Genomic DNA, 224,902 nt, shown 5'->3' with positions numbered 1-224,902 from the left:
GCTGCCGCGTCCGCCCGGAGATCTTCATGAGCGCCGCCAGGTTCATGGGGGAGTCCGGCCCGGCGCCGCGTTCGAGCGTGCCGAGTACCGCCGAGACCAGGCGGGTGCACCGCTCCTCGTTCGCGAACGTACTCGTGACGAAGCTCTTGGGGGTGAAGAGGGCGTCGACCATGCTGATGAGACAGGCCAGTACGGCGCCGATCTCCTTCGGGACTTCCGCGAGTACGCCCTCCCAGTCGCCGTCGGACTCGTCGAACCGTTCCCGCCCGATGCGCTGGAAGACCAGGTGGGCGACGAGGAGGGCTCCGCTGTCCGCGACCGCGGCGGGGCGGCCGGTGAGCTTCGCCCGGGTCTTCGTCAGTTCGTCACGTACCAGCCGCAGCACCTGGACCGCGCGCCAGATCTGCTGAGCACTCGGCTGCTGCCCGAAGAGTCGGGTGTAGGCACCGCTCGGCCCTTCGCTCCACAGCGCGTTGGTCGAGCCCTTGACCCGGACGGCGAGCGAGGAGTCCCGGTGCATGCAGGCCAGAGCGGTGGCCGCCTCCGTGACCGAGCAGCCCGACTCGGGCGCGGGATCCAGCTCGCCCCGGCGGAAGACGTACTCCTTGTCGAGGGAGATGCGGAAGTCCTTCTGGATCTCGCTCTGAACGGGATCGATGGCGATGAAGTCGCGGCGCTCCATGTGGTTCTGGGTGTTGGTCGCCTTGGTGATGGAACGGCCGAAGCCCTCCGGCGTCCCCTCCAAGGAGATGACGCGCACCATCACGTAGGCGTCCCCGGTGGCGTCCGGGTCCTTCTCGTACGCCCGGAACGCGGAAGTCACCGTCTGCGCACCGTTGACGACGCTCGCATTGGTCAGCGTGAGGATGGTCGGCTGTCCCACCGCCCGTTTGAAGGGGTACTCCTGGATGATCTCGTCGCACTGCACCGTGATGCCGTTGTGGCGGTACAGGAAGCCCTCGGGGTCCTCCAGTATCGAGTCGACCATGGTCTGGTTGACTCCGGTCAGTCCGAGCGAGCGGCGGACGTTCCGGTCGTAGAGGCGCTCGCCGTGCCCCTCGCTTTCATCATCGCCCCCGTACCAGCGCGCCAGTTGATCCGCACTGACCTCGCCGATCACTGCCTTGAACGGGGTCTCGCGTGCGTACCACTCCCGGTTCATGGTCGCCTTGAGGTTGATCGGCTGCGGTTCCAGATCCTCCCGGACGGCCCGGTGGAAGTCGGACTGGTTCACCACCCGGTAGGCGACGGTCCGTCCGTGTCCGCCGAACTCGCGGGCTGCCTCGTCCAGGATGCCGCGGGTCTCGGGGGAGAGGCGGCCGTCGCCCATGAGGGCGATCACCAGACTGACCTTGCAGGTGGGAAGCTGAAGGACACCGTGGATGCGGTCGGAGAGGAGTTGCAGGCGCTCGTTGAAATGGTCGAGGTCACGGTTGTCGAGCTTCTTCAATCCGTGTACCAGCTTGAGCGCGGCCTCCGTGTCGAAGCCGGCCGTTCCCTTGTCCTTCCACTTCGCCTGGATCAGGTAGATCTCGGATCCCGACGCGGAGAACGCCACACAGTCGATGCCGAAGTCGTCACGTCCGTCGATGACCCCGGCCGCCGCCTCGTCCGAGGTGCAGTCCGTGAGGATGCGGGCCGCCTTCGCCGAGATCGCCCTCGACAGCAGAGCCGTCTCACGCTCCTTGGGGTCCTTCTTCACGAAGTCGTCCATGGAGATGAGCTCCCCGAACTCCTTCAGCAGCGCCTTCCGGATGTGCTGAACCTCCAGCGGCATGTTCTGCCCGCTCTGCGCCATACGCCCTCCACCATCCGGTCTCGACCAACCTTTTACTCTAACCACGCCAAACGAGCTAGTTCAGGCCAATTGGCTGGTTCTCTATCCGTGTTGGTGTCGATCTGACGTCGGTTTCCGAGCGTCGACCAGTACGGTTTTCACTCATGGCGGCCCACTTCGGTAACTCCACGCTTATGGACGGGGTCGGTCTGTCACTCTGTCGGCATCGACTGCGAAGTATTCGCACGAACTGCCCGGGGAGCCGTCCATGGGGGCCATTCCTACGCAACGGGAGACCGTCTCCCGCGCCAGCGGGGTGCTCGCGCACGCTGCTGACGCATCCGCCCAGGAGTGCGCGCGGGCGCACGTGACCCTGCTCGGGAGCTCCCTGGCGCCGGGCGCGGCCCGCGAGATGGTGCGGGCCGCGCTCGCCGACTGGTCCGCGCTCGGTCTGCCCGGCACGGAACAGCTGACCGAGCATCTCGCCGCCGACGTCCTGGTGGTCGTCAGTGAGCTGGTCACCAACGCCGTGGTGCACGCCGGCACCGACGTCGAGGTGGTCTGCCGCCTCGAGGAGACGGGCACCCTCGTCGTCGAGGCCACGGACCACCATCCCGCCCGCGCGCCGAGGGGCGGCGACGACGAGACGCCGCACGAGCTCCCGGAGTACGGACGCGGTCTGCGGCTCGTCGCCGCGCTCTCGGAGGCCTGGGGGATCACGTACCGTCCGGGCATCAAGACGGTGTGGGCGCGGCTGCCGGCCGCGGGCGCCGAGGCCGCCGAGGCGTACGCCGGGGGCCGCGGCCCGCTGCGCACCGAGCGCCCGGCCGCGGACCCGCCGGCGGAGGCCCCCGGCGGCCGGACGCCGCCCGTGCCCCACGGCGGCTCGGCAGACCACGGCGGCTTCGGAGACCACCGAGGCTCGGGCGGCTCGGACGGCTCGGGAACCCCGGAGGATGACCGCCCGGGAGACCAGGAAGCCCCGGAAGCCGGTGGTTCGGCAGACCCCGAGCGCGGGGGAGGCGGCCCGGAGCACGGGGAAGACCCCGGCCGTGCGGAAGGCCCCCGCGGTGGAGAAGCCTCCCGCGGTGGAGAAACCTTCCGAGAGGCCCTGCAGCGTCCCCGGCGAGGGAAACGTCCCCAGCCCGGGCACAGCCCCGGCCTCACGGAGGGCCCCGACCGGTGGGGCTCCACGCGGTGGCCGGACTGGCACGACGGTGCGGCCCTCGCCGGCCGGCGGCGCGGTGTCCGGGACCGGGAGTGGCTGGGCCGCGGTGCCCTCTCCTTCCTGGCCGAGGCCTCCGACCTCCTCGCCGGGCAGCTCGACGAGGACCTGGTCGCCTCCCTCACCGGACAGCTGATCGTGCCGCGGCTCGCCGACTGGTGCGGCGTGTGGCTGGAGGACGAGTCCCTGGGCCGGGGAGCCTGGAGCGACGAGCCGGGGGCGGCCGTGGGGGCGCGGCTGGCCCGCGTCTGGCATGCCGGCGAGAGCCGCATCGAGGAACTGCGCCTGGCCCTGGAGAAGGACCCGCCCCGCTCCCGCGACCCATGGCGCTCCGGCCCCGTCGCCCACCCCTGGCCCGGTGAGGCGCTCGGCCCGGACGGCAGGCACGGCGCCGCGCTCGCCTACCGCCTGGTCGCCGGCGGCCGGCCGCTGGGCACCCTGGTCATCGGGCGGGCGGGCACCGCCGGCTTCCCCGACGAGATCACCGGCCTCGTCGAGGACCTCAGCCGCCGGGTGGCGCTCGCCATCGGCGCCGCCCGCCAGTACGCCCGGCAGGCCACGATCAGCGCCGTCCTCCAGCGCGGCCTGCTGCCCGGCGCCGTCGCGGAGATCCCCGGCGTGCGCAGCGCCCTCGTCTACGAACCGTGCGACAAGGGCGGACCCAGCGGCGACTTCTACGACCTCTTCCCGGCCGGCGAGGGCCGCTGGTGCTTCGCCGTCGGCGACGTCCAGGGCAAGGGGCCGGAGGCCGCCGTGGTCATCGGCCTCGCCCGGCCCTGGCTGCGCCTGCTGGCCCGCGAGGAGTACGACGTCCCGGACGTCCTCGACCGCCTCAACCAGCTCCTCCTCGACGACGCCACGGAGGCCGCGGACGCCGCCGCCCGCGCCCTGGTCGCCACCGGCCCTCCGGTTGCCCCGGGCGACGGACCGCAGACCCGCTTCCTGTCCCTGCTCTACGGCGAACTGGTCCCGTTCGACGGCGGCGTCCGCTGCACCCTCGCCTCCGCCGGGCACCCGCTCCCGCTGCTCCTCGGCCCCGACGGCACGGTGCGCACGGTCGCCCAGCCCCAGACCCTGCTCGGGGTCGTCGAGGACGCGACGTACACCAGCGAGACCTTCGAGCTGCGGTCCGGCGACACCCTGCTCTGCGTCACGGACGGGGTGACCGAGCGGCGCAGCGGGTCCCGACAGTTCGACGACGGGGACGGGCTCGCCACCGCGCTCGCCGGATGCGCGGGGCTGGACGCCGGGCTGGTCGCCGAGCGCATCAGGCGGCTGGTGCACGAGTTCGGGCCCCGCCCCCCGGAGGACGACCTCGCCCTGCTGGTGCTGCAGGCCGACTAGTCGCGTCGGGCCGAGCAGCCGCGTCGGTACGGGACAATGGAACGCATGCCCTCCGCACTCCCCGACGGCGAACCCGTCCCCGCCGACGGCGCCCTGCCGGCGTCCGCGCTCGCCGGCGCCGCCGACCGCCCCCTCGGCTTCTACCTGCACGTGCCGTACTGCGCGACCCGCTGCGGATACTGCGACTTCAACACCTACACCGCGACCGAGCTGCGCGGCACCGGCGGCGTCCTCGCCTCCCGCGACAACTACGCCGAGACGCTCACCGACGAGGTCCGCCTGGCCCGCAAGGTCCTCGGCGACGACCCCCGCGAGGTCCGCACGGTCTTCGTCGGCGGCGGTACGCCCACCCTGCTGGCCGCCGGCGACCTGGTACGGATGCTGCACGCGATCCGTGACGAGTTCGGTCTCGCGCCGGACGCGGAGATCACGACGGAGGCCAACCCGGAGTCGGTCGACCCGGCGTACCTGGCCACCCTCCGCGAGGGCGGCTTCAACCGGATCTCCTTCGGCATGCAGAGCGCGAGGCAGCACGTCCTGAAGGTGCTGGACCGCACCCACACCCCGGGCCGCCCGGAGGCCTGCGTCGCCGAGGCCCGCGCGGCCGGCTTCGACCACGTCAACCTCGACCTGATCTACGGCACCCCCGGCGAGACCGACGACGACTGGCGCGCCTCGCTCGACGCGGCGCTCGGGGCCGGACCGGACCACGTCTCGGCGTACGCCCTGATCGTCGAGGAGGGCACCCAGCTGGCCCGCCGCATCCGGCGCGGCGAGGTCCCCATGACCGACGACGACGTCCACGCCGACCGGTACCTGATCGCCGAGGAGACGCTGTCGGCGGCGGGCTTCGACTGGTACGAGGTCTCCAACTGGGCCACCTCCGACGCGGGGCGCTGCCTGCACAACGAGCTGTACTGGCGGGGCGCCGACTGGTGGGGCGCGGGGCCGGGGGCGCACTCGCACGTGGGCGGGGTGCGCTGGTGGAACGTGAAGCACCCGGGGGCGTACGCGGGCGCGCTCGCGGCCGGGACGTCCCCGGGCGCCGGACGCGAGATCCTCACCGACGAGGACCGGCGGGTGGAGCGCATCCTGCTGGAGCTGCGCCTGAGGGAAGGCGCCCCGCTGTCCCTGCTGCGGGAGGCGGGGCTCGCGGCGTCGCGCCGGGCGCTGGGCGAGGGGCTGCTGCAGGAAGGGCCCTACGCAGACGGGCGCGCGGTACTGACGCTGCGCGGGCGGTTGCTGGCCGATGCGGTGGTGCGGGACTTGGTGGACTGATCACTCGGGCGAGTGGATCGGTGCGGATCGAGAGTTCGGCCCCTGACCTGATGCGAACTGGACACCACCACGTTCGGCACCTACAAGGGCGTCAAGCCCCATCACCGCCCGTGACGAAGTCGATCAGCTCCTCCACCCGCCCCAGCAGCTGCGGCTCCAGGTCCTTGTAAGACCCCACTCGCGCCAGGATCGCCTGCCACACCGCGCCCGTGTTCTCCGACGGCCACCCCAGCGCCCGGCACACCCCGGTCTTCCAGTCCTGCCCGCGCGGCACCCGGGGCCAGCCGGGAATCCCCAGGGACGACGGCTTCACCGCCTCCCAGATGTCGATGTACGGGTGCCCCACGACCAGCGCGTGCTCGCTCGTCACCGCCTCCGCGATCCGCCACTCCTTCGAACCCGGCACCAGGTGGTCCACCAGGACCCCGAGCCGCGCGTCCGGACCGGGGGCGAACTCGGCGACGACCGACGGGAGATCGTCCACGCCGCCCAGGTACTCCACGACGACACCCTCGATGCGCAGGTCGTCGCCCCACACCTTCTCGACCAGCTCGGCGTCGTGTCGCCCCTCGACGTAGATGCGCCCGGCGCGCGCGACCCGCGCACGTGCGCCGGGGAGGGCGACCGACCCGGACGCTGTACGGGAGGGCCGCGCCGGACCGGAGGAGGGGCGGACCAGCGTCACCACCCGCCCCTCGAGGAGGAAACCGCGCGGCTCCATCGGGAACACCCGGTGCTTGCCGAAGCGGTCCTCCAGGGTCACCGTGCCCGCCTCGCAGCCGATCACCGCGCCGCAGAAACCGGTGCCGGGCTCCTCGACCACCAGACCGGGATCGGCCGGGACCTCCGGAACCGGCTGCGGTTTCTTCCACGGAGGGGTCAGGTCGGCGGAGTACTGGCGCATTCTGATGACGATACGAGGAGCGGGGGCGCCGGTGTCGGCGCGACACGCTGAACCGGGTCCGCCGTGATCAGCGCGACACGCCGAACCGGGCGGCCAGCGCGTCCCGTTGGGCCCGCACGAAGGCCGCGCCCACCACCGCTCCGTGACCGGGGACGTACCGAGCGTCCTCACCGCCCAGGTCCAGCAGCCGGTCCAGCGCGGCCGGCCAGCGCGCCGGCACGGCGTCCGGGCCCGCCTGCGGCTCTCCCGACTCCTCGACCAGGTCACCGCAGAAGACGACCGCCGGGTCGCCCGGCACCACGACCGCGAGATCGTGCCCGGTGTGCCCCGGGCCCACGTCGGCGAGCAGGACCCGCCGGCCGCCGCCCAGGTCGAGCGCCCACTCGCCGCGGACCTCGTGGCCGACGCGGACGAGCGCGTCGGCCGCCTCCCGCGCCGCTCGCGCGTCCAGCCCCTCGGCCACCGCGTCCGACCGCAGCGCCTCCCGCCCCTGTCCGCCCGGCGCGAACACGGCGTCCGTCCCCACCGCGCCGTAGACCTCCACGCCCCCTGCGCCCGCGAACGCCGCGGCGCCGAAGACGTGGTCGAAGTGCGGGTGGGTCAGCGCGAGATGCGTCACACCGTGCCCGGTGAGCTCCCGCGCCTGGGCGCGCAGCCGGGCGCCCTCGCCGAGGCTCGACCCCGCGTCCACCATCAGCGCCGCGCCCGCGCCGACGACCAGCCCCGCCGTGCAGTCCCACACCGGCAGCCGGCGCCGTCCCACCCCGGCCGCCACCCGCTCCCACCCCAGGTCTTCCCAAGTCACCGTCACGACGACGACGCTAGCGGTACGGCACCCGCCCGCACGGCGGCGTGCCCCCGGCCTTGCCGGGTGCGTACCCCACGGCCGTACACTGGGCCGGGGAAGTCTGGCACTCGCGCACCGTGAGTGCCAGGGACAGACAGTGAGACAGGCACGACGCCGGGTGGGCGACGACATTCAGGAGGTGTGCGCGAGTGCTCAGCGAACGCAGGCTCCAGGTGCTGCGCGCCATCGTCCAGGACTACGTCGGCACCGAGGAGCCGGTCGGCTCCAAGGCCCTCACCGAGCGGCACAACCTCGGCGTCTCCCCGGCCACCGTGCGCAACGACATGGCGGCCCTGGAGGACGAGGGGTTCATCGCCCAGCCGCACACCAGCGCGGGACGCATCCCGACCGACAAGGGCTACCGGCTCTTCGTCGACAAGCTGGCCGGCGTCAAGCCGATGACCGCGCCCGAGCGGCGGGCCATCCAGAACTTCCTGGAGGGCGCCGTCGACCTCGACGACGTGGTGGCCCGCACGGTGCGGCTGCTCGCGCAGCTGACCCGGCAGGTCGCCGTCGTGCAGTACCCGTCGCTGACCCGCTCGACCGTGCGGCACGTGGAGTTGCTCTCCCTGGCGCCCGCGCGGCTGATGCTGGTGCTGATCACGGACACCGGCCGGGTCGAGCAGCGGATGGTCGACTGCCCGGCGCCGTTCGGCGAGGCGTCCCTGGCGGACCTGCGCGCGCGGCTCAACAGCCGGGTCGCCGGGCGCCGCTTCTCGGACGTGCCGAGCCTGGTGGAGGACCTGGCGGAGGCCTTCGAGGCCGAGGACCGGGGTACGGTCTCCACCGTGCTCTCCACTCTCCTGGAGACGCTGGTCGAGGAGAACGAGGAGCGGCTGATGATCGGCGGCACCGCCAATCTGACCCGCTTCGGGCACGACTTCCCCTTGGTGATCCGACCCGTTCTCGAGGCGCTGGAGGAGCAGGTCGTGCTCCTCAAGCTGCTCGGCGAGGCGAAGGATCCGGGCGTGACCGTACGGATCGGTCATGAGAACGCCCACGAAGGACTCAACTCCACGTCCGTCGTGTCGGTGGGCTACGGTTCGGGCGGCGAGGCGGTTGCCAAGCTCGGCGTGGTCGGACCGACCCGCATGGACTACCCGGGAACGATGGGAGCGGTACGCGCAGTGGCACGGTACGTCGGACAGATCCTGGCGGAGTCGTAGGTGGCCACGGACTACTACGCCGTACTCGGCGTACGCCGCGACGCGTCCCAGGACGAGATCAAGAAGGCGTTCCGGAGGCTCGCCCGCGAGCTGCACCCGGACGTCAACCCCGATCCGAAGACCCAGGAGCGGTTCAAGGAGATCAACGCCGCCTACGAGGTGCTGTCGGACCCGCAGAAGAAGCAGGTCTACGACCTCGGCGGCGACCCCCTCTCGCAGGCCGGCGGCGGTGGCGCGGGCGGCTTCGGCGCGGGCGGCTTCGGGAACTTCTCGGACATCATGGACGCGTTCTTCGGTACGGCGTCGCAGCGCGGGCCGCGCTCGCGCACGCGCCGCGGCCAGGACGCGATGATCCGCATCGAGGTCGAGCTGGACGAGGCCGCGTTCGGTACGACCAAGGACATCCAGGTCGACACCGCGGTCGTCTGCAACACCTGCAACGGCGAGGGCGCGGCGCCCGGCACGTCCGCCCAGACGTGTGACATGTGCCGCGGCCGCGGCGAGGTGTCGCAGGTCACCCGGTCCTTCCTGGGCCAGGTCATGACCTCCCGCCCCTGCCCGCAGTGCCAGGGCTTCGGCACCGTGGTCCCGACCCCGTGCCCCGAGTGCGCGGGCGACGGCCGTGTCCGCTCCCGGCGCACCCTGACCGTGAAGATCCCGGCCGGCGTCGACAACGGCACCCGGATCCAGCTCGCGGGCGAGGGCGAGGTCGGCCCCGGCGGCGGCCCCGCCGGCGACCTGTACGTCGAGATCCACGAGCTGCCGCACTCGACCTTCCAGCGGCGCGGTGACGACCTGCACTGCACGGTCACCATCCCGATGACGGCGGCGGCCCTCGGCACGAAGGTGCCGCTGGAGACCCTCGACGGCATGGAGGAGGTCGACATCCGCCCGGGCACCCAGTCCGGCCAGTCGATCCCGCTGCACGGCCGCGGCGTCACCCACCTGCGCGGCGGCGGCCGGGGCGACCTCATCGTCCACGTCGAGGTCCTGACCCCGAGCAAGCTCGACGCCGAGCAGGAACGCGTCCTGCGCGAGCTGGCCAAGCTGCGCGGCGAGGAGCGCCCGCAGGGGCAGTTCCAGCCCGGGCAGCAAGGGCTGTTCTCGCGGCTGAAGGACGCCTTCAACGGGCGCTGACACGGGCCACCGCCAGGAGCGTCCCGATGGGGATGCTCCTGGCGTATGCCGACGGAAGCCCGGATTCGGACCTGCTCGCCGGACGTGAAAACATGCGGTCATGTCCTCCGCACTGACCGATCTCTTCCCCTACCCGATCGTGCAGGCGCCCATGGCGGGCGGCGTCTCCGTGCCGCAGCTGGCCGCCGCGGTCTGCGAGGCGGGCGGGCTGGGATTCCTCGCCGCCGGGTACAAGACCGCGGACGGGATGTACCAGGAGATCAAGCAGCTGCGGGGACTGACGAACCGTCCCTTCGGCGTCAACCTCTTCGTGCCGCAGCCGGAGACGCCCGGTGCGGGCCCCGGCTCCACCGGAGCGGCCGGCGCCGCGCCCTTCAACGCCTCCGCCGTCGGCGTCTACGCCCACCAGCTGGCCGGTGAGGCCGCCTGGTACGAGACGGAGCTCGGCGATCCCGAGTGCGGCCGGGACGACGGCTACGACGCCAAGCTCGCCGTGCTGCTGGACGACCCGGTGCCGGTGGTGTCGTTCCACTTCGGCGTCCCGAGCCGCGAGGTCGTCGACTCGCTGCACCGCGTCGGCACCTTCGCCCTGGCCGCCGCGACCACCGCGGAGGAGGCCCGGGCCGTCGAGCGGTCCGGCGCGGACGCGGTGATCGCACAGGGCGTCGAGGCAGGCGGCCACCAGGGCACCCACCGGGACCACCCGGAGACGGGCGGCACCGCCGGCACCGGGCTGCTGTCGCTGGTCGCCCAGGTCCGGGAGGCGGTGAGCCTGCCGATCGTCGCGGCCGGCGGCATCATGCGCGGCGGCCAGATCGCCGCCGTCCTCACGGCCGGCGCGAGCGCCGCCCAGCTCGGCACCGCCTTCCTCGCCACCCCCGAGTCCGGGGCGCACGCCCTGCACAAGCAGGCGCTGACCAACCCGCTGTTCGTCCGCACCGAACTGACCCGGGCCTTCTCCGGCCGCCCCGCCCGCGGTCTGGTCAACCGCTTCCTGCGCGAGCACGGCCCCTACGCGCCCGCCGCCTACCCGGAGGTGCACCACCTCACCGCGCCGCTGCGCAAGGCCGCGGCGAAGGCGGGCGACGCGCAGGGCATGGCGCTCTGGGCGGGACAGGGCCACCGGATGGCCCGGGAACTGCCCGCCGGGCAGCTGGTGGAGGTGCTGGCCGCCGAACTCGCCGCCGCGGGGACGGCGTTGTCGGCGTTCGCGACGGGAGGTACGGGCCGATGACGGCGCCGGTGTTCGTGGTCGACTCGCTCCAGCCGGGGGACCTGCCCGGAGGAGAGTACGTCGTGGCCGGTCCCGAGGGGCGGCACGCCGTCTCCGTGAAGCGGCTGCGGCCCGGCGAGGACGTCGTCCTCACCGACGGACGCGGACGCTGGGCCGAGGGCGTGGTGAAGGCCGCCGAGGGCAAGGACCGCCTGGTCGTCACCGGCCTGGAAAGCGTTCACGAGGAGCCCGGGGAGCAGCCCCGTGTCACCGTCGTCCAGGCCCTGCCCAAGGGCGACCGCGGAGAGCTGGCCGTCGAGACGATGACCGAGGTCGGCGTCGACGCGATCGTGCCCTGGGCGGCGTCGCGCTGCATCACGCAGTGGAAGGGCGACCGCGGCCTGAAGGCGCTCGGCAAGTGGCGGGCGACGGCCCGGGAGGCCGGCAAGCAGTCCCGCCGGGTCCGCTTCCCCGACGTCGCGGACGCGGCGACGAGCAAGCAGGTTGCCTCACTTCTGGCCGACGCCGACTTCGCCGCCGTACTCCACGAGAGCGGCGACGAGCCCCTGGCCGCCGCCGAACTCCCCACCACCGGCGACATCGTGCTCGTCGTCGGCCCCGAAGGCGGGGTCTCACCGGAGGAGTTGGCGCTCTTCGCCCAGGCCGGCGCCAAGCCCTACCGCCTGGGCCGCAGCGTCCTGCGCACCTCCACCGCGGGTACCGCCGCGACCGCCGTCCTGCTGGCCCGCACCGGCCGCTGGTCCTGAACCACCGGCCGCCGGCCCGAGCGGCGGCTGCTGGTCCTGGCGGTGCCGGCCGCCGCGGTGCCGGTCAGGGGTCCGCTGTGCGGGTGTCGGCCTGGAGGGCGGAGCCGTCGTCCGCGTTGCGGGCCGTCAGCCGTCAGCCGCCGGCCGTCAGCGGTCGCCGGTGCGGGCCGCGGCGACCGCCGGGAACAGTTCCCAGCCGTCCAGGTCCGCGGACCGGCCGAGCAGTCCGCGCCGGGCCGCCTCGTCGACGAAACCCCGTACGACACCGGGTTCGTGCAGGTTGAGCGACGCGTCCCCCATGGCCACGCAGCCCGAGGGCAGGAAACCGTCGGGGACGAACCGCCCCTCGCCGCCCCGGAACAGCAGGCGGGTCCTCGTCCCGTCCCGGGAGAGGCTGAGCACCTCCTGGCAGGGCTCCGTGCGGCGGTGACGGTGACGCACCGACCACACGTAGGCCGCCTCCTCGTCCACGACGAGCCTTCTGCGCCGACGTCCGCTGTGCATGCGCCCACGGTAGTGAGGAGTGGCCGTATGCGCCCTACCGCCCGCCCCGCACCAGTGGCAGGCTGCCCTGCATGGGGGCATCGAGGCGGATTTGGCGGGTGGCTCCGGTCGTCGTCGGCGTGGTCGTCGCCGTCGGCGGTGCCACCGCGTGCGAACCGGGCGGACTCAGCTCCGCGTCGGTGGCGTACACGACCGACCAGACGGCGACACGCGAACTGGAGCGGCGGAAGGCGGACGTGCGGTGGCTCACCTGCACCGCGTCCTCGGGGGACGACGGCGCCACCGCCTCGGCGGGCGAGTACACCGTCGCCTCCGTCGACTGCGAGGGGGAGACCGGCGACGGGAAGGACATCGCCGTCGACGGCGAGGTGACCCGGGTCGTCAACGGCGCCTGTGTGCGCGGCGTGCTGACCGGCGAGGTGGACGGCAAGGAGTTGTTCCGCGTCGAGGGGCTGGGCAACTGCGACGCCACGAGCGCCCCGCCCGCGAACCGGCCCTCCCCGCGGCAGCCCGGCCCCACGGTGACCGTCACCCGGACCATCTGGTGTCCGGACGACCCGCACTGCCGGCCGGTGCAGGGCAAGTAGCGGCCACGGCGCGTGCCGTGGCCGGTAAGTGATCCGAACCTCTGTCGGCGGGCCCCGCCCCTGCATAGGGTGAAGGGGTGACACAGCCCGCAGCGACTGCCTACCTCCGTTTTCCGCACCCGCACGGCGAGTTGGTCGCCTTCACCGCCGAGGACGACGTGTGGCTCGCCCCGCTCGACGGCGGCCGGGCCTGGCGGGTCAGCGCCGACAACGTGCCGGTGAACCACCCGCGCGTCTCGCCCGACGGCAGCACGGTCGCCTGGACGTCCACCCGTGACGGCGCCCCCGAGGTGCACGTCGCCCCCGTCGACGGCGGCCCCGCCGAGCGCCTCACCCACTGGGGCAGCCCGAAGACCCAGGTGCGCGGCTGGACCCCGCAGGGTCAGGTCCTCGCCCTCAGCGCCTACGGGCAGGCCAGCCTGCGCCGCAGCTGGGCCCGCGCCGTCCCGCTCGACGGCGGGCCCGCCGCCACCCTGCCGTACGGGCCCGTCGGCGGCGTCGCGTACGGGCCGCGCACCGTGCTGCAGTCCGTGTCGATGGGCCGCGAGGCCGCCTGGTGGAAGCGCTACCGGGGCGGCACGGCGGGCAAGCTGTGGATCGACGGGGACGGCGACGGGGAGGCCGGCGAGTTCGTACGGCTGCACAGCGACCTCGACGGCAACATCGAGTACCCCCTCTGGGTCGGCGACCGGATCGCGTTCCTCTGTGACCACGAGGGCACCGGCGCCCTCTACTCCTCCCTCGCCGACGGCTCCGACCTGCGCCGGCACACCCCTCTCGACGGTTTCTACGCCCGGCACGCCGCGACCGACGGCACCCGCGTCGTCTACTCCAGCGCCGGTGAACTGTGGACGCTGGACGACCTGGACGGCGCCGAGCCGCGCCGGCTCGACATCCGGCTCGGCGGCGCCCGCGTCGACCTCCAGGCGTACCCGGTGAACGCCGCCCGCTGGTTCGGCTCCGCGTCACCCGACCACACGGCGCGCGGCAGCGCCGTCGCCGTACGCGGCGGCGTGCACTGGGTCACCCACCGCGCCGGGCCGGCCCGCGCGCTGGCCGCGCGGCCCGGCGTACGCACCCGGCTGCCGCGCACCTTCCGCGCCGACGGCGAGGAATGGGTGGTGTGGGTGACGGACGCGGAGGGCGACGACGCCCTGGAGTTCGCGCCCGCCACCGGGCTGGCGCCCGGCACCACCGCGCGGCGCCTCGCCGCCGGACAGCTCGGCCGCGTCCTGGGCCTCGCCATGGCACCGGACGGCAGCCGCGCCGCCGTCGCCTCGCACGACGGACGCGTCCTGCTCGTCGAACGCGAGACCGGCGAGGTCCGCGAGGTCGACCGCAGCGAGGACGGCGACGCCTCCGGACTGGCCTTCTCGCCCGACTCCGCCTGGCTCGCCTGGTCCCACCCCGGCCCGAGCCCGCTGCGCCAGCTCAAACTCGCGGGCACCACCGACCTGTCGGTGAGCGAGGCGACCCCGCTGCGCTTCAAGGACTACTCGCCGGCCTTCACCCTGGACGGCAAGCACCTCGCCTTCCTCTCCACCCGCTCCTTCGACCCGGTCTACGACGAGCACGTCTTCGACCTGGCCTTCGTCGAGGGCGCCCGCCCGTACCTGATCACGCTGGCCGCGACCACCCCGTCGCCCTTCGGCCCGCAGCGCCACGGACGCCCCTTCGAGACCCCGGACCGGGACGAGACCCCCGACAGCGAGGGCACCCCGGCCACCCGGATCGACATCGAGGGCCTCGCGGACCGCATCGTGCCGTTCCCGGTGGAGGCCGCCCGCTACTCCCGGCTGCGCGCCGCCAAGGACGGCGTCCTGTGGCTGCGCCACCCGGTCACCGGCGTCCTCGGCGCCTCCCGCGCCACCCCGGAGGACGCCGACCCGCACACCGAGCTGGAGCGCTACGACCTCGCCCAGCAGCGTGTCGAGCACCTCGCCGCCGACGCCGACCACTTCGAGGTCAGCGGCGACGGCAAGCGGGTGCTGCTGTGGGCCGACGGACGCCTCAAGGTCGTCCCCAGCGACCGGCGGGCCTCCGCCGACGAGGACAGCGACACCAACATCACCGTCGACCTGAGCCGCGTACGGCAGACCGTCGACCCGGCCGCCGAGTGGCGCCAGATGTTCGACGAGACGGGCCGCGTCATGCGGGACCACTTCTGGCGGCCCGACATGAACGGCGTCGACTGGGGCGCCGTCCTCGACCGCTACCGCCCCGTCCTCGACCGCCTCGCCACCCACGACGACCTGGTCGACCTCCTCTGGGAGGTGCACGGCGAACTCGGCACCTCGCACGCCTACGTCGTCCCGCGCGGCGGCCACGGTGGCGGCGCCCGGCAGGGCCTGCTCGGCGCCGACCTCTCCCGCCACGAGGACGGCACCTGGCGCATCGACCGCGTCCTGCCCTCGGAGACCTCCGACCCCGACGCCCGCTCCCCGCTCGCCGCGCCCGGCGTCGCCGTGCGCGCCGGGGACGCGATCGTCGCGGTCGCCGGGCAGGGCGTCGATCCCGTCACCGGCCCCGGCCCGCTGCTGGTCGGCACCGCCGGCAAGCCGGTCGAGCTGACCATCGCCCCGTCCGGCGGCGGCGAACTGCGGCACGCCGTCGTCGTCCCCCTCGCCGACGAGGAGCCCCTGCGCTACCACGCCTGGGTCGCCGACCGCCGCGCCTACGTCCACGAGAAGTCCGGCGGCCGGCTCGGCTACCTCCACGTCCCCGACATGCAGGCCCCCGGCTGGGCCCAGATCCACCGCGACCTGCGGATCGAGGTGGCCCGCGAGGGGCTGGTCGTCGACGTCCGGGAGAACCGCGGCGGGCACACCTCCCAGCTGGTCGTCGAGAAACTCGCCCGGCGCATCGTCGGCTGGGACCTGCCGCGCGGCATGCGGCCCGCCAGCTACCCGCTGGACGCGCCCCGCGGCCCGGTCGTCGCCGTCGCCAACGAGTTCTCCGGCTCCGACGGCGACATCGTGAACGCCGCGATCAAGGCGCTCGGCATCGGCCCGGTCGTCGGCACCCGCACCTGGGGCGGCGTCATCGGCATCGACAGCCGTTACCGCCTGGTCGACGGCACGCTGATCACCCAGCCCAAGTACGCCTTCTGGATGGAGGGTTACGGCTGGAGCGTGGAGAACCACGGCGTCGAGCCGGACGTGGAGGTCCCGCAGCGCCCCCAGGACCACGCGGCGGGCCGCGACCCGCAACTGGACGAGGCGGTCCGGCTCGCGCTGGCGGCACTGGAGGAAGCCCCCGCCAAGACGCCACCGGGCCTGCCCTAGCCGTGCGGCCGCGGGCACCCGTGCCGCGGGGCGACACGGGTGGCGCGGCGGCACCCCGCCGACGCGGGCCGGCTGCTCCCGGGCGCCCGGGAGCGGGCGCGCGCAAGCACGCCCACCCGGCGCCCGCCCCGCCGGCGCGGGCGAGCACCCACCCGGCGTCCGCCCCGGCGCGTGGCGCCCCGCGCACCGGCGCTCGCTACGATGCCCCCAGAAGATCACCACCGTAAGGAGCGGACCATGTCCGGCGAGCCACAGGACGACTGCCTGTTCTGCAAGATCGTCGCGGGCCACATCCCCGCGACGATCGTCCGCGAGACCGAGACGACCGTCGCGTTCCGGGACATAAACCCCCAGGCCCCCACCCACGTCCTGGTGATCCCGAAGGCCCACTACCGGGACGCCGCCGCCCTCGCCGCCGGCGCCCCGGAGGTCGCCGCGGACGTCCTGCGCGAGACCCGGGCGGTCGCGGACCAGGAGAAGCTCGACAGCTACCGCACCATCTTCAACACCGGCAGCGGCGCCGGCCAGACCGTCTGGCACACCCACGCCCACGTCCTCGGCGGTCGCGGCCTCGAGTGGCCCCCCGGATAACGGGACGAGCCACGATGTCCGTACGTGAACTCGTCGTCCTCGGCACCGCCAGCCAGGTCCCGACCCGGCACCGCAACCACAACGGCTACCTGCTGCGCTGGGACGGCGAGGGCATCCTGTTCGACCCCGGCGAGGGCACCCAGCGCCAGATGCTGCGCGCCGGGGTCGCCGCCCACGACCTGAACCGGATCTGCGTCACGCACTTCCACGGCGACCACAGCCTCGGGCTCGCCGGCGTCATCCAGCGCATCAACCTCGACCAGGTGCCGCACGAGGTCACCGCCCACTACCCGCGCTCCGGGCAGCGCTTCTTCGACCGCCTGCGGTACGCCACCGCCTACCGCGAGACGGTCGCCCTCACCGAGGCGCCGGCCGACACCGACGGCGTCCTGGCCGTCACCCCCGCCTACACGCTCGACGCCCGCAGGCTCTCCCACCCCGTCGAGTCGTACGGCTACCGCCTCACCGAGCCCGACGGCCGCCGCATGCTGCCCGAACGCCTGGCCGCGCACGGCATCGAGGGCCCCGACGTGGGCCGCATCCAGCGCGACGGCTCGCTGCACGGGGTCCCGCTCGACGACGTCAGCGAGATCCGCCGCGGCCAGCGGTTCGCGTTCGTCATGGACACCCGGCTGTGCGAGGGCGTGCACGCGCTCGCCGAGGGCTGCGACCTGCTGGTCATCGAGTCCACCTTCCTCGACGAGGACGAGACCCTCGCCACCGACCACGGCCACCTCACCGCGGGCCAGGCCGCGCGGGTCGCCCGGGACGCGGGCGTACGGCACCTGGTCCTCACCCACTTCAGCCAGCGCTACTCGGACCCGGAGGAGTTCGAGCGGCAGGTACGGGCGGCCGGCTACGAGGGTGAGCTGACCGTGGCGCACGACCTACTGAGAGTCCCGGTTCCGAAACGGCGGTAAAACGGTCGTACGATTCTCTGATGTCTTTGCCCAAAGCTGAACTGCACCTCCACATCGAAGGCACCCTGGAGCCCGAGCTGGCCTTCCAGCTGGCCGCCCGCAACGGTGTGCCCCTGCCTTACGCGGACACGGACGCGCTGCGCGAGGCGTACCGGTTCGAGGACCTCCAGTCCTTCCTGAACCTGTACTACGAGCTCATGGCCGTCCTGCGCACCGAGCGGGACTTCGAGGACCTCGCGAACGCCTACCTCGCCCGTGCCGCCGCGCAGGGCGTGCGGCACGCGGAGATCTTCTTCGACCCGCAGGCGCACCTCGCCCGGGGCGTGGAGATGGGCACGGTGGTGGAGGGCCTGTGGCGGGCGCTCGGCGGCAGCCGGGAGAACCACGGCGTCTCCACCCGGCTGATCATGTGCTTCCTGCGCGACGAGTCCGCCGAATCGGCGCTGGAGACCCTCGACGCGGCCAAGCCGTACCTCGACCGGATCACCGGTGTGGGCCTGGACTCGGCCGAGGTGGGCCATCCGCCGGTCAAGTTCCGCGAGGTGTACGAGGCCGCCGCCGCCCTCGGCCTGCGCAGGGTCGCGCACGCGGGCGAGGAGGGGCCGCCGGAGTACGTCGTCGAGGCCCTGGACGTCCTCGGCGTCGAGCGGATCGACCACGGCCTGCGCTCGGTGGAGGACCCGGCACTGGTCGAGCGGCTGGTGCGCGATCGCGTCCCGCTGACCCTCTGCCCGCTGTCCAACGTCCGGCTGCGCACGGTCGACACCCTCGCCGGCCACCCGCTGCCCGCGATGCTCGACGCGGGCCTCATGTGCACGGTCAACTCCGACGACCCGGCCTACTTCGGCGGCTACGCGGGCGACAACTTCGACGCCGTGCGCGAGGCCCTCGGCCTCACCGAGGAGCGGCTGCGGGAGCTGGCCCGCAACTCGTTCCTCGCCTCCTTCCTGGAGGACGACGAGGAACTGCGGGCGCGGTACATCGCCGAGGTGGAGGCGTACGAGTTCCCCTCCGCGTGACGCGGCCCTTCCCCGCGTGACTCACCCCGTCCCGGACCCCGGCGTGGCCGCCGACTGCCGGGGTCCCGCCGTGTCGTAGGCACGACGGAGGGGGACGGCCGGCGCGTCCACGGGGATCTCCACGACCGGCTGCTCCGCGGCACCGACCTCGGGTACGGCACCGCTGGGCGTGCCGGTGGCGGCGGCGACCAGGGCGGCCGGGGCGCCACCGCGGCGGCGGATCGCGCCGGGCAGCAGCGGACGCCCGCCGGTGTGCAGGGCGACGGCGGTCATCGGCGCGGCGACCAGCAGCAGACCGGCGCCGAGGACCAGGCCCATGACCGGATATCCGGCCTGCGCCGACAGCGCGGTGCCGGTCAGCGGCCCGGCCGCCGTGCCCAGCGAGGACGCCGACCCGACGAGCACCGCCCAGCGCCCGCGCGGGTCGAGCGAGGCGGCGAGGCCGATCAGGTACGACAGGACCACCGGGTACAGCGTGTTCCACGCGATCTCCCCGGCCGCGAAGGCCGTGGGGGTGGTCGCGGACGCGGTCAGGACGATGCAGCCGGCGATGACCACGGTCCCGGCCCCGATGGGCATCGCACGCCCCAGCCGCGGCCCGAGCGCACCCGCCACCAGCACGCCCACGAGTCCGGCGCCCAGCGCGGCGGCGAGGACGGCCCCGAGGGCGGCGTCGCCCAGACCCGCCTGCGTCAGCCCGATCCGGCCGCTGACGCCCCACAGGGAGTTCTGCGCGAGGGACCAGCACAGCACGGTGGCGGCGAGGACCAGCCCGGAGCGGCGGCGGGGGAGCGGGGCGGTGGTGCCGGTGCCGGGCGCGGCCGGTGACGTGGCCGTCCCGCCCGGCAGCCGGCCGGTCAGCGGCCACACCGCGAGAGCGGTCAGGGCGATCGCGGCCAGCGGCAGTCCGTGCGCCCGGCCGAGCTGCGGCACCGTCAGGTACACCGCGCCGGCCAGCGCGGACACGCTCAGCAGCCCCAGCGTGGAGGCGCGGTGCGGATCGTGCTCGGCGGCGATCCGGGTGGCGGCGACCGTGGTGGCCGTACCGGAGCCGAAGCCGCCCAGGACCACGCCGGCGACGACGGCGGGCACGGCGGTGGTCAGCGAGGCGGCGCCGTAGCCGAGCGCGGCCAGGACGAGGCCGAACCGGGCCAGCGTGCGGGCGCCGGTCCGCTGCACCCGGGAGGCGAGCAGCAGGCCCGCGGTCGCCGAACTCAGCAGCAGCGCACTGCCGACGGCACCCGCCTGTGTGGTGGTCAGCGCGAGGCCGGTGTCGAGTCTGCCGACGGTGGTGGGCAGCAGATACGGAGGAAGGTACCCGGCCGTGAAAAGGGCGACGAGGGGCCAGGGTGCGGTGCGGGGGGCGAACACGGGCGTTCCCAGGGCATGCGGAAGGAGGGTGGGGAGGGGAGGGGGCGACGACCGTCGACGAACGGAACGCGCGGGCAATTTGTATCAAGCGCGGGGAGCCGTGAAACAGATGAGACGATGTGATCTACATCACATATATGTTTGTCGGTTTCGGTCCTGGGTAGCCGAGAACGCCACCTCCGGTGAGCCGACCCGCCCCCGGCCGGAATCGCGGCCTCCGTCCCGGCCCCGGCCTCCCCCGTCCCCGCGACGATCCGCCGCCTGACACCCCCGGCGCGAACGCCGCCGCACGGTCGGCGGCGTGGTGCACACTGGCGGGGTCCGCACCATGCCAGGGAGCGCACCGTGCCAGCCTCCACCGCGTCCACCGCATCCGACGTGCCGGCGTCCACCGCCTCCGCCGCGTCCGCCGCGTCCACCGCCTCCGGCGTCCCGGCCATGCCCGTCGTGCCGGCCGACGAGAGAACACACCGCCACGTCCCGGACGAGGCGTCGCACCACCAGCCGCACATCGATCCCCTCGCCGCCCTGCGCACCCCGCAGGACCCGCCCTGGGACGTGTACCTGACCGGCACCGTCTTCCTCGACGTCGTCTTCACCGGGCTCGACTCCGCCCCGGTGCGCGGGACCGAGTCGTGGGCGCGCGGGATGGGGTCGAGCCCGGGCGGCGTGGCGAACATGGCGACCGCGCTGGCCCGCCTGGGCCTGCGCACCTCGCTGGCGGCAGCCTTCGGCGACGACCACTACGGCGACTACTGCTGGGATGCCCTCGCCCAGGGCGAGGGCATCGACCTGACCCCTTCGCGCACCGTGCCCGGCTGGCACTCGCCGGTGACCGTCTCGATGGCGTACGAGGGGGAGCGCACGATGGTCTCCCACGGCCACGAGCCGCCGCCGGAGGAACCGTCCCCCGCCTGCCCGCCCCGCGCCCGCGCCGCCGTCGCCTCCCTCACGCCCGGCGTCCGCGCCCCCTGGATCGCGCAGGCCGCCGCGCGGGGCACCCGTGTCTTCGCCGACGTCGGCTGGGACGACACCGGCGCCTGGGACCTGGCGGGACTGCCCGACCTCGCGCACTGCGAGGCCTTCCTGCCGAACGCGGCCGAGGCGATGCGCTACACGGGCGCCGGCTGTCCCCGCGCCGCCGCGCACGCCCTGACCGAGCACGTGCCGCTCGCCGTGGTCACCCTCGGCGCGGACGGCGCCTACGCGGTGGACCGGCGTACGGGGGAGAGCGCCGAGGTCCCGGCCATCGAGGTGGAGGCCCTGGACCCGACCGGCGCCGGGGACGTCTTCGTCGCCGGTTTCGTCACCGGCACCCTGGCCGGCTGGCCGCTGGCCGACCGCCTCGCCTTCGCGGGCCTGACCGCGGCCCTCTCCGTCCAGGAGTTCGGCGGCTCCCTGTCCGCGCCCGGCTGGTGCGAGATCGCGACCTGGTGGCGCAAGGTCCAGTCGGTCGAGAGCCAGGACCCGACGGCCCTCAGCCGCTACGCCTTCCTGGCCGGCCTGGTCCCCGACGACCTGCCCGGCTCGTGGCCCCTGCGCCGCGCGGTCCCGACCATCGGCTTCCGCCCCCCGGCCTGACCGGCCACGCCGCCGGAACGGCTGCCGGCGGCCCCCGGAACCCGAGCCGCCGCAGCCGCTCCGGGTCGCGCCGCCGGTCCTCGGCGACCTTCACGCGCAGGTCCGGGCTGTGGGCCGGTGTGCGGCTGCCGCCGTGTGGCAGGCCTGTCGGGCGGGGCCCCGGGTGTCCCGGCCGGCCGGGCTCCGGGGGCGGGTCAGAACCCGAGCCGCCGCAGCTGCTTCGGGTCGCGCTGCCAGTCCTTGGCGACCTTCACGTGCAGGTCCAGGAAGACCGGTGTACCGAGCAGCGCCTCGATCTGCTTGCGGGACTTGATGCCGACGTCCTTCAGGCGCTTGCCCTTGGGGCCGATGATGATGCCCTTCTGGCTGGGACGCTCGATGAAGACGTTGGCGTGGATGTCCAGGAGCGGCTTGTCGGCGGGGCGGTCCTCGCGCGGGAGCATCTCCTCCACGACCACCGCGATGGAGTGCGGCAGCTCGTCCCGTACGCCCTCCAGCGCGGCCTCCCGGATCAGCTCGGCGACCATGACCTGCTCGGGCTCGTCGGTCAGGTCGCCCTCGGGGTAGAGCGCGGGGCCCTCGGGCAGCAGCGGGGTCAGCAGGTCCGCGAGCAGGTCCACCTGCTGGTTGCCGGTGGCCGAGACGGGGACGATCTCCGCCCAGGTGATCCCCAGCTCCTGGCCGAGCTGGTCGATCGCGATCAGCTGCTCCGCCAGGGTCTTGGAGTCCACCAGGTCGGTCTTGGTGACGATCGCGACCTTCGGCGTCTTCTTGATCCCGGCCAGTTCCTTGGCGATGAAGCGGTCACCGGGGCCCAGCTTCTCGTTCGCCGGCAGGCAGAACCCGATGACGTCCACCTCGGCCCACGTCGTCCGCACGACGTCGTTGAGCCGCTCGCCGAGCAGCGTGCGCGGCTTGTGCAGCCCCGGGGTGTCCACCAGGATCAGCTGCGCCTCCGGGCGGTGCACGATGCCCCGCACGGTGTGCCGGGTGGTCTGCGGACGGTTCGAGGTGATCGCCACCTTCTGCCCGACCAGAGCGTTCGTGAGGGTGGACTTGCCCGCGTTGGGGCGGCCCACGAAGCAGGCGAAACCGGCCCTGTGGACAGCTTCGGCCGACTCTTCGGATGACTGGGTACGAACGCTCATGGCGCCCATTGTCCCTGATCCCCGGAGCGTCGCCGTACCACCCGCCCTGCTGCCGGCGGAACGGCCGGGCCCCGGCCGCCCCCGGGTGAGGGGCCCCGGGTGAGGGGGTGGCCGGGGCCGGGGTGTCAGCCGAGGGCCTTCACCTTGCTCAGTCTGCGACGCCACCAGGACACCGGCTGGCACCTCCACCCCGAGCAGACCGGCGGCATCCCCGACCTTGGAACGCATGCTCCAGTTCCTGGAGCAGCGGCGTTCCCAGTCGTCCTAGCCCGGCCCCGGCCCCGGGGGCGGCGAGCGTCAGCCCGCGCTCGTCGTCCCCCGTACCGTCCCGTCCGGCGCGGCCACCAGTACCGGCGTCTCAGGGCCACCCAGGTCCCGAACCGCCGCCCGGTCCTCCTCCGCCGCCGAGTCGGATTCGGTCACCACCGCCGCCGCCTCCAGCGACTTCGCGCCGGACGCCACCGCCATCGCCACCGCCGTGCGCAGGGCGCTGAGCTTCAGGGAGTCCAGGGCGACCGTGCCGGCCACGTACGTGCGGCCGGTCTCGTCGCGTACGGCGGCGCCCTCGGGGACGCCGTTGCGGGCCCGGGCCGAGCGGGCCAGGGTGACGATCTTGCGGTCCTCGGGAGCGAGGTCGGGAGTCTCGGTCATGGGGCGAGCATACGTAGCGCCGCCACCCGCCCGGCCGTCAGGGACGGTCGAGGCGGAGACGCTCCGCGCGCGGCAGGCCGGCGACGACCAGGTCGTACGAGTCCTCGACCAGCTCCCGGACGAAACGGTCCGGGAGCGCGCCGGACCGTCCGCCATCGGGCCCGCTGCCCACGGTCACCGTGTTCCAGTGCCGCTTGTTCATGTGCCAGCCGGGGACGATCAGCCCCGGGTGGTCACCGCGCAGCCGGATCGCGTCGTCCGGGTCGCACTTCAGGTTGACCGTGAGCGGGCGTCCGTCCAGGAAGGACAGCGCGAACATCTTGCCCAGCACCTTGAAGACCGAGATCTCCGGGCCGAAGGGGAAGTCCTCCACCGCGGCGTTGAAGGACAGGCAGAAGTCGCGCAGCTCCCCGGGGGTCATTCCGGCACGGCCTCCTCGGCCGGTTTCACCGCGCCCACCGGCTCCACCAGCACCGTCACGATCTTGTTCCGGCGGCCCGCCGCGGCCTCCGCCGTCAGCCGCAGTTCGCGGCCGTCGGGCAGTTCCACGATCGACGAGGCACCGGCGATCGGTACCCGGCCCAGGGCCTTCGCCAGCAGGCCGCCCACCGTCTCGACGTCCTCGTCGTCGAACTCCTCCAGGCCGTACAGCTCGCCCAGGTCGCCGATGTCGAGGCGGGCGGTGACCCGGAAGCGGTCCTCGCCCAGCTCCTCGACGGGCGGGAGCTCCCGGTCGTACTCGTCGGTGATCTCGCCGACGATCTCCTCCAGGATGTCCTCGATGGTGACGATGCCCGCGGTGCCGCCGTACTCGTCGATGACGACGGCGACGTGGTTGCGTTCCTTCTGCATCTCGCGCAGCAGGTCGCCGGCGTTCTTGGTGTCGGGCACGAAGAACGCCGGCCGCATGGCCGTGGAGAGGAGGTCGCTCTCCGCCTCCCGGCTGATGTGCGTCCGGCGGACCAGGTCCTTCAGGTACACGATGCCCACGATGTCGTCCTCGCTGTCACCGGTGACCGGTATCCGCGAGAAACCGGAGCGCAGGGCGAGGGTGAGCGCCTGCCGGATGGTCTTGTAGCGCTCGATGACGACGAGGTCGGTCCGCGGGACCATGACCTCCCTCACGAGCGTGTCGCCCAGTTCGAACACCGAGTGCACCATGCGGCGCTCCTCGGCCTCGATCAGGGACTCCTTCTCGGCGTAGTCGACCAGCGCGCGCAGCTCCGCCTCGGAGGCGAAGGGGCCGCGGCGGAAGCCCTTGCCGGGGGTGAGGGCGTTGCCGATGAGGATGAGCAGCGACGGGATCGGGCCCATGATCCGGTCCAGCGGCACCAGGACGTACGCCGCCGCGGTCGCGGTGTTCAGCGGGTGCTGGCGTCCGATGGTGCGCGGGGAGACCCCGACGGCCACGTACGACAGGAGCACCATCACCGCGATGGCGATCACCAGTGCCTCGCCGGTGCCGTCGAACTGCTTCAGGCAGGCGTACGTGACCAGCGCGGCGGCCGCCATCTCGCAGGCGACGCGGACCAGCAGCGCCACGTTGAGGTAGCGCGTCGGGTCGGCGGCGACCTTGGCGAGCTTCTCGGCGCCGCGCCGCCCGGACCGTACGGCCTCCTCGGCGCGGAAGCTGGAGACCCTCGCGAGCCCCGCCTCCGCGCACGCGGCGAGCCAGGCGACCACCACCAGGGCGACCGCGCCGGCGATGAGCGGGAGGCTCATGAGACGGTCGGGGCCGGGGACGGGCCGGTCAGGCCCTTCTCCGCACGCCAGCCGTCCACGATGGCGGCCTGCAGGCCGAACATCTCGGCCTTCTCGTCCGGCTCCTCGTGGTCGTAGCCGAGCAGGTGCAGCACCCCGTGGACGGTGAGCAGCTGGAGCTCCTCGTCCATGGAGTGCCGCGTCGGTGCCTCGGTGCCCTGCCTGGCGGCGACCTCCGGGCAGAGGACGATGTCGCCGAGCAGCCCCTGCGGCGGCTCGTCCTCGTCCTTCGCCGGCGGACGCAGCTCGTCCATCGGGAAGGACATGACGTCCGTGGGACCCGGCAGGTCCATCCACTGGACGTGGAGCTGCTCCATGGCGTCGGCGTCCACGACGATCACCGAGAGCTCGGAGAGCGGGTGGATGCGCATCCGCGCGAGCGCGTAGCGGGCGATGTCGAGGATCGCCTGCTCGTCGACCTCGGTTCCGGACTCGTTGTTGACGTCGATCGACATGGTCGTGCTGGTCTACTTCCCCTTGGCCTTGGCACCGTGTTTCCCGTGGCCCTTGTGACCGCCGTTCTCGGTGCCGTTCCTGCTGTCGTACTGCTCGTACGCGTCGACGATACGGCCCACCAGCTTGTGCCGGACGACGTCCTGCGACGACAGCCGGGAGAAGTGGACGTCGTCGACGCCCTCCAGGATGTCCTGCACCTGCCGCAGACCGGACTTCGTGCCGCCGGGCAGGTCGACCTGCGTCACGTCACCCGTGATCACGATCTTCGAGTCGAAGCCGAGGCGGGTGAGGAACATCTTCATCTGCTCGGGGCTGGTGTTCTGGGCCTCGTCCAGGATGATGAAGGCGTCGTTGAGGGTGCGGCCCCGCATGTAGGCCAGCGGCGCGACCTCGATCGTCCCCGCCGCCATCAGCCGCGGGATCGAGTCCGGGTCGAGCATGTCGTGCAGCGCGTCGTACAGCGGGCGCAGGTACGGGTCGATCTTCTCGTAGAGCGTGCCCGGCAGGAAGCCGAGCCGCTCGCCGGCCTCGACCGCCGGGCGGGTCAGGATGATGCGGTTGACCTGCTTGGACTGCAGGGCCTGCACCGCCTTGGCCATCGCCAGGTAGGTCTTGCCGGTGCCCGCGGGGCCGATGCCGAAGACGATGGTGTGCTTGTCGATCGCGTCGACGTACCGCTTCTGGTTCAGCGTCTTGGGGCGGATCGTGCGGCCGCGCGAGGACAGGATGTTCTGCGTGAGCACCTCGGCCGGGGTCTCCTGGCCGTCGCTCTCCCCGTTCTCGCTCGCCTTGAGCATGGCGATCGAGCGTTCCACTGCGTCCTCCGTCATCGGCTGCCCGGTGCGGAGCACCAGCATCATCTCGTCGAACACGCGCTGTATGAGGGCGACGTCATGGGTGTCGCCGACCGCGCTGATCTCGTTTCCCCGGACGTGGATGTCGGCCGCCGGGAAGGCCTTCTCGATCACGCGCAACAGGGAGTCGCCTGATCCCAGCACGGTCACCATGGGGTGCTGGGCGGGGACGGTGAACTGTGCTCTCGCCTGTCCCTGCGCGAGGGTGTGAGCTGAGGGTGTCTGAGTCATGGGCCGGCGCTCGAGGCCTGCACATCCTCCTCTGCGGCGTGCGCCGCGTGACGGGTGTGGTCTGCTCCCTCCAGCGTACGACTCCCCGCCGACAGCGCCGAGGCCTTTTATCCGACCGGTACTGCCGTGCTTGCCCGGCCGCTGCCCACGCGCCCGCCCCGCCGGTGCTCCCCGCCCGTCCGGCCGGTCCTCCCCGCCCGCCCCGCCGGTGCCCTGCGCCCGCCCGGCCGGCACTCACCGTTGCGCGCGGATCACGTCCCGGAACCAGCCGTACGGTGCCTTGGGCGTGCGCCTGCCCGCCCCGAAGCCGACGTGCACCGGCCCGGACCGGCGCGCCTACCGTCCGTGATCCGTGATCCGTCCCGGTTCGGACGCGAAGACGTCCCCCACGCACGGTCCCCGCGTCTCCACCGCGCCCTCGGTCCGGCGCGCCCCGCAGGCAGCCGTCCGGGGGCCGGGGACCGGGGTACGGGGACCGTCACCGTGCTCGGACCGGTCGCCGCGCGCGGATCGCCCGTACCGCCGGTGAGGGACGTCAACACCCCTCGTGCGCGGGCGGTGTCACGCCCCCTCCTTCAGTACCCGCGAGATCAGCCTCCGCTGTTCCTCCGTCAGCCGGGGATCGGCGGCGTACACCGTCCTCCCGTCCACGGTGATCTGGTAGCTGAACCCGTCCGGCACCCCGACGGGGGGCGTGCCCCGTCCGTCGGCGACCGCCCGTTCCGCCAGGGCGTGCCACTCGGCCGCGTCGGGGCGGCCCGTGGTGTCGACCTCCGCGTGGCGTTCGATGCCCGCGAAGCCTCCTGTGCGCCTCACCTGAATCCGCATGGGTCCGTGTCTAGTACGGAACTACAGCGTGCGCACCCCGACCTGCTCCCAGGCCTTGCGCACCGCCTCCAGTTCGTCGGCGTCGCCGTAGCGCTCCCGGGCGGCCTTCACGGTCAGTGTCGCGAAGTCCGTGAACGACGCGTCCTGCGCCACCTCGCCGCCGGTCAGCACGTCGTACCAGACCTGTCCGGCCCGCTCCCAGGCGTTGCCGCCGAGCTCGGTGGCGACGAGGTAGAACGCGTGGTTGGGGATGCCGGAGTTGATGTGGACGCCGCCGTTGTCGCGGCCGGTGCGCACGTAGTCGTCCATCGTCGCGGGCTGCGGGTCCTTGCCGAGGACGTCGTCGTCGTACGCCGTGCCCGGCGCCTTCATGGAGCGCAGCGCCACCCCGGTCACGCGCGGGGCGAGCAGCCCGGCGCCGATCAGCCAGTCGGCCTCGGCGGCGGTCTGGCCGAGCGAGTACTGCTTGATGAGGGCGCCGAAGACGTCGGACACCGACTCGTTGAGGGCGCCGGGCTGGCCGTAGTAGGTCAGGTTGGCGGTGTGCTGGGTGACGCCGTGGGTCAGCTCGTGGCCGATCACGTCGAGGGGGATGGTGAAGTCGAGGAAGATCTCCCCGTCCCCGTCGCCGAAGACCATCTGCTCGCCGTTCCAGAAGGCGTTGTTGTACTCGCGGTCGAAGTGCACGGTCGCGTCCAGCGGCAGCCCGCCGCCGTCGATGGAGTTGCGTCCGTAGACCTTGAGGAAGTGCTCGAAGGTGGCGCCGAGTCCCGCGTAGGCGCGGTTCACGGTGGCGTCCTGGCCGGGCTCCTCGCCCTCGCCGCGCACCTTGCTGCCGGGCAGGTCGGTGCCGTGCCGGGCGTCGTAGATCGTGCGGTGCGGCTTGTCGGGCTCGGCGTCGGCGCGCGGGGCGACGGTGGGGGCGCCGATGACGGTGGTCAGCGAGCGGTGGGTGCGCTCGAAGGCGTCGCGCTGGAGGGTCCGGCGGGCGGGTCCGGCGAGCACGGGGTCGTCGTGCTGGGCGAGCTTGTCGAGGACGTGGGGCGGCACGATGGTGCAGAAGACGGGCTCGAAGCCCCCGGATGTCGTCATGTCCGAAACCCTCGCACTGTGTGACGTCACTGTCACTACCCGCAACCACGATTGGTGAAAAGCGGCACCAAGGAGGCCTCCCGGCCACCGGTGAGTGGTATACGGCACTTTTTGTCCCGGTTCCCGCCGTGGTCCCGCATACTGATACGGACCCACGCGGGCGGTGTGGCTCGGCTAGGCTGCCGGGCATCATGCGTTTCGGGCTGCTTCTCCTTAGCTGCCGCGGCGAGGGCCTGTAAGAGGCCGACTCCCTCCCCGCGGAGCTTGGTGGTGCCGTCGGCCGTCCTTCCGGAACACGCGGACGTCGCGGACGTCCCGCACACCGCGGACATCACGAGGAGCCCACGCCATCATGGCCAACCGTCAGCAGCCCAGTTCCATGCCGACCGCCAAGTACCGCGGGTACGAGCAGGTCGGCATCGCCGACCGCACCTGGCCCGACCGGCGCGTCACCACCGCCCCCCGCTGGCTCTCCACCGACCTGCGCGACGGCAACCAGGCGCTGATCGACCCCATGTCGCCCGCCCGCAAGCGCGCGATGTTCGACCTGCTGGTCAAGATGGGCTACAAGGAGATCGAGGTCGGCTTCCCCGCCTCCGGCCAGACCGACTACGACTTCGTACGCTCCATCATCGAAGAGCCCGGCGCCATCCCGGACGACGTGACGATCTCCGTACTGACCCAGGCCCGCGAGGACCTGATCGAGCGCACGGTGGAGTCCCTGAAGGGTGCCAGGCGGGCCACCGTCCACCTGTACAACGCCACCGCCCCCGTCTTCCGCCGCGTCGTCTTCCGCGGCTCGCGCGACGACATCAAGCAGATCGCGGTCGACGGCACCCGTCTGGTCATGGAGTACGCGGAGAAACTGCTGGGCCCCGAGACGGAGTTCGGCTACCAGTACAGCCCCGAGATCTTCACCGACACCGAGCTGGACTTCGCCCTGGAGGTCTGCGAGGCGGTGATGGACACCTACCAGCCCGGCCCGGGCCGCGAGATCATCCTCAACCTGCCCGCCACGGTGGAGCGTTCGACGCCGTCCACGCACGCGGACCGCTTCGAGTGGATGGGCCGCAACCTCTCCCGCCGCGAGTACGTCTGCCTGTCCGTCCACCCGCACAACGACCGCGGTACGGCGGTGGCGGCGGCCGAACTGGCGCTGATGGCCGGCGCCGACCGCGTCGAGGGCTGCCTGTTCGGGCAGGGCGAGCGCACCGGCAACGTCGACCTGGTCACCCTGGGCATGAACCTGTTCTCGCAGGGCGTCGACCCGCAGATCGACTTCTCCGACATCGACGAGATCCGCCGCACGTGGGAGTACTGCAACCAGATGGAGGTCCACCCGCGCCACCCCTACGTGGGCGACCTGGTCTACACGTCCTTCTCCGGCTCCCACCAGGACGCCATCAAGAAGGGCTTCGACGCCATGGAGGCCGACGCGAAGGCCAAGGGCGTCACCGTCGACGACATCGAGTGGGCGGTCCCGTACCTGCCGATCGACCCGAAGGACGTCGGCCGCTCCTACGAGGCGGTCATCCGCGTCAACTCGCAGTCCGGCAAGGGCGGCATCGCCTACGTCCTGAAGAACGACCACAAGCTGGACCTGCCCCGCCGGATGCAGATCGAGTTCTCGAAGATCATCCAGGCCAAGACGGACGCCGAGGGCGGCGAGATCACGCCCACCGCCATCTGGGACGTCTTCCAGGACGAGTACCTGCCCAACCCGGACAACCCCTGGGGCCGCATCCAGGTGGCCAACGGCCAGACCACGACCGACCGCGACGGCGTCGACACCCTCACCGTCGACGCCACCGTCGACGGCGAGGAGACCACCCTGGTCGGTACCGGCAACGGCCCGATCTCGGCGTTCTTCCACGCACTGCAGGGCGTCGGCATCGACGTACGCCTGCTGGACTACCAGGAGCACACGATGAGCGAGGGCGCCTCCGCGCAGGCCGCGTCCTACATCGAGTGCGCCATCGGCGACAAGGTCCTGTGGGGCATCGGAATCGACGCGAACACCACGCGTGCCTCGCTGAAGGCGGTCGTCTCCGCCGTCAACCGCGCTACTCGCTGACCAGCCGAATCGGCGGTCCGGGGCTCCGTTCGCCGGAAAGCGGCGGGCGGAGCCCCCGTCGTATACCGGCCATCTCCACGGGCAGGTCACGGAAAGGTCTCGTCCCGGGTACTGACTCCACGTCGGTGATGTGGCTAACATCACGCCAGGGCGACGATGCTGTCGCGCGGTTACGGAGGTGCGACGTGCTGCCTGGACAGGGACGGAACGGCCGAGCTGCCCGGCTGTCACGCATGCTGGGCACGCGCACCGCGTGGACACCCGTCGGGGACGGCGAGTTCTTCTGCCCCGGCTGCGGGGGCGACCGCAACTACCAGCGGCTCACCGGCCGCCGCCGCTTCACCCTGCTCGGCGTGCCCGTGCTGCCGCGCGGCGAGTCCGAGCCCACCGTCGAGTGCGCGTCCTGCCGCCGCCACTACGGCACCGACGTCCTCGACCACCCGACCACCACCCGCTTCTCCGCGATGCTCCGCGACGCCGTCCACACCGTCGCCCTCGCGGTCCTGACCGCGGGCGGCACCTGCTCCCGTACGTCACTGGAGACGGCGGCCGTCGCGGTCCGCGCCGCCGGCTTCGAGGACTGCACCGAGGACCAGCTGAACGCGCTGGTCGAAGCGCTGGAGGCGGACACCGGCCGGGTCCGCGGGGAGCCCTGCGTGCCCGGCCTGGCCATAGAACTGCACGAGGCCCTGGACCCGCTGGCCCCGCACCTCGCCACCGTCGGCCGCGAGTCGATCCTGCTCCAGGGCGCCCGCATCGCCCTGGCCGACGGCCCCTACACCCCCGCCGAACGCGACACCCTCGCGACGGTCGGCGCGGCCCTCACCCTCTGCTCCGACGACGTGGCCCACCTCCTGGAGTCGGCGAGCATGCCCTCGTAGCCCCCGCCCTGCTACCCGGGAATGTCCAGGCGCATGATCTGGCGGTGCATGCCCGGGCCGAAATAGTCGGGGCGAAGGCCGCCGTCGGGTTCCTCGGGGCGAAAGCCCAGGGAGCGGTAGAGCAGGATGGCGGCGAGGTTGGCGGGTTCCACCGTGAGCCGGACCACCCCTATGCCGTCCCGGCGCAGCCGGCTCAGGACCTCCGTCATCAGCTCCCGGCCCAGCCCGTGCCGGCGCCGGTCCTGGGTGACGCACAGGCCGAGGATCCAGCTGTCCCCGCCGAGCGCCCGGGTGGCGGCGAGCACGTAGCCGCGCAGCCGGCCCGTTCCGTCGTCGAGCACCAGGAAGTGCTCCTCGTACATGTCGAAGAGCTGGCGCAGGAGGAAACCGGGATAGGCGACCTCCTGGAAGACCTCCTCGTCGAGCCGCCGCAGTTCGGGCAGGTCGGACTCCCGGGCCGTCCGCAGGACCAGTGGCAGGGTGTCCGGGTACGGCTCCCCGGGGAACTGGTCGTGGCGGTCCAAGGAGCGTTCCAGCGGTTCGGCGGTCATGCAACCCCCAGTCAGGACGTGCGGACGTCAACTCGACGACACCGGCGGCGCGCCCGAAGGAATGAGACCTCGTGTGGCGGCCGGTGGCTCCTTCTGGCTAGAGTGAGCTTCCAACTTCCCCTGTGCAAGGGCGAGTTCGGGTGTGCGACGGTGCGCCGGACGTGCACCCGACGGAAGAGGACTGGCGTGTTCCCGGCTGTCTCGACGTTTCCTGGTGGCTTACCGTGCACGACACTGGGGCTTGTCCGGAATCGAATGGAACGCGGCAGGGTGACTATGGATCGCAACGCCGACGCACCTTGGTCGCAATTCGATCCAGAGGTGTATGTCGACAACAACTACCGGACGCCGCTCGAAGTCGATCTGCTGATCGTCCGGTTGATGCGCGACTACTTCGGCCGCTGCTTCGCCGGGGGCGCTCCGGAATCGGTGCGGGGCGTCGACGTCGGCGCCGGCGCGAATCTCTACCCCGCGCTCTCCATGCTGCCCTGGTGCGAGAAAGTGCTGCTGCTCGAATACGCGCACCCGAACGTCGAATACCTGGAGAAGCAGGTCTCCCCGGGCGGGTACGACACCGCCTGGGACGCGTTCTGGGAGGTGCTGAGCGAGTCGCCCGCCTACCGTGCCGTCGAACCGAAGAACCTGGTCAGCGAGATCATCCGGGTGGAGCGCGGCAACCTCTTCGACCTGGAGGAAGGGAACCGGCGCTGGGACCTCGGGACGATGTTCTTCGTCGCCGACTCGATGTCCGAGTGCCCCGACGAGTTCCACCGGGGCGTGCGGTGCTTCATGAACGCGCTCAGCGGAGGCGCGCCGTTCGCCGCCGCGTTCATGAAGGAGTCGCTCGGCTACCGCGTCGGTGAACACGACTACCCGGCCTACCGGGTGAACGAGGACCGGGTCAGGGAGAGCCTGGAACCGTACACCGGAGAGCTGGAGATCCACGATCTGCACCACGTGGTGCGGCCGGGACACGAGGGAATGCTTCTCGCCCTGGGACGGCGCAATCCGGAGATTGCCACCCCGTAGGAACGGGGACCATGCTGAACACAGGGCAACGAGATCTGTACGAGGGGTGCGGGGATGCAGATCAAGCCACGCCAGCATCTGCTGGACATCTGGCAGGCCATGGCCCGTCATTCGTTCGACGACGGGAAACTCCTGTGGGGGGGCGGCGACGGGCTGAGCAGCGTCGCGGACGCCGAACGCCTGCTCTGCCTCCTGTATCCGGCCACCGAGGTCCCCGCCTTCCGGCTGGACCAGCCGGACACCACCGAACGGGACGTCCTGCGCGCCCTCGACCGGGTCGGCAGCCGGCTGGAGATCCCGCCCAACCTGATCACCGCGCTGACCCAGTTCATGCGCACCCACACCGGGACGGACGACAGCCCCACCTTCGCCGGCGGACACTACTTCCGGCCCGCCGAGCCCGGCGGTGAGATCACCCACGAACAGAGCCAGCTGGGCGTGGTCGACTCCTACTCCATGTCCGTCACGCTCTGCCTCGCCACCCTCGGTTTCCTCAAGGTCTACGAGGGCACCACGACCCGCCCCGAGGTGCGCAGGGCGATCAGCGAGCTGAGAGAGGCCACGAACGCCCGGCTGACCGCGGCCATGGTCAGTCTGCTGCGCTCCTTCACCGTCAACGTCTTCGACGCCGAGTCCGAACAGGGCAAGCGGCTGATCGAGGTCGTCGGACAGGGCAGACAGTCCGACCGGGCCGTCCTCAGGCAGTTCTCGCGCAGGTTACGCCCCCTGCGCGCCACCATCATCGAGAGCCTCAGCCGCGGCATCGAGGTCGACGAGGGCATCCGCGACGAGAGCCAGCTCTTCGAGTGCGGCTGGGCCTGGGGCGTCGTGCAGGACGCCCCGGAGATCACCGACCTGAGCACCCCGGTCCCCGGCCAGCCCGCCGGCATCGCCGACCGGCTGCCCTACGTGTACTTCACCGTCGTCGCCCTCGACGGCATCCAGGACCTGTTCTCCGACCGCACCCTCACCCTCGGCCTGCTCGACGCCGACCAGCAGGTACTCGCCGAGGCACTGCGCCTGCGCTGGGAGCTCAGCCAGCAGTACTGGTCCGCGATCGCCCGCTTCGGCACCGAGCGCTGGCCCCTGGAGGACCTGCCCTGGCAGACCACCGGTCTGCGCCTGGAGTCCGAGTACTTCTCCCTGACCGTCGCGGCCATCCTCGTCCACGACCTGGTGCGCCGGAAGGCGACCGACGACGACCTCACCCGCACCGTCGCCATCATGGAGCGCCTCGCCGACCGAGGCCGGGTCACCAGCCGGATGACCAGGGAGGACCCCGTCATCCGGCTGCACAACCCCGGCGTCACCATGCCGCTCGCCGGGTCCGAGCGCTCCGGCGGGCTCCTCATGTGGCGGATGACCGACTTCTCCGCCCAACTCCTCAAGCGGACCATCCAGCTCGCCGAACTCTCCCGGAACATCGGCGCCCAGGACCGGCTGCTGCGCCTCGCCGAGCAGGCCTTCGAGCACCTGTGGAAGCGGCGGATCGACGAGGAGGACGGCGCCGGCCTGTGGGACAACGTCCGGGCCGTCTACCCGGACGCGCGCAACGTCGGCCTGCGCATGTCCTGGAGCATCACCGAGCGCGTCACCGAATGCCTCGTCGCCGCCCGCAACCTGTACGAGCAGCAGCCCATCCGCAGCCCCGAACTCGCCGAGCTGGCCCGCGAACTGCTCAGCGAGGCCACCCACCTGTTCGGCAAGGAGCAGCTGGAGGCCTCCGCCGCCGCCGACGGGAGCAGAGCCCGGGCCATGCGGAGCATCGAGAGCCGCCTCGACCACGCCCGCAGCCTGGTCGACGACCGGCCCGCCACCGCCTTCGCCCTGGCCCTGCCCGTGCTCCAGGAACTCGACACCCTGGCCCAGGCCAGGGGTGCCGCCGCGCAGGAGGTGTGAGTGTGCTCGTCTTCGCCGCCTCCGACAAAGGAGGCACGGGGCGCTCGGTGACCAGCGCCAACCTGGCGTACCAGCGTGCCCTCACCGGCGACCACGTGGCCTACGTGGACTTCGACTTCGGCTCGCCCACCGCCGCCGCCGTCTTCGACGTGCCCGGCGCGATGCGCGGCACCGAGGAACGCGGCCTCCACTCCTACCTGGAGGGCGAGGTCGCCGAGCCGGTCAGGATCGACGTGTGGCGGCAGACCGAGCACCCCCTGCTGCGCGCCCGCCCGAACCAGTCCGGCCGCCTGGTCCTGTTCCCCGGCGACGCCGGCGGCGGCGAGTTCGCCATCGGCGAGGAGGCCCTGGAGCGGTGCATCGACCTGCTGCTGCGGATCAACGGCGAGTTCGACGTCACCGTCGTCGACCTCAGCGCCGGCCGCAGCTACGCCGTCGACATGGTCCTCGCGGCCACCGCCCACCCCCGGATGCGCAACGTCCCCTTCCGCTGGCTGGTCTTCCACCGCTGGACCCGGCAGCACGTCATCGCCGCCTCGGGTCTCGTCCACGCGGACCACGGCATCGTCGGCGGAGGCGTCGAACGCGGGCACGACGAGGAGAACCTGCTGGCCGCGATCCGCTTCGTGCGGGCCGCCGTGCCCGACCCCGAGTCGCCGCTGTGGTCCCAGGGCTCGCCCGCCCAGGCCGCCTGGATGCAGGCCTGCGACGAGGCGCTGCGCCGGCTCGCCGCCGAGCACCGCATCGGCGACAGCGTCGTCCTCGGCGTCGTACCGCTGGAGCCCATTCTCCAGTGGCGGGAGCAGCTCATCACCGAGGAGGACGTGCTCTCCACCCAGATCGCCAACAAGGAGACCCTGGAGGCGCTGGAGGAGATCGCGCGGCGCCTGACGGACGACTCGCACTGGGGGCGGCCATGACGGACGCGGTGTTCCGGGAGACCGCCGCCGAGCCGCGCACCCAGTCGGTGCCGCTGGCCCACCTCTCCCTGGAACTGGGCCACCTCTACATGGAGGACTTCGAGGCCGGGCCCGAACGCCTGCGCCGGCACTTCACCGAAGTACGCCCCTGGGTGGAGGCGGCCCGCGCCGCCGCCACCGCCCGGGCCGGCGGCAAACGCGCCCGGATCAGCACCTGCTTCCTCATCGACGACTACTTCACCCGCTTCTCCACGCCCGCCGCGGTCGTCCCCATGCTGCTCGCGGAGGCCGAGCGGGCCGGGCTGACCATCGACTACCTGGCCCGCGAGTCCGGCTGCGCCACCGCCGGCAAGGTGCCCGTCGCCGAGGCGGTGGCCGGCCGTATCGTGGAGTCCCCGCCGCCCGGCAGCTACGGCCTTCGGCCGCCCGCCGCGCAGACCGGCTGGCTCGCCAACGGCGAACGCAGCCCCGTCGCCCGCGCCCCGCAGGCCATGAAGCGGGCCGTCGAGTGGCAGCCGCCCAAGGAGACCGCCGCCCGTCGCCACTCCGTCTTCCTCGACGTCGAACTGTGGAGCGACGACGCCGACGGGCACCGCACCTGGTCCTGCCCCTTCCTCGCCGCCGTGTGGCAGCTCGCCCGCCTGGGACTGCTGCGCCACGAGGGGGAGGCGGTCCTCGTCCCCCAGCCGCACACCGTCGCCGGCTTCCCCGACGACTGGGACGAACTGCCCTGCCTGCTCCGGCTCAACGACCGCGCCGACCCCTTCTCCGCCTACCGCACCTGCTCGGTCCTGCCCACCCGCTTCCTGCCCGTCGAGCACGCCGTCCGCGTGATCCTGGACCAGACCGAGGTCGACCCGGGAGCGCTGGCACAGGTCGCCGACCGCTCCGGACGGGAGCGCACGGCCGTCCCCGACTCGGTCGCCGACCGCATCTCCTACGTGTACTACTCGGGGCTGTGACATGGCGCCGGGAGAGATCTCACCGCGCGCCGTGCTCGCCTGCGGCGAGGTCCGCACCTGCCTGCTGCCCGCCCGGCAGGCCCTCGACATCCGGGCCGCCGCCCAGCTCCTGGCCCTGCGCGCCGACGAACGGGTGCTGACCTCCGAGCGCCCGAGCCTCTACGCGCGTTCCCCCGACACCCTCACCGGCGTCGACTGCCCGCTGCCCAGCGCCAACGGCGCCCGGATCCGCGCGGTCGGCACCGTCGCCGCACGGGCCGCGCTCACCGAGGGCCGCGTCCTGCAGACCTCCGCCCGCTTCCGCGTCCCCGCCACCGGCCCCGACCAGCGACGACCGTGGGGCGAGTACCTGGTACGCCCCGGCATGGTCGAGCCGCTCGGGAAGCTGCCCCACGAGGCGGTCGCGCGGGGCGTGCTCGACGGCGGACGCCACGGCGACCTCGACGCCGGACTGATCGCCGACGGGCTGCTGACCCGGCTGCTGCGCCACCCCCTGCTCGACCAGCGCCCGCCCTTCCGGTCCCGACCCACCCGGCTGCGCTGGGCCGCGCTGCCCGCGCATCCGGGAGACGGCCCGTCCATCGAACGGTTCACCCTCGCCGAGGACGAGCTGCGCACCGTCCGCCTCCGGGTGCCCGAGGGCACCCCCGCCGACGGCCTCGCCGCACTCTGCGAGGACCTCGCCCTGCACGACTGGCTGCTCACCACCGTGGTCCGCATGCTCGACGGCGTCCGCCTGGGCACCACGGCCGCCCGGGACGCCGGCGCCGTCGTCCGCACCCTGCGCCCGGCCGTCGACCACCTGCTGCACCTGTGGATGCCACGGGCCCGGGTGGGTCCGGAACTGGCCCCGCTGTGGGACCCGCTGGAGGAGCGGCCCGGCTTCACCCGGCAGTGGCGGACGCTGGTGCAGCGCATCCGGGACCAGCTCACCCTGCACGCCATTCCCGCACCCCACCAGGAGGTGGAACCGGTCCCCTGACCGGGGCGCCGACGCCTCCGACGCACATCCCCGCACCCCGATCGACCCCGATCCGACGCGTATCCCAACGGGGGGAGAAGCGAGATGAGCACGGCACAGTCATCCCGACCCGACGACACGAACCGCTCGCCCGGCCCGGCAGCCCTGAGGGGGGAGTCCCCCTGGGCGCGCATGCTGCTGATCTCCCTGGTCGTCGGCGCCCTCTTCTGGGGCGTCACGGCACTGCTGGGCCCCGACGACGGAACACCACAGCAGTTCGCGGCCGCCGTGCTCTGCGCGGGCGCGGCGATGCTCGTCCAGTACGTCATCGGCCTGGCCCCGCGTCCGGGGCACGCCCGGCTGGAGGAGCACACCCGCCGGGTGGAGAGCGCCCTGGCCGAGAACACCGCCGCCGTACGGGAGGGCCTGAACCGCTACGACGACGAGCTGAAGTCCGGGCTGACCCGGCACACCCAGGACGTGAAAGAGCTGGTCGAGACCCACGTCGCGCAGGCCGACCACGGGGGCGCCGAGGCCCGCCCGCTGGTCCCGGTCCGCATCGACAGCGTGCCCGACCTGGCCAAGGGCTTCGCCGACGTCCTGCTGCCGGAACCCTCGATCATGCACACCTTCGTCCACCTGGAGATGGCGCGGGTCGTCGGCCACATGGCGGACCTCACCAACCTGACCACCGAGTGCCCGGGCGAGAACCACGACTGGATGCTCACCCTCACCCGCGCCGCCGAGCAGTCCATCTGCGCCACCAGCACCTCCGTCGACCGGGAGTTCTGGAACAGCGAACCCGCGGGCCGCTACCTCGACGCCCAGCAGACGGCGATCGACGAGCAGGGCGTGTCGGTGCGCCGGCTGTTCCTGCTGGAGAGCGCGCGCGAGCTCGACGACCGGCTGCTGCGGCTGTGCGAGGAGCAGGAACTGCGGCGCATCGACGTACGCGTGGCCGTCCTGCCCGAGCTGCCCCCGCACCTCCAGCGCGGCACCACGAACGACTTCATCCTCTACGACGAGGAGGTGTCGTTCGAGATCGAGCAGGACCTGCGCGACGTCAACGTCCGCACCCGGCTCACCGCGCGCCAGGATTACGTACGGGACCGGCTGAAGCGCTTCAGGGAACTCTGGGACGCGGGCATGGGCCTGCGTGAGCTGGAGGTGCGGGTCGACGCCGAGCAGGACGGCAACTGGATGGTCGACCGGGCCTGACCGCCCCCTTCGGGTACTCCCCGGGGAGTAACGAGGGTTCCGCGTCACCCCGGGAGGTAGCCGCCGACTCGCTCTCGCGCCCGACGTATCGGCGTCCCGCCGGCGGAAGTCTGGAGACCGACCCAGACATCCGACCGGAGGGGAGCCCGTCACATGGGGGCAGCAAGGACAGGCGCGGGGACGAGCGGGGGGCGACGCCGGGCCGTGCCCTGGCTGGTGCTCGGACTGTGGATCGCCGTACTGGCGATCGCCTCGCCGTTCGCGTCGAAACTCTCGGACGTGCAGCGCGACCGCGCCGTCGACTACCTGCCGGCGAGCGCCGACTCGACCCAGGTCGCGAAGATCCAGGACCGGCTGCCGGGCGGCGAGGCCACCGAGATGGTCGTCGTCTACCACCGCGACGCCGGACTGACCGCCGCCGACAAGGCCACCGCCGCCGACCAGATCGCCGAGATCGCGGGCGCGCACCGGCTGACCGGCCGCCCGGCCGGCATCCCGTCCGAGGACGGCACCACACTCATGTACCCGGTCGCCTCCACCGAGCCCGGCCAGGACGAGGAGGCCCGCGACGCCCTGGTCAACGCCGTACGGGACGTCGCCGAGGGCGGCGACGGGCTGAGCGTCGAGGTCGGCGGCGCGGGCGCCCTCACCACCGACGCCGCCGAGGTCTACAACTCCCTCGACGGCCCGCTGCTCTACACCACGGCCGCCGTCGTCGCCCTCCTGCTGATCCTCATCTACCGCAGCCCGTTCCTGTGGCTGGTCCCGCTCGCCGTCGCCGGGATCGCCGACTACCTCTCCATGGGAGTCGCCTACGGCCTCAACCAGGGGTTCGGCACCTCGGTCTCCGGCCAGAGCACCGGCATCATGACCATCCTCGTCTTCGGCGTCGGCACCGACTACGCGCTGCTGCTCGTCTCCCGCTACCGGGAGGAACTGCGCCGCATCGAACGCCCCTACGACGCCATGACCGCCGCCCTGCGCGGCTGCGGCCCCGCCGTGCTCGCCTCCTCCGGGACCGTCGCCGCCGGACTGCTGTGCCTGCTCGCGGCCGACCTCAACTCCAGCCGGGGCATGGGCCCGCTCGGCACCGTCGGCGTGCTGTGCGCGCTGGCCGCCATGCTGACCCTGCTCCCCGCGGTCCTGGTCCTGCTCGGCCGCCGCGTCTTCTGGCCGCTCGTACCCCGCTACGGCAGCACGCCCAAGGCCCGCAGGTCGCTGTTCACCGCGATGGGCAGCTCCGCGGAACGCCGGCCCCGCGCCGTCCTCGTCGGCGGCGCCCTCCTGCTCGGCGCGCTGGCCCTCGGCTCGCTCAACCTGCCCGGCGACCTCAAGCAGGAGGACACCTTCACCACCAGGCCCGAGGCCATCGCCGCCATGGAGACCCTCGCCGCCGCCTACCCGGAGCGCGGCACCCAGCCCATCACCGTCATCGCCCCCACCGACCGCGCCGACGCCGCCCTCGCCGAGGCCCGCGACACCCGCGGTGTCGAGAGCGCGGAGACCGGCCGCAGCGGCGGCGGTTGGACCGAGCTGACGGTACTGGCCTCCGCACCGCCCCAGTCGGCGGCCGAGACCGCCACCATCGAGGAGCTGCGCGACCGGCTCGACGGCTCCTACGTCGGCGGCCCCAGCGCCCAGCAGGTCGACCTGGAGGAGACCAGCGCCCGGGACACCGTCATCGTCGTCCCGATCGTGCTGCTGTCGGTCCTGCTGATCCTGGTGGTGCTGCTGCGCTCGCTGGTCGCGCCGCTGATCCTGGTCGCCGCCGTCGTCGCCGTGTGGGGCGCGGCCCTCGGCATCGGCGGGCTCGTCTTCGGCCCCGTCTTCGGTTTCGAGGGCACCGACCCGGGCCTGGGCCTGCTGTCCTTCGTGTTCCTGGTCGCCCTCGGCGTCGACTACGGCATCTTCCTGATGCACCGCATGCGCGAGGAGTCCCTGCACGGCGCCGAACCGACGCGGGCGGCGCTCACCGCGCTGCGCACCACGGGCGGTGTCATCGCCTCCGCCGGGCTCGTCCTCGCGGCCACCTTCGCGGTGCTCACCAACATGCCGATGGTGCAACTCGTCGAGCTGGGCTTCGTCATCGCGGTCGGTGTCCTCCTCGACACCTTCCTCGTCCGCACCTACCTGGTGACCAGCGCGAGCGTCGTCCTGCGGCGCCGGGTGTGGTGGCCGGGCCGGCTGTCCCGGGCGCCCGAGGAGGAGCCCGTGCCGACGGGGGACCGGGAGCCCGCCGGTGTCTGAGGTGCCCGACGACCGGAGTGCGCCCCTCCTCTCCCGGAGGGGCGCGTCCGTCGCGGAGGATGGGCGCGTGCAGGCAACCACTCCGGCAGCGTCCCGGCCGTCCCGCCCCGGTGAGCGGATCATGGCCGCCATCAACCGCGACCCGCGCACCGCCCCGCACCGGGACCGCAACGACGCCGTGCTCGCCGTGTTCCTCGCCGCGGCGGCGGCCTGCATCGCGCTGCTCACCGACGAGGGCCGTCGCCCGGACGCGGTGGGCTGGACACTGCTGCTCGTCGCCCACGTGCCGCTCGTGCGGCGCAGGCACCGTCCCCTGCTGGTGCTCTGCCTGGTGGCCGCTCCGGTCGCCGGCTTCCACGCCCTCGACCACAACCACTCCGCGCCCGGCCCCGCGACCGTGACGGCCCTCTACACACTCGCGGCGACCGGCACGGTGCGCCGCACCCTGGTCGTCGGCTCCGCCGTCATCGGCGTGGGGCTGAGCATGAACGCCGTCACCAACCCCGACGGCATGGTCGAGCTGCTCCGGATCACCGGCTGGGTCGTCGCCGTCCTGTTCTGCGGCATCGACGTCCGCTTCTACCGGCACTACGTCGCCTCCATCGTCGAACGCGCCGAGCGCGCCGAACGCACCCGCGAGGAGGAGGCCCGGCGCCGTGTCGCCGAGGAGCGCCTGCGTGTCGCGCGGGACCTGCACGACCTGCTCGCGCACAGCATCACCCTCATCGGCGTGCAGACCTCCGTCGCCGCCCACGTCCTGACCGCCGACCCCGAGCGCCTGGACCGGGCCGCCGTCGCCAAGGCCCTCGACGACATCGCCGAGACCTGCCGGAGTGCGCGCGGCGAACTGCGGACCACGCTGGAGGTCCTCCGGGAGAAGGACGCCCCCGACGCCCGCGGCCCGCTGCCCGGACTGCACGGCCTGCCCGACCTGGCCCGGGCCGCCCGGCTCGCCGGAGCGCGGGTGGACCTGTCGGTGCGCGCCGACGACGTCCCGCCCGCGGTCGGCGCCGCCGCCTACCGCATCGTGCAGGAGGCGCTGACCAACGCCGTACGCCACGCGGGGCCGGAACCGTCCGTCCGCGTCGAGGTGCACGCCGGGCGGGGCGCCCTGCGCCTGTCCGTGACCGACGACGGGACCGGCCCCGACCCCGACGGCACCCCCGGCTTCGGCCTCGTCGGCATGCGCGAACGCGCCCGCAGCGTGGGTGGCACACTCGACGCCGGGCCGCGGGGCGGGGGTGCCGGCGGCTTCGGGGTGAGGGCCGTGCTGCCGGTCCCCACGGCATCCCCAGCACCTTCGGCGCCCGCCGCCGCACCCCTGACGACCGCGACCCCGCAGAGAGACGGCTGACGCATGACCATACGAGTGCTGCTCGCGGACGACCAGAACCTCGTCCGTGCCGCGTTCGCCCTGCTCGTCGCGTCGGCCCCCGACATGGAGGTCGTCGGCGAGGCGGGCACCGGCCGCCAGGCCGTCGACCTGGCCCGCACGGAACGCGCCGACCTGGTCGTGATGGACATCCGCATGCCCGACCTGGACGGCATCGAGGCGACCCGGCTCATCGCCGCCGACGAGGACCTGGCCGGTGTGAAGGTGCTGGTCCTCACCACCTACGACACCGACGACAACATCGTGGAGGCACTGCGGGCGGGCGCCTCGGGCTTCCTGGTGAAGGACACCAGACCCGCCGACCTCCTCGACGCCATCCGTACCGTGACGGCGGGCGACGCCCTCCTGTCGCCCGGCCCCACGGCACGGCTGATCGAGCGCTTCCTGCGCAGCCCTTCGGCACCGGTGACGGGCGGCGGCGGCCCCGACCGCCTGTCGGACCGGGAGCGCCAGGTACTCACCCTGGTCGCACGCGGCTTCAACAACACCGAGATCGCCGACTGCCTGGGGCTGAGCCCGCTGACCGCCAAGACCCATGTCAGCCGCATCATGGGCAAGCTGGGGGCGCGGGACCGGGCGCAACTGGTCATCGTGGGCTACGAGTCGGGGCTGGTGACGCCGGGCGCCGGCTACTCGCAGTAGGTGTCCGCGCCCGGCCGCTCTCCCGTCGCCAGGAAACGGGAGACCGTACGGTCGCCGCAGGCGTTGCCCTCGGCGAGGTAGGCGTCGTGGCCGGTGGAGTCCACGGTGACCATGACCGCGCGCCGGCCGAGTGCCTCCCGCATCTCCAGGGCGCCGCTGAGCGGGGTGTTGACGTCCCGTTCGTTCTGGACGAGCAGGATGTTGGACGGCCCCCGGTCGGTGATCCGCACGGGCGCCTCGCGCGGCGGGTACGGCCAGGCGGCGCACAGCATCGCGTTGCGGGGCATGCCGGCGGTGAGCGGGTACGCGGCGCGGCTGTCGGTGACGTCCTTCTGGTACACGGCGGCCGACGTCGGCCAGGCGACGTCGTTGCACAGGACGCCGGCGCCGACCGCGGTGACGTTCTGCAGCACGGCCTCGGGCGGCCCGGCGGGCGCGGGCGGCACGGTGCCCTGCCGCGCGGCCCGCATCAGCTTCGCGAGCGTGGGATAGCGGCTGGGAGACGCGAAGCTGTCCAGCATGGTCTGGCGCAGCACGTTGCCGTTCAGCTCCTCCGGGTTGGCGCCGGGCCACGGAATCGGCTCCCGGTCGAGCCGGGCGGCGAGCCGCAGGAACATCGGCCGCACGTCGGCGGCCCTGCGCGCCACCCGGTCGGGGTTTCCGGGCCGCGAGGCCCAGGCGGCGAAGTGCGGGAAGACGTCCTCCACCCCCTGCTCGTGCCCGGCGAGCCAGGCGCGGTTGACGCGGGTGGGGTCCGGGTTGTCGAGGCTGTCCAGCACGACGCGGTCGGTGCGGTGCGGGAAGAGCTGCGCGTACACCGCGCCGACGTACGTCCCGTACGAGACGCCCCACGCGGAGATCTGCCGCTCGCCGAGCGCGGCCCGGATGCGGTCGATGTCGCGGGCCTCGTTGGCGGTGCTGAGGTGCTTGATCAGTTCCCCGCCGTTGCGTGCGCAGGCGTCGGCCATGCGGCGGGCGGTGGCCATGTTGCCGTCCACGGAGCCGTCGGGGGCGGGCCAGGGGCGGATCCTGGAGGTGGCGAGGTCGCCGTGCTCCAGTCCGCAGGTGACGGGGATGGAGGGGGCGAGGCCGCGCGGGGCGAACCCGATCAGGTCGTGGGTGTCCCGTACCTCCTGCGGCAGCTTCTGTCCCTTTCTCGAGGGGTCGCCCAGACTCGAGCCGCCCGGCCCGCCGGCGATGAGCAGCAGGGCCCCGCGCCGGGCGTCCGGATTCTCGGCGGGGATGCGGGAGACGGCGACGTCGATGAGAGGGCTGTCGGGATCGGCGTAGTCCATGGGGACCTGGAGGGTGGCGCACTGCTGACGGGGATCGACGGTGCCGCCGCCCTCGCAGTCCGTCCAGGTGAGGGACGTGGCCGGGCTCGCGGTCGCGGAGGCCGTCGCGGTCACGGGCGCGGTGATGCCGAGGAGGGCGGTGGAGACGCCGACGATGGCGGCGTTGCGGATGGTTCGGGTGCGCTGCGTCATACGACGACCCTCGCGGATGCCCGGGGCCCTCCCCATCCGGGCAACAACCTGATACGCAGGGGGGATTACCCCAATGCCCCCACTCGGGGTCGACCCTGACTCCTGTCAGTCCGTCGCCGCACGCCGCGCGAGCCCGGCGACGAACTCCGCCCAGGCGGCCGGCCCGACGAGGACCACCGGGCTCCACCACATGGGCGAAGTAATCCGCATACCGAGGATCGTCAATCAGCTTCCGGCACAGCCGCTCGAAAATACCGTCGGTTTGCAGTACTCCGTCAATCCGCTGCGCCCCATGCGGCTGGGGTTTGCGAATTGCATGTTCGAACTGGCCGATGTATCCACCGGAGACGAATACCCGAGCGCCCAGCTCGACTTGGGTGTTTCCGGCGTCCTCTCGACGGCGTTTTAGTTCAATACCGAAGAACTCCCGCGCCGCGTGCCGTGAACCGTTGGCCATAACCAACCCCCCTGCACTGACCAGCACTTGTAGTGCGAGAACTCCTCCCGAGTGTAGTCACGGAGAGGCATTCTTGGGATACGAAGAGTGAAACCGTAAAGGGAAGGGGAACAGGGTGGAGGCACGACACTCGGCGCTCTGCGCCGAAGAAGCGGAGGTAGCGGTGAAAGAATTGCGCGCAGCGCTCACTGAGGCAGGAATTACTCTGCCGTCACTCGGGCTCGACCCGGTGAGTCTTGCGCGGGAGGCCCCCTGTCCGCTCATCGAATTGGGCAGGTGTTCCGTCGAGACCGCGCTGCGACTCGCGGCGGTGCTGCGATGATGATGCCGCCGATCGGGTCCTATGCCGTCGACACCCGGAGCGGTCGGGTCGGCGTCGTCATGGGGCATGAGGGGCCGTACGTGCAGATGCGGCCGTACGGCGGGGGGCGGGAGTGGGACGCCGTGCCGGGTGACGTGCGCCACGCCACCCCGTCCGAGCGGCTCAGCGCGGCGACGGCGTACACCAACGCCCGGAGCCGTGGCGAGGTGCCTTGAGGCATGCGGGACAATGGGCGCCATGAGTCTGTTCCGCGACGACGGCATCGTGCTGCGCACCCAGAAGCTGGGCGAGGCGGACCGGATCATCACACTGCTCACGCGCGGTCACGGACGCGTACGCGCCGTGGCCCGCGGGGTGCGGCGGACGAAGTCGAAGTTCGGGGCACGGCTGGAGCCGTTCTCGCACGTGGACGTGCAGTTCTTCTCCAAGGGGAGCGAGCTGGTCGGGCGCGGACTGCCGCTGTGCACGCAGAGCGAGACCATCGCGCCGTACGGCGGCGGGATCGTCGCCGACTACGCGCGGTACACCGCCGGGACGGCCATGCTGGAGACGGCCGAGCGGTTCACCGACCACGAGGGCGAGCCGGCGGTGCAGCAGTACCTGCTCCTGGTCGGCGCGCTGCGGACCCTCGCCCGGGGCGAGCACGCGCCGAACCTCGTGCTGGACGCGTTCCTGCTGCGCTCCCTCGCCGTGAACGGTTACGCCCCCACCTTCGGGGACTGCGCGAAGTGTGGTATGCCCGGTCCGAACCGGTTCTTCTCGGTCGGCTCGGGCGGATCCGTCTGCGCCGACTGCCGGGTGCCCGGCAGCGTCGTACCCTCACCGCAGGCCCTGGAACTGCTCGGAGCGCTGCTCACGGGAGACTGGGGGACCGCGGACACGTGTGAGCCGCGGTATGTGCGGGAGGGGAGCGGGCTGGTCTCCGCCTACCTGCACTGGCACCTGGAGCGCGGCCTGCGCTCCCTGCGATACGTCGAAAAATCCTGAAGGAGACGAGAGACACATGGCCGTACGCGGGTTCCTGGGGCGTCAGCGCCGGGAGTACAGGACGCCGGAGCAGCACCCGTCCGGCGCGCGGCCCCCGAACCTCGGTGAGCTGGTGCCCGAGCATGTGGCGATCGTCATGGACGGCAACGGGCGCTGGGCCAAGGAGCGCGGGCTGCCGCGCACCGAGGGGCACAAGGTCGGGGCCGAGCGGGTGCTGGACGTGCTCCAGGGCGCGATCGAGATCGGCGTGGAGAACATCTCCCTGTACGCCTTCTCCACGGAGAACTGGAAGCGGTCGCCGGACGAGGTGCGCTTCCTGATGAACTTCAACCGGGACTTCATCCGCAAGTCCCGCGACCAGCTCGACGAGCTGGGGGTCCGCGTGCGCTGGGTGGGGCGGATGCCCAAGCTGTGGAAGTCGGTCGCCAAGGAGCTCCAGGTCGCCCAGGAGCAGACCAAGGACAACGACAGGCTCACCCTGTACTTCTGCATGAACTACGGCGGGCGCGCCGAGATCGCCGACGCCGCGCAGGCCCTCGCCGAGGACGTGCGGGCCGGGCGGCTCGACCCGTCGAAGGTGAACGAGAAGACGCTCGCCAAGTACCTGTACTACCCGGACATGCCGGACGTGGACCTGTTCCTGCGGCCGAGCGGGGAGCAGCGGACGTCCAACTACCTGCTCTGGCAGAGCGCGTACGCCGAGATGGTGTTCCAGGACGTGCTGTGGCCCGACTTCGACCGGCGCGACCTGTGGCGCGCGTGCCTGGAGTTCGCCTCCCGGGACCGGCGCTTCGGCGGGGCGATCCCGAACGAGGAGCTGCTCGCCATGGAGGGGCGGCCGGAGACCTCCAGCCCGTCCGGGGTCTGAGGACGGGGCCGTTCGGGCCGACGAGGGGGCCCGGGGCGCTGCCCCGGGCCCGGGCGGCTCAGTCGCCGGAGGCGTTCGCGCAGTCCGCGCAGGTGCCGAAGACCTCCACGGTGTGCGCGACGTTGACGTAGCCGTGCTCGGCGGCGATGGCCTCCGCCCACTTCTCGACCGCGGGGCCCTCGACCTCGACCGCCTTGCCGCAGGTGCGGCAGACCAGGTGGTGGTGGTGGTCGTCGCTGGAGCAGCGGCGGTAGACGGACTCGCCGTCGGCGGTGCGCAGGACGTCGACCTCGCCGGCGTCGGCGAGGGACTGCAGGGTGCGGTAGACGGTGGTGAGCCCGACCGAGTCGCCCTTGTGCTTGAGCATGTCGTGGAGCTCCTGCGCGCTGCGGAACTCCTCGACCTCCTGGAGGGCCGCCGACACGGCGGCCCGCTGCCGGGTGGCACGGCCCTTCACGGGCGGTCCAGCGGTCGTCACCGGATTCCTCCTCACGTCTGCGGTCTGCGGCTTGCCGGGCCATTGTGCCAGCCCGGCAGGCCGGCGGTCAGACGCCGACCTCGTCCGCGGCCCCCCGGGTGGCCGGAATCGTGCACTCCGTCGGATCCGCGGCGTCCCGCGCCGCGCCGGCCGCCCGCGCGCGTCGCCGGGCCAGCGGCGTCGCCAGCGCGGTGAGCAGCACGAACGCGCCGATGGTGAGCAGCACGATGGTCGCGCCGGGCGGCACGTCCTGGTAGTACGAGGTGACCGTGCCGCCGATCGTCACGCTGACGCCGATGGCGACGGCGATCGCGAAGGTGGCGGCGAAGCTGCGGGTGAGCTGCTGCGCGGCGGCCACCGGGACCACCATCAGCGCCGACACCAGCAGCAGCCCGACGACGCGCATCGCGACCGTCACCGTCACCGCCGCCGTGACGGCCGTCAGCAGGTTCAGCGCGCGCACCGGCAGGCCGGTGACCCGGGCGAACTCCTCGTCCTGGCTGACCGCGAACAGCTGGCGGCGCAGGCCGAGGGTGACCAGGACCACGAAGGCGGCCAGCACGCAGATCGCCGTGACGTCGGACTCGCTCACCGTCGACAGCGAGCCGAAGAGGTACGAGTTCAGGTTGGCGTTGGAACCCGTCGGCGCCAGGTTGATGAACATCACGCCGCCGGCCATGCCGCCGTAGAAGAGCATGGCGAGGGCGATGTCGCCGCGGGTCCTGCCGTACCAGCGGATCAGCTCCATGAGGACCGCGCCGAGCACGGCGACCAGGGTGGCCATCCACACCGGGGACCAGGTGAGCAGGAAGCCGAGGCCGACGCCGGTCATCGCCACGTGGCCGATGCCGTCGCCCATGAGGGCCTGGCGGCGCTGGACCAGGTAGATGCCGACGGCGGGGGCGGTGATGCCGACCAGGACGGCGGCCAGCAGCGCCCGCTGCATGAAGGCGTAGTTCAGTATTTCCATGGGGGCCTTCTCAGCTCAGCAGACCGGTGCGGATCGGTTCGGCGCCGGCCGCCGCGTGCGGGTGTACGTGGTCGTGGCCGGGCAGCGCGTGCTGGCCGACCGCCTCGGGGGGCGGGCCGTCGTGCAGGACGCAGCCGTCGCGGAGCACCACGGCCCGGTCGATCAGGGGCTCCAGGGGGCCCAGCTCGTGCAAGACGAGCAGGACGGTGGAGCCGGCCGCGACCTGCTCGCGCAGGGTGGCGGCGAGCACCTCCTGGCTGGCCAGGTCGACGCCCGCCATCGGCTCGTCCATGATCAGCAGCTCGGGTTCGGCGGCGAGCGCGCGGGCGATCAGCACGCGCTGGTGCTGGCCGCCGGAGAGGGCGTCCACGGAGTCCTTGGCCCGGTCCGCCATGCCGACCAGGTCGAGGGCCCGGCGGACGGCCTCGTGGTCGGCCTTGCGCAGGATGCCGAAGCGGGCCCGGGAGAGGCGGCCGGAGGAGACGACCTCGGTCACCGTCGCGGGGACGCCGCCCGCGGCCGTGGTGCGCTGCGGGACGTAGCCCACGCGCGCCCAGTCGCGGAAGCGGCGGCGCGGGGTGCCGAACAGTTCGATCTCCCCGGCGGTGACCGGTACCTGGCCGATGACGGTGCGCACGGCGGTGGACTTGCCCGAGCCGTTGGCGCCGAGCAGGGCCACGACCTCGCCGCGGCCCACGGTGAGGTCGATGCCGCGCAGGACGGGGCGTGAGCCGAGTTCGGCGCGGACGCCGCGCAGGGATATGACGGGCTCGCTCATGCCGCCCTCCAATGGGTCGATCATGTGGCTCCCAGGGCCGTCCGCAGGGCCTTGAGATTGGCTTCCATGACCTGGAAGTAGTCGTCGCCGCGGGACGTGTCGGTGATGCCCTCGAGCGGGTCGAGGACGTCCGTCTTGAGGTTCGCGTCCTTGGCGACCGTCTTCGCGGTCTTGTCGCTGACGAGCGTCTCGTAGAAGATCGTGGAGACGCCGTCGGCCTTGGCCATCTTCTCAAGCTCCTTGACCCGGGCGGCGCTGGGCTCGGACTCGGGGCTGAGGCCGCTGATGGACTCCTCGGTCAGGCCGTAGCGCTCGGCGAGGTAGCCGAAGGCGGAGTGCGTGGTGATGAAGACCTTGGTCTTCGTGTCCTTCAGGCCGGTCTCGAACTTCGTGTTCAGCTCGCCGAGCTTCCCGACCAGGGCCTCGGTGTTCTTCCTGTAGTCGGCGGCGTGGTCGGGGTCGGCCTTCTCGAAGGCCTTGCCGACGCCCTCGGCGACCTCGGCGTACTTGACCGGGTCGAGCCAGATGTGGGGGTCCTTGCCGCCGGCCTCGTGGCTGTGGTCGTGGCCGTGCTCGTCCTCGGTGTGGCCTTCGCCGGCGTGCTCGTCCTCGGTGTGGCCTTCGCCGGCGTGCTCGTCCTCGGTGTGGCCTTCGCCGGCGTGCTCTTCCCCGGCGTGCTCCTCCCCGGTGTGGCCTTCCTCGGCCGCGTGGCCGTCGGCCTCGGTGCCGTGCTCCTCCAGGGAGGTCAGCGTGGCCGCGTCGATCTTCGTCTTGACGCCGGACTGGCCGATGGCCTCGTCGACGGCGGGCTGGAGGCCCTTGAGGAAGAGCGCGGCGTCGGTCTCCTCCAGCTGCGCGCGCTGCTTGGTGCTGAGCTCCAGGTCGTGCGGCTCCTGGCCGGGCTGGGTCAGACTGCTGACGTTGACGTGCTCGCCGCCTATCTGCTCGGCGAGGAAGGCCATGGGGTAGAACGACGCGACGACGTCGAACTTGTCCGTGTTGCCCGCCGCCGCGCTGTCGCTGGAGCAGGCGGAGAGGGTTCCGAGGCCGAGCGCGGCGGCCGCGGTGACTGCTATGCCGGATATGTGTCGTCGTCGTACGTTCATGGCATTCATTTTCAACAAATATGGAAACGGTTGTCAACAAACGGTCCGGTACGCCGGGCGGAGGCCAGGTGGGCCCCCGATTTGGCCGGGGGGCCGTCCGCGCCGGTAACCTGAGGCATTCTCTGGAAGCATCTCGCTTCGTCGCCCGTCGTCGTAATGAAGAGAGCACCGTGGCCGCCGACAAGATCGACACCATCGTCAGCCTGAGCAAGCGCCGTGGCTTCGTATTCCCGTGCAGTGAGATCTACGGCGGTCAGAAGGCCGCCTGGGACTACGGACCGCTGGGTGTCGAGCTCAAGGAGAACCTGAAGCGCCAGTGGTGGCGGTACATGGTCACCTCGCGCGAGGACGTCGTCGGTCTCGACTCGTCCGTGATCCTGGCCCCCGACGTCTGGGTCGCCTCCGGCCACGTCGCCACCTTCACGGACCCGCTGACCGAGTGCACCTCCTGCCACAAGCGGTTCCGCGCGGACCACCTGGAAGAGGCCTACGAGGAGAAGAAGGGCCGCGCCCCGGAGAACGGCCTCGCGGACCTCAACTGCCCCAACTGCGGCAACAAGGGCACCTTCACCGAGCCCAAGCAGTTCTCCGGTCTGCTCTCCACCCACCTCGGCCCGACCCAGGACAGCGGCTCCGTCGCCTACCTGCGGCCCGAGACCGCGCAGGGCATCTTCACCAACTTCGCCCAGGTGCAGACCACTTCCCGCCGCAAGCCGCCGTTCGGTATCGCCCAGATGGGCAAGTCCTTCCGCAACGAGATCACGCCCGGCAACTTCATCTTCCGCACCCGCGAGTTCGAGCAGATGGAGATGGAGTTCTTCGTCAAGCCGGGCGAGGACGAGAAGTGGCAGGAATACTGGATGGAGCAGCGCTGGAACTGGTACACCGGCCTCGGCCTGCGTGAGGAGAACATGCGCTGGTTCGAGCACCCGGCCGAGAAGCTCTCCCACTACTCCAAGCGCACCGCCGACATCGAGTACCGCTTCCAGTTCGGCGGCAGCGAGTGGGGCGAGCTGGAGGGTGTCGCCAACCGGACGGACTACGACCTCTCCTCGCACGCCAAGGCCTCCGGCCAGGACCTCGCCTACTACGACCAGGAGGCCGGCGAGCGCTGGACGCCGTACGTCATCGAGCCGGCGGCCGGTGTCGGTCGGGCGATGCTCGCCTTCCTGCTCGACGCCTACGTCGAGGACGAGGCGCCGAACGCCAAGGGCAAGATGGAGAAGCGCACGGTGCTGCGCCTCGACCCGCGCCTGGCGCCGGTGAAGGTCGCGGTGCTGCCGCTGTCCCGCAACCCGGAGCTGTCGCCCAAGGCCAAGGGCCTCGCCCAGGCGCTGCGGCAGAACTGGAACATCGACTTCGACGACGCCGGCGCGATCGGCCGCCGTTACCGGCGCCAGGACGAGATCGGTACGCCGTTCTGCGTGACGGTCGACTTCGACACGCTCGAGGACAACGCCGTGACGGTGCGCGAGCGGGACACGATGAAGCAGGAGCGCGTGTCGCTGGACCAGATCGAGGGGTACCTGGCCTCCCGGCTGGCCGGCTGCTGACCTTCCCTGACGTCGGCGTACCAGGGGGCTCCGCCCCCTGGCCCCCCGGCCTTCGCCCGCCCTCCACCCGACTCGGTCGGGTGGAGGGCGGGCGTTTTCGGCAGTGGTCCCCCGCGGCGGTGACTCATCGGCCCTGCGGGGCGGGCCGTCCGCCTGTGCCCACCCGACTCCCGTATCCGGGCCCCGGCTTCGTCCAGCCCCCTCCGACCTGGAAGCACACGTGCGGCTGCCGGGGAACGACCTGGCCGGGCCGGCTCGGAGCGCGCCCGTCGCCGACGCGCCGGAAACCGAGGAGGAGTCCGTGTTCGCCGTTGAGGCCCGCGGTGCCGGCGTTCGGGCCCGGGTGCCGTTGCAGGCCGGTGGCCTGCCGCCAGAACGGGTCCCGTCCATGAACCGTATGCCGCGGACGTGGCTGCCGGGCCGCCTTCGAGCGACGGGACCCCTTCACCGGGATGAGTGCCCGAAGTGCGGGAACCCGGATATGTGCGGAAGGTGATGTTCCCAGGGTTTCCACAGCTTGCACGAGCTTGCACAGGGCGAGGACGAACAGTCATGGCTGAGCAGAAATCGGCGCAGACGCTCCCGAGGCCGTTGCACGCGGCCGCGTCGGCGCTGCGGAAGGTGCCGGGCGCCGGGACGGTCGGCAGGGTCGCCGAGGGCGCGCTGGACAGGATCGGGGCCGTGTCGCCGCGCGGGCGGCGCGTGGTCGTGTACACGGGGGCCGGGGTGCTGGGCATCGCCGGGCTGGTCGAGTGGCCGGTGGCGGCCACCGGGGCGGCGGTGGCGTGGCTGACGCGGCCGCGGCCGCAGAAGTCGCCGGAGGCGGAGGCCGCGCGGGTCCTGCAGAACGGGGCGGAGACCTCCGGCGGGAGCGGGGCCGGCGGCGCGGGGAAGTCCGGTACGGCGGCTTCCCGTACGGCGGACAAGAGTTCCGCGCGGCGGAGCACCGCCAGGAGGACCGCGGGCACGCAGACCGCCGCCAGGAAGAGCCCGGCGGCCAGGACGACCACCAGCACGGGCGCCGCGAGGAAGGCGGGCAGCGCCGGGGCGGTCGCCGCGAAGAAGACGGGCACCGCCGGAACGGTCGCCGCGAAGAAGACGAGCAGCGCGGTGAAGAAGAGCACCGCCGCCACGCGGCCCGCCAAGAAGAGCACCGCCGCGACAAGCCCCGTGAAGAAGAGCACCGCCGCGACGACCCCCGTGAAGAAGAGCACCGCCGCGACGACTCCCGCGAAGAAGAGCACCGCCGCGACGACCCCCGCGAAGAAGAGCACGGCCAAGAAGACGACGGCCGGTGCTTCCCGCAGCACGTCCTCGTCGCGTGGCACTTCCAAGGCCAAGGCATCCGCCGGCCGGCCCACCGTGGCCTCCGGGGCCTCGGGCGGCCGGAGCCGGAAGGCCACCACGTCCACGCGGAAGGCGGGCTGAGAGACAACGATGGTCGGTGGACTTCTGACGCGTTCCCAGGGTGCCGTCACCGGATTCGTCCTGGCCGGGCCCCGGCTGCTCGCCCGGGGCACCGCACCCGCGGTGGGCGCCGCGGCCGGCGCCGTGGCGGGCACCGCACGGGCCGGTGTGCGCGGCGCCGACTTCGCGGCGCGCGCGGCACGGGTCTGCCGCGCGGCGCTGCCGGGCGGCACCCCGGACTGGCGGGCCGGACACCGGACGCACCTCGCGCTCCGGCCGGCCGCGACCGACGAGGTGCGCCGGGCGGGCGGCACCGAACGCGTCGCGCGGCGGGTGGCGGCGGCCCTGGCCGAGCACCCGGACGTGGTGCTCGCCTACTGGGACACCGGCCTCGCCCGGCTCGTCGTGACCGCCACCGAGGAGGCCCTGACCGACCGGGTCGTGGACCGGGCCACCGAACTCGCCGAGGAGCACGGACTGACCCGGGCGGAGCAACGGGGCCCGGGAGATCCGGTGGAGGAGCTCGCCCACCCCGGCGACCCGGCCTCGGTGCGCGTCGCGGCCACCGCCCTCGGAGCCGACGTCCTCGGCATCGCCGCCGCCGTGACCGGCGCGCGCCTGCGGCTGCCGCCCTCGCCCCGCCTGGTGACGGCCGTCGCGACGCTGCTGCGCGAGAACCCGACCTTCCGCGCCTGGCTGCGCGAACGGCTCGGCGACCACCGCATGGACGTGGCGCTGGCCGCCGCCAACGCGGCCGTCCACGGCGCCGGGCAGAGCTACACCTCGCTGGTGCTCGACGGCGCGCTGCGCGCCTGCCAGCTGACGGAGGCGGTGACCCGGACGGCGGCCTTCGAGGTCGTGCACGACCGGCTGTGCCTGCCGGGCCGGGGCAGTCTGCCCGCCGCCCCCGCCCTGCGACCGCCGCTGCGGTCCTCCCCGGCGCAGAACTACGCCGCCCACGCCTCCACCGGCAGCGTGGCGGGCGCGGTGGCGACCCTGCTGGTCAAGCACGACGTCGCCGAGGCCGCCGAGGCGGTGCTGGCCGGCTCGCCCAAGGCCGCGCGCTACGGGCCCGCCGCCTTCCACGCCGTACTGAGCGCCGCGCTGTCGCGTACCGGAGTCCTCGTGCGCGACCCCGAACGGCTGCGGCAGCTGGAGATGGCCGCCACGGTCGTCCTGCACCCGAGCGCGCTGCGGGCGCCGGACGCGGGCGCGGACCCGTGGACCGAGGACGTCCTGGACGCCGCGCGGCGCGCCGGACTGCGCGTCGTGATGGTGGAGGACCCGGCGCTGGCCGACTTCACCGGCCTCGCGGACCAGGTGGTCAGCGGAGGACGGCCGCTGCGGCAGGTCGTGGACGAACTGCGCGCCGAGGGCGGTGTCATCACCGTCGTACGGCCCCGGCCCGGCGACGACGATGCGCTGCTGGCCGGGCTGCTCGGCGGGGACGTGGCCGTCGCGCTGGCCGACGCGGACGCCCCGGTGGCGTGGGGCGCGGACGTGATCGCCCCGCACGGGCTCGCCGACGTGTGGCGGCTGCTGCGGGCGGTGCCCGCGGCCCGCGCGATCGGGCGCCGGTCGCAGACGCTGGCCCGGTCCGGGGCCGCGCTGTCCGGGCTGCTGGTGGCGGTCGGCGAGGCGCGCACCAAGGGCAAGAAGGGGAGCGGGGGCGGCGCTTCGGCGCTGCCCGGGCTGCGGCACGCGCCCGTCGACGTGAGCGCGGCGGCGGCCCTGCTGTCCGGGACGCGCGCCGCGCTCACCGTGGCGATGGCCCGCGCCCCGCACCCCCGGGCACGGGTGGCCTGGCACACGCTGGACCCCACGGGCGTACGGGAACGCCTGGCGCGCGAGAAGGAACCCGAGCCGTCCCTCGCCGAACAGCTGACGGCGCGGATGAGGGCAGCGGCCGACCGGGCGGGCCGCGTCCCCGCCCTGGCGCCGGTGAAGTGGACGTGGCAGCTGGGGCAGGCCGTGCGGGGCGAGCTGGACGATCCGCTCACCCCGGTGCTGGCGGTCGGCTCGGCGGCCGAGGCGATCCTCGGCTCCGTCATGGACGCGCTGCTCGTCGTCGGCGCGCTCGACCTGAACGCGCTGGTCGGCGGGTTCCAGCGGCTGCGGGCCGAGCGGGCGCTGTCCGGGCTGCTCGCGCAGCAGAAGCAGAAGGCGCGGGTCTCCGAGGAGGAGACGCACGACCCGTCGGCCGAGCCCCGGGTCGTGGACGCGACCAAGCTCCACCCGGGCCACATCGTCGACCTCAAGGCCGACGACGTCGTGCCCGCCGACGCCCGGCTGCTGTGGGAGGACGGCCTGGAGGTCGACGAGTCCGCGCTGACCGGTGAGTCGCTGCCGGTGGACAAGTGCGTGGACCCGGTGACGAACGCCCCCGTCGCCGAGCGGCACTGCATGGTCTTCGAGGGCACGACCGTGGTCGCCGGACGCGCCCAGGCCGTCGTCGTGGACACCGGCGAGCACACCGAGGCCGCCCGGGCGGTCTCGCTGGCCGCCCGTACGCCGTCGGCGGCCGGAGTGCAGGCCAGGCTCCAGGAACTCACCCGCAAGGCGCTCCCCCTCACCCTCGCCGGCGGGGCCGCGGTGACCGGGCTCTCGCTGCTGCGGGGGACGCCGATCCGGCAGGCCGTCGCCGGTGGCGTCTCGGTGGCGGTGGCCGCCGTGCCCGAGGGGCTGCCGCTGGTCGCGACGGTGGCGCAGCTGGCGGCGGCCCGCCGGCTCAGCCGCCGCGGCGTCCTCGTGCGCACCCCGCGCACGCTGGAGGCGCTGGGCCGCATGGACACCATCTGCTTCGACAAGACCGGCACGCTCACCGAGAACAAGCTGCGGCTGACCCGGGTCGCGGGCGCCGACGGCACGGTCCGCAAGGCCGGCGACCCGGACGCCGCCGACGCCGTACGGATCGCCGCGCGCGCCTGCCCCCGCCTCAACGGCGACGGCGCCCGCCCCACCCACGCCACCGACGAGGCCGTACTCGACGCCGCCGGTCCGGACCCGCAGTGGACGCAGGAGGAGGGCCTGCCCTTCGAGACCTCGCGCGGCTATGCCGCCGCCGTCGGACGGGACGGCGACGGCGCGCCGGTGCTGGTGGTCAAGGGCGCCCCGGAGACCGTGCTGCCCGCCTGCGCCGACCTGCCCTCGCACGCCACCGAGGTGGCGCACGGCCTGGCCCGTGACGGACTGCGCATCATCGCCGTGGCCAGCCGGCCCCTGCGCAAGGGGGAGAAGGCCGCCGACGTCCTCGAACAGGAGCCGGAGAAGCTGGAGTTCACGGGGATGCTCGGGCTGGCCGACGTGGCCCGCGAGACGTCCCCGGCGCTGGTGCGCGGGCTGCGCGAGGCGGGCGTACGGCCCGTGGTGCTGACCGGCGACCATCCGCAGACCGCCCACGCCATCGCCGTCGACCTGGGCTGGCCCGAGGACGCGGTCGTGGTCACCGGCGACGAACTCGCCGCCGCCGACCGCACGGCACGCTCCCGGATGCTGCGCGACGCGGACGTCGTCGCCCGGGTGGCGCCCGAGCAGAAACTCCAGGTCGTCGAGTCGCTGCGGGACGCCGGGCGGGTCGTCGGCATGGTCGGCGACGGCGCCAACGACGCCGCCGCCATCCGCGCCGCCGACATCGGCGTCGGCATCAGCGCCCGCGGCTCGGCCGCCGCCCGCAACGCCGCCGACCTCGTCGTCACCGGCGACGACCTGCTGGTCCTGGTGGAGGCGGTGCGGGAGGGCCGGGCGCTGTGGCACAGCGTCGCCGACGCCATCGCCATCCTGATCGGCGGCAACGCGGGCGAGGTCGGCTTCGGCATCCTCGGCACCGTCCTCGGCGGCGCCGCCCCGCTGTCCACCCGTCAGATGCTGCTGGTCAACCTGTTCACGGACCTGTTCCCCGCGATGGCGGTGGCGGTCACGGAGACCGGCGACCCCGAGCAGGAGGAGGACGACGCGGGCACGCCGCTCGGCACGGCGGTGCTGGGCCGGCCCCTGATCCGCCAGATCCGGCACCGGGCGATGACCACGGCACTCGGCGCGACCGCGGCCTGGCTCTTCGGCCGCTTCACGCCGGGCACGCGGCGCCGCTCCACGACGATGGCCCTGTGCGCCGTGGTCGGCACCCAGCTCGCCCAGACCCTCGCCGACCGCCGCGGCAGCCGCCTGGTCCAGGTCACCTCCCTGGGCTCCGCCGCCGCCCTGGTCGCCCTGGTGCAGACGCCGGGCGCCAGCCAGCTCTTCGGCTGCACGCCGCTGGGCCCCCTGGCCTGGGCGGGCGTGGCGGCGGCGATCGTCCTGGCGCTGGCGGGGCAGCGGGCGCTGCCGGCGGTGGAGGAGGCGGTCGTGACGTACTGGCCGAAGGTGTCGGAGCGGCTGCCGGCGGTGGTGCGGTGACGAGGCCGGCGGGCACGCGGCACGTGCCGCACGGGACAGAACCAGGTGCGGCGCCACCGGACGGGGGCGCACGATGGGCGGGTTCGTCGTAGGCCACGGAAGGGCGTGCCCGTGCACAACCTGGTTCGACTCCGGTCACTCCTGAGCGAGCACGACGATCCGCGTCGACTGGAGCGCCCGAAGGACTTCGACCTCCAGTGGATCCAGGAGGCGCCCGGGCCCCACCCGCAGCGCGCCGGCCACCCTCACGCCCAGCGCGAGCACTGCCCCGCGTGCGTGACAATGGAGGAATGTCCACGCCCACCACGCCCGCCCCCAGCACCACCTCCCGGCCGTTGCAGGTCGGCCCGCACACCGTCGCGCCGCCCGTCGTGCTGGCGCCGATGGCCGGGATCACCAACGCGCCGTTCCGCACGTTGTGCAGGGAGTTCAGTGGCGGCAAGGGCCTGTTCGTGAGCGAGATGATCACGACCCGGGCGCTGGTCGAGCGCAACGAGAAGACCATGCAGCTGATCCACTTCGACGCGACCGAGACGCCGCGCTCGATCCAGCTGTACGGCGTCGACCCGGTGACCGTCGGCAAGGCCGTCCGCATGATCGCGGAGGAGGACCTCGCCGACCACATCGACCTGAACTTCGGCTGCCCCGTGCCCAAGGTGACCCGCAAGGGCGGCGGCTCCGCCCTCCCGTACAAGCGGAACCTGCTGCGGGCCATCGTCCGCGAGGCCGTCACCGGCGCCGGTGACCTGCCCGTCACCATGAAGATGCGCAAGGGCATCGACGACGACCACCTCACCTACCTCGACGCCGGCCGGATCGCCGTGGAGGAAGGCGTCACCGCCATCGCCCTGCACGGCCGCACCACCGCCCAGCACTACGGCGGCACCGCCGACTGGGACGCCATCGCCCGCCTCAAGGAGCACGTCCCGGAGATCCCCGTGCTGGGCAACGGCGACATCTGGTCCGCCGAGGACGCGCTGCGCATGGTGCGGGAGACCGGCTGCGACGGTGTCGTGGTCGGGCGCGGGTGCCTGGGGCGGCCGTGGCTCTTCGCCGACCTGGTGGCCGCCTTCGAGGGGCGCGCCGAGGACTTCGTACGGCCCACCCTGCGCGAGGTCGCCGACGTGATGGTGCGGCACGCCACGCTGCTCGGGGAGTGGATCGGCGACGAGTCGCGCGGCGTCATCGACTTCCGCAAGCACGTCGCCTGGTACCTCAAGGGCTTCGCCGTGGGCTCCGAGATGCGCAAGCGGCTCGCGATCACCTCCTCCCTGGAGGCACTGCGTGCCGGGCTGGACGAGCTGGACCTCGACCAGCCCTGGCCCACCGGCGCCGACGGCCCCCGCGGCCGCACGTCCGGCAACAACCGGGTGGTCCTGCCGGACGGCTGGCTGAAGGACCCGTACGACTGCGCGGGCGTCGGCGAGGACGCGGAGCTGGACACCTCCGGCGGCTGATCAGCCGCGGGTGGGATGCGGGACGGAGCCGTACGCCGTCAGGAACCGGTCGCGGAAGGAGTCCATCCGCCACACCGGGGCGTCCCGGGCGGGCTCGAGGCCCTCCGTCCAGTTCCAGCCGTCGATCGCGTCGAGCACCTCCGGGTCCCTGGCGACGACCGAGACGGGCACGTCCCGGCCCGCCCCGCTGCCGCTGACCCGGGCGGGCGGCTGGTGGTCGCCGAGGAGGACGAGGACCGTGTCGTCGGTGCCGTAGCGCTCCAGCCACTGGACGAGGCTGGTGAGCGAGTACGCGACCGACCTGCCGTACTCCTCCTTCGACCGGGCGGGGTCGGCGATGACGTCGGACGGCCGCACCCCCCGCGCCTCGATGCCGTCGAACACCGAGCCGTCGCCGAGCTCCTCCCAGCCGACCAGCTCCGGGACCGGCGCCCAGGGCTGGTGGCTGGAGGTCAGGATGATCTCCGCCATCAGCGGACGGTCGCGCTCCCTGCCGTGCTCCAGGCGCTGGAAGGCCTCCAGCGCGTACTGGTCCGGCATGGTCGACCAGCTGAACCTCGGGCCCTCGTAGCCGACGTCGAACGCGTCGTAGACCGTGTCGAGCCCGTACCACTCCGCCTCCGGCCAGGCCTTCCGCACACCCGGCATGACGCCGACCGTGTCCCAGGCGCCGGTCCTCCGGAACGCCTCGGTGAGGGTGAGGCGGTCGCCGGCGGTGACGGTGCGGTAGCGCTGCTGGTTGTCGACCCACAGGCCCGACATGAACGTGGAGTGGCCGAGCCAGCTGCCGCCCCCGTACGTCGCCGACGTCAGCCAGCCGCTCCGCGCCCGGTAGCCCGCCTCGGCCAGAGCCTTCGTACCCGTGTCGAGCGTCCGGCCGACACCCGGTGCCACGACGGGGTCGTCGAGGGCGGTCCGGCCGTAGCTCTCGACGAACGTGAAGATCACGTCCTTGCCGCGCAGGTCCGGCACGAGCTGTGCGCCGGGCGTGGCGCCGAAGCGGTCGGTCTTCGCCTCCTTCGCGAACGCCGCCTCGTCCCGCAGCGTGTCCGCCGCCCGGCGCGCCTGCGCCTGAACGGCCGCGGAGGCGTTCCGGGCGGCGACCGGCACGCCGAAGGTCTGCACGCCCAGCGCCGCGCAGGTCATCCACACGGTGGCCGCCGTCAGCGCGCCCCGGGCCGCCCGTTCCCGGTGCGCGGCGAGCAGCTCGCCGAGCCGGACCGCCGCCAGCGTCATGAGCACCAGCAGGAGCAGGACGCCCACGACCGCGCCCACCGCCGCCCAGGCCGCCGCCGCCGCGCCCATCGAGTCCGCCACGTACGAGTGGGCGTCGTCGAGCAGGCCCCAGTCCAGGACGACGTTGAAGCCCCGCCCCAGGTACTCGGTGAAACCCATGTCGAGCAGGTTCAGCACGGTCAGCGCGCCCAGACCCGCCCCGAACAGCGCCGCCAGCACCAGGCGGGGCACGCGCGGCACACGGAGCAGCAGCACCGCCGCGACGACCGCCTCCACCGGGATCCGCGCGAACCGGTTCGGCTCCAGGGCGGCGAGGCTGCCGGGCAGCAGCAGCGCACCGAGGACGAGAACGGCGGCGAGGGCGGTCGTGGTCCCGCGCACCGCGGCGGCGGTGCGCGGGTGGCGGCTGCGCCAGGCGCGCCAGTGGCGCAGGCGGGCCCCGAGGGTCGGGGGCGCGGCGGGTCCGGGTGTGCTGCCGGGGTCCTCGGCGGTCCCGGCGGCCCCCGGTGGCCGGTGGAAAGGCGTGATGACAGGCACCCGGAGGTCCTTCCGTACGAAACCCGGTGGGCGGCGGACCCGGCGAGGGGGCGGGGTCCGCCGCACTGTCGTACGTCCGCCGCAAGCGGTCCGTTCACGCGTCCGCATGGTGACATCCGGCGGCCTGTGGCAGCGTGATTCTCGCCACCTTTGATAGGTGAGCCGCTCAGATGAGCGGATCTTGGTCGGTTCCACTTCTCCAAGGGGTGGCACTGAGTGCCATACCTTGATCGTTCACCGACCGAACCCAAACGAGGAGATCGATGCTCGAATGAGCGTCAGGCGATGCATCTGAGAGATCATTCGTTCAAGAAGTGAAAACACAGGCTGTCGGTCGCTTGCCACACCGTGACTTTCGATCCGCTGGCGGACGAGTGGTTACGGGCGCATGACGCGCAAGTGGACGTACCCATGAGCCTTTGATCTGGGTACATTCCTCGCCGTCAGGGCAGCCACCGCGTCCTCGAGGAGTCGAGACCCGTGTCGGAAAACAAAGATCCCCACGTAGCGAACGCAGCGAACGCGGCGAAGTTCGTTTACGACTTCACCGAGGGCAACAAGGACCTCAAGGACCTCCTCGGCGGCAAGGGCGCCAACCTCGCCGAGATGACCAACCTGGGTCTTCCGGTCCCTCCCGGCTTCACCATCACCACCGAGGCCTGCAAGACCTACCTCGACAGCGGCGAGGAGCCGGCGGCACTGCGTGACGAGGTGAGTGCGCACCTCGACGCCCTCGAAGCAACGATGGGCAAGAAGCTCGGCCAGGCCGACGACCCCCTCCTCGTGTCGGTCCGCTCCGGAGCCAAGTTCTCCATGCCCGGCATGATGGACACGGTGCTCAACATCGGCCTCTCCGACACGTCGGTGCAGGGCCTCGCCCAGCAGGCCGGCGACGACCGGTTCGCCTGGGACTCCTACCGCCGCCTGATCCAGATGTTCGGCAAGACCGTCCTCGGCGTCGACGGCGACCTCTTCGAGGAGGCGCTGGAGGCGGCGAAGGCGGCCAAGAAGGTCAGCGTCGACACCGAGCTGGAGGCCGCCGACCTCAAGAAGCTCGTCACCACGTTCAAGAAGATCGTCAAGACCGAGGCCGGCCGGGACTTCCCGCAGGACCCGCGCGAGCAGATGGACCTCGCCATCAAGGCCGTCTTCGACTCCTGGAACGGCGAGCGCGCCAAGCTCTACCGCCGCCAGGAGCGCATCCCGCACGACCTCGGCACCGCCGTCAACGTCTGCTCCATGGTCTTCGGCAACCTGGGCCCCGACTCCGGCACCGGCGTCGCCTTCACCCGCGACCCCGCCTCCGGACACCAGGGTGTCTACGGCGACTACCTCCAGAACGCCCAGGGCGAGGACGTCGTCGCGGGCATCCGCAACACCGTCGCCCTCGCGGAGCTGGAGTCGATCGACAAGAAGTCGTACGACCAGCTGATGCAGATCATGGAGACGCTGGAGAACCACTACCTGGACCTCTGCGACATCGAGTTCACCATCGAGCGCGGCCAGCTGTGGATGCTTCAGACCCGCGTCGGCAAGCGCACGGCGGGCGCGGCCTTCCGCATCGCCACCCAGCTCGTCGACCAGGGCCTCATCGACGAGGCCGAGGCCCTCCAGCGCGTCAACGGCGCCCAGCTCGCGCAGCTGATGTTCCCCCGCTTCGACGACGACGCCAAGGTCGAGCAGGTCGGCCGGGGCATCGCCGCCTCGCCGGGCGCGGCGGTCGGCAAGGCCGTCTTCGACTCGTACACCGCCGTGAAGTGGTCGCGTTCGGGCGAGAAGGTCATCCTGATCCGCCGCGAGACCAACCCCGACGACCTGGACGGCATGATCGCCGCCGAGGGCATCCTGACCTCGCGCGGTGGCAAGACCTCCCACGCGGCCGTCGTCGCGCGCGGCATGGGCAAGACCTGTGTCTGCGGCGCGGAGGAGCTGGAGGTCGACACCAAGCGCCGCCGGATGACCGTGCCCGGCGGGCACGTCGTCGAGGAGGGCGACGTCGTCTCCATCGACGGCTCCTCCGGCAAGGTCTACCTGGGCGAGGTGCCGGTCGTGCCGTCGCCGGTCGTCGAGTACTTCGAGGGCCGCATGCACGCGGGCGCCGAGGACGCCGACGAACTGGTCGAGGCCGTCCACCGCATCATGGCCTTCGCCGACCGCAAGCGCCGGCTGCGGGTGCGCGCCAACGCCGACAACGCCGAGGACGCGCTGCGCGCCCGCCGCTTCGGCGCCCAGGGCATCGGCCTGTGCCGCACCGAGCACATGTTCCTCGGGGACCGGCGCGAGCTGGTGGAGCGGCTGATCCTGGCCGACACCGAGGCGGAGCGCGAGGAGTCCCTGAAGGCGCTGCTCCCGCTCCAGAAGCGGGACTTCGTCGAGCTGTTCGAGGCGATGGACGGCCTCCCCGTCACCGTCCGCCTCCTCGACCCGCCGCTGCACGAGTTCCTGCCGGACATCACCGAGCTGTCGGTACGCGTCGCGCTCGCCGAGTCCCGCCAGGAGCCGCACGAGAACGAGCTGCGCCTGCTCCAGGCCGTGCACCGGCTGCACGAGCAGAACCCGATGCTGGGCCTGCGCGGCGTCCGTCTCGGCCTGGTCATCCCCGGCCTGTTCACCATGCAGGTGCGGGCGATCGCCGAGGCCGCGGCCGAGCGCCGGGCGGCCAAGGCCGACCCGCGCGCCGAGATCATGATCCCGCTGGTCGGCACCGTCCAGGAGCTGGAGATCGTCCGCGACGAGGCCGACCAGGTCATCGCCGAGGTCGAGGCCGCCACCGGCGCCAAGCTGAAACTGTCCATCGGCACGATGATCGAACTGCCGCGCGCCGCGCTGACCGCCGGGCAGATCGCGGAGGCCGCGGAGTTCTTCTCCTTCGGCACCAACGACCTGACCCAGACGGTGTGGGGCTTCAGCCGGGACGACGTCGAGGCCAGCTTCTTCACGGCCTACCTGGAGAAGGGCATCTTCGGCGTCTCCCCGTTCGAGACCATCGACAAGGACGGCGTCGGCTCCCTGGTCGCCGCCGCCGCGCAGGCCGGCCGCGCCACCCGCCCCGACCTGAAGCTCGGCGTCTGCGGCGAGCACGGCGGCGACCCGGAGTCCGTCCACTTCTTCCACGAGGCCGGCCTGGACTACGTCTCCTGCTCCCCGTTCCGCATCCCGGTGGCCCGCCTGGAGGCCGGCCGCGCGGCGTCCCAGTCGAAGGGCAGCGACCACCGCTGAGCGCTCCGCCGGGAGACCGGCACGCCACCCTGCGGGCCCGTCGTGGCCGGTCGCGCGGTTCCCCGCGTCCCGAAGGGGCACGGGGAGTACCGCCCGACCCGCGGGGCGAAGACCCCGGAGCCGCCGTCTGTCACCCGACCACCCTCACCGATCGGCGGCGGCTCCGGACCACGGAAAGAGGGCGGCACCCCGTGCGGGGGGTGCCGCCCTTCGTCTCACCGCCGCGCCCGCACGGGGGTGCCTCTTCGTCCGCTGCCGCGAGTCGCTCGCCCCTCAGCTCGGCGACGTTCAGCGCGTCCGCGAGACATTCGGCCGTCCGGCGGGGCATGAACCATGACTCGTCCGCTGTGAGTTGCGGTCCGCTCAGCACCGCCTTCACAAGCCCGAGCACGACGGTCGCCGACTCGATCAGGTCGTTCTCCCATGCGTCGCTCATGGCAGCGACGAGTCCGCCCGGCTGACAGAAACCGGTGCGCTCGTCCGCCGTTCCCGGCATGCGCCGAAGGCCGCTCATGCCGACGCCCCCAGGAACTCGACGCACATCGTTGGGTGTGCTGCCGTCGTCCGCCGGTCGCGCTCTCGCTCGCATGCCACGAGATACGGCCGGACAAGCGGAAAGGCGTCTGCGTTGATCACATCAGTGGGGCGCGGAGCCCTGGGCATCGACAGCGGACGCGTGGCGCGCTGGACCGGTTGTGCCGGCACGGCTTTCTTCAGGTGCGCTCCACGGGACGGCAGGAACCGCCTGAGAAGCGCGGCGATAAGGTTGCGCATGGCCGAAGCTGCGTTCTTCGGTCGGCCCCAGGGGGGAACGGCCCTTGCCCGGCCGCCCTGGGGGCGCTTTTCGTGTCCGCACACCCAGTAGCGTGGATAGGACGCCGTGTGCCGGGCCGCTACGCCCGGAACGGCCCCGTCACCTCGTACGTGATCCCGCCCGACGAGCTCCCGCGCGTCCCCCGCTGGCTGGAGAAGTACAGCCGCTTGCCGTCGGGGGAGAACGCCGGGCCCGTGATCTCCGAGCCGGACTGGCCGTCGATGCGCAGGAACGGGGCGATCACGTCGTCCGGGGTGATGACGCAGATCTCCATGTTGCCGCCGTCCTCCGCTACGAACAGGTCGCCGGAGGCGGAGCCGGTGACGTTGTCCACGCCCGTCAGCGGGGCCGTGCCGGACGTCACCAAGGAGTCGTCGTAGGCCAGTTCCAGGGTCTGGGAGGCCGCGTTGTACTGCCAGACGCGGTTGTCGCCCTTCGTGGTGAACCAGCAGGTGCCGTCGGCGTAGTGGCATCCCTCGCCGCCGTTGAAGCGCTTGGCGCCGGAGACCTGATTGCGGGTGGCCGTGGCGCCGGAAGGGTCGGGGACCCTCGCCCAGGTCACGGGGCCGCTGGTGGCCGTGCCCGCGACCAGCACCTCCAGGGTGCCGGAGGACAGGTCGCCCCAGGTCGTCGGGCGGAAGCGGTAGAAGCAGCCGTCGGACACGTCCTCCGTCAGGTACACGACCTCGCGGACCGGGTCGGCTGCCGCGGCCTCGTGCTTGAAGCGGCCCATGGCATCGCGGCGGACGGCGGCCTTCACGCCCCAGGGGTCGGTCTCGTAGACGTAGCCGCGGTCGACCTCCTCGCAGGACAGCCAGGTGTTCCACGGGGTCTTGCCGCCCGCGCAGTTCTGACGGGTGTTCGACAGCACGCGGTATGCCGCCGTGATCGTCCCGGTGGCCGAGAACTTCACCGCGCTCGCGCCCCCGGACGGGTTGATCTCCGAGTTGGACACGTAGATCCAGCCTGTGCCGTCGGCGTAGCACGCGCCGCCGTCGGGGGCGTTGTGCCAGGTGTACGACGTGCCCGGGACCTTCTGGCCGGAACGGGCGACGACCCGGCTGGTGAAGCCGCTGGGGAGTCTGATGCCGTTGGCGTCGGGCGAGCCCAGCGGGCCGTAAGGGCCCGTGCCGGGCTGGGCGGGGGCCGCGTGGGCGGCGCCGCGCCAGAGGGTGCCGCCCAGGGCGGCGGAGGAGCCGCCGAGGGCGACCGCACGCAGGAGGGTACGACGTTCCACTCTCACTCCAGGAGTGCCGTGACCGCCCCGCCGCCGGGTGACGGCGGGGTCGCGCGGTCACGGACTTTAGGGGGGTGGGGTTGACGGGTCATGGACAATCCGTGACGCCCCGCGGTACATGCCGGCCCTCGCCCGGTGCCGGGGCTGAGGGGCCGCTGGACCCGCGGGGCGTGCCGCGTCAGCGGGCGCCGTTGCTCCGGCGCCGGTTCACCGCCAGCAGCAGTCCGCCGCCGGCGAGGACGACGGCCGCGCCGCCCGCCGCGAGGTACGGCGTGCTGTCGTCGCCGCCGGTCTCGGCCAGGTCGGCGCCCTGCCGCCCGGCGGCCTCCTCGGCGCCCGCCTCGCCGCTCCCGGAGTTCTCCGCGCTCCCGGAGCCCGCACCGTCGTCGGTCTCCTTGTCGCCCGCGGGCACGAAGTCCGCGGGCGGCTTGTCGCAGCCGACGCCGTCCTTGTCGCGGTCCAGGTCCTCGGCGTAGTGCTCGTCGCCCTTCTTGATGTTGGAGTATCCGGCGTCGTACGCCTCGGTGCAGTTCTCGAACGGGTGGGTGCCTTCGTGCGCCTGGGCGGCGGTCGGCAGGGCGGCCAGGGCCAGCGCGGCGAGGGCCACGGCGGCGGGCTTGCGGAGCAGGTTCATCGAGAGTCCCGGGATGGTGTGGATGAGCGGATATGAGGTGACGAACGTAGTGAGGTGCAGATGATGTGGTGGGCATATGGAGGACTCGTGACGCGAACGTGACGTGACCGGACGGTAGCTCTCCGCTCCGAAGCGCCGGCGCGTACGGTGAGAGAGGTCCGGACCAGGGAAGGAGCCGCGGATGACCGGCTGGAACGTGGGCGACATGCCCGGCCTGGACGGACGTGTCGCCGTCGTCACCGGTGCCAACGGCGGCCTCGGCTACGTGGTGGCCCGGGAACTGGCGCGCAAGGGGGCGTGCGTGGTGCTCGCCTGCCGCAGCCGGGCGCGGGGGAGCGACGCCGTGGAGCGCCTCCTCGGCGAGGTGCCGGACGCCGCCGTGGAACTGGCGCGGCTGGACCTCGGCGACCTGGCCTCCGTCCGCGAGTTCGCGTACGCACTGCCCTACGAGCGGATCGACCTCCTCGTCAACAACGCCGGCGTGATGGCGCTGCCCTACGCGACGACGGCGGACGGCTTCGAGACGCAGTTCGGCGTCAACCACCTGGGGCACTTCGCCCTCACCGGGCTGCTGCTGCCCACCCTGCTCGCCACGCCCGGCGCCCGGGTCGTGACCGTGTCCAGCCTCATGCACACGCTGGCCAACGTCGATCCGCGCGACCTCAACAACGTACGGCGCTACGGGCGCTGGACCGCCTACGCCCGCTCGAAGTCGGCCAACCTGCTCTTCACCCACGAGCTGGCCCGCCGGCTCGCGGCACGGGACGGCGCGGCGGACGTGTGCGCGGTCGCCGCCCATCCGGGGTACGCGGAGACCGGCCTGCTGACCGCCGGACCCCGTGCCGAGGGGCGCCGGGTCGCCGAGCGGCTGATGTCGCTCGCGGGCCGGGTCGTCGCCCAGCCCGCGGAGACGGGCGCGCTGCCCGTCCTGTACGCGGCGACCGCGCCCGGCGTGCCCGCCGACTCCTTCACCGGTCCGTCCTTCGCGATGTGGCGCGGGGCGCCCGCACCCTCCTGGCGGGCGCCCTGGACCACCGACGACGCGATGGGGGAGCTGCTGTGGGCCGCCTCCGAGCGGCTGACGGGTGTCACGTACGAGGCCCTGAAGGGCTGAGGCCGGAGCCCGGTCGGCCGGGTCGGCCCGGGCGGCCCGGGTGGCTCAGCGGTCCACCGCCACCGCCGTGAACGTCGTCTCGGGGGTCTGCGGACTGGTGAAGCGCGCGTTGACGAGGTAGAGGCGGTCGCCGAAGCGGGCGGCGGTCGCGGGGACGTCGAAGCGGGGGTCGGTGATCGTGCGGCGGAGGGTCGCCGTGCCGGCCCTGGCGTCCAGGTCCCACACGCTGACCAGGTTGAGCCGGTTCTGGACGACGTACAGGGTGCGGCCGACCCGGACCAGGCCGTCGCCGTGGACCACGTCGTCCGCGCCGACCAGCCTGACGCGGGTGGCGCGGCCGGTCCTGAGGCTGACGCGGTACAGCTCGCCGGCCGTCATCCTGACGACGATCAGGCCCCGCCCGTCGGGGGTGGAGACGATGCCGTTGGCGTTGATGACGTCCGGCGTGTGCTCCCAGTCGCCGGTCAGCGGCAGGGCGCGCACGCCGCCGCGCCGGCCGCGCGGGACGCCGTACAGGACGGGCCCGTACGAGTCGGTGAACCAGGCGCGGTCGCCGACCAGGGCCACGTCGTTGACGAAGTGGCCGGTGGTGTCCGTGAGCTGGTGGGTGCGGAGCAGTCCGCCGGTGCGGGAGTCGATGATCCGCGCGGTTCCGCCGCCGCCCCCGGCGACGTACAGCAGGCCGTCGTGGTCCAGTTTCAGACCGATGGCGGCGAGGCCCGCGGCGCCCTCGTGGACGACGCGGCCCTCGCCGGTGCGCAGGTCGGTGCGGTAGACGGCGCCGTCGGCGCGCGATCCCATGTAGGCGTACGGTCTCCGCCCGATGGTGATGCCCTCGGGCAGCCAGCCGTCGGGCAGCGGGAACCGGGACGGCCACGTCGCCCCGGGGGCGGTGGCCTCGGCCGGGCCGGTTCCGGCGGCCACCGTCAGCGCGGCGAGGGCGGCACCGCCGAGCACCGTGCGCCGGGACGGCCGGGAGGGGTGGTTCCGAGTCATGGTGCGGGCCTCCGTCGAAGAGGGGCATGGGGACTCGATGAAACCCGACGGCCGGGGCGAATTCGAGGCGCCGGCCGGGTTTGGCAGGAAACCGACAGTCGCCCCGGGGGTCAGGCCGCCTTCACCTCGTACGTCTCCACCCGCACCGCCTCGTCGTCCAGGCACTGCCCGGTCGCCAGGTCGAAACGCTGCTTGAGCAGCGGGGAGGCGACGAACGGGCGGCCCCGGTGGGTGCCGGTCAGGCCGCGGGAGAGGACCGCCGCGCCGGTGAACGGGTCCCGGTTGCCGATGGCGTACAGCTCGCCGTTCCGGTCCCGGAACAGGGCCACCTGGCCGCCGTCCGGCAGCAGGGCCGCCACTCCGCGGCCCGGGAGCAGGGTGCCGAGGTCGCAGGCCGTGAACCAGTCGTCCGTCAGACGCAGTCGTACCTTCAGGTCGGTCGTCTCGGGTGCCAGGGACTCGGGTGCCAGGGTCATCGCCGGGTGCTTCCTTCCAGGAGGTCGTCTTCCGAGGGGCGCCGCAGGCCGATGTCCAGCAGCGGCAGGTCGGGCTTCATCTGGTCGCGCTCGGGCACGAAGCCCACGACCGGGTCGGGGGTGTCGGGCGCGTTCACGAAGGACACGAACCGGGCCAGTTTCTCCGGGTCGTTGATGGTCTCGGCCCACTCGTCGCGGTAGTGCGAGACGTGGGCCCGCATCAGGGACTCCAGCTCGTCGCAGATGCCGAGCGAGTCGTGCACGACGACGTCCCGTACGTGGTCCAGGCCGCCCGGGATCCGCTCCAGCCAGGTGGAGGTGCGCTCCAGCTTGTCGGCGGTGCGGATGTAGAACATCAGGAACCGGTCGATCAGGCGGACCAGTTCGGCGTCGGAGAGGTCCTGCGCGAGGAGGTCCGCGTGGCGCGGGGTGGCGCCGCCGTTGCCGCCGACGTAGAGGTTCCAGCCGTGGGACGTGGCGATCACACCGAAGTCCTTCGACCGGGCCTCGGCGCACTCGCGGGCGCACCCGGAGACCGCCGACTTCAGCTTGTGCGGGGAGCGCAGGCCCCGGTAGCGCAGCTCCAGGTCGATCGCCATGCGCACGGAGTCCTGGACGCCGTAGCGGCACCAGGTCTGCCCCACGCAGGACTTCACCGTGCGCAGCGACTTCCCGTACGCGTGCCCGGACTCGAAGCCGGCGTCCACCAGCCGCGCCCAGATCACCGGCAGCTGCTCGACGCGGGCGCCGAACATGTCGATGCGCTGACCGCCGGTGATCTTCGTGTAGAGCCCGAAGTCCCGGGCGATCTCGCCGATGACGATCAGCTTTTCCGGGGCGATCTCGCCGCCGGGGATGCGCGGGACGACCGAGTACGAGCCGTTCTTCTGGAGGTTGGCCAGGAAGTGGTCGTTGGTGTCCTGGAGGGCGGCCTGCTCGCCGTCCAGGACGTAGCCGCTCGCGCCGATCACCGGGGCGAGGGAGGCGATGACCGAGCCGACCGCCGGCTTGCAGACCTCGCAGCCGTCACCGCCCCGGGCGCCCTCGCGGCCGTGCCGGTCCAGCAGCTCCCGGTAGGAGGTGATCCGCAGGGTGCGGACGATCTCGTACAGCTCCTCGCGGGTCCGGTCGAAGCAGCCGCACAGGCCCTTGTCGACCTCGACGCCGTTCGCCTCCAGCTCGGCGGTGACCAGCTGGCCGAGCACCTTGACGCAGGAACCGCAGCCGGTGCCGGCCCTGGTGCACTTCTTCACCTCGGGCACGGTCGTGCAGGAGTGCTCGGTCACCGCGCCGCGGATCGTGCCCTTGGTGACGTTGTGGCAGGAGCAGATCACCGCGTCGTCGGGGAGGGCGGACGGGCCGAGCTGGGTGGGCGCCCCGGCGCCGGCGGGCAGCACCAGGGACTCGGGGGAGACCGGCGGGACGGAGCCGGTGAAGGCGCGCAGTGTGCCGTACGCCTCCGCGTCGCCGACCAGGATGCCGCCGAGCAGCGTGCCGTCGCGGCCGACGACCAGCTTCTTGTACAGGCCGGCGCGGGAGTCGGAGTAGACGACGTCCAGGCAGTCCTCGGCGGTGCCGTGCGCGTCGCCGAAGGAGGCCACGTCCACGCCGAGCAGCTTCAGCTTGGTGGACAGGTCGGCGCCCGTGAACGACGCCTCGTCCCGGGCGATGGTCGCGGCGGCCGTCTCGGCCTGCTCGTACCCGGGCGCCACCAGCCCGTACACGCGCCCGTCGGCCGCCAGCGCGCACTCGCCGATCGCGAAGACGCGCTCGTCGGTGACCGTGCGGCACCGCTCGTCGACGCTGATGCCGCCGCGCTCACCGACCGCCAGACCGCAGTCGCGGGCCAGCTGGTCGCGAGGGCGGACACCGGCGCTGAACACCACCAGGTCGGTGGCGAGTTCGGAGCCGTCGGACAGCTTCATGCCGGTGACGGCGCCCGACGCCTCGTCGACCACGATCTCCTGCGTGCCGACGCCCGTGTGGACGGACAGGCCCATTCCCTCGATGGTCCGCAGCAGCGCCGCGCCGCCGCCCTCGTCGACCTGGACCGGCATCAGGCGCGGCGCGAACTCCACGATGTGCGAGGTGAGTCCGAGGCCCTGGAGCGCGCCGGCCGCCTCCAGGCCGAGGAGCCCGCCGCCGACCACCGCGCCGGTCGTCGCGTTCCTCGCGTACTCCTCGATGGCGAGGAGGTCCTCGATCGTCCGGTAGACGAAGCAGCCCTCGGCGTCCTTGCCGGGGACCGGCGGCACGAACGGGTAGGAGCCGGTGGCCAGCACCAGCACGTCGTACTCGACGACGAGCCCGGAGCGGGCGGTCACCGTGCGCGCGTCCCGGTCGACGCTCTCCGCCGGGTCGCCGACGCGCAGCTCGATGCCGTGCTCCGCGATGAAGGCCATGTCGGTCAGCGACAGGTCCTCGGGGGTCTTCCCCGAGAAGTACGAGGTGAGCTGGACGCGGTCGTAGGCGGGGCGCGGCTCCTCGCACAGCACGACCACGCGGTGCGTGCCGGTCAGGCCGCGCTCGGCGAGCGCTTCCAGGAAGCGCTGGCCGACCATGCCGTGGCCGACGAGCACGAGGGTGGGGGCGGGCCCCGGGGTGGCGGTCATCAGGAGCCTCCGTCATGGGTGAGCAGGTGGAGCAGGGGGCCGCCGTCGGACGGGAGCGGCTCTGCTCCCTCCCAGGCGCGCGCGAGCGCGCCGACGGTGCCGAGTTCGCCGACCAGGACCCCGCCGACCAGCCGGTCGCCGCGGACGACGACCTTGCGGTAGGTGCCCCGGGTGGCGTCGGCGAGCTGCACGACGTCGTCGCCGGGGCGGGGGTCGGTCTCGCCGAACGCGGCGAGGTCGAAAGGGCTGTCGGCCCCGGAGGGGCTGCCGGACCCGGTGAGGGTGAGCCGGGTCAGCGACCGGGTGCCGGTGTAGCGGGCGGCGGTGCCGTCCCCGGCGAGCAGTCCGGCCAGCGCGCCGGCCTGCTCGAGGGCGGGCGCGGCCAGCCCGTAGACCCGGCCGGCGTGCTGGGCGCAGTCGCCGACGGCGCGGATGTGCGGGTCGCCGGTGCGCAGCTCGTCGTCGACGACCACACCCTTGCCGACCTCCAGCCCCGCCGCCCGCGCGAGCCCGACGCGGGGCCGGACGCCGCAGGCGAGGACGACGAGGTCGGTGCCGAGGGCGTACCCGTCGGCCAACTCCACCGACCGCACCGCCCCGCCGACGCTCCGCACGTCCCGCACCCGGCACTCGGTGTGCACCTCGACGCCGAGGTCCTCCAGGTGCCGCCGGACGAGTGCGGAGGCGGCCGGGTCGAGCCGGTTCTCCATGAGCCGCTCGGACTGCTGGGCGAGGACGACCTGCGCGCCGCGCACGGCCAGCGCGCGGGCGGCGGACACCCCGAGCAGCCCGCCCCCGACGACGACCGCCCGCACCCCCGGCCGCACCGCCTTGGACAGCCCCAGGCAGTCGTCCATCGTCCGGAACGCGTGCACGCCCTCGGGCAGCTCCCGGTCCGGCGTGAACAGGCCGCGCAGCGGCGGGAGCACGGCGTTGGAGCCGGTGGCCAGGACCAGCGTGCCGTAGGCGATCTCGGTGCCGTCGGCGCACCGGACGGTCCGCGCGGCCCGGTCGATGCCGGTGACCCGGCCGCGGAGCAGGCCGGCGGGCGCGGGCAGGGCGGTCACCTCGGGGCCGTACCGGCCGGCCAGCACCTCGGCGAGCAGCACCCGGTTGTACGGGCGGTGCTCCTCGTCGCCGACGACCAGCGCGGGCGTGCCGAGCTCACCGAGCCGCCGGGCGAGCGTGACACCCGCGAGTCCGGCGCCGATCACCACCACACGCGTTTTCGAGGTCATGGCACCGAGCGTGCGGTGCGGGTGTTACCCGGTGGCATCGCGTCTGTTTCCCGCGGGGAACGCTGCCCTCAGCGGCGGCGGGGGGCGGGTGTGAGGGAGCCCGGAGCCCGGCGGGGCACCTGGGGAACCTCAGAAGTCGCTCATCTCGATGGACGGGACATCCATGGCGTCCATAGGGTCGCGATCATGCCCGACATATCGCTGACCACGGTCGTCCTGCTCTGCCTCGCCGCCCTCGCGGCCGGCTGGATCGACGCCGTGGTCGGCGGTGGCGGGCTCCTGCTGCTGCCGGCGCTGCTGCTCGGGCTGCCCGCCGGGACGCCGGCCGCGCACGCGCTGGGCACCAACAAGGCGGTCGCCATCGTCGGCACCACGGGCGCGGCGGTGACATACGTCCGCAAGGCCCCGGTGGACGTCCGCACCGCCGTACGCATCGGCCTCGCGGCGCTGGCCGGGTCGTCGGGCGGGGCCTTCTTCGCGGCAGGGATGAGCACCGAGGTGCTCAAGCCGGTGATCATGGTGGTGCTGCTGGCGGTCGCGGCCTTCGTGATCCTGCGCCCCGCCTTCGGCACCGCCCCCGCCACCGGCCCGGCCGGCCGCCGCCGGATCCTCGCCGCGATCGGCCTCGCGGGCCTCGGCATCGGCTTCTACGACGGTCTCGTCGGCCCCGGCACCGGCACGTTCCTCGTCCTGGCCCTCACCGCCGTCCTCCACCTGGACCTGGTGGCCGCCTCCGCCACCGCGAAGATCGTCAACTGCTGCACCAACGCGGGCGCCCTCGCCACCTTCGCCTGGCAGGGCGCCGTCCTGTGGCAGCTGGCCGCCCTGATGGCCGTGTTCAACCTCGCCGGCGGCATGTTCGGCGCGCACACGGCCCTCAAGAAGGGCAGCGGCTTCGTCCGCGTCGTCCTGCTGACGGTCGTCTTCGCCCTGGTGGCGAACCTGGCGTGGGAGCAGTGGGTGGCCTAGCTGTACCGCCCCGTGCGGCCGGGAACGCGGCCGACACGGTCGCGGCACCGGGTGTGCCTTCCGGGCAGGCGCCGGACCGGCCTGTCCTGGCCGGGCGGCCTGCTTACGCGGCCTCGGCCGCGGACGAGGCGGACGGAGAGGTGGGGCCGGGCGTGGTCGCCCAGATGATGTCGCCGGCAACCGCGGTCCCGGCCGCCCAGATGATGTCATTCGTGGTCGTGGTCGTGGTCCCGGCCGTCTTGCCGGTGAGGTCCCGCAGGGCGCCGTCCGATGCGGTGGCGGCGGTCGAAAGCAGGGCGCCGGAGAGGGCGACGGCCGCGGTGGCACGGAGCAGACGGTGGCGCAGCATGTGGGGTTCCTTCCAGGAGTGACGCCCTCTTCGGAGCGGCCGGCGTCCCGCGGTGACGCAGTGGCCGCTCCGAGCCGGCGGGCGGTTCGGATCGTGGGACTACTCTGTTGCTCCGCCGGAAGGGCCGGAAGAGGTTCGCGGCGGCCCCAAAGGGTCCTGGCCGTTTTCGGCCACGGCAGTCGGGGGGACGGGCGGGGCGTCGAACAGAGCCTCGTAGAACGGGGTGATCAGAGGCGCCGCGGCGGAGCGTACCGACCAGGCGTCGAGCTCCGGTGTTCCGAGCAGGGCGCGGTTGCACAGGGCTACCGCCTTGGTCTCGGCCGTGTCGAGGGTGTCGGCGATGAGGTAGAGACCGAGGACCGGGTCGGGTCTCGCGTGCGGGTGCAGGCACACGTGTTCCAGGCCGTCGTCATCCTGGGCGTGCGAGAGGACCAGTGTGTGTGCGTCGGGGGGGAGAGGACGGCCCGGTGGACCACACAGCCGGACGTGAACGAGGTACATGGCCCCGACTGTTCCAAGTTCGTTGCCTTGAGGGGTAGTTGGTCCCTTTGGCCGGTCTCGCCCTTGGCCGCTTCCGTCCAAGCATCATCACTGCCCGCTCTCTACCGAACACGCTTGTGAAGTTCGATGGCATGATCAAGGAGACTTTGTGGAGGCCACTGATCGGCACAAGGGGGGCCATTGCTGACGTCACTGGGGCTCGGGGCGGTCGAGGAGGCTGTCTACCGGGCGATGTTGTCGAAGCCGCGCAGCGGGGTGGCCGACCTGGCCACCGGTCTGGGCCGGCCCGAGGAGGAGGTCCGCCAGGCGCTCGACGTGCTCAGCGAGCTTGCGTTGGTCAGGCCGTCGGCGGAGCGGCAGGGGGACCTTCGGGCGACCGCGCCGGAGATCGCCATGGAGATCCTGATGGCCCGGCAGCAGGCCGAGCTCGCGGCCCAGCAGGAGCGGGTGGAGTCGGCGCGCGCCAAAGCCGCCCAGCTGATAGCCGAGTACGCGGACCTGCGGCCCAGCGCCAGCAGTCCTGGAGTGGAACACCTCATAGGGCTGGACGCGATCCGTGACCGGCTGGCCGTGCTGACCCGGGACCTTCGCCAGGAGGCCATGACCTTCGCTCCGGGGGGCGCTCAGCCGGAACAGGCCATGGACGCCGCCCGGCCGCTCAACCGTGACCTGCTGTCACGAGGGGTGCGGATGCGCACTGTCTACCTCGACAGTGTCCGCAACGACCGGGCGACCGTGGCCTATGTCAACTGGCTCGCGTCGCTCGGCGGGCAGGTGCGTACCGCTCCCTCGCTGCCCACCCGGATGATCATCTTCGATCGCGGCGTCGCCGTGATCCCGGTGTCCAGCAGCGACACCGCCGCCGGTGCCGTGGTGCTCACCGGGCAAGGCACGCTGACCGCACTGTGCGCGCTCTTCGAGACGGTGTGGACCACCGCCCAGCCGCTCGGCAAAGGACCGGTGCGGGACGAGCGGGGCCTGAGTCCGCAGGAGTCGACAGCCATTCAGCTGCTGGCCCGGGGGCACACGGACGAGGCGATCGCCAAGCGGCTGGGGGTGTCGCACCGCACCGCGCGGCGGGTCGCGAACGAACTCATGGAACGCCTGGAGGCGCGCAGCCGCTTCGAGGCCGGCGTCCGGGCGGTGCAGCGGGGCTGGTTGCCGTCGGAGCCCTGACGTCGTGTCCTGACGTCGTGTCCTGACGGCGTGTCCTGACGGCATGTCCTGCACGTCGTCGTTGCCGAGGCCCTGCCCCCTTCCTCCCGGGCAGGGCCTTTCGCCGTTGCGGCCCGCAGACCTGAAACGGACAGGGCCGTTTCGGTCCAGCGCCGAGCCCTTTCCGGGCGCCCGCCGCGTGGCGAGAGTTGTGTCCGCCGGAAGGGGACGCGCCCCGGACGGCCACTCGACACCATGCGTTCCGGGAGCCCGGATCCGTTGGGTCATGTCATGCCCATGCCATTACTGCTCGGAGAGAGTGACACGCCTTGAAGAACGTCAGAAGCCCTCGTCACGCCGCCGCGGTCGCCGCCCTCGTCGCCGGTCTGACGCTCGCCACCGCGCTCCCCGCCGTCGCCGCGGACCCGGCGACCGTCAGCGCCGCTTCCGACCACGGAAGCCCGGGGCAGGGCCCGGTCACGTCGGCGAAGAACTCGCCGTCCGCCTTCGCCGCGGCGAGCAGCGCGGCGCCGGCCATCAAACGTTCGACGGTCATAGCCCGGGCGGACAGCTGGGTGGGGAAGGGGCTGGACTACAGCTGGACCGGCTCCCACGAGGGATACCGCACCGACTGCTCCGGGTACGTGTCGATGGCCTGGAACCTGGACAGCTCACTGACCACGCCCACCTTCGCGAGCGCCGGCGTCACCGAGACCATCAGCAAGGGCGAACTCAAGGCCGGCGACGCCCTGCTGGACGACGACGCAGGCGCCTCCGGCCACATCGTCCTCTTCCACAAGTGGGCCAACGACGCGAAGACGGAGTACTGGGGCTACGAGTTCTCCGGGTCCGGCGTCCACCACCGCGTGATCCCCTACCCGTACTTCACGGGCTCCGGCCCCTACGTGCCGGTGCGCAACAAGTCGATCGTCGACGACGCCCCGGCGGTGGAGGCCGGTTCGGTGTGGAACAGGGAGCGGTCGGCGTCGGGGGTGTGGCAGGCGGCTGCCTCGCACATCGATGTGAACACGTCGATCAACGGGTTCGCGGCGGCGGGTCTGGCGGACGGGTCGCTGCATGTGCAGACGTTGGTGAACGGTGATCTGTGGGACCGGGCGAGGTCGGCGGGCGGGACCTGGCAGAAGGCGGCGACGAAGATCGATGACAACGGTTCGCTGAAGGGTGTGGCGTCGGCGGCGTTGCCGGACGGGTCGCTGCATGTGCAGACGTTGGTGAACGGTGACGTGTGGGACCGGGTGCGGTCGGCGGACGGGACCTGGAGCAACGCGACGAAGATCGATGACAACGGCAGCATCACGAAGATCTCCTCGGCGGCGTTGCCGGACGGGACGCTGCATGTGCAGGCGCTGGTCAACGGTGACGTGTGGGACCGCACCCGCCGCGCCGACGGTACGTGGACCAGTGCGACGAAGATCGACGACAACGGGTCGATCCAGGACGTGGCGGCGACGGCGCTGCCCAACGGGACGCTGCACGTGCAGGCGCTGGTGAACGGTGACGTCTGGAACCGGTCGCGCAGTGCCGCGGGTGTCTGGGACGCCGGGGCGACGAAGATCGACGACAACGGCAGCATCACCGACGTCTCCTCGGCGGGTCTGGCCGACGGCACGCTGCACGTCCAGGCCGTGGTCCACGGCAACGTCTGGGACCGTACCCGCCGTGCCGACGGCAGCTGGACGAGTGCCACGAAGACCGACGAGAACGGCAGCATCTTCGACACCTACGCCGCCGCCCTGCCCAACGGCAGCATGCACGTCGGAACCCTCGTCTGACCTGGCGCAGCGCCTCCTTCCCCGTACTCCGCGGTGCCTCGTGACGCCCTGTCGCGCCACGAGGCACCGCCCCGTGCCGATCCACCCCGGAGATCCTTTTGCGTACCTTCCAGCGGGTCATGGGCCTCGCGGTCATCGCCGGCGTCGCCCTCCCCCTCACCGTCACCACCACCGCGGCGCAGGCCGCCTCCGTCACCACCTGGGACAAGGTCGCCGCCTGCGAGAGCGGTGGAAACTGGAGCATCAACACGGGCAACGGCTACTACGGTGGCCTGCAGTTCTCCCTCAGCACCTGGACCGGGTTCGGAGGCCGGCAGTACGCCGACTACCCGCACCAGGCCACGAAGAAGGAACAGATCCTCACCGCCGAGAAGGTGCTCGCCGTTCAGGGCGAAGGCGCCTGGCCGACCTGCGGTCCCCGGGCCGGGCTCGGTGACGACACCGCGGAGCCCTATCCCGACCTCCCGGCCCCGCCGGTCGTGGAGGCCGGTTCGGTGTGGAACAGGGAGCGGTCGGCGTCGGGGGTGTGGCAGGCGGCTGCCTCGCACATCGATGTGAACACGTCGATCAACGGGTTCGCGGCGGCGGGTCTGGCGGACGGGTCGCTGCATGTGCAGACGTTGGTGAACGGTGATCTGTGGGACCGGGCGAGGTCGGCGGGCGGGACCTGGCAGAAGGCGGCGACGAAGATCGATGACAACGGTTCGCTGAAGGGTGTGGCGTCGGCGGCGTTGCCGGACGGGTCGCTGCATGTGCAGACGTTGGTGAACGGTGACGTGTGGGACCGGGTGCGGTCGGCGGACGGGACCTGGAGCAACGCGACGAAGATCGATGACAACGGCAGCATCACGAAGATCTCCTCGGCGGCGTTGCCGGACGGGACGCTGCATGTGCAGGCGCTGGTCAACGGTGACGTGTGGGACCGCACCCGCCGCGCCGACGGTACGTGGACCAGTGCGACGAAGATCGACGACAACGGGTCGATCCAGGACGTGGCGGCGACGGCGCTGCCCAACGGGACGCTGCACGTGCAGGCGCTGGTGAACGGTGACGTCTGGAACCGGTCGCGCAGTGCCGCGGGTGTCTGGGACGCCGGGGCGACGAAGATCGACGACAACGGCAGCATCACCGACGTCTCCTCGGCGGGTCTGGCCGACGGCACGCTGCACGTCCAGGCCGTGGTCCACGGCAACGTCTGGGACCGTACCCGCCGTGCCGACGGCAGCTGGACGAGTGCCACGAAGACCGACGAGAACGGCAGCATCTTCGACACCTACGCCGCCGCCCTGCCCAACGGCAGCATGCACGTCGGAACCCTCGTCTGATGGGCGCCCGCACCACATGGACCCGCCGTGGCCTGCTGCTCGGAGCCCTCGGCGTCGGAGCGACCGCCACCCTGCAGCTCGCCGGCTCCGGCAGGGCGACCGCGGCCGCGCTGCCGCCCCTGCTCGTGGGTGACCAGAAGTCCCGCCGGGTGTTTCTGCTCGACTCCGCGACGGCGACGTGGGACCCGTCCGCCGATCCCGCCCCGGTGCGCTGGGAGTTCACTCCGGAAGGGGACAGCCGCTACTCGGACCTGGACCCGGGCCGCAGCTGGACCTACGTCAGCGAGGTCAAGTGCCGCACGTGGCAGGGGAAGACCTACCTGCTCACCACCGCGTCCTACGGCTTCGCCGCCGTCGTCGAGTATCCCGGCAAGAACCGGTACTGGGCGGCCCGGGTGACGGACGCCGCCGGCACCGAACTCGCCAACCCGCACAGCATCGAGCTGCTTCCGGGCGGCAACGTCGCGGTGGCCCTCAGCGGGAGCAACGAAGTCCGCCTGTACGCGGCCTCACGGTCCCCGTACGCCACCGAGTTCACCAGTGTCCCGCTCACTTCCGCCCACGGAGTGCACTGGGACCCCGCCACCGAGATGCTCTGGGCCGTCGGTCACGGGCAGCTGGCCGCCTACACCCTGAGCGGGCCGGCCTCCGAGCAGACGCTCGTACGGTCCTACGTGATCGATCTGCCCGAACTGCGGCCGGGCCGGGCGCCGGGAGGCCACGACCTCAACGCCGTCGCGGGTGAGCCGGACCTCTTCTGGGTGTCGACCACGGACGGACTGCTCCAGTACTCCAAGTCCCGCCGGCAGTTCGCCCCCTACACAGCCTCCTCGTGCGCGGGAACGCTCGCGAACGTGAAGGCCGTGAGCAACGTCGGCCGCACCGTCGCCCTCACAGCCCCGGACGGCGGACTCGACAGGGAATGGTGGACCCGCTCCGTGCGCGTCGACAACGGTTCCGTGCCCGCCCACACCCTCGGCGGCGCCGCCTATGGCGGCATCTACAAGGCCCGATGGTGGCAGCCGTGACCACCGGCCGGAACCCCGTCGAGGGCCTCGCCGACCGAGGCGTCGTCGAGCAGGCAGGCGGTCACGAGGCGGCTCGCGGCCACCGACCATGGCGCCGGCGCCGAGGACGGTGAGCGGGACGGCGGGGATACGGGAAGCGGATGGTGTGTCAGCCTTGGGGTCGGTCATGGTGATCAGGCTCCGCCGGGGGGAACCGCTCAAGTGCCCACTTCCGAGTGGGCGGTCACCTCGCGGAAAGCATCCAGGCAGCGGACAGGGACGGGGAGACGGTCATGGGGACGGCACGGTGGCCGGGGGCGTACATCCGCGGGATCGACGCGGCGATGGACGTGGTCGGCGGCACATGGAACGGGCTCATCCTGTGGGCGCTGCACGAGCGGCCGTACGCTTCGGGGCGCTGCGCAGGGAACTGCCCGGGGTGACGGAGAATGTGCTCACCGCGCAGCTGCGGGAGTTGGAGGCCGACGGCATCGTGCACCGCGAGGTGTACGCCGAGGTGCCACCGCGCGTCGAGTACTCGCTGACCGCACGGGGCGTCGCCCTCAACGAGGCGCTCGCGCCGCTCGCCGCCCGGGGGAGGACGAACGTGCTGAACGCCTCACCGGCTGCCGGTGAGGTGCGCGAAGACGACCACGTTCCCCTGGTAACCGGTGGCGCGTGAGTAGTCGCCGCCGCAGGTGATGACGCGCAGTTCGGGCCGGTCGGCCGCGCCGTACACCTTCGCGTCGGGGAAGTCCCGCGCGGTGTACACCTCCACCGCGTCCACGGTGAACACCGCGACGCCGCCGTCGCGCCGGTCGACCTCGATGGTGCCGCCCTTCTCCAGGGCGCCGAGGCGGTAGAAGACCGCGGGGCCCTCGGCGTTGTCGACGTGCCCGGCGACGATCGCGGTGCCCGTCTCGCCGGGGGTGGTGCCGGCCTCGTACCAGCCGGCGAGGTTCTCCTTCTCGGCGGGCGGCACGTCGAGGCTGCCGGACGGTGTCAGGCCGAGGCCCGTCATCGGGGCGTCCACGCCGATCGCCGGGATGCGGACGCGGTCGGGCGGGGAGGGCGGCAGCGCGGGCGCGGCCGCCTCGCCGGCCTGCCCGGTGCGGGCCTGTGCGGTGGTGGGCTGCGGCGGGGCCCCCGCGCGGGCGTCGAGCAGCAGCCAGGTCCCGGAGCAGAGGGCGACCGCGGTGACGGCCGCTATCGCGGTGTTGCCGACCCTGCGCACGGCGCCCCCTCTCCCTCGGGCCCGTGAAGGCCCCCTGCCGAAAGCCCCGGCCCCCTCCGGGCCGCGAGGGGCGGTCGGACCCGGAGGGGGTGGGGAAGTGCGGTACCTGCGGACGGGCAGCGGAGGGTGCCCGTCAGATCCCGTCGCCTCTCGCCCGGCGATGCAGGAGCCAGGTACCGCCCGCGGCGGCGACGGCCAGAGCCGCCACACCGGCCGCGGTCTGCACGGGGTCGGGGCCGAGAGCACCGCCGACCCCCGTCTTCACGCTTCCCTTGGGATACACCTGCTCACGGGCCGAGGTCAGGGTGACCACCAGGTCGCCCGTCACCCGCAGGCCGCTCCCACCGCAGGTCGCGACGATCTCGTACGTCCCCGGCTGCGCGCTCGGCGGCACCTCGAAGCGGCCCACCGCCTCGCCCGCGCCGGTGCCCGGCGCCAGCGGGAACCTGCCGGCGCCCACCGCGGTCGCGTCACCGGCCGCAGGTCCGCCCCCGCCGCACGCCGCCGTGCTCGCCGTCGCCGGCTCGCCCGGCACCACCGAGGACGGGTACACCTCCAGCCCACCGGTCGCCGCGGTCTCCCCGGCGTACACGGAGGCCGGGCAGGTGAGGCCGACGGCCGCGACGGCGAGCGCGGTACCGGTCAGCAGGCGGGCGGTACGTCGCATCGGTGCTCCTTGAGCTCTTCGGTGGCCCCTGCCCCACCGAGGAAAGCCGCATCGGAGGCGACCCGCTCCCCGAGAACGCGCCGGGAATGGGATGAACGGGTGTCGGCCGCGCGTCCGGCCCGCCCACGCCGGACGCCGTTCCGGCAGGTCACCGGCGTGTGGCGGGGATACGCCGGAAAAGATCCGAAGGGCGCGGGACGCGGGTGTGAACGGGTGACCGGTGCCTCCGAACGGGCCCGCCGGCGCCCGGCTTGACCTCGACCAAGGTCGAGGTAACAGGCTGTCCCGCATGACCACAACGACCGCTCCGCTCCGTGTGACCCTGCTCGTCGGCAGCAACCGCCACGGCCGCTTCGGCCCCGTCGTCGCCGACTGGCTCCTCGACCACCTCCGGGCCCACGACGACCTGGTCCCCGAGGTCCTGGACGTGGCCGCGACCGACCTGCCCACGACCTTGGCCCCGACCCCGCGGGCGACCGCCGCGCTGGCGGAGATCACCCCGAAACTCGCGGACGCCGACGCGTTCGTCGTACTCACGCCCGAGTACAACCACTCGTTCCCGGCAGGCCTGAAGAACGTCATCGACTGGCACTTCACCGAGTGGCGGGCCAAGCCCGTCGGCCTCGTCTCCTACGGCGGTCTGGCGGGCGGCCTGCGTGCCGCGGAGCACCTGCGCCAGGTCTTCGCCGAGCTGCACGCCGTCACCGTCCGCGACACCGTCTCCTTCCACAACGCGGGCGCCTCGTTCGACGACGAGGGCAGGCTCAGGGACCCGTCGGGTCCGGACGCGGCGGCGAAGACGATGCTCGACCAACTGGTGTGGTGGGGGCGGGCCCTGCGGGAGGCGAAGGAGAAGCGGCCCTACGACGACGTGTAGGGCGCTGTAGGGCCGGGGTGCCGTGGGAACGGGGCGCCGTGGGGACGGGGCGACACAGGAACCACCGGTGGCACCTGCCGATACGTCGTCCTTTCCCGAGCGGCGCCGAGAGACCGCCCGGGCGGCCGTGTTCCTCGCCTTCGGCGCCCCTCACACCACCGGCGCCGAGCCCGCCGTGGACGGAGGTGTCACCCAGCCGGGAGCGGACCTGTGCCAGGTCTCCTGACGCAGGAACTCGAGCAGGGCCGTCTCCGCGGGACCCGCGCCGGGCCGGACCGCCGCGACGACGGGCTGGGACACGACCGGGGTCACCGGACGCGCGACGTGCTCGTGACCGGGGGGTACCGCCGAGGCCGGGACGAACGTGACCCCCAGCCCGTGGGCGGCCCAGCGCACGGCCGTCGCCGTCTGGGAGACGCGGGCGACCGTGGTCGGGGCGAGCCCGTTGTCCCGCAGCACGTCCACCAGGACGCCGTCGAGCGCGCTGTTGTGGTCGAACCGCACCCACGGCTCCCGCCCCAGTTCCTGCAGTTCGACGCGGTCCGCGGCGAGCAGCGGGTGCCCGGCGGCCAGCACCACGACGAACTCCTCGTCGCCGAGGTGGTGGCCGTCGTAGAGGCCGCCCTCGCACGGTCCGGCCATCAGGCCGAGGTCTATCACGCCCCCGCGCGCCAGCCGCTCCAGTTCGGTGGGGTTCGGCTCCTCGAAGACGGTGACCTCCAGGCGCGGGAAGCGGCGGCGCAGCGCGCCCAGCGCGCCCGGCAACTGCCGCGTGCCCAGGCCCATCTGCACCGCGACCACCAGTTCGCCCACCAGTTCGTCGGCACCGGCCCGCGCCGTCGCCCTCGCCCGCCGCGCCGCGCTCACCGCGATCTGCGCCTCCCGCAGGAAGGCGCGCCCGGCCACGGTGGGCACCAGCCCGGTCGGCGTGCGGGAGAACAGCTCCACGCCCAGGTCCCGCTCCAGTCCGCGGATCTGCTGGGACACCGAGGGCTGAGCGACCCGCAGCACCTCCGCCGCCGCGGTCACCGAGCCCTGCTCGGCAATGGCCAGGGCGTACTCGAACTGACGAAGGCTCATCGGCTCCCGTCCTCTCGCTGCGGCGGACCGCGGCCCGCACCGCGGTCTCGCCGCAAGCGTAGGGGAGCACGTCCGTTCCCGTTCGGGGCCGGCCGTCGGCCCGCGCTCGCCCGTGCTGGAGTTCCAGCAGGGTGCCGAGGACGGCGGAGGCCGCCTCGCCCAGGACCGACGGACTCGCCATGGGCTACGCAGTCGCAGTCGCAGTCGCAGCCGAAGCCGAAGCCGAAGCCGAAGCCGAAGCCGAAGCCGAAGCCGAAGCCGCAGCCGCAGCCGCAGTCGACGTCACATGCGCAGGCGCAGCCGATGGCGCCGCCTCCACCCGCACCGCGCACACCTTGAACTCCGGCATCCGCGAGGTCGGGTCGAGGGCCGGGTTGGTCAGGGTGTTGGCGCGGCCCTCGCCCGGCCAGTGGAAGGGCATGAACACGGTGTCGGGCCGGATACCGGTGGTGATGCGCGCCGGAGCGACCGCCCGGCCGCGTCGTGAGACGACGGCCACCGGATCGCCCTCGGCCGCCCCCAGCCGCGCCGCCAGCCGGGGATGCAGCTCCACGAAGGGGCCGGGTGCGGCGGCGTTCAGCTCGTCCACGCGCCGGGTCTGCGCGCCGGACTGGTACTGGGCCAGGACCCGCCCGGTGGTCAGCAGCACCGGGTACTCGTCGTCCGGCTCCTCGGCGCTCGGACGGTGCGAGACGGGCGCGAACCGGGCCCGGCCGTCGTCGGTGGCGAAGCGGTCGAGGAAGAGGCGTGGGGTGCCCGGATGCGGTCCGGTGGCCCCGGCGGTCTCCTCCGGCGCCGGACACGGCCAGAACACCCCGCCCTCCCGCGCCAGCCGCCGGTAGTCGATCCCCGAGTAGTCCGCCGGGCCGCCCGCGCTCGCCCGGCGCAGTTCCTCGAAGACCTCCTCGGGCTCGGTCGGGAAGCCCTTCTCCACACCGAGCCGGCCCGCCAGTCCGTGCAGCACCTCCAGGTCGCTGCGGACGCCGTCCGGCGGGGCGACCGCCCGCCGCCGCAGCAGCACCCGCCCCTCCAGGCTGGTCATGGTCCCCGTCTCCTCCGCCCACTGCGTCACCGGCAGCACCACGTCCGCCAGCGCCGCCGTCTCCGACAGCACCACGTCGCACACGGCCAGGAAGTCCAGGGAGCGCAGCCGCTCCTCGACGTGCGCCGCGCGGGGCGCCGACACCACCGGATTGGAGCCCATCACCAGCAGCGACCTGATGTCCGTGCCCAGCGCGTCCAGCAGCTCGTACGCGCTGCGCCCGGGCCCCGGCAGCGAGTCCGGGTCCACCCCCCACACCCCGGCGACGTGCCGCCGCGCCGCCGGGTCCGTCAGCTTGCGGTAGCCGGGCAACTGGTCGGCCTTCTGGCCGTGTTCGCGCCCGCCCTGCCCGTTGCCCTGCCCGGTCAGGCAGCCGTACCCCGACCGGGGGCGCCCGGCCCGCCCGGTCGCCAGGCACAGGTTGATCCACGCGCCCACCGTGTCCGTGCCCTTGGCCTGCTGCTCGGGCCCGCGCGCGGTCAGCACCATTGCGGCGTCCGGCGCGCAGAACAGCCGTACCGCCTCCCGCAGTTCGGGAACGGACACCCCCGTGATCCGCTCCACGTACTCCGGCCAGTGCGCCATCGCCGCCGCCCGCGCCTCCTCCCAGCCCGCCGTGCGCTCCTCGACGTACCCCTCGTCGACCCGCCCCTCCGCGACGACCAGGTGCAGCATGCCCAGCGCGAGCGCGAGGTCGGTGCCCGGCCGGGGCGCCAGGTGCAGGTCGGCGTGGCCGGCGGTCTTCGTGCGGCGCGGGTCGACGACGATCAGCGTGCCGCCGTTCTCGCGCAGCTCGGTGAAGTACCGCAGGGCCGGCGGCATCGTCTCCGCCGGGTTCGAGCCGACGAGGATCACGCACCCGGTCCTCGGGATGTCCTCCAGCGGGAACGGCAGCCCCCGGTCCAGCCCGAACGCCTTCGTGCCGGCCGCCGCGGCCGACGACATGCAGAACCGCCCGTTGTAGTCGATCTGCGAGGTGCCGAGCACCACCCGGGCGAACTTGCCCAGCGTGTACGCCTTCTCGTTGGTCAGCCCGCCCCCGCCGAACACCCCGAGCGCGTCCGCGCCGTGCTCCTCCCGGGTGCGCGCCAGGTTCCCGGCGATCCGCCCCAGCGCCTCGTCCCACGTGGCCGGCACCAGCGCCCCGTCCCGGCCGCGCACCAACGGCGAAGTCAGCCGGGCACTCGACGCCAGCACCGCCGGCGCCGTACGCCCCTTGCCGCACAGCGCGCCCCGGTTCACCGGGAAGTCCGCGCGCTCGGACACCTCGACGGTCCCGCCGGCGGCGGGCGTCAGGTTCATCCCGCACTGCAGCGCGCAGTACGGGCAGTGCGTGGGCGTGGGCGCGGGCGCGGCGGTGTTCTGCATGCCGCCAGGGTGCGCCGCCCGTGTTACGCGCCCGGGCGGCCGTCTGTTACGCCGCCGGGACGGTGACCTCCCCGCCGCCCCCGGCCCACGGTGAGGGGCGGCTCATCCGGCGTCGGCCAGGGCCCGCGCCACCCCCGGCTCCTGAGGCCCGAGGAAGTGCGGGTCCGGTTCGAGGACCGCGTCCAGCGCGGCCTTCCCCGCCGCGAGGATCTCGCGGGCGCCCCCGTAGTACCAGGTCGCGTCGTGGACGTCGTCGACCCCGACGCCGTACGACGCCACCCCCGCCTCCTGGCACAGCGCGACCGCCCGCCGTATGTGGAAGCCCTGGCTGATCAGCACGGCCCGGTCGACCCCGAAGACCTTCTTCGCGCGCACGCAGGAGTCCCAGGTGTCGAAACCCGCGTAGTCGCTGACGATCCGCCCGTCGGGCACCCCGTGCCGGACCAGGTAGCCCCGCATGGCGTCCGGCTCGTCGTACTCCTCACGGCTGTTGTCCCCGGTCACGAGCACCACTTCGATCCGGCCCGCCCGGTACAGCTCCGCCGCCGCGTCCAGCCGGTGCGCCAGGTACGGCGACGGCTCCCCGTCCCACAGCCCGGCGCCGAAGACGACCGCGACGTCGGTGCGGGGCACGTCGGCCGTGGTGCGCAGCCGGTCGTCGGTGACCAGATGCAGCCACGTCGAGGGCAGCAGGGCCAGCACGCACCCGGCCGTCACCGCCCGGATCAGCCGCCGCTGCCCCCGGCGGGTGCGCGGCAGGCGCGGTCTGCGAAGTCTCGGGGTGCGCATCGGACGGTCCTCTCCCCGGTCGGTTCCTGCCACCAGGGACGTCCGGGCGCGCCGTCCGGTTCACCGGCCGCTCACACGCGGTGGGCGGTGCCGTGCGGACCGACGGAAAGTCCCTGTGACACCCGCGCAACGGAAAGGCAACGTGCCGCCGCCACCCTCGGTGCATGACGGTGACGACAGTGACAGGCAGCCCGAGCACAGCGGCCACCGGCGGCGCCCCCGCCCTGGTCGTCGTCGCCCACGGCAGCCGCGACCCCCGCGCGCTGAGCACCGTACGCGCCCTCCTGGACCGGGTCCGCGCCCTGCGCCCCGGCCTCCCGGTGCACCTGGGGCACATCGAGCTGAACGCGCCGCTCCTCCCCGACACCCTCACCGGGCTCGGCGACGGGGAGGCGGTCCTCGTCCCCCTCCTCCTCAGCCGCGGCCACCACGTCAAACGGGACGTCCCGGAGATGGCCGCGGCCTCACCGGCCCGCACCCGCGTGGCCGCCCCGCTCGGCCCGCACCCCCTCCTCGTGGACGCCCTGCACGACAACCTCCTGGAGGCCGGCTGGCCCCTCCACGCCCCGCGGGACGCCGCCGTCGTCCTCGCCGCCGCGGGCTCCCGCGACCCGGAGTCCGGGAACGACACCGACCGCACGGCGGCACTCCTGTCCGCCCGCCTCGACGTCCCGGTGGTCCCTGCGTACGCCTCGGCGACCTCCCCGACGGTCCCGGAGGCCGTACGCGCGCTGACCGCCCGTGGCCACCGCAGGGTCGCCGTCGCCTCGTACTTCACGGCCCCGGGCCGCTTCGCGACGGAGTGCGCGGCGGCCGCCCCGTGGATCGCGTCGGCTCCCCTGGGCACCCACCCGGCGATGGCCCGCCTGCTCCTGCACCGCTACGACGAGGAACTGAGGACGGGCCGCGCCCCGGAACGCCGGGCAGTGGCGCTTCCCTAGGGGCGCCACGACTGCCGCGCCTTCCGCCCCGCCGCGCCCGCCGCTCGCTCGCATACTGTTCCTGGCATGGACGGCACCGCACCCCAGCCCCCGCCCCCGTACGACCCGGCGTCAGCCGCCCGCTACGCCCCCGAGCCGGACAAACGCCCCGGCCGCACCGCCTTCCAACGCGACCGCGCCCGCATCCTGCACTCCTCGGCCCTGCGCCGCCTCGCCGGCAAGACGCAGGTCGTCGCGCCGGGGGAGGGCAGCCCCGTCTGGGACGCCAGCCCCCGCACCCGCCTCACGCACTCCCTGGAATGCGCCCAGGTGGGCCGTGAGCTCGGTGCCGCCCTCGGCTGCGACCCGGACCTCGTCGAGGCCGCCTGTCTCGCCCACGACCTGGGGCATCCGCCCTTCGGCCACAACGGCGAACAGGCACTGAACGACTTCGCCGAGGACTGCGGCGGCTTCGAGGGCAACGCCCAGTCGCTGCGGCTCCTCAGCCGCATCGAACCCAAGCGGTTCACCGAGGAGGGTTCGGTCGGCCTCAACCTCACCCGTGCCACCCTCGACGCCGCCACCAAGTACCCGTGGCCCCGCGGCGGCCACCCCACCGACCCGGCCTCGCCCAAGTTCGGGGTCTACGACGACGACCGGCCCGTCTTCGCATGGCTGCGCGAGGACGCCCCCGGCGCCCGCACCTGCTTCGAGGCCCAGGTCATGGACTGGGCCGACGACGTGGCGTACTCCGTGCACGACGTCGAGGACGGCCTGCACGCCGGCCACATCGACCCGAACTGCCTGCTCGCCGACCCCGAGCGCGAGGCCGTCTTCGAAGCCGCCGTCGGCCGCTACGTCCCCGCCGGCACCGACCACGCCGAACTCGCCGCCGCCCTCGACCGCCTCCTCGCCCAGGACTGGTGGCCGCACGGCTACGACGGCTCGGCGGTCGCCCAGGCCCGCCTCAAGGACGCCACCAGCCAGCTCATCGGCCGCTTCTGCCTCGCCGCGGAGAGCGCCACCCGGGCCGCGTACGGCGGCGGCCGGCTCACCCGGTACACGGCGGAACTGGTCGTCCCCCGCCCGATCCGCATGGAGTGCGCCGTCCTCAAGGCGGTCGCCGTCCGCTACGTCATGCAGCGCACCGAGCAGGAACGGCTCCGCGCCGACCAGCGCGTCGTCGTCGCCGAGCTGGCCGAGGCGCTCACCGCCCGCGCCCCGGACGGCCTCGACCCCCAGTTCCGCACCCTGTTCGACCAGGCGGCCGACGACCGCGCCCGCAAACGGGTGATCGTCGACCAGATCGCCTCCCTCACCGACGCCTCGGCCCGCTCGCTTCACGCCCGGCTGACGGGGCATCCATGAGACTGACGGGACGGGCGTGACCCGGCAGGCACGGCGGCCCCCGAAACACGGCCCTCCGTGGCCTGATCGGGTCACTCCCTCTTCCCGCACCACGCCGTGTGCGGGACGCTCGCATGTGGCGGCACCCTGACGAGGAGGCAACAAGTGGTCGACGCGGATCAGACATTCGTCATCGTCGGAGGCGGCCTGGCCGGCGCGAAGGCGGCCGAGACACTCCGCGCGGAGGGCTTCACCGGCCGGGTGATCCTCATCTGCGACGAGCGCGACCACCCCTACGAGCGCCCGCCGCTGTCCAAGGGCTACCTCCTCGGCAAGGAGGAACGCGACAGCGTCTTCGTGCACGAACCCGCCTGGTACGCCCAGCACGACATCGAGCTGCACCTCGGCCAGACCGTCGTCGCGATCGACCGCGCCGCCAGGACCGTCCACTACGGCGACGACGGCACCCGCGCCCGGTACGACAAGCTGCTCATCGCGACCGGCGCCGAGCCCCGCCGCCTCGACGTCCCCGGCACCGGCCTCGCGGGCGTCCACCACCTGCGCCGCCTCGCCCACGCCGAGCGCCTCAAGAACGTCCTCGCCTCCCTCGGCCGGGACAACGGCCACCTCGTGATCGCCGGCGCCGGCTGGATCGGCCTGGAGGTCGCGGCCGCGGCCCGCGAGTACGGGGCGGAGGTCACCGTCGTCGAGCCCGGACCGACCCCGCTGCACGGCGTCCTCGGCCCCGAGCTGGGCGCCGTCTTCGCCGAGCTGCACGAGGCGCACGGCGTCCGCTTCCGTTTCGGCGTGAAGCTGACCGAGATCATCGGCCAGGACGGCATGGTGCTGGCCGCCCGCACCGACGACGGCGAGGAACACCCCGCCCACGACGTGCTCGCCGCGATCGGCGCCGCCCCGCGCACGTCGCTGGCCCAGGCCGCGGGTCTGGAGATCGCCGACCGCGCGCACGGCGGCGGCATCGTCGTCGACGCGAACCTGCGCACCTCCGACCCCGACATCCACGCCGCCGGCGACGTGGCCTCCTTCCACCACGCCCTCTTCGACACCCGGCTGCGCGTGGAGCACTGGGCCAACGCCCTGAACGGCGGTCCCGCCGCGGCCCGCGCGATGCTCGGCGAGGACCTCGCCCACGACCGCGTGCCCTACTTCTTCACCGACCAGTACGACCTGGGCATGGAGTACTCCGGCTGGGCGCCCGCGGGGTCGTACGACCAGGTGGTGATCCGCGGCGACGCGGCGAAGCGCGAGTTCATCGCCTTCTGGGTGAAGGACGGCCGGGTGCTGGCCGGGATGAACGTGAACGTGTGGGACGTCACGGAGCCGATCCAGCAGCTGATCCGCGCCAGGACGCGGGTGGACACGGAGGCGCTGGCCAACCCGCACGTATCCCTCGAAAGCCTCGTCGCATAGCTTCCGGCCGACCGCCGTAGACTTCACACGTGGCTGGACGGATCAACGACGAGGACGTGAAGGCGGTACGGGACGCGGTCCCGATCGACGCCGTGGTGTCCGAGTACCTCCAGCTGAGGAACGCGGGCGGCGGCAACCTGAAGGGACTCTGCCCCTTCCACGACGAGAAGTCCCCGTCCTTCCAGGTCAGCCCGAGCAAGGGGTTCTTCCACTGCTTCGGCTGCCAGGAGGGCGGCGACACCATCACGTTCGTGATGAAGATCGACCACCTCACCTTCTCGGAGGCGGTCGAGCGCCTGGCCGCCCAGGCCGGCATCACCCTGCGCTACGAGGAGGGCGGCTACAACCCCGCCCACCAGCGCGGCGAACGCATCCGCCTGGTCGAGGCCCACAAGATCGCCGCCCAGTGGTACGCGGAGCAGCTGGCGACCAGCCCCGAGGCCGACACCGGCCGCGCCTTCCTCGCCGACCGCGGCTTCGACCAGGCCGCCGCCCAGCACTTCTCCGTCGGCTACAGCCCCCAGGGCTGGGACCACCTCACCCGCTTCCTGCGCGGCAAGGGCTTCAGCGACAAGGAGCTGCTCCTGTCCGGGCTCGCCCAGGAGGGCCGCCGCGGCCCCATCGACCGCTTCCGCGGCCGGCTGATGTGGCCCATCCGCGACATCGGCGGCGACGTCGTCGGCTTCGGCGCCCGCAAGCTCTACGAGGCGGACAACGGCCCGAAGTACCTGAACACCCCCGACACGGCGATCTACAAGAAGTCACAGGTCCTGTACGGCATCGACCTCGCCAAGAAGGACATCGCGAAGGCCTCCCGGGCCGTGGTCGTCGAGGGCTACACGGACGTCATGGCCTGCCACCTCGCCGGCGTCACCACCGCCATCGCGACCTGCGGCACCGCCTTCGGCGGCGACCACATCAAGATCCTGCGCCGGCTGCTGATGGACAACGGCTCGGCCCGCGTCATCTTCACCTTCGACGGCGACGCGGCCGGCCAGAAGGCGGCCCTGCGCGCCTTCGAGGACGACCAGAAGTTCGCCGCCGAGACCTACATCGCCATCGCCCCCGACGGCATGGACCCCTGCGACCTGCGCCTGGCCAAGGGCGACGACGCGGTCGCCGACCTGGTCGAGCCGCGCACCCCGCTCTTCGAGTTCGCGCTCCGCCAGATCGTCGGCCGCTACGACCTGGACACCCCGGCCGGCCGCGCCGCCGCCCTGGACGAGGCCGCCCCGGTCGTCGCCCGCATCAAGAACAGCGGCGCCCAGCACGAGGTCGCCGTGCAGCTCGCCGGCATGCTCGGCATCCTCGACACGCAGTTCGTGGTCAAGCGCATCGCCCAGCTGGCCCGCTGGGCCCGCGACCGCGGCGGCAAGGGCCCCGCCCCGGACCGGCAGCAGCGCGGCGCCGGCGCCCCGCAGCCGTACGCCACCCCCGGACGGCCGGGCCCCCGCGGCCCGGCGCTGAACCTGCGCAACCCCGTCTTCGCCACCGAACGCGAACTGCTCAAGCTCGCCCTCCAGCGCCCCGAGCTGGTCTCCCCGGCCTTCGACGCGTACGGCGTCGACGAGTTCACCGCCCCGCCCTACGCCGCCGTACGCGAGGCCATCATGGAGGCGGGCGGCGCCGAGTCCGGCGTGGAGGACCCGCAGGGCTATCTGGTCCGCGTCCGCGAGGCCGCCCCGGACGACGCCGTCCGCGCCATGGTCACCGAGCTGGCGGTCGAGGCGATCCTGCTGCACCGGGGCGTGAAGGGCGTCGACGAGGTCTACGCGGGAGCCCAGCTGGTCACCGTCCGGCGCCGCGCCGTCGAGCGCCGCATCCGCGACATCACGGGCCGCCTCACCCGCCTGGCCGGCCACGGCGACCCCGCCGAGCTGGCCGCCGTCCAGAACGAGCTGTGGGTCCTCCAGCAGTACGACCGGACCCTGGGCGCACAGGGCGCCGCCGCGCTCTAGCGGTCCGTGGCGCGGTGGGGCGCCGGCCGTCGTCCAGCTCGGTCACGCCTGGCGGCCTCCCGCGGGATCCAGCTCCCGGGCACACCTCGACGACGCACTCCTGCCGGATGACGGGCACGACGGCGCCGCGCCTGGAGGCCGTGAATCGAGAACAGGGCATCGAAAGTAGAACATGTGTTCTCTTCGCGCATGTGTGGCACTCCTGTTCGGATCATGGCCCCAGCCTGCGTACGGGCACACGGCGCCCGGGCGGATGTGCGGGACGCAGATGCGTTTCCCATATCCGTCGCCTGTCTCCCGTCATGACATCCGCGACTATCGGCCCCTTCGGCACCGTGGCACTTTTCTCCCTGCCGACGAAAACGTGCGAGCAGAGGAGCGAGGGTGAACCCGGAGTACGCGTCGTACTGCACGACGGACAGACACTTCTACGACGCTCCCCACCGTTCCTCCGACGCCGCCGAGGAGACCGGTGCGCTGTACGGTCCGGCGTGCGGTCCCGTGCCCGAGGGCTGGGAGCGCTCGCGGCGAGGGGACTGGATGTCGTTCAGCCCGCGGAGCGCCCGGGTGCCCTCCCAGGGCTGGAAGATCCACGTCTCGGCCGGGCTCGACAACGCGCCGGCGGTGCTCGGCAAGGTGGCCGACTACTGCCTCGGCCGGGGACTGCCGTTCAAGTTCATACCCGGGCCGCGCCTGCTGCACCTGCGGAACGCCAAGTACGCGGACCGTGCGGGCAGCGGCAAGTTCATCACCGTCTACCCGCTCGCGGACGACGACTTCCCCGAGGTCTGCACCGGCCTGATGCGGCTGCTGGAGGGCGAGCACGGCCCCGGCATCCTCAGCGACCTGCGCTGCGGCACCGGACCGGTGCACGTGCGGTACGGGGCGTTCGCGCCGCGCTTCTGTGCCATGCCGGACGGACGGCTGGTACCCGCGATAGCCGATCCGGAGGGCAGGCTCGTCCCGGATCCGCGCGGACCGTCGCTGGTCGTCCCGGAGTGGGTGAGCACACCGTCCTTCCTGCTGCCCCACCTGGAGGCCCGGGCCGCGGTGAGCCTGGACGGCGTGCCGTACAGCGTGGAACGCGCGCTGCACTTCTCCAACGGCGGGGGCGTCTATCTCGGGCGGGACGACCGCAGCGGGGAGCCCGTCGTGCTCAAGGAAGCGCGCCCGCACGCGGGACTCGCCGCCGACGGAGCCGACGCGACCGTCCGGCTGGAACGAGAGCGCACCGCCCTCGAACGGCTGGCCGGGCTCGACTGCGTGCCGGCCGTCCGCGACGTGCTCGACATCGGCGGGCACCGCTTCCTCGTGCTCGAACACATCACGGGTGACACGCTCAACACCGTCTTCGCCCGGCGCTTCCCCCTGGTCGGCACCGACCCGGCACCGGGGGCGCTCGCGGAGCACGCGGCGTGGGCCACCCGGATGTACACGATGGTCGAGCGGGCGGTACGGGACGTCCACGGGCGCGGGCTGGTCGTCAGCGACCTGCACATGAGCAACATCATGGTCGCCGACGACGGGACGCGGGTCGTCCTGCTCGACTTCGAGGCTGCTGCCCCGGCCCGTGAGCGCGGCCGGCAGATCGTGGCCAACCCGGCCTTCGTGGCGCCTTCCGACCGGCGCGGCACGGACATCGACGACTACGCGCTGGCGTGCCTGCGCATCGCGCTCCTCCTCCCGCTCACCACGCTCTTCTTCATCGACCGGCGCAAGGCGGCCCCGCTGGCCGCGCACGCGGAGCGGGTCTTCGGCCTCGCACCGGGCACGCTGGACGGGGCGGTGGGGGAGATACTCCGGGGCCTGCCCGAGGCGCTCCCCGAACGCACCGCCCCCGTCGGCCGTACGAATGCCGTGACCCGCGTGCCAGGCACTCCGGACCGCGGCCCGGACCCCGTACCGCCGGCCGCCGCCGACTGGCCGCTCAGCCGGGACGCCATGGCCCGCGCGATTTTCGCCTCCCGTACCCCGGAGCGCGACGACCGCTGCTTCCCCGGTGACATCGCCCAGTTCGCGACACCGGCCGGCGGCCAGTCCCTCGGGAACGGCGCGGCGGGTGTGCTGTACGCACTGCACGAGACGGGCGCCGCCTCCTGTCCGGACGCTCTGGACTGGTTGGAGGAACGGTCCTGCGACCCGGCCCCCGGCACTCCGCCAGGCTTGTACGACGGGCTCACGGGCATCGCCTGGACGCTCGCCCGGCTCGGCCGCGCCGAGCCGGCCACGCGACTGGCCCTGCTCGCCGCCCGGCAGCCCTTCGGCGGGCTCTCCGCGGGCCTGCACAGCGGCCTCGCGGGCATCGCACTGGCCCTGGCGGACCTCGCCCGCACCGCGTCCGCCGCCGACGCCGCCGTACTGTCCCGGGCCGCCGACCACTGCACCGCCCTGGCCGTCCGTACGCTCACCGAGAACCGCCCGCTGCCGGGCACCGGGCTGCTGCACGGGGCGACCGGGATCGCCCTGCTGCTGATCCGCCGGTACGAGGCCACCGGGGACGCCGCTCTGCTGGACCTCGCCGCGGTCGCCCTCCACCGCGACCTCGCCCGCTGCCGGCCCGGCGCCGACGACGCCCTGCTGGTGGTCGAGGGCAGGCGCACCATGCCGTACCTGGGGGCGGGCAGTGCCGGGATCGCCCTGGTCATCGACGACTACCTGGCGCACCGGCCGGACGAGGCGCTGGACACCGCCCGGCACGCCCTGCTGCGGGCCTGCCGGTCGACCTTCTACATCCAGCCGGGTCTGTTCCGGGGCACTGCCGGACTGATCCTGCACCTGGCACGCACGGGTGCGGGCGACCCCGCGGAACTGCACGGGGTGATACGCCGCCACACCGGGCTGCTCGATCTGCACGCCCTGCCGTACGGGGGAGGGCTCGCCTTCGCCGGGGAGCAGCTCATGCGCCTGTCGATGGACCTGTCGACCGGGACGGCCGGCTGCCTCCTCGCGCTGGGCAGCGCCTTCGCCGGGCATCCGGTGGCCCTGCCCTTCCTGCCGCTCCGGCGGCCCACACCGCCGCACCGCGCGGCCCACGGACCGGTCTCCTCGGGGACCGTGCACAAATAACGATCCATCAGTCACGAGAGAGGAACAGCATCATGGCACTTCTCGACCTCCAGGCTCTGGACACCCCGGCGGAGGAGTCCTTCGGCGAGGTGGCGACCGGCAGCCAGGTCAGCCTGCTCGTCTGCGAGTACAGCTCGCTCAGCGTGGTGCTCTGCACCCCGTGACGCGAGGCAGGCGTGCCAGACGGTGATCCACCGTACGGCCCGCCGGCGGCCGGCCGGTCCCGGGAGCGTTCCCGGGTCCGGCCGTCGCCCCTGCCCGCGCGCAGACGTATCCGCACCCGGCGGAGGGACCTTCGCTTGATTCCGCGCATGCCGACCCGTCGGAGCGCCGTCGCCGTACTGGCGGTAGGGGCCTGTTCGACGGGCGCCGCCGTGGCCGCGGTCCTGCTGCCCGCCGCGCTGGGCAGCGCCGTGAACGGCGTGGTGGCCGGGGACACCGTCCCCTGGGCCGCGCTGTGGCTGTGCGCCGCCCTGACCGCCGCCGAGGTCCTCCTCGACGCCACCGCCGCGGTCGTCGGCGGCACCACGACGGCGGGGCTCGCCGCACGGATGCGGACGCGGGCGCTGGACCGGGTGCTGCGCGCCGAACCCCGGCACGCACAGGCCGTCCCCGCCGGAGACCTGACCACCCGTCTGACGGCCAACGCCCCGGACGCGGCCGCGGCCCCCGTCACGGCCGCGGGTGCGGTCGCCGGGGTCCTGCTGCCGCTGGGCGGCCTGACCGGGCTGGTCCTGGTGGACGTCTGGACGGCGCTCGCCCTGCTCGCCGGCTTCCCCGCCGTGCTCCTCCTCCTCAGCACGTTCACCCGCCGTACGGCGGACGCGTCGGCCGACTACCAGGCCGAGCAGGCCGTGCTGGCCGCACGGCTCACCGAGGCCCTGGACGGCGCGGCGACCATCCGCGCGGCCGGTACCGGGGCCCGCGAGTACGCCAGGATCCTCGAACCGCTGGCCGCGCTCGGCACCCACGGACGGCGCACCTGGGCGGTCTACGGCAGCGCGTCGGCGCGCAGTGCCGTCCTGCTGCCCCTGCTGACCGTGCTGGTCGTCGGGGTGGCCGGGCTGCGCCTGTCGGCCGGGGCGATCGACATCGGCGGGCTGGTGGCGGCCTCGCGGTACGCCATGCTCGCCGTCGGCATCGGCTCGCTGACGGGTGCGCTGGGTTCGCTCCAGCGAAGCCGTACGGCGGCGCGCCGGCTGGCACCCCTGCTCGCTCTGCCCGCCGTACCGCACCGCTCGCTGGACCTTCCCCCGGACGGCCGGGGCACGCTGGAGCTGCGGGGCGTGGACGTCGTACGCGACGGAGCGTACGTCCTGCGCGACGTGGGGTTCACGGTGCCCGGGGGTACGTCGGTGGCCGTGGTCGGGCGGTCCGGATCGGGCAAGTCGGTGCTGGCAGCGGTCGCGGGGCGCCTCACCGACCCGGACGCAGGGACGGTCGTCCTGGACGGGGTGCCGCTGGACGGCGTCGAGCCGGTGCGGCTGCGCCACGAGGTGTCGTACGCGTTCGCCCGGCCGGTGCTGGCCGGGGCGACGGTGGAGGAGGCGATCGCGTTCGGGGTGCCCCGTCCGTCGCCCGGGGCGGTCCGCGCGGCGGCCCGCGCGGCGGCGGCCGACTTCGTCGAACTGCTGCCGCACGGCTTTCACACCCCGACCGCCGGCGCACCGCTCTCCGGGGGCGAGTACCAGCGGCTCGGACTGGCCCGCGCGTTCGCGCACCGGGGCCGCCTGATGATCCTGGACGACGCCACGTCGGGGCTCGACACGGTGACCGAACGGCGGGTGCGCCGGGAACTCGACGGCCTGGCCGGCACGACGACCCGTCTGATCGTCGCCCACAAGCTGTCCGCCGCCGCCGGTGCGGACCAGGTCGTCTGGCTGGAGGGCGGCACGGTGCGCGGGGTGGGCCGGCACGACGAGCTGTGGGCGGATCCGGCCTATCGGTCGGTCTTCCACGCCCCGGCACACCAGGACGCGGCGAGGACAGGCGCCGAGGAGGCGCCCCGGCCGCCTGGCGGGAAGGAACGCGTATGACGGCGCCCGCCGCCCGCGAGGACACATCCGACCGGGGGCTGCGGCGGGTGGCCCGGGAGGGCGTGGTCTTCCTGCGCGCCCGCACCGGCGTCCTGGGGCGCCTGGCGGCCTGGTCGACCCTGGAGTTCGTACAGACCTTCGCCGGGGGGTACGGGGTCGCCCGCGCGCTGGACGACGGGTTCCTCGCGGGCCGTCCGGCGGCCGGCCTGCTCTGGCTGCTGCTCGCCGCCCTCGTCACGCTCCCGGCGGGACTCGCGACCCACGGGGTCTTCGGGCGGCTCGCGGACCTGGTGGAACCGTTCCGGGACGGTCTGGTGCGGCGGGCCGTGGCCCGTGCGCTCGTCGGCGCGCTCGACCGCCCCGGGGAGACGTCCACCGGCGCGGTGTCCCAGGTGACGCATCAGAGCGAGATCGCCCGGGACGGCTGGGCCGGCCTGGTTCTGGCCCTGCGGTCGTTCGTCTTCACCACGGCGGGCGCCCTGGCCGGGATGGCGGCCCTGGCACCACGGCTGCTGCTGGTCGTCCTGCCCCCGATCGCCCTGGGGCTGGCGCTGTTCCTGCTCACCCTGGCACCGATGGCGGCCCGGCAGCGCGCGTATCTGGCCGCCGACGAGGCGTACGCCGCCCATGCGGGGCAGACCGCGTCCGCCCTGCGCGACATCGCGGCGGCCGGAGCGCGGGCGGCGGTGTCCGGCACCGGCCGGGACCTCGCCCGCGCACAGGCCCGGGCCGCGCGGCGGCTGGCCCGCTGGAACGCCGTGCGCGTCGTGGCGACGGCCCTGTGCGGCCGGGTGCCACCGGTGGTCCTGCTGTTCGCCGCGCCCTGGCTGCTGCGGCAGGGGCTGTCGGGCGGCGCGCTGACGGGCGCGCTGACGTACCTGACGCAGGCTCTGGCACCGGCCGTGAACGCCCTGATGAGCATGCTGGGGACGGCGGGCGGGCGCCTGGTGGTGGTCCTGGACCGCTTCACCGACCCGGTGCCTCCCCCGGCCGGACCGGATCGCCGCGTCCCGGTCCAGGAGGTGTCCCGGGCCCCCCGGCACGAGGCGGAGCTGCGGGGAGTGACCTTCGCGTACGGCGTCGGCGCCCGCCCGGTGGTGGACCGGCTGGACCTGCGCGTCCGGACGGGCGAGCGCCTCGCGGTGATGGGCCCCAGCGGCACCGGCAAGTCCACTCTGGCGGGTCTGCTGGCGGGCGTGGTCGCACCGTCCACCGGCGAGGTGCGCTGGTGGGACAGGGCGAGTACGTCGTGGGAGCCGACCTCCGTACGCACGCTCCTGCCGCAGAACGCGTTCGTGTTCACCGCCTCGCTGCGGGACAACCTGCGCTATCTGCGCCCCGGCGCGTCGGACCGGGAGATCGCCGCGACCGTGCAGGCGCTCGGGCTGGACTCACTGCTGGAACGGCTGGGCGGGTTGGACAGGACGGTCGTACCGGACAGCCTGTCCCAGGGGGAGCGGCAGCTCGTCGCTCTGGGACGGGCGCATCTGGCGACGGCCCCGCTGCTCATCCTGGACGAGGCGTGCAGCGGGCTCGATCCGGTGGCCGAGGCACGCGCGGAGAACGCCCTCGCGGAGCGGGCCCGCACTCTGGTGGTCATCGCCCACCGTCCGGCCTCCGCATTGCGCGCCGATCGCGTACTGGTGATGGACGGCACCCGGGTCGAGTGCGGGACACCGGACGAACTGCGGGAGTGCTCGGCGCTCTATGGCGAACTGACCGGTGTCCACGGCCATTAGGACGGGTCGCACTCCGGGAGTACGCACACCGGTCACAGCCAGCCGAATTGCTTGGACAGCCGTATGGCGTCCAGCCGGTTGCGCGCTCCGGTCTTCCGTATGGCGGCGGCCAGGTAGTTCCGTACGGTTCCGTTCGTCAGGTGCAGCGCACCGGCGATCGCCGACACGGACTCCCCTTCCGCGGCGAGCGCGAGTACCCCCAGTTCCCTTCGGGACAACGGGACATCCGCGGCCTGAAGCAGACCGAAAGCGAGCGACTCGTCGATGTGCCGTCCGCCGCAGGCGATCTTGTGCATGATCTCCGGCAGGCCGCTCACCGTGCCGAACTTGTCGATGTATCCGCGCGCTCCGGCGTCGAAGGCCCTGCGCAGCGCGCCGGGCCGGTCCCCGCGGGCCAGGACGACGAGGGCTCCCCCTGTGCCGTCGGGACACCGGAGCGACTCCACTTCGGCGAGCACTTCAACGGAGTCCGGACAGTCCAGATCGGTGAGGAACACATCGGGCAGGGTCTCCTTGGCCGCGTTTCTGACCTCGCCCTTGGTCGTAACTCTGACCTGAATTTCACCGTCCGTACTCAGAAGGCAGGCAAGTGAAGCCCTCCACAGTGCGATCTCGTGCACCAGCAGCACCGTCGTCATGAACCGGCCCTCATTCGCGAGCGGGGATGGGAGTTGTCGTTACCGGTCAACGAATAGCCAGTGCAGCACAACAGGACACCGGTTCTACGGTGAAATGGCTGATTTGGATATCGTCTTTACGTAACAGCGGGAAATGAGCCCCCGCACAAGCCGTGAACGCGCCCCTCACGCCCCGGCGTGAGCCCGTCACCGGCCTGCCCGATCGCCGAGGCGGGTCGTGCTTCCGGGCCCGCTCGGGTTACTCCGATTCCGGCCGGTCACCGTCGGGCCCGGCCGCAAAAAGTCGCCGCACGCCCCTCGTGGCGGTGATGTGTCGTACCCCACACTGGGGTGCGGTGCCTGAGTCCTCGGAGCGCGGCCGATCCGTCGTGACGGGTCCCTGGAACCCGCGGCTCCGTTCAACGCGTGCGGGACGGACAGCGGCGAGTGAGCCGGCTCCGCTCCCGAAGTACCGCTGCCGTCCCCCTCGGCCGCGTCCATCCTGGAGGTCGCCCCCGTGCAGACCCAGACCCTCGCCCAGACCGACACCAGTACCGACGGCACGGAGCCGGACGCGGTGAGCGGCGTCCTCGTCGCGATGCCCGCGCAGCACCGTGCCGTGCACCACCCCGAGAACCGGCCGGACGAGCCGCCCACTGCGGACGCCCCCGAAGCGGCCGGCCACCCCGGTGACCCGGCCGACGCCCCCGAGGCCGAGGCGTCCGGCCCCGACCTCGAGGCCGACGCCCCCGAACCGCCGCCGCCCACCCGCACGGAGAGCGGTGGGCCCTCCTCCGACCTGTTCCGCCAGTACCTGCGGGAGATCGGCCGGATCCCGCTGCTCACCGCGGCCGAGGAGGTCGACCTCGCCCGGCGCGTGGAGGCCGGGCTGTTCGCCGAGGAGAAGCTGCGGCTCGCCGCCGACCTGGACAGCCGGCTCGCCCACGACCTCGACCGGCTCGTCGTCATGGGCCGCCTGGCCAAGCGGCGCCTGATCGAGGCGAACCTGCGGCTCGTCGTGTCGGTGGCCAAGCGGTACGTCGGGCGGGGACTGACCATGCTCGACCTGGTCCAGGAGGGGAACCTGGGCCTGATCCGGGCCGTGGAGAAGTTCGACTACGCCCGCGGCTACAAGTTCTCCACGTACGCCACCTGGTGGATCCGCCAGGCCATGTCCCGCGCCCTCGCCGACCAGGCACGCACCATCCGCGTCCCCGTCCACGTCGTCGAGCTGATCAACCGGGTGATCCGGGTCCAGCGCCGCATGCTCCAGGAACGCGGCTACGAGCCGACCCCGCAGGAGGTCGCCGCCCACCTGGAGCTGGCCCCCGAGCGGGTCGGCGAGGTGCTGCGCCTCGCCCAGGAGCCGGTCTCCCTGCACGCCCCGGTCGGCGAGGAGGACGACGTCGCCCTCGGCGACCTGATCGAGGACGGCGACGCCGCCAGCCCCGTCGAGTCGGCCGCGTTCCTGCTGCTGCGCCAGCACCTGGAGGCGGTGCTCTCCACCCTCGGCGAACGCGAGCGCAAGGTCGTCCAGCTCCGCTACGGCCTGGCCGACGGCCGCCCCCGCACGCTGGAGGAGATAGGCCGCATCTTCGGCGTCACCCGCGAGCGGATCCGCCAGATCGAGTCCAAGACGCTCAACAAGCTCCGGGACCACGCCTACGCGGACCAGCTGCGCGGGTACCTCGACTGAGGCGGGACGGTCAGGCGCCCGGGCCCGCCTCCCGCCGCTTCTTGGCGTCGATGCCGGCGCCGATCGCCACGCCGCACCCGATCCCGAGTGCGACGCCCGCGCCCAGGTTGCCGCTGAGCTGCCCGAGGCTGACGCCCAGGGCGACCCCGATCGGCAGCCACAGTCCCAGCGCCGTGTCCGACCGGCGTCCGGTACCGGCCCCGGCCTCGGCCGGTGCCGCGTTCGCCTCCGGCTGCCCGGGGCCCCGTCCCTGGTTCCCGTCCTCGTGCGCCGTCATGTCCCGTTCCCCCTCGTGTCCGTGGCCGCGCGGTCAGTCGACCTCGGCGACCGCCTGCGCGAACTGCGCCGCGTACAGGCGGGCGTACCCGCCCCCGGCCGCCAGCAGCTCGCCGTGCGTGCCCTGCTCGATGATGGACCCATTCTCCATCACCAAGATCACGTCGGCGTCGCGGATCGTCGACAGCCGGTGCGCGATGACGAAGGACGTCCTCCCGTGCGCCAGCTTGGCCATCGCCTTCTGGATCAGCACCTCGGTACGGGTGTCCACGGAACTCGTCGCCTCGTCGAGGACCAGGATCACCGGGTCGGACAGGAACGCCCGCGCGATCGTGATCAGCTGCTTCTCGCCCGCGCTCACCCCCGTGCCCTCGTCGTCGATCACCGTGTCGTAGCCGTCGGGCAGCGTCCGCACGAACCGGTCGGCGTGCGCGGCCCGCGCCGCCTCCTCGATCTCCCCGCGGGTGACCTCCCGCGACGCCCCGTACGCGATGTTCTCCGCGATGGTGCCGCCGAACAGCCAGGTGTCCTGGAGCACCATGCCGATGCCGGAGCGCAGCTCGTCCCGGGACATGGTGGCGATGTCCACGCCGTCCAGGGTGATCCGGCCGCCGGAGACCTCGTAGAACCGCATCAGCAGGTTGACCAGGGTGGTCTTGCCGGCGCCCGTCGGGCCGACGATGGCGACGGTGTGCCCCGGCTCCACCTTCAGCGACAGGTCCTCGATCAGCGGCTTCTCCGGGTCGTACCGGAACGACACGCGCTCCAGCTCCACCCGCCCGCGCAGGTCCTCCGGCCGGACACCCGGGATCGGGTCCGCCGACTGCTCCTCGGCGTCCAGCAGCTCGAAGACCCGCTCCGCCGACGCCACGCCGGACTGCACCAGGTTCGCCATCGACGCGACCTGCGTCAGCGGCATCGAGAACTGCCGGGAGTACTGGATGAAGGCCTGCACGTCACCGATGGACAGGGAACCGGAGGCCACCCGCAGACCGCCGACCACCGCGACGAGCACGTAGTTCAGGTTGGACACGAACATCATCAGCGGCTGCATGATCCCGCTGTTGAACTGCGCCTTGAACCCGGCCTCGTACAGCGCGTCGTTCTGCTCGGCGAACTGCTTCGCCGACTCCTCCTGCCGCCCGAACACCTTCACCAGCGTGTGCCCGGTGTACATCTCCTCGATGTGCGCGTTGAGCGCGCCCGTCGAGCGCCACTGCTGCACGAACTGCGGCTGCGACCGCTTGCCCACCCGCGTGGCCACCACGAACGACAGCGGCACGGTCACCAGCGCCACCAGCGCCAGGATCCAGGAGACGTAGAACATCATCGCCAGCACGCCGATGATGGTCAGCAGCGAGTTGATCAGCTGGCCCATCGACTGCTGGAGCGTCTGCCCGATGTTGTCGATGTCGTTCGTCGCCCGGCTCAGCACCTCGCCGCGCTGCCGTTTGTCGAAGTACGACAGCGGCAGCCGGGACAGCTTCGTCTGCACGTCCTCCCGCATCCGGAACATGGTCCGGTTGACCGCGCGGTTCACCAGCCGGGTGGCCACCGCCATCAGCAGCCCGGCGGCGCCGAACACCGCCAGCGCCAGCAGCAGCACCTCGCCCACCGCGCCGAAGTCGATGCCCTGCCCCGGCGTGAAGTCCGTACTGCGGAGCATGTCGGCGACGTTGCCGTCACCGCGCTCCCGCATGGACTCCAGCACCTGCTCCTTCGTGGCCCCGGACGGCATGTCCCGCCCGACGATCCCCGAGAAGACCAGGTCGGTGGCCTCGCCGAGGATCTTCGGCCCGACCACACTGAGGCCGACGCTGACGACCACACACGCCAGCAGCGTGTACAGGGTCACCCGCTCCGGCCGGAACTGGGCGAGGAGCCGCTTGCCCGACCCCTTGAAGTCCATCGAACGCTGGTCGGGGCCGCCCCCGGCCATCATGCGACCCGCAGGCCCGGCCATCAGGCAGCCTCCGCTTCCGTCAGCTGGGAGAGCACGATCTCCCGGTAGGTCTCGTTGTCCGCCATCAGCTCGTGGTGCCGGCCCACGCCGACCACCCGCCCCTCGTCCAGGACGATGATCCGGTCCGCGTCCCGGATGGTCGCCACGCGCTGCGCCACGATCACCACGGTCGCCTCGGCCGTCTCCCGGCCCAGCTCGGCGCGGAGCGCGGCGTCGGTGGCGTAGTCGAGGGCGGAGAACGAGTCGTCGAAGAGGTAGATCTCCGGGCGCTGGACGAGGGTGCGGGCGATGGCGAGCCGCTGCCGCTGGCCCCCCGACACGTTGGTGCCGCCCTGCGAGATCGGCGCGTCCAGACCGGCCTCCAGCGCGGAGACGAACTCCCTGGCCTGCGCCACCTCCAGCGCGTGCCACAGTTCCTCGTCCGTGGCGTCCGGATTGCCGTAGCGCAGGTTGGTCGCGACCGTGCCCGCGAAGAGATACGGCTTCTGCGGCACCAGCCCCACGGTCCGGGCCAGCACCTTCGGGTCGAGGGCCCGTACGTCCACCCCGTCGACCAGTACCTCGCCCTCCGTGGCGTCGAACAGCCGGGGGACCAGCCCGAGCAGGGTGGACTTGCCGCTGCCGGTCGAGCCGATGACGGCGGTCGTCTCACCCGGCCGGGCCGTCAGGCCGATGTCCCGGAGCACCGGCTCCTCGGCACCGGGGTAGCGGAAACCGGCCCCCCGCACCTCCAGATGCCCGTGCCGGCGCAGCTCGGTGACCGGCGCCACCGGCGGCACCACACTGCTCTCGGTCTCCAGGACCTCCTGGATGCGCTCGGCGCACACCTCCGCGCGCGGCACCATCATGAACATGAAGGTGGCCATCATCACGGCCATGACGATCTGCATCAGGTAGGCGAGGAACGCGGTCAGGTCACCGATCTGCATCCCGCCGCTCTCGATCCGGTGGGCCCCGAACCACACCACCGCGACCGACGACACGTTCACCACCGTCATGACCACGGGGAACATCAGCGCGAGCAGGTTGCCGGTGCCCAGCGCCACGTCGGTGAGGTCGGCGTTGGCCTTCCGGAAGCGCCGCTGCTCGTACTCGTCCCGCACGAAGGCCCGGATGACGCGGTTGCCGGTGATCTGCTCGCGCAGCACCCGGTTCACCGCGTCCAGCCGCTCCTGCATGGCCCGGAACAGCGGCCGCAGCCGCCGCACGATCAGCGTCACGCAGATCGCCAGCACCGGCACGACCGCGACCAGCACCCCGGACAGCGGCACGTCCAGGCCGAGCGCCATCACGACACCGCCGACGCACATGATGGGCGCCGACACCATCAGCGTGAACGTCATCAGGGCCAGCATCTGGACCTGCTGCACGTCGTTGGTCGTCCGGGTGATCAGCGAGGGCGCGCCGAAGCTGCCGACCTCGCGGGCAGAGAAGGACTGCACCCGGTCGAAGACGGCGCCGCGCACGTCCCGGCCGAGCGCCGCCGCGGTCCGCGCACCGTAGTGGACGGCGCCGATGTTGCACACCACCTGGGCCAGCGAGATGCCGATCATCACGGCGCCGAAGCTCAGGATGTAACCGGAGTCGCCCCGCACGACACCGTTGTCGATGATGTCCGCGTTCAGGGTCGGCAGGTAGAGGGAGGCGCAGGTCTGCAGGAACTGCAGCGCCACCAGCAGGGCGATGGGTTTTCTGTAGGGCTTGAGATAGGTCCGCAGGAGTCGTATGAGCACGCTGGATCTCTCGGAGTCGACGACAGGGGCAGTTGGTTGCCCGTGGCCCCCATCGTCGGACACTCCACCCGCGTTACCTCAACCGATTAACCCAACAGCGCGCTACTTCCGGCCTTATGGGCGTCCTCACGCGTGCAGCGCGCCCGGATGGGTCTGCTCCCGCACCGACACGAACTGCTGGCGCACGGCCTGCCCCACGGCCAGTTCCTCGCCCGGCTCCAGCACCTGTGCGACCGCGCCCTGCCAGACGGGGGGAGTGCGCGGGTCCAGCGTGCCCTGGGACACGCCCAGCGCCCAGGCCGCCTGCCGGGCCGCGCCGATCGCCGCGTAGTCCGCCGGCTGCGGCACGACGACCTGCGTCCCGAACAGCGCGGGCGCCGCAGCCTGCACGGCCGGCAGCTCGGCCGCCGCGCCCAGCAGGAACACCCGCCGTACGTCGACACCCCGGGAGCGCAGCACGTCGAGGGCGTCGGCGAGACCGCACAGCATCCCCTCGAACGCGGCCCGCGCCAGATGCTCCGGCCGCATCGACTCGCGCCGCAGCCCGGCCAGCGTCCCGGCGGTGTGCGGCAGGTTCGGTGTGCGCTCGCCCTCCAGGTAGGGGAGCAGCACCAGCCCGTGCGCGCCCGGCGTCGACTTCATCGCCAGCTCGGACAGGCTCTCCAGGTCCGGCACGCCGAGCAGCTCGGCGGCGCCGCGCAGGGTCCGTACGGCGTTCAGCGTGGTGACGACCGGCAGGTGCATGCCGGTGGCGTCCGCCAGCGAGGTGATCATGCCGGACTGGTCGACGAGCGCCTCGTGGTGCACGGCCATCACCGACCCGGACGCGCCCAGGGACACCACCGCGTCACCCAGTCCGATCCCCAGCCCGAAGGCGGCGGCCATCGTCTCGCCGGTCCCGGCGGAGATCAGCAGTCCCTCCGGCGTCGTACCGGCCGCCTCGGCGGGACCGATCACCTCCGGCAGCATCACCTGGTGCCCGAGCGCCAGCTCGACCAGATCGGGCCGGTAACCTCCGCTCGCCGCCGACCAGTAGCCGGTCCCGGACGCCCCGCCCCGGTCGGTGGTCCGCCGGACCGGCCGCCCGAGCAGCTGCCACACCAGCCAGTCGTGGGCCTGGAGCAGTACCGCGGTCCGCGCGGCGGCCTCGGGCTCGGTCCTGGCCAGCCAGCGGAGCTTGGTCACCGGCTGCGCGGCCTGCGGCACCGAGCCCACGGCCTGCGCCCACGCCTCGCGCCCGCCGAGCGCGTCGATCAGATCGGCCGCCGCCACCTGGGAGCGCTTGTCGCCGCCCACCATGGCCGGGCGCACGGCGGTGCCCTGCGCGTCCAGCGGCACGACGGAGTTCGCCTGCGCCGACACGCCGATGGCCTGCACGCCCTCCAGCAGCCCGCCGCCGGCGGCCTCCCCGAGGGACAGCAGCCAGGCCTGCGGATCGACGTCTGCGGGCCGGCCCCCGCCCTCGGGGCTCTCCAGCGGATGCGGCGCGTAACCCTGGCGCAACACGGCACCGGTGTCCGAGTCGCAGACGACGATACGAGTGAAATCGGGCGAACTGTCCAGCCCGGCGACTATCCCCATGCCCGAAATTCTGCCGCACCGCGAGAGGTGTCCTTACCCGGCGGGAGCCACGAGCCCCGGCCGCCGCCGGATGTCGTCAGGTGTTGCTGGTGCCCCAGTCGTCCGCACCACTGCCGTTCGTGCCGCGTTCACGCAGGGAACGCACCCGCTGGGCCACCGAGTCGGGCATCCGGTCCCCGACCTTGTCGCTCACCGCGGTGTACGCCCTGTCGGCGAAGTGCCTGCCCTGCTGGGCCGCCGACTCGGCGGTGTTGCGCACCGCGGGGTTCTGCGCGACCTGACGGGCGGACTTCCGCAACTGCTCGTAACGCTCCCGTCCGGCCCTCGTGCCCAGCACGTATCCCACCGCGAGTCCGACGACGAACGTGAGCCGGTAACGCATGGCGGCCACCCTTCCCTAGCTCTGGCTCTGTGGTGCCGGGGAGTACCGATTGGCGGAGCACCCCCCTGCTTGCGCTAATGTATGTGTCGCAGCGAGCGCGCGCCCCCTGGCGGATACCCGGGTGGATGCGTTCGATGCAACGAGACATTCCTCGGTAGCTCAATTGGCAGAGCAGCCGGCTGTTAACCGGCAGGTTACTGGTTCGAGTCCAGTCCGAGGAGCTCGGTCCCCTGTAGCTCAATTGGCAGAGCAGCCGGCTGTTAACCGGCAGGTTACTGGTTCGAGTCCAGTCGGGGGAGCATCGTGAACGAGGACCCCGCGGGGTCCTTTTTCATGTCCGGATTCATGCCCCACGGGTACTCCCGGCAGGCTCCCGGCACCTCACGGGAACCACACGGCACGCTGCGGAGTCCTCAAGGTCATGAAGGCATCGCGGTAGCCGACCATCCGAGGCAGGAGATCGTATGAGCGGCTATGCTGCGGCAGACGGCGCGCACACGTGTACGCGACACGCCGCTATGGGGCGGTAGCTCAGCCGGTTAGAGCAGCGGACTCATAATCCGTCGGCCGTGGGTTCGAGTCCCACCCGCCCCACTCTGCCCTTCACGGGCAAAATCGTTCTGACCTGCGTCGGAGCGTTCGGCGTCGGACTCGGGTCCCGCGTCCGGGGCCGATTCTGCCCGCGGGGTGGTCACAGAGTGGTCACGCTCGCCGGAAGATCGCTCAGACGGAGTCTTCCGTGCCCGGGGGATGAGCGCCGCGGCCCGCTCCGCGCCCTTGCGCGCCTCACCGGGCAGAAGGTGTGCGTACACCTTCGACGTGATCTGAATCCCAGAGTGCCCGAGCATCTTCGACACGGTCTCAAGCTGCACGCCACCGGCGAGCAGAAGCGATGCGTACCCGTGTCGAAGGTCGTGCAGCCGAACCCGGCGCAGGCCGGCCTCGTCGACGAGGGCCGCGAACGCGCGCGTTGCCTCGTCGGGCCGCGCCGGGTCGCCGTCCTCCTTGGCGAACACGAGGCCGTGATCCTTGTACGCGTCGCCCCACTCCTCACGCTCCGCCTGCTGCCGGAGCTGATGCGCGAGCAGCGCGCCGACCACGTCGTCTCCCAACTCGATCACGCGGCCCTTGCTGGTCTTCGTCTTCGGGTCCCCGAAGCTCACGCCCAGGTGCCCGGCCTCGCAGTACGGGCACGGCGCCGCCGCCTGCTTCCGCTTCTTCCGCCCGGACTCCTGCACCACCTGCCGACGCACCGTCAGCGTGCGCCCGACGAGGTCGATGTCGTCCCAGCGCAGGCCCAGCGCCTCACCGCGCCGCAGACCCGTGTACGCGATCACCTCGAACAGGCCGCCGAGCCGGTTGCTGCCGATCGCGTCGAGGAAGGCGCCCAGCTCCTCACCGGTCCACGGCTCAACCTCGGTTTCCGTGGCCTGCGGGAGCGTCGCCTTCCTGGCGACGTTGAACGCGATCAAATCCTTCTTGGCCGCCGTCTGCAACGCGCTCGACAGCGTCGCGTGAACCCGACGAACGGTCGTCTTCGACAGCTTCCCGTCGTTGATCGCGGTCACCATGCGGTCGACGTGCGAGGCCCGGAGGTCCCGCAGGCGTATGTGCCCCATGTGCGGCTTGATGTAGTCCCGGATGTGGTGCCGGTAGGACCGCAGCGTCGTGACGCGCCGGCCCTCGCGCTCCTTGAGTTCGATCCACTGGTCAAGCCACACGGACAGCTTCATGCCCTCGTCGTACGAGTAGGTGCCCTCGCCGACCTTGGCCAGCAGCTTGTTCAGCGCTTCTTCCGCGTCGTCTGACGTGCGGAACCCGCCCTTACGGACCTGCTTCCGCTTCCCGTCCGCACCGCGGCCCACGTCGGCGACGTAGTACCACGTGCCGTGATCCTTGCGGCAGTTCTTGCGATTGCCCTTGGCGTCGTACTGCGCCGGGCACTTGCACCGCTTGTACGTCGATCCCTTCACGCTTCGTTGGTCTCCTCGTCCATGCTGTCCACTCGGGCCGCGATCTCGTCCCAGTTCTGCTTCAGAGCTTCGGCGTCGTCTGCCAAGACTTCTTTGCCTTCCGTGGTTGCCTCCCACAGTGCGTGTGCGGCCGCCTCCGCTTCGGCGTATGCCGCTTCGAGCCTGTCGGCCTCGTGCCTGAGCGCGGTTTGGTGCAGGGTGGCTTGCTCAAGTCGCGCCTGCACCTCGCCCAGTTCTCTGCCCAGTTCTGCGCGGCGCTTCTGCGCCTCTTCGTACTGCCGATCGGCGTCCGTGATCTCCACGATGCGACTGGTCATCTGTGCGAGGTCCGAGCCAAGGGCGCGGGCGATCGCTTGTGCTTCGTCGAGGCGCAGAGATCTCTTGCCCGTCTCAATCCGGGCGATCGTCTGCTGTGGCAGGGCAAGCCCCTCTCGCGCAAGGCGAGCTGCTACTTCGGCCTGAGATAGCCCACGGGCTTCCCGTAGCACCCTCATCCGGAGGACGAAGTTCTCTTCCGCGGAGGGGCTCGTGAGCCCTGATTCCCGTGCGCTCATAAACCACAAGCTACAACAGGGCAGCGTAGTTGCGCTACAACATCAGTACGCCTACGCTCTCAGCGGTAATCACTCGACAAGAGGAGGTTGTCGCCGTGGGTGGTCTCCTGACGCTCCCCGAGGCCGCAGCTCAGCTTCGGCGCCCGATCAACACGTTGCGCCACTGGCGTTACGTCGGCACCGGGCCAGCATCGTTCCGCGTTGGCCGACGCGTCATGTACCGCGAGGAAGACCTCACTGCATGGGTTGAGGTCCAGCGCCGGGCCGAGCAGGTGCCGGCATGATTCGCGCCCTGACCGCGGCCGAGGTTCTTGCCCTGCCCGCCGCCGTCGGCCTCGCCACGGCCGGCCGCGCGCTCGGCATAGGTCGAACCCTCGCCTACGACCTGGCTCGGCGCGGTGAGTTCCCCGTCCCGCTCTTGCGGCTCGGAAACGCCTACCGCGTCCGTCGGGCCGACTTGCTCGCCGTTCTCGGCATCGAGCCCCCAACGACCGCCGCTCCCACAGCGGCTTGAAAGCGGCCCCCACCTGGGACGCCACATCCCCGGTGAGGGCCTAGCGCCACCCCTTCCCCTGCAACAGCACGGGCCCCGGATCGCGACCAAACGAAGCCCGGGGCCCTGCCGAAAGAAAGAGAACGACGCATGCCCATGATGGCAGAAACCGCCGCCATCCCGTCGACGCTGCTCGACGCCGACCGCGCCGCCACCGACCCGGCCGCGGCCGAACAGCGGTCCCGCACCCTTGTCGGTTCCGTCGAGACGAACGCGGTCGCCACCGCCGAGGCCGCCATCGGCGCCGCCCTGTACGCCGCCCACTCCGGTCCCGACCGCAACCCCGCGCCCGGTGTCCGCATCGGACGCGCCACCAACGCCGTGCAGGACGTCACCGCCCGCACCCGCGCGGCGTACACCGGCCTGCCCCTGTCGGACGCCTACCTGCACCAGTTCCACCACGCCGCCGAGCAGTGGCGCCAGCACGCCCGCGCCGAGGCCCTCGCGGCCGGTGGCGACGAGGACCAGGCCGACCGCTTCGCCCTGGCCACCATGCGCGCCCTCGTCCGCGCGATGGAGGCCGGCCAGTGACCAGCACCCCGCGCGAACTGCGCCGCCGCCACCTGGCAGCCCTCCGCACGCCGCCGTTGGCTTGCGGCCACCGAGACCCCATCCGGTGTGCCGTCGCCCCGCACGGCCGTTCCTCGTACGGCTTGAGCGTGCGCGAGCTGCTCGCCGAGCGATCCCGCCTGCTCACCGCCGGATGGACTCCCGGCGAGGTCGACACTCGTTTGAACGCGCGAGAGGTGACCGCAGCGTGACCGCGCCCCACCTGAACCCCGCCGCAACGGACGCCGTCGCCCTGTGGGCATCCGCCCAGGTGACCGCGCTCGGAGTCGACACGTGGCCGCCCTACGGCTCGCCCGCCTGGCGTGCCCTCGTCACCGACGACCCACGCAAGGCCGCCGCGATCTTCGAGGCCGCCGAGCAGTGGCGCCAGCACCGCGCCGAGGCCGACGAACTCGACCGCCTACTCGTCGACGACCCCGAAGCGTGGTTCCGCCGGGTCACCGCCGACGCGGACGCCGAGGCACGCCGCATCGCGCCCGCCCTGGCGAAACGGCCCACGATCGCTGAGACGAGGGCCCGCGCCGGCCACCGCCCGCCGCGACCCGTCACCGCCACGCCCGGATGGCCGCCCGTCGCCGTCCCTGGCCGCCCCGGCTACCGCCGCCACTTTGTCGAGGGGCGCCAAATCGACCTCCCCGCCAGCCACCGCCAGGAGCACGCCGCCTGATGACCCCCGCCGCCTACGGCGACGCCGTGCCACCCGCCGGGCCCGTGCCCGAGCGGGTGGTACCGCTGTTCCGCCACCTGTCGCCCGACTACGAACCGCCGCCCGCCGAGACGCAGGCCGAGGCGCCGCACCTTCCGGCGCCCACCCACCCGATGGCCGTTGCCCGCGCGCTGCTGCCCGCATGGCAGGCCCACGGCATGCCATCGCTCCGCTACTGGCGCGGTCAGTGGATGCGGTGGCGCGGACCGCACTGGGACGAGGAAGATGCAGCAGCGATGCGCGCCGACCTCTACCCGCGCCTCGAATACGCCACCTACACCACGACCGATCGCAACGGCCAGGAGAAGACCGCGGAATGGGCGCCCACGTCCGCCAAGGTCGCGAACCTCATGGAGGCCCTGGCCGCTATCGTGCACCTGCCCGGTGACGTCGAGCCGCCGATGTGGCTCGCCGCCCCCGACCGCGAGGGCGAACGCCGAACGATCGTCGCGTGCCGGAATGGCCTGCTCGACGTCACCACACGTGCCCTGCACCCGCTCACCCCTGCCTACTTCAACCGCGTCTCCGTCCCCTTCGACTACGACCCGGACACCCCGACCCCGGCGCGGTGGCTCGGCTTCCTGCGCTCCGTGTGGCCCGACGATCCGGAGGCCATCGACGCCCTACAGGAGTGGTTCGGGTACGTCCTGTCCGGACGGACCGACCTGCACAAGATGCTGTTGATCGTCGGCCCGATGCGCTCCGGAAAAGGCACCATCGCCCGCACCCTCACCGCCCTCGTCGGGAAACGCAACATGTCGGGCCCGACCATGTCGAGCCTCGCCACGAACTTCGGTCTGGCCGACCTCGTCGGCAAGTCCCTGGCCGTCGTCGCCGATGCTCGCCTACCTCGCCAGGGCACCGAGACGATCGTCGAGCGGCTGCTCACCATCACCGGTGAGGACGCCGTCACCGTCGACCGCAAGCACAAGGAACCGTGGTCTGGCCGTCTCCCGGCGCGGTTCATGCTGCTGTCCAACGAACTGCCGGCGTTCCGCGACTCATCAGGCGCGATCGCATCCCGGTTGCTCATCCTCACCATGACGATCAGCAACCTCGGCCGCGAGGACACGACCCTTGACCGCGACCTCTCGCGCGAACTGCCCGGCATTTTTAACTGGGCACTCGACGGACTCGACCGGCTCACCCGCCGCGGGCGCCTCGTCGAGCCCGCCTCGTCGGCCGAAGCCGTAGCCCTGCTCAACGCCAGCACCAGCCCGATCCGCGCCTTCCTCGCCGACTGGTGCCATCTCGACCCCGAAGCCAGCACCCCGAAGGACGAGCTGTACGAGGCGTGGCGCGATTGGTGCCGTACGGAGGGGCGTGACCACCCGGGCACCAAGCCCACATTCAGCCGTGACCTGTTCGCCGCAGGTCTCGGCATCAAGGAATCCAAGATCCGCATCGGTGGCGTCCGGACACCGTCGTACGTAGGCGTCCGACTCGACCGCCCAACACCGCGCCCCGGGTGGTCCGGGTAGCGGTCCGGGATCGGTCCGGGCGTTCTGACCAGTAAACCCGCAGGTCAGCGACCCCGGTCCGGGTGGTCCGGGTGAACTCAGAAAGCTATCCCGCGCGCACAGACGCACGTACGCGCATCACCCCGAAGGAAGTTCCGTCACTCCACCCGGACCACCCGGACCACCCGCCCGCCACCACGGCAAACACAGTCCGACACCACCCGGACCACCCCCAGACCAACACCCGGACCATCCGCGACCGCACCGCAGATCAGTCGCCACCCCCACACCACAGACCTTGTCGCCGCGCGGCACGCCGTGTCTCGCGCGCGCACGTGAGAGGAGAACCCACCCCGTGAAAGGCCGCCCCGCCGCAGTCGCCGCCCTGGCCGCCGGTGAACCGCTCGCCGTCGTCGCCCAGCGCGCCGGCGTCTCCCGCCGCACCATTCAGCGGTGGCAGACCGACCCCGCGTTCGCCGCCGAGGTACGCGAGGTCCGCGCCCGCATCCTCGACGACACCGCCGGACGCCTCGCCGCCGCCGCGTCCGACGCGGTCGCCACCCTCGCAACCCTCGTCGCCGACCCCGAGCAGCCCGGCCACGTCCGCGTGAAAGCCGGTGACGTCCTGCTGCGTGCCCTGCTCCCCGTCCGCGAGCACGTCGACATCGAGCAGCGCCTCGCCGCCATCGAGGCCGACGAGGAAGGACAGCGCCGATGAACCGCGCCGCCAACCTGGCCCGCCGCCTGGCCACCGTCGAGCAGCAGCGCGACCGGCGCCGCCTCGCCCACACCTACCGCCTCACCGACGGCCGCACCGTCCGCCTGTCCACGCTCGCCATGCTGCGCACGTTCACGGCCGGCCTCGCCCTGAACGGCAAGGAACCGCCCGAACCGCCGCCCGCGGCCCGTGACATGGCCCTACTCGCGCCAGACGCCGACACGTCGATGATCGGCCGCAGCATGCGCGCCGTCGCCGCCGAGTGGTGCCAGGCATACGACGAGGGCCGCCTCGTCGCCCTGTACGAGCGCGAGGGAGGTACGGCCCAGTGACCCGCTCCGCCCCGCTCACCGCCCGCGCATGGGCGTTGCTCGCCCTCGCCGCGGAACACCGCACCGCCGACGTCGAGCCCCTGCTCGCTGACCTGTCCCGCGAGGATCTCGGCACCCTCGCCTACGGCGTCGCGCACCTGGCCGCACACGGCCCCGCCGGCGCCCCGATGAACCCCGACGGCATCCGCCGCCTACTGCTCACCCTCGCCGCCGAGCAGCAGCAAGAAGGAGGCGCCGCCGATGCCTAGCCACGTCGAGCAGCAGATAGTGGCCCGTATCGCCGCCGTACGCGCCCGCCGCGAGCGGCAGGCCGCCGACCGCGCCGCACGGTCCGCCCAGCGCGCCCACGGCGTCGCCGCCCGCCACGCGGCCAACTGCGCCGCCTCGTCCAGCAGGGCCGCACCGCATTCGAACAGCGCGGTGACCAAATCGAACGGTCGTCCCGAGGGGGTGCCGCATGACCAGCCGACCCCGTGACACTGCTGTGAGCACCCCCACCGTGACCAGCGACGACACCCCCGCCGTCGGATACCGAATCCGTAGGTTCCTCGCGCCACTGGTCCGCGCCGACGGGTCCGTGATCGTGCCGCCTGCCCTGGTTCCCGCCGTCCGCCGCGCCGTCGTCGCCGACCTGGCCGCACGCCAGCGGGCCGACGGAGGCGCGCTCACTGCCGAGGCTCACGCGTTCCTGTACGCCCTGCGCACGGCTGCACAGGCCCGGAACACCCCGCCCCTGGCCGGTAGTTCCGCCGACGCAACCGCGCAGCCCGAACCGGGCACTGTGGACCTCGACGCGCATGGGCGTCTTGGGTTGGTCACGGCAGGCGAGGCCGCCGACCTGCTCGGTTCATCCGCCGAGTGGATACGGCGCCTCGCCCGCCGCGGCACCCTCCCCGCCCGTCGCGTCGGCCCGCAATGGCTCATCGACCGCGCCGCACTCGACGACTACCGGCACGGCCGCACCGACGGAAGGAGCGCCGCGGCATGACCGCCGCCACCATCACCACGCCGGCCGACGAGGCCGCCCAGACCGAGGCCGACTACCTCGCCGCCGAGGCCGAGGCCGTCGCCGCCGACGAGGCCGCCGAGCACCTGGCCGAACGCGTCCGCGAGGGCGACGACAGCGTGACGCCCGAGCAGCTCGACACCGCACAGAAGGCCGGTAAGTTCGCGCGCCTCCGCGCCGAAGCCGCCCAGCGCAAGGCCCGCAAGGCCGCCGAGCGCGCCGAGCAGGCCCGCCGCCAGGCCCTCACCGAGCAGGCCGTGACCCTGCTCGACAAGCAGGCCGACCCGGCCACCGTCGCCGCCGCGTACGGGACCGCGCGCCAGGCCCTCGCCGCCCTCGTCGCCGCCGTCGACCGGCACGACGACACGGTGACCGAGGCCGCCCGCCTGCTTGGCCAGGCCGACGCCCCGCCGTCCATCCGGTACGAGCGGGTCGAGCACGGCGGCGGGTACGCCACGCAGGAGCCGCGCCCGGCGACCGCGTCCCGGACCGCGCCGACCGTGAGCTACAACGCGCACGGCCACCCGCTCGCCCTGTCGGTGGACACCGGCAAGTCCCGCTCCCCGCTCCACAGCGGCAGTGTGCTGGGGACCCTGCTCGCCGACGTCACCGCCGCCTCCCAGCCGCGGACCCCGATGGGCGAGACCGAGTTCATGCGCCGCCCGATCACAGAGCAGGCACACCAGCACGGCGACCGCGTGCGCGCCTTCCTCACCGACGCCACCAAGGGAGCCGCCGCATGAACGCTCTTGACGACGCGATCCGCCGACGCATCCAGCGCCAGGCCGTCAAGGCCAAGGCCAAGCCGCCGAACCCCCTCGCGTCCGCGATCGCCCGCAACCTCGCCGGGCCGAACCCGACACGCCCCACCACCCAGCCCCCGAAGGAGACCCACCGTGGCTAAGACCCTCACCCCCGCCGAGATCACCGCCGCCGCCGAGGCCGAAGCCGAGGCCGCCGAGCAGCGCGCCGCCGAACTGCGCGCCGCCGTCGAGAACGGCGACACCACCGTCACCCCGGCCGCCCTGGCGGAAGCCGAGCAGGCCGGCGTGTTCGCCCGCCTCCGCATCAAGGCCGCCGAGGAGAAGGCCGCGGCCCAGGCCGAAGCCGACCGGCACAAGCGCGCCGAGGCCGTCGCCGCCGAGGCCGCCGCCCTGGCCGAGCAGGACGACGCCGAGGGCCTGGCCGTGAAGATGCGCACCGCCGTCGACGCCCTCGCCGCCCTGTACGCCACGGCCGCCGACCGCCACGGCCGTATCAAGGAGATGACCGAACGCGTCGACGTCATCCGCCGCGAGGCCGAACAGGCCGGCATCCCCGACACCCGCGCCCGCTACGGCATCGGCCGCGGCGGGTACGCCGGCGAACTCGCCCTCGCCGTCGGCAAGACCACCCCGACCCACGTGCGAGCCATCAGCCCGGCCGACGCCGTCGCAACCGCGGTCGCCCTCGCCCTCCCGGCCGACGACCCTTACGCGGCCGGACCCGTGAGCGAGGCGTGCACCCACGCGCCCGCACGAGCGAAGAAGGTGTGCGAACGGGTACCCGCCATCGGCGCCCAGTTCACCGCACCGTGAGCAGCGAGCAGCATGAGGACCAGGCCGACGGGCAGCCCGCAGGGTTGCGGGTGTTCCGCCCGCCGGCCACCCTCGCCGACGCTCGCCACCTCACCACCTGGCAGTGGTACCGACTCGCCACCGAATGGCCCGACGACTACGAACGCCTCGTCGGCCGCCCCCGCACCCGAGCATGACAGGCCCCGGCGCCCTCACCGCCGGGGCCTCGTCGCGTCCCCGATTGCGCGCAACCCAGCAGCCCGCCCACCTGTCCGCAATTTCCAGCAATCACCGGGCAGTCGGCAGCCATTCGGCGCATCCTGGTCGTCCGACCACAGGCGACCGGAGGGCGACATGACGCTACGGTTTATCGGCACCACCAGCGACGATGGAGACTGCCCCACCCTGTACGAGATCCCGGAGACCGAGGAAATCCTCGTCCAGGGCGACCGCGAGACCGACCCCGAGCACCTCGCCCAGCTCCGCGACGTCAAGCCGTCCGAGACGTTCGTACGCGTCCCCCGAGCACTCCTCACCCGCTACGCCCCCAGAACCGACACGCCCCCGCTACAGCCGTTCTCCGCGATCTCCCACCTGTTCCGCGACTTCCGGCACACCGCGTTCCGACTGGAGACCCGCCGCGGCTACGCCTCCGACCGCAACAGTCCCAAATGGCAACGCTGGCTCAACGGCGAGGACATCGCCGCCGAGCCGCCCAACCCGTGGCGCGAGAACGTCGCCGCCCAGACCGCCCAGGGCAAGAGGTTCGAACGCGTCCGCCTCGTCGACACCCCGCCCACGGAGGGGCAACGCTTCCTGCTCGCCAGCGCACCCGGCAACCTCGCCGCAGGCGAGGACATCCGTAACCTGACCCGCGCCGACGCTGAACGGCTGCGCCTGCCCGAATACGACTTCTGGCTGTTCGACTCCAAGATCCTCGCCCGGTTCGCGTTCGACGAGGACGACACCACCCTCGGCGTCCACGTCACTGAGGACCCCGCCGAAGTGCTCGCCGCCTGCCAGGCCCGCGACGCCGCATGGCACCACGCCACGCCTACCAGCGACTACGCCGAGCAGGTACGTTCCAGCGCGTGACCAGCGACTTTCAGACGGCCCGGGAAGCCCTCGGCGCGCGGCTGCGTGAGCTGCGCACCGAGGCCGGCCTCGACGGCAAAGACCTCGCCGCCAAACTCGGCTGGCAGACGTCGAAGGTCTCCCGGTTGCAGAACGGCAAGCAGACACCGACCCGCGCCGATCTCACGGCGTGGGCGCAGGCGTGCGAGCAGGCCGCCGCGGAAGGCGAGTTGCAGGGGCTGCGCGCTGGCCTGGAGATGAAGCAGCGCCACCGGTCATGGCGCCGCCAACTGGCCGGAGGCCACCGCGGCCGACAGGAGGTCGCGGTACGCCAGACCGAACACACCGCGATGATCCGGGGCCTGGAAGTCTCCCGCGTACCCGGCCTGTTCCAGACCCCGGAGTACGCCCGCGTCATCTTCGACGCCAACGCGGAGTTCCGCGGTATCGCGCCGACCACCGAGGCCGCCGTCGCCGCCCGCATGCGCCGCCAAGAGGCCCTGTACGACCCGGAGAAGAGTTTCCGTTTTCTGCTGTGCGAGGCAATTCTGTACCACCGCTCATGCCCGGCCGACGTCATGGCCGAGCAGCTCGATCGCCTGTATAACCTCGTCGGGCAACGCCGCGTAGAGATCGGCATTCTTCCGTTCGGCACTCAACTACGCCGCACCGCGCCGCACGGCTTCTGGATCTACGACCGCCGGTTGGTCATCGTCGAGACGATCAGCGAGGAACTGTGGCTGACCGGTGATGACGACCTGGCCCTGTACGAACGGGCGTGGGAGTGGCTCGCCGAGGCCGCCGAGTACGGACCACCGGCACGCCGCCTGATCGGCCGCGCTCGCGCCTCTCTTGACCCTCTGTAACGACCTTGAGAGCGGTTGTCACAACTCGCCCAACCAGTGCGGTCCGTCTTCTATCACGGGCCGATCGCCGCTCCCGAGGTCGTTAGCGGAAGTCGTAGTCCTCGTCCATGCCGCTGGAGAGGTAGATTTCCTCGGCTCCAGCGAACGAGTAGCCCTCTGGTTCTTCTTCCTCGCAGTCAACCGAGGTGGGACCCTCGATGTGATCATCGCCCTCCATGCACCGGCAGGGGAAGATCTCCTGGGTGATCTCACCGTTGACGATGCTGTTGACGGCGCGGTCGTGCAAAGGTCCCGTTGGCATACCCCGATGCTACAGAGCATTCCGCAGCAACCGGCGCCCCTGCATGCTCAATCACGCGCAATCCCCATACGGGTGCGCAATCGCAGTCCCTACCGTCCCCGCATGACCACACGGACACCTGCCCTGACCATTCAGCACATCCCCTGGTCACCCGCCGAAGAGGCCGCATACCGCGTTCTCGTCGACCACACGGGCGGCACCGAGGCCGCGCCCCCCTGCCCCGGCTGCAACAGCCCCGAACATGAGTGCGAGACTGGCGCCCAGCTTCGCCGTGCGCTCCGAGACGCAACCACTGCCAGGCGCGCAGGATGATCGCGCCCGCACTGCCCGTGCCGTACATCGCCGCATGGTCCGGCGAAAAGGCCGCGGAACGGCGTCTCGTGTGCCGTGCCGATGGCATCGCCTACGCCGACGAGCAGCCCGACGACCGCGACCAATACGGCGTCCTGTGGAACGGCCGCGCCCGCGCCCGCGGAGTCGGCCGCCCACGGTTCGGGGAGGTTCACCCGGTCAGGCAACGCGAGGCGATGGCGTACCTACTGTGTCAGGTGTGCGGGGCGCCGGCCGACCGCGACGGACGCGGAACCCTGTGGCTGTTGGAGGACAACCGGGCCGACTGGACCGGATGGCCCGATGGACTGATGACCGCGCACCCTCCTGTGTGCCTGCCGTGCGCGCGGCAGGCCGCCGATCTGTGCCCGCACCTCCGCGGCCGGTACGTCGCCGTACGCGTCCGCGAAAGTGACCCATGCGCTGTACTCGGCCGCCGGTGGGCCCCGACCGCACTGGGGGCGCCACAACGGCTCGATCAGCGAGTGGTCCCCTACGGGAACTCGGCTGCTCGGTGGGTGACCGCCGGGCAGCTTATCCGGTCACTGCACGGCTGCACGTTCGTCGATCTGGACAGGCAGATCGCTTCGTCAGGTGCCCGGACCAGTGGGAACCAACCGTGAGGGAGGCCTGCCCTATGAGTATCGACATCCGTACTCGTGTCGCTTCAACCCCTGCTCAATCGCCTTCTGCTCCGTCACCGAGAGGTATCTGTCGTTGACGTAGCCGCAGGGTGACTCACTGGAGTGGTAGCAGTCGGGGTCTGGCCCTGGAGGGATCAGCACGACACGACGTCGAGCTTTGATCGCCAACTCCGCCGCTTGACTCCGGCTGTTCAACTCGCTCTTGAATCTGTTCTCAGCGAGCTGGACCTCACGGCGAAGTTTCGCAAGCTGTTCCTCTCGGTCTCGGCTTAGCTCCTCGTACAGGCGTGCTCGCTCTGCATTCAGCTCCATCGCTTCCTGCGGCGTCAGATCCATGAAGACTCCGTCTGGTCCAGCTACGGCATTGGCAGTTGGCGCAAGCCTGACACCCTCGTGGTCCGTAACGGGTGGCGTTTTCCGAAGATGGCTCCCGGGGGCGTTGTACGGCGAGGGCGCCGAGCGGTTCATTGGCTCACTCCTCTCCGGCGAGGGCGAGATCCTTGTGCGTTGTAGCGGGGTCGCAGCTCTCGTTGAGACGGGCGAACACCTTCTTCACGTATGAGGTGCTGCGGGTAGCGAGGCGTGCCGCTTCGGTAACTGGGGTGCCCGTTGCCCAGCACGATTCCAGGACGACGCGCGCGGCGCCGGTGGACAGCCGCTCGGACTCCCAAACGGTCACCCCACCGTCGGTGTCGTTGGAAGGCCCCTCCAGCGGGAATTTGTGGTGGGCACCACAGATGACCAGCGGCGATGCCTGCGGCACGGTATCAGCGCAGTCGTTGTCAGGCGACTGCTCGGAAGCCACCTCTATGGGCGGCGTGCCAGTCAGCGCGGCGGGGTGCCCCGCCGATCCCGATGCGGACCGCACGGTGACCGGTGCGACCTCGACGCGAGGTTGCTTGATGGGCGTCTCGATTGCGGCCTCGACGTGGTCGGCGAGCCGGTGCACCCGCCACAGAACGAGGGGAGCGATCGCGGACACGGCGACGACGAGGGGCCAGTCGACGGGCAGCAGGCCGGCGGCGGCGAGGTGCGCGGCGGCGTTCGTGGCGATCATCGCGGCGACGGCTGGGGCGACGTCCCGGCGGGCCCGTAGGGCACGCACGGCGTAGATGTCGAGGGCGGCGGGTAGGGCCGCGGCCGTCCACTCGCCGAACCCCGCGGCGCGGGCGAGGGCGTACTCGGCCGACGCGGTCACGGCCAGGGCTGCGGCGAGCGCCGCCCATGCGAGGGGGTCACGCTTCACCGGGGCTCACCGCCGGGCAGGGCGACGGCCTCGGACCACGTCTTACCCGCGGCGAGCGCGGTGTGCGCCTGGGCGGCGGTGACGTAGCCGGTGGGCGGGGACTCGGCGAGGCGTTCGCGGAGGTACCGCGTGGTCCACTCGACGCCGAGCTGAGGGCCGTCGAGGGCGTCGCGGAGTGCGATCCTCGCGTGCATGGCGCGGTCGTTCAGCACGCGGTCGTGCGCCTCGGCGCCGTCGGCCGTGGCAGGCGCGGGAATGTCGAGGGCGTCGAGGACGGCCGTGAGCAGCTCGCGCACGGGGCCGTCTGGGATACGGTCCTGCATTGGGTTCGGGCTCCCTGATCTGGAGGGGTTCGGATCAAGGCCCGGCCGGTGTTCGCTGCACCGGGCGGGGCCGCCTCGTACCTGGGGCGTTCGGGTGGTCACGTGGTCACGGCGGTGGTCACGGACGCACCGGAACGGGCCGGTACGGCCCGAACGGGAGCGGGGGCGGACGTGCCCTCTCAGCAGGCAAAACGGGGTGCGCCGACATCAGCCGTCAGCCTCCGGCACGTCCGTTTCAGGACTCATAATCCGTCGGCCGTGGGTTCGAGTCCCACCCGCCCCACCACAGCCTCCGGCGCAGGAACGTTTTCACCTGGAGGGCCGGGGAGGCCCGGGCAGTCCGGCCAGACCCCGCCGGGACCCCGCCTCGCGGAGTCCCTCCGCGAGGTCTGCGGGGGCGCCGGGCTAGCGGCCGTCCGTGCCGTCGGTGGTGTCCGTGGTGGCCGTGGTGGTGTCGTCGTCGTCCCGCTCGCCCTCCGCCTGGGAGGGAGTGGTGTGCGGCGGGCTCTGGCGGTCCGGGACGTCCCGCTCGTCGCGTTCGCCCTCCGCCTGGGACGGGGTCTGCTCGCTCATCGTGGTGCCTCCTCCGGTCGGACGGGTCGTGGCCCGGGTACCCCGGCCCGGGCCGGTGGCACCACACTGCCGGGGCCGGTGGGGCACCGCGGACCCCGCTCTCCCGGCTCTCCCGCTCTCAGTGGCCGAGCCGGCCCAGGGCCGTCCGCAGGGCCGTGCGCACCTCGGCCGGCGGGGGCGGGCCGTTGCTCTCGGCGCCGGCGGTGACCGCCGCGGCGACCGTGCGCAGCTTGGTGTTGGACAGCTGGGAGGCCTCCCGCAGGATGTGCCACGCCTCTTCCGACGTGCACGCGTGCAGCGCCATGAGCACGCCCCGCGCCTGGTCGATGACCGGGCGGGAGGCGATGGCCTGGCGCAACTGGTCCACCTCCTCCTGCAGGACGTGCAGACGCTCGGCGGGAGCGGCGGGAGCGGCGGGAGCGGCGGGAGCGGCGGGAGCGGCGGGAGCGGCGGGGGCCGCAGGGGGCGCGGGCCGCGGCTCCGGCCGGTGGGCCGTGGCGTGCAGCGGATCGGTGGTGTCCAGGCCGGCCAGCTCCAGGATCCGCAGCGGCTGGCCGTGCCAGTTCGTCGCCGTCGCGGGCACCGACTGCCGGTGGCTGTAGCCGCCCAGCAGGTCCAGGAACTGGAGCCCTGCCGTGTCCATGAACACCACGTCGCCCATGTCCATGTCGACCCGCTCCACATCGGCGGGCAGCCCGGCCAGGGTCTCGGCCAGTACGACCGTGCAGCCGTGGACGAGCTCGCCCCGCGGGACGAGCAGCGCCCGGCCCGCGTCGACACGCCCGTCGATGACCAGGGTGGCCGGCCTCCCCGCCAGAGGTGGTGGTGCCGCTGGGGTCATGTCACCGCCTTGTCCGTCCTCGTCGGTCCTGACAGACGTCGCAACGTCACACGGCCCCCGTCGGCCGCCGGGCCGAACGGGGACCGGGCCCCGGTCTCCGGTGGCCCTGCGACGCTGTCGGTGCACCTGCCCGCCGGACGGCGGACTACACCCGGTACGGGGGAATGACCGGCCCCGGGGGTGGGTAAAGGCGCTGCCCGCCGTCTCCGGCGGGCCTCCCTCCCTCCCTGCCTGCCTACCGGCCGTCCGGCGAGGCGGCGGCCGTGTCCCGGTACGCCGTCCCGGTCGGGCGAGGACGGCGGTGATGCCGTTCCGGCCGGGGGCGGCGGCGGTCGGGACCGCCGGGGCGGCGGCGGTCAGCTCGGTGGCGCCTTCCGCGAGGCCCCGGCCGGCTTCCTCGGCCGCCCCGGTCTGCCCGGTCGTCCCGGGTGCTCCGGTTGTTACGGCTGCTCCGGCTGTGCCGTCTGTGCCGGTTTCCCTCGGGGGATCAGTCGGACGACGTCGTGTGCAGGGCCAGCGGCTCGACCCGGCCCTCCAGCATGGTGCCGAGGCCCTGGACCGCGCACACGTCGGGCCGCTCCGCGATGTGCACCGGCATGCCCGTGGCCTTGCGCAGCATCTGGTCGAAACCGGGCAGCAGCGCGCTCCCGCCGACCATCATGATCCCGCGGTCGGCGAGGTCCGCCACCAGATCCGGCGGGCAGTCCCGCAGCACCTTGCCGATCCCGTCGAACACGGCCGTCAGCGGCGTCTGGATGGCGTTGCGCACGGCGGCGGTGTCGACCCGCACGCTGCGGGCCAGGCCGGTCGCCACGTCCCGGCCGTGGATCTCCGTGGAGGACGGTCCCTGCGGGGTGAGCCCGTTGTCGGACAGCGTGAGCTGCAGCGGGCGCACGGACTGGCTGGGCAGCATCAGTTCGTGCTGGAGGCGCAGGTGCTGCACGATCGCGTTGTCGACGGCCTCACCGCCGACCGGGATGCGCTCGGCCGCCACGATCGAGCCGAGGGAGAGCACCGCGACCTGCGTGGCGTGCGCCCCGCACACCATGACCATCGTCGCCTCGGGCTGTTCGACGGGCAGTCCGCAGCCGACCGCCGCGGCGATCAGCGTGTCGACGAGTTCCACGCGGCGCGCACCGAGCCCGACCAGCGTCTCGACCGACGCCCGCTGGGCCAGCGGATCGGCGCCGTGCGGGGTGCAGACGGCGGCGCGCAGCCGGGGTTTGCGGCGCAGGGCGCGGCGGATCTTGTCGCCCAGCAGGTGCCGCAGCATGCGCTGGGCCATCTCGATGTCGACGACCGTGCCGCCCGAGATGGGCCGGACGACGCGGATGTAGCCGGGGGTGCGGCCGGTCATCCGCTCGGCGAACTCACCGACCGCGATGAGCGCGCCGGTCCGGGTGTTGACCGCGGCGGCGGACGGCTGGTCGACGACGAGCCCGACGCCCTTGACGTACACGCGGGTCCGCGCCGCGCCCAGGTCGACGGCGAAGTGGCAGCGGCGCAGCTGCTCCAGACTGGCGGTACTGGCGGTCATGGCGGAGCCTCCCGAGAGCGCGGACCGTGCGCGGCCGCCCGGCGGCCGGCCTCTCAGGCATCGTGCGCGGGGGCCGGGCCGGGCGCCTTTCGGAGAGGGCCGGGCGGGGGGCCGCTGAATGGGGGGCGGTCAGCGGTTCTCGGCCGCCGTGAGCAGCGGACGGAGGTCCGGGACGAGGAGCACGTCGCCGTCCGCCGCACGTAGGTCCCGCCGCACCCGTTCGGCGCTCCAGCAGCCGATGAACGGCAGACCGGCCGCGCGGGCGGCGGACTGCTCGGCGACGGAGGAACCGATCAGCACGCAGTCGCCGGGGGCGGCGTCGAGCCGCTCCAGGGCCCGGTGCAGGACGTCCGGGTCGGGCATGAGGCGGGTGAGGTCGGCGTCCCGGCCGTGGACGCCGCCCGGCAGGGCGTCCAGCAGGCCCCGCCGCCCCAGATACGCGGTCACCGGTGCGGGAGCCCGGTCGGTCACCACGGCGAGGGGCACCCCGCGGGTGTGCAGGGCCAGGATCAGCCGGTCGGCGAGGGGGACCGGCCGCGCGCCGAACACCGCCCGCGCCTCGTGCCGGTCGAGCCGCAGGCGAACGTCGTGGGCGAGTCGGTGCCCGGCGAGCGACCGGAGGAAGCCGAGCGTGCCGGCTTCCCCGTCCGCCGCCGGCCGGGGCCGCTCCGCCCCCGCCGGCGCCTCCTCGGGAGGTCGCTCCTCGGCGAGGAGAGCCACGAGGTCCAGGAGCACCTCCCGCTCCGCGGCGGGCCGGTACAGCCGGGCGACCACGTCGTCGAGACCGAGCAGGACGCAGCGGGCGCGGGCGATCAGGTCCTCGGGTGAGTCCGCCGCGCCGCGGGACCGGGCGACGGTGCCGGTGACGTCCGGTCGTGAGGTCGCCCACCGGGTGCGGTAACCGGGTACGTCGATCCTCCGAAGACCGGACGTGCGACGGTCCCGGACCGCCGCGAGGGGGTCTCCGGCCAGCCCGGCGACCACCTCCCGCAGGTCGATGAGCCGGCTGGTCACGGCCGCGACCGGATCGTCCACCCGCCAGGCCGCCTCGACCCCCGGGATCGACGTGGCGGTCCGGTGCTCGGTCAGGTCGACCTCGAAGTACTGCCAGGCCGCACGGAGAGGGGCGGGCGCCGACCGGACCCGGTCGGAGTCCGGCAGGGCGAGAGTGCCGTCGGGCAGGCGCAGGACCACGGCCCGGGACGCGTCGCGCGGGAGGGGGATCCACCCGCCGGAGGGCAGGGGGAAGGGCCCGCGCACCGCTGATCCCCCCGGTGCCGGGGCGGGTGCCGGGGATCCGGCGCCGGCCCGTTCGACCAGGTGGTACCAGCCCTTGCCGTCGCCCAGCGGCCGGAACCCGTCCGGGGTGAAGGCGGGGCCGTCCTGTTCCTCCGCGAACGGCACGTCGTGGTACAGGGAGTCCGAGAGGGCGACGATCGCCTGTGCGCCGGAGGTGTCCAGTGCCGCGCCGACCCACTCGGCATCCGGGCGGTAGGCCTGCTCCTCGGTGCCGTCCGGCCGGAACTCCACCTGCCCGAACTCCGCCCGCAGCCGCAGGCCGCCCACGTGCGCCAGCAGCCCGGGCAGGCCCTCCACGGTCGCCCGGAGGAGACGGGAGGCCTCCACCCGTGGCGCCAGCAGTACGAGGAGGCCCTCCCGGTCGTCCAGGAGCTCGTAGGAGCCGCCGACGAGCCCGCTGTCCGTCAGCAGGTCCGTGACCACCCGGTGGAGTGCCGTGCGGGCCTCGGCGCCCCGGGGGGCGTCGGCGAACGAGTAGCGGGCGCAGTCGCGGAAGTCGGTGTCGAAGTCCGTGTCGAAGTCGTCGTCGTCCCCCTCGGACGCCGCCTCCGCCTCCGCCTCCGCCGCGACCTCCGCCAGGATCTCGGCCTGCTCCCGGGCCGTTTCGGGCTCGAGGTCCGGGTCGTAGAAGGGACCGTCCCCCCACGCGGCGCTCCCGGCGATCACTTCGGCCGTCTCCCACTCCTCCTCGGCCGGGCCCTCCTCCGTGCCCAGGAGCGGCGTCCAGAGACCGTCCTCCGTGGGGAAGGGGCCCTCCGCGAGCTCGTCCGGCGCGGACACGGCGCCGTCCGCTCCGCCCGTGTGCGGTGGCGGTTCTTCGTACGCCTGCCACGGAGCGTCGTCCGCCGGCTCGTCGTGCTCCTCGCGCAGTTCCCGGCCCAGGGCCAGCAGCGCCGGGCTCCGCCCCCCGGACAGCTCGTACTCCTCGTACACCGCCAGGGCCTCCTCGCCCCGGCCCTGGCGGCGCAGCGCGATCAGGTACAGGCGGCGGAAGTCCTCCCGGTGCGGGTGGGCGTGCAGCAGGCCGGCCAGGTCGGCGGAGGCCCGGTCGTACTCGCCGAGGGACAGGTCGAGTTCGGCGCGCTTGGTGTGCAGGGCGAGGCGGAGCCGCGTGAGGCGGGTGCGGGCGGTGCGGGCGGCGGGACCGGGCACGTCCGCGAGCGGCTCGGCACCGCGCCAGAGCGCCAGCGCCTCGCTGACGTGGGCGCGGGCATCGGTGGGCGCGCCCTCCAGTCCCGCCGCGTCGGCGCGTCGCACCAGCTCGTCACAGCGCACCACGTCCACCTGGTCGGCGCTGGTGTGCAGCGCGTAGCCGTGGGCGGGCCTCGCCAGTACGCCGGGGCCCAGGACGTCCGCCAGACGTGTGGCCAGCCGGGTCAGCTCGGCCCGCGGGTCGCGCGGCTCGTCGCCCGGGTCCCACAGCCCCCACCGCAGCTCCTCGTGGGTCACCGTGCGGCCGTGCTTGAGCAGCAGCATGGCGAGCAGCGCGCGGACGTCCGGCGGCAGGTCGGGGGAGCCGTCCGGGAGCTCGACCCGCAGGGGTCCCAGGACGCGGTACCGGCGCTGCTCGTACTCCTCGCCGGCCCGGGCCGCCGGCTGCGGGTCGGCGAGCAGGGCCAGGCCCTGGGCCTGAGCCGCCGACGAGGTGGACATCAGCTGGTCGAAGGCGTGCGCGTAGTGCATGCGCAGGGTGCCGGGCAGCCGGTCGAGGCGGTGGGAGTCGATCGGGACGGTCAGGCGCGAGGTCCCCGACGTCAGCAGCAGCAGGATGTCGCACAGGGCTCGCAGGTCCTCGGAGCGGCCGGCCGGGCCCGAGGTCCGTCCCGGTTCGAAGCGGCTGAGCCGGACCGTGCCGTCCGGAAGGAGGACCACCCGGGAGGTTTCCAGGCCGCCGTGCGTGACGCCCGCCTCGTGCACGGCGGTGAGCGCCCGCGCCAGCTGCGCCCCCACCGACACCGTGAGCGGCGTCGGCAGCCGCCGGCCGCCCGAGCGCACGAGGGTGTTCAGGGCGATGCCGTCGAGGTGTTCCATGACGGTGTACGGGATGTCGTCCTCGATGCCGCGGTCGAGGAAGGTGACCACGTTCGGGTGGGCGATCTGCGTCAGGCGGTGCGCGTCCCGCAGGAACGCCTCGCGTGACGCGGGGTCGGTGTCCGCGGCGTGCAGCCGGACCGTCACCGTCCGGTTCGTCTCGGTGTCCTCGGCCAGCCACATCCTCCCGGTCGGCGTGAGCCGACGCACCGGCCGGTAGCGCGCGCCCAGCGCGGGCGGGAAGGGCGACGCGGCCGGTGTCCGTTCCCGCGCGGCCAGCTGCCGCGCGCTGTCCCGCCTGATCGACGCGAACGGTTCGCTCCCGTCGGCCCGCTCGGTGCCCGTCCGGGAGGGGATCAGCGCGCGGAACTCGCCGGGCGACCGCCCCGCCCGCTCGTCGATCAGGCCGCCGGTGCGCAGCAGCAGCTCGTGGGTGCGGTTGCGGGCGGTGCGGGGCAGCCCGCGCAGCAGGAGGTCGCGTACGCCGGGGCGGAACGCGTACGAGCCGGGCGGCCCGGGCACCGTGGTGAGCAGGCCGCTGAGGATGACCTCGGCCAGGTGCCGGGGGAGCGGGTGCGGTTCGACCGCGGCCTGCACCAGCCGCATCACCGGCAGGTCCGGGCGCCCCAGCGCGAGGTGGCCGGCCAGCCGGAAGGCCTGCGGCGACGCGCTCGCGCGAAAGCGCAGGACCAGCTCCTCGGCGGACAGCCGCGTCACGTCGGTGCGGTCGTCGGCGTCGGCCGGCAGCGGGCGGTGCAGCGCCGCGGCCGCGCCCGGGTGCTCGGTGCCGCCCGGACTCGCGACCAGCGCGGCCCAGTTCGCCAGCCATTCGGGTCCCGGTTCCAGTACGGGCAGGTGCACGGCTTCCGCGGGTGCGCGGGGCGCGGTGCTGTCGTACGGCGTGAAGGCGAGCGACGCGCTGGGCGCGGCCCGGTGCGGGGCCGACAGCCGGCCCGGGACCGGCGGCAGGGCGGTGTCCCGCCACAGATGCTCGGGCAGCGGCTGGAGGACGGCCAGGGGCGTCCGGTGCGCCCAGCGCCGCAGCGTGCCGAACCACGCGGTGCCGGCCGGGCCCGCACGCCACTGCGGCCCCATGCAGTCGCTGATCAGCAGGGTGACCGTACGGCCGTCGGCGGGGGCGTGGGTGCCGTCGCCGCGGACGGTGCCGTCGGGTTCCGCGCGGTGCAGGGTGACGGTGCGGAAGACGCCGGACTGGGCGAGGGCGGTGTGCAGTTCGCGCACCAGAGGGTCCCAGACGGGCATCGTGGGGCCCGCGTCGTGGACCAGGTTCAGCCGCAGCCAGCGCTCCCGCACGGGCCGCAGCACCGGCAGCCACGACTCGGGTCCGCCGCCCAGCCGGGCGATCCGGTCGGCGGTCGCGTACTCGTCCACCTCGCGCCCCACCGGGGCGTCGGTACGGAGCTTCAGCGGGCGCAGGGAACGTTGCAGTGCCAGGGGGTGGCGCAGCATCGGCGGGGCGGGCGCGAGTAGGGCGCGGTGCGGTTCGGCCGCCGACGTTCCCGGGGCGGGGGCCGGGGACGGCAGGCGCAGGGGGGTGCGGGGGGTGTCCGGCGCGGGAGGCGGTGCCGCCGGCCGGCCGGGCCGGGGGCGGTGCCCCGGGGACGTCGGCGGCCGGTCACGCTCCGGTGCCGGGCCGGGCGCGGGCGGTGCCGGCTCCGGAGGCTCCGGGGATGCCGGGGGTTCCGTCTCGGCCGCCGGGCCCGTCGGGTCCGGGGCCGCGGGTGCCATCTGCCCGGCCAGCCACAGGAGTTCGGCCAGCTCCAGCGGGGTCGGGCGGACGCCGGAGGCCGCCCGGCCGAGGACGTCGGCCAGGCGGGGCAGGGGTTCCGGCGGGCCGGATCGGTCGGACGGCATCAGAAGGCGTCGGGTTGCGGGGACCGGCCCAGGTAGGGCATCAGCTGCTCCGCCAGCTCGTCGAGCGAGTCCGCGCCGAGGCCGGAGGAACGGGCCAGGTAGATCGCGTTGAGCAACTGGTCCGTGGCCAGTTCCCCGGTGCTCACCCGGGACAGGAACCGGTCGATCAGCCGCTGCGCATACCCGTCGGGCTCGCCCAGGTGGGCGCGGACGATCTCGGAGAGGTGGTCGTCGTCCGGCTGCCGCAGGCGGAGCGAGACGCAGCGGCGCAGGAAGGCGGGCGGGAACTCGCGTTCGCCGTTGCTGGTGAGGACGATGAAGGGGAAGGACCTGCAGCGGACCCGGCCGCGCTCCACCGGCACCCGCTGGTCGGTGCCGTCGACGAGCACCTCGGCACGCCCGCCGGGGGTGTCCCGGGAGGCCCGCACGAGTTCGGGGATCTCGTACTGCCCCTCCTCCAGGACGTGCAGCAGGTCGTTCGGCAGGTCGAGGTCGCTCTTGTCGATCTCGTCGATGAGCAGGGCGCGCGGGCGGGCGTAGGGGAGGAGGGCGGTGCCGAGCGGGCCGAGGCGCAGATGGTTCTCGATGCCCGTACCGGCCGCCGGGCCGCCGGGCCGTTCCGTGGTGTGGCGCGCCGCGTACAGGCGGGAGAGCGGGTCGTACGTGTAGAGGCCGTCGTGGAGGGTGCTGCGGCTGGTGATGTTCCACCTGAGGACCGGGCCGAGCCGCAGTTCGCGGGCGACCGCGTAGGCGAGGGACGACTTGCCGGTGCCCGGCGGGCCGGTGACCAGCAGCGGGCGCCGCAGGTAGAGGGCCGCGTTGACCAGCTGCACCGTGTGCTCGGTGGCCTGGTAGGTCACGGCACGGTGGGCGCGATCGGGTGAGGCGGTGGCGGCGTCGTCGTCCTCGCCGGGCGGGTCGAGCACGGGACGGCCGTCGAAGGCACGCCAGGGCGGGGGAGGGGGCAGCCGGGTGATGCCGTCGTGAGGGGCCGGCGCGCCGGTGTAGACGGGCCACAGGGGCATGGTTCTTCTCTCCGAGCGATCTGGTCGGCGGCGGGTGGAGCATCGGGTGGCACGGCGGGCGGTGCCTCGGGTGGTGCGGCGGGTGGTCCGACGGCGGTTCGACGGCGGGTGGTCGGGTGCGGCGGGTGGTTCCGCGGTGTGCGGTTCGGCGTGGCGGGCGGTTCGGCGTGGCGGGCGGTCCGGGTGGTGCGGGCGGTCCGGTGGGCGGTTCGGCCGGTGTGCGGTTCGGCGGGGGGCGTTCGGCGGGGGTCGTTCGGCGGGCGGTCCGGTGCGGCGGGTGGTTCAGCCGACGGGCGAGTGCAGCAGGGCGGTGGGCTCGGCGAAGCAACGGGGGTCGTCCCACAGCAGCTGGACGTCCCGCGCCCAGTGCCCGTCCGGGTCGTCGGCCGCGTCCGCCGTCTCGCGCAGCTCCATGACCAGGCGCGGGAGGTCGGAGGGCGGCACACCGGCCACGGACACGGCGAGTTCGTCGAGGAAGGCCGTGCCGGAGCAGGGGCCGTCGTGTCCGTCGCCTGGGCAGCCCGCGCGCGGCCACAGCAGCACGGGGACGGGCACGTTGACGCAGACCTCGAAGTACTCCCGTGCCGCCGCGGGCGCGGCGGCGAAACCGGCCAGCTCCGCGTCGTCCCGCAGCCGCTTGCGCAGGCCGGCCGGCCGCTCCCGGGTGCCGCAGTCGACGCGGTGCAGTGTGCCGCCCGTGCTGACCGCGAGCTTGCGCCACTTCTTGCGCAGCTGGTGGCGGAGCCGTCCGCTGCGGTGGCGGTGACGGTCGGTCACCACCAGCGGGTACGCACAGCCGAGCGGTGTGGGGTCGTCCTCGCTGCAGGCCCAGTGCGCCACCGGCGCGTTCAGCCACTCGCGCGGCAGGACGAACGTGAGCAGTTCCTCGGCGCCGGGATCGAGCTGGGTGAACGCCTCGTCGATGTGCTCCTGCACGAACGACCGCACCGCGCTCCGGGCCAGCCGGCGGGTGCCCACCGGGCGGCGCTGCCCGTCCCGGTACGCGGACACCTCGACGGTGACCTGGTCGGCGCCGGCTCCGCTGTGGTCGATCTCCACGACGATGGGCGACCACGTCGCCGGGCGCGGCGGCGGGGTGTGCGCCCGGTGGGCCAGCCGTTCCTCCAGCCGGTCGGCGAAGCGGGCCACGGCACCCGGTTCCGGCACCTCCCACTGCACGTAGGCGGCGGCTTCCCCCAGGGAGGCGAAACCCCCGTCCGGGGGCGGCGGGTCGAAGGCGTCCGCCGCGGAGACGTACAGCCGGTTGGGATCGCAGTCGAGGCCGGTGGCCTCGGCCCGGCGCACCAGCGCGTACAGCCGCCTGCGCGCGTCCGCCCGGTGGCCGGGCGTGGGCACGAGTTCGCCGAGCTCCGGCCAGTAGCGCGCCATGACCTCGACCGGCAGCATCCGGCCGACGCGCACGTCCTTGGCGCCCGCGACCGCGGAGACCATACCGACGACCGTGCCGTCGGCGAGTGTCGCCGCCGCCCCGCTGAATCCGCCCGCCAGTGGCTGCCCGTGCCCGGTGAGGGCCTCCAGCTGGACCCATTCGTCCGAGATGAGGGGGCCGGGCAGGGCGCGGTAGGAGGCGAGCATGCCCTCGTCGTACCCCTTGGGGAAGCCGTAGGCGACCAGCTCGGGGGCGGGCCCGGTCCGTTCCGCGCCGGGCCGGGCGAACGCGGCCGGGGTGAGCGGGACTTCGCGGTCCAGTTCCAGTACGGCGAGGTCGCCGGGGTCGGCGGCGCCGCCCCGCCAGCCGCCGTGCACGGCGACGGTGGCGGACAGCGCGCCCAGTTCCCGGCGGCCGGGGAAGGTCACGGTGACCGGCGCGCTCTCGCTCCACCGCACCACATGGGCGCAGGTGAGCAGCCGGCGGGCGGTGACGAGGAATCCGGCGCCGACCTCCTTGCCGCACTCGACGCGGGCGTGCCACACGGCGCCGCTCATGACCGGCCGGTGGCTTCCGGGTCCAGGGGGGTCGCGGGGCCTTCGGGCCCCGGCTCCGGGGACCAGTTCAGTCTCACGACCAGATGGCCTTCCGCCGACCCCTTCGCGATGACCGCGCCGGCCTCCGCGCTCAGCTTGACCCCGAACTCCAGTTCCACCGAGTCGGGTCGGAGCGAGCCGTCCCGGAAGACCCGCAGCGCGGACTCGGCCGCCGCCCGCACGCCCTCCAGCGAGCCCTCGAAGGTGCGGGCCGCCTGGGCCGGTCCGTCGCCGCGCGAGACCAGCCGCGCCCCGTCCTCGTCCTCGACGCCCTCGACGACCACGCGCACGCCGTCCTCGGTCTTGAACTCGACCAACCCGTCCATGCCGTCGCTCACTCCCCGTGCGCCGTACGTGCCTGTGCGAAACACCATTGTGACGGACGGTACTTGGCCGTGTCCCGTGTTGCACCGCCGGTCCCTGGCGCCTCTGGCGGAAACCCGCCAGGGCGTCAATCCGCCACCTCTCGTCAACTCCCGTGTCCCTCAAGCCCCCTGAGACTGCTCGCAGCACTCGTCGCGGAACTGTACGACGATACGAAGGAAGGCGTGGATGAACAGAGGACCAGTCAGACGCGGAGCGACCCTCCTGTCGGCGGGGCTCGTGATCGCTCTGCTGCCGGCCGGGACGGCGGCGGCGCAGGATCCGCCCCCGGACACGGCGCGCACCCCGGCCACCACGGCCCGGACGGCCGCGTCCGCCGCCCGCACCGTCACCCTCGTCACCGGCGACCGGGTGACCGTCGCCGACCTCGGCGGCGGTCGGCAGACCGTGACGGTCGAGCGGCCCGAGGGCGCCACCGGCGCCGTGCACACCCGCCGGTCCGGCGGCCGGACCACCGTCGTACCGGACGAGGCGCTTCCGTACCTGCGGGACGGCAGCCTCGACGAACGGCTCTTCGACGTCGGAGAGTTGCTGGACCAGGGACTCGCCGACTCCGAGACCGGCGAACTTCCGCTGATCGTGACCTACGGCAAGGGCGCACGGGCCGCCACCCCGAGGGGCACCGAGCGGACCCGCGCGCTGCCCAGCGTGCGCGGCGCCGCCGTCGAGGCCGACAAGGGGCGTGGTTTCTGGCGGGAATTCACCCGTCGCGGCGCCGGCATCGACGGCGTGTGGCTCGACGGACGGGTCACCGCGGCGATGGCCGAGTCCAACGCGCAGATCGGCACGCCCGAGGCCTGGCAGGCCGGGCTGACCGGCAAGGGCGTCACCGTGGCCGTGCTGGACAGCGGCGTCGACGCCGGCCACCCCGACCTCGCCGGACGGGTCGCCGAGAGCCGCAGCTTCATCGCGGGGGAGGAGGTCGCCGACCGGCACGGCCACGGCACGCACGTCGCCTCCACCGTCGGCGGCAGCGGCGCGGCCTCCGACGGCAAGGAGAAGGGCGTCGCGCCCGGCGCCACCCTGGCCGTCGGCAAGGTCCTCTCCGACGAGGGCTTCGGCAGCGAGTCCGAGATCATCGCCGGCATGGAGTGGGCCGCCCGGGACGTGGACGCCGACATCGTCTCCATGAGCCTCGGCTCCACCGAGCCCAGCGACGGCACCGACCCCATGGCGCAGGCCGTGAACACCCTGTCCGCCGAGACCGGGGCCCTGTTCGTCATCGCGGCGGGCAACACCGGCGCCCCGTCCTCCATCGGCTCGCCCGCCGCCGCCGACGCCGCCCTGACCGTGGGCGCCGTCGACTCCGCCGACCAGGCGGCCTGGTTCACCAGTGCCGGGCCCCGGTACGGGGACAACGCCCTCAAGCCCGACCTGTCCGCCCCGGGCGTCGGCATCCTCGCCGCCCGCTCCCGGCTCGCCGAGGGCAGCGGCGACTACACGTCCATGGACGGTACGTCGATGGCGACGCCGCACGTCTCCGGCGTGGCCGCCCTGCTCGCCGAGGAGCACCCCGACTGGACCGGCGCGCAGCTCAAGGACGCGCTGATGTCCACCTCGAAGGACCTCGACGCCTCCGCCTACCGGCTGGGCGCGGGCCGGGTCAGCGTGCCGGACGCGATCGGCGCCGAGGTCACCGCCACCGGCAGCGCCGACCTCGGCTTCCACTCGTGGCCCTACGAGGCCAACGAGCCGGTCACCCGTACCGTGACCTACACCAACACCTCCGACGCCCCGGTCGAGTTGGAGCTGACCGTGCAGGGAGCGCCCGAGGGCGTCGCCACCCTCGCGGACACGGCCCTCACCGTGCCCGCGCACGGCACCGCCTCCACCACGGTCACCGGGGACGGCGCCAAGGCCCCGGTCGGGGCGACGAGCGGCCGGATCGTGGCGAGCGGCGCGGACGGCACACCCGTCGCGCACACCGCCATCGGGCTGGTCAAGGAGGAGGAGCGGTACACGCTCACCGTCCACGTCAAGGACCGGGCGGGCGCCGCCACCCCGGCCGACCTGACCGTCCAGCGCCTCGCCGAGGGCGTCGACCCCGTCCCCGCGCACGTCGGTGACTCCGGCACCCTGAAGCTGCGCCTCGTGCCCGGGACGTACAGCCTGACCTCCTTCCTCGACGTGCGCGGCAGCCACGGCGCCGACTCGCTCGGGCTGGGCTTCCTCGCGGCGCCCGAGGTCGTCGTCGACCGGGACCGCGAGATCACCCTCGACGGACGCGAGCTGCGCGAGGTCAGCGCCGACGTCGACCAGCGCACCGAGACCCGGCAACTGCTCATGGAGTACGACCGCGGCGCGCACGGCTCCGACGTGTTCGGCGCGGTCCAGGTGCCCCTGACGTACGACAGCGTCTTCGCCGCGCCCACCGGGAAGAAGGTCACCGAGGGCGACTTCGAGTACCGGACGGTGTGGCGGCTGGGCAAGCCGCTGCTGGAGGTCCGGGGGATCGGCGAGGCCGCCGTCCAGTCGGGCGGCACCCTGATCGAGGGCCGCACCCGGCTGCCGCTGACCGACGTCGGGGACGGGCCCTTCCCCGAGGGCGTGCGGGGCGAGGCGGTCCTCGCCGAGCTGACCGGGGACACCGAACCGACGGCCCTGGCGCGGGCCGCGCAGGACGCGGGCGTGAAGGCGCTGTTCGTCACCGACGACGCGCCCGGGCGGCTGATGTCCTGGTGGGGCACGGACGACAACGCCGACCGGCCGCTGCAGATCGCCACGGTGAGCGCGGCCGACGCGAAGCGGCTGCGGGACGCCGGGCGCGTCGACATGACCGGGACGCGCAACACGCCGTACACCTATGACCTGTCCGAGGGCCATCGCGGCGCCGTGCCCGACCGGGACCTCACCTACGAGCCGGGCCGCCGCGAGCTGGCCACGCTGCGGGCCGGGTACCACGCGGCCGAGCCGGCGGGCGGCGGCGAGTTCCGCTACTCCCTCACCGACACCTTCCCGGTCGGTCTCGGCTTCAAGGAGCGGATCGACTTCCCGGCCGAGCGCACCGAGTACGTGTCGACCGGGCCCGGCCAGCTGTGGCACGAGTCCGTGACGACCGCCGACGGCGCGCTGGAGCAGCGGTCGGGGACGGTCCGGTACGAGGGGGGCTCGCGCACCGACCTGAACTGGTTCAAGCCGGTGTGGCACCCCTACCTCGGCACCGGGCTGGGCTGGGGCCAGCAGCGGATCGGCGACCGGCTCCAGTTCAACGCGCCCGGCTGGGGCGACTCCGGCCCCGACCACACCGGCTTCGGCGACGTGTGGAGCGAGGGCAGCGGGATGACGCAGACGACCTCCGTGTACCTGGACGGGGAGCTGGTGGACCAGGGGCCGAGTTCCGCCGCGTACGTGTCGGACGCGCCGGCCGACGAGCGCACGTACACGCTCGTCACCGAGACGGCGCTCGACGCCGGGCGCTGGTCGCCGGCGACCGAGGGCCGCGCGGAGTGGACCTTCCGCTCGGCCGCCACGCCGGAGGACCGCTGGACCCACCTGCCGCTGATCAACCTCTCCTTCGACGTGGACACCGACCTCGCGGGGAAGGTGCGCGGCGGGAAGAAGCTGCGGGTCGGGATCGGCGCCGAGTACGTGGCCGGTGCCGCGGGCACCGGGGCGATCGGCGGCGGGAAGCTGGAGGTGTCGTACGACGACGGGAAGACCTGGCAGCAGGTCCGGCTGCGCGGCGGTGACGGGGAGGCGTCCTGGCACGGGACGCTGAGCGTGCCCCGCGACGCCGGGCACGTCTCGCTGCGGGCCTTCGCACGCGACGACCGGGGCGGCTCGGTCACGCAGGAGATCGTGCGGGCCGTGACCGTGCGCTGACACGCGGACGGCGCCGCCTCCCTGGGACGGGGAGGCGGCGCCGCCTGGTTTCCCGGACCGTCAGACCAGCCAGCCGATGAGGTGGACGAGGCCGGCGAGGACGTCGGTGAGAAGGTTCATGATCGTGCAGCTCCTTGCGCTGTGCTGTGTGGGACCTACTCCTGCTTGGGACAAGTGCGTCAACCACGGTCTGCAGCCCGTTGCCTGCGCACCGTAAGTATCGTTGGTCCGGGCAGTCACATACGCTCGTCAGAGCGACGATCACCTGTTCCAGGGAACACCTGATCGCCTGTTCGGATCACGCCGAGCTCCGCCAAGTCCTGGGGGCGCAGCCGCAGTTGACCGGCCGTCGCCTCCACCTCCTCCGGCGGACGCTTCAGGATCGCCGCCGCGTGCTCCGGCGCGATGACCGAGAAGTAGCTGTCCGGGGTGGCCCAGGTGCTGCCCGGCGCGGCCAGCGCCAGCGCCCCGCCCGAACCGCCCTCGCCGATCACCAGCGTGGTGACCGGCGTGCGCGCCGACGCCACCGCCGCGAACAGGCCGGCGATCGCAGCCCCCGCGCCCTGCCGCTCCGCCTCCGCGTCGTTCGCCGCACCCGGCGTGTCCACCAGGGTCAGCACCGGAACGCCGAGCCGGTCCGCGAGGCGGATCAGCCGGGCGGCGGTGCGGTACCCGGCCGGCCTGGTCGCCGTCCCCGTCTGGGCGGCGTACGCCACCGTCCGCCCCGCGTGCTCGCCGAAGCCGCAGAGCATGCCGTCCGGGTCGGTGCCGCCGCAGCGGTCGCCGGACAGGGCGACGCGGTGGGTGAAGTAGGCGTCCAGGTACGCCCGGGCGCGCGGCCGTTCGGGAGAGCGGGCCCGCCGGACCGCGTCCCACCCGCTGACCGGCAGCTCCCGCGAGCCCAGCGGCTCGGGCACCGGCGCCGGTTCGCCGGACGGCGCCGTCAGCAGCCGCAGCCACCGCCCCAGCGTCGCGCGCAGCTCACCGGCGGGCACCACGGCGTCCGCGCTGCCCGCCGCCACCTGCGCCTCGGCCGTGTACGCCGACGGGTCGGCGTCCGGCGGCCGGACCCGGGACCCGGCGAAGCCGACCTGGGCGCCGGGCAGCGCGAGGACCACGTCGGCGCCCGCGCCCAGGGTCGCCCAGCCGCCACCGGTGGCCGGGTCGCGCAGGACGGCGATCTGCGGCAGCCCGGCCTCCCGGGTGAGCGCCGACTGCCGCGCCACCCGCTGGAGCTGGGTCAGCGCGAGCATCCCCTCCTGCATCCGGCTGCCGCCGGTGGCGACCAGCGGTACCACCGGCAGCCGGTGTTCACGGGCGTACGTGTACGCCGCCTCCAGCCGGTCACCGGTACCCCGGCCCAGCGAGCCGCCGAGGAAACCGAACTCGAAGGCGAGGAGCACGGCCCGCACGCCCTGGACGTGCCCGGTCCCGCAGACGACGGACTCCTCCTCGCCGGTGCGCTCGGCGGCACGGGCGCGGGCGGCGTCGTAGCCGTGCCAGCCGAGGGGGCCGTCGGGCCGCGGCGGTCCCCCTGCCGGGCGGGGGAGCCCGGCGAAGTCGTCGGTGAGGAGGCCGAGGAACTCCCGCGCGGACAGCCGTTCAGTCATGAGCCAGCGCCCGCTTCATGATCTTCCCCATGTCGTTGCGGGGGAGCGAGTCGAGGTGCCGCACGACACGGGGCCGCTTGTGCGGGGCCAGCCGGCCCGCGACATGGCCGGCCAGTTCGTCGAGGGCCGGCGGCGCCTGGGGGTCGGCCGGCACGATCCACGCCACGATCCGCTCGCCCAGGTCCGGGTCGGGCTCCCCGGTGACGGCCGCCTCGCGCACCCCCGGGTGTTCGAGGAGCGCGTTCTCGATCTCACCGGCCCCGATCTTGTACCCGCCGCTCTTGATCAGGTCGGTGGCCTTGCGGCCGACGATGCGGACGTAGCCGTCGGGGTCGCGCACCGCCATGTCGCCGGTGCGGAAGAAACCGTCCTCGGTGAAGGCGGCGGCGGTGGCGTCCGGGCGGTTGAGGTACTCGGTGAACAGGTTCGCGCCGCGCACCTGGATCTCGCCGACGCTCTCCCCGTCCCACGCCGTGATCGGTGTGCCGTCGTCCTCCACGAGCCGCAGCTCCACCCCGGGCAGCGGCACCCCCACGGTCCCGGCGCGCGGCTCGCCGTCCGCCCGCACGCTGGTGTTCATGAGGGTCTCCGTCATGCCGTACCGCTCGATCACCCGCCGGCCGGTCGCGGCGGCGATCCGCTCGTGGTCGTGCACCGGCAGCGCGGCCGACCCGGACACCAGCAGCCGGGCTCCGGCCAGCGCCTTCACCAGCTCCGGGTCGCCGGGGAGGGCCTCGGCGATCCGGTGGTACATCGTCGGCACCCCGAACAGCATCGTCGCGCCGTCGTTCAGCTCCCGCGCCGCGCCCTCGGTGGAGAACCTGCCCAGGTGCCGCACGGACCCGCCGCGCCGCAGCGGTCCCAGGACACCGAGCACGAGGCCGTGCACGTGGAACAGCGGCAGCCCCTGCACCAGCACGTCGTCGGCGGTCCACTGCCACGCGTCGGCGAGCGCGTCCAGAGTCGTCGCCAGCGCGCGCCGGGGGATGACGGCGCCCTTGGGCGGGCCGGTGGTGCCGGACGTGTAGACGACGAGGGCGGGGGCGCCGTCGTCGGCGTGGTCGTCCTCGGGGACGGGTCCGGTGGCGTGCACGTCGACGTCGACGCGCTCCAGGGCGCCCAGGGCGGGCGGGAGTTCGCACCCCGGGGGTGCCAGGACGAGCGACGGCTCGCTGTCGGAGAGGATGTGCGCGAGCTCCTTGTCGCCGGACTTCGGGTTGAGCGGCACGGCGGGCACCCCCGCCAGCAGCGCCGCCACCACGGCGACGGCCGTCTCCATCGCCGGGGTCGCCCAGACGGCGACGCGTCCGGCCCCCCGGATCCGGCCGGCCGTGCCGCCCGCCGCGGCGGCCAGTCGGGCGTACGTCAGGGAGCGCTCGCCGAACCGCAGGGCGGGCCGGTCGGCCGCAGCGGCGGGTACGCCGGTCGCGGCCGGGAGGAGGGCCGGGAAGAGAGAGGACACGCTTCGTACTCCTTGGTCGTTGCTCGCGAACACCGGTCGTCCGATCTCCGGGAATTCTGACGTGGGCCTACCCGAGGCCGGGTACGACCAGCACCAGCCAGGCCAGCGCGGGCACGGCCGCCACCACGATCCCTCCGTACACCATCAGCTGCCTGAAGAACCGTTCGCGGTCGACGTCCGGTGCCGCGGCCAGCACCAGCGCGCCGTTCGTCGAGAACGGGCTGACGTCCACGACCGTCGCCGAGACCGCGAGCGCCGCCACCATGCCGACCGCCCCGATCTCGCCCTGCGCGAGGAACGGCACCGCCAGCGGGATCAGCGCCCCCATGATCCCGACGGAGGAGGCGAAGGCCGACACGATCGCGCCGATGTAGCAGAGCAGCACCGCGGCCAGCAGCGGGACGCCGATGCCGCCGACGCCCTCGCCGGCCCAGGTGATGGTGCCGATCTCCTCCAGTACGCCGACGTACGTGAGGACACCGCAGATCAGCAGGACCGTGGACCAGGCGATCTCACCGACCGCGCGGCGGCTGTCGTCCGGCCAGGCGGTGCTCAGCACGACGGCCAGGCTGACCGCGGTCAGACCCGCGTCCAGGTCGAAGCCGAGGACGGCCACGACGAGGGCGACCAGAGCGGTGAGGGTGGCGATCCGGGCGGGGGTGAGGCGCGGGCCGCCGCCGGTGCCGTCCGTGTCCTGGCCGGGGCGGACGGCCACGGCGGTGGGGGCGGCCACGGCGGTGGGGGCGGCGCCTCCGGCCCCGGTGCCGGCCGCAGTGCCTCCGGTCCGGGCCGCAGTGTCCCCGGCCCCGGCCCCGGTCCCGGTGCCGGTGCCGGTGGGCTCCGCACCCTTGCCCACCGCGCCGCCGTCCTCCGGCGCCACCGACCCCCGCGCCCACAGCTTCCGCCCGCCGAACAGCACGAACAGCACGCCCGCGATGAGGAGGTTGGCGATCAGCGAGGCGAGGAAGAGGGTCACCTCGCTGCCCGGCAGCCCCTCGCGCTCGACGATGCCGTTGACGATCGAGCCGTAGATGCTGATCGGCGAGAACCCGCCGGCCTGCGCGCCGTGCACCACCATCGTGCCCATCAGCAGCGGGCTGATCGCGTACCGGGTGGCGAAGCTCAGCGCGATCGGCGCGACGATCGCGACGGCGGCCGGGCTGACCGCGCCGATCGCCGTGAGCGCGCCGGTGAGCGCGAACATCACCCACGGGATCAGCGCCACCCGCCCCCGCACCAGCCGGACCGCCGCGTGCACCAGCCAGTCGGTGGTGCCGTTGGCCCGGGCGATCGCGAACAGATAGGTGACGCCGACGAGGACGACGAACAGGTCCCCGGGGAAGCCGGCGAAGATGCCGTCCGCGTCGAGGTCCGCGACGAGCGTGCCCACGCCGAAGGCGGCGGCGAAGGCGAGCGCGCCCATGTTGACGGAACGGGTGGTCGCGATGACGAACACCACGACGAGGACGAGGATCGAGATGAGTTCGGGGGACATGCGGGGGCTCCCGACGGGTGACCTGACTGGCTGAGTGGCTGAGCCACTTGGACGGTGCGGTTGGTCGGTCAGCGTGGGCCCGGCCCGGTCCGGCGTCAAGGGGTCGCGCAGGAATTGGCTCAGCCACTCGGCCACGCGCCGCCCGGTGCTACGCTCCGGGCGAGAGGGGGATCTCTTGAGCGACGCCCTGCGCCCCATGACCAGGCAGCGCCTGTACGAACAGGTGCTGGAGCGGCTGCGCCAGTACGTCACCGACGGCGGCCTGCGGGCCGGCGACCGGCTTCCGCCCGAACGGGACCTCGCCCAGCGCCTCGGCGTCAGCCGGGCCTCGGTGAAGCAGGCGATCGTGGTCCTGGAGGTCCAGGGCCTGGTGGAGGCGCGGCACGGCGGCGGGACGTACCTGGTGCGGGACAGCCTCGACGTCGAGCCCGTCGAGGAGATGGTCGAACGCCGGCGGCGGCTCCCGGACGTCCTGGAGGCCCGCGAGGCGCTGGAGACCAAGCTCGCCGAACTGGCCGCCGAGCGCCGCACGGAGGACGACCTGGCCGCGATGCGGTCCGCGCTGGCCGTCATGGCCGAGGAGGTCGAACGGGGCGGACACGGCGTCGAGGGCGACCGCCTGTTCCACGCGGCGGTGACGGCGGCGGCGCACAGCAGCCTGCTCGCGGAGTTCATGCGCTCCATCGCCCACCAGATCGCCGAGAGCCGCACCGAGTCCCTGCGCCAGCCCGGCCGGCCCGGCCGGTCCCTGGCCCAGCACCGGGCCATCCTGGACGCGGTCGCCGACCGCCGGCCCCGGCAGGCCGCCGCCGCGATGCGCCGCCACGTCCGCACCGTCGCCGAGGTCCGCCTGCTGGACTGGGACCCGGGAGAGGAGCGATAGAGCCGTGCCCCGCATAGCACTCGTCACCTGCCGGCCCGGCCCGCAGGTCAGCGTCGACCGCGATCTGCCGGTGCTCGTGCGGGCGCTGGAGGAGGCGGGGGCGCGGGCGTCCGCCGAGGTGTGGGACGACGACGGCGTCGACTGGGCGTCCTTCGACCTCGCCGTGCTCCGTTCCACCTGGGACTACAGCTGGCGGGCGGGGGAGTTCACGGCGTGGGCCGAGAAGTGCGGGGCGGCCACGCGGCTGGCGAACCCGGCCGGTGTCGTGCGCTGGAACACCGACAAGCGCTACCTCGGCGACCTCGCGGCGGCCGGCGTGCCCACCGTCCCCACCCGCTACACGGCTCCCGGTGAGCGACCCGAGCTCCCCCGCGACCACGAGTACGTCGTCAAGCCCACCTCCGGCGCGGGGGCCCGCTTCGCCGCCCGCTACACGCCCGACGAGCACGCCACCGCCCTACGGCAGGTGGAGCGGATGCACGCCGAGGGGCTCACGGCGATGGTGCAGCCGTACGTGCGGGGTATCGACACCGCCGGTGAACGCGCGCTGCAGTTCTTCGGCGGGCGCCCGCTGCACGCCAGCCGCAAGGGCGCCGTCCTCACTCCCGGGACGCCGTACGACGAGCGCAAGGTCGCGCACCCCGGCCTGGAGCCCTGGACCCCGACGCCGGCCGAACTCGCCGTCGCCGAGCGCGCGCTGGCCGCCGTACCGGACGGCCCCGAGTTGCTGTACGCCCGCGTCGACCTGGTGGACGGGGAGGACGGGCGGCCCCGGGTGATGGAGCTGGAACTGGTCGAGCCGAACCTGTTCCTGTGGCTGCACGAGCGGTCGCTGCCCCGGGTGGTGGAGGCGGTGCTCGAAGCGGCCCGCTGACGGCTGCCGACCGCCGTCCGCCGACCGCCGGAGCAGCCGCCCGGTCGAATCCTCTCCTCCCGGAAGGGGGAGGGGGATTCCCGGAAGGGGAGAGGCGGATTCCCGGCTCAGGCCGCCTCCCGGAGCAGCGCTCCAGGAGGTCGTGCGCCGTCGGCTCCGGCCGGGTCGAGACCGGCCCGGGCGAGCATGACGCGTGCGGAGTCCTCGTCCCCGGGGGACGCGGCTGTGCGGGCGGTGCAGGCGCAGGTGCCGGCGCGCGGCGGGCCGCTCCCCGGTGGGCGTGGGGACCATCGCCCCAAGTGGACCATGGACGAGGTGTACGCCCATTGCCCCGGGAAACGCGATGTGAGTAGCCTGTGTTCGCGATTCCGATCGCCTGTTGAAATCTCGAACATCGAGGTTGTCGCCGCAGGCGCCTGAGACACCTAGGGAGGGGGCCGGACATGGGACGTCTCGTACCAGCCGTGACCCGGGCTCTCGACATACTGGAGCTCTTCCTCGAGGGGGACGGCACGCTCTCCGCCCCCGACATCGTGCGCCGGCTCCAGTTGCCGCGCACCACCGTGCACGAGCTGGTCACCACGCTCGCCGCCCGGAAGTACATCGTGCCCGTGGCCGGGCAGCCAGGACGGTACCGGCTCGGTGTGCGCCCGTACCAGCTCGGCGCCCGTTACGCCGAGCACCTGGACCTCGCCGCCGAGGGGCAGCAGGTCGCCCGGACCGTCGCGGAGACCTGCGACGAGACCGTGCACGTGGCGATCCTGGAGGACACCGACGTCATCTACATCGCCAAGGTCGACTCCACGCACGCGGTGCGCATGGTGTCGGCGGCCGGGCGCAGGCTGCCCGCCCACTGCACGTCCGTCGGCAAGATGCTGCTGGCCTCCCTCCCCGAACCGGAGGTCGCCGCCCGCTTCCCCGACGGCGCCGAACTGACCGCGATGACCCCGAACAGCATCACCGACCCGGCCGCCCTGCGCGAGGCCCTGGCGAAGATCCGCGAGCGGGGCGTCGCGGTGGAGAACCGCGAGTCCAACCCGGACGTCTCCTGCGTGGCCACCCCGGTCCGCGACCGCACCGGCCGGGTGGTCGCCGCGCTGTCGATCTCCGTGCCCATGATCCGCTGGAGCGAGGAGCGCCTCGCCGAGCTGGAGCAGCTCGCCGTCAAGGGCGCCGCCGACCTCTCCGAGCGGCTCGGCCACCGGAGCGCGGCATGACGGGGCGCGGCACCGCCACGCCCGGCACGGCGTACGACGTGGCCGTCCGGGCGGAGGCGTCCCTCGGCGAGGGGCCCACCTGGGACCCCGCGACGGGCCGCCTCCTGTGGATCGACATCCTGAACTCCCGCGTCCACACCTACGACCCGGCGACCGGCCGGCGCACGGTCCGCCGCACCGACCAGCACGTGGGCGCCGTCAAGCCCCGCGCGGGCGGCGGCCTCGTCCTCAACCTGCGGGACGGGATCGGTCTCCTCGACCCCGACGACACCTTCCGCTGGCTGCACCGGGAGGCCGTCCCCGGCCGCCGCGGCAACGACGCCGCCGTCGCCCCCGACGGCACGCTGTGGGCCGGCACCATGCGCTACGACGAGGCCACCGGCGGCGGCACGCTGTCCCGGGTCGCCGGGGACGGCACGGTGACACCGGTGCTGGACGACGTGACGGTGAGCAACGGCACCGGCTGGAGCCCCGACGGCCGGCTGATGTACTACGTCGACACGCCGACCCGCCGCATCGACGTCTTCGACGTCCCCGCCGACGGCCTCGCGGACGGCCGGATCACGGGCCGCCGCACCCTGGCCGTCATCGAGGACGGCGCCGGTTTCCCCGACGGCCTGTGTGTCGACGCCGAGGGCTGCGTGTGGGTCGCCCTCTGGGACGGCGGGGCGGTCCGCCGCTACACCCCCTCCGGTGACCTGGACCGGGTGATCCCGCTCCCGGCCCCCCGGGTCACGGCGTGCGCGTTCGGCGGCCCCGGCCTGACCGACCTGTACATCACCACGGCCCGGGTGGGGCTGACGGCCCCGCACCCGCTGGCCGGCTCGGTCCTGGTGGTGCCGGGCGCGGGCCAGGGGGTGGCCCCGCCGGCGTTCGCGGGCTGAGGACGGCGCCGGGCCCGGCCCGGCGGGAGGGCCCGGCCGGTCGCCCGGCCGGTCGCCCCGAGGCCGGCCGGCCGTTCAGAGCCCCGTGCGGTCCAGCCCTCGGAGCACCGCCCGCTCACTCGGCGTCAGCGGTGGCTCCGTCAGCGGGGGGAGCGGGGATCCCGCGAGGGCGGCCAGAACCGCGTCGGGGTGGAACATGCGGGTCGGGGGTGTGCGCATGCTGGTGACGTCCCAGATGGCCGAGGCCGCCGCGTACGAGCCCGTGGCCGCCTTCGTCATGCGCCGCGTGTACGCGGTGACGACACGGTCGGCGACGTTCGGCCGCCCGCCGCGCACCCCCGGGTAGAGGACGTCCTGGCCGACGGCCATGGACCACGCCGCGTCCACCGAGCGCGCCGCCCCCCGCAGCACCCGCCGGGCCGTCCCGGGCGCGTCGATACCGCCGGCCCGGGCCAGTTCCCGGCCGAGGACCTGCGCGCCGAACGCGGCCACCGACATGCCCTGCCCGTACGCCGGGTTGAACGTGCCCAACGCGTCCCCCAGGACGACGAAACCGTCGGGCCACCGGGCGGACTTCTCCAGGTACCGGCGCACATTGCTGGTGGACCGGCTCAGATGCACGTCGGTGAGCGGTTCGGCACCGGAGATCAGCCGCCCCACGACGGGGTCCGGCAGTTCGAGCGTGTACCGCAGGAAACCCTCCGGATCCGCGGGCGGTTCACCGCCCCGCGTGCCGCCGCAGCTCACCATCCACCGGTCGTCCTCGATCGGCAGGACCATCGCGCTCCGCCCCGGCCGGGACACGTAGGGGTCGGCCTGCACGATCGTCAGCGGGAACCGCTCCGCGCCCTGAGGAACCCGGTAGATACGCGTCGCGTTGACCAGACCGGAGTCCACGGTGTGCTCCCGGACACCGGCGAGACCGAGCCCGTCGAGCCAGGTGACGACCCGGGTGCCGCGACCGCTCGCGTCGACGACGAAGTCCGCGTCGAGGTCCGTGACCCCGTCGGCGGCCGAGACCCGTACCCCTCGCACCCGGCCGGCGCAGCCCGTCAGCCCCACCACCGCCGCCCTGCGCACCTCGACCGGGCGCTGCTCCAGCACCGCGGCCCGTACCGTCCAGTCCAGCAGCGCCCGGCTGCACGTGAGCATGACGGGCCCCTCGCGCCGCCACCGCCGCAGCCAGCCCTCGGGTGTGCGGGCCAGCATGCCGGAGCTGAGGGATATCTCGTGGGCTCCGGCGGCGAGCAGCCGCTTGCGCAGGCTCACGCCCGGCACCAGTTCCTCCATGGCGGCCAGCCCGCCGGCCATGAGCAGATGCGCGTGCCGCCCCTGCGGCAGCCCCCGGCGGTGCTCCGGTCCCTCGGGCAGTTCGTCGCGGTCCAGCACGATCACCTCGTCCACGCCCGCGGTGGACAGTACGGCGGCGGCCAGCGTCCCGGCCAGGCCGGCACCTATGACGACAGCTCTACGCGACATGGGGCTCCTCGGGTTCAGCCATGGGTCCGGTCGTGGAAGGCGTCACCGCGCCGTCCGGCGCGGCGGTTCTGGTAGGCGGGCGGACCAGCGCCTGCGCCAGTTCCACCAGCCCGCTGGGACCGGATACCTCGGTGGCGTGCAGACGGTACGTACCGCCCGTATCGGGTGGTTCCTCGCGGGCGGCGGCCCGGCGCGCGGCGTCGGCGAGCATGGCCGCCTCCGCCGCCAGCCGGGCCTCGTGGGCGGAGCGGCCCGCGTGCAGGGCGGTGTCCCGCACCCGCTCACGGACCCGGTGGTCGAAGTACGGCGCCAGCGCGAGCAGGGCGTCGTGGATGGACACCTCACGCCACTGGAGCCGGGCCTGGGGGAGCTGCCACCGGACGGTGGGAGGCTCGGGAGCGGTGGACACCGACTTCACCAGGTCCCACAGCGGTTCCAGCCGCCGGTAGTCGCCCAGCCCCCGCCAGTGGGCGAGCACGGGCGGCAGCAGCCTCGGCAGCACGAACCCGGCCGAACACAGCAGCGCGGCCAGCGAGGCCATCGGCGGAGCCACCGTCGTGGACAGGAAGTCGAGGTCGTTGCCCGACCAACGGGCCACGATCGCCAGGTACTTGGCCAGCTGGAAGCCCACCACGTCCAGCAGCGCCCCCAGCAGGATCAGCCGCAGCCCGGTCCGGAGCGGCCCACCCACCTCGCGGGCCCACTTGACGCACACGGCGCACATCACCACCATCGCCGCGGTGTGCCCGAGCAGGTACAGCAGGATCATCTCCCGCATGAACGGGGTGCCGGCGTAGTACGTGTCGAGGTCGGTCAGCCGCTCGGTGTCCGCGTCGGCGAGTGCGAACAGCACGACGATGGCGACCACCAGCAGGCCGTAGGCGGCCATGCTGCGCAGCACCATGCGCCGCACCCGCTCGCGGGATCCTCCCCGCCAGTTGATCAGCAGCACGAGCACGGCGCAGCTGTACGCGGAGAGCATGCCGTAGGTCAGCGGGGCCCCGAAGTTGGGTACGCCGGTGAGCTCGTTGACGGTGGCGAGGGTGGCCGGGGCGGCACAGACGAAGACCAGGGCGCCGAGGACGATCGCCGCGCAGGTGGACAGGGTGAGCGGGTTCCGCATGGCCGTGCGCGGGCGGCGGAACAGCAGGACGGAGGTCACCCCGAACACGAGGGCCGCGAGATACACGACGAGACTCATACCGGCAGACTCCTCCCGCCGGGGACCCGGCTCATACGGCCCCCGCCGTGGTCCTGCCGCTCGGCACGGCGAGGACCGACGGCACCGGTGCGGTGCCGGCCAGCACGTCGGCGATCCGGTCGAGGGCGGCCGGGTCCGGCACCCGGCCGGGGAACCGGCCGGTGCCGCCCCGCGGCGGGAACCCGCCCGCCCGGTCCGCCTCGCACCGTACCGCGGCGGTGATCACCGCCGCCCAGGCGGCGGCCTCGGCCCGTTCCGGGTCGCCCGTCGCCCCCAGCGCACCGGCGCGGGTCCGGTCGTACAGGTCCGGGTCGAAGTACGCGTCGAGGTGGCTCAGCGCGTTGTGGATGCTGGTCCGGCGCCACACCAGCCGGGTGGTGGGGGACGCGAACCGGGGCCGGCGCAGCCGCAGCGACCGGCGGGTGAGCAGATCGTCGAGTGCCCGCTCCAGGGGCCCGAGCCGGACGTACGTCCGCCGGGCCCGCCGCCACTCGGTCACCCGGGGCGCCGCCAGCGGGACCAGCACCCCGACGACCGTCAGCAGGGCACCCAGACCGGCGGCCGCCGGGGAGACGGTGGTGCCGAGCGCCGACCAGTCGCGCCCGGACCAGCGCGCGCCCACCGCGACGAGCTTGGCCAGGCTGTAACCGGCGCCGCACAGCGAACCGGCGCCGAGCAGCGCCAGTCCCGCCCGCAGCCCGCCCCGTACGTGGCGCGCCCAGCGCAGCGCCGACACCGTGGTGACGGTCACCGCGGTGAGGTGCGCGACCAGGTACAGCACGATCATCTGGGCGATGAACGGAGTCGTCGCGTAGTAGGTGTCCAGGTCGGTGCGGCGCTCCACCGGCGCGTCACCGAGGGCGAACGTCAGCGCGACGCCGAGGAGCACGACGGTGTAGGCGAGCGTCCACCGGCGGGCGGTGCGCCGCACCCGGGGGCCGCCGCGCCAGTGGACGACGAGGACCTGGGAGGCGGCGCAGTACCCGGTGATCGCCGCGTAGGTGAGCGGAGCCGCGAGGTTGGGCACCCCGCTCAGCCGGTTGACGGCGCCGACCGTCGGCGGTGCCCCGAGCAGGAAGCAGAGCCCGGCCAGGCCCAGCACCGCACAGATGGCGCGCAGATACGGATCGCGGCGGTGGCGCAGCAGGTCGGGGGCCTTCACCACCAGGCCGAGCCACAGCACGCCGCAGCTGACGTAGTTGATCACGCCGTTCATCTCGTCGTCCCGCGGTGGTTGAGGGCGGCCCCGATGCGTCCGGCGAGGTCCTGCGGGTCGTTCGGATCGCCGCCCTCCGCGGCGTACACCGAGTCGGTGGAGGCCTCCAGCCAGGTGCGCAGCCGACGGCCCATCAGCATGCCGAAGCGGTCCGCCTCCTGCTCCTCGGCCAGGGAGAAGTCGGTGCGCGCGGCGACCGGCGCGGGCCGCGCGCCGGCGGCGGCCGGGTCGGTGTCCGCCTGCCGGCGGCTCATGTGCCAGACCTCGTGGCAGAGGATCACGATCTGGTGCCACACGGCGGCACGCTCGTCCACCACCACGTCGTCGTGGCTCTCGCGCTCCAGCCACAGTCCGCTCGCGGTGTGCGGCGGGAACGCCGCACGGTGGACGACCACGTCACGTCCCCGCCACGCGCTGACGGAGGCGACGAGCGCGTCGAACAGGACCTCGGGGTCCGCCGGGACCGGCACCCGGATGGGGTCGATGAGGGCGTCAGCGAGGCGACGCATCTCCTTCCTGGTACGCACCGCGGTCTCCCTGTTCCCCTCGGTGTTGCTCGGTCATGTGTGCAATATGCCAAGACGGGTGCTGTCCGGGCCAGTTCCGCGTGCGGCACGGTCACTCGGTGACCGTCACGGTGCCCTCCGGTGCCGCGGCGCGGACGCGGACCTCCCGGACCACGTCGGGGTGGCGCAGGGCGCGCGAGACGGCCCCGATCTCGCGGAGCAGCTCCGTGGTGTCGGGGTCGTGGGTACCGTCGCCGTCGTCCGCGCGGGGGCCGGCGTCGACCGCGTCGAGGATGACCACCGCCGCGGCGAGCGCCCTCGCCCGCTCCGGGGGGAACCCCAGGCCGAGGGCGGCGGCGTACGACCGCTCGCGCTGCCGCTCGTCGGTGCGCCGGGCCAGCGGCAGCAGGACGTCGCGGATGAAGGTCTCGCGGCGGGTCAGGCGCAGCTCGGGGCTGGCGCGCAGGACGAACGGCACTCCGGATCCGTGCACGGTCCGCATCAGCCGGTACAGCGGCCGCAGTTGGCGGTGGGCCAGGCGGATCCGCCAGCGCTCGTGCAGGTACTGGCCGGCGTGCGGCAGGATGAAACCGACCGCGATCGACACCGCGGACAGACAGGCCAGGGCCGGGGCCACGTCCAGGCTGAGCCAGTCCAGGTCGTTGCCGGTCCAGCGGGCCGTGACGGCGGTGAGCTTGGCGGCGTCGAAGGCCAGGTTCAGCGCGTAGCCGACGCCGAGGAACTTCAGCCCCCAGCGCAGCCAGGCGTCGAATCCGCCGGTGCGGATCCAGTTCCAGATCAGCTTCGAGGTGATGAGCACGGCGGTGGTGTGCGCGACGAGGTACAGCAGGATCTCCTCGCGCATGAACGGCGTGTTGGCGTAGTACGTGTCCAGGTCCCGGGTGCGCTCCACGGGCACGTCCGCGAGGACGAACAGCACCCAGAGCGCGACGATCACGCTTCCGTAGGCGGTGACGACCCAGCGGGTGGCCCGGCGCGTCGAGGCGGTGCGCTCGGACAGACCGTCGCGCCAGGCGATGATCAGCACCAGGCAGGAGCCGCAGAACGCGGTGAGCAGCGAGTACACCCAGGGCGCGGAGATGTTGGGCACGCCGGTGACGCGGTTGACCCAGACGATGGTCGAGGGCGCGACGAACACGAACACCGCGCAGGCGAGCAGCAGCAGACCGCCGACCGCGCGCAGCAGCGGGTCCTTCCAGAGCCGGATGATCGTCGGCAGTTTGATCGCCAGGGCGGCGGCCAGGACGCAGGCCGGGACCCACCAGAAGGACGTGTAGAACTCGCTGAGGAACGAGGCCGGGCCCGTGGCCGCGTCCGCCGACTCCACCGCGTCCCCCCGCTCTCACTCACCGCCGTGAATCCGGCCGTCCTCAAGTCCCGTGTCCGAGGCCCGTGTCCGAGGCCCGGGTGCAAGGCCGTACGAGCCTACGCGGAGGGAAGTGTCCGCGTCATGCGATGGAGCCGCGCGGAAAGTCCTGGCCCGAGTTCTTGTCCGAACCATTGACGCGAAAGCGCCGCACACCTACGGTCCCGTTCGAAGTTACGAGCGCTATTCGATATCTCGAACATGCTGGACGTACACCTTTCGTTCATGACAGATGGGGCAGGGCATGGGACGACCTGGCCTGGATCGCAGGCACTTTCTGGCCGCGGCGGGCGGCCTGACGGTCGCGGGCAGCTTCGGCTTCGCGGCCCTGGGTACGGGCGCCGACGCGCTCGCCTCCGGAGCGGACACCCGCGTCAGCTACTGGAACCTCTTCAGCGGCGGCGACGGCTACAACATGATCGCGATGCTGGACTCCTTCCGTAAGGACAACCCGGGCATCGACGTGAAGGACTCCACCCTCCAGTGGGGCAGCCCCTTCTACACCAAGCTCGCCATGGCGGCCGCCGGCAACCGCGCACCCGACCTCGGCGTCATGCACCTGGGCCGCGTCACCGGCTTCTCGCCGGGCCGCCTCCTGGACCCCTGGGACGTCGGCCTGCTCGCCAAGTACGGCGTGAAGGAGGCGGACTTCAACCCCGAGCTGTGGAAGCGCGCCGTCATCGACGGCAAGCTCTACGCCCTCCCGCTCGACATCCACGTCCAGCTCTGCTTCTACCGCAAGGACGTGCTGAAGAAGGCGGGCCTGCTCGGCGCCGACGGGCGGATGGTGCCCGTGACGTCGACCGAGGAGTGGTTCGACATGCTCAAGGAGGTCAAGAAGGCCACCAAGAAGGGCCTCCAGACCATCGGCTTCTGGCACAACGACCAGAACTTCCAGTGGTGGGACTTCGTCACCTTCTACACCCAGCTCGGCGGCACCTGGTTCAACGACGACAAGACCGAGGTCACCTTCGACACCGACAAGGCCACCCAGGTCCTGGAGTTCCTGCACCGGCACATCGCCGACGGCTACGCCGACCCGGGCTACGGAGGCGCGGCGGGCGCCGAACAGTTCGTCAACGGCTCCCCCTTCGCCTGGGAGGGCAACTGGTCGGTGCCCGTGTTCTCCGGCGCGAAGCTCGACTACGGCGCCGCCCCGCTGCCGCCCGTCTTCGGCAAGCAGGCCACCCACGCCGAGTCGCACTCCTTCGTCCTCCCGCACCAGGCCGGCCGCGGCGGCGCCACCAACGAGGCCGCGCACCGACTCGCCGCCTACGTCGTCAAGCACGCCCAGCAGTGGGCGGCCGGCGGACACATCCCCGCCTACACGCCGACCCTCTCCACGGCCGCCTACAAGGAGCTGAACCCGCAGAGCGAGTACGCCGGCGCGATGGACCACCAGGCCACCGAGCCCAAGGTGTGGTTCGCCGGGTCCACCGGCATCCTCGCGCAGCGCGTCGGCCCGATCGTCGTCTCCTCGACGATGGGCTCGGCGAAGCCCGAGGCCGCCGCCCGCCGCATGAAGGGCGCGCTCACCGACCTGCTCGGCACGAAGAACCCCATGGACGGCAGGACGGCCGCGCAGGGAGGTGCGACCGCATGACGACCACCAGCGCTGAAACGATCATCCGCCCGGCGCGCGCGAAGACCGCCGCCGACAGCGCCACCGTCCGCCGTCGGCAGGGCTTCCAGCACGGCGGCTGGTTCGTCGCCCCGTTCCTCGCCCTGTTCGCGCTCTTCGTCGTCTGGCCCCTGCTGCGCGGCCTCTACCTCAGCTTCACGGACGCCAACATCTCCGGCGACAGCGCGAGCTTCGTCGGCCTGGACAACTACCGCGAGGCCCTCCAGGACCCGCTGATGTGGGACGCGCTCGGCCACAGCGCCTACTTCACGCTGCTCGTCGTGCCCTGCATCACGGTCCTCGCCTTCCTCCTCGCGATGCTCGCCCACCACATCGAGCGCGGCAAGTGGCTGTGGCGGCTGTGCTTCTTCATGCCGTTCCTGCTGCCGTCCACCGTCGCCGCCAACCTGTGGCAGTGGCTGTTCAACCCCGGCACCGGCATGATCAACCACGTCTTCGGCCTCGAGACGCCGTGGCTGACCGACAAGTCGTACGCGCTGCTCGCGGTCGTCATCACCACCCTGTGGTGGACGGTCGGCTTCAGCTTCCTGCTCTACCTCGCCGCGCTCCAGGGCATCCCCCTGCACCTCTACGAGGCCGCCAAACTGGACGGTGCGAACGCCTGGCACCGCACGGTCCACATCACGCTGCCGATGCTGCGCAACATCACCGGCCTTGTCGTCGCCCTGCAGATCCTCGCCTCGCTCCAGGTCTTCGACCAGGCCGTCGTGATGCAGGACTTCGGGCCGGGACCGGAGGAATCGACCCGCACCTTCGTGCAGTACACCCTCGAACAGGGCTTCACCAGCTACCGCGTGGGCTACGCCTCCGCGATCTCCATCATCTTCTTCGTGCTCATCGCGGCCGTCGCCCTCGCGCGGATGTGGCTGCTGCGCAACCGTGAGGAGGGCGGCCGATGACCACCGCCGCAGCGCCGACGCCCGCCAAGCCCCGCAGGCCCTGGTCGACCGGCCAGATCGTGCTCACCCTCCTCGGCGCGGCCGTCTCCGCGCTGTTCCTGGCGCCCCTGGCCTGGGCGCTGTTCACCTCGCTCAAGTCGGAGACCGAGGCCGTCGAGGTGCCCACGCACTGGCTGCCCGAGGAGTGGACGGGCCAGGCGTGGACGGCCCTCTTCGAGACCGGCAACATCACCAACTGGTTCGTCAACTCCCTGGTCGTGTCGGTCTGCGTGACGACGATCGTGCTGCTGGTGAGCGCGCTCGCCGGGTACGGCTTCGCCCGCACCGAGTTCCGCGGCAAGGGTCTCCTGATGGGCGTGGTCATGGCGGGCCTCATGGTCTCCCCGGCCGTGCTCGGCGTCCCCCTGTTCACCACCGTCCAGCAGATGGGGATGGTCGACACCTACTGGGGCATGATCCTGCCGCAGTGCGCGCCCGCCGCGATGGTCTACATCCTCTACAAGTTCTTCCAGGGCATCCCGCGCGAACTGGAGGAGGCCGCCTTCATCGACGGCGCCGGCCGCTGGCGGGTCTTCTTCACCATCATCGTGCCGCTCTCCCGCCCCTCGCTCGCGGCGGTCGGCATCTTCACCTTCATCAGCTCGTGGAACAACTTCCTGTGGCCCTACATGGTGACCAACAACCCCGACCTGATGACCATGCCGAACGGCATCGCGACCGTCATGAACTCCTACGGCATCCAGTGGGCCCAGCTCATGGCCGGCGGCCTCATGGCCGGCCTGCCCCTGATCATCGTCTTCGTCTTCTTCCAGCGGCAGATCGTGGCGGGCGTCGCCCACACGGGATTGGCGGGGCAGTGACCGTGCGCAGAACACTCACCGCCGTGGCGACGGCGGCCCTCATGGCCCTGCTGCCCACCACGGCCCAGGCGGCGGAGAGTTACCCCGGCCCGCGCCCCGTCACCGGCCAGCAGATCATCCACGACCCCACCGTCCTGCGCCTGAAGGGCGGCGGCTACGTCGCCTACTCCACCGGCGGCGTCATCGGCGCCCGCCTCTCCGAGGACGGCCGGCACTGGGACGACGCGGGCAACGCCTTCGCCGAGCCCCCGGCCTGGTGGTACGACTACAACGACACCGGCGACCCGTGGGCCCCCGACCTCTCCTACCGCGACGGCCGCTACTGGCTCTACTACGCGGTCTCCTCCTGGGGCACCAACCACTCCGCGATCGGCGTGGCCACCTCCCGCACCGGCCTGCCCGGCACCTGGACCGACCACGGCAAGGTCTTCTCCTCCGAGACGACGGACACCTGGAACGCCATCGACCCGGCGGTCGTCCGGGCCGACGGCCGCCTGTGGATGTCCTTCGGCTCGTACTGGAGCGGCATCCGCATGGTCGAGCTGGACCCGCGCACCGGCAAGGCCGTCGAGGACGCGGAGGTCCACCACCTCGCCACCCGTCCCGACGAGCCGTACGCCGTCGAGGGCCCGGAGATCGTCAAGCACGGCCGCTACTACTACCTGTTCGCGTCGTACGACGCGTGCTGCTCGGGTGTGAACAGCACGTACAAGATCAAGGTCGGCAGGGCCACGGACGTCACGGGGCCCTACGTCGACAGCGACGGCACCCCGATGCTGGAAGGCGGCGGCGACCTCCTCCTGGAGGGCCACGGCCGCTACATCGGCACGGGCGGCCAGTCCGTCTTCCGCGACCGGGGCCGGGACTGGCTGGCGTACCACTACTACGACGCGCAGGACGAGGGCACGCCCAAGCTCGGCCTGAACCCCCTGGACTGGACGAGGGACGGATGGCCGGCCGTCCGTCCCGGGCGCGGGTGACCGCGCCGCCCCCCCCACCGACCACCCGCAGCCGAAACCACCCTCCGGAAGGACTCCATTGCGTACCGCCCGCTTCACCCTCGACCCCGCCTTCACCGTCGGTGAGGTCAACCCCCGCCTCTTCGGCTCCTTCGTAGAACACCTCGGCCGCTGCGTGTACACCGGCATCTTCGAGCCCGGCCATCCCACCGCCGACGACGCCGGCCTGCGCCAGGACGTGCTGGACCTGGTCCGGGAGCTCGGCGTCACCGCCATCCGCTACCCCGGCGGCAACTTCGTCTCCGGCTACAAGTGGGAGGACTCGGTCGGCCCGGTGGAGGACCGCCCCCGCCGCCTCGACCTGGCCTGGCGCTCCACGGAGACCAACCGCTTCGGCCTCTCCGAGTACATCGCCTTCCTCAAGAAGATCGGCCCCCAGGCCGAGCCGATGATGGCGGTCAACCTCGGCACCCGCGGCGTCGCCGAGGCCCTCGAACTCCAGGAGTACGCCAACCACCCCTCCGGCACCGCCCTGTCCGACCTGCGGGCCGAGCACGGCGACAAGGACCCCTTCGGCATCAAACTCTGGTGCCTCGGCAACGAGATGGACGGCCCCTGGCAGACCGGCCACAAGACCGCCGAGGAGTACGGCCGCCTCGCCGCCGAGACCGCCCGCGCCATGCGCCAGATCGAGCCGGACCTCGAACTCGTCGCCTGCGGCTCCTCCGGCCAGTCCATGGAGACCTTCGCCGAATGGGAGGCGACGGTCCTCAAGGAGACGTACGACCTGGTCGACCACATCTCCCTGCACGCCTACTACGAGCCGCACGACGGCGACGTCGACTCCTTCCTCGCCTCGGCCGTGGACATGGAGTCGTTCATCGAGAACGTCGTCGCCACCTGCGACCACATCGGCGCCCGCCTCAAGTCGAAGAAGAGGATCAACCTCTCCTTCGACGAGTGGAACGTCTGGTACATGGCCAAGACCCAGGCCGAGGTCAGCGCCCTCGACTGGCCCGAGGCGCCCCGCCTGCTGGAGGACAACTACAGCGTCACCGACGCGGTCGTCTTCGGCTCGCTCCTCATCGCCCTGCTGCGGCACGCCGACCGCGTCACCGTCGCCTGCCTCGCCCAGCTCGTCAACGTCATCGCCCCGATCATGACCGAGCCCGGCGGCCCGGCCTGGCGCCAGACGACCTTCTTCCCGTTCGCGCAGGCCTCGAAGCACGGCCGGGGCGAGGTCCTCGACGTCCGGGTGGACTCACCGACGTACGAGACGAAGAAGTACGGCGAGGCCGACCTGCTGCACGCCACCGCCGTGCGCGCCGAGGACGGCTCGGTCACCGTCTTCGCCGTCAACCGGTCCCGCACCGAGTCGCTGCCGCTCGACGTCGCCCTGAGCGGCCTGGACCTGACCGAGGTCGTCGAGCACAGCGCCCTCGCGGACGCCGACCCCGACGCCCGCAACACGCTCGCCGAGCCCGAGCGGGTCGTCCCGCACCGGGTCGACGGCACCCGGCTGCGGGACGGCGGGCTGGCCGCCGTGCTGGAGCCGCTGTCCTGGAACGTGATCCGGCTGCGCTGAGGCGGGCCCGCCGGGGTCAGCGGCGCGGACCGGGGGAGGCGACCGGTGTCACCGGCACCCCTCCGGCCGCGCCGCCCAGCAGCTTCAGCCGTACCGTCCCCGGCCCCGAGGCGGTGTCGCCGCCGGCCAGGACCGCGAGGGCCAGGGTGTTGGCGGCGGCGCGGGTGCGCAGGATGCCGTTCGGCAGGACGAAGGTCTGCGGCGCGCCCGTCGGGTCGACCGCGTACTCGCCCATGTTCCAGCCGTTGAGGAAGACCTGGGCGCGGTAGTCGCGGTCCCGGTCGTCGCCGAGGACGAGCCCGACCGAGGCGTCGACGTCCGGCGGGACGTCCAGCCGGAAGGCGGTCCGGTACCAGGTCACGCCCTGGCGCCGGTCCGCCCGGGGCAGGGACACGGACTCCCAGCGGCCGTCATCGTAGCCGGGCAGGTGCCAGCCGTGCCGCTCCCCGAACAGCCCGCCGTGGTTGAGCGGCCCGCGTACCGGGTCGGGCGCGGCGGCGCCCTGGATCCGCCACCTCACCTTCGGTGACGCCCCCTCGAACGCGACCGACGTCAGACCGCGCGCCGCCTTGTACGCGTCCTGGTCGTGCTGCGTGCGCCGGACGAGGACGGACAGGACGGGGGAGCCGCCGGTGCCGGGCCGCTCCCGCGGTTCCCTCCGCAGCGCCCGCCGCAGTCCCTCGGGCAGCCGGAAGCGGGCCGTGGCGGTCCAGGTGCCCGTCCCGTCCGCCTCCCGGTCCATGCGGTGCGTGCCCAGCGGCTCCCCGTCCAGCCAGGCCATCAGCATCCCCCGCGCGCCCGTGCTGTAGGCGAGGGACACCGCCTCCAGGCCCGAGGCGCCGCTGAGCCGGCCCCGGTACCAGACGTCGCCGTAGTGGAAGCCGTAGTCGTCGGCGAAGAGCACGGGCTGCCCGTCGGGCACGGGGGTCGTGCTGTACGACGTCCGCCGGTCGGCGACCGTCCATCCCGAGTCGTCGTAGCCGGGGCGGGACTCGGGGTTCTCGGTGCGGCGCCGCCAGCCGTCCAGCGCGGGCAGCACCAGTTCGGGGACGCCGGGCAGCAGCCAGGTGGCCAGCAGGCTGTGGGCGCGGCTCGCCGTCGTACTGACCGCGCTGCCGTTCCAGGACACGTCCGTGATGCCGCGCGGCGCCCACACCTCGAGACCGCACTCCTCGACGGTGTCGCCGGTCAGCCGGATCGTGGCACCGTCCAGGGCGACGTCGCGCAGCAGTGCCGGGCCGTGCACGAGGACCCGGCCCGACGGTGTCTCGTACGGCCACAGCCGCAGTGAGGCGGTGTCGTCGGCGAAGAGGAGGAGCAGGGTGCGGTCGGACTTGCCGCTGCGCACCCGCACCCGGGTCAGCCGGTTCTCCTCGAGAGGTACCGTGACGTGCAGTTTCCCGTGGTCGTACGCCCAGGCGGCCTCCTCGTCCAGCCGGGTCGGCCACGGCTCGTGCGGGCAGTCCAGCACCAGGTGCGCCATCTCGCCGGCCCGGCCGACGAAGGCGGCGATGTCCAGCCGCCCGACGCTGAAGGACAGCATGGGCTGCACGGTGGCGTACGCCAGTTTCCGTCCCGCGCCCACGTGGAGTCCGGTGGCGAGCAGCTTGGCGTCGTGGGCGGGGACGGTGACCTCCACGTCGGTCCCGCCCATCGGCACCTTCGAGGTGACGCCGGTGGCGGAGTCGTTGCGCAGGACGTACGCGTGGGTGCCCGTGTCCGGGTTGGCCAGGTGCCGCACCCGGATCCGGGGGTCCCCGGCCCTGACGTCGGACGCCTCCTCCAGCCGGGTGAAGTCGGGGATGTGGCGCAGCAGCTGGCCCAGCTGGTGGAGCGGGGCGAGCTTGTCCGTCGGCCGGCGCCCCTCGTCGATCGCCGCGGTGGGGTCGTACGTGGGCGTGGGCGCGGACGGCGCGGGCAGCCAGCCCCACGAGGTGCCGCCGAACGCCGTGTGGACGTTGTGCAGCGTGATCCCCCGCGCGAGGTGGTCGAGATGGACGCGCCGCGCCTCGGCGGCGTCCCGGGTCCGTTCCACCTCGCCCCAGGGGGCCGGCGTGTCGGTGTGCAGCACGGGTACGTCGATGCCGTCGGCGCGGAGCCTGTCGTGCAGGCGGGTCAGGCGGGCGCGCCGCGGGGCGTCGACCCGGTAGAGCAGGACGGTGCCCTCGCCCCGGGTGTACTGGTGCCGGGCGGCGACGGCGTTGACGCGGCTCAGCCACTCGTCGGCGTGGCGCAGATAGGCGGCGTCGAGGGTCCGGGCCCGGCCCTCGGCGGCCGTCAGCCAGCCGGGCAGGCCGCCCGCGTCCACGTCGGCGCCGATGTACGGGCCGGGCCGGAGGACGACGTACATCCGGGTCTCGGCGGCCGTGCGCAGGAACAGGTCCAGGTCGCGGACACCGGTGAAGTCGTACGCGCCGGGGGCGGGGGAGTGCTGGTTCCAGGCGAGGCGGACGCTGACCGCGTTGTAGCCGTACGCCCGCATCTTCTGGAGGACGTCCCGCCACAGGGACGGGCTCGGCAGCCGGAAGGGGTGCATCTCGCCGGACCACAGCGCGAGGCGTCTGCCGTCGACCAGCAGCGAGTACCGGTCCAGGGCGACCCGGTGGCGCACGCCGTCGGCGCCGGGCGGCCCGGGCGGCGGCCCGGTGGGCACGGGGCCGCGAGCGCCGGAGCCGGGCAGCGCCTGGCTGCTCACGCTGCCGCCGAGCGCGAGACCGAGGACGGTGGTGCCCGCGAGGGCGCTGAACGCTCGTCTGCTGAGCCTGCTGAGCTCCAAGGGAGCCTCTCCTGTTGCCGTGCTTCTGGTGCTGCGCTGCCGGGCCATTCTCCACAAGGAGCCGGTGATGCGTTAAATGGCCGGAGTGCCATCTGTCCGTGTCCCGCCGGGGGTGCATACGATGCGACCGCACTGCGAATGACATGAGCACTACAGAAATGCATGTCAGACGCATTCAACGAATCCACCCCCCACTGACCGGGATGGGAGACCCATGGCCACCGGCCTGCTCCTGAGCGGCACGATCGCCGCGCTCCTCACCTCCGCGCTGCCCGCGCAGCACCAGCCCTCCGACGGGTTCGACGACCCGCCGCCGGACAAGATCGTCATCAAGGTCGCCACGGTGAACGGCTCCGGCTGCCCGCAGGGCACGACCGCGGTCGCCGTCTCGGAGGACAACACCGCCTTCACCGTCACCTACAGCGACTACCTCGCCCAGGCCGGCGGCGACTCCGCGCCCACCGACTTCCGCAAGAACTGCCAGCTCAACCTGCTCGTCCACGTCCCGCAGGGCTTCACCTACGCCGTGGCCGGCGCGGACTACCGCGGCTTCGCCGCCCTCCAGCCCGGCGCCACGGCCACCCAGCGGGCCTCCTACTACTTCCAGGGCTCCCCGGACACCCAGTACCGCACCCACCCCTTCAGCGGCCCGCTCAACGACAACTGGCAGGCCACCGACACCACCGACTGGGCCCAGCTGGTCTGGGCGCCCTGCGGGGTCCAGCGCAACTTCAACATCAACACGGAGCTGCGGGTGAGCGCGGGGACGTCCCACCCCGACGAGGTGAGCTTCATGACGATGGACTCGACGGACGGGGACATCAGCACGGTGTACCACCTGGCGTGGAAGGAGTGCCCCGAGTCCTGACCGGTGGCCGGGGGCGGGCGGGCCCGTGATCGCCGCGTGCCGGGCGGCCACGGCCACGCCCGTGCCGTGCGCGACGTCAGCGCACGGTCAGCCCGCGCTCCTCGAGCTCGGCCGCACACGCCTCGGGCACCCGGACCGACGTGGCGGTCCGGGTGCCCCGGGCGGGCGCCTCCAGCCGCTCCCGTTCGGCCTCGGCCCGCGCCTGCTCGACCTCGTCGGCGATCTCCCGGCAGTCCACGCCGTAGGTCCGCGTCGGTGCCGGCTCCCCGGCGGGGAACCACCCCGGCTCCTGGGCCGGCCCGGTGTCAAGCGCGGCGGTGGCCGCGGCACCGGCCAGACACAGCCCCGCCCACACGACGACGATCCACCGTCGGGCCTTCACGTGACTCTCCTCCCTCAAGGGCCGGTTCGGCCGCCGACGTTGGGACCGGCCAATCGTAAAGGCGTGACGGCAGCGGCACGGCGGGTCGTAGAGTCCGCGTGTGCGTTGAACTCCCGGGCGGTGGCCGAGCGCCGCCGCAGACGGTACGGGCGACCCCGCCGGCACGGGGCCGCCCGGTCGGCATACCCGTCGCCCGTCCCGCACCGGAGATCACCCACATGACCACTCGGCAGCCCCTCACCTACGACTACGACGCCTTCGTCGCACTCGCCTCCGCCGACCCGGCCGTCGTCGGACTCGTCCTCAAGGGCTCCCGGGCCCATGAGGGCATGACCACCGAGTACTCCGACCACGACCTGTACGTCGTCCTCGCCGACGGCGTACCGACGGCCCTCACCGGGTTCGCGGGGCACCGCACCCCGGAACTCGACCTGGTCGTCCTCTCCCTCGACGAGTTCCGGGCCGCCGGCCTGCCCGGCTTCGAGCGGTACGCTCTCGCCCGCGCCCGCGTCGTGCTGGACCGCCTCGACGGCGGCATCGCCCGGATGCTGGCCGCCAAGGCGCGCCTCGACGCCGGCGAGGCGTTCCGGGACGCGGGCGAGTGGCTCGACGCCTACGCCAACTCCCTCTACCGCTCCGTCAAGAACGACCGCGACGGGCACGCGCTCGCGGCCCGGCTCGACGCCGCCGACAGCGTCCGCTTCCTGCTGGAGCTGCTCTTCGCCCTCGACCGCCGCCCCCGCCCCTACAACAAGTACCTGGAATGGGAACTCGCCCGTTCCCCGCTGCCGGGCTGGGACACGGGCCCGCTGCTCGGCGCCGTGGACGCCATCTCGGCGACGGGTGACGTGTCCGCGCAGCGCCACCTCTTTGCGCGGGTCGAGGCGGTGGCCCGCGCGGCCGGGCACGGAGCGGTGCTGGACGCGTGGGGCGAGGACCTGGAGCTGATGCGCCCGCCTTCGCCGACCCCGTAGGCCCCGACGGCCACTCCGTGGCGTGTCCGCCGGTACGGGCGCTCCCCGTGGGCCGACGGCCGTCACGATGCGCTCGGCCGGCACACCAGCGGCTTGTCCAGTTCGGAGCAGGGGCGGTGGCCCTTGGCGCGGATGATGTCCTTGCCGACCTCGTCGGCGAGGTAGCGCAGGAAACCCGCGGCGATCGAGTCGGCCGGGGGCTCGCCGTAGGTGTAGGCGATCTCCGTCTCCCAGTAGGGGTACGCGCCCTGGTCGACGCCCTCCAGTGTCGCGGGGTAGCCGTCGATGAGGACCTGCCGCACGCTCCCGTGCGCGCCGGCGAGGCCGACCTCGCTGTAGCCGAGGGCGCCGGAGATCTGGGTGACGGTGTTCAGCAGGGTCTCGGTCTTGCCGACCTCGCAGCGATTGGCCCTGCTCATGTCCATGCTCGTGCAGTCGCTCGTCGTGACCGCCGGCAGGGGGCGGTCGTCCAGGACCTGCCGCTGGAGGGTGGTGCGGGTGCCGGAGCCCGGGTGGCGGCCGACGAGCTGGATGGGCAGGTTCTCGCCGTTCACCTGCTTCCAGTTGGTGATCTTCCCCGCGAAGATGTCCCGGACCTGGTCCAGGGACAGGTCCTGGACCCCGGCGTCCTTGTTCACGACCAGGGTGAACAGGGACAGGGCGACGGGGCGGGGCAGGAGCCGGGTGCGGCCGGGGGACTTGGGGCCGTCGCTGAACGTCAGCCGGTTGCGGAGCCCTTCGTCGCCGTTCGGCTTCTCCTTGTCCCCGGCCGCGGCGAGTGCGTCCAGCCCCGGGACGCTGCCCTCGAACTGGCTGTCGGACAGGGGTATGCGTGCGCCGGGGCAGGTCTTCACGTACTGCTCGGCGGCCTGCCCCAGGACCGGCTTGAACGCGGTGGAGCCCGTCAGGTGCAGCGTTCCCTCGGCGCAGTCCAGCGGCGCGGCCACGGCGTCCTCGCCCCGGGCGAACGTGGACACGGACTGGGCGACGCTCACCAGCACGAGTACGGCGAGCAGCCAGCGGACCGGCCGGGACGCGAAGGGGTAGTACTCGGTTTTTTTGATGGTCCCGCCGCGCACCCCGCCGACGATGCCCGCGGTGACCTCCGGGTCGGGGAAGTCGGTCTCGGTGAACGTCGGGACGCGGTCCAGGACCGCCAGCACCTTGTAGTGGGCCCGGCGGTTGAGCTTCACCTTGGGCAGTCTGATGACACCGTCCGAGGCCCCGAAGCCCGGCGTCCCCGGTGTGAAGAAGTCGCGCAGCACGGTGTGGCTGCACTCCGTCACGACCATGCCGACCACGCGGCGGCCCGGGAACCTCACGCGTATGCCCACCGTGTCGTTGGCGGGGGCCACGTAGTCCTCCTCGACTATCGGGGTCCAGCCGACGTTCTCGATGCGCAGCAGGGCGACCGACGGGTCGTGCAGGCCGACGCCGTCCCACTGCATGCGCTGGAGCACCCCGGCCTCCGGTCCGGAGGAGGTGGCCGAGTCCCGGGCGCTGGTGTCCATCTGCACGCGGTAGCCGAGACGTTTGCGGCCCGCGAGGAAGAACTCCCACAGGGCCGCGGTCACGGGCACGGCGAGGCCGAGCACGGCGATCACGGACTCCCACGGAAAACCGTTCATGACCGACTCCCGACTTCCGACTCAGGACGCGCGCACGGGGATGGGGAGGCCATGTTGTCCGGACAGGCGGGGGACCGACCGAAGTGGTGCTGACCATCCGTCAGGTATTCACCGGTTCGTCACCTGTGAACCGTGGTGTTCTCCGCGAGTTGGTTGCCGTTGCTGCGCGGGCCATTGACGCGCATGGGGTTCGTCCCTACGTTCCGTCCGAAGACACGATCGATGTTCGAAATCCAGAACAGGAGCGTTGTCCATGAGACCCACCACGCGTCGCAAGCGAACTGCACTCCTCGCTCTCCCCACCGCCGCACTCCTCGCGCTCGTCCCCACCACGGCGTCTGCGTACCCGAACCCGGGTCAAGTCACCGGGTCCGTCGTCACGCACGATCCGACCATGATCCGGACGTCCTCCGGCCAGTACCTGCTCTACGCCACCGGCGGAGGCATCAGCAGCAAGGCGTCCTCCGACCGCACCGCCTTCTCCACCGGCGCGGACGCCTTCCGTTCCCGGCCCGGCTGGTGGTCGCGCTACTCCTCCGTCCCGGAGGCCTGGGCGCCCGACATCTCCTACCACGGCGGCAAGTACCTGATGTACTACTCCGTCTCCAAGTTCGGCGAGAACACCTCGGCCATCGGGCTGGCCGGCTCCACCACCGGACAGCCGGGCAGTTGGACCGACTACGGCATCGTCTACACGTCGAACACGTCCAGCGACTACAACGCCATCGACCCCAACCTCTTCGTCGACGACGACGGCAAGTGGTGGCTGTCCTTCGGCAGCTGGTGGACCGGCATCAAGATGATCCGCATCGACCCGTCCACCGGCAAGCAGCTCGCCTCCGACACCGCCCGCCGCTCCCTCGCCTCCCGGCCGTCCGGCACCAAGGCCGTCGAGGCCCCGTACATCGTCAAGCGGAACGGGTACTACTACCTCTTCGCCTCGTACGACACCTGCTGCGCCGGCACCAGCTCCACGTACAAGGTCAAGGTCGGCCGGGCGACCAGCGTCACCGGGCCCTACCGCGACCGCAACGGCGTCTCGATGATGAACAACGGCGGCACGCCCGTGCTCGAGTCGCACGGCAGCGTCATCGGCCCCGGCGGCCAGTCGATCATGAACGACGTCGACGGCGACCTGATCGTCTACCACTACTACGACGGCAACGACAACGGCACACCCAAACTGGGCATCAACCTCCTGAACTGGAGCAGCGGATGGCCCGTCGCCTACTGACCCTGCTGGCCGCCCTGCTGCTCGCCCTCTCGCTCGGGCAGCCCTCCGCGAGCGCGGCTACCTTCGCCAACCCGGTCAAGACCCAGAAGGGCGCCGACCCCTGGATCACCCACCACGACGGCGACTACTACATGGTGTCGACGAGCTGGACGGACGTCATCACCATCCGCAAGTCGCCCACCCTCGGCGGGCTCGCCACCGCACCCAGCGTGCAGGTGTGGCAGGGCGACGCGGCGTCCCGGTGCTGCAACATCTGGGCGCCCGAGCTGCACCACCTGAACGGCCGCTGGTACCTGTACTACGTCGCCGGGCAGAACGTCTCCGACTACAACCCGACCCAGCGCAGCCACGTCCTGGAGAGCGCCGGGGCCGACCCCATGGGGCCGTACACCTACCGGGGACAGCTCAACCCCGCCTGGATGCTCGACCCCACGGTTGCGACGATCAACGGTCGGCTGTACCTCTTCGGCAGCACGCACAGCGGGACCCAGAACATCGTCGCCGCCCGGATGTCGAACCCGTACACGGTGGCCTCCTCCTTCGCCACGGTCTCCACACCGACGTACGACTGGGAACGCTCGGGCGCCCCGGTCAACGAGGGGCCGGAGATCCTCCGACGGGGTGGCAGGACCTTCCTCGTCTACTCCGCCAGCGGCTGCTGGACGCCCGACTACAAGCTGGGGCAACTGGAGCTGACCGGGCCCGACCCCGCTTCCGCGTCCTCCTGGACGAAGAAGTCCACGCCGGTCTTCCAGCGCAGTGACGGCAACGGCGTCTACGGGCCCGGTCACAACGGCTTCTTCACCTCGCCGGACGGCTCCGAGAGCTGGATCGTCTACCACGCCAACGACGCCACCTCGGACGGCTGCGACAACGGGCGTACGGCGCGGGCGCAGAAGTTCACCTGGAACGGCGACGGCACACCGAACCTCGGCACCCCGGTCCGGCTCGGGGCGGGCATGTCCGGACCCTCGGGCGAGCCGTCGGTCGTCTCGACGACGTACACGGTCACCAACCGCAACAGCGGCAAGTGCCTGGACGTGGCCGGGAGCTCTCCGACGGACGGGGCCAACGTGGCGCAGTATTCCTGCAACGGCGGCGCCAACCAGCGCTGGCGTCTGGAGGATCTCGGGGACGACACCCACCGGCTGGTCAACGTGGCCACCGGGAAGGTACTGGACACCGCCGACTGCTCGGCCGCCGACGGGGCCGGTCTGCGGCAGTGGTCCTGGCTGGACAACACCTGTCAGCGGTTCCGGTTCCTCGCCACGGACAGCGGTCACGTCCGGATCGTCAACCAGGCCACCGGCAAGGTCGCCGACGTCGCCGACTGCTCCACGGCCGACTCCGCCGATGTACGGCAGTGGACGTGGCTGAACAACGCGTGTCAGCAGTGGCGGCTGAACCCGGCCTGAAGCACCGTCCGCACCCTCACCTTCACCCCGTCCGGCCCATGCCCGCCGCGTCCGGCCGGCTCCGCGCTCCCGGCCGGCCCGTCGCCGGGGCCGACTCCAGACCGTCGGTGCCCCTGACCTGGGCGGCGGTGAGGCCGCCGAGGGCCGGTACGCCGGGCGGGGTGGGGCCGGCGGGCACCGGGGAGGGCATGGGCTGCGGGGCCGGGGCCGGTGCCGGTGCCGGGGCGGGCGCGGGCGGCTGCGGGACCGGTGCCGGGTGGGGGACCGGCACCGGTCCGGGATACGGCGCCGGCTGGGGGACCGGCACCGCCTGCGGGACCTGCCGCGGTGTCGCCGGGGCGACGGGCACCGCGGCGGGGAGCGGCATGCCGCTGCCGGCGACCGGGGCGGCGGCGAGCCCCGGGACACCGGCACCGGCACCGGCGGCCTGGGCGGCGATCCCCCGCAGGCCGGCCCCGTTGGTCTCGCTCATCAGGCGGTCCACCGCCGCCGTGCCCGAGCTGTAGCCGGTCCCGGTGGCGGGCTCGGGTACGGCGGCTCCCCTCCGGGCCCCGTAGAGCACCTGTTCCAGACCGGACACCAGGCGACGCACGTCGACCTGGGGGCGCACCACGAGACGCAGGAAGCGGCTGGACGAACCGATCGTGTCGCCGCATTCACGGACCAGGACCCGGTGCTCGGTGAGCATGCGGTCCCGGACGGCGGTGCCCTCGGCGCCCACGGGGAGGCGCACGAAGAGGAAGTTGCCCTGCGAGGGGTAGACGGTCAGGCCGGGCAGCGCGGACAGCCGGCCGGCCATCTCCAGGCGGTCGCGGCGGACCTGGTGGAGGCTTCGCGCGTACTCGGCGCCGTGGTCGCGCAGCATGAACACCACGTGCTCGGCGAGAGAGTTGAGGTTCCATTTCGGGAGCATGGCGCGCACCCGGCCCGCCAGCGCCGGGCCCGCGACGAGGTAGCCGAAGCGGATGCCGTGCAGCCCGAAGTTCGTGCCGAGGCTGCGCAGGACGACGACGTTGGGGCGCAGCATCGCCTCATGGACCACGCTGGGCTCCGCCTCCGCGTCGGCGAACTCCAGGAACGACTCGTCGATCACGACCAGGTCCCGGTCGGCCATCGCGTCCATGAACCGCACGAGCGCCTGCTTGGGCAGGTAGCCGCCGTCGGGGTTGTTGGGGTTGCAGACCACCACCGCCCGCGTCCCCCTGTCCCGGACGAACCCGGCGTACCGCGCGAGGTCGAGGGCGAAGCCGCCGGCCTCCTGGAGCGGGAACATGTCGACCCGTTTGCCGGTCTCCACGGGCTGGTCGGTCCAGCGGCCGAAGGTGGGGACGGGCACGGCGAGGGACTCGCGGACCAGCAGGTGGTCGATCCAGGTGATGAGTTCCGTGGAGCCGTTGCCCATGGCCACGCACTGCGGGGGCAGTTGGAGCAGGCCGCACAGCTCGGCGGTGACGGTGTCTGCGCTGCTCGGGTAGTACGTGAGGATGTCGCGCAGCCGGCCGGCCAGCTCGTCGAACATCGCCGGGGTGGGGAAGTACGGGTTGCAGGGGACGCAGAAGTCGACCGGGCCGGCGCCCGCCGCCTCGCCGCTCTCCGGCGTCGGCGCCGCCGTCGACGGGCTGTGCGCCGCGGTGCCGCGGAACAGCGAGGTGACGTTCCCGGACAAGCGGACCTCCGTAGGTGGGCGGCCCGCGCCGGGGAGCGCGGACCGCCCTTACATACGAAGGGGGATGAGACACCGTTCAACGCGTGTGAAGAAAGTGTGCCCTCACGCGTCGAACGAGTGCACCGTCGTCGTCCGGTACGTCTCGCCGGGCCGCAGCACGGTCGACGGGAACGACGGCTGGTTCGGCGAGTCCGGGAAGTGCTGCGTCTCCAGGCACAGGGCGTCGCCCTGGCGGTAGAGGGAGCCGCCGGTGCCGGTCAGGGTGCCGTCGAGGAAGTTGCCCGAGTAGAACTGCAGGCCGGGCTGGTCGGTGGCGATGCGCAGGGTGCGGCCCGAGGCGCGGTCGCGCAGGGTGGCGATGTGCTCGGGGCGCTCCGTGATGCCCTTGTCCAGCACCCAGTTGTGGTCGAAGCCCTTGGCGGTGACCAGCTGCGGGTGGGCGTCGCGGATGTCCCGGCCGATCGGTTTGGCCCGGCGGAAGTCGAAGGGCGTGCCGGAGACCTTCGCCAGCTCGCCCGTCGGGATGAGGCCCGCGTCGGTGGGCGTGTAGCGGGACGCGGCGATCGACAGCTCGTGGTCCTCGACGGTGCCGCTGCCCTCGCCGGCCAGGTTCCAGTAGACGTGGCTGGTGAGGTTGACGACGGTGGCCTTGTCGGTGGTGGCCTCGTAGTCGATGCGCCACTCGCCGCGCCGGGTGAGGGTGTACGTCACCTTCGCCTTGAGCGTGCCCGGGTAGCCCATCTCGCCGTCGACGCTGGTGTAGTGCAGGACCAGGCCGACGTCGGAGCCCTCGGTGAACGGCTCGACGTCCCACACCCGGTAGTCGAAGCCGAGGGCGCCGCCGTGCAGGGAGTTCTCGTCGTCGTTGACGGAGAGCTGGTACTCCTTGCCGTCCAGGGTGAAGCGTCCCTTGGCGATGCGGTTGCCGTACCGCCCGATCAGGGCGCCGAAGTGCGGGCTGCGGGCCACGTAGTCGTCGAGGTTGTCGAAGCCCAGGGAGACGTTCTCGTGGCGGCCCCGGCGGTCGGGGATCTCCAGGGACTGGACGACGCCGCCGTACGACAGCACCTTCATCCGCGTGCCGCCGTTCTCCAGCGACCAGCGGTACACCTTCGTGCCGTCGGCGAGCTTGCCGAAGAGCTCCTTCACCGGCTTCCTGCCTCCCGTGGCGTGTGCCGTGCCGCCGGCGGTCGCGGCGGCGATGCCCGCGGCGGTCGCCGTTGCGATGACCGTGCGTCTGCTCAGTTCCATGTGTGCGGCTCCTGTACTTCCGTGAAAAAGAAGCGGGCCCCGCCTCGAGCGGCGGGGCCCCAGACCGTTACGAACCGACCTTGCGCTTGTTCCACACGTCGAACCCGACCGCCGCCAGCAGTACCGCGCCCTTGATGACCTGCTGCCAGTCGGTGCCGATGCCGACGAGGTTCATGCCGTTGTTCAGCACGCCCAGGACCAGGCCGCCGATGATCGCGCCGAGGACCGTGCCGACGCCGCCGCTCATCGACGCGCCGCCGATGAACGAGGCGGCGATGGCCTCCAGCTCGAAGTTGAGGCCGGCCTTGGGAGAGGCCGCGTTGAAGCGGGCGGCGAAGACCAGACCCGCCAGGGCCGCGAGCATGCCCATGTTCAGGAAGACCAGGAAGGTGACCTTCTTGTCCTTCACGCCCGACAGCTTGGCCGCGGGCAGGTTGCCGCCGATGGCGTAGATGTGGCGGCCGATGATCGCGTTGCGCATCAGGTAGCCGAACCCGACGACCAGCACGCCCAGGATGAGCAGCACGACCGGGGCGCCCTTGTAGCTGGCGAGCAGCAGCGTGACGACGAGGACGGCGGAGACCAGTGCGACCAGCTTGAGCGCGAACAGCTTGACCGGCACCACCTCGAGGGCGAACTCCTGCTGCCGCTTGCGGTCGCGGACCTCCTGGAACACCACGAAGGCGATCAGGGCGAAGCCCAGCAGCAGGGTGAGGTTGTGGTAGTTGGTGTTCGGGCCGACCTCGGGCAGGAAGCCGTTGGCGATCTTCTGCAGGTCCTTCGGGAACGGGCCGAGGGTCTGGCCCTTCAGGAAGATCTCCGTCAGACCGCGGAAGAGCAGCATGCCCGCCAGGGTCACGATGAACGACGGTATGCCCAGATAGGCGATGAAGAACCCTTGCACCGCGCCCGCGGCCGCGCCGATGGCCAGGCAGAGCACCACCGCGACCGGCCAGGGCAGGTCGTTGTCGACCATGAGCACGGCGGCCATCGCGCCGATGAACGCCGTCAGCGAGCCGACCGACAGGTCGATGTGGCCCGCGATGATGACGAGCATCATGCCGATCGCGAGGATCAGGATGTAGCTGTTCTGCAGCACCAGGTTGGAGACGTTGCGCGGCAGCAGCAGGTCGCCGTCGGACCAGACGGCGAACAGCACCACGATCAGGCCGAGGGCCATCAGCATGCCGTACTGGCGCATGTTGCGGCGCATGCCGTCGAGCATCAGCTGCAGCAGGCCGCCGCCGGAGGCCGCCCCGTCCTTGCCGGGCGGCGCGGGGGCCGGGGTCTTGGCGGTCACGTCCGTGCTCATCGGGTTACCTCTTTGTCCTTCGTCATCTGACGCATCAGCGCTTCCTGCGAGGCCTCGGCCCGCGAGAACTCACCCGTCAGCCGCCCCGCGGCCATCGTGTAGATGCGGTCGCACATGCCGAGCAGCTCCGGCAGTTCGGAGGAGATGAAGACGACCGCCTTGCCCTGGGCGGCCAGCTGGTCGATGACCGTGTAGATCTCGTACTTGGCACCCACGTCGATACCGCGCGTGGGTTCGTCCAGGATCAGCACCTCGGGACCCGCGAAGATCCACTTGCTGAGGACGACCTTCTGCTGGTTGCCGCCGGACAGCTTGCCCACCGGCTCGAAGACGGTCGGCGCCTTGATGTTCATGGACTTGCGGAAGTCCTCGGCGACCTGCCGCTCCCCGTGCTCGTCGACCACACCCCGTTTGGCGACCTTGCCCAGCGCGGTCAGCGAGATGTTCCGGTTGATGGTGTCGATGAGGTTGAGGCCGTAGTGCTTGCGGTCCTCGGTGACGTACGCGATGCCGTGCCCCACCGCCTCCGGGACGGTCTTCGTACGGATCTCGGTGCCGTCCTTGAGGACCGTGCCGCCCGCGTACCGGCCGTAGGTGCGGCCGAACACGCTCATCGCGAGTTCCGTGCGGCCGGCGCCCATGAGCCCGGCGATGCCGACGATCTCGCCGCGCCGCACGTCGATCGAGACGTCGTCGACGACCTTGCGCTGCTGGTCGATGGGGTGGTGCACGGTCCAGTTGCGGATCTCCAGGGCGGGTGCGGTGCCCTCCTCCGGGTGGTGCGGGGTCCGCTCCGGGAAGCGGTTCTCCAGGTCGCGGCCGACCATCCCGCTGATGATCCGGTCCTCGGTCGTCTCCGCCGCCTTCACGTCGAGCGTCTCGATGGACCGCCCGTCGCGGATGATCGTGACCGAGTCGGCGACCCGGCGGATCTCGTTCAGCTTGTGCGAGATGATGATCGAGGTCATGCCCTGTTCCTTCAACGAGAGGATCAGGTCGAGGAGTTTGCCGCTGTCCTCGTCGTTGAGCGCCGCCGTCGGCTCGTCGAGGATGAGCAGCTTCACCTTCTTGGACAGCGCCTTGGCGATCTCCACCAGCTGCTGCTTGCCCACGCCGATGTCGGCGACACGGGTCTCCGGGTGCTCGTCGAGACCGACCTGGCGCAGCAGTTCGGTGGCGTGCCTGAGGGTCTCGTTCCAGTTGATGAGTCCGCGTTTGGCGTGCTCGTTGCCGAGGAAGATGTTCTCCGCGATCGAGAGGTACGGCACCAGCGCCAGCTCCTGGTGGATGATCACGATGCCGCGCTGCTCGCTCGCCCGGATGTCCTTGAACCGGCAGGTCTCGCCGTCGAAGAGGATGTCCCCCTCGTAGCTGCCGTGCGGATGGACGCCGGAGAGCACCTTCATCAGGGTCGACTTGCCGGCGCCGTTCTCACCGCAGATGGCGTGGACCTCGCCCTGGCGGACGGTCAGGGTGACGTCCGACAGCGCTTTGACACCGGGAAAGGTCTTGACGATCGAGCGCATTTCCAGGACGGGTCCCGCCATGGTCGTGCCTTCCAATCCTTGAGGGGGCCCGGTTACTTGAGGTCGTCCGCGGAGTACGTGCCACCCTCGACGAGGACCTTCTCGTAGTTGGCCTTGTCGACGCTGACCGGCTGCAGCAGGTAGGCGGGGACGACCTTGGCACCGTTGTCGTACGACTTGGTGTCGTTGACCTCGGGCTCCTTGTCGTTGAGGGAGGCCTCGACCATGTTCGAGGCGACCTTGGCGAGTTCGCGGAGGTCCTTGAAGACGGTCTGCGTCTGCTCGCCCGCGATGATCGACTTCACCGAGGCGACCTCGGCGTCCTGGCCGGTGACGACCGGCATGGGCTTGCTCGCGGAGCCGTAGCCGTCCGACTTCAGGGCGGACAGGATGCCGATGGAGATGCCGTCGTACGGCGAGAGCACCGCGTCGACCCGGGCGCTGCGGTAGCTGGAGGTGAGCAGGTCGTCCATGCGCTTCTGCGCGGTGCCGCCGTCCCAGCGCAGGGTGGTGACCTGGTTGAGGGCGGTCTGCTTGGACCGGACGACCAGGTCGCCCTTGTCCATGTACGGCTTCAGGACGCTCATCGCACCGTTGAAGAAGTACTTGGTGTTGTTGTCGTCGTTGGAGCCGGCGAACAGCTCGATGTTGAAGGGGCCCTTCTCGGAGCCGTCCTTCAGGCCGAGCTTCTCGACGATGTACGTGCCCTGCAGCTCGCCGACCTTGCTGTTGTCGAAGGAGGCGTAGTAGTCGACGTTCTCCGTGCCGAGGATCAGCCGGTCGTAGGAGATGACCGGGATGTCGGCGTCCTTGGCCTGCTGGAGCACGTTGTTGAGGGACTTGTTGTCGATCGCGGCGATGACCAGGGCGTCCACGCCCTGCGTGATCATGTTCTCGATCTGGGAGACCTGCTGGTCCGGGTCGTCCTCGCCGTAGACGAGTTTGGTCTCGTACCCCTTGGCCTTCAGTTCCTTCTCGACGTTGGCGCCGTCGGAGATCCAGCGCTCGGAGGACTTGGTCGGCATCGCGATGCCGATGGTTCCGCCCTTGCCACCGCCCTTGTCCTCCTCGCTGCCGCCCTCGCTGTTCTGGCCGCAGGCGGTCAGGGTGAGGGCGAGGGAGGCGGCGGAGGCTACGGCGGCGAGTGCGGCTCTGCGGTTGCGCATGGTCATCATCCTTGATGTGGGTGCAGGGCTCGGTCTGGTGGTGCCGGCACGCGAAAAGCTGAGGGTGGAACGACCGAGAGCAGGTGTGTGGGATTGTGCGCGGCTGTGTCTTCTTTTGTGAAGGGAGTTTCCGGAACGTTATGACGAGATCTCGAACCGGTTGAGCGAGCCCGGCAGTCGCGTGCCGAGCGGGGCCATGTCCCCGTCCGCCCCGTGCCGCGCCAGCAGATCCAGCGCGAGCCGGCCGCGCCGCACCCGCTCCTTGGCGGTGGCCAGCGTCAGATCCCGCAGGTGGTGGCCGTACGGATAGATCCCGGGCGCCTTGGAGAGACCGAACTTCAGGTACAGCGGGGCGCCGCGCCGGACCAGCTCGGCGACCTCGTACATCCGCACGTAGCCGCCGAGGTCGTCGGGAGCCTCGATGTACATGTCCATGGGCGCGGCCGAAACCCGCCGTATTTCGGTCAGGTGGTCCGGAGTCAGGTCGCTGGGCACGTTGATGGAGTCGGCGCCGAGCCGCTCGTACACCGCGTACGAGGCCGGGTTGACCGGCCCCACGAGCGCCGACAGCTTCAGCGTGGTGTCGGCGGGGATGAGGCCCGCCGTCCGCGCCCGGTGCAGCGTCCACAGCACGCCCTCGTCGGCGACGAGCAGGCACTTGACGCCCAGCTCGGTGGCGCGCACGGCGTCCTCGACGCACCCGGCGACCGCGTCGTGGCCGCGGGCGCGCAGACCCGCGCCGCCCGAGTCGGTCCGGGTGGATCCGCCGATGTCCCAGGTGCCGCGCGGGCCGGTGAACAGGCAGAGCTCGATGTCGCGTTCGGCGGTGGCCTCGACCATCTCGGTGATCTCGGCGTCGGTCAGCATCCACACGCCGCTGCCCTGGCTGATCCGGTGGATCGGCACGTCCAGCCGCGAGGACTCCTTCAGCACCACTCCCAGCGCCTCCGGCCCTTCGCAGGAGGGGATCTCGGTGCGCCAGCGGCCACCCTCCGGGAAGGAGTGCGGCGAGGCGTCGGCGGGGTCGGGGGCGGGCGCGGCCAGGCCGAGGGCGGTGAGCGCCTGCTCACCGGGCCTGCGTGCGGCGGCCTTGGCGGAAGCGTCGGTCACAAGCTGTCCTTAGTGTTCGGTATGTCGGACGAAGTTCGCGGCTTCGGGGAGGGGAAGCCGGCGGTGGAACCGGAGAGAGGAGGCCGGAGGCGGAACCGGAGAGGGAACGGGACGTGAGGCCGGAGAGGGGAGCGAGCCGCGGAGGAAGCCCGTGCGGATGGATGTACGCCGGTACGGAGACCGTCAGGTCGCCCCCGTACCGGCGTACGGCTCAGGGGTGGGCGTCAGGGACGCAGCAGCACCTTGCCGACCTTCGGGTCACCGGACCCCACCAGTTCGATGGCCTGCTGGAACTCCGTGAGGGGCAGCTCGTGCGTCACCAGCGGCCGCGGATCGAGCAGCCCGGCCGCGAAGACCCGCACCGTGTGCGCCCAGGCGTCCGGCGCGGCCCCGAAGACGGTCTGCACCTCCAACTGCCGTACGACCAGGTCGGTCGGGTCGAGTCCGTCGGCACCCGGCGCCGGGATGCCGGTCAGCACCAGCCGCCCGCCCCTGCGGAGCAGCCCGGCGGCGGTGCGGGCGGCGCCGGCGGACCCGGCGGTCTCGATGACGACGTCGAAGTCGTCCGGGAGGAGCTGGTCCCTCGTGCGGAAGTCGGTCGCGCCGTACTGCCGGGAGAGCGCCTCCCGGTCCCCGCGCGTGCCGACGACCAGCAGCTCACCCGGGGACGCGGCACGCAGGAACTGCACGGCGAACATGCCGAGCGTCCCCGTGCCGACGACCGCGACCCGCTCGCCGGGGCGGGCGTTCGCCTTGAGCGCGGCGGCGGCGATGCAGGCGGCCGGCTCCAGCAGGGCGGCGGCGGTGAGGTCGGCGCCGTCGGGCAGGACGTGCAGGAGGCGGGCGGGCAGCGTCAGCGTGGACGCCATGGCCCCCGGCTGGGTGAACCCCGTCTCCTCGTACCCCGCCGTGCACAGCGTCGTCTCGCCCGCGTGGCAGCGGTCGCAGACCTGGCAGTTGCGGAACCCCTCGCCGACGACCCCGCGCCCGACGAGCGACGCGGGCACCCCGGCGCCGACCCGCTCCACGGTCCCGGACCACTCGTGCCCGGGGGTGAGCGGGTAACGCACGTATCCCTCGGGCCGGTTGCCCTGGTAGACCTCGCGGTCGCTGCCGCAGATCCCGGCCGCGTGCACCCTCACCAGCGCCTCGCCGGGGCCGGGCTCACGCGGCTCGTGCGGCACGAGCCGGTGCTCGCCCGGCGCCTCGATGACGACCGCGCCGCTCACGCCCCGGTCCCCTTGGGCTTGCGCTGCTCCCAGCCCTCGGCCCACAGGTCGAACCGCGCCTGCTGCTGCGGGAACTCGGCCGCCGCGTCGGTGTCCAGCTCGACGCCGAGGCCGGGCGCGTCGGACAGGTGGAAGCAGCCGTCCTCCGGGTCCACCTGCGGCGCGCCCTTCACGACCTTCTTGATCTCCGCGTCCGCGAAGTCGTTGAAGTGCTCCAGGATCTTGAAGTTCGGGGAGGTGAAGCCGACCTGGAGGCTGGCGGCGGTGAGGACCGGCCCGCCCACGTTGTGCGGCGCCACGAGCGTGTAGTGGGTCTCGGCGGTGGCGGCGAGCTTCCGGGTCTCCCAGATGCCGCCGATGTGGCCGACGTCGGGCTGGATGATGTCCACCGACTGGTCCTCGAACAGCTCGCGGAACTCGATCCGGTCGTGGATGCGCTCACCGGTGGCGACCGGGATGTCGACCTTCTCGGCGACCTTCCGCAGCGCCTTGAGGTTCTCCGGCGGGACCGGCTCCTCCAGCCAGGCCGGCTTGAAGGGCGCGAGTTCGCGCGCGAGCCGGACGGCGGTGGAGGGCGAGAACCGGCCGTGCATCTCCAGCATCAGCTCGGCGTCCGGCCCGATCGCGTCCCGCACGGCCTCGATCAGCGACACGGCGTAGTTCGTCTGCTGCTGGTCCAGCTCGAAGTGCCCGGTGCCGAACGGGTCGATCTTCAGCGCCCGGTACCCGCGCTCCATGACGCCCTGCGCTGCCTTGTGGTACGCCTCCGGCGTCCGCTCGGTCGTGTACCACCCGTTGGCGTACGCCTTCACCTTGTCGGTGACCTTGCCGCCCAGCAGCTGCCAGACCGGGACGCCGAGGGCCTTGCCCTTGATGTCCCAGCAGGCCATCTCGACCACGGCGATGCCGGACATCACGATCTCGCCGGCGCGGCCGTAGTCGCCGTACTTCATCCGGCGGACCAGGTCCTCGACAGCGAACGGGTCGGAGCCGAGAATGTGGTTGGCCTCGGCCTCCTTCAGATAGCCGAGGAGTGCGTCGGTGTGCCCCAGCATCCGGGTCTCGCCGACTCCGGTGATGCCCTCGTCGGTGTGCACCTGGACGTATGTCAGGTTGCGCCACGGCGTCCCGACCACGTGTGTGCTGATTCCGGTGATGCGCACGGCGGCTGCCCTTCGCTGTGTTCGATATTTCGTCACTCGTTCGAAATGCTGGCGTGACAGTAAGGAGGGCGCGGTCGGGGTGTCAATGGGTCGGACACATAAGGGTTTCGGCAGTTTCGAAAGTACGGGCGGAGCGGGCCCGGCCGCTTCCCCACACAACCTTCACAGGCGCCTCTAGGAACGCGGCCGTCGCGGAACTTACCCTTCCCGCGTCATGGACTACTGCCACCCGTGCCGACGGCACCTCAATGGCGCCCTCGCCTGCCCGGGGTGCGGCGCGCCGGTCGAAGAACTCCGCGTGTCCGGCGTCTGCACGGCGGAGAGCGAGGAGAGCCCGAGGCGGGCGGCCGGGGAGGCGGACGCCGCCGGCGGGGCGCCCGGCGATGCCTCCCGCGGCGGGCGGGCCGCCCGTCGCGACCGCAAAGCCGCGGCACACCGCCGACGCCGCCGCCGGACCCTGTTCGTCACCGCGGGCTTCGTCCTGGCGGCCGGCGGACTGAGTCTCGCGGAACTCGGCGAGGACGCCCCGGGCTCCCGGGCGAAGCCGGCCGCCGCCGGGGGCGAGACGACGGACGGCGGGGCGACGCGTGAGGTGGGGGAGGCGGGACGGGCGGGGGAGTCCTCGGCCGTACCGGCCGACGGGACGTCGAGCACGACCACCGCCTCGGGCGCGCCGTCACCCGACGCGTCCGCCTCGACAACGGTGTCGGCGTCGGCTTCGGCCTCCCCGGGCGCGGAGGACCCGACGGGGGCGGCGGGCGAGGCCGAGACCCCGTCGGCACCCCCGGCGGCGGCACCGGAGACGTCCCCGGCCCCCGGCTCGCCGTCAACGGTCCCGGACGCCCCGCCCCCGACGACGACCCCCGCCCCGACGGCCTCGCCGGACCCGACCCCGACCGAAACGTGCGACCGGTTCCTGTGGTGGTGCACGTAGCCCCGCGGCCGGTGGGGATGTAGCCCGGCTGCCGGTGGTGCACGCAGCTCCGCGGCCGGTGCGGCGTGGCCCCGCGATCCCGGGCGTGCGCCCCCGTGAGCCGTGCCGTGCCGGGGGACCCGCCCCCTTCAGGGCGACGCCGGTCGCCGGCGAACACCGGTCCGCCCCGTCGGCCTCAGTCCCCCAGCATCCTCCGCAGCGCGTCCCGCAGGGCCACCCGTTCCTCCTCCGACAGCCCCGCGAGCGGCTCCCGCGCGAACCGCAGTGACTCCCGCAGTCCCCGTGCCACCCGCCGCCCCTCCTCCGTCGCCGCGGCCACCTTCACCCGGCGGTCGCCGGGGTCGGCGCGCCGTTCGACCAGTCCCCGGGCCTCCAGCCGGTCCACGATCCCGGTGACGTTCGACGGCTCGCACTTCAGCTTCTGCGCCAGTTTCCGCATCGGCAGCGGTTCCAGCGACAGCAGGCTGAGCAGCCTGGCCTGTGCCCCGGTCAGGGCGCGATCCGCGGCCGCCTCCTCGTAGTCGGCGTGGAAGCGGGCCACGACCTCGCCGATCAGCTCGACGACTTCCAGGGTGAGTGCGTCGGGTCGGCGGGTCGTGTCGCGTGGTGTGGCCATGGAAACCAGGGTACCCATTTGTTTGACAAGCTGAAATGTTCAGTCGCATGGTTGTTTCAGACCCTGAAGCATCTATGTTTCCCCGGAAAGGTGCCCCCATGACCGACTCCCCCGCCCTCCCCGCCGTCAACCGCGAATGGCATCTGGTCAGCCGTCCGGTCGGCTGGCCCAAGCCCGAGGACTTCGCCCTCGTCGAGGCGGAGGTCCCGGCCCCGGCTGACGGCCAGGTGCTGGTACGCAACCTGTACGTCTCCGTCGACCCCTACATGCGCGGCCGCATGAGCGCCGCCAAGTCCTACGTCGCCCCCTACGAGCTGGGCAAGCCCATGCAGGGCGGCGCGGTCGGCGAGGTCGTCGCCTCCAACGCCGAGGGCGTCGCCGTCGGCGACCACGTCCTGCACTTCTCCGGCTGGCGCGAGTACGCCGCGGTGGACGCGAAGAACGCCGTCAAGGTGGACCCGGACGCGGCGCCGCTGTCGACGTACCTGGGCGTGCTCGGCATGACCGGGCTCACCGCCTACGCCGGTCTGCTGCGCACCGCCTCCTTCAAGGAGGGCGACGCGGTGTTCGTCTCCGGCGCCGCCGGTGCCGTCGGCAGCCAGGTGGGGCAGCTCGCGAAGCTCAAGGGCGCCTCCCGGGTCATCGGCTCCGCCGGCTCGGACGAGAAGGTCAAGCTCCTGGTCGACGAGTACGGCTTCGACGCCGCCTTCAACTACAAGGAGGGCCCGGTGAGCGAGCAGCTGCGCGCCGCCGCGCCGGACGGCATCGACGTCTACTTCGACAACGTGGGCGGCGACCACCTGGAGGCCGCCATCGGCTCCCTCAACCGGGACGGCCGTATCGCCGTCTGCGGCATGATCTCCGTCTACAACAACACCGAGCCCGCCCCCGGACCGAAGAACCTCGCCCGCCTGATCCAGACCCGGGGCCGCATCGAGGGCTTCCTGGTCGGCGACCACTACGACCTCCAGCCGCAGTTCGTCCAGGAGGTCGGCCCGTGGGTCCGCTCCGGCGAGCTGAAGTACCGCGAGACGGTCGTCGAGGGCATCGAGAACAACCTGGAGGCCTTCCTCGGCGTCCTGCGCGGCGACAACACCGGCAAGATGATCGTCAAGCTCTGACCCCGTACGGGTGGAGCGGCCTTCACTGAGTTTCCGCCATGCGGTAGCGTCTTTCCGAAATCTGTCGTGATCGTGGGCGCGAGTCACGGCGGACCGAGGAGGAAGACAACCGCATGCCCATTCAGCAGTCCGAGGTCCTCTACACCGCCGTCGCCACCGCCGAGAACGGCCGCGACGGGCGGGTGGCCACCGATGACGGCAAGATCGACGTGGTCGTGAACCCGCCCAAGGAGATGGGCGGCAACGGCGCCGGCACCAACCCGGAGCAGCTGTTCGCCGCCGGGTACAGCGCCTGCTTCCAGGGTGCGCTCGGTGTCGTGGCCCGGCAGGAGGGCGCCGACGTCTCCGGTTCGACCGTCACCGCGAAGGTCGGCATAGGCAAGAACGACGACGGGTTCGGCATCATCGTCGAGATCTCCGCCGAGATCCCGGCGGTGGACGCCGCCACCGCGCGGTCGCTGGTGGAGAAGGCCCATCAGGTCTGCCCGTACTCCAAGGCGACCCGCGGCAACATCACCGTGACGCTCGTCTGACCGGCCCGGTCCCGTGCGGGGCGGTACCCACACCCTGGGCGCCGCCCCGTGCGCCGCCGCCCGTACGACCGGTGCCTCCCGGCCCCCGCCGACCGGTGGCGCCGGGCCGAGCGGGTACGACTCGATCACGGCGGGGGAGCGCCGTTGCCGACCGGTAGAGTTCTGCCCATGCGTGATCTTGGGGCGGGATTCGGCCAACTCCTGAAGGGCCAGCGCTGGGTGGCCCGGCACGGCAAGAGCTACGGCTTCGGGCTCCTCCCGGGCCTGATCACACTGGTCCTGTACGCGGCGGCGCTGGTCGCGCTGGCGCTGTGGGGCACGGACTTCGTCGCCTGGGCGACCCCCTTCGCCGACGACTGGTCGAGCCCCTGGCTCGGACTCTTCCGCGGGTTGCTCACCGCCGTCCTGTTCGCGCTCTCCCTGCTCCTGGCCGTCCTCACCTTCACCGCGGTCACGCTGCTGGTCGGCCAGCCCTTCTACGAGAGCCTCTCCGAGCGGGTCGACCGCGACGTCTCCCCGGACGGCACCGCTCCCGAGTCGGACCTGCCGCTCATGCGCGAGCTGTGGATCTCGGGCTGCGACAGCCTCCGGATCCTCGTCCGCGCCGCCGTCTGGGGCGTACTGCTCTTCGCCCTCGGTCTCATCCCGGTCGTCGGCCAGACGGTCGTGCCGGTGATCGGCTTCGTCGTCACCGGTTTCTTCCTCACGGAGGAACTGACCGCCGTCGCCCTCCAGCGCCGCGGGGTCGAGCTGCGCGACCGCCTCGCCCTCCTGCGCTCGCGCAGGATGCTGGTCTGGGGCTTCGGCACCCCGCTGGGCGTGGCCTTCCTGGTGCCGTTCGTCGCCGTGTTCCTGATGCCGGGCGCGGTCGCCGGCGCCACGCTCCTCGCCCGCGAACTGCTGGGCGAGGAGACCCGTGACGGCGCCGGCGACCGGCCCGACGGCGGGTCGGCCGGCCCGGCCGTCAGCTCCGGTCCGGCCCCGGCGCACTGACCGCCACGGCCACGATCGCCCGCACCTGCGCCACGATGTCCAGCCGGTTCCGCACGAACGCGGGGTCGGTGACGGTCCCGGTGGCCGGATCGGTGTTCCCGGTCCCGAACTGCAGCACCGGCGTGTGGACGTGCCCGCCCGGCAGCGTGGTGTCGAGCCCGAGCCGGTCCCGCAGCAGGGTCGCCCGGTAGGCGATCTCGTTGGAGAGGTAGTCCCCGCCGCCCCCCGCGCGAGCCGTCGAACCGGGCGTGGGCCCGTCCGGCCGTACCACCGGCTCGGTGCCACCCGCCGGGATCTCGGTCACGCTCGTGTTGTCGTACACGGGGAAGCGGCCGGTGTCCGCGGCCGCGATCGCCTCGTACGGGAGTGTGGTCGTCGTCCACTGCGGCTGCGAGGCCGGGTCGGCGACGGGCACCGTCTCCGTGCGGGACACGTTCTCGTTGTCGGCGAAACCGCCCCGCCAGGCACCGTTGGTCCGCTCCACGTCGAACCGGCCGACCCGGCCCTGGCTCACGGTCGTGAACGCGTCCACCTCCGGCAGGTACGGCCGCAGCGCCCGCTCCACCGCGCCCTGCGCGAAGTCCTGCCAGCGCACCGGGAACACGGCCGTCTCCACCCGAGCGGGCCCGTCCGGCGTGTCGATCACCGTGCCGTCCAGGGCGAGCGCGGCGGCGCCGGACGGATTGGAGATCCGGATGTCGCGGTCCAGGGTGAACGGGTCGAAACCGGTGAGCAGGACCCGCTTCAGGCCCTTGCCGTGCCGGTCGGCCCCGGTGTGCGGCAGGCGGATGTCGCTCTGGCCGCGCGAGGCGCGCTCCAGCTCCCCCAGCAGCGCGGCCCGCTGTCGGTCCGTCAGCCGGAACCCCGGCTCCCAGACGCGCAGTTCCCGCGTCATCCCGAGCCGCGCCCAGTACAGCGGCCGGTCGTCGTCCCGGCTGATGTCCCCGCGGGCCGGCCCGCGCCCCTGCGCCCGGTCCACGGCCCGCCGCCACAGTGCCGAGCCCTCCCGCGCGACGACACGGCGGGCCTCGCGGTAGGAGTCCGCCCGCCCGAGCCCGCGGGCGAACCCCGGCGCCACCGCGGCGAAACCGGACCGTCGCAGGATCTCCTGGGGTACGTCACCGTCGAGCCGCCGCTCCTCGGCGGTCGGTGCGGGCGCGGGCCGGGGTGCGGGTGCGGCGGCCGGGTGCGCCGCCGTGGCCGTCGCCGGGACCGCGAGCCCCGCCACCAGGGCCAGTCCGAGTACGCCGATCCGAACGCGTGTGTGTGCCAAGGGAGTCCAGGTCCTTCCGTCGCCGTGGGGTGCCCGTCGGACGGCGGCAGTATCGCGTGACGGAAGGGGCGTGCGCCATGGCGCGTGGCCTCGTGGCCGCCGGGCCGGCGAGGCGGCACCGCGACACGCGGCGACCGGCTGGTGGGCGTTTGTGAAGGGTTGGTACGGACTTCGGACCGGACGCCCGATCGCCGGCCCCGGGACCACCACGGCGGTTACCGTCTGGGCAGGAACGCCCTTCGACGGGCGTACCCCCCACGAACAGCCCCGGCCCGGGACCTGACATCCGGGCCGGGGCTCAGTAACGCGTCGAGCACGGGTGGGTACCGAGTACGCCCCCCGCCTACCGCGCCGAGAAGCCGTACACCGTCTCCGAGCGGAACACCTCGCCCGGCCGCAGCACCGTGCTCGGGAACTCCGGCCGGTTCGGGGAGTCGGGGAAGTGCTGCGTCTCCAGCGCGATGCCGTCCCCGGGCGCGAACGGCTCACCCAGGTGGTCGGCGGTGTACAGCTGGAGCCCGGGCTCGGTCGTCGCCACCGTGAGCACGCGTCCCGACGCCGGGTCGTACAGCTCGGCGACCTCCTCGGCGGTGCCGGTCACCCCCTTGTCGAGGACGAAGTTGTGGTCGTAGCCGGTGCCGACCTTCCGCGCCTGCCGGAAGTCGAAGCGCGTGCCCGCGACGTCCTCCAGGGCGCCCGTCGGGATCAGGTCGGCGTCGACCGGCGTGATCCGGGAGGCGGCGAGCCGCAGTTCGTGGCCGCCCGCGTGCCCGGCTCCCGCCCCGCCCAGGTGGAAGTAGCTGTGGTTCGTCGGGTTCAGCACGGTCGGCGCGTCCGTGACCGCCTCGTACGCGATCCGCAGCGCGCCCGACTCCTCCAGCGTGTACGTCGCCGACAGCTCCAGCCGGCCCGGGAAGCCCTCCTCGCCGTGCGCGCCGACCCGGCTCAGCCGGACAGCGTGCGCGCCGTCCCCGACGGGCTCCACGTCCCACACGCGCTTGTCGAAGCCGCGCTCGCCGCCGTGCAGCGAGTTCGGCCCGTTGTTCCGCGCCAGCGCGTACGTCCGCCCGTCCAGCGCAAAACGGCCGCCGGCGATCCGGTTGGCGTACCGTCCGACGAGCGCGCCGAAGTAGGGCTCCGGGTGGGCCACGTAGCCGTCCAGGTCGGCGAACCCCAGCACCACGTCGGCGGTGTTGCCGTCCCGGTCCGGGACCTCGGCCGACTGCACGATCCCGCCGTACGACAGGACCCGTACCCGTACGCCGGCCCGCTCCAGGGTCCAGCGGTGGACGGGAGTGCCGTCGGAAAGTGTGCCGAAGAGTTCGTTCATGTGCGGAACTCTAGGACACTCCAGGTCAGCGCCGGTCGGCACCGGTCGACACCGGCCAGTAACCGGCCGGCCCCGGTCAGGGCTGCTCGGCGGTGACGGCGCGGTACGCGATCTCGGCGAGCCGGGCCTGGCCGTCCACACTCGGGTGGAACCAGTCCCAGCGGCTCAACTGGTCGGTGCCGAACCGGAACTCGTGCACCGCGCCGTCGTCGGTGCGGCACCGCAGGTCCTTCGCGCAGACCTCCCGCAGAACCTCGTTGTAGTCCTCCACGCGCTCCCGCACGGTGTTCCGCCGCAGCTTCGCCGCCGAGTCCATGGAGTCCGCGTCGCCCAGCATCGACGGGCAGATGCCCAGCTTCCACACCTGCTTGCCCAGCGGGTTGGTGCGCCCCTCGGACCACAGCCGCTTCAGGTCCGGGATGCTCGCCACGTACACCTGCGCCTTGGGCAGGCTCCTGCGCAGGGCGGCCATGGCCTCCTCGAACTGGGTCCGGAAGTCGGGCACCGGGGTCATCGCCGAGGCCGTCTCCCGGCAGGCGTCGTTCGCCCCGACCATCACCGTCACCAGTTCGGGCCTGCGTGCCACCGCCCGGGCCACCTGCCCGGTCAGGTCGGCCATCCGGGCCCCGGTGACCGCGTAGTTCCAGCTCCGCTCGGCCGCCCGGGTCTTCCCCAGCAGCCGTACGGCGAGACTGCCGACCTCGGCCCTGCTGCCGGTCGCCCACGACACCTCGGGGCAGTCCGACAGGACCATGCAGGCGTCGAAGCCGCGGGTGATGGAGTCGCCCACGGCGGCGACCGACGCCGGGGTCGTGTCCCAGACCGGGGCCGGCCTCGGCCGCTTCGACGGCGAACCGGACGGGCCGGCGGAGTCGCCGCCCACGGCGTCGCAGCCGGTCACGCCCATGACGGCGGCGGCCAGGGCGGCGAGCGCGGCGCGCGCACGGCGACGGCCGCTCCGGGTCCCCTGGCCCGTCCCCTGCCCCATACCGGTCCCACCCCTCGGCTCGTGCCTCCAACGTCCTCAACCCATGACACCGCGCGAGGGTTCCCGACGGCGGCGATGTGACGGTGCACACCCGCACAAGCGTCCTGCCGGGTGAATGACGGAGGTTTGTCGGCAGCGGGACCGACGGTACGTCACACTCCTTGCCCCGTCGCACGGTAGCCTCGCCATCAACGTGGCCCGCGCGGTCACGGCCGTTCCACCCGTTCCGAGATGTCCCGCTCAGCCCGGAGGTTCCGGTGACGACACGTGGAGTTCTGTACGTGCACTCCGCGCCGCGCGCGCTCTGCCCGCACGTCGAGTGGGCCATCGCCGGCGTGCTCGGCACGCGCGTCAGCCTGGACTGGATCCGGCAGCCCGCCGCGCCCGGCACCTGGCGCTCGGAGTTCTCCTGGCAGGGCCAGGCCGGCACCGCGTCCAAGCTCGCCTCCGCGCTGCGCGGCTGGCAGCTGCTGCGCTTCGAGGCCACCGCGGAACCGTCCGCGAACGCCGAGGGCGAGCGCTACAGCTGCACCCCCGACCTCGGCATCTTCCACGCCGTCACCGGCATCCACGGCGACATCATGATCCCCGAGGACCGGTTGCGCGCCGCCCTGGTCCGCTCCCAGCGCGGCGAGACCGACCTGGAGTCCGACGTCGCCAAGCTCCTCGGCAAGCCCTGGGACGACGAACTGGAGCCCTTCCGCCACGCGGGCGAGGGCGCCCCGGTCCGTTGGCTGCACCAGGTGGTGTGAGACCCCGTGTGGGGTGAGACCCCGTAGACGCCGTGGGCCCGCACCTGGACGTGTGAAAGGGGCCCCACCGACCGGTGGGGCCCCTTTCGGGTGGTCCGGGTGCGTGCGGGCGTCGCTCAGACCGTCCGGAACGCCAGCACCACGTTGTGCCCGCCGAAGCCGAACGAGTCGTTCAGCGCGGCGATGCGGCCCTCGACGGGCAGCTTCCGGGCCTCGCCGCGGACGATGTCCGCGGCGGCCTCGGCCTCGGGGTCGATGTTCTCGACGTTGATGGTCGGCGGCGCCACCCGGTGGTACAGGGCGAGCACGGTCGCGACGGACTCCACGCCGCCCGCGCCGCCGAGGAGGTGACCGGTCATCGACTTGGTGCCGGAGACCGCCATGTGGTCGACGTCGTCGCCGAGGACCTTGCGCAGCGCCTTCAGTTCGGCGATGTCACCGGCCGGCGTGGAGGTGGCGTGCGCGTTGACGTGCACGATCTCGGCCGGGTCCAGGTCGGTGCGGTCCAGCAGGTTCTGCAGTGCGGCCGAGATGCCGCGGCCCTCCGGCTCCGGCTGCACGATGTCGTGGCTGTCGGCGGAGATGCCCTGGCCGACCGCTTCCGCGTAGACGCGGGCACCGCGTGCCGCGGCGTGCTCGGCGGACTCCAGGACGAGAACGCCGGCGCCCTCACCGAGGACGAAGCCGTCGCGGCCCGTGTCGAAGGGGCGCGAGGCACCCTGCGGGTCGTCGTTGTTCTTGGACATCGCCATCATGTTGCCGAACGCGGCGATGGGCAGCGGGTGGATCGCCGCCTCCGTGCCACCCGCGACGACGATGTCGGCGCGGCCGGTGCGGATCATCTCGATGGCGTAGCCGATGGCCTCGGCGCCGGACGCGCAGGCGGAGACCGGCGTGTGCACGCCCGCCCGGGCGCCCACGGCCAGACCCACGTTGGCCGACGGGCCGTTCGGCATCAGCATGGGGACGGTGTGCGGGGAGACGCGGCGGACGCCCTTCTCCTTGAGCACGTCGTACTGGTCGAGCAGGGTCGTCACGCCACCGATGCCGGAGGCGATGACCGCGCCGAGCCGGTCGGGGTCGACGGCGGCGGCCGGCGTCGCGGCGTCGTCCGCCTCGGCCGGCTCGCCGGCCTTGCCGGTGAAACCGGCGTCCTTCCAGGCCTCCTGCGCCGCGATCAGCGCGAACTGGGCCGAACGGTCCAGCCGGCGGGCCTGGGGCCGCGGAATGACCTCGGAGGGGTCCACGGCGACCGGCGCGGCGATGCGGACCGCCTGGTCGGCGGCCCACTCCTGCTCCAGGGGCTTGACGCCGGACTTGCCGGCGACCAGGCCTTCCCAGGTAGAGGCTGCGTCGCCACCCAGCGGTGTGGTTGCGCCGATACCGGTGACGACCACGGTGCGATTGGTCGAGCTCACGGGAATTCTTTCTCCAACGGGATACGGATTCGTACGGCGCCACCGCCGGGTGGCGGGGCAGTCTGTCCGGTTGCCCGGGCCGTGCCCGAGCAACGGCGGATCAGGCCTGGTGGTCGAGGATGTACTTCGTCGCGTCGCCGACCGTCTTGAGGTTCTTGACGTCCTCGTCCGGGATCTTGACGTCGAAGCGCTCTTCGGCGGCGACGACGACCTCGACCATGGACAGCGAGTCGACGTCCAGGTCGTCGGTGAAGGACTTGTCCAGCTGGACGTCCTCAACCGGGATGCCGGCGATCTCGTTCACGATCTCGGCGAGACCGGCGACGATCTCTTCCTGAGTGGCGGCCATGGTGGCGCTCCTTCTTGTTGTCCAGAGGGTGTGGCGGCCCGCCGCGTCAGCGGCAGGTCTTGCTGGTCTCCGTCCCGGACCGGGTGATCCGGCACGCAGTGCCTAGGGGAGGGTAACGACCGTCGCGGCGTAGACGAGACCCGCCCCGAAGCCGATCACGAGCGCGGTGTCGCCGCTCTTGGCCTCGCCGGTCGCCAGGAGCCGCTCCATCGCGAGCGGAATCGAGGCGGCCGAGGTGTTGCCGGTGGTGCGGATGTCACGGGCGACCGTGACGTGCTCCGGCAGCTTCAGCGTCTTCACCATCGAGTCGATGATCCGCACGTTGGCCTGGTGCGGGATGAAGACGTCCAGGTCGTCCGGGCTGATCCCGGCCGCGTCCAGCGCCTGCTGGGCGACCTTCGCCATCTCGAACACGGCCCAGCGGAACACCGCCTGGCCCTCCTGCGTGATCGCAGGAAACTTGACGTTGCCCTCGCTGTCGAGGGGCAGCTCGGAGACGTCGCCGATCCTGAACCGGTCCCACGGCACCGTCTGCTTGATCGTCTCGGACTTGTCGCCCTCCGAGCCCCAGACGGTCGGGCCGATCGCGGGCTCCTGGGACGGGCCGACCACGACCGCGCCGGCGCCGTCGCCGAAGAGGAAGGCCGTGGCCCGGTCCTCCAGGTCGGTCAGGTCGGAGAGCCGTTCCACGCCGATGACGAGTACGTGCTCCGCCGAGCCCTCGACGATCATGCCCTTGGCGAGGGTCAGACCGTAGCCGAATCCCGCGCATCCCGCCGAGATGTCGAAGGCCGCGGCCTTGTCCGTGCCGAGCTTGTCGGCGATCTCGGTGGCGATGGCCGGGGTCTGGCTGAAGTGCGACACGGTCGACACGACCACGGCACCGATCTGCGAGGCGTCGATGCCGGCGTCGGCGATGGCCTTGCCGGACGCCTCGATCGACATCGCCGCGACGGTCTCCTCGGGCGACGCCCAGTGCCGCGTCTCGATGCCGGAGCGCGAACGGATCCACTCGTCCGACGAGTCGATCGTCTCGAGGATCACCTCGTTCGGCACGATCCGGGTCGGGCGGTAGCCGCCGACGCCGAGGATGCGCGCGTACGGGGCGCCCTTGCTGGGCTTGATCTTCGACATGCTTGTCGCGCTCCTTGTCAGGCCTGCTCGGCGAGTCCGGCGTGCTCGGCGACGAGCTCGCGGGCGGCGTCGAGGTCGGCGGGGGTCTTCAGGGCCAGGGTCTTCACACCGGGCAGCGCACGCTTGGCCAGACCGGTCAGTGTGCCGCCGGGGCACACCTCGATCAGCGCGGTGACGCCGAGCTCCTTGAAGGTCTCCATGCACCGGTCCCAGCGGACCGGATTGGCGACCTGGCCGACCAGGCGCTCCAGCACCTCCGCGCCGGTGGTGACGGACCGCCCGTCCTTGTTGGAGACGTACGTCACCCTGGGGTCGGCCGGCGTGAGCGCCTTGGCCGCCTCGGCGAGCTTGTCCACCGCGGGCGCCATGTGGTGCGTGTGGAACGCGCCGGCCACCTTCAGCGGCACGACCTTGCGTACGCCCTCGGGCTTGTCCTCGGCGAGCGCGGCCAGCTGTTCCATGGTGCCCGCCGCCACGATCTGACCGGCGCCGTTCACGTTCGCCGGGGTGAGGCCGAGCTTCTCCAGGTGCGCCACGCTCACCTCGGGGTCGCCGCCGAGCAGCGCCGACATGCCCGTCTCGGTCACCGCGGCGGCCTCGGCCATGGCCAGGCCCCGACGGCGTACGAGGGTCAGCGCGGCGGTGTCGTCGAGGACCCCCGCGAACGCGGCGGCGGTGATCTCGCCGACGCTGTGCCCCGCGACCGCGCCCGGCGTGATCTCCGTGCCCGCCGCGTCAGCGGCGAAGGCGTACGTGCCGAGTGCCGCGGCCGAGAGGAGTCCGGCGGCGACGAGCAGCGGCTGGGCCACGGACGTGTCACGGATCTCGTCCGCGTCGGCCTTCGTGCCGAAGTGGGCGAGATCGAGTCCAATGGCGTCGGACCACCCGGCGACGCGGTCCGCGGCACCGGGAAGGGCGAGCCAGTCAGTCAGAAAGCCGGGCGTCTGGGCGCCCTGGCCGGGAGCGACGAGTACGAGCACTCTCACACTCTCTCTTGAGGACGGTCGCGACCGCCCGTGAGGACAGGGACGAAGAACACGAGGGGGTTTTGTATACCCTCGACAAAAGCTCAGAGTTGCGGATCTCCATCGGCCAGACGCCCCAGGATGAGCGCGATCCGCAGTGTGAACGCAGACCGTACATCAGAGGGTGACCATCCGGTGACGTCAGTCACACGTCGGAGCCGGTAGCGCACGGTGTTCGGGTGAACGAAGAGCATCCGGGCGGCGCCTTCGAGGCTGCTCGCCTGTTCGAGATAGACGCTGAGGGTTTCCAGCAGCGCGGCCCCGGCCTCTTCCAGTGGTCTGTAGATCTCCTCCACCAACTGCTCGCGGGCCGAGGGATCGGAGGCGATCGCGCGCTCCGGCAGCAGATCGTCCGCCAGCACCGGGCGCGGGGCGTCCGGCCAGGCGGTGCAGGACTTGAGGCCGGCGGCGGCGGCCTGCGCGGACCGGGTCGCGGCCTGCAGGTCCGGCACCACGGGGCCGGCCACGACGGCGCCCTGGGCGAACGGCCCGATCAGCGACTTGGCGACCGCCAGCGGGTTGTCGCTGCCTCCCGCGATCACCACCAGCCGGTCCCCGAGCACCCCGGTCAGCACCTGGAGCTTCGCGTGCCGGGCCGCCCGCCGGATGGCCTCCACGGTCAGTTCGGAGTCCCCGTCGGGAGCGGTGCCCAGCACGACACACACATGCTCGGGCGAGTTCCACCCGAGGGCGGCGGCCCGGGACACGGCGCCCTCGTCCGCCTCCCCGCTGAGCACGGCGTTCACGACCAGTGACTCCAGCCGCGCGTCCCAGGCACCGCGTGCCTCGGCGGCCTGGGCGTACACCTGGGCGGTGGCGAAGGCGATCTCCCGGGCGTACACGAGCAGCGCCTCGCGCAGCACGGACTCGTCCCCGGGGGCCGCGACCTCGTCGATCGCGGACTCCATCACCTCGATGGTCGTCCGCACCATCTCGACGGTCTGCCGCAGCGTGATCGCCCGGGTCAGCTCGCGCGGCGCGGTGCCGAAGACATCGGTGGAGATGGCCTGCGGGGCGTCCGGGCGCCGGAACCACTCGGTGAAGGCCGCGATGCCCGCCTGGGCCACCAGCCCGATCCAGGAACGGTTCTCCGGTGGCATGGCCCGGTACCACGGCAGCGTCTCGTCCATACGCGCGATGGCCTGCGCGGCGAGCGATCCGGAGGACTGCTCCAACCGCTTCAGGGTCGCGGTGTGCGAGTGGACGGCGTGCGCCGTGGGCTCGGGCTTGCTGGTTTCGGGTTCGGGCACGGGGACAAGACTGCCTTATCGGGACGGGCGGGCGTGTCGCCGGGGCTGCGCTCGACGCCCGTGCGGCTCCGGGGCCGCCGGGAGCCGGGGCTACGGTGGACGGCGTGATGGACGTACGGCGCGCCGACGAGCGCTACCCGGGAGGCGACGCGGCGGCGGGCATCGAGTCGCGGCACGCCTTCTCCTTCGGACCCCACTACGACCCCGGCAACCTCCGCTTCGGTTCGCTGATCGCCTGCAACGAGGAGCGTCTCGCCCCCGGTGCAGGCTTCGACGAGCACCCGCACAGCCACACCGAGATCGTCACGTGGGTGGTGGAGGGCGAGCTCACCCACCGCGACACCGCCGGCCACGAGACGGTCGTCCGCGCCGGGGACGTGCAGCGCCTCAGCTCCGCGGCCGGAGTCCGCCACGTCGAGCGCAACGACGGCTCCGCCCCCCTGACCTTCGTCCAGATGTGGCTGGCTCCCCGCGACCCCGGCGGCGACCCCGCCTACGAGATCGTCCGCGGCATCGCCGACTCCACCCCGTACGCGGTCCCCGAGGCGGGCGCGATGCTCCATGTGCGCCGCCTGGCGGCGGGGGAGCGGACGGCGGTGCCGGACGGGGCGTATGTGTACGTCCATGTGGTGCGGGGCGATGTGACGCTGAGCGGGGAGGAGCTGGGCGCCGGGGACGCGGTGCGCATCACGGACGCCGAGGGGGCGGAGGCGGTGGCGGCGACGCGGACGGAGTTGCTGGTCTGGGAAATGGCCGGGAGCTGATCGCTCCCCCTCACCGAATTCGGCACCCCCGACGTCCTCCGGGAGCCGGGGCAGCCGGTACCGCCCGACCCCCCGCCCGCGGTGCGGTGGACAGCGGTGCGGGGCGCAACCTACGTGTAGGTGCGTGTAGTAGGCGGCGGAGTGCTGCTGAGCGGGGAGGCGTTGGTGCCGACGGCGCGGTGCGGTTCACGGACGCGGAGCCGCTCGTGGGGGAGATGGTGCGGGGAGACGTACGTGGGCAGGCTCCGCCGAACCGGTACAACTCGGCTTCGGCGGAGCCTGTAGACGGTCGGGCCAAGCTACGACGAGAAGCCCGTCCACTTGCCGCGTCAATGAGATGTCAGGTCAATGGATCCATGAACGGACCTGCGACCCTCTCGATGGCTTCGAGGGTGATGGCCGGAATGAAAGACGAATCGCGCTCCATTCCCTCAGGAAGGTGCGCACGCATGTCCTCCGGGCACAGGAACGTACCGTTGGGGACGAGGATACCTGCGCCGAGCTGGTCCGTCAGCTCGACGACAATCTTCCATACGTCACCGGCCTGCGGGTTTTCCACACTGATGAAGCGTTCGAAGACGCCCACCTCGGCCTCGCTGCCGTCAGCGGCACGAATCCAGAATTCCGTTGCGCCGTCGCTCACCTTCTCGGGCTCGGCACGGGCGGGCGAGAGGACCGCCCGGACCGCGTCCATGTCGGGTCGGGCCAACTCGCCGTCCGAGAACCTGTAGAGGCTCAGGTTGTAGCTCATTACGCTTGTCCCTGTCTGAACACGAACTTGATGCCCTTGACGTTGTTTTCGAGCGCCCATAGTTCCAAGGTGGCTCGGGTCTTTTCGTCGGACATGTACCACACGACGGGTGTGCCGTTCGCAGCCTTTACCTGCTTCACCATGGCAGTAGTCTCCGACGTGGGGAATTTGAGCCGTCCTTCGCCGTTGATCCAGCTTTCCTTGTAGTGGATGTTCTTGGCGTCGATAAGGGTTCCGTTCTGGTATCCGTCGAACTTCACTACGGCGCTCCGCGGCCGCCCTGTGACCGCGCACCGAAGGAACTACTCACTCCGGCGGACGCGGCGGGTCACTGTAGGCACGCACCAAGATCATTGACCGGAACCTGCCACCCGAAGCCTGATCGCAGTGGCTTTACAGCACTGCGTGAAGATGCTGCCGCCGGGAGGGGGCCACTCACTTGAAAAGCGTGAACCTTTCGACGTTTTCGTCCTCGCGCCGCTCCTTTGAGCACCCCGAGGACGCTTGTGGCCTGCTGTTCACGCTTTCAGCAAGGTGAGCTTCCGTCGGCGCGAACACACATCCGCGTAGATGCGCTGGCTACCGCAGACTGTCGACGAACGCGCTCCACGCCCCTGCGCTCACGGTCAGGACGGGACCGACCGCTGGGGTGTCACGCCGCGCCCGGACGGCCAGGGCAGGACGGTGTGGTTCGAGTGCCGCCTCAGCCGCGCAGCTCCGCCAGCACCGCGTCCGTGAAGGCCGGCCAGACCTCGGCCGCCCAGGGGCCGAAGGCGCGGTCGGTGAGCGCCACGCAGGCGAGTCCGGCGTCGGGGTCGATCCACAGGAACGTACCGGACTGGCCGAAGTGCCCGAAGGTGCGCGGCGAGGACGAGGCGCCCGTCCAGTGCGGGGACTTGGAGTCGCGGATCTCGAAGCCGAGGCCCCAGTCGTTGGGGTTCTGGTGCCCGTAGCCCGGCAGGACGCCCTTCGTGCCCGGGTACTGGACGGTCATCGCCTCGGCGACCGTGCGGGGATCCAGCAGGCGCGGCGCCTGTACCTCGGCGGCGAAACGCAGCAGGTCCTCGACCGACGAGACACCGTCCTTCGCGGGGGAGCCGTCGAGGGCGGTGGCTGTCATGCCCAGCGGCTCCAGCACCGCCTGCCGCGCGTACTCGGCGAACGGGATGTCCGCCGCCTTCGTGATGTGGTCGCCGAGCTGCTCGAAACCGGCGTTGGAGTACAGCCGGCGCTCCCCGGGCGGGGCGGTCACCCGGTGCTCGTCGAAGGCCAGGCCCGAGGTGTGCGCCAGCAGGTGGCGGACCGTCGCCCCGGGCGGGCCGGCGGGCTCGTCCAGTTCGACCGCGCCCTCCTCGTACGCGACGAGCGCCGCGTACGCCGCGAGCGGCTTGGTGACCGAGGCGAGGGGGAACGGTCGGCCGACGGGGCCGTGGGTTCCCACGACCGTGCCGTCGGCGCGTACGACACCCGCCGCGGCGGTGGAAACCGGCCAGTTCTCGATCAACGCGAGGCTCTGCAAGGACATACCCCGAGCCTAAGCGCTCACAGTGTCAGCTCCAGCAAAGGGTCCGGCCTCTGCCGGAAGCCCAGCGAGGCGTACAACGGCTCCGCCTGCGTGGACGCGGTGAGGCGGACCCGCCGGGCGCCGTGCTCGCGGAACCACTCCAGCAGTGCCTCCATGCAGGCCCGCGCGTATCCGCGGCGGCGCGCGTCCGGGTCGGTGGCGACGCTGAACACGTAGCCGTCGACACCGAGCGGGTTGCGGGCACCGCCGATGCGGTAGTCGAGCGTGCCGGCCACCAGCGCCGCGAGCGCCCCCGGCCGCTCCGGACGGTCCACGACGAACGCGGCGAAGGTGCCGTCCGGCTCGGCCAGCCTGCCGCGCAGGACGGGGAGGGACGCGGCGTGCCACTCGGTGGACGGGCTGGACCGCGCCACCGAATCGATCATCACCTGACGGAGGCGCAGTACTTCCTCCGCGTCTTCGGGCAGCGCGCGGCGTGCGAGAGTCATGCGGGGCATGCTAATCAGCCGGGGCACCCGCCCTCCCGGCGTTTTCCCACCGCGCGTGCTTGCTTCGAGTGCACTCCAAGGTCATAGCGTGTGCGGCATGACGGTGATGCAGACCACGGCCGAGACCCTCGTGCCGAACGCCACCAGAACAGAGACCGGGACAGAGACCAGGACGGACATCTGCTCCGCCCCGCCCCGGCGCCACCCGCGCCCCGACGGGCAGGACCGCTACACCATCAGCGAGGTCGTCGCCTTCACCGGACTGACGGCCCACACGCTGCGCTGGTACGAGCGGATCGGCCTGATGTCCCACATCGACCGCTCGCACACCGGGCAGCGCCGCTACAGCAACCGCGACCTGGACTGGCTCGACCTCGTCGGCAAGCTCCGCCTGACCGGCATGCCGGTCGCCGACATGGTCCGGTACGCGGAGCTGGTGCGCGAGGGCGAGAACACCTACCTCGACCGGCGGGAACTCCTGGAATCCACGCGCCGCGACGTGCTGACGCGGATCGCCGAACTCCAGGACACCCTCGCCGTACTCGACCGCAAGATCAGCTTCTACGGGGATGCCGGCCGCGCCGGTGAAACGGAGGGGACCCGATGACCGACCACAGGATCCCGACGGTACGGCTCGGCGACGACGGCCCCGAGGTGGGCGTCCAGGGCCTGGGCTGCATGGGCATGAGCTTCGGATACGGCCCGTCGGACGCCGACGCGTCGCGGGCGACCCTGGAACGGGCGCTGGAGCTGGGCGTCACGCTCTACGACACGGCCGACGCGTACGGGGCGGGCGAGAACGAGCGGTTCCTGTCGCCGTTCTTCAAGGCCCACCGCGACGAGGTCGTCATCGCGACGAAGTTCGCCCTGGCGATCCCGCCGGACGAGCCGACGAAGCGGATCATCCGCAACGACCCGCCGTACATCCGCCAGTGCGTCGAGGCGAGCCTGCGCCGCCTGGACGTCGACGTGATCGACCTCTACTACATGCACCGGCGCGACGTGCGCGTGCCCATCGAGGAGACCGTCGCCGTCATGGCGGACCTGGTCCGCGAGGGCAAGGTCAAGCACCTCGGGCTGAGCGAGGTGACGGGCGACGAGCTGCGGGCCGCGCAGGCGGTGCACCCGGTCGCCGCCGTGCAGTCGGAGTGGTCGCTGTTCAGCCGGGACATCGAGGCGGGCGTGGTGCCGGCCGCCCGCGAACTGGGCGTCGCCCTCGTCCCGTACTCCCCGCTCGGCAGGGGCTTCCTCACCGGCGCCTTCACCAACGCCGACCAGGACCTCGCGGCCGGTGACTTCCGCCGCCAGCAGCCCCGCTTCACCGGCGACAACGCGGCGGCCAACGCGGCCCTCCTCGACCCGGTCCGCACGGTCGCCGACGCCCACGGCGCCACCCTCGGCCAGGTCGCCCTGGCCTGGGCCCAGCAGCGGGCGCGGGTGCACGGCCTCCCGGTGGTCCCGATCCCGGGCACCCGGAAGCCGACGCGGGTGGAAGAGAACGCGGCGGCGACGAGGATCGTCCTGACGGAGGACGAACTGGCCCTCCTGGAGCCGATCGCGGGCAAGGTGGCGGGCACCCGCTACGCGGACATGTCGTTCACGTCGGCGGGCCGGGAATAGAGCGCAGCCGGGGCGGCGACGCCCCCTGAGGGGTGCGGGGCCGTGGCGTGGGCGCGGGCCCGCCGCGTGCGCGCGAGCAGCCCGCCACCACCCGCGCCCCGCGAGGAAACCGCACCCGAGACAACCGCGACCGGCGGAAGCTAGAGCTCCGCCAGCAACTCCGCCTTCTTCGAGGAGAACTCCTCGTCCGTCACCAGCCCCGCCTGATGCAACTCCCCGAGGTGCCGGATCCGCTCGGCGATGTCCGCCGGATCACGCCGAGGCGCCGGCACCGGCACCGGCACCGAGGCACCCGCGCTCCGCTCCCGCACCGCGGCCAGCACCGCCGCGGCGAACGGGAGCGACTCGTGCACGGGCCCGTACCCGAGCCCGAACACGACCGCCGCCGGATCCTGGTCGGCCTGCGGAACGCCCGGCGTCCCGTCCCGTGGCAGCAGCCGCAGATAGCCCTCGAACATCTCGGGGGACCGCCACTCCACGCCGCCCAGCCCGGCGACCGGGAAGCTCTGGTCGCCGGCCTTCCACTTCGCCGACGACGCACCCGTCCAGAACCACCGGAAGGCCACCGACGTGCCGTCGAAGGACGCCTTGCCGTCGTACGCCTTGAAGTGCAGCGGCGCCTCGGGCGCGGCCACCAGGTACCGCTCGGTCTTGCCGGTCTCGGTCAGCAGCGTCCGCAGCTCGTCGGCGTAGTACTCCGCGAGCGTCTCCCGTTCGGCGGGCAGCACCAGCCGGTACGGGTCGCAGCCCTCCTTCAGCTGCCCGGCCGCCGCCTCCATCAGCGGATCGGCGCCCGGGCGCGGCTCGACGCGCAGCACCACGGTGCCCCGCCTGCCGGGCGTGAGCGTCACCCCGGCGATCGCCTCCAGCGGGACACGGCGCTCGCCCAGGGCCTGGAACAGCTTGGGTGTTCGAATCCCCCGTTCGTAGCGGATGAGCACGGAGTCGGACTCGAACTCCCAGGCGGCATGAAATCCGGCCAGTACGTCACCCATGCGGCTCATCGTATGCGGCACCAGCCCTTCCGTCCCCTCCCCGCGCAAACCGGAGTTTCTGCTCCTCTACGCGCGTCCGGCCGCCGTCGCCAGGGACAAACCCGCCCGGCATGTGTCGTCTTCCGCGGCGCAGGCGACCGTGCGGTATGCGCCAACGCCGATCTCCGCGAAGTTCCGCAGGCTCTCCGTGCCCGGTACGAAGTAGCCGCTGTGCCCCTGTGCACCCCGCGCGGACAGCACCCGGGCCCCGAACGCCGCGGACACCGGATCAGCGCCGTGGCCGAGGCCGCCGACCTCCAGGTACGGCACGTCCTGGATCCAGTCGTCGGCGTCCCGCATCGCCCACACACGGGCCGAGGTGTGCAGGTGGGAGGCGTTCTCGACGCGCATGCCGGGACTGCCGGCCACCGCTATGTCGCTCACCCGGCCGGGCAGCGTGTCGGCGGCGAGGCCGCACACCACCGAGCCGTAGCTGTGGCAGAACAGGGAGACGGGGGACCGGCCGGGCAGCGCCCGCAGCAGCGCGTTCAGCCGGACGGCCCCGTGTTCGGCGCGGGTCGCCGTGGCGGCCTCCATGCCGAGGCCGCTGGGGGACGTGTAGTCGGCCCAGGCGATCACGGCCGTACGCGTGCCCGGACTCACCCTGCGCTCGGCCGCGTGCAGCGACTCGGCCATGCCGACGGGCGCCGAGTACTTGCGGGCGGTGCGCTGGAAGGTGAGCAGTTCGGTGTCGACGCCGGGCACGACGACGGACACGCGGTCGGCGCGGTCGAGATCCCCGAACACCTCGGCGATCCTGCCCGAGCCCGCCGGGTCGAAGGCGAGGATGCGGCGGTCGGGGGCGAGCAGCGACTCGTAGTGGTGCGCGCGCCGGCCCGCCTCGCGCTGCCCGGACAGGGACAGCCGCTTGTCGTGCATCCGTAGTCGCTCCACGGCCCGTGCCTTGCGCAGCGCCGCGCGGTTGGCGAGGTAGCGCAGCTCGACGGGGGCGCCGTTCATGTTGCCGACGGCGAGGGGGTAGCGGCGGGCCAGGCTCTCGCGCTGCCACTGGGCGAGCGAGGCGAAGAAGCGGGCCAGCCGGGCGGGGGCCGCCTGCGCGTCCGGCAGCCGGCGCCCGTCGATCCGGCCGTTCTCCCAGGCCGTGACCGACGCTTCGAGGGCCGTGGGACCCCGCTGGTTGCGCAGGGCGGTCCAGCCGGTGGTCGCCAGCATCACGAACACCACGGCCAGGGCGAGCAGTGCGCGCCAGACGTTCAGCTGCGGAGAGGTGTCGAAGGAAGTCACTGGGAGGACACCCTAGGAGAACGGGACGGTCTCCCGTGAATCAAGTGACACGCATCACGTTTCGATCATGTGCTACGGGGCTGAAGCGCGCCCGTCCGGCCCCCGGGAGTGCCGCCAGTCGCCCGTGAGCGCGGGTTCCACCTGGTCGAGGTAGGAGGCGGTCAGGTCGCGCAGCGCGGCCAGACCGGCGTCGTCCCGCGCCGACCAGATGCGTTCGGTCACCCGCATCACCGCCCCGAAGACGGCCACGACCACGCGTGGCCGGGGGTCCGCGTCGACGTCGAGGTTCTCGCGGTCGGCGATGACGCGGGCGATCTGCTCCTCCAGCTCCGTGGCGCGCCGCAGGTGGGCCGCGAGGAGCGCGGGCGTCGACTCGATGACCCGGTAGAAGCGCATGTGCAGGTCGAGCGGGACCAGTTGCTCGACGGTCTCGCCGATGGTGCCCCAGCTCTCCACGAGGGCCTGGCGCAACGCGTCCAGCGGTGCCTCGCCGGGCGGGCGGCGGCGTACGGCGTCGACGAAGTGCGACTCCGCGAGCCGCGACACGAAGAAGGCCGCCTCCTCCTTGCTGGCGAAGTAGCGGAAGAAGGTGCGCTGCGAGACATCGGCCGCCTCGGCGATGTCGTCGACCGTCGTCTCCTCGTAACCCCGCTCGGTGAACGACTCCAGCGCGGAGCGCAGCAGCGCGTCCCGGGTGCGTTGCTTCTTGCGTTCGCGCAGGCCCGGAGGGGGTGCTGTGTCCGCCATCTTCAAAAGGTCGCTCCTCGCGTCGGCCCCGGCGTGTTGCCGCGCTGCCTTTTCGTTGTGTTTCCGCAGTTCAGGCTATAGGGAGATGACGTGTCAGTTACTGACCAATGAATTGGTTTGTCAACTGTCAGCGACTGTCATTAGCCTCGAATGTATGACTAGTCAGACCACCATCGACAAGACGGGGTCGGGGGGCGGGGGAGCATCGTCCGGCCCGTCGGGCCCGGCTCCGGCCAGCGGACTGCGCGGCCACCCGTGGCTCACCCTCGTCACCGTCGCTGTAGGGGTCATGATGGTGGCCCTCGACGGCACCATCGTGGCAATCGCCAACCCGGCCATCCGGGACGACCTGAAGGCCAGCTTCGCCGACGTCCAGTGGATCACCAACGCCTACTTCCTCGCCCTCGCGGTCTCCCTGATCACCGCGGGCAAGCTCGGTGACCGCTTCGGCCACCGGCAGACCTTCCTCATCGGCGTGGTCGGCTTCGCCGCCGCATCCGGTGCCATAGGCCTGTCCGACACCATCCCGCTGGTCGTCGTCTTCCGGGTGCTCCAGGGCCTGTTCGGCGCCCTGCTGATGCCGGCCGCGCTCGGTCTGCTGCGAGCCACCTTCCCGGCCGAGAAGCTCAACATGGCCATCGGCATCTGGGGCATGGTCATCGGCGCCTCCACCGCGGGCGGCCCGATCCTCGGCGGTGTGCTGGTCGAGCACGTCAACTGGCAGTCCGTGTTCTTCATCAACGTGCCGGTGGGCATTCTCGCCGTCGTCCTCGGCGTCATGATCCTCCTGGACCACCGTGCGGAGAACGCGCCGCGCTCCTTCGACGTCCTCGGTATCGCGCTGCTCTCCGCCGCGATGTTCTGCCTGGTCTGGGCGCTCATCAAGGCCCCCGAGTGGGGCTGGGGCGCCGGCACGACGTGGCTGTTCCTCGTCGCCTCCGTCGCGGGCTTCGGGCTCTTCGCCCTCTGGGAGACGAAGGTCAGGGAGCCGCTGATCCCGCTGGCACTGTTCCGTTCGGTGCCGCTGTCGGCGGGTGTGGTGCTGATGGTCATGATGGCCATCGCCTTCATGGGCGGCCTGTTCTTCGTGACGTTCTACCTCCAGAACGTGCACGGCATGAGCCCGATCGACGCCGGCCTGCACCTGCTGCCGCTCACCGGCATGATGATCGTCGGCTCCCCGCTGGCCGGCGCGATGATCACCAAGGTCGGTCCGCGCCTCCCGCTCGCGGGAGGCATGGCGTTCACCGCGCTCGCCATGTACGGCATGTCGACGCTGGAGACGGACACCGGCAGCGGCCTCATGTCGCTCTGGTTCGCCCTGCTCGGTCTCGGACTCGCGCCCGTCATGGTCGGCGCCACCGAGGTCATCGTCGGCAACGCGCCGATGGAGCTGTCCGGTGTCGCCGGTGGTCTCCAGCAGGCGGCCATGCAGATCGGCGGCAGCCTCGGTACGGCCGTGCTCGGCGCCGTGATGGCCTCCAAGGTCGACAGGGACCTGGAGGGCAACTGGGCGGACGCCGGCCTTCCGAAGCTGGCGCCGGAGCAGCTGGGCGAGGTCTCCGAGGCGGTCCAGGTCGGTGTGCCGCCGGTGGCCGCGGGCATGCCGGAACAGGTGGCCGCGAAGGTCACGGAGGTCGCCCACGACACCTTCATCTCCGGCATGAGCCTGGCGTCGCTCGTCGCCGCCGGCGTCGCCGCCGTGGCCGTGCTGGTCGCGTTCCTCACCAAGCGCGGTGAGAACGCGGAGGCCGGCGCGGGAGTGGGCCACATCTGACACGGAGCGCACGACGGAGTGCCGGCCCGCCGGGCCCGGCACTCCGCCCTTTTCCGGCCCTGTTCGCCTATCCGGGTGACAGGGTCGGCGAACCCTCCCCTCCGGCGAACCTCGCAGGTCACAGTGGGTCAGGTCCTCCGGAGGGCACGGAGGGCGAGAGGCTGCGGCGCGCTGCTGGAGGGGGGCAGCGCGCAGGCAGCGTGTGCGCGGCAGGCATGAGGCGCCGCAGAGGGGTACCCGAACTCCGTGAGGAATTCAGGGAGTTGACGATGGCGAGCTTCGGACGGGGATCGCGCGGGCACCCCCGCTCACGTGGCCGGACGTGGTCACGGACCGGGCCGGATCGCGCGACGCTCGCAGTCGTCGGAGTCGTCTGCGCGGTCGCCGGGTTCTTCGTGCTGGGGATCGTCCTCGGCCCCGTCGCGATCGTCTGCGGCCGGCTCGCCATGGGCCGAAGCCGGGCGGGAGCCCGCCCGGCACCGGCCGTGGTCGCCCTTGTCCTGGGTGTCATCGACACGGTCCTGGCGGTCGTCGGGTTCCTCGGAGCGGCGGCGCCGGGCCACGGCATGCTGTGAGACCCTCCGCACCCGCCTACGCCGAGGAGCCGCCGGTGTTCCGGATCATCTGCTGGAGGACTCTCAGCGTCGTGACGTAATCGGCGTCGTCGATGTCCCGGTGGATGTGGTCCCGGATGGCCGGGGTGTGCTGCTGGAGGCCCGTGCGAGCCTCCTCGCCCGACGCGGTGATCCATAGCCGTCCCGCGGCGTCGCGGGTCAGCCAACCGCGCCCCAGCAGGACTTCCGCCTCCGCCTCCAGGTCGTCTTCGGGCCTGAGGTACGCGCTCATGGCCTGCCGGAGTTCGGGGACGGTCATACCGCGGCCGTCGGGTGAGATGTCGTTCTTCGACAGGTTGCGCAGCAGCCAGAACTGGGGCTGGGTGAAGCCCAGCTCGGCCTGCCGGGCCCGAACGAACGAAATGACGGCCTCATAGGCCAATCCGGTCCAGTACCCGGCGGGCTGCGCCGCGAGCTCGGCGTCGGACAGGGGTCGCGTAGTCATGCGTGCTGCTCCCTCAGGGATGGCTGATGATGCGGGGACGCTAGGACCTCGAGCGAAGTCGAGGTCAAGGCCGGACTCGGGTCCGACGCCGGCGTGAACGACCACCCCGCTCCGTCACCCGGCGACCGGACGTTCCTCCCCGCGACCGCCACACCCGCCCGCCCCGCGCGGACCCGGCGGCCCGCCCCGCGCGGACCCGGCGGCCCGCCCCGCGAGGACTCCGTGGGCCGCACGGCAAGAGCCCCACGGCCGCACGGCAAGAGCCCCGCCCCGCGCCCGCACAGCAAGAGCCCCGCGCCCGCACAGCAAGAGCCCCGCGCCCGCACCGCAAGAGCCCCGGGGGAACAGACCCCGAGGGGCGGCGGAGCCGCAGCCCCACCGCCCCTCGCACGACCGCTCACGCGCGCTACGCGCTACGCGTCACCGCCCGCGACCCCCGGATCCGCCGCCGCGACTTCCAGCAGCTGGTACCGGTCGATCGCCTGCTTCAGCACCGACCGGTCGACCTTCCCCTCCCGCGCCAGCTCCGTCAGCACCCCCAGCACGATCGACTGCGCGTCGATGTGGAAGAAGCGCCGTGCCGCACCGCGCGTGTCCGCGAAGCCGAACCCGTCCGCGCCCAGCGACTGGTACGTCCCCGGCACCCACCGCGCGATCTGGTCCGGAACCGACCTCATCCAGTCGGACACGGCCACGAACGGCCCCTGCGCACCGGTCAGCTTCCGCGTCACGTACGGCACCTGCTGCTCCTCCTCGGGATGCAGCAGGTTGTGCTCCTCGCACGCCACCGCCTCGCGCCGCAGCTCGTTCCAGGAGGTCGCCGACCAGACGTCGGCGCGCACGTTCCACTCCTCCGCGAGGATCCGCTGGGCCTCGACCGCCCACGGCACCGCGACCCCGGACGCCATGATCTGCGCCGGAATGGAACCGGAGGTCCCCGCGCTGAAGCGGTACACGCCCTTGAGGATGCCCTCGACGTCCACGTTCTCGGGCTCGGCCGGGTGCTGGATCGGCTCGTTGTAGACGGTGAGGTAGTAGAAGACGTCCTCGCCGTGCGGGTGCCGCTCGTCCCCGCCGTACATCCGGCGCAGACCGTCCTCGACGATGTGCGCGATCTCGAAGCCGAAGGCCGGGTCGTAGGCGACACAGGCCGGGTTGGTGGACGCCAGGAGCTGCGAGTGGCCGTCCGCGTGCTGGAGACCCTCGCCGGTCAGAGTCGTACGGCCCGCGGTCGCACCGAGCACGAAACCCCGCGACAGCTGGTCGCCCATCTGCCAGAACTGGTCACCGGTGCGCTGGAAACCGAACATCGAGTAGAAGACGTAGACCGGGATGAGCGGTTCGCCGTGCGTGGCGTACGCCGATCCGGCCGCGATCAGCGAGGCCGTGCAGCCGGCCTCGGAGATGCCGTCGTGCAGCATCTGCCCGGTCGGCGCCTCCTTGTAGGCGAGCAGCAGATCCCGGTCCACGGACTCGTACTGCTGCCCGAGCGGGTTGTAGATCTTCGCGCTCGGGAAGAACGAGTCCATGCCGAAGGTGCGGTACTCGTCCGGCGCGATCAGTACGAACCGCTTGCCGATCTCCTTGTCCCGCATGAGGTCCTTCAGCAGCCGCACAAAGGCCATCGTCGTCGCGATGGACTGCTGACCCGACCCCTTCTTCACGGTCGCGTACGCCTTGCCGTCCGGCAGTGCCAGGGGCTTCGAGCGCACGACGCGGGTCGGGACGTAGCCGCCGAGACCCAGGCGGCGGTCGTGCATGTACTGCATCTCCTCGGTGTCCCGGCCCGGGTGGTAGTACGGCGGCGGGCCGGACTCCAGCTCCTTGTCGGAGATCGGCAGGTGCAGCCGGTCGCGGAAGCGCTTGAGGTCGTCGACCGTCAGCTTCTTCATCTGGTGTGTGGCGTTGCGGCCCTCGAAGTTCGGGCCCAGCGTCCAGCCCTTGATCGTCTTGGCGAGGATGACGGTCGGCTGGCCCTTGTGCTCCAGGGCCGCCTTGTACGCGGCGTAGATCTTCCGGTGGTCGTGTCCGCCGCGCCCCAGGTGCAGGATCTGGTCGTCGGTCATGCTCTCGACCATCGCGCGCAGCCGGTGGTCGTCGCCGAAGAAGTGCTCGCGGATGTAGGCGCCGGACTCGGTGGCGTACGTCTGGAACTGGCCGTCCGGGGTGGTGTTCATGCGGTTGACCAGCACACCGTCACGGTCCTGGGCGAGCAGCGGGTCCCAGGTGCGGTCCCACACCAGCTTGATGACGTTCCAGCCGGCGCCCCGGAAGACCGACTCCAGCTCCTGGATGATCTTGCCGTTGCCGCGCACCGGGCCGTCGAGGCGCTGCAGGTTGCAGTTGACCACGAAGGTCAGGTTGTCCAGGCCCTCGCGGGCGGCGATGGACAGCTGGCCCAGCGACTCCGGCTCGTCCATCTCGCCGTCACCGAGGTAGGCCCACACGTGCGAGCGGGACGTGTCCGCGATGCCGCGCGCGTGCATGTAGCGGTTCATCCGCGCCTGGTAGATCGCGCCGATCGGACCGAGGCCCATCGACACCGTCGGGAACTCCCAGAAGTCCGGCATCGACCGTGGGTGCGGATACGACGACAGGGCGTGCGGCGCCTTCGACTTCTCCTGCCGGAACCCGTCGAGGTGCTCCTCGCTGAGCCGGTCCAGCAGGTACGCGCGCGCGTAGATGCCCGGCGAGGCGTGCCCCTGGAAGAAGACCTGGTCGCCGCCGTCGCCCTCGTCCTTGCCGCGGAAGAAGTGGTTGAAGCCCACGTCGTACAGGGAGGCGGAGGAGGCGAAGGTCGCGATGTGACCGCCGACGCCGATGCCGGGGCGCTGCGCGCGTGAGACCATCACAGCGGCGTTCCACCGGGTGGCGTTGAGGATCTTGCGTTCGATCTCCTCGTTGCCGGGGAAGAACGGCTCGCTCTTGGTCGGGATGGTGTTCACGTAGTCCGTGCTGCGCATCTCGGGCACGGCCACGCGCTTCTCGCGGGCCCGCTCGATCAGCCGCAGCATCAGATAGCGGGCCCGCTCCCGGCCCCGCTCGTCGACGGCGGCGTCGAGGGAGTCGAGCCACTCCTGGGTCTCCTCGGGGTCGAAGTCAGGAACCTGACTCGGAAGGCCACCAATGATGATCGGATTGCGATCACTGCGATCACTGCGATCGGATGCGGAAGCCACGCTGTTCCTTCGCTGTCGGAGGGCCACTGTGCCGGGTGTCGCGCCGATTCCCCGCCGATTCCCCATCGTGTACCTCGCGGGGCCAAACGTCATCTGTACCGTGGGGTAACCGATTCCCCCATGGAGTCGGGGGCACGTTCATTCGAGTCTCGTACCCACACGTGGTTCCCAAATACGCAAACGGGGCAGATAGGTGTGGTGTACGTCACCTTTGGTCTGGATGGCATGGCTGGAGTTGCGGCGACACGGCCGGGATCGTCACCGTTTCGGCGGTCCCAGTCGCCGGGTACTTGCGCGATCCGTCCCGCCCGTGTGGACTACGGCCAATGCTTCGCGCACGCGCGTGGCTGAGATATTCACCAAGACATGATCAGGAGGCAACCCGTGAGCGCGACCGCGGACCACGCGGAGGAGCGGACGAACCCTGCCGTCAGGCTGGGGTTCCAGCCCGGGCAGGTGGTCCAGGAGATCGGCTACGACGACGACGTCGACCAGGAGCTCCGCGAGGCCATTGAGGGCGCCGTCGAGGGCGAGCTGGTGGACGAGGACTACGAGGACGTGGCCGATGCCGTCGTGCTGTGGTTCCGTGACGACGACGGCGACCTGACGGATGCGCTGGTGGATGCCACCACGTACATCGAAGAGGGCGGGGCGATCCTGCTCCTCACGCCGAAGACCGGCCGTTCGGGGTACGTCGAGGCCAGCGACATTTCGGAAGCCGCGACGACGGCCGGACTGACGGCGTCCAAGAGCGTCAGCGTCGGAAAGGACTGGAGCGGCAGCCGGCTGGCGACGCCCAAGGCCGCCAAGTCCAAGCGGTAGCCGCCAGGCTCCGCACCACACCCGGACCTCGTACGGGCCGACCGCCGTCGGCCCGTCCGCGGACCCGCGATGATCCCTGCGTAGGGTGGTTCCCAGCGAACCACCCTACGAAGGGACGAACAGGACATGACGCTCCAGGTCGGCGACAAGGCCCCCGACTTCGAACTCAAGGACAACCACGGCGCGACCGTCCGGCTGTCCGACTTCCGCGGCCGGAAGAACGTCGTGCTGCTCTTCTACCCGTTCGCCTTCACCGGTGTGTGCACCGGCGAGCTGTGCGAGGTGCGCGACAACCTGCCGCAGTTCTCCGACCGGGACACCCAGGTGCTCGCCGTCTCCAACGACTCCATCCACACCCTGCGCGTCTTCGCCGAGCAGGAGGGCCTGGAGTACCCGCTGCTGTCCGACTTCTGGCCGCACGGCAACGTCTCGCGCGCCTACGGCGTCTTCGACGAGGACAAGGGCTGCGCCGTCCGGGGCACCTTCATCATCGACCAGGAGGGCGTCGTGCGCTGGACCGTCCTCAACGGCCTGCCGGACGCCCGTGACCTGGCCGAGTACGTCAAGGCGCTCGACGCCCTGTGACCCGCACGTGATCGCCGCGTGATCGACACCCTGTGATTTGTCGGCTTCAGGGCCTGCGGTGAACGGGAACCCGTCACTAGGATCGACTCGTTGATCCGGTATCCGCAAAAGACATCCGACGGTCGACATCCGACGCTCGACATTCAACGCACTTCGGGGCTTCCCGCCCCTGGACACCAATGGAGGACTCGTGGGAGTCAGCCTCAGCAAGGGCGGCAACGTTTCGCTGACCAAGGAGGCCCCCGGCCTGACCGCGGTCATCGTCGGTCTGGGGTGGGACATCCGCACCACGACCGGCACCGACTTCGACCTCGACGCCAGCGCGATGCTGCTGAACAGCGGCGGCAAGGTCGCCAGCGACGCGCACTTCGTCTTCTTCAACAACCTGAAGAGCCCGGACGGATCGGTCGAGCACACCGGTGACAACCTCACCGGTGAGGGCGAGGGCGACGACGAGCAGATCAAGATCGACCTCGCCGGAGTCCCCGCCGACGTCGAGAAGATCGTCTTCCCGGTCTCGATCTACGACGCCGAGAACCGCCAGCAGTCCTTCGGCCAGGTGCGCAACGCGTTCATCCGCGTCGTCAACCAGGCCGGCGGCGCCGAGATCGCCCGTTACGACCTGAGCGAGGACGCCTCCACGGAGACCGCCATGGTCTTCGGTGAGCTCTACCGCCACGGTGCGGAGTGGAAGTTCCGCGCCATCGGCCAGGGCTACGCGTCCGGCCTGCGCGGCATCGCCCAGGACTTCGGCGTGAACGTCTGACGCACCCATACGTCCGAGGCGACGGCCTCGACCGCGACGTCCGAGGCGACGGCCTCGACCGTCACGTCCGAGGAACGGCCTCGACCGTCCGGCGCCGCACGGTTCACGTGCGGCGCCGGACGTGCAGGAAACCCGAGAACCATCACCCGGGGAGGGATCACCATGGGCGTCACGCTGGCCAAGGGCGGCAACGTCTCCCTGTCCAAGGCCGCACCGAACCTCACACAGGTACTGGTCGGGCTCGGCTGGGACGCGCGTTCCACCACCGGAGCACCCTTCGACCTCGACGCCAGCGCACTGGCGTGCAGCAGTGGCCGGGTGCTCGGCGACGAGTGGTTCGTCTTCTACAACCAGCTCAAGAGCCCGGACGGCTCCATCGAGCACACCGGTGACAACCTCACCGGCGAGGGCGACGGCGACGACGAGTCGGTGCTGATCGACCTCTCCGCGGTGCCGGCTCACTGCGACAAGATCGTCTTCCCGGTCTCGATCCACATGGCAGACGAGCGCGGCCAGACCTTCGGCCAGGTCAGCAACGCCTTCATCCGGGTCGTCAACCAGGCCGACGGCCAGGAACTCGCCCGCTACGACCTCAGCGAGGACGCCTCCACGGAGACCGCGATGATCTTCGGCGAGCTCTACCGCTACCAGGGCGAGTGGAAGTTCCGTGCCGTGGGACAGGGGTACGCGTCGGGGCTTCGGGGCATCGCTCTAGACTTCGGAGTCAACGTTTCGTAAAGCCGCGTACGGCGCGGGGGAGCCCCGTACACACACGATTGGGTAGCCAGTGGTTCTGAAAACCTTCGGGTGGTCGTTCGCGGTCACCGCGCTCGGCCTGGTGGCCGCGATCTTCTACGGGGGGTGGACCGCCTTCGGCGTCGTGGCGATCCTGTCCGTCCTGGAGATCTCGCTCTCCTTCGACAACGCGGTGGTCAACGCCGGGATCCTGAAGAAGATGAATGCCTTCTGGCAGAAGATCTTCCTCACCATCGGCATCCTGATCGCCGTCTTCGGCATGCGCCTGGTCTTCCCGGTCGTGATCGTGGCGGTCAGCGCGTCGCTCGGCCCGATCGAGGCCGTCGACCTCGCCCTGACCGACAAGGACCGCTACCAGGAGCTGGTGACCGACGCGCATCCGTCGATCGCCGCCTTCGGCGGCATGTTCCTCCTGATGATCTTCCTGGACTTCATCTTCGAGGACCGGGACATCAAGTGGCTGGGATGGCTGGAGCGGCCGCTGGCCAAGCTCGGCAAGGTCGACATGCTGTCGGCCTGCATCGCCCTGATCGTGCTGCTGATCTCCGCGATCACCTTCGGCGCCCACGCCCACCAGCACGGCGGCGCCCACGTCGACAAGGCGGAGACGGTCCTGCTGTCCGGCGTCGCCGGTCTGATCACCTACCTGGTCGTCGGCGGTCTCTCCGGCTTCTTCGAGGACAAGCTCGAAGAAGAGGAGGAGCGCGAGCACGAGGCCGAAGAGGCGGCCGAACGCGCCGGCAAGCCCAAGTCGGCCGTCAGGCTGGCCGGCAAGGCCGCGTTCTTCATGTTCCTCTACCTGGAGGTCCTGGACGCGTCGTTCTCCTTCGACGGCGTCATCGGCGCCTTCGCCATCACCAACGACATCGTGCTGATGGCCCTCGGCCTCGGCATCGGCGCCATGTACGTGCGGTCCCTGACCGTCTACCTGGTCCGCGAGGGCACCCTCGACGACTACGTCTACCTGGAGCACGGCGCGCACTACGCCATCGGCGCCCTCGCCGTCGTCCTCCTGGTGACCATCCAGTACGAGATCAACGAGTTCATCACCGGCATGATCGGCGTGGTCCTCATCGGCGCCTCCTTCTGGTCCTCCGTGCGCCGCAACAAGCGGCTCGCCGAGGCCGGGGGAGAGGGCGGCAAGGAGAAGGCGGAGGTCTCCTCCGGGGTGTGAAACGTTGCTGTTCCCGGGCCGGGTTCGCCCCCGGTGCACCTGCTCCTTCGGTGTGAACACGGTCCGGGTGAGGAACGCTCTGTGCGGGGCGGCCGACGAGGACGACTCCTCGGGGCCGCCCCGTCGGCGGTCCGCGGCCGGTGGAACGAGCGAATGTGGGGGCGGGAATGGGTTTCTTGGACGGTCTGTGGCGCGGTCGCGAGGCCGAGTTCGACTCGGGCAACGCGGCGACCAACTCCATCCAGCTGACCAAACGGCACAGCCAGGTCTCCCTGACCAAACAGGGCGCGGCCACCGGTCACCTGCGCGTCAACCTCGCCTGGAGGATGCGGACCTCGGACATCATGGGCACGCAGCGAGAGAGCCTGCTGCGGCACCCCTTCAAGGCGCTCAAGCCCCCCGAGGTCGTCGGCCACAGCCAGAGCATGGTCAACGTGGACCTGGACCTCGGCTGCCTCTACGAGCTCCAGGACGGCTCCCGCGGCGTCGTCCAGCCGCTCGGCGGCTTCCTGGGCGACGCCAACGGCCCGCCCTACGTCAAGCTCAGCGGCGACGACCGCTTCGGCTCGGGCTCCGGCGAGACGCTCTACGTCAACCTCGACCACCGGGACGCCATCAAACGCCTCCTGCTCTTCGCCTACATCTACGACCAGACCCCGGCCTTCGACCGGACGCACGCCATCGTCACGCTCTACCCGAGCAACGGTCCCCGTATCGAGATAGGCCTCGACGAACGCCACCCGCAGGCGCGGTCCTGCGCCGTGGTGATGATCGAGAACGTCAAGGGCGAGATCTTCGTCCGCCGCGAGGTGAAGTTCGTGTACGGCTTCCAGGGCGAGCTGGACCGCCTGTACGGGTGGGGCCTGCAGTGGGGCCGGGGGCACAAGAGCAAGGCGGAACGCTGAGTCCCCACCCGTACCGCCGAGACACCGCGAGCGGCGTTCGGGTGCCCCCGCGCGTGCTGCCCGGGTTCGTCCCCGCGCGTGGCGCTCGGGTGTCGTCCCCGCGCGTGGCGCGCGGTCTCCACGCACCTGCCGCTCGGGCGTCCGCGCGCGCACCGCGCAGGTGGTTACCGCCCGATGAACTGGGGTCCCTGCGGCGGCAGCCGGAAGTCCGGGTCGGGAGCCCCGGTGACCGGTGGCGGGTAGCCGTAGCCGGCCTGTGCGCCGGCGCCCCCCGCCGCGGCCGGCGCCTGCGGGTACCCGTACCCGGCGCGTCCAGCCGGCTGCGGGTAGCCGTAGGCCGGCTGTGACGGCGGCGGCTGCTGCGGGTAGCCGTACGCGGGCTGTGCCGGCACCCCTGTGGGCTGCGCCGGCACCCCTGCGGGCTGCGCGGGTGCCCCCGTGGGCTGCTCGGGAGGCAGTGGCCGCGAGATCTCCGGCACGGGCTGGACGGTCGTCGGCTCGTCGGGGCCGACCACCGGCGGGACGGACGCGGACTGGGCGGACGTGTGCGGGGACGGTTCGGGCCGGCGGGCCGACATGGGGTCGTCCGCCCCTTCCGACTCGTCCACCGAGATGCCGAAGTCGGTCGCCAGGCCCTTCAGCCCGTTCGAGTAACCCTCACCCAGCGCCCGGAACTTCCAGCCCTCCCCGCGCCGGTACAGCTCGCCGCAGATCAGCGCTGTCTCCTCGCCCGTCTCCGGCTTGACGTCGAAGTACGCCAGCGGTTCCGCGTCGGCGTCCGTCGCGTCGTACAGCAGGATGCGCAGCGACCGGACCTGGTCGAAGGCGGCGCCGTCCGCCGAAGCGACCAGCAGGATCCGGCCCACCGAGGACTCGACCCCGGGGAGGTCTGTCTGGATCGTATCGGTCAGGCCCTCGGCGACCCGCTTCTTGCCGAGCCGCCAGACCTGACCCGAAGGGTGCCGGGGCTGGTTGTAGAAGACGAAGTCCTCGTCGGAACGCACGCGGTCGTCCGGACCCAGCAACAACGCGGAGGCGTCGATGTCGGGGACCCCCTGCCCGGGTGCCCAGCGCAGCACGGCGCGTACCGTGGTGGCTTGCAGCGGGACGTTCGACCCCTTCAGCATCGCGTGCGTCATGCCGTCATCCTGCCCTCTCGGTCCTGGTCACGACAACGCGGGGGCGGGTACGCGGGTCGTGCCCGCTCACCCCGGGTCGCCGCCGCCGACATGCCCGGGTTACCTGGAATTCATGCCCGGTGGGAACCTCCGACATGGATACGTACGTACTATTACCGGCCACCTTTGGACAGTTCCCAGGCCGCCCAGACACCACGGGGGAGTTTTGATGCGTCATTTCGGACAGATTGCCCCTGATGTGCGGATGCGCCTCTTCCACCAGGAGCCCTGCACCTTCACGTCGGACTCCCCGGCACGGCTGCTGTCCGCTGCCCTGGGCGCCACGCTCTACAGCCCGGCCACCCGGCCCAGGCTCGCCGACGACATCCTCAAACAGAGCGCGTGCGGCGTGAGGTCGATGGTGCTGTGCCTGGAGGACTCGATCGACGACGCCGACGTACCGGTCGGCGAGGAGAACCTCGTCCGTCAGCTCACGCTCCTGGCAGAACTCCCCCGAGCTCGCGGCACCGCTCGAGCAGGGGAGCCCTCCGCCGACGCCGACATCCCCCTGCTGTTCGTCCGGGTCCGCACCCCCGAGCAGATACCCGACCTCGTACGGCGCCTCGGACCCGCCGTACGGCTGCTGTCCGGGTTCGTGCTGCCCAAGTTCACCGAGGAACGCGGCATGCCCTTCCTGGAGGCGCTCTCCGCCGCCGAGGCCGCCAGCGACCGCAGGCTCTTCGCCATGCCCGTGCTGGAGTCCCCGGACCTGTTGTACCGGGAGTCCCGGGTGCAGACGCTGGAGGGCATCTTCCGGGCGGTCGACAAGTACCGCGACCGCGTGCTCGCCCTCCGACTCGGCGTGACCGACTTCTGCTCCTCCTACGGGCTGCGCCGGGGCCCCGACATGACGGCGTACGACGTCCAGATCGTCGCCTCCGTGATCGCCGACGTGGTGAACATGCTCGCCCGGGCCGACGGCACCGGATTCACGGTCACCGGGCCGGTCTGGGAGTACTTCCGCGTCCAGGAGAGGATGTTCAAACCGCAACTGCGGCAGAGCCCCTTCCTGGAGGTGCAGGCCGTCGAACTGCGTCAGAAGCTGATCGAACACGCGATGGACGGCCTGCTGCGGGAAATCTCCCTGGACCGCGCCAACGGCCTGCTGGGCAAGACCTGCATCCACCCCTCGCACGTGCTCCCCGTGCACGCGCTGTCCGTCGTCAGCCACGAGGAGTTCAGCGACGCCCAGGACATCCTGCGGCCCGAACGCGGCGGCGGGGGTGTGCTGAGGTCCGCCTACACGAACAAGATGAACGAGGTGAAGCCCCACCGGGCCTGGGCCGAGCGCACGCTGCTGCGCGCCGAGGTCTTCGGGGTGGCGAACGAGGACATCGGCTTCGTGGAACTGCTCGCCGCCGGCCTGTCCGACTGAACGCAGGGAATCCATGACCGACGCAAGGAATTCATGACCGACGCAAGGGCCCATGCCACGGTGGACAACGGGAGGCACGAGTACATGACCGAGAGGGCGCGCGCGGAGGAGGGCGCCGGAGTCTGGTCCGGCAGCTGGGTCGCCGAGCGGCTGGGCGTCGAGCTCACCGGTGACGACAGGCTGACCGGCCTGCTGGGACTCGCCCTGCGCCGCAACCCCAAGCGCGCGCACCTGCTCGTCTCCAACGTGCTCGGCAAGCACGTCCCGCAGTCGCCCTCCGTCGTGTACGGCCACGGCGTCGCCCTCGGCCGCCGGGTCCGCGAACTGCTCGGCGCCGAGGCGGCCGAGGGCGCGGTCGTCCTCGGCTACGCGGAGACCGCCACCGGCCTCGGCCACTCGGTCGCCGACGGCCTAGGGCCCGCCCCGTACCTGCACTCCACCCGCCGTCCGGTCACCGGCGTCGCCCGGGCGGGCGGCTTCGAGGAGTCCCACTCGCACGCGACCTCCCACCTCCTGCTGCCCGAGAACCCGGCGCTGCTGGCCGGTGACGGGCCGCTGGTCCTCGTCGACGACGAGTTCTCCACCGGCAACACGGTCCTCAACACCGTCCGCGCCCTGCACGAGCGCTATCCCCGCGAGCGGTACGTCGTGGTGGCCCTCGTCGACATGCGCTCGCCCGCCGACGCCGGCCGGCTGGAGGACTTCGCCCGGGAGATCGGTGCCCGCGTGGACCTGGTGACGACCGCCTCGGGCACGGTCCGGCTGCCGGAGGGCGTACTGGAGAAGGGACAGGAACTGGTCGCCCGGTACGAGGCCCGCGCTGCGGGGCCGACCCCGGAAGGCCCGGTCGCAGGGACGCCCGACGCCGACGCCGCGGCAGCCGGCCCCGCAGCGGCCACCGGCAGCGTCGCGGTGGGACCGGCCGGAGAACGTCCGCTTGCTGGTGCTGGTGCTGGTGCTGGTGCTGGTGCCGGGCCTGGCCCCGCCCACGTGCCCGACTCCGAAGGCGCCGCTGCCGGTGCCGCCGCTCCCGCCCCGGTCCGCCCGGGAGCACACGCACACGGCGCCACCGCCCGTCCCGAGGTGCCCACCCCGTCTTCCCCCGGCTCCATCGCGCGCGTCGAACTGGGGTGGCCCGGCGGGCTCCCCGACGGGGGACGGCACGGATTCACGGCCGCACAGCGAGACCGGCTGGAGAGCGCCCTGCCCGCCATGGCGGAGCGGATCACCGAGGCGCTGCCCGCAGGCGCCCGCCGCGTGCTCGTCCTCGGCTTCGAGGAGCTGATGTACGCCCCGCTGCGTCTGGCCCACGCGCTGGAGCAGACCGCCGACGCCGACGTGCGCTACTCCACCACCACCCGCTCTCCGGTCCTCGCGGTCGACGACCCCGGATACGCGATACGCACCCGCCTCGTCTTTCCCGCGCACGACGACCCGGCCGACGGCCCCGGCGAGCGCTACGCCTACAACGTCGCGGGAGCCGGCTTCGACGCCGTCGTCGCCGTCGTCGACTCGGCCGCCGACACCCCCGCACTGCACGCGCCCGACGGTCTGCTGGCCCGGCTCGCCTCCCACGTCCCGCACGTTCTGCTCGCGGTCGTTCCGTCGTACGTCCCGCACGCCCCGCATGCCTCCGAAAGGCCCTCCATGCTGCCCGAGCCCCTGCGTGGTCCCGACTTCTCCTCGTACGCGCCCGACGAGGTCGGCTGGCTGCTCCAGGACCTCTCGGACGTGACGCTGGAGGCACCGACCGAGGAACGCGAGGAAGCGATCCAGAGCGGCGGCGCGCACTACGCGGAGTCGCTGCCCGTGGAGTACCAGCCCACCGAGCAGTACCAGGAGCTGTTCCACGCCGCCCTGGAGACGTCCTCCGCCCGGCTGGCCCGCGCCGTCGGCGCCGTCACCGAGATCGTGCTCGAGGAGCGGTCGCCCCGTCCCGTACTGGTCTCGCTCGCCCGCGCGGGCACCCCCGTCGGTATCCTGATGCGCCGCTGGGCGCAGTTCCGTCACGGTCTCGACCTTCCTCACTACGCCGTGTCGATCGTCCGGGGCCGCGGCATCGACGCCAACGCGCTGCGCTGGCTGGCCGACCGACACGACCCCTCCGACGTCGTCTTCGTCGACGGCTGGACCGGCAAGGGCGCCATCACCCGCGAACTCGCCGCCGCCCTGCGCGACTTCGAGGCTTCTGACGGCATCACCGGATTCGACCCGGAGATCGCCGTGCTGGCCGACCCCGGTTCCTGCGTACGCACCTACGGCACCCGCGACGACTTCCTCATCCCCTCCGCCTGCCTCAACTCCACGGTCTCCGGCCTGATATCCCGCACCGTGCTCCGCGCCGACCTCGTCGGCCGGCACGACTTCCACGGCGCGAAGTTCTACCGCGAACTCGCCGGCGCCGACCTGTCGCCGGCCTTCCTCGACGCCGTCTCCGCCCGCTACCCGGACGTCGCCGACACGGTCGAAGCCCAAGCCAAGGAGCTTCTCTCCGCCGACCGCACCCCCACCTGGGAGGGCTGGGCCGCCGTCGAGCGCATCAGCGAGGAGTACGGCATCCACGACGTGAACCTCGTCAAGCCCGGCGTCGGTGAGACCACCCGCGTGATGCTGCGCCGCGTGCCCTGGAAGGTGCTGGCCCGGGCCGGCGCGGGAGCCGACCTGGACCACGTACGCCTGCTGGCCGAACAGCGGGGCGTGCCCGTGGAGGAGGTCACCGACCTGCCCTACACCTGTGTCGGGCTGATCCACCCCAAGTACACGCGGGGCGCCACCGGCGCCGACGGCAAGGCGGTGGCGCTCTGATGCCGGTGCTCGTCGCGAGCGACCTCGACCGCACGCTGATCTACTCCGCCGCCGCACTCGGGCTGACCATGCCCGACCTGCGGGCACCCCGGCTGCTGTGCGTGGAGGTCTACGAGAGCAAACCCCTCTCCTACATGACCGAGACGGCAGCCGGGCTGCTGACCGACCTCGGTGACACGGCGGTCTTCGTGCCGACCACCACCCGGACCCGCGCGCAGTACCAGCGCATCAACCTCCCCGGCCCTCCGTCGAAGTACGCGATCTGCGCCAACGGCGGTCACCTGCTGGTGGACGGCGTCTCGGACCCGGACTGGCACGCGCGGGTGACCGCGCGGCTGGCCGACGAGTGCGCCTCGCTGGCCGAGGTCCGCGACCACCTGATGGACACCGCCGACCCGCTGTGGGTGCGCAAGCACCGGGTCGCCGAGGACCTCTTCGCCTACCTCGTCGTCGAGCGCGAACTACTGCCCGAGGACTGGGTGAAGGAACTCGCCGTGTGGGCCGAGAACCTCGGCTGGACCGTGTCCCTCCAGGGCCGCAAGATCTATGCCGTTCCCAAGCCGCTCACCAAGAGCGCCGCCGTGCACGAGGTCGCCCGCCGTACCGGCGCCGATCTCACCCTCGCCGCCGGCGACTCCCTCCTCGACGCCGATCTGCTGCTCGCCGCCGACCGGGGCTGGCGCCCCGGCCACGGAGAGCTGGCCGACTCCGACTGGACGGCACCGGCGATCAGCGCCTTGCCCGAGCGCGGCGTGCTGGCCGGTGAGCGGATCCTCCAAGAGTTCCTGCGTGCGGTGGGCCCGGCTCGCTGACCCCGTCCGGACCCCCGGCACTGTCTTCGGCACCGTCCCCGGTGCCGGAGCAGTCGTCGTCGGCCGGCGGACGTATGTCCTGTCCGCGGTCGTGTCCGCTCGCCCGCCTGCGATGGCCGGCCCCCGGCCGCAGCAGCCGCATGCCTATGAAGACCAGCAGCGCCAGGGCGGCGATCGCGAGGATCACCTTCGAGTACGTGGAGGCTATGCCCGAGACCTCGGACCAGTTGTCCCCCAGCGCGTAGCCCGCGAGGACGAACACGGTGTTCCAGATCGCGCTGCCCAGCGTGGTCAGCGCGAGGAAGACGGGAAGCCGCATCCGCTCCACGCCTGCCGGCACGGAGATCAGGCTGCGGAAGATCGGGATCATCCGGCCGAAGAACACCGCCTTGGTCCCGTGCTTCTGGAACCACGCCTCGGTCTTCTCTATGTCCGACACCTTCACCAGCGGCAGCTTGCCCGCTATCGCCACCGTACGGTCCCGGCCGAGCAACGCACCGACCCCGTACAGCGCGAGTGCGCCGATGACCGAACCCGCCGTCGTCCACAGCAGGACGGCGATCAGGTTCATCCGGCCGGAACTCGCCGCGAACCCGGCGAGCGGCAGGATCACTTCGCTCGGCAGGGGAGGGAAGAGGTTCTCCAGAGCGATGGCGAGGCCGGCGCCCGGTGCACCGAGCGCGTCCATGAGGTCGTTGATCCACTGCGGTGCCGCACCGCTGTCTGCGGCCGTCTGCGCTGCGATGGCTGTCATGGCGACCACGCTAGAAAATCGCAGCTGAAGGGAGACTGAGGAAGACCGCAAGATCGCCTGTGGTGTACCGCAGGCGGGAATTGTGGTTTTCCGCAGTGCGTGCCGTTGTCGCGCCCGGCTAGCCTCGCGATCATGCGAGACATGGCGCGACGCGTAGTGCGGTGCGGGGTGGGCCTCATCATGGGGGTCGCCGCCGCCGCCGTCGAGCTGCTCTTCGCCCTGTTGGCCGGTGCGGCCCTGTTGACCGTGGCGGCCTGGCCTGCCGGCCGGCGTGCCGTACTGCGCCCGGTCCTCGTGGGCGCGCGCAGACTGGCGGAGCTGGAGCGAGCCCGGCTGGCGATGTGGCTGGACCTCCGTGTCACGCCCGCGTACGAGGACGTGCGGGCGCTGCGGTACGTGGCCTGCCACTGGGCCCTGGGCGTCCTGGGCGGGGTGGTGATGCTGACCGCCGCGATCGGCCTCGGGTACGGCACCTTCGGGATATACGGCTGGCTCCTGCTGGACGGCATACGCAACCCCGGTTCGTTCGTCCTCGGCAGTCTGGGCGGCTTCTTTCTCGTGTTCCTCACCGTGCAGGGAATATTCGGCGTGGTCGGACTGGAGGGACAGCTGGCGCGTCACTTCCTCGGCCCTCGCCACCAGGAGGAGCTGGAGCGGCGGATCGCTGAGTTGTCCGCCAGCCGCGCCGCCGTGGTGGACGCGGTGAACGACGAACGACGCCGCATCGAGCGCGATCTGCACGACGGCGTGCAGCAGCGTCTCGTAGCCCTCGGCATGCTGCTCGGCCGTGCCCGCCGCAGCCAGGACGCCGACCGCCGGGACAAGCTGCTGGGCCAGGCCCACGACGAGAGCCGCCGCGCCCTGGACGAGCTGCGCGAGGTCGCCTGGCGGATCTACCCGACCACGCTGGACGAAGCGGGGCTGCGCGCGGCGCTGGAGACGGTCGCCGAGCGGGCGTCCGTGCCGGTGGGCGTGGAGTACGACCTCGCCGAGGAGCCCGAGCAGGCCGTGGCGACCGTCGCGTACTTCGTTGTCTGCGAGGCGGTCACGAACGCGGTCAAACATGCGGCGCCGACCCGGATAAGCGTCGCCGTCAGAGTGGAGGAGGACCGGATGTACGTGCGCGTCCAGGACGACGGATGCGGCGGGGCGAACGCCGCCGGCAGCGGACTGTTCGGGCTCGCCCGGCGCGTCGCCGCCCTCGACGGCAGTCTCAGCGTGGTCAGCCCGCCGGGCGGGCCCACCCTCGTGGCCGCGGAACTGCCATGCGGTTGATCCTCGCCGAGGACTCGACCCTGCTGCGGGAGGGGCTCGTGCGGCTGCTGGCAGAGGAAGGGCACGAGGTGCTCGCCGCCGTCGGCAATGCCGAGCTGCTGCTCAAGGCGGTCGCCGAGGACCCGCCGGACGTGGTCGTCGCTGATGTCCGGATGCCGCCCACCCACACGGACGAGGGCCTGCGCGCGGCTCTGGAGATACGCCGGCGCTGGCCGGCGGTCGGGGTGCTGGTGCTCTCGCAGTACGTCGAGAAGCGGTACGCGACCGAGTTGCTCACCGGTGAGACGGAAGGAGTGGGGTATCTGCTCAAGGACAGGGTGGTCCAGATCGACGAGTTCCTGGACGCGCTGGAGCGGGTGGCCGCCGGACGGGCCGCCTTCGACCCGGAGGTCGTCCGCCAGCTGCTCGGCCGCACGACCCACACCGACCTGCTCGCCCGGCTCACCGCGCGGGAGCAGGACGTACTGGCCGAGATGGCGCAGGGCCATACCAACGCGGCGATCGCGCGGCGGCTGCACATCTCGCAGAGCGCGGTGGAGAAGCACACCAACGCGATCTTCGACAAGCTGGAACTGACCGGGGGTGAGGGCTATTCGCGCAGAGTGCTGGCGGTGCTGCGCTATCTGGGCAGCTGAGGGAGGCGCTGGCTGAGGAGGCTGAAGGAGCAGCCGTCGACCGAGCAAGGCCGAGGCGCCGGCGCGGCTGCGCCGGGCGCGTGCCCCGGGCCGGGAGGTCAGCCGCAGCAGCCGCCGCCGCAGCAGCCGCCGCCACCCGACGAGGGTGCCGGGGCAGGCGCGGAGGACGAGCCGCCGACCGCGACCGTCGACAGCAGCTTCACCGTGTCGTCGTGGCCCGCCGGGCAGGCGGCGGGAGCGGAGGACTCGGCCATGGGGCGGCTCAGTTCGAAGGTGTCGTCGCAGCTCCGGCAGCGGTACTCGTAGCGAGGCATGCGCACAGGTTAACCGGCCCGGCCGGGTGGCTCGCCCCGGCGACGAGAACCCGGTACGGAATGCGGACCGGGGACGCGGCGCGAACCCGGTGGGGAGCGGAAACGAGAGCCCGGGCGGGGGCGCACCGGGTATCCGCAACCGGCGACCGCTCGGTGGTCAGTGGCCGGCTCCGCGTTCCTCACGGATCCGGGTGACCACGTGGGCGACCGTCTGTCGGACCGCTTCCGTCTCCGTCAGGAAGTGCCAGTAGTCGGGGTGCCGGCCCTCCAGCACGGTGATCGCGCGCTCGAGCCGGGCCACGGCGTCGTCCAGCGGGCGCGCGTGCCGCGGGTCGGGGGTGTTGCGGCCCGCCATGGCCAGGCGCTGGGCGTCGCGGATCGCGAAGCGGGTGCGTTCGATTTCCTGCTGAGGGTCCTTCTGCACGGCGTTCAGCTGCCGCAGCCGGTCGCCGGCGGCGGAGACGGCCTCGTCGGTCGAGTTCAGCAGCGCCCGTGCCGTCGACAGCAGAGCGGTGGCGTCGGGCCAGCGCTGTTCGTCGCGGGCGGTCTGGGCTTCGGCCAGCTTCCGTTCGGCCTGCCGGACGGATTCGGTGGCCTGGTCCGGTACGTGCTGGAGGTCCTGCCAGCAGGCGACGGTGAAGCGCCGCCGTAGCTCGCTCAGTACCGGTTCGACCTGGTCGGTGCGGGTGGTCAGGGCCTGGGCGCGGGTGCGCAGGGAGACCAGCCGGTGGCCGATCTCGGCGGCGCGTTCGGGCAGTCGTTCGGCTTCGGCACGGACCGATTCGGCCTCTCGGGTGACGCGTTCCGCCCGCTCGAGGGTCTGGGGGACGCCGTGTTGTCCGGCGCCCTGGTTCAGCCGGGTGAGCTCCGGGCCGAGCGTGGCGAGCCGGGCGGCGAGGTCGTCCGCTCGCAGCCCGGATCCCCGGGCGGCGTCCAGGGCGTTGGAGGCGGCGAGCAGGGCCTGCCGGGCGCGTTCGACAGAGGGTGCCAGCCGGGCCAGCTGGTTCTCGGCCTTGCCCAGCAGGGAGCCGAGGCCGTCGGCGAAGCGGTCGAGGTCCTGCCTGACCCGGCTGAGCTCGTTCTTGGCGGCGGTCAGTTCGCTGCGGGCGCGGGAGGCCGCCGACGCGTCCAGGTCGTCCCGGTCCAGGTCATGGGCGTCGACGGCGCTGATGTACTGGTGGCTGACCTCGTCGATGCGCCGGCCGAGTGCCTCGAAGTCGGTGACCGCGCGCCGGGCGGCGGGGGAGGCGTCGACGGCCGCGATCGTCTCGATCGAGATCCGCAGGTCCCGTTGGGCGGTGTCCAGTTCGTAGAAGGCGGCCGCCGCGTCGTCCTTCGCGGCCTGCGCCTCCGCCCGCTGGTTCTCGGCCCGCCCGCCGAACCAGCGGCGGGTGCCGCCCCCGGCGAACGCGGCGGGCAGCGTCAGCACGGCGAGGAGCGGCAGGCCCACGAGGGTGAGCGTGTCGCGGACCGCGCCTGGCGTGCGGCGGCGGCGCTGGTGGGAATGGTGCGGCAGGCGCTGCGCGCGCGGCACCATCGGCGAGTACGGCTGCGATGGTGTCGCCGTCACATCCCTCTCCCGTGTCGTCCGTCCTGCCCGGGTTCATTCTCCCACCCGTTAGGGACGAACACACGGGCCGGTCAGTTCGCCGTTCGGATCGTGACTTCGCCGTCCTGGGTCCGCGCGGTCACCACATGGGAGCTGGCTTCGTCCCGGGGCACGGACACGTCGACCGATCCGTCGTCGCTCTCGGCGGACACCTTGTACGTGTCCCGGGGCAGGGAGACCGTCACGGAGCCGTCGTCGCTGCGGGTCTCCACCCGGTCCGGGACGGATCCGAGTGCGAGGCGGACCGAGCCGTCCTTGGTGGACGCGTTCACCCGGCGCGAGGTGACGTCCGCGCGCAGCGATCCGTCGTCGCTGTGCAGTTCCAGCGGCCCGGTGGCGTCGCTGACGTGTACGGATCCGTCGGCCGTGCGGATCTCCAGCGCCTCCCGGAAGCCCTGCGCCCGCACGCTGCCGTCGTCGGTCCTCACCTTGACGGCGATGCCGCGCGGTATCTCCACGCGGTGCTTGGTGGCGCAGTCGGCGACCAGGCCGGAGCAGTGCGTCCGCAGCTTCAGCCGGTCGCCGTCCATGTTCCAGGTCACCTCGGGGTGGGAGCCGAGGGCGACCGAGCCCTGGAACCACCGGGTCACCTCGACCTTGCCGGACGGATTGCCGTCGACGGCGACGATCTCCAGTGCGGAGTCGTCGGCGTCGATGGTGAGGGCGTCGCCCTGAAGGGCGAAGGACCGCTGCTCGGGGTCCTTGTCGTCCGAGGCGGAGGCGCAGGCACTGAGACCCGCGACGAGAACGGCGACGGTGCCGACGGCGGCGAAGGCGCGAGCGGGAAGGGTACGGGTGGCCATGACGAGTTTCCCCCTGGAACGGACGGCGAGGTGCCTCGTTCGGGGATCTTTCCGGAGCGGAAGGAGCCCTTTCCCGACGAGGCTCTCAGACTGTAGGAGGGCACGGGCCCGCGCCGGGATGCGGCCCGCTACCGGTTCGGGGGTGGGGTTAACCCCAGGCCGAGGCGCCGATGGCAGCAGGTTTGCCGGGCAGTACCCCGGGCCATGTAGGCTGTCGACTCGTCCTGGGTGCGTAGCTCAGGGGTAGAGCGCCTGCCTTACAAGCAGGATGTCGGCGGTTCGAAACCGTCCGCGCCCACCAGGACCGGCGCTGCTGTCGTCGGTGGAGAGGCCTCCGGAAGTATTCCGGGGGCCTCTCGCATGCGGTCGTACGTGTTCTCCCTGGGGTGAGGTCCGTTCTCCCTGGGATGCGGTCCGTGAGCAGTCCCCGGCGGTGCCTCCGGCGCCCACCCGTGCGGGGACGGCAGGCTGACGAGCAGGAACGGGCTCGGCCGACTCGGCAGGGACTTGAACGTCCTCGGCGGTCTCACGAGCTCTGCCCGGGGACGCCTCCTCAGGCGTCCTCGGGCGGGGGCTCCCGGTCCGTGGCCCGGTGGGCGCGTTTCAGCTCCGAGCGTGCGTTCACCTGGTCGGGGCCGGTGATCTCCGACCAGTAGCGATGGGTGCTGACGAACACGGCGAGTTCGCGCTCGCGCTGCCGGAGCTTCTCCACCTCGGCCTGTTCGTCCGCCGACCAGCCGGGCGAGGCCGGGCGCTCGACCTTGCGCCAGCCGCCCGCGTCGCTGAATCCGTCGAGCGGCTCGACGGACCAGGGAAGTCTTTTCAGCAGGGCCGACAGCTCGGCCCGGACCTGGTGCAGTTCCTCCTGACCGGCGAGGAGGTCACTGGGGAAGTCATAGGTCGTAGCCACATCCCAATGATACGTCTGTTCGATTTTGACGCGCGCGTTCCCTTCCGTGGTTCACGCGAAAGGGCGGCCTTCCTGGGGATCCGCTGTCGGGGTGCCGATCCGCTGCCGAGGCCGACTGTCGGACCCCTGCCCTACCGTGAAGAACATGGACGATGGAGACGAGCGGCCCGGGCGTGCCGGAGGGCGGGTGTGCCTGGTCCCCTGGGCGGAGGGGGACCTGTGGCTGCTGCGCAGGACCAACAGTCCCGAGATGACCGCGCACCTGGGCGGGCCGGAGACCGAGGAGCAGCTCTCGGCGCGGCACCGGCGGTACACGGGGCTCGGGGCGGGGCGGATGTACCGGGTCACGCTGGCGGACGGCGGCGAGACGGTCGGCTCGATCGGGTACTGGCAGCGGACCTGGCGGGGCGCGGAGGTCTGGGAGACCGGGTGGGCGGTGTTGCCGGAGTTCCAGGGGCGGGGGCTGGCTGTCCGGGCGGCTCGTGCCGTGCGGGAGGCGGCCCGGGCCGACGGGGCGCACCGGTACCTGCACGCCTTCCCGAGCGTCGGCCACGCTGCTTCCAACGCTGTCTGCCGCGGGGCCGGGTTCACCCTGCTCGGGCAGGCCGACTTCGAGTATCCGAAGGGCCACTGGATCAGATCGAACGACTGGCGGGTGGACCTGGAGAGGGGAGACTGACGTCATGTGCCGCAGCATCAAGACACTGCGTCCGCCCGTGCTGGCCGAGGAGGCCACCGAGGACGAGATCAGGGCCGCCGCCCTGCAGTACGTGCGCAAGGTTTCCGGGTTCCGTGCGCCGGCCGCGCACAATCGGGAAGTCTTCGAACAGGCCGTGGAGGCCATCACCGGGGCCACGGCCGAACTGCTGGCAGGCCTGGAGGTACGGGGAGGCGCCGGCACACGGCGTGCCTCGTGAGACCGAGACCCCGGCACCGGGACGCGGGGACACCCGCATTTCGTGACCGGCCTGGCCGGTACCCGAGCGGTCGGCCGGGAACGGGGACGGTGCGGGGTCCGCACCCCGGCTCGGCGGGCGGCCGAGGACGCCGACAGGGCGGCGTTCACCGACCGGGGGTCGGAGTACGCCGCCCTGGGGCGGTGCGGGTCGGTGCGGGGCGCGGCCGACGGCCCGCGCTGTCACGTCGGCTACTTCGGGTCACGGTTGAAGGACGCCTTCGACCAGAGGTAGCCGAGTGCGGTGAGAGCCAGGCACCAGGCGACCGCGAGCCAGCCGTTGTGGCCGATGCCGGTGCCGAGCAGCAGGCCGCGCAGGGTCTCGATGGCCGGGGTGAACGGCTGGTACTCGGCGATCGGCTGGAACCAGCCGGGCATCGCGTCGACCGGCACGAAGGTGCTGGAGATGAGCGGGAGGAAGATGAGCGGCATCGCGTTGTTGCTGGCGGCCTCGGCGTTCGGGCTGACCAGACCCATGCCGACCGCGATCCAGGTGAGCGCGAGAGTGAAGAGCACCAGCAGTCCGAGTGC

Annotated in this window: 198 protein-coding genes, 5 tRNA genes and 4 pseudogenes (1 of these 207 cut by a window edge); 108 read left to right on the top strand and 99 right to left on the bottom strand. The window is 72.5% G+C overall.

The features are described 5' to 3' along the window. On the bottom strand, positions 1-1,798 hold the 5' portion of the coding sequence (locus tag ACP4IX_RS07540; RefSeq protein ID WP_426555053.1) for an AIPR family protein. 377 nt of this gene lie to the left of the window's left edge; only the first 1,798 of its 2,175 coding nucleotides appear in the window; the start codon lies at positions 1,796-1,798; its stop codon lies beyond the left edge, outside the window. Between the two features lie 247 nt (positions 1,799-2,045). Between ACP4IX_RS07540 and ACP4IX_RS07535 the strand changes: the two genes are divergently transcribed. Together ACP4IX_RS07535 and hemW are read left to right on the top strand one after the other, a co-directional pair. Beyond that, complete coding sequence (locus ACP4IX_RS07535; RefSeq protein ID WP_426555052.1) at positions 2,046-4,346, top strand: SpoIIE family protein phosphatase; 2,301 nt, start codon at positions 2,046-2,048, stop codon at positions 4,344-4,346. 45 nt (positions 4,347-4,391) lie between these two features. After that, entirely contained in the window at positions 4,392-5,624 is a 1,233-nt protein-coding gene (gene hemW / locus ACP4IX_RS07530) for a radical SAM family heme chaperone HemW (protein WP_426519785.1), read from the top strand. 91 nt (positions 5,625-5,715) lie between these two features. On the opposite strand, the gene ACP4IX_RS07525 is transcribed toward hemW, so the two are convergent. Both ACP4IX_RS07525 and ACP4IX_RS07520 read right to left on the bottom strand, forming a co-directional pair. Then, positions 5,716-6,528 (bottom strand): DUF3097 domain-containing protein, encoded by an 813-nt coding sequence (locus tag ACP4IX_RS07525; RefSeq protein WP_426519783.1) that lies wholly within the window; start codon positions 6,526-6,528, stop codon positions 5,716-5,718. A gap of 67 nt (positions 6,529-6,595) precedes the next feature. Then, on the bottom strand, positions 6,596-7,339 hold the full coding sequence (locus tag ACP4IX_RS07520; protein ID WP_426519781.1) for an MBL fold metallo-hydrolase: 744 nt from the start codon (positions 7,337-7,339) through the stop codon (positions 6,596-6,598). Positions 7,340-7,524: 185 nt separating this feature from the next. On the opposite strand from ACP4IX_RS07520, the gene hrcA reads away from it, so the two are divergent. The 4 genes from hrcA to ACP4IX_RS07500 all read left to right on the top strand — a co-directional run bounded on the left by hrcA (position 7,525) and on the right by ACP4IX_RS07500 (position 11,658). Further along, the gene (gene hrcA / locus ACP4IX_RS07515) at positions 7,525-8,541 is read left to right on the top strand and encodes a heat-inducible transcriptional repressor HrcA (protein WP_398130541.1); all 1,017 of its coding nucleotides are present in this window, start codon (positions 7,525-7,527) and stop codon (positions 8,539-8,541) included. Beyond that, positions 8,542-9,678 carry a molecular chaperone DnaJ gene (gene dnaJ, locus ACP4IX_RS07510; protein ID WP_426519778.1) on the top strand — a complete coding sequence of 379 codons (1,137 nt, stop codon included), beginning with the start codon at positions 8,542-8,544 and terminating at the stop codon, positions 9,676-9,678. A 100-nt stretch (positions 9,679-9,778) separates the two neighbouring features. Continuing rightward, positions 9,779-10,912, top strand: a complete 1,134-nt coding sequence (locus tag ACP4IX_RS07505; protein ID WP_426555051.1) for a nitronate monooxygenase — start codon at positions 9,779-9,781, stop codon at positions 10,910-10,912. Then, positions 10,909-11,658 carry a 16S rRNA (uracil(1498)-N(3))-methyltransferase gene (locus ACP4IX_RS07500; RefSeq protein ID WP_426519774.1) on the top strand — a complete coding sequence of 250 codons (750 nt, stop codon included), beginning with the start codon at positions 10,909-10,911 and terminating at the stop codon, positions 11,656-11,658. The genes ACP4IX_RS07505 and ACP4IX_RS07500 overlap by 4 nt, the downstream gene beginning before the upstream one ends. A gap of 147 nt (positions 11,659-11,805) precedes the next feature. Here ACP4IX_RS07500 and ACP4IX_RS07495 read toward each other — a convergent pair whose 3' ends face one another. Further along, a complete protein-coding gene (locus tag ACP4IX_RS07495; RefSeq protein WP_426519772.1) occupies positions 11,806-12,162 on the bottom strand; it encodes a hypothetical protein in 357 nt (118 codons plus the stop codon). Positions 12,163-12,233: 71 nt separating this feature from the next. On the opposite strand from ACP4IX_RS07495, the gene ACP4IX_RS07490 reads away from it, so the two are divergent. The 5 genes from ACP4IX_RS07490 (at position 12,234) to ACP4IX_RS07470 (ending at position 18,563) form a co-directional block, all read left to right on the top strand. Then, the gene (locus ACP4IX_RS07490) at positions 12,234-12,749 is read left to right on the top strand and encodes a hypothetical protein (protein ID WP_426555050.1); all 516 of its coding nucleotides are present in this window, start codon (positions 12,234-12,236) and stop codon (positions 12,747-12,749) included. 77 nt (positions 12,750-12,826) lie between these two features. Next, positions 12,827-16,033, top strand: a complete 3,207-nt coding sequence (locus ACP4IX_RS07485; protein ID WP_426555049.1) for a S41 family peptidase — start codon at positions 12,827-12,829, stop codon at positions 16,031-16,033. Positions 16,034-16,270: 237 nt separating this feature from the next. Further along, positions 16,271-16,624 carry a histidine triad nucleotide-binding protein gene (locus ACP4IX_RS07480; RefSeq protein WP_426519766.1) on the top strand — a complete coding sequence of 118 codons (354 nt, stop codon included), beginning with the start codon at positions 16,271-16,273 and terminating at the stop codon, positions 16,622-16,624. A 14-nt stretch (positions 16,625-16,638) separates the two neighbouring features. Further along, positions 16,639-17,544, top strand: a complete 906-nt coding sequence (locus tag ACP4IX_RS07475; RefSeq protein WP_426555048.1) for a ribonuclease Z — start codon at positions 16,639-16,641, stop codon at positions 17,542-17,544. Positions 17,545-17,564: 20 nt separating this feature from the next. Then, positions 17,565-18,563 carry an adenosine deaminase gene (locus ACP4IX_RS07470; protein ID WP_426555047.1) on the top strand — a complete coding sequence of 333 codons (999 nt, stop codon included), beginning with the start codon at positions 17,565-17,567 and terminating at the stop codon, positions 18,561-18,563. 21 nt (positions 18,564-18,584) lie between these two features. Here the strand turns inward: ACP4IX_RS07470 and ACP4IX_RS07465 are convergent, their stop codons facing one another. Continuing rightward, positions 18,585-19,934 carry an MFS transporter gene (locus ACP4IX_RS07465; protein ID WP_426519760.1) on the bottom strand — a complete coding sequence of 450 codons (1,350 nt, stop codon included), beginning with the start codon at positions 19,932-19,934 and terminating at the stop codon, positions 18,585-18,587. A gap of 438 nt (positions 19,935-20,372) precedes the next feature. On the opposite strand from ACP4IX_RS07465, the gene ACP4IX_RS07460 reads away from it, so the two are divergent. Continuing rightward, on the top strand, positions 20,373-21,515 hold the full coding sequence (locus ACP4IX_RS07460; protein WP_426555081.1) for a carbohydrate kinase family protein: 1,143 nt from the start codon (positions 20,373-20,375) through the stop codon (positions 21,513-21,515). A gap of 194 nt (positions 21,516-21,709) precedes the next feature. Here ACP4IX_RS07460 and era read toward each other — a convergent pair whose 3' ends face one another. The 8 genes from era to ACP4IX_RS07420 all read right to left on the bottom strand — a co-directional run bounded on the left by era (position 21,710) and on the right by ACP4IX_RS07420 (position 28,536). Beyond that, positions 21,710-22,663: a GTPase Era gene (era, locus tag ACP4IX_RS07455; protein ID WP_345625763.1), complete on the bottom strand. Its 954-nt coding sequence runs from the start codon at positions 22,661-22,663 to the stop codon at positions 21,710-21,712. A gap of 297 nt (positions 22,664-22,960) precedes the next feature. Beyond that, positions 22,961-23,314 carry a cytidine deaminase gene (locus tag ACP4IX_RS07450; RefSeq protein ID WP_426555046.1) on the bottom strand — a complete coding sequence of 118 codons (354 nt, stop codon included), beginning with the start codon at positions 23,312-23,314 and terminating at the stop codon, positions 22,961-22,963. A gap of 37 nt (positions 23,315-23,351) precedes the next feature. Continuing rightward, entirely contained in the window at positions 23,352-23,735 is a 384-nt protein-coding gene (locus ACP4IX_RS07445; protein WP_426555045.1) for an MmcQ/YjbR family DNA-binding protein, read from the bottom strand. Further along, positions 23,732-25,036, bottom strand: coding sequence for a hemolysin family protein (locus ACP4IX_RS07440; protein ID WP_426555044.1), 1,305 nt, complete (start codon positions 25,034-25,036; stop codon positions 23,732-23,734). Before ACP4IX_RS07440 ends, ACP4IX_RS07445 begins: the two co-directional genes overlap by 4 nt. After that, positions 25,033-25,530: an rRNA maturation RNase YbeY gene (gene ybeY, locus ACP4IX_RS07435; protein WP_426519752.1), complete on the bottom strand. Its 498-nt coding sequence runs from the start codon at positions 25,528-25,530 to the stop codon at positions 25,033-25,035. Before ybeY ends, ACP4IX_RS07440 begins: the two co-directional genes overlap by 4 nt. Positions 25,531-25,542: 12 nt before the next feature. Beyond that, positions 25,543-26,616, bottom strand: coding sequence for a PhoH family protein (locus ACP4IX_RS07430; RefSeq protein WP_426519750.1), 1,074 nt, complete (start codon positions 26,614-26,616; stop codon positions 25,543-25,545). 561 nt (positions 26,617-27,177) lie between these two features. Continuing rightward, a complete protein-coding gene (locus ACP4IX_RS07425) occupies positions 27,178-27,444 on the bottom strand; it encodes a protealysin inhibitor emfourin (protein WP_426519748.1) in 267 nt (88 codons plus the stop codon). A 21-nt stretch (positions 27,445-27,465) separates the two neighbouring features. Beyond that, entirely contained in the window at positions 27,466-28,536 is a 1,071-nt protein-coding gene (locus ACP4IX_RS07420; protein ID WP_426519746.1) for a M4 family metallopeptidase, read from the bottom strand. 352 nt (positions 28,537-28,888) lie between these two features. Here ACP4IX_RS07420 and leuA point away from each other — a divergent pair, with 352 nt between their 5' ends. Together leuA and ACP4IX_RS07410 are read left to right on the top strand one after the other, a co-directional pair. After that, positions 28,889-30,610 (top strand): 2-isopropylmalate synthase, encoded by a 1,722-nt coding sequence (gene leuA, locus ACP4IX_RS07415; RefSeq protein WP_426555043.1) that lies wholly within the window; start codon positions 28,889-28,891, stop codon positions 30,608-30,610. A 185-nt stretch (positions 30,611-30,795) separates the two neighbouring features. Continuing rightward, the gene (locus ACP4IX_RS07410; protein ID WP_426519742.1) at positions 30,796-31,491 is read left to right on the top strand and encodes a TerB family tellurite resistance protein; all 696 of its coding nucleotides are present in this window, start codon (positions 30,796-30,798) and stop codon (positions 31,489-31,491) included. 11 nt (positions 31,492-31,502) lie between these two features. Here ACP4IX_RS07410 and ACP4IX_RS07405 read toward each other — a convergent pair whose 3' ends face one another. Further along, positions 31,503-32,042 (bottom strand): GNAT family N-acetyltransferase, encoded by a 540-nt coding sequence (locus ACP4IX_RS07405; protein WP_426519740.1) that lies wholly within the window; start codon positions 32,040-32,042, stop codon positions 31,503-31,505. A gap of 255 nt (positions 32,043-32,297) precedes the next feature. On the opposite strand from ACP4IX_RS07405, the gene ACP4IX_RS07400 reads away from it, so the two are divergent. From ACP4IX_RS07400 to ACP4IX_RS07360, 9 genes are all read left to right on the top strand, one after another. Continuing rightward, the gene (locus ACP4IX_RS07400) at positions 32,298-33,071 is read left to right on the top strand and encodes an SCO2525 family SAM-dependent methyltransferase (protein ID WP_426519738.1); all 774 of its coding nucleotides are present in this window, start codon (positions 32,298-32,300) and stop codon (positions 33,069-33,071) included. 54 nt (positions 33,072-33,125) lie between these two features. Further along, positions 33,126-34,970 (top strand): SCO2524 family protein, encoded by a 1,845-nt coding sequence (locus tag ACP4IX_RS07395; protein ID WP_426519736.1) that lies wholly within the window; start codon positions 33,126-33,128, stop codon positions 34,968-34,970. A gap of 2 nt (positions 34,971-34,972) precedes the next feature. Next, complete coding sequence (locus ACP4IX_RS07390) at positions 34,973-35,890, top strand: SCO2523 family variant P-loop protein (RefSeq protein WP_426519885.1); 918 nt, start codon at positions 34,973-34,975, stop codon at positions 35,888-35,890. Continuing rightward, complete coding sequence (locus tag ACP4IX_RS07385; RefSeq protein WP_426519734.1) at positions 35,887-36,852, top strand: SCO2522 family protein; 966 nt, start codon at positions 35,887-35,889, stop codon at positions 36,850-36,852. The genes ACP4IX_RS07390 and ACP4IX_RS07385 overlap by 4 nt, the downstream gene beginning before the upstream one ends. Position 36,853: 1 nt before the next feature. After that, a complete protein-coding gene (locus ACP4IX_RS07380) occupies positions 36,854-37,834 on the top strand; it encodes an SCO2521 family protein (RefSeq protein ID WP_426519732.1) in 981 nt (326 codons plus the stop codon). Between the two features lie 84 nt (positions 37,835-37,918). Continuing rightward, positions 37,919-39,031, top strand: a complete 1,113-nt coding sequence (locus ACP4IX_RS07375) for a hypothetical protein (RefSeq protein WP_426555042.1) — start codon at positions 37,919-37,921, stop codon at positions 39,029-39,031. A gap of 153 nt (positions 39,032-39,184) precedes the next feature. Then, entirely contained in the window at positions 39,185-41,278 is a 2,094-nt protein-coding gene (locus ACP4IX_RS07370; protein ID WP_426555041.1) for an MMPL family transporter, read from the top strand. Positions 41,279-41,345: 67 nt separating this feature from the next. Then, positions 41,346-42,632, top strand: coding sequence for a sensor histidine kinase (locus ACP4IX_RS07365; protein ID WP_426555040.1), 1,287 nt, complete (start codon positions 41,346-41,348; stop codon positions 42,630-42,632). Between the two features lie 3 nt (positions 42,633-42,635). Then, positions 42,636-43,313, top strand: coding sequence for a response regulator (locus ACP4IX_RS07360; RefSeq protein WP_426555039.1), 678 nt, complete (start codon positions 42,636-42,638; stop codon positions 43,311-43,313). Here ACP4IX_RS07360 and ACP4IX_RS07355 read toward each other — a convergent pair. Both ACP4IX_RS07355 and ACP4IX_RS07350 read right to left on the bottom strand, forming a co-directional pair. Next, on the bottom strand, positions 43,301-44,800 hold the full coding sequence (locus ACP4IX_RS07355) for an alpha/beta hydrolase (RefSeq protein ID WP_426555038.1): 1,500 nt from the start codon (positions 44,798-44,800) through the stop codon (positions 43,301-43,303). The genes ACP4IX_RS07360 and ACP4IX_RS07355 overlap by 13 nt on opposite strands. A 181-nt stretch (positions 44,801-44,981) precedes the next feature. Next, positions 44,982-45,257: pseudogene (locus ACP4IX_RS07350) on the bottom strand (helix-turn-helix domain-containing protein); the annotation flags it as partial. A 115-nt stretch (positions 45,258-45,372) separates the two neighbouring features. On the opposite strand from ACP4IX_RS07350, the gene ACP4IX_RS07345 reads away from it, so the two are divergent. Genes ACP4IX_RS07345 through ACP4IX_RS07330 form a run of 4 tightly spaced genes read left to right on the top strand, consistent with a single transcriptional unit; the run spans position 45,373 to position 47,434 of the window. After that, positions 45,373-45,579, top strand: a complete 207-nt coding sequence (locus tag ACP4IX_RS07345; RefSeq protein WP_426519720.1) for a hypothetical protein — start codon at positions 45,373-45,375, stop codon at positions 45,577-45,579. After that, on the top strand, positions 45,579-45,794 hold the full coding sequence (locus tag ACP4IX_RS07340) for a hypothetical protein (protein WP_426519883.1): 216 nt from the start codon (positions 45,579-45,581) through the stop codon (positions 45,792-45,794). The genes ACP4IX_RS07345 and ACP4IX_RS07340 overlap by 1 nt, the downstream gene beginning before the upstream one ends. A gap of 22 nt (positions 45,795-45,816) precedes the next feature. Further along, on the top strand, positions 45,817-46,566 hold the full coding sequence (gene recO, locus ACP4IX_RS07335; RefSeq protein ID WP_426555037.1) for a DNA repair protein RecO: 750 nt from the start codon (positions 45,817-45,819) through the stop codon (positions 46,564-46,566). Between the two features lie 16 nt (positions 46,567-46,582). Continuing rightward, positions 46,583-47,434, top strand: coding sequence for an isoprenyl transferase (locus tag ACP4IX_RS07330; RefSeq protein WP_426519716.1), 852 nt, complete (start codon positions 46,583-46,585; stop codon positions 47,432-47,434). A gap of 58 nt (positions 47,435-47,492) precedes the next feature. Here ACP4IX_RS07330 and ACP4IX_RS07325 read toward each other — a convergent pair whose 3' ends face one another. The 4 genes from ACP4IX_RS07325 to ACP4IX_RS07310 form a co-directional block, all read right to left on the bottom strand. Further along, positions 47,493-47,912: a Fur family transcriptional regulator gene (locus ACP4IX_RS07325; RefSeq protein ID WP_426519714.1), complete on the bottom strand. Its 420-nt coding sequence runs from the start codon at positions 47,910-47,912 to the stop codon at positions 47,493-47,495. 67 nt (positions 47,913-47,979) lie between these two features. Next, complete coding sequence (locus ACP4IX_RS07320) at positions 47,980-48,882, bottom strand: metal ABC transporter permease (protein ID WP_426519712.1); 903 nt, start codon at positions 48,880-48,882, stop codon at positions 47,980-47,982. A gap of 10 nt (positions 48,883-48,892) precedes the next feature. Beyond that, the gene (locus ACP4IX_RS07315; protein ID WP_426519710.1) at positions 48,893-49,660 is read right to left on the bottom strand and encodes a metal ABC transporter ATP-binding protein; all 768 of its coding nucleotides are present in this window, start codon (positions 49,658-49,660) and stop codon (positions 48,893-48,895) included. Between the two features lie 20 nt (positions 49,661-49,680). Beyond that, positions 49,681-50,766 carry a metal ABC transporter solute-binding protein, Zn/Mn family gene (locus ACP4IX_RS07310; RefSeq protein WP_426555036.1) on the bottom strand — a complete coding sequence of 362 codons (1,086 nt, stop codon included), beginning with the start codon at positions 50,764-50,766 and terminating at the stop codon, positions 49,681-49,683. Between the two features lie 170 nt (positions 50,767-50,936). Here ACP4IX_RS07310 and ACP4IX_RS07305 point away from each other — a divergent pair, with 170 nt between their 5' ends. The 4 genes from ACP4IX_RS07305 to dusB all read left to right on the top strand — a co-directional run bounded on the left by ACP4IX_RS07305 (position 50,937) and on the right by dusB (position 59,575). Then, positions 50,937-52,319, top strand: a complete 1,383-nt coding sequence (locus ACP4IX_RS07305) for a glycine--tRNA ligase (protein ID WP_426519706.1) — start codon at positions 50,937-50,939, stop codon at positions 52,317-52,319. A 552-nt stretch (positions 52,320-52,871) separates the two neighbouring features. Continuing rightward, entirely contained in the window at positions 52,872-53,747 is an 876-nt protein-coding gene (locus ACP4IX_RS07300) for a hypothetical protein (protein ID WP_426555035.1), read from the top strand. Positions 53,748-53,756: 9 nt separating this feature from the next. Then, positions 53,757-58,118 carry a cation-translocating P-type ATPase gene (locus ACP4IX_RS07295; protein ID WP_426519702.1) on the top strand — a complete coding sequence of 1,454 codons (4,362 nt, stop codon included), beginning with the start codon at positions 53,757-53,759 and terminating at the stop codon, positions 58,116-58,118. A gap of 290 nt (positions 58,119-58,408) precedes the next feature. Next, on the top strand, positions 58,409-59,575 hold the full coding sequence (dusB, locus tag ACP4IX_RS07290) for a tRNA dihydrouridine synthase DusB (protein WP_426555034.1): 1,167 nt from the start codon (positions 58,409-58,411) through the stop codon (positions 59,573-59,575). Here the strand turns inward: dusB and ACP4IX_RS07285 are convergent, their stop codons facing one another. Then, positions 59,576-61,348 (bottom strand): CDP-alcohol phosphatidyltransferase, encoded by a 1,773-nt coding sequence (locus tag ACP4IX_RS07285; RefSeq protein ID WP_426555033.1) that lies wholly within the window; start codon positions 61,346-61,348, stop codon positions 59,576-59,578. It abuts the gene before it with no gap. 480 nt (positions 61,349-61,828) lie between these two features. Between ACP4IX_RS07285 and ppdK the strand changes: the two genes are divergently transcribed. After that, positions 61,829-64,567 (top strand): pyruvate, phosphate dikinase, encoded by a 2,739-nt coding sequence (ppdK, locus tag ACP4IX_RS07280; RefSeq protein ID WP_426555032.1) that lies wholly within the window; start codon positions 61,829-61,831, stop codon positions 64,565-64,567. Between the two features lie 130 nt (positions 64,568-64,697). Here ppdK and ACP4IX_RS07275 read toward each other — a convergent pair whose 3' ends face one another. The 3 genes from ACP4IX_RS07275 to ACP4IX_RS07265 all read right to left on the bottom strand — a co-directional run bounded on the left by ACP4IX_RS07275 (position 64,698) and on the right by ACP4IX_RS07265 (position 67,252). Continuing rightward, positions 64,698-65,003 (bottom strand): hypothetical protein, encoded by a 306-nt coding sequence (locus tag ACP4IX_RS07275; protein WP_426555031.1) that lies wholly within the window; start codon positions 65,001-65,003, stop codon positions 64,698-64,700. A 457-nt stretch (positions 65,004-65,460) separates the two neighbouring features. Continuing rightward, positions 65,461-66,618, bottom strand: coding sequence for an alkaline phosphatase PhoX (locus tag ACP4IX_RS07270; RefSeq protein WP_426519694.1), 1,158 nt, complete (start codon positions 66,616-66,618; stop codon positions 65,461-65,463). A gap of 178 nt (positions 66,619-66,796) precedes the next feature. Beyond that, a complete protein-coding gene (locus tag ACP4IX_RS07265) occupies positions 66,797-67,252 on the bottom strand; it encodes an LAETG motif-containing sortase-dependent surface protein (protein WP_426519692.1) in 456 nt (151 codons plus the stop codon). Positions 67,253-67,433: 181 nt separating this feature from the next. Here ACP4IX_RS07265 and ACP4IX_RS07260 point away from each other — a divergent pair, with 181 nt between their 5' ends. Beyond that, a complete protein-coding gene (locus ACP4IX_RS07260) occupies positions 67,434-68,366 on the top strand; it encodes an oxidoreductase (RefSeq protein WP_426519690.1) in 933 nt (310 codons plus the stop codon). Between the two features lie 45 nt (positions 68,367-68,411). On the opposite strand, the gene ACP4IX_RS07255 is transcribed toward ACP4IX_RS07260, so the two are convergent. From ACP4IX_RS07255 to ACP4IX_RS07240, 4 genes are all read right to left on the bottom strand, one after another. Then, the gene (locus ACP4IX_RS07255) at positions 68,412-69,362 is read right to left on the bottom strand and encodes an SMP-30/gluconolactonase/LRE family protein (RefSeq protein ID WP_426555030.1); all 951 of its coding nucleotides are present in this window, start codon (positions 69,360-69,362) and stop codon (positions 68,412-68,414) included. Between the two features lie 110 nt (positions 69,363-69,472). After that, a complete protein-coding gene (gene nirD, locus ACP4IX_RS07250) occupies positions 69,473-69,838 on the bottom strand; it encodes a nitrite reductase small subunit NirD (protein ID WP_426519686.1) in 366 nt (121 codons plus the stop codon). After that, positions 69,835-72,450: a nitrite reductase large subunit NirB gene (gene nirB, locus ACP4IX_RS07245; protein ID WP_426555029.1), complete on the bottom strand. Its 2,616-nt coding sequence runs from the start codon at positions 72,448-72,450 to the stop codon at positions 69,835-69,837. Before nirB ends, nirD begins: the two co-directional genes overlap by 4 nt. After that, entirely contained in the window at positions 72,450-73,688 is a 1,239-nt protein-coding gene (locus ACP4IX_RS07240) for an NAD(P)/FAD-dependent oxidoreductase (RefSeq protein WP_426555028.1), read from the bottom strand. The genes nirB and ACP4IX_RS07240 overlap by 1 nt, the downstream gene beginning before the upstream one ends. Before the next feature lie 186 nt (positions 73,689-73,874). Between ACP4IX_RS07240 and ACP4IX_RS07235 the strand changes: the two genes are divergently transcribed. Next, a complete protein-coding gene (locus tag ACP4IX_RS07235; RefSeq protein ID WP_426555027.1) occupies positions 73,875-74,657 on the top strand; it encodes a sulfite exporter TauE/SafE family protein in 783 nt (260 codons plus the stop codon). A 103-nt stretch (positions 74,658-74,760) separates the two neighbouring features. Here the strand turns inward: ACP4IX_RS07235 and ACP4IX_RS07230 are convergent, their stop codons facing one another. Then, positions 74,761-75,006 carry a hypothetical protein gene (locus tag ACP4IX_RS07230; protein ID WP_426555026.1) on the bottom strand — a complete coding sequence of 82 codons (246 nt, stop codon included), beginning with the start codon at positions 75,004-75,006 and terminating at the stop codon, positions 74,761-74,763. A gap of 99 nt (positions 75,007-75,105) precedes the next feature. Further along, positions 75,106-75,507, bottom strand: coding sequence for a hypothetical protein (locus ACP4IX_RS07225; RefSeq protein WP_426555025.1), 402 nt, complete (start codon positions 75,505-75,507; stop codon positions 75,106-75,108). Between the two features lie 180 nt (positions 75,508-75,687). Between ACP4IX_RS07225 and ACP4IX_RS07220 the strand changes: the two genes are divergently transcribed. The 5 genes and pseudogenes from ACP4IX_RS07220 (at position 75,688) to ACP4IX_RS07200 (ending at position 81,469) form a co-directional block, all read left to right on the top strand. Further along, the gene (locus ACP4IX_RS07220; protein ID WP_426555024.1) at positions 75,688-76,683 is read left to right on the top strand and encodes a helix-turn-helix transcriptional regulator; all 996 of its coding nucleotides are present in this window, start codon (positions 75,688-75,690) and stop codon (positions 76,681-76,683) included. A 308-nt stretch (positions 76,684-76,991) separates the two neighbouring features. Beyond that, a complete protein-coding gene (locus ACP4IX_RS07215; RefSeq protein ID WP_426555023.1) occupies positions 76,992-78,455 on the top strand; it encodes a hypothetical protein in 1,464 nt (487 codons plus the stop codon). 119 nt (positions 78,456-78,574) lie between these two features. Then, positions 78,575-79,780 carry a transglycosylase family protein gene (locus tag ACP4IX_RS07210; protein WP_426555080.1) on the top strand — a complete coding sequence of 402 codons (1,206 nt, stop codon included), beginning with the start codon at positions 78,575-78,577 and terminating at the stop codon, positions 79,778-79,780. Next, the gene (locus ACP4IX_RS07205) at positions 79,780-80,808 is read left to right on the top strand and encodes a DUF6528 family protein (RefSeq protein WP_426555022.1); all 1,029 of its coding nucleotides are present in this window, start codon (positions 79,780-79,782) and stop codon (positions 80,806-80,808) included. Before ACP4IX_RS07210 ends, ACP4IX_RS07205 begins: the two co-directional genes overlap by 1 nt. 272 nt (positions 80,809-81,080) lie before the next feature. After that, positions 81,081-81,469, top strand: a pseudogene (locus ACP4IX_RS07200) (winged helix-turn-helix transcriptional regulator). Here the strand turns inward: ACP4IX_RS07200 and ACP4IX_RS07195 are convergent. Then, a complete protein-coding gene (locus ACP4IX_RS07195; RefSeq protein WP_426519678.1) occupies positions 81,407-82,021 on the bottom strand; it encodes a class F sortase in 615 nt (204 codons plus the stop codon). The pseudogene ACP4IX_RS07200 and the gene ACP4IX_RS07195 overlap by 63 nt on opposite strands. 133 nt (positions 82,022-82,154) lie before the next feature. Continuing rightward, entirely contained in the window at positions 82,155-82,688 is a 534-nt protein-coding gene (locus tag ACP4IX_RS07190) for a hypothetical protein (RefSeq protein WP_426519676.1), read from the bottom strand. Between the two features lie 289 nt (positions 82,689-82,977). Here ACP4IX_RS07190 and ACP4IX_RS07185 point away from each other — a divergent pair, with 289 nt between their 5' ends. Then, positions 82,978-83,565, top strand: a complete 588-nt coding sequence (locus ACP4IX_RS07185) for an NADPH-dependent FMN reductase (RefSeq protein WP_426519674.1) — start codon at positions 82,978-82,980, stop codon at positions 83,563-83,565. 150 nt (positions 83,566-83,715) lie between these two features. Here the strand turns inward: ACP4IX_RS07185 and ACP4IX_RS07180 are convergent, their stop codons facing one another. The 3 genes from ACP4IX_RS07180 to ACP4IX_RS07170 form a co-directional block, all read right to left on the bottom strand. Then, the gene (locus ACP4IX_RS07180) at positions 83,716-84,645 is read right to left on the bottom strand and encodes a LysR family transcriptional regulator (RefSeq protein ID WP_426555021.1); all 930 of its coding nucleotides are present in this window, start codon (positions 84,643-84,645) and stop codon (positions 83,716-83,718) included. Between the two features lie 184 nt (positions 84,646-84,829). Then, the gene (locus tag ACP4IX_RS07175) at positions 84,830-87,055 is read right to left on the bottom strand and encodes a molybdopterin oxidoreductase family protein (protein WP_426555020.1); all 2,226 of its coding nucleotides are present in this window, start codon (positions 87,053-87,055) and stop codon (positions 84,830-84,832) included. Between the two features lie 102 nt (positions 87,056-87,157). Beyond that, complete coding sequence (locus tag ACP4IX_RS07170) at positions 87,158-87,844, bottom strand: SanA/YdcF family protein (RefSeq protein ID WP_426519668.1); 687 nt, start codon at positions 87,842-87,844, stop codon at positions 87,158-87,160. A 164-nt stretch (positions 87,845-88,008) separates the two neighbouring features. On the opposite strand from ACP4IX_RS07170, the gene ACP4IX_RS07165 reads away from it, so the two are divergent. The 8 genes from ACP4IX_RS07165 (at position 88,009) to ACP4IX_RS07130 (ending at position 100,341) form a co-directional block, all read left to right on the top strand. Next, the gene (locus ACP4IX_RS07165; RefSeq protein ID WP_426555019.1) at positions 88,009-88,785 is read left to right on the top strand and encodes a sirohydrochlorin chelatase; all 777 of its coding nucleotides are present in this window, start codon (positions 88,009-88,011) and stop codon (positions 88,783-88,785) included. Between the two features lie 66 nt (positions 88,786-88,851). Next, positions 88,852-90,132, top strand: a complete 1,281-nt coding sequence (locus tag ACP4IX_RS07160) for a deoxyguanosinetriphosphate triphosphohydrolase (RefSeq protein ID WP_426519664.1) — start codon at positions 88,852-88,854, stop codon at positions 90,130-90,132. Between the two features lie 144 nt (positions 90,133-90,276). Beyond that, the gene (locus ACP4IX_RS07155) at positions 90,277-91,542 is read left to right on the top strand and encodes an NAD(P)/FAD-dependent oxidoreductase (protein WP_426519662.1); all 1,266 of its coding nucleotides are present in this window, start codon (positions 90,277-90,279) and stop codon (positions 91,540-91,542) included. Between the two features lie 29 nt (positions 91,543-91,571). After that, positions 91,572-93,500 carry a DNA primase gene (dnaG, locus tag ACP4IX_RS07150; RefSeq protein WP_426555018.1) on the top strand — a complete coding sequence of 643 codons (1,929 nt, stop codon included), beginning with the start codon at positions 91,572-91,574 and terminating at the stop codon, positions 93,498-93,500. Positions 93,501-93,884: 384 nt separating this feature from the next. Then, the gene (gene lanKC / locus ACP4IX_RS07145) at positions 93,885-96,566 is read left to right on the top strand and encodes a class III lanthionine synthetase LanKC (protein ID WP_426555017.1); all 2,682 of its coding nucleotides are present in this window, start codon (positions 93,885-93,887) and stop codon (positions 96,564-96,566) included. A 32-nt stretch (positions 96,567-96,598) separates the two neighbouring features. Beyond that, entirely contained in the window at positions 96,599-96,730 is a 132-nt protein-coding gene (locus tag ACP4IX_RS07140) for a SapB/AmfS family lanthipeptide (RefSeq protein ID WP_426519656.1), read from the top strand. Between the two features lie 147 nt (positions 96,731-96,877). Next, positions 96,878-98,602 carry an ABC transporter ATP-binding protein gene (locus ACP4IX_RS07135; protein WP_426519654.1) on the top strand — a complete coding sequence of 575 codons (1,725 nt, stop codon included), beginning with the start codon at positions 96,878-96,880 and terminating at the stop codon, positions 98,600-98,602. Continuing rightward, positions 98,599-100,341: an ATP-binding cassette domain-containing protein gene (locus ACP4IX_RS07130; RefSeq protein ID WP_426519652.1), complete on the top strand. Its 1,743-nt coding sequence runs from the start codon at positions 98,599-98,601 to the stop codon at positions 100,339-100,341. The genes ACP4IX_RS07135 and ACP4IX_RS07130 overlap by 4 nt, the downstream gene beginning before the upstream one ends. A 32-nt stretch (positions 100,342-100,373) precedes the next feature. Here ACP4IX_RS07130 and ACP4IX_RS07125 read toward each other — a convergent pair whose 3' ends face one another. Beyond that, positions 100,374-100,979: a LuxR C-terminal-related transcriptional regulator gene (locus tag ACP4IX_RS07125; RefSeq protein ID WP_426519650.1), complete on the bottom strand. Its 606-nt coding sequence runs from the start codon at positions 100,977-100,979 to the stop codon at positions 100,374-100,376. A gap of 496 nt (positions 100,980-101,475) precedes the next feature. Between ACP4IX_RS07125 and ACP4IX_RS07120 the strand changes: the two genes are divergently transcribed. Beyond that, positions 101,476-102,654 carry an RNA polymerase sigma factor gene (locus ACP4IX_RS07120; RefSeq protein WP_426519648.1) on the top strand — a complete coding sequence of 393 codons (1,179 nt, stop codon included), beginning with the start codon at positions 101,476-101,478 and terminating at the stop codon, positions 102,652-102,654. 10 nt (positions 102,655-102,664) lie between these two features. Here ACP4IX_RS07120 and ACP4IX_RS07115 read toward each other — a convergent pair whose 3' ends face one another. The 5 genes from ACP4IX_RS07115 to ACP4IX_RS07095 form a co-directional block, all read right to left on the bottom strand. Further along, positions 102,665-102,931, bottom strand: a complete 267-nt coding sequence (locus ACP4IX_RS07115; protein WP_426519646.1) for a hypothetical protein — start codon at positions 102,929-102,931, stop codon at positions 102,665-102,667. Between the two features lie 33 nt (positions 102,932-102,964). Continuing rightward, positions 102,965-104,893 carry an ABC transporter ATP-binding protein gene (locus ACP4IX_RS07110; RefSeq protein WP_426519644.1) on the bottom strand — a complete coding sequence of 643 codons (1,929 nt, stop codon included), beginning with the start codon at positions 104,891-104,893 and terminating at the stop codon, positions 102,965-102,967. Further along, positions 104,893-106,626, bottom strand: coding sequence for an ABC transporter ATP-binding protein (locus ACP4IX_RS07105; protein WP_426555016.1), 1,734 nt, complete (start codon positions 106,624-106,626; stop codon positions 104,893-104,895). The genes ACP4IX_RS07110 and ACP4IX_RS07105 overlap by 1 nt, the downstream gene beginning before the upstream one ends. A gap of 126 nt (positions 106,627-106,752) precedes the next feature. After that, on the bottom strand, positions 106,753-108,207 hold the full coding sequence (locus tag ACP4IX_RS07100) for a xylulokinase (protein ID WP_426519640.1): 1,455 nt from the start codon (positions 108,205-108,207) through the stop codon (positions 106,753-106,755). Between the two features lie 76 nt (positions 108,208-108,283). Further along, positions 108,284-108,589 (bottom strand): YtxH domain-containing protein, encoded by a 306-nt coding sequence (locus ACP4IX_RS07095; protein ID WP_426519638.1) that lies wholly within the window; start codon positions 108,587-108,589, stop codon positions 108,284-108,286. Between the two features lie 148 nt (positions 108,590-108,737). Between ACP4IX_RS07095 and ACP4IX_RS07090 the strand changes: the two genes are divergently transcribed. From ACP4IX_RS07090 to ACP4IX_RS07080, 3 genes are all read left to right on the top strand, one after another. Beyond that, positions 108,738-108,810, top strand: a tRNA-Asn gene (locus tag ACP4IX_RS07090). Positions 108,811-108,815: 5 nt separating this feature from the next. Beyond that, positions 108,816-108,888: transfer RNA gene (locus ACP4IX_RS07085), tRNA-Asn, on the top strand. Positions 108,889-109,109: 221 nt separating this feature from the next. Then, positions 109,110-109,183: transfer RNA gene (locus ACP4IX_RS07080), tRNA-Ile, on the top strand. Positions 109,184-109,443: 260 nt separating this feature from the next. On the opposite strand, the pseudogene ACP4IX_RS07075 reads toward ACP4IX_RS07080, so the two are convergent. Continuing rightward, a pseudogene (locus tag ACP4IX_RS07075) lies at positions 109,444-110,454 on the bottom strand (tyrosine-type recombinase/integrase); the annotation flags it as partial. Positions 110,455-110,558: 104 nt separating this feature from the next. Then, entirely contained in the window at positions 110,559-111,116 is a 558-nt protein-coding gene (locus ACP4IX_RS07070) for a helix-turn-helix transcriptional regulator (RefSeq protein WP_210952279.1), read from the bottom strand. A 95-nt stretch (positions 111,117-111,211) separates the two neighbouring features. Between ACP4IX_RS07070 and ACP4IX_RS07065 the strand changes: the two genes are divergently transcribed. The 17 genes from ACP4IX_RS07065 to ACP4IX_RS06985 all read left to right on the top strand — a co-directional run bounded on the left by ACP4IX_RS07065 (position 111,212) and on the right by ACP4IX_RS06985 (position 119,957). Then, the gene (locus tag ACP4IX_RS07065; RefSeq protein WP_426555015.1) at positions 111,212-111,400 is read left to right on the top strand and encodes a helix-turn-helix domain-containing protein; all 189 of its coding nucleotides are present in this window, start codon (positions 111,212-111,214) and stop codon (positions 111,398-111,400) included. Continuing rightward, positions 111,397-111,630: a helix-turn-helix domain-containing protein gene (locus ACP4IX_RS07060; protein ID WP_386777105.1), complete on the top strand. Its 234-nt coding sequence runs from the start codon at positions 111,397-111,399 to the stop codon at positions 111,628-111,630. The genes ACP4IX_RS07065 and ACP4IX_RS07060 overlap by 4 nt, the downstream gene beginning before the upstream one ends. Before the next feature lie 129 nt (positions 111,631-111,759). Next, positions 111,760-112,200, top strand: a complete 441-nt coding sequence (locus ACP4IX_RS07055; RefSeq protein WP_385956012.1) for a hypothetical protein — start codon at positions 111,760-111,762, stop codon at positions 112,198-112,200. Then, positions 112,197-112,430: a hypothetical protein gene (locus tag ACP4IX_RS07050; RefSeq protein WP_426555014.1), complete on the top strand. Its 234-nt coding sequence runs from the start codon at positions 112,197-112,199 to the stop codon at positions 112,428-112,430. The genes ACP4IX_RS07055 and ACP4IX_RS07050 overlap by 4 nt, the downstream gene beginning before the upstream one ends. Beyond that, positions 112,427-112,906 carry a DUF2742 domain-containing protein gene (locus ACP4IX_RS07045; RefSeq protein ID WP_426555013.1) on the top strand — a complete coding sequence of 160 codons (480 nt, stop codon included), beginning with the start codon at positions 112,427-112,429 and terminating at the stop codon, positions 112,904-112,906. The genes ACP4IX_RS07050 and ACP4IX_RS07045 overlap by 4 nt, the downstream gene beginning before the upstream one ends. Next, positions 112,906-114,426: a DNA primase family protein gene (locus ACP4IX_RS07040; RefSeq protein ID WP_426555012.1), complete on the top strand. Its 1,521-nt coding sequence runs from the start codon at positions 112,906-112,908 to the stop codon at positions 114,424-114,426. Before ACP4IX_RS07045 ends, ACP4IX_RS07040 begins: the two co-directional genes overlap by 1 nt. A gap of 334 nt (positions 114,427-114,760) precedes the next feature. Then, a complete protein-coding gene (locus ACP4IX_RS07035) occupies positions 114,761-115,123 on the top strand; it encodes a hypothetical protein (RefSeq protein WP_426555011.1) in 363 nt (120 codons plus the stop codon). Continuing rightward, positions 115,120-115,455, top strand: a complete 336-nt coding sequence (locus tag ACP4IX_RS07030; RefSeq protein ID WP_426555010.1) for a hypothetical protein — start codon at positions 115,120-115,122, stop codon at positions 115,453-115,455. Before ACP4IX_RS07035 ends, ACP4IX_RS07030 begins: the two co-directional genes overlap by 4 nt. Continuing rightward, on the top strand, positions 115,452-115,703 hold the full coding sequence (locus ACP4IX_RS07025) for a hypothetical protein (protein ID WP_385956003.1): 252 nt from the start codon (positions 115,452-115,454) through the stop codon (positions 115,701-115,703). Before ACP4IX_RS07030 ends, ACP4IX_RS07025 begins: the two co-directional genes overlap by 4 nt. Further along, positions 115,696-115,932: a hypothetical protein gene (locus tag ACP4IX_RS07020; protein WP_426555009.1), complete on the top strand. Its 237-nt coding sequence runs from the start codon at positions 115,696-115,698 to the stop codon at positions 115,930-115,932. The genes ACP4IX_RS07025 and ACP4IX_RS07020 overlap by 8 nt, the downstream gene beginning before the upstream one ends. After that, entirely contained in the window at positions 115,913-116,443 is a 531-nt protein-coding gene (locus ACP4IX_RS07015; RefSeq protein ID WP_426555008.1) for a helix-turn-helix domain-containing protein, read from the top strand. Before ACP4IX_RS07020 ends, ACP4IX_RS07015 begins: the two co-directional genes overlap by 20 nt. Continuing rightward, positions 116,440-117,204 carry a hypothetical protein gene (locus tag ACP4IX_RS07010; protein ID WP_426555006.1) on the top strand — a complete coding sequence of 255 codons (765 nt, stop codon included), beginning with the start codon at positions 116,440-116,442 and terminating at the stop codon, positions 117,202-117,204. Before ACP4IX_RS07015 ends, ACP4IX_RS07010 begins: the two co-directional genes overlap by 4 nt. Continuing rightward, positions 117,201-117,365 carry a hypothetical protein gene (locus ACP4IX_RS07005; RefSeq protein ID WP_426555005.1) on the top strand — a complete coding sequence of 55 codons (165 nt, stop codon included), beginning with the start codon at positions 117,201-117,203 and terminating at the stop codon, positions 117,363-117,365. Before ACP4IX_RS07010 ends, ACP4IX_RS07005 begins: the two co-directional genes overlap by 4 nt. Then, positions 117,358-118,038: a hypothetical protein gene (locus ACP4IX_RS07000; protein WP_426555004.1), complete on the top strand. Its 681-nt coding sequence runs from the start codon at positions 117,358-117,360 to the stop codon at positions 118,036-118,038. The genes ACP4IX_RS07005 and ACP4IX_RS07000 overlap by 8 nt, the downstream gene beginning before the upstream one ends. Next, entirely contained in the window at positions 118,035-118,214 is a 180-nt protein-coding gene (locus tag ACP4IX_RS06995; RefSeq protein WP_426555003.1) for a hypothetical protein, read from the top strand. Before ACP4IX_RS07000 ends, ACP4IX_RS06995 begins: the two co-directional genes overlap by 4 nt. Before the next feature lie 157 nt (positions 118,215-118,371). Next, a complete protein-coding gene (locus ACP4IX_RS06990) occupies positions 118,372-119,112 on the top strand; it encodes a DUF6879 family protein (RefSeq protein ID WP_426555002.1) in 741 nt (246 codons plus the stop codon). Beyond that, on the top strand, positions 119,109-119,957 hold the full coding sequence (locus ACP4IX_RS06985) for a helix-turn-helix domain-containing protein (RefSeq protein ID WP_426555001.1): 849 nt from the start codon (positions 119,109-119,111) through the stop codon (positions 119,955-119,957). Before ACP4IX_RS06990 ends, ACP4IX_RS06985 begins: the two co-directional genes overlap by 4 nt. An 82-nt stretch (positions 119,958-120,039) precedes the next feature. Here ACP4IX_RS06985 and ACP4IX_RS06980 read toward each other — a convergent pair whose 3' ends face one another. From ACP4IX_RS06980 to ACP4IX_RS06965, 4 genes are all read right to left on the bottom strand, one after another. Continuing rightward, a complete protein-coding gene (locus ACP4IX_RS06980) occupies positions 120,040-120,258 on the bottom strand; it encodes a hypothetical protein (protein WP_141658488.1) in 219 nt (72 codons plus the stop codon). Positions 120,259-121,223: 965 nt separating this feature from the next. After that, positions 121,224-121,568 (bottom strand): hypothetical protein, encoded by a 345-nt coding sequence (locus ACP4IX_RS06975; RefSeq protein ID WP_384006779.1) that lies wholly within the window; start codon positions 121,566-121,568, stop codon positions 121,224-121,226. Between the two features lie 136 nt (positions 121,569-121,704). Beyond that, a complete protein-coding gene (locus tag ACP4IX_RS06970) occupies positions 121,705-122,478 on the bottom strand; it encodes a hypothetical protein (protein ID WP_426555000.1) in 774 nt (257 codons plus the stop codon). After that, entirely contained in the window at positions 122,475-122,801 is a 327-nt protein-coding gene (locus ACP4IX_RS06965) for a hypothetical protein (protein WP_426554999.1), read from the bottom strand. The genes ACP4IX_RS06970 and ACP4IX_RS06965 overlap by 4 nt, the downstream gene beginning before the upstream one ends. 162 nt (positions 122,802-122,963) lie before the next feature. Between ACP4IX_RS06965 and ACP4IX_RS06960 the strand changes: the two genes are divergently transcribed. Continuing rightward, a tRNA-OTHER gene (locus tag ACP4IX_RS06960) sits at positions 122,964-123,087 on the top strand. Positions 123,088-123,206: 119 nt separating this feature from the next. Here the strand turns inward: ACP4IX_RS06960 and ACP4IX_RS06955 are convergent. The 7 genes from ACP4IX_RS06955 to ACP4IX_RS06925 all read right to left on the bottom strand — a co-directional run bounded on the left by ACP4IX_RS06955 (position 123,207) and on the right by ACP4IX_RS06925 (position 134,294). Then, positions 123,207-123,374 (bottom strand): hypothetical protein, encoded by a 168-nt coding sequence (locus tag ACP4IX_RS06955; protein WP_426519636.1) that lies wholly within the window; start codon positions 123,372-123,374, stop codon positions 123,207-123,209. Positions 123,375-123,492: 118 nt separating this feature from the next. After that, positions 123,493-124,215 (bottom strand): ANTAR domain-containing protein, encoded by a 723-nt coding sequence (locus tag ACP4IX_RS06950; RefSeq protein WP_426554998.1) that lies wholly within the window; start codon positions 124,213-124,215, stop codon positions 123,493-123,495. A gap of 487 nt (positions 124,216-124,702) precedes the next feature. Further along, a complete protein-coding gene (locus ACP4IX_RS06945; RefSeq protein ID WP_426519632.1) occupies positions 124,703-125,752 on the bottom strand; it encodes a rod shape-determining protein in 1,050 nt (349 codons plus the stop codon). 129 nt (positions 125,753-125,881) lie between these two features. Next, on the bottom strand, positions 125,882-130,957 hold the full coding sequence (locus ACP4IX_RS06940; protein ID WP_426554997.1) for an SAV_2336 N-terminal domain-related protein: 5,076 nt from the start codon (positions 130,955-130,957) through the stop codon (positions 125,882-125,884). Beyond that, a complete protein-coding gene (locus tag ACP4IX_RS06935; RefSeq protein ID WP_426554996.1) occupies positions 130,957-131,982 on the bottom strand; it encodes an AAA family ATPase in 1,026 nt (341 codons plus the stop codon). Before ACP4IX_RS06935 ends, ACP4IX_RS06940 begins: the two co-directional genes overlap by 1 nt. Before the next feature lie 282 nt (positions 131,983-132,264). Further along, on the bottom strand, positions 132,265-133,929 hold the full coding sequence (locus ACP4IX_RS06930) for a trypsin-like peptidase domain-containing protein (RefSeq protein ID WP_426554995.1): 1,665 nt from the start codon (positions 133,927-133,929) through the stop codon (positions 132,265-132,267). Continuing rightward, positions 133,926-134,294 (bottom strand): CU044_2847 family protein, encoded by a 369-nt coding sequence (locus ACP4IX_RS06925; RefSeq protein WP_426555079.1) that lies wholly within the window; start codon positions 134,292-134,294, stop codon positions 133,926-133,928. The genes ACP4IX_RS06930 and ACP4IX_RS06925 overlap by 4 nt, the downstream gene beginning before the upstream one ends. 226 nt (positions 134,295-134,520) lie before the next feature. On the opposite strand from ACP4IX_RS06925, the gene ACP4IX_RS06920 reads away from it, so the two are divergent. After that, a complete protein-coding gene (locus ACP4IX_RS06920) occupies positions 134,521-138,174 on the top strand; it encodes a S8 family serine peptidase (protein WP_426554994.1) in 3,654 nt (1,217 codons plus the stop codon). A gap of 236 nt (positions 138,175-138,410) precedes the next feature. Here ACP4IX_RS06920 and ACP4IX_RS06915 read toward each other — a convergent pair whose 3' ends face one another. From ACP4IX_RS06915 to ACP4IX_RS06905, 3 genes are all read right to left on the bottom strand, one after another. After that, entirely contained in the window at positions 138,411-139,784 is a 1,374-nt protein-coding gene (locus tag ACP4IX_RS06915; RefSeq protein WP_426554993.1) for a carboxyl transferase domain-containing protein, read from the bottom strand. Beyond that, positions 139,777-141,246: an acyl-CoA synthetase gene (locus ACP4IX_RS06910; RefSeq protein WP_426554992.1), complete on the bottom strand. Its 1,470-nt coding sequence runs from the start codon at positions 141,244-141,246 to the stop codon at positions 139,777-139,779. Before ACP4IX_RS06910 ends, ACP4IX_RS06915 begins: the two co-directional genes overlap by 8 nt. A 67-nt stretch (positions 141,247-141,313) precedes the next feature. Next, complete coding sequence (locus ACP4IX_RS06905) at positions 141,314-142,741, bottom strand: SLC13 family permease (RefSeq protein ID WP_426554991.1); 1,428 nt, start codon at positions 142,739-142,741, stop codon at positions 141,314-141,316. A gap of 175 nt (positions 142,742-142,916) precedes the next feature. Here ACP4IX_RS06905 and ACP4IX_RS06900 point away from each other — a divergent pair, with 175 nt between their 5' ends. Next, the gene (locus ACP4IX_RS06900; RefSeq protein WP_426519615.1) at positions 142,917-143,624 is read left to right on the top strand and encodes a FadR/GntR family transcriptional regulator; all 708 of its coding nucleotides are present in this window, start codon (positions 142,917-142,919) and stop codon (positions 143,622-143,624) included. A 4-nt stretch (positions 143,625-143,628) separates the two neighbouring features. Continuing rightward, positions 143,629-144,498: an ATP-grasp domain-containing protein gene (locus tag ACP4IX_RS06895; RefSeq protein WP_426554990.1), complete on the top strand. Its 870-nt coding sequence runs from the start codon at positions 143,629-143,631 to the stop codon at positions 144,496-144,498. A 107-nt stretch (positions 144,499-144,605) separates the two neighbouring features. On the opposite strand, the pseudogene ACP4IX_RS06890 reads toward ACP4IX_RS06895, so the two are convergent. Then, a pseudogene (locus tag ACP4IX_RS06890) lies at positions 144,606-144,746 on the bottom strand (RNA-guided endonuclease TnpB family protein); the annotation flags it as partial. 195 nt (positions 144,747-144,941) lie between these two features. Here ACP4IX_RS06890 and ACP4IX_RS06885 point away from each other — a divergent pair. Together ACP4IX_RS06885 and ACP4IX_RS06880 are read left to right on the top strand one after the other, a co-directional pair. Beyond that, positions 144,942-145,715 carry an IclR family transcriptional regulator gene (locus ACP4IX_RS06885; RefSeq protein WP_426519611.1) on the top strand — a complete coding sequence of 258 codons (774 nt, stop codon included), beginning with the start codon at positions 144,942-144,944 and terminating at the stop codon, positions 145,713-145,715. Next, entirely contained in the window at positions 145,712-146,599 is an 888-nt protein-coding gene (locus ACP4IX_RS06880; RefSeq protein WP_426519609.1) for an SMP-30/gluconolactonase/LRE family protein, read from the top strand. The genes ACP4IX_RS06885 and ACP4IX_RS06880 overlap by 4 nt, the downstream gene beginning before the upstream one ends. Before the next feature lie 75 nt (positions 146,600-146,674). On the opposite strand, the gene ACP4IX_RS06875 is transcribed toward ACP4IX_RS06880, so the two are convergent. From ACP4IX_RS06875 to ACP4IX_RS06855, 5 genes are all read right to left on the bottom strand, one after another. Further along, complete coding sequence (locus ACP4IX_RS06875; RefSeq protein ID WP_426519607.1) at positions 146,675-148,078, bottom strand: NAD(P)/FAD-dependent oxidoreductase; 1,404 nt, start codon at positions 148,076-148,078, stop codon at positions 146,675-146,677. Further along, a complete protein-coding gene (locus ACP4IX_RS06870; protein WP_426519605.1) occupies positions 148,068-149,279 on the bottom strand; it encodes an MAB_1171c family putative transporter in 1,212 nt (403 codons plus the stop codon). Before ACP4IX_RS06870 ends, ACP4IX_RS06875 begins: the two co-directional genes overlap by 11 nt. Positions 149,280-149,310: 31 nt before the next feature. Further along, positions 149,311-150,495, bottom strand: coding sequence for an MAB_1171c family putative transporter (locus tag ACP4IX_RS06865; protein WP_426519603.1), 1,185 nt, complete (start codon positions 150,493-150,495; stop codon positions 149,311-149,313). Continuing rightward, positions 150,492-151,022, bottom strand: a complete 531-nt coding sequence (locus ACP4IX_RS06860; RefSeq protein WP_426519601.1) for a toxin — start codon at positions 151,020-151,022, stop codon at positions 150,492-150,494. The genes ACP4IX_RS06865 and ACP4IX_RS06860 overlap by 4 nt, the downstream gene beginning before the upstream one ends. Before the next feature lie 91 nt (positions 151,023-151,113). Then, a complete protein-coding gene (locus ACP4IX_RS06855) occupies positions 151,114-152,349 on the bottom strand; it encodes an MAB_1171c family putative transporter (RefSeq protein ID WP_426519599.1) in 1,236 nt (411 codons plus the stop codon). A gap of 283 nt (positions 152,350-152,632) precedes the next feature. On the opposite strand from ACP4IX_RS06855, the gene ACP4IX_RS06850 reads away from it, so the two are divergent. The 5 genes from ACP4IX_RS06850 to ACP4IX_RS06830 are packed head-to-tail and all read left to right on the top strand — an operon-like array spanning position 152,633 to position 158,333. After that, on the top strand, positions 152,633-153,991 hold the full coding sequence (locus ACP4IX_RS06850) for an extracellular solute-binding protein (RefSeq protein ID WP_426519597.1): 1,359 nt from the start codon (positions 152,633-152,635) through the stop codon (positions 153,989-153,991). Then, the gene (locus ACP4IX_RS06845; protein ID WP_426519595.1) at positions 153,988-154,929 is read left to right on the top strand and encodes a carbohydrate ABC transporter permease; all 942 of its coding nucleotides are present in this window, start codon (positions 153,988-153,990) and stop codon (positions 154,927-154,929) included. The genes ACP4IX_RS06850 and ACP4IX_RS06845 overlap by 4 nt, the downstream gene beginning before the upstream one ends. Continuing rightward, positions 154,926-155,789, top strand: a complete 864-nt coding sequence (locus ACP4IX_RS06840) for a carbohydrate ABC transporter permease (protein ID WP_426519593.1) — start codon at positions 154,926-154,928, stop codon at positions 155,787-155,789. The genes ACP4IX_RS06845 and ACP4IX_RS06840 overlap by 4 nt, the downstream gene beginning before the upstream one ends. After that, positions 155,786-156,769, top strand: a complete 984-nt coding sequence (locus ACP4IX_RS06835; protein ID WP_426554988.1) for an arabinan endo-1,5-alpha-L-arabinosidase — start codon at positions 155,786-155,788, stop codon at positions 156,767-156,769. Before ACP4IX_RS06840 ends, ACP4IX_RS06835 begins: the two co-directional genes overlap by 4 nt. Before the next feature lie 58 nt (positions 156,770-156,827). Next, entirely contained in the window at positions 156,828-158,333 is a 1,506-nt protein-coding gene (locus ACP4IX_RS06830; protein WP_426519589.1) for an alpha-N-arabinofuranosidase, read from the top strand. Between the two features lie 16 nt (positions 158,334-158,349). Here the strand turns inward: ACP4IX_RS06830 and ACP4IX_RS06825 are convergent, their stop codons facing one another. Beyond that, positions 158,350-161,157 carry a beta-galactosidase gene (locus ACP4IX_RS06825; RefSeq protein ID WP_426554987.1) on the bottom strand — a complete coding sequence of 936 codons (2,808 nt, stop codon included), beginning with the start codon at positions 161,155-161,157 and terminating at the stop codon, positions 158,350-158,352. 166 nt (positions 161,158-161,323) lie between these two features. Between ACP4IX_RS06825 and ACP4IX_RS06820 the strand changes: the two genes are divergently transcribed. Then, entirely contained in the window at positions 161,324-161,977 is a 654-nt protein-coding gene (locus ACP4IX_RS06820; protein WP_426519585.1) for a DUF4360 domain-containing protein, read from the top strand. A gap of 76 nt (positions 161,978-162,053) precedes the next feature. Here ACP4IX_RS06820 and ACP4IX_RS06815 read toward each other — a convergent pair whose 3' ends face one another. Continuing rightward, positions 162,054-162,359, bottom strand: coding sequence for a hypothetical protein (locus tag ACP4IX_RS06815; protein WP_426519583.1), 306 nt, complete (start codon positions 162,357-162,359; stop codon positions 162,054-162,056). Positions 162,360-162,577: 218 nt separating this feature from the next. Here ACP4IX_RS06815 and ACP4IX_RS06810 point away from each other — a divergent pair, with 218 nt between their 5' ends. Next, on the top strand, positions 162,578-163,333 hold the full coding sequence (locus tag ACP4IX_RS06810; protein ID WP_426519581.1) for a hypothetical protein: 756 nt from the start codon (positions 162,578-162,580) through the stop codon (positions 163,331-163,333). 62 nt (positions 163,334-163,395) lie between these two features. Here the strand turns inward: ACP4IX_RS06810 and ACP4IX_RS06805 are convergent, their stop codons facing one another. Further along, on the bottom strand, positions 163,396-164,961 hold the full coding sequence (locus tag ACP4IX_RS06805; RefSeq protein WP_426554986.1) for a substrate-binding domain-containing protein: 1,566 nt from the start codon (positions 164,959-164,961) through the stop codon (positions 163,396-163,398). Positions 164,962-165,214: 253 nt separating this feature from the next. Between ACP4IX_RS06805 and ACP4IX_RS06800 the strand changes: the two genes are divergently transcribed. Both ACP4IX_RS06800 and ACP4IX_RS06795 read left to right on the top strand, forming a co-directional pair. Then, positions 165,215-166,195, top strand: a complete 981-nt coding sequence (locus tag ACP4IX_RS06800; protein ID WP_426554985.1) for an arabinan endo-1,5-alpha-L-arabinosidase — start codon at positions 165,215-165,217, stop codon at positions 166,193-166,195. Next, complete coding sequence (locus ACP4IX_RS06795) at positions 166,177-167,610, top strand: family 43 glycosylhydrolase (RefSeq protein ID WP_426554984.1); 1,434 nt, start codon at positions 166,177-166,179, stop codon at positions 167,608-167,610. Before ACP4IX_RS06800 ends, ACP4IX_RS06795 begins: the two co-directional genes overlap by 19 nt. A 22-nt stretch (positions 167,611-167,632) precedes the next feature. Here the strand turns inward: ACP4IX_RS06795 and ACP4IX_RS06790 are convergent, their stop codons facing one another. From ACP4IX_RS06790 to ACP4IX_RS06755, 8 genes are all read right to left on the bottom strand, one after another. After that, the gene (locus tag ACP4IX_RS06790; RefSeq protein WP_426554983.1) at positions 167,633-169,276 is read right to left on the bottom strand and encodes a pyridoxal phosphate-dependent aminotransferase; all 1,644 of its coding nucleotides are present in this window, start codon (positions 169,274-169,276) and stop codon (positions 167,633-167,635) included. A gap of 102 nt (positions 169,277-169,378) precedes the next feature. Next, positions 169,379-170,527 carry an aldose epimerase family protein gene (locus tag ACP4IX_RS06785; RefSeq protein ID WP_426554982.1) on the bottom strand — a complete coding sequence of 383 codons (1,149 nt, stop codon included), beginning with the start codon at positions 170,525-170,527 and terminating at the stop codon, positions 169,379-169,381. Between the two features lie 67 nt (positions 170,528-170,594). Further along, positions 170,595-171,839 (bottom strand): multiple monosaccharide ABC transporter permease, encoded by a 1,245-nt coding sequence (gene mmsB, locus ACP4IX_RS06780; protein WP_426519569.1) that lies wholly within the window; start codon positions 171,837-171,839, stop codon positions 170,595-170,597. Next, positions 171,836-173,386 carry a multiple monosaccharide ABC transporter ATP-binding protein gene (mmsA, locus tag ACP4IX_RS06775; RefSeq protein ID WP_426519567.1) on the bottom strand — a complete coding sequence of 517 codons (1,551 nt, stop codon included), beginning with the start codon at positions 173,384-173,386 and terminating at the stop codon, positions 171,836-171,838. Before mmsA ends, mmsB begins: the two co-directional genes overlap by 4 nt. A 32-nt stretch (positions 173,387-173,418) precedes the next feature. Next, entirely contained in the window at positions 173,419-174,531 is a 1,113-nt protein-coding gene (gene chvE / locus ACP4IX_RS06770) for a multiple monosaccharide ABC transporter substrate-binding protein (protein ID WP_426554981.1), read from the bottom strand. A gap of 138 nt (positions 174,532-174,669) precedes the next feature. Further along, positions 174,670-175,641, bottom strand: a complete 972-nt coding sequence (locus ACP4IX_RS06765) for a hypothetical protein (protein ID WP_426519563.1) — start codon at positions 175,639-175,641, stop codon at positions 174,670-174,672. A 224-nt stretch (positions 175,642-175,865) separates the two neighbouring features. Then, positions 175,866-176,870, bottom strand: a complete 1,005-nt coding sequence (locus ACP4IX_RS06760) for a zinc-dependent alcohol dehydrogenase (RefSeq protein ID WP_426519561.1) — start codon at positions 176,868-176,870, stop codon at positions 175,866-175,868. Continuing rightward, positions 176,867-178,033, bottom strand: a complete 1,167-nt coding sequence (locus ACP4IX_RS06755; protein WP_426519559.1) for a mandelate racemase/muconate lactonizing enzyme family protein — start codon at positions 178,031-178,033, stop codon at positions 176,867-176,869. Before ACP4IX_RS06755 ends, ACP4IX_RS06760 begins: the two co-directional genes overlap by 4 nt. A 214-nt stretch (positions 178,034-178,247) precedes the next feature. Between ACP4IX_RS06755 and ACP4IX_RS06750 the strand changes: the two genes are divergently transcribed. Beyond that, positions 178,248-178,967: an SCO2400 family protein gene (locus ACP4IX_RS06750; RefSeq protein ID WP_426519557.1), complete on the top strand. Its 720-nt coding sequence runs from the start codon at positions 178,248-178,250 to the stop codon at positions 178,965-178,967. A 175-nt stretch (positions 178,968-179,142) separates the two neighbouring features. Here the strand turns inward: ACP4IX_RS06750 and ACP4IX_RS06745 are convergent, their stop codons facing one another. Next, positions 179,143-179,583: a MarR family winged helix-turn-helix transcriptional regulator gene (locus ACP4IX_RS06745; protein WP_426519555.1), complete on the bottom strand. Its 441-nt coding sequence runs from the start codon at positions 179,581-179,583 to the stop codon at positions 179,143-179,145. 98 nt (positions 179,584-179,681) lie between these two features. Here ACP4IX_RS06745 and ACP4IX_RS06740 point away from each other — a divergent pair, with 98 nt between their 5' ends. The 3 genes from ACP4IX_RS06740 to ACP4IX_RS06730 all read left to right on the top strand — a co-directional run bounded on the left by ACP4IX_RS06740 (position 179,682) and on the right by ACP4IX_RS06730 (position 182,230). Then, complete coding sequence (locus tag ACP4IX_RS06740; RefSeq protein WP_426519553.1) at positions 179,682-180,704, top strand: NADP-dependent oxidoreductase; 1,023 nt, start codon at positions 179,682-179,684, stop codon at positions 180,702-180,704. A 113-nt stretch (positions 180,705-180,817) separates the two neighbouring features. Further along, the gene (locus tag ACP4IX_RS06735) at positions 180,818-181,237 is read left to right on the top strand and encodes an organic hydroperoxide resistance protein (protein ID WP_426519551.1); all 420 of its coding nucleotides are present in this window, start codon (positions 180,818-180,820) and stop codon (positions 181,235-181,237) included. Between the two features lie 168 nt (positions 181,238-181,405). Next, entirely contained in the window at positions 181,406-182,230 is an 825-nt protein-coding gene (locus ACP4IX_RS06730) for an EI24 domain-containing protein (protein WP_426554980.1), read from the top strand. On the opposite strand, the gene ACP4IX_RS06725 is transcribed toward ACP4IX_RS06730, so the two are convergent. The 3 genes from ACP4IX_RS06725 to ACP4IX_RS06715 all read right to left on the bottom strand — a co-directional run bounded on the left by ACP4IX_RS06725 (position 182,202) and on the right by ACP4IX_RS06715 (position 185,821). Next, a complete protein-coding gene (locus tag ACP4IX_RS06725) occupies positions 182,202-183,503 on the bottom strand; it encodes a pyroglutamyl peptidase (protein WP_426554979.1) in 1,302 nt (433 codons plus the stop codon). The two genes, ACP4IX_RS06730 and ACP4IX_RS06725, sit on opposite strands and share 29 nt — an antisense overlap. Positions 183,504-183,846: 343 nt before the next feature. Continuing rightward, the gene (locus ACP4IX_RS06720) at positions 183,847-184,833 is read right to left on the bottom strand and encodes an aldose epimerase family protein (RefSeq protein ID WP_426519545.1); all 987 of its coding nucleotides are present in this window, start codon (positions 184,831-184,833) and stop codon (positions 183,847-183,849) included. A gap of 76 nt (positions 184,834-184,909) precedes the next feature. After that, entirely contained in the window at positions 184,910-185,821 is a 912-nt protein-coding gene (locus ACP4IX_RS06715; RefSeq protein WP_426554978.1) for an SGNH/GDSL hydrolase family protein, read from the bottom strand. A 257-nt stretch (positions 185,822-186,078) separates the two neighbouring features. On the opposite strand from ACP4IX_RS06715, the gene ACP4IX_RS06710 reads away from it, so the two are divergent. After that, positions 186,079-186,573, top strand: a complete 495-nt coding sequence (locus ACP4IX_RS06710; RefSeq protein WP_426519541.1) for a DUF3145 domain-containing protein — start codon at positions 186,079-186,081, stop codon at positions 186,571-186,573. A gap of 116 nt (positions 186,574-186,689) precedes the next feature. Here the strand turns inward: ACP4IX_RS06710 and ACP4IX_RS06705 are convergent, their stop codons facing one another. The 5 genes from ACP4IX_RS06705 to fasR all read right to left on the bottom strand — a co-directional run bounded on the left by ACP4IX_RS06705 (position 186,690) and on the right by fasR (position 191,749). Continuing rightward, complete coding sequence (locus tag ACP4IX_RS06705) at positions 186,690-187,991, bottom strand: beta-ketoacyl-[acyl-carrier-protein] synthase family protein (RefSeq protein ID WP_426519539.1); 1,302 nt, start codon at positions 187,989-187,991, stop codon at positions 186,690-186,692. A gap of 100 nt (positions 187,992-188,091) precedes the next feature. Next, a complete protein-coding gene (locus ACP4IX_RS06700; protein WP_052842858.1) occupies positions 188,092-188,340 on the bottom strand; it encodes an acyl carrier protein in 249 nt (82 codons plus the stop codon). Positions 188,341-188,442: 102 nt separating this feature from the next. After that, positions 188,443-189,474, bottom strand: coding sequence for a ketoacyl-ACP synthase III (locus ACP4IX_RS06695; protein ID WP_426519536.1), 1,032 nt, complete (start codon positions 189,472-189,474; stop codon positions 188,443-188,445). Positions 189,475-189,491: 17 nt separating this feature from the next. After that, positions 189,492-190,454, bottom strand: coding sequence for an ACP S-malonyltransferase (locus tag ACP4IX_RS06690; RefSeq protein WP_426519534.1), 963 nt, complete (start codon positions 190,452-190,454; stop codon positions 189,492-189,494). 89 nt (positions 190,455-190,543) lie between these two features. Then, positions 190,544-191,749: a fatty acid biosynthesis transcriptional regulator FasR gene (gene fasR, locus ACP4IX_RS06685; RefSeq protein WP_426519532.1), complete on the bottom strand. Its 1,206-nt coding sequence runs from the start codon at positions 191,747-191,749 to the stop codon at positions 190,544-190,546. 107 nt (positions 191,750-191,856) lie between these two features. Here fasR and ACP4IX_RS06680 point away from each other — a divergent pair, with 107 nt between their 5' ends. Then, the gene (locus ACP4IX_RS06680) at positions 191,857-192,513 is read left to right on the top strand and encodes a pirin family protein (protein ID WP_426555078.1); all 657 of its coding nucleotides are present in this window, start codon (positions 191,857-191,859) and stop codon (positions 192,511-192,513) included. A gap of 340 nt (positions 192,514-192,853) precedes the next feature. Here ACP4IX_RS06680 and ACP4IX_RS06675 read toward each other — a convergent pair whose 3' ends face one another. The 4 genes from ACP4IX_RS06675 to ACP4IX_RS06660 all read right to left on the bottom strand — a co-directional run bounded on the left by ACP4IX_RS06675 (position 192,854) and on the right by ACP4IX_RS06660 (position 195,277). After that, entirely contained in the window at positions 192,854-193,264 is a 411-nt protein-coding gene (locus ACP4IX_RS06675; RefSeq protein ID WP_426554977.1) for a hypothetical protein, read from the bottom strand. Next, entirely contained in the window at positions 193,264-193,524 is a 261-nt protein-coding gene (locus ACP4IX_RS06670; protein ID WP_426519528.1) for a hypothetical protein, read from the bottom strand. The genes ACP4IX_RS06675 and ACP4IX_RS06670 overlap by 1 nt, the downstream gene beginning before the upstream one ends. Positions 193,525-193,967: 443 nt before the next feature. Continuing rightward, positions 193,968-194,789, bottom strand: coding sequence for a serine hydrolase domain-containing protein (locus ACP4IX_RS06665; protein ID WP_426554976.1), 822 nt, complete (start codon positions 194,787-194,789; stop codon positions 193,968-193,970). A gap of 17 nt (positions 194,790-194,806) precedes the next feature. Then, complete coding sequence (locus ACP4IX_RS06660; protein WP_426519524.1) at positions 194,807-195,277, bottom strand: GNAT family N-acetyltransferase; 471 nt, start codon at positions 195,275-195,277, stop codon at positions 194,807-194,809. A gap of 97 nt (positions 195,278-195,374) precedes the next feature. Between ACP4IX_RS06660 and ACP4IX_RS06655 the strand changes: the two genes are divergently transcribed. Continuing rightward, positions 195,375-195,884 carry a MerR family transcriptional regulator gene (locus tag ACP4IX_RS06655; protein ID WP_426554975.1) on the top strand — a complete coding sequence of 170 codons (510 nt, stop codon included), beginning with the start codon at positions 195,375-195,377 and terminating at the stop codon, positions 195,882-195,884. Beyond that, positions 195,881-196,897, top strand: coding sequence for an aldo/keto reductase (locus ACP4IX_RS06650; RefSeq protein WP_426554974.1), 1,017 nt, complete (start codon positions 195,881-195,883; stop codon positions 196,895-196,897). The genes ACP4IX_RS06655 and ACP4IX_RS06650 overlap by 4 nt, the downstream gene beginning before the upstream one ends. 140 nt (positions 196,898-197,037) lie before the next feature. On the opposite strand, the gene ACP4IX_RS06645 is transcribed toward ACP4IX_RS06650, so the two are convergent. From ACP4IX_RS06645 to ACP4IX_RS06635, 3 genes are all read right to left on the bottom strand, one after another. After that, a complete protein-coding gene (locus ACP4IX_RS06645; RefSeq protein ID WP_426519518.1) occupies positions 197,038-197,892 on the bottom strand; it encodes a DUF4429 domain-containing protein in 855 nt (284 codons plus the stop codon). A gap of 66 nt (positions 197,893-197,958) precedes the next feature. Then, on the bottom strand, positions 197,959-199,176 hold the full coding sequence (locus ACP4IX_RS06640; RefSeq protein ID WP_426519516.1) for an alpha/beta hydrolase family protein: 1,218 nt from the start codon (positions 199,174-199,176) through the stop codon (positions 197,959-197,961). Positions 199,177-199,248: 72 nt separating this feature from the next. Further along, positions 199,249-199,923 carry a TetR family transcriptional regulator gene (locus ACP4IX_RS06635; protein ID WP_426519514.1) on the bottom strand — a complete coding sequence of 225 codons (675 nt, stop codon included), beginning with the start codon at positions 199,921-199,923 and terminating at the stop codon, positions 199,249-199,251. Positions 199,924-200,077: 154 nt separating this feature from the next. On the opposite strand from ACP4IX_RS06635, the gene ACP4IX_RS06630 reads away from it, so the two are divergent. Further along, positions 200,078-201,700, top strand: a complete 1,623-nt coding sequence (locus ACP4IX_RS06630) for an MFS transporter (RefSeq protein WP_426519512.1) — start codon at positions 200,078-200,080, stop codon at positions 201,698-201,700. Positions 201,701-201,969: 269 nt separating this feature from the next. Beyond that, positions 201,970-202,275, top strand: a complete 306-nt coding sequence (locus ACP4IX_RS06625; protein ID WP_426519510.1) for a small hydrophobic protein — start codon at positions 201,970-201,972, stop codon at positions 202,273-202,275. Positions 202,276-202,291: 16 nt separating this feature from the next. Here ACP4IX_RS06625 and ACP4IX_RS06620 read toward each other — a convergent pair whose 3' ends face one another. Beyond that, a complete protein-coding gene (locus ACP4IX_RS06620; protein ID WP_426554973.1) occupies positions 202,292-202,759 on the bottom strand; it encodes a MarR family transcriptional regulator in 468 nt (155 codons plus the stop codon). Between the two features lie 413 nt (positions 202,760-203,172). Further along, entirely contained in the window at positions 203,173-206,004 is a 2,832-nt protein-coding gene (aceE, locus tag ACP4IX_RS06615) for a pyruvate dehydrogenase (acetyl-transferring), homodimeric type (protein ID WP_426554972.1), read from the bottom strand. Positions 206,005-206,322: 318 nt separating this feature from the next. Here aceE and ACP4IX_RS06610 point away from each other — a divergent pair, with 318 nt between their 5' ends. The 6 genes from ACP4IX_RS06610 to ACP4IX_RS06585 all read left to right on the top strand — a co-directional run bounded on the left by ACP4IX_RS06610 (position 206,323) and on the right by ACP4IX_RS06585 (position 210,946). After that, positions 206,323-206,760, top strand: a complete 438-nt coding sequence (locus ACP4IX_RS06610; protein ID WP_055416717.1) for a DUF3052 domain-containing protein — start codon at positions 206,323-206,325, stop codon at positions 206,758-206,760. 126 nt (positions 206,761-206,886) lie between these two features. Further along, positions 206,887-207,345 (top strand): peroxiredoxin, encoded by a 459-nt coding sequence (locus ACP4IX_RS06605; protein WP_426519503.1) that lies wholly within the window; start codon positions 206,887-206,889, stop codon positions 207,343-207,345. Between the two features lie 190 nt (positions 207,346-207,535). After that, on the top strand, positions 207,536-208,111 hold the full coding sequence (locus ACP4IX_RS06600) for a calcium homeostasis/redox stress adaptation protein (RefSeq protein WP_426519501.1): 576 nt from the start codon (positions 207,536-207,538) through the stop codon (positions 208,109-208,111). A gap of 162 nt (positions 208,112-208,273) precedes the next feature. Then, positions 208,274-208,849, top strand: coding sequence for a TerD family protein (locus tag ACP4IX_RS06595; RefSeq protein ID WP_426519499.1), 576 nt, complete (start codon positions 208,274-208,276; stop codon positions 208,847-208,849). A gap of 49 nt (positions 208,850-208,898) precedes the next feature. Next, positions 208,899-210,041: a DUF475 domain-containing protein gene (locus ACP4IX_RS06590; protein ID WP_426519497.1), complete on the top strand. Its 1,143-nt coding sequence runs from the start codon at positions 208,899-208,901 to the stop codon at positions 210,039-210,041. Between the two features lie 167 nt (positions 210,042-210,208). Beyond that, positions 210,209-210,946: a TerD family protein gene (locus ACP4IX_RS06585; protein WP_426519495.1), complete on the top strand. Its 738-nt coding sequence runs from the start codon at positions 210,209-210,211 to the stop codon at positions 210,944-210,946. Positions 210,947-211,110: 164 nt separating this feature from the next. On the opposite strand, the gene ACP4IX_RS06580 is transcribed toward ACP4IX_RS06585, so the two are convergent. After that, complete coding sequence (locus tag ACP4IX_RS06580) at positions 211,111-212,085, bottom strand: TerD family protein (RefSeq protein WP_426554971.1); 975 nt, start codon at positions 212,083-212,085, stop codon at positions 211,111-211,113. A gap of 208 nt (positions 212,086-212,293) precedes the next feature. Here ACP4IX_RS06580 and ACP4IX_RS06575 point away from each other — a divergent pair, with 208 nt between their 5' ends. From ACP4IX_RS06575 to ACP4IX_RS06565, 3 genes are all read left to right on the top strand, one after another. Continuing rightward, positions 212,294-213,499 (top strand): HpcH/HpaI aldolase/citrate lyase family protein, encoded by a 1,206-nt coding sequence (locus tag ACP4IX_RS06575; RefSeq protein WP_426554970.1) that lies wholly within the window; start codon positions 212,294-212,296, stop codon positions 213,497-213,499. Between the two features lie 84 nt (positions 213,500-213,583). Further along, the gene (locus ACP4IX_RS06570; protein ID WP_426555077.1) at positions 213,584-216,304 is read left to right on the top strand and encodes a phosphoribosyltransferase; all 2,721 of its coding nucleotides are present in this window, start codon (positions 213,584-213,586) and stop codon (positions 216,302-216,304) included. Then, a complete protein-coding gene (locus tag ACP4IX_RS06565; RefSeq protein ID WP_426554969.1) occupies positions 216,304-217,116 on the top strand; it encodes an HAD family hydrolase in 813 nt (270 codons plus the stop codon). Before ACP4IX_RS06570 ends, ACP4IX_RS06565 begins: the two co-directional genes overlap by 1 nt. On the opposite strand, the gene ACP4IX_RS06560 is transcribed toward ACP4IX_RS06565, so the two are convergent. After that, positions 217,034-217,870, bottom strand: coding sequence for a DedA family protein (locus ACP4IX_RS06560; protein ID WP_426554968.1), 837 nt, complete (start codon positions 217,868-217,870; stop codon positions 217,034-217,036). The genes ACP4IX_RS06565 and ACP4IX_RS06560 overlap by 83 nt on opposite strands. Before the next feature lie 132 nt (positions 217,871-218,002). On the opposite strand from ACP4IX_RS06560, the gene ACP4IX_RS06555 reads away from it, so the two are divergent. Both ACP4IX_RS06555 and ACP4IX_RS06550 read left to right on the top strand, forming a co-directional pair. After that, a complete protein-coding gene (locus ACP4IX_RS06555; protein ID WP_426519485.1) occupies positions 218,003-219,145 on the top strand; it encodes a histidine kinase in 1,143 nt (380 codons plus the stop codon). After that, a complete protein-coding gene (locus ACP4IX_RS06550; RefSeq protein WP_426519483.1) occupies positions 219,136-219,780 on the top strand; it encodes a response regulator transcription factor in 645 nt (214 codons plus the stop codon). Before ACP4IX_RS06555 ends, ACP4IX_RS06550 begins: the two co-directional genes overlap by 10 nt. A 98-nt stretch (positions 219,781-219,878) precedes the next feature. Here ACP4IX_RS06550 and ACP4IX_RS06545 read toward each other — a convergent pair whose 3' ends face one another. From ACP4IX_RS06545 to ACP4IX_RS06535, 3 genes are all read right to left on the bottom strand, one after another. Beyond that, positions 219,879-220,094 carry an FmdB family zinc ribbon protein gene (locus ACP4IX_RS06545; RefSeq protein WP_426519481.1) on the bottom strand — a complete coding sequence of 72 codons (216 nt, stop codon included), beginning with the start codon at positions 220,092-220,094 and terminating at the stop codon, positions 219,879-219,881. Between the two features lie 157 nt (positions 220,095-220,251). After that, complete coding sequence (locus tag ACP4IX_RS06540; protein WP_426554967.1) at positions 220,252-221,664, bottom strand: hypothetical protein; 1,413 nt, start codon at positions 221,662-221,664, stop codon at positions 220,252-220,254. A 71-nt stretch (positions 221,665-221,735) separates the two neighbouring features. Next, positions 221,736-222,506 carry a DUF4097 family beta strand repeat-containing protein gene (locus ACP4IX_RS06535; RefSeq protein ID WP_426554966.1) on the bottom strand — a complete coding sequence of 257 codons (771 nt, stop codon included), beginning with the start codon at positions 222,504-222,506 and terminating at the stop codon, positions 221,736-221,738. A gap of 226 nt (positions 222,507-222,732) precedes the next feature. Here ACP4IX_RS06535 and ACP4IX_RS06530 point away from each other — a divergent pair. Continuing rightward, a tRNA-Val gene (locus ACP4IX_RS06530) sits at positions 222,733-222,807 on the top strand. Between the two features lie 252 nt (positions 222,808-223,059). Here the strand turns inward: ACP4IX_RS06530 and ACP4IX_RS06525 are convergent. Continuing rightward, on the bottom strand, positions 223,060-223,416 hold the full coding sequence (locus ACP4IX_RS06525; RefSeq protein ID WP_426519475.1) for a hypothetical protein: 357 nt from the start codon (positions 223,414-223,416) through the stop codon (positions 223,060-223,062). A 145-nt stretch (positions 223,417-223,561) separates the two neighbouring features. On the opposite strand from ACP4IX_RS06525, the gene ACP4IX_RS06520 reads away from it, so the two are divergent. Together ACP4IX_RS06520 and ACP4IX_RS06515 are read left to right on the top strand one after the other, a co-directional pair. After that, positions 223,562-224,095 carry a GNAT family N-acetyltransferase gene (locus ACP4IX_RS06520; protein ID WP_426554965.1) on the top strand — a complete coding sequence of 178 codons (534 nt, stop codon included), beginning with the start codon at positions 223,562-223,564 and terminating at the stop codon, positions 224,093-224,095. A 4-nt stretch (positions 224,096-224,099) separates the two neighbouring features. Further along, positions 224,100-224,333 carry a DUF2277 domain-containing protein gene (locus ACP4IX_RS06515; protein ID WP_426519471.1) on the top strand — a complete coding sequence of 78 codons (234 nt, stop codon included), beginning with the start codon at positions 224,100-224,102 and terminating at the stop codon, positions 224,331-224,333. A gap of 230 nt (positions 224,334-224,563) precedes the next feature. Here the strand turns inward: ACP4IX_RS06515 and ACP4IX_RS06510 are convergent. Next, the coding region (locus ACP4IX_RS06510; RefSeq protein ID WP_426554964.1) for an ABC transporter permease at positions 224,564-224,902 on the bottom strand (339 nt) is incomplete at its 5' end.

The organism is Streptomyces sp. WG5 (assembly GCF_049974565.1).
In the GTDB taxonomy this organism is placed as follows: Bacteria; Actinomycetota; Actinomycetes; order Streptomycetales; family Streptomycetaceae; genus Streptomyces.
Note: the sequence above shows the minus strand (reverse complement) of the source record. Positions and strands in the feature narration are given on the sequence as shown.

Excerpts from the sequence above, each read along its gene's own strand:
- ACP4IX_RS07535 (WP_426555052.1), top strand. The coding sequence starts at position 2,046 with ATGGGGGCCATTCCTACGCAACGGGAGACCGTCTCCCGCGCCAGCGGG.
- hemW (WP_426519785.1), top strand. The coding sequence starts at position 4,392 with ATGCCCTCCGCACTCCCCGACGGCGAACCCGTCCCCGCCGACGGCGCC.
- ACP4IX_RS07525 (WP_426519783.1), bottom strand. The coding sequence starts at position 6,528 with ATGCGCCAGTACTCCGCCGACCTGACCCCTCCGTGGAAGAAACCGCAG.
- ACP4IX_RS07505 (WP_426555051.1), top strand. The coding sequence starts at position 9,779 with ATGTCCTCCGCACTGACCGATCTCTTCCCCTACCCGATCGTGCAGGCG.
- ACP4IX_RS07500 (WP_426519774.1), top strand. The coding sequence starts at position 10,909 with ATGACGGCGCCGGTGTTCGTGGTCGACTCGCTCCAGCCGGGGGACCTG.
- ACP4IX_RS07495 (WP_426519772.1), bottom strand. The coding sequence starts at position 12,162 with ATGCACAGCGGACGTCGGCGCAGAAGGCTCGTCGTGGACGAGGAGGCG.
- ACP4IX_RS07490 (WP_426555050.1), top strand. The coding sequence starts at position 12,234 with ATGGGGGCATCGAGGCGGATTTGGCGGGTGGCTCCGGTCGTCGTCGGC.
- ACP4IX_RS07480 (WP_426519766.1), top strand. The coding sequence starts at position 16,271 with ATGTCCGGCGAGCCACAGGACGACTGCCTGTTCTGCAAGATCGTCGCG.
- ACP4IX_RS07475 (WP_426555048.1), top strand. The coding sequence starts at position 16,639 with ATGTCCGTACGTGAACTCGTCGTCCTCGGCACCGCCAGCCAGGTCCCG.
- ACP4IX_RS07470 (WP_426555047.1), top strand. The coding sequence starts at position 17,565 with ATGTCTTTGCCCAAAGCTGAACTGCACCTCCACATCGAAGGCACCCTG.
- ACP4IX_RS07460 (WP_426555081.1), top strand. The coding sequence starts at position 20,373 with ATGCCCGTCGTGCCGGCCGACGAGAGAACACACCGCCACGTCCCGGAC.
- era (WP_345625763.1), bottom strand. The coding sequence starts at position 22,663 with ATGAGCGTTCGTACCCAGTCATCCGAAGAGTCGGCCGAAGCTGTCCAC.
- ACP4IX_RS07450 (WP_426555046.1), bottom strand. The coding sequence starts at position 23,314 with ATGACCGAGACTCCCGACCTCGCTCCCGAGGACCGCAAGATCGTCACC.
- ACP4IX_RS07445 (WP_426555045.1), bottom strand. The coding sequence starts at position 23,735 with ATGACCCCCGGGGAGCTGCGCGACTTCTGCCTGTCCTTCAACGCCGCG.
- ACP4IX_RS07440 (WP_426555044.1), bottom strand. The coding sequence starts at position 25,036 with ATGAGCCTCCCGCTCATCGCCGGCGCGGTCGCCCTGGTGGTGGTCGCC.
- ybeY (WP_426519752.1), bottom strand. The coding sequence starts at position 25,530 with ATGTCGATCGACGTCAACAACGAGTCCGGAACCGAGGTCGACGAGCAG.
- ACP4IX_RS07430 (WP_426519750.1), bottom strand. The coding sequence starts at position 26,616 with ATGACTCAGACACCCTCAGCTCACACCCTCGCGCAGGGACAGGCGAGA.
- ACP4IX_RS07425 (WP_426519748.1), bottom strand. The coding sequence starts at position 27,444 with ATGCGGATTCAGGTGAGGCGCACAGGAGGCTTCGCGGGCATCGAACGC.
- ACP4IX_RS07420 (WP_426519746.1), bottom strand. The coding sequence starts at position 28,536 with ATGACGACATCCGGGGGCTTCGAGCCCGTCTTCTGCACCATCGTGCCG.
- leuA (WP_426555043.1), top strand. The coding sequence starts at position 28,889 with ATGGCCAACCGTCAGCAGCCCAGTTCCATGCCGACCGCCAAGTACCGC.
- ACP4IX_RS07405 (WP_426519740.1), bottom strand. The coding sequence starts at position 32,042 with ATGACCGCCGAACCGCTGGAACGCTCCTTGGACCGCCACGACCAGTTC.
- ACP4IX_RS07400 (WP_426519738.1), top strand. The coding sequence starts at position 32,298 with ATGGAACGCGGCAGGGTGACTATGGATCGCAACGCCGACGCACCTTGG.
- ACP4IX_RS07395 (WP_426519736.1), top strand. The coding sequence starts at position 33,126 with ATGCAGATCAAGCCACGCCAGCATCTGCTGGACATCTGGCAGGCCATG.
- ACP4IX_RS07385 (WP_426519734.1), top strand. The coding sequence starts at position 35,887 with ATGACGGACGCGGTGTTCCGGGAGACCGCCGCCGAGCCGCGCACCCAG.
- ACP4IX_RS07380 (WP_426519732.1), top strand. The coding sequence starts at position 36,854 with ATGGCGCCGGGAGAGATCTCACCGCGCGCCGTGCTCGCCTGCGGCGAG.
- ACP4IX_RS07375 (WP_426555042.1), top strand. The coding sequence starts at position 37,919 with ATGAGCACGGCACAGTCATCCCGACCCGACGACACGAACCGCTCGCCC.
- ACP4IX_RS07370 (WP_426555041.1), top strand. The coding sequence starts at position 39,185 with ATGGGGGCAGCAAGGACAGGCGCGGGGACGAGCGGGGGGCGACGCCGG.
- ACP4IX_RS07360 (WP_426555039.1), top strand. The coding sequence starts at position 42,636 with ATGACCATACGAGTGCTGCTCGCGGACGACCAGAACCTCGTCCGTGCC.
- ACP4IX_RS07355 (WP_426555038.1), bottom strand. The coding sequence starts at position 44,800 with ATGACGCAGCGCACCCGAACCATCCGCAACGCCGCCATCGTCGGCGTC.
- ACP4IX_RS07340 (WP_426519883.1), top strand. The coding sequence starts at position 45,579 with ATGATGCCGCCGATCGGGTCCTATGCCGTCGACACCCGGAGCGGTCGG.
- recO (WP_426555037.1), top strand. The coding sequence starts at position 45,817 with ATGAGTCTGTTCCGCGACGACGGCATCGTGCTGCGCACCCAGAAGCTG.
- ACP4IX_RS07330 (WP_426519716.1), top strand. The coding sequence starts at position 46,583 with ATGGCCGTACGCGGGTTCCTGGGGCGTCAGCGCCGGGAGTACAGGACG.
- ACP4IX_RS07320 (WP_426519712.1), bottom strand. The coding sequence starts at position 48,882 with ATGGAAATACTGAACTACGCCTTCATGCAGCGGGCGCTGCTGGCCGCC.
- ACP4IX_RS07315 (WP_426519710.1), bottom strand. The coding sequence starts at position 49,660 with ATGAGCGAGCCCGTCATATCCCTGCGCGGCGTCCGCGCCGAACTCGGC.
- ACP4IX_RS07310 (WP_426555036.1), bottom strand. The coding sequence starts at position 50,766 with ATGAACGTACGACGACGACACATATCCGGCATAGCAGTCACCGCGGCC.
- ACP4IX_RS07300 (WP_426555035.1), top strand. The coding sequence starts at position 52,872 with ATGGCTGAGCAGAAATCGGCGCAGACGCTCCCGAGGCCGTTGCACGCG.
- ACP4IX_RS07295 (WP_426519702.1), top strand. The coding sequence starts at position 53,757 with ATGGTCGGTGGACTTCTGACGCGTTCCCAGGGTGCCGTCACCGGATTC.
- dusB (WP_426555034.1), top strand. The coding sequence starts at position 58,409 with ATGTCCACGCCCACCACGCCCGCCCCCAGCACCACCTCCCGGCCGTTG.
- ACP4IX_RS07275 (WP_426555031.1), bottom strand. The coding sequence starts at position 65,003 with ATGAGCGACGCATGGGAGAACGACCTGATCGAGTCGGCGACCGTCGTG.
- ACP4IX_RS07265 (WP_426519692.1), bottom strand. The coding sequence starts at position 67,252 with ATGAACCTGCTCCGCAAGCCCGCCGCCGTGGCCCTCGCCGCGCTGGCC.
- ACP4IX_RS07260 (WP_426519690.1), top strand. The coding sequence starts at position 67,434 with ATGACCGGCTGGAACGTGGGCGACATGCCCGGCCTGGACGGACGTGTC.
- ACP4IX_RS07255 (WP_426555030.1), bottom strand. The coding sequence starts at position 69,362 with ATGACTCGGAACCACCCCTCCCGGCCGTCCCGGCGCACGGTGCTCGGC.
- nirD (WP_426519686.1), bottom strand. The coding sequence starts at position 69,838 with ATGACCCTGGCACCCGAGTCCCTGGCACCCGAGACGACCGACCTGAAG.
- nirB (WP_426555029.1), bottom strand. The coding sequence starts at position 72,450 with ATGACCGCCACCCCGGGGCCCGCCCCCACCCTCGTGCTCGTCGGCCAC.
- ACP4IX_RS07240 (WP_426555028.1), bottom strand. The coding sequence starts at position 73,688 with ATGACCTCGAAAACGCGTGTGGTGGTGATCGGCGCCGGACTCGCGGGT.
- ACP4IX_RS07235 (WP_426555027.1), top strand. The coding sequence starts at position 73,875 with ATGCCCGACATATCGCTGACCACGGTCGTCCTGCTCTGCCTCGCCGCC.
- ACP4IX_RS07230 (WP_426555026.1), bottom strand. The coding sequence starts at position 75,006 with ATGCTGCGCCACCGTCTGCTCCGTGCCACCGCGGCCGTCGCCCTCTCC.
- ACP4IX_RS07225 (WP_426555025.1), bottom strand. The coding sequence starts at position 75,507 with ATGTACCTCGTTCACGTCCGGCTGTGTGGTCCACCGGGCCGTCCTCTC.
- ACP4IX_RS07210 (WP_426555080.1), top strand. The coding sequence starts at position 78,575 with ATGGGCCTCGCGGTCATCGCCGGCGTCGCCCTCCCCCTCACCGTCACC.
- ACP4IX_RS07205 (WP_426555022.1), top strand. The coding sequence starts at position 79,780 with ATGGGCGCCCGCACCACATGGACCCGCCGTGGCCTGCTGCTCGGAGCC.
- ACP4IX_RS07190 (WP_426519676.1), bottom strand. The coding sequence starts at position 82,688 with ATGCGACGTACCGCCCGCCTGCTGACCGGTACCGCGCTCGCCGTCGCG.
- ACP4IX_RS07185 (WP_426519674.1), top strand. The coding sequence starts at position 82,978 with ATGACCACAACGACCGCTCCGCTCCGTGTGACCCTGCTCGTCGGCAGC.
- ACP4IX_RS07180 (WP_426555021.1), bottom strand. The coding sequence starts at position 84,645 with ATGAGCCTTCGTCAGTTCGAGTACGCCCTGGCCATTGCCGAGCAGGGC.
- ACP4IX_RS07175 (WP_426555020.1), bottom strand. The coding sequence starts at position 87,055 with ATGCAGAACACCGCCGCGCCCGCGCCCACGCCCACGCACTGCCCGTAC.
- ACP4IX_RS07170 (WP_426519668.1), bottom strand. The coding sequence starts at position 87,844 with ATGCGCACCCCGAGACTTCGCAGACCGCGCCTGCCGCGCACCCGCCGG.
- ACP4IX_RS07165 (WP_426555019.1), top strand. The coding sequence starts at position 88,009 with ATGACGGTGACGACAGTGACAGGCAGCCCGAGCACAGCGGCCACCGGC.
- ACP4IX_RS07160 (WP_426519664.1), top strand. The coding sequence starts at position 88,852 with ATGGACGGCACCGCACCCCAGCCCCCGCCCCCGTACGACCCGGCGTCA.
- ACP4IX_RS07140 (WP_426519656.1), top strand. The coding sequence starts at position 96,599 with ATGGCACTTCTCGACCTCCAGGCTCTGGACACCCCGGCGGAGGAGTCC.
- ACP4IX_RS07135 (WP_426519654.1), top strand. The coding sequence starts at position 96,878 with ATGCCGACCCGTCGGAGCGCCGTCGCCGTACTGGCGGTAGGGGCCTGT.
- ACP4IX_RS07130 (WP_426519652.1), top strand. The coding sequence starts at position 98,599 with ATGACGGCGCCCGCCGCCCGCGAGGACACATCCGACCGGGGGCTGCGG.
- ACP4IX_RS07125 (WP_426519650.1), bottom strand. The coding sequence starts at position 100,979 with ATGACGACGGTGCTGCTGGTGCACGAGATCGCACTGTGGAGGGCTTCA.
- ACP4IX_RS07115 (WP_426519646.1), bottom strand. The coding sequence starts at position 102,931 with ATGACGGCGCACGAGGACGGGAACCAGGGACGGGGCCCCGGGCAGCCG.
- ACP4IX_RS07110 (WP_426519644.1), bottom strand. The coding sequence starts at position 104,893 with ATGGCCGGGCCTGCGGGTCGCATGATGGCCGGGGGCGGCCCCGACCAG.
- ACP4IX_RS07100 (WP_426519640.1), bottom strand. The coding sequence starts at position 108,207 with ATGGGGATAGTCGCCGGGCTGGACAGTTCGCCCGATTTCACTCGTATC.
- ACP4IX_RS07095 (WP_426519638.1), bottom strand. The coding sequence starts at position 108,589 with ATGCGTTACCGGCTCACGTTCGTCGTCGGACTCGCGGTGGGATACGTG.
- ACP4IX_RS07070 (WP_210952279.1), bottom strand. The coding sequence starts at position 111,116 with ATGAGCGCACGGGAATCAGGGCTCACGAGCCCCTCCGCGGAAGAGAAC.
- ACP4IX_RS07060 (WP_386777105.1), top strand. The coding sequence starts at position 111,397 with ATGATTCGCGCCCTGACCGCGGCCGAGGTTCTTGCCCTGCCCGCCGCC.
- ACP4IX_RS07055 (WP_385956012.1), top strand. The coding sequence starts at position 111,760 with ATGCCCATGATGGCAGAAACCGCCGCCATCCCGTCGACGCTGCTCGAC.
- ACP4IX_RS07040 (WP_426555012.1), top strand. The coding sequence starts at position 112,906 with ATGACCCCCGCCGCCTACGGCGACGCCGTGCCACCCGCCGGGCCCGTG.
- ACP4IX_RS07030 (WP_426555010.1), top strand. The coding sequence starts at position 115,120 with ATGAACCGCGCCGCCAACCTGGCCCGCCGCCTGGCCACCGTCGAGCAG.
- ACP4IX_RS07020 (WP_426555009.1), top strand. The coding sequence starts at position 115,696 with ATGCCTAGCCACGTCGAGCAGCAGATAGTGGCCCGTATCGCCGCCGTA.
- ACP4IX_RS07015 (WP_426555008.1), top strand. The coding sequence starts at position 115,913 with ATGACCAGCCGACCCCGTGACACTGCTGTGAGCACCCCCACCGTGACC.
- ACP4IX_RS07010 (WP_426555006.1), top strand. The coding sequence starts at position 116,440 with ATGACCGCCGCCACCATCACCACGCCGGCCGACGAGGCCGCCCAGACC.
- ACP4IX_RS07005 (WP_426555005.1), top strand. The coding sequence starts at position 117,201 with ATGAACGCTCTTGACGACGCGATCCGCCGACGCATCCAGCGCCAGGCC.
- ACP4IX_RS06990 (WP_426555002.1), top strand. The coding sequence starts at position 118,372 with ATGACGCTACGGTTTATCGGCACCACCAGCGACGATGGAGACTGCCCC.
- ACP4IX_RS06980 (WP_141658488.1), bottom strand. The coding sequence starts at position 120,258 with ATGCCAACGGGACCTTTGCACGACCGCGCCGTCAACAGCATCGTCAAC.
- ACP4IX_RS06975 (WP_384006779.1), bottom strand. The coding sequence starts at position 121,568 with ATGGATCTGACGCCGCAGGAAGCGATGGAGCTGAATGCAGAGCGAGCA.
- ACP4IX_RS06965 (WP_426554999.1), bottom strand. The coding sequence starts at position 122,801 with ATGCAGGACCGTATCCCAGACGGCCCCGTGCGCGAGCTGCTCACGGCC.
- ACP4IX_RS06955 (WP_426519636.1), bottom strand. The coding sequence starts at position 123,374 with ATGAGCGAGCAGACCCCGTCCCAGGCGGAGGGCGAACGCGACGAGCGG.
- ACP4IX_RS06950 (WP_426554998.1), bottom strand. The coding sequence starts at position 124,215 with ATGACCCCAGCGGCACCACCACCTCTGGCGGGGAGGCCGGCCACCCTG.
- ACP4IX_RS06945 (WP_426519632.1), bottom strand. The coding sequence starts at position 125,752 with ATGACCGCCAGTACCGCCAGTCTGGAGCAGCTGCGCCGCTGCCACTTC.
- ACP4IX_RS06940 (WP_426554997.1), bottom strand. The coding sequence starts at position 130,957 with ATGCCGTCCGACCGATCCGGCCCGCCGGAACCCCTGCCCCGCCTGGCC.
- ACP4IX_RS06935 (WP_426554996.1), bottom strand. The coding sequence starts at position 131,982 with ATGCCCCTGTGGCCCGTCTACACCGGCGCGCCGGCCCCTCACGACGGC.
- ACP4IX_RS06930 (WP_426554995.1), bottom strand. The coding sequence starts at position 133,929 with ATGAGCGGCGCCGTGTGGCACGCCCGCGTCGAGTGCGGCAAGGAGGTC.
- ACP4IX_RS06925 (WP_426555079.1), bottom strand. The coding sequence starts at position 134,294 with ATGGACGGGTTGGTCGAGTTCAAGACCGAGGACGGCGTGCGCGTGGTC.
- ACP4IX_RS06920 (WP_426554994.1), top strand. The coding sequence starts at position 134,521 with ATGAACAGAGGACCAGTCAGACGCGGAGCGACCCTCCTGTCGGCGGGG.
- ACP4IX_RS06915 (WP_426554993.1), bottom strand. The coding sequence starts at position 139,784 with ATGACTGAACGGCTGTCCGCGCGGGAGTTCCTCGGCCTCCTCACCGAC.
- ACP4IX_RS06905 (WP_426554991.1), bottom strand. The coding sequence starts at position 142,741 with ATGTCCCCCGAACTCATCTCGATCCTCGTCCTCGTCGTGGTGTTCGTC.
- ACP4IX_RS06885 (WP_426519611.1), top strand. The coding sequence starts at position 144,942 with ATGGGACGTCTCGTACCAGCCGTGACCCGGGCTCTCGACATACTGGAG.
- ACP4IX_RS06880 (WP_426519609.1), top strand. The coding sequence starts at position 145,712 with ATGACGGGGCGCGGCACCGCCACGCCCGGCACGGCGTACGACGTGGCC.
- ACP4IX_RS06875 (WP_426519607.1), bottom strand. The coding sequence starts at position 148,078 with ATGTCGCGTAGAGCTGTCGTCATAGGTGCCGGCCTGGCCGGGACGCTG.
- ACP4IX_RS06870 (WP_426519605.1), bottom strand. The coding sequence starts at position 149,279 with ATGAGTCTCGTCGTGTATCTCGCGGCCCTCGTGTTCGGGGTGACCTCC.
- ACP4IX_RS06865 (WP_426519603.1), bottom strand. The coding sequence starts at position 150,495 with ATGAACGGCGTGATCAACTACGTCAGCTGCGGCGTGCTGTGGCTCGGC.
- ACP4IX_RS06850 (WP_426519597.1), top strand. The coding sequence starts at position 152,633 with ATGGGACGACCTGGCCTGGATCGCAGGCACTTTCTGGCCGCGGCGGGC.
- ACP4IX_RS06845 (WP_426519595.1), top strand. The coding sequence starts at position 153,988 with ATGACGACCACCAGCGCTGAAACGATCATCCGCCCGGCGCGCGCGAAG.
- ACP4IX_RS06840 (WP_426519593.1), top strand. The coding sequence starts at position 154,926 with ATGACCACCGCCGCAGCGCCGACGCCCGCCAAGCCCCGCAGGCCCTGG.
- ACP4IX_RS06825 (WP_426554987.1), bottom strand. The coding sequence starts at position 161,157 with ATGGCCCGGCAGCGCAGCACCAGAAGCACGGCAACAGGAGAGGCTCCC.
- ACP4IX_RS06820 (WP_426519585.1), top strand. The coding sequence starts at position 161,324 with ATGGCCACCGGCCTGCTCCTGAGCGGCACGATCGCCGCGCTCCTCACC.
- ACP4IX_RS06810 (WP_426519581.1), top strand. The coding sequence starts at position 162,578 with ATGACCACTCGGCAGCCCCTCACCTACGACTACGACGCCTTCGTCGCA.
- ACP4IX_RS06805 (WP_426554986.1), bottom strand. The coding sequence starts at position 164,961 with ATGAACGGTTTTCCGTGGGAGTCCGTGATCGCCGTGCTCGGCCTCGCC.
- ACP4IX_RS06800 (WP_426554985.1), top strand. The coding sequence starts at position 165,215 with ATGAGACCCACCACGCGTCGCAAGCGAACTGCACTCCTCGCTCTCCCC.
- ACP4IX_RS06795 (WP_426554984.1), top strand. The coding sequence starts at position 166,177 with ATGGCCCGTCGCCTACTGACCCTGCTGGCCGCCCTGCTGCTCGCCCTC.
- ACP4IX_RS06785 (WP_426554982.1), bottom strand. The coding sequence starts at position 170,527 with ATGGAACTGAGCAGACGCACGGTCATCGCAACGGCGACCGCCGCGGGC.
- mmsB (WP_426519569.1), bottom strand. The coding sequence starts at position 171,839 with ATGAGCACGGACGTGACCGCCAAGACCCCGGCCCCCGCGCCGCCCGGC.
- mmsA (WP_426519567.1), bottom strand. The coding sequence starts at position 173,386 with ATGGCGGGACCCGTCCTGGAAATGCGCTCGATCGTCAAGACCTTTCCC.
- chvE (WP_426554981.1), bottom strand. The coding sequence starts at position 174,531 with ATGCGCAACCGCAGAGCCGCACTCGCCGCCGTAGCCTCCGCCGCCTCC.
- ACP4IX_RS06750 (WP_426519557.1), top strand. The coding sequence starts at position 178,248 with ATGGACTACTGCCACCCGTGCCGACGGCACCTCAATGGCGCCCTCGCC.
- ACP4IX_RS06745 (WP_426519555.1), bottom strand. The coding sequence starts at position 179,583 with ATGGCCACACCACGCGACACGACCCGCCGACCCGACGCACTCACCCTG.
- ACP4IX_RS06740 (WP_426519553.1), top strand. The coding sequence starts at position 179,682 with ATGACCGACTCCCCCGCCCTCCCCGCCGTCAACCGCGAATGGCATCTG.
- ACP4IX_RS06735 (WP_426519551.1), top strand. The coding sequence starts at position 180,818 with ATGCCCATTCAGCAGTCCGAGGTCCTCTACACCGCCGTCGCCACCGCC.
- ACP4IX_RS06730 (WP_426554980.1), top strand. The coding sequence starts at position 181,406 with ATGCGTGATCTTGGGGCGGGATTCGGCCAACTCCTGAAGGGCCAGCGC.
- ACP4IX_RS06720 (WP_426519545.1), bottom strand. The coding sequence starts at position 184,833 with ATGAACGAACTCTTCGGCACACTTTCCGACGGCACTCCCGTCCACCGC.
- ACP4IX_RS06715 (WP_426554978.1), bottom strand. The coding sequence starts at position 185,821 with ATGGGGCAGGGGACGGGCCAGGGGACCCGGAGCGGCCGTCGCCGTGCG.
- ACP4IX_RS06700 (WP_052842858.1), bottom strand. The coding sequence starts at position 188,340 with ATGGCCGCCACTCAGGAAGAGATCGTCGCCGGTCTCGCCGAGATCGTG.
- ACP4IX_RS06695 (WP_426519536.1), bottom strand. The coding sequence starts at position 189,474 with ATGTCGAAGATCAAGCCCAGCAAGGGCGCCCCGTACGCGCGCATCCTC.
- ACP4IX_RS06680 (WP_426555078.1), top strand. The coding sequence starts at position 191,857 with ATGGACGTACGGCGCGCCGACGAGCGCTACCCGGGAGGCGACGCGGCG.
- ACP4IX_RS06675 (WP_426554977.1), bottom strand. The coding sequence starts at position 193,264 with ATGAGCTACAACCTGAGCCTCTACAGGTTCTCGGACGGCGAGTTGGCC.
- ACP4IX_RS06665 (WP_426554976.1), bottom strand. The coding sequence starts at position 194,789 with ATGTCCTTGCAGAGCCTCGCGTTGATCGAGAACTGGCCGGTTTCCACC.
- ACP4IX_RS06660 (WP_426519524.1), bottom strand. The coding sequence starts at position 195,277 with ATGACTCTCGCACGCCGCGCGCTGCCCGAAGACGCGGAGGAAGTACTG.
- ACP4IX_RS06655 (WP_426554975.1), top strand. The coding sequence starts at position 195,375 with ATGACGGTGATGCAGACCACGGCCGAGACCCTCGTGCCGAACGCCACC.
- ACP4IX_RS06650 (WP_426554974.1), top strand. The coding sequence starts at position 195,881 with ATGACCGACCACAGGATCCCGACGGTACGGCTCGGCGACGACGGCCCC.
- ACP4IX_RS06645 (WP_426519518.1), bottom strand. The coding sequence starts at position 197,892 with ATGGGTGACGTACTGGCCGGATTTCATGCCGCCTGGGAGTTCGAGTCC.
- ACP4IX_RS06635 (WP_426519514.1), bottom strand. The coding sequence starts at position 199,923 with ATGGCGGACACAGCACCCCCTCCGGGCCTGCGCGAACGCAAGAAGCAA.
- ACP4IX_RS06630 (WP_426519512.1), top strand. The coding sequence starts at position 200,078 with ATGACTAGTCAGACCACCATCGACAAGACGGGGTCGGGGGGCGGGGGA.
- ACP4IX_RS06625 (WP_426519510.1), top strand. The coding sequence starts at position 201,970 with ATGGCGAGCTTCGGACGGGGATCGCGCGGGCACCCCCGCTCACGTGGC.
- ACP4IX_RS06620 (WP_426554973.1), bottom strand. The coding sequence starts at position 202,759 with ATGACTACGCGACCCCTGTCCGACGCCGAGCTCGCGGCGCAGCCCGCC.
- aceE (WP_426554972.1), bottom strand. The coding sequence starts at position 206,004 with ATGGGGAATCGGCGGGGAATCGGCGCGACACCCGGCACAGTGGCCCTC.
- ACP4IX_RS06605 (WP_426519503.1), top strand. The coding sequence starts at position 206,887 with ATGACGCTCCAGGTCGGCGACAAGGCCCCCGACTTCGAACTCAAGGAC.
- ACP4IX_RS06595 (WP_426519499.1), top strand. The coding sequence starts at position 208,274 with ATGGGCGTCACGCTGGCCAAGGGCGGCAACGTCTCCCTGTCCAAGGCC.
- ACP4IX_RS06585 (WP_426519495.1), top strand. The coding sequence starts at position 210,209 with ATGGGTTTCTTGGACGGTCTGTGGCGCGGTCGCGAGGCCGAGTTCGAC.
- ACP4IX_RS06580 (WP_426554971.1), bottom strand. The coding sequence starts at position 212,085 with ATGACGCACGCGATGCTGAAGGGGTCGAACGTCCCGCTGCAAGCCACC.
- ACP4IX_RS06575 (WP_426554970.1), top strand. The coding sequence starts at position 212,294 with ATGCGTCATTTCGGACAGATTGCCCCTGATGTGCGGATGCGCCTCTTC.
- ACP4IX_RS06570 (WP_426555077.1), top strand. The coding sequence starts at position 213,584 with ATGACCGAGAGGGCGCGCGCGGAGGAGGGCGCCGGAGTCTGGTCCGGC.
- ACP4IX_RS06565 (WP_426554969.1), top strand. The coding sequence starts at position 216,304 with ATGCCGGTGCTCGTCGCGAGCGACCTCGACCGCACGCTGATCTACTCC.
- ACP4IX_RS06560 (WP_426554968.1), bottom strand. The coding sequence starts at position 217,870 with ATGACAGCCATCGCAGCGCAGACGGCCGCAGACAGCGGTGCGGCACCG.
- ACP4IX_RS06555 (WP_426519485.1), top strand. The coding sequence starts at position 218,003 with ATGCGAGACATGGCGCGACGCGTAGTGCGGTGCGGGGTGGGCCTCATC.
- ACP4IX_RS06550 (WP_426519483.1), top strand. The coding sequence starts at position 219,136 with ATGCGGTTGATCCTCGCCGAGGACTCGACCCTGCTGCGGGAGGGGCTC.
- ACP4IX_RS06545 (WP_426519481.1), bottom strand. The coding sequence starts at position 220,094 with ATGCCTCGCTACGAGTACCGCTGCCGGAGCTGCGACGACACCTTCGAA.
- ACP4IX_RS06535 (WP_426554966.1), bottom strand. The coding sequence starts at position 222,506 with ATGGCCACCCGTACCCTTCCCGCTCGCGCCTTCGCCGCCGTCGGCACC.
- ACP4IX_RS06520 (WP_426554965.1), top strand. The coding sequence starts at position 223,562 with ATGGACGATGGAGACGAGCGGCCCGGGCGTGCCGGAGGGCGGGTGTGC.
- ACP4IX_RS06515 (WP_426519471.1), top strand. The coding sequence starts at position 224,100 with ATGTGCCGCAGCATCAAGACACTGCGTCCGCCCGTGCTGGCCGAGGAG.